Annotated in this window: 180 protein-coding genes and 5 tRNA genes (1 of these 185 running past the window's edge); 119 read left to right on the top strand and 66 right to left on the bottom strand. The window is 67.4% G+C overall.

Annotated elements, in window-relative coordinates; translation table 11 throughout:
* From PT015_RS08960 to PT015_RS08950, 3 genes are all read left to right on the top strand, one after another.
* Positions 1–5,981, top strand: the 3' portion of a protein-coding gene (locus tag PT015_RS08960; protein ID WP_285190271.1) for a type I polyketide synthase. 3,262 nt of this gene lie to the left of the window's left edge; only the last 5,981 of its 9,243 coding nucleotides appear in the window; its start codon lies off the left edge, out of view; the stop codon is at positions 5,979–5,981.
* Between the two features lie 21 nt (positions 5,982–6,002).
* Positions 6,003–6,395, top strand: coding sequence for a holo-ACP synthase AcpS (gene acpS / locus PT015_RS08955; RefSeq protein WP_285190270.1), 393 nt, complete (start codon positions 6,003–6,005; stop codon positions 6,393–6,395).
* 160 nt (positions 6,396–6,555) lie between these two features.
* Positions 6,556–7,881, top strand: coding sequence for a dipeptidase (locus PT015_RS08950; protein WP_285190269.1), 1,326 nt, complete (start codon positions 6,556–6,558; stop codon positions 7,879–7,881).
* 7 nt (positions 7,882–7,888) lie between these two features.
* Here the strand turns inward: PT015_RS08950 and bcp are convergent, their stop codons facing one another.
* The gene (gene bcp, locus PT015_RS08945; RefSeq protein WP_285190268.1) at positions 7,889–8,362 is read right to left on the bottom strand and encodes a thioredoxin-dependent thiol peroxidase; all 474 of its coding nucleotides are present in this window, start codon (positions 8,360–8,362) and stop codon (positions 7,889–7,891) included.
* A 117-nt stretch (positions 8,363–8,479) separates the two neighbouring features.
* On the opposite strand from bcp, the gene PT015_RS08940 reads away from it, so the two are divergent.
* Positions 8,480–8,707, top strand: a complete 228-nt coding sequence (locus PT015_RS08940; RefSeq protein WP_285190267.1) for a DUF3618 domain-containing protein — start codon at positions 8,480–8,482, stop codon at positions 8,705–8,707.
* A 25-nt stretch (positions 8,708–8,732) separates the two neighbouring features.
* Here PT015_RS08940 and PT015_RS08935 read toward each other — a convergent pair.
* Positions 8,733–8,808: transfer RNA gene (locus PT015_RS08935), tRNA-Lys, on the bottom strand.
* A gap of 218 nt (positions 8,809–9,026) precedes the next feature.
* Here PT015_RS08935 and PT015_RS08930 point away from each other — a divergent pair.
* Complete coding sequence (locus PT015_RS08930) at positions 9,027–10,184, top strand: L,D-transpeptidase (RefSeq protein WP_285191010.1); 1,158 nt, start codon at positions 9,027–9,029, stop codon at positions 10,182–10,184.
* Positions 10,185–10,314: 130 nt separating this feature from the next.
* A complete protein-coding gene (locus PT015_RS08925; RefSeq protein ID WP_285190266.1) occupies positions 10,315–10,491 on the top strand; it encodes a hypothetical protein in 177 nt (58 codons plus the stop codon).
* Between the two features lie 29 nt (positions 10,492–10,520).
* On the opposite strand, the gene PT015_RS08920 is transcribed toward PT015_RS08925, so the two are convergent.
* Together PT015_RS08920 and orn are read right to left on the bottom strand one after the other, a co-directional pair.
* A tRNA-His gene (locus PT015_RS08920) sits at positions 10,521–10,596 on the bottom strand.
* A 34-nt stretch (positions 10,597–10,630) separates the two neighbouring features.
* Positions 10,631–11,278: an oligoribonuclease gene (gene orn, locus PT015_RS08915; RefSeq protein WP_285190265.1), complete on the bottom strand. Its 648-nt coding sequence runs from the start codon at positions 11,276–11,278 to the stop codon at positions 10,631–10,633.
* 117 nt (positions 11,279–11,395) lie between these two features.
* Between orn and PT015_RS08910 the strand changes: the two genes are divergently transcribed.
* Positions 11,396–12,931 carry a helicase HerA-like domain-containing protein gene (locus tag PT015_RS08910; protein WP_285190264.1) on the top strand — a complete coding sequence of 512 codons (1,536 nt, stop codon included), beginning with the start codon at positions 11,396–11,398 and terminating at the stop codon, positions 12,929–12,931.
* A gap of 1 nt (position 12,932) precedes the next feature.
* Here PT015_RS08910 and cmrA read toward each other — a convergent pair whose 3' ends face one another.
* Positions 12,933–13,739: a mycolate reductase gene (gene cmrA / locus PT015_RS08905; RefSeq protein WP_285190263.1), complete on the bottom strand. Its 807-nt coding sequence runs from the start codon at positions 13,737–13,739 to the stop codon at positions 12,933–12,935.
* Positions 13,740–13,763: 24 nt separating this feature from the next.
* On the opposite strand from cmrA, the gene PT015_RS08900 reads away from it, so the two are divergent.
* Entirely contained in the window at positions 13,764–15,077 is a 1,314-nt protein-coding gene (locus PT015_RS08900; protein WP_285190262.1) for an MFS transporter, read from the top strand.
* Here PT015_RS08900 and PT015_RS08895 read toward each other — a convergent pair.
* The 3 genes from PT015_RS08895 to PT015_RS08885 all read right to left on the bottom strand — a co-directional run bounded on the left by PT015_RS08895 (position 15,074) and on the right by PT015_RS08885 (position 18,298).
* Positions 15,074–15,811 (bottom strand): MmpS family transport accessory protein, encoded by a 738-nt coding sequence (locus PT015_RS08895; RefSeq protein WP_285190261.1) that lies wholly within the window; start codon positions 15,809–15,811, stop codon positions 15,074–15,076. The genes PT015_RS08900 and PT015_RS08895 overlap by 4 nt on opposite strands.
* 100 nt (positions 15,812–15,911) lie before the next feature.
* Entirely contained in the window at positions 15,912–17,582 is a 1,671-nt protein-coding gene (locus PT015_RS08890; RefSeq protein ID WP_285190260.1) for an FAD-dependent oxidoreductase, read from the bottom strand.
* Positions 17,583–17,665: 83 nt separating this feature from the next.
* Positions 17,666–18,298, bottom strand: a complete 633-nt coding sequence (locus PT015_RS08885; protein WP_285190259.1) for an SACE_7040 family transcriptional regulator — start codon at positions 18,296–18,298, stop codon at positions 17,666–17,668.
* A gap of 81 nt (positions 18,299–18,379) precedes the next feature.
* On the opposite strand from PT015_RS08885, the gene PT015_RS08880 reads away from it, so the two are divergent.
* Genes PT015_RS08880 through PT015_RS08860 form a run of 5 tightly spaced genes read left to right on the top strand, consistent with a single transcriptional unit; the run spans position 18,380 to position 24,383 of the window.
* Complete coding sequence (locus PT015_RS08880) at positions 18,380–19,930, top strand: carboxyl transferase domain-containing protein (protein WP_285190258.1); 1,551 nt, start codon at positions 18,380–18,382, stop codon at positions 19,928–19,930.
* A 5-nt stretch (positions 19,931–19,935) separates the two neighbouring features.
* Positions 19,936–21,921, top strand: coding sequence for an acetyl-CoA carboxylase biotin carboxylase subunit (locus tag PT015_RS08875; protein ID WP_285190257.1), 1,986 nt, complete (start codon positions 19,936–19,938; stop codon positions 21,919–21,921).
* The gene (locus tag PT015_RS08870; protein ID WP_285190256.1) at positions 21,914–23,074 is read left to right on the top strand and encodes an acyl-CoA dehydrogenase family protein; all 1,161 of its coding nucleotides are present in this window, start codon (positions 21,914–21,916) and stop codon (positions 23,072–23,074) included. Before PT015_RS08875 ends, PT015_RS08870 begins: the two co-directional genes overlap by 8 nt.
* A complete protein-coding gene (locus PT015_RS08865) occupies positions 23,071–23,565 on the top strand; it encodes a MaoC family dehydratase (RefSeq protein ID WP_285190255.1) in 495 nt (164 codons plus the stop codon). Before PT015_RS08870 ends, PT015_RS08865 begins: the two co-directional genes overlap by 4 nt.
* Positions 23,565–24,383: an HpcH/HpaI aldolase/citrate lyase family protein gene (locus tag PT015_RS08860; protein ID WP_285190254.1), complete on the top strand. Its 819-nt coding sequence runs from the start codon at positions 23,565–23,567 to the stop codon at positions 24,381–24,383. The genes PT015_RS08865 and PT015_RS08860 overlap by 1 nt, the downstream gene beginning before the upstream one ends.
* A gap of 15 nt (positions 24,384–24,398) precedes the next feature.
* On the opposite strand, the gene PT015_RS08855 is transcribed toward PT015_RS08860, so the two are convergent.
* On the bottom strand, positions 24,399–25,154 hold the full coding sequence (locus tag PT015_RS08855; RefSeq protein ID WP_390887959.1) for an enoyl-CoA hydratase: 756 nt from the start codon (positions 25,152–25,154) through the stop codon (positions 24,399–24,401).
* An 84-nt stretch (positions 25,155–25,238) separates the two neighbouring features.
* Positions 25,239–25,312: transfer RNA gene (locus tag PT015_RS08850), tRNA-Arg, on the bottom strand.
* A 191-nt stretch (positions 25,313–25,503) separates the two neighbouring features.
* Between PT015_RS08850 and lipQ the strand changes: the two genes are divergently transcribed.
* The 5 genes from lipQ (at position 25,504) to PT015_RS08825 (ending at position 34,589) form a co-directional block, all read left to right on the top strand.
* Complete coding sequence (gene lipQ / locus PT015_RS08845; RefSeq protein WP_390887958.1) at positions 25,504–26,751, top strand: esterase LipQ; 1,248 nt, start codon at positions 25,504–25,506, stop codon at positions 26,749–26,751.
* 232 nt (positions 26,752–26,983) lie between these two features.
* The gene (locus tag PT015_RS08840; RefSeq protein WP_285190253.1) at positions 26,984–28,450 is read left to right on the top strand and encodes a wax ester/triacylglycerol synthase family O-acyltransferase; all 1,467 of its coding nucleotides are present in this window, start codon (positions 26,984–26,986) and stop codon (positions 28,448–28,450) included.
* Between the two features lie 49 nt (positions 28,451–28,499).
* Entirely contained in the window at positions 28,500–30,227 is a 1,728-nt protein-coding gene (locus PT015_RS08835) for an HAD-IB family hydrolase (protein WP_390887957.1), read from the top strand.
* On the top strand, positions 30,224–32,566 hold the full coding sequence (locus PT015_RS08830; protein WP_285190252.1) for a glycerol-3-phosphate 1-O-acyltransferase: 2,343 nt from the start codon (positions 30,224–30,226) through the stop codon (positions 32,564–32,566). Before PT015_RS08835 ends, PT015_RS08830 begins: the two co-directional genes overlap by 4 nt.
* Positions 32,567–32,591: 25 nt before the next feature.
* Complete coding sequence (locus PT015_RS08825) at positions 32,592–34,589, top strand: cytochrome c oxidase assembly protein (protein WP_285190251.1); 1,998 nt, start codon at positions 32,592–32,594, stop codon at positions 34,587–34,589.
* Between the two features lie 52 nt (positions 34,590–34,641).
* Here the strand turns inward: PT015_RS08825 and PT015_RS08820 are convergent, their stop codons facing one another.
* Positions 34,642–35,901 (bottom strand): IS30 family transposase, encoded by a 1,260-nt coding sequence (locus tag PT015_RS08820; RefSeq protein ID WP_285185748.1) that lies wholly within the window; start codon positions 35,899–35,901, stop codon positions 34,642–34,644.
* A gap of 292 nt (positions 35,902–36,193) precedes the next feature.
* Here PT015_RS08820 and ssb point away from each other — a divergent pair, with 292 nt between their 5' ends.
* The 5 genes from ssb (at position 36,194) to PT015_RS08795 (ending at position 44,288) form a co-directional block, all read left to right on the top strand.
* Complete coding sequence (gene ssb, locus PT015_RS08815; protein WP_285190250.1) at positions 36,194–36,634, top strand: single-stranded DNA-binding protein; 441 nt, start codon at positions 36,194–36,196, stop codon at positions 36,632–36,634.
* 63 nt (positions 36,635–36,697) lie between these two features.
* Positions 36,698–38,374, top strand: coding sequence for an energy-dependent translational throttle protein EttA (ettA, locus tag PT015_RS08810; RefSeq protein ID WP_285190249.1), 1,677 nt, complete (start codon positions 36,698–36,700; stop codon positions 38,372–38,374).
* 48 nt (positions 38,375–38,422) lie between these two features.
* Entirely contained in the window at positions 38,423–43,216 is a 4,794-nt protein-coding gene (locus PT015_RS08805) for an NAD-glutamate dehydrogenase (protein WP_390887956.1), read from the top strand.
* A complete protein-coding gene (locus tag PT015_RS08800; protein ID WP_285190247.1) occupies positions 43,213–43,629 on the top strand; it encodes an acyl-CoA thioesterase in 417 nt (138 codons plus the stop codon). The genes PT015_RS08805 and PT015_RS08800 overlap by 4 nt, the downstream gene beginning before the upstream one ends.
* Complete coding sequence (locus PT015_RS08795) at positions 43,617–44,288, top strand: hypothetical protein (RefSeq protein ID WP_285190246.1); 672 nt, start codon at positions 43,617–43,619, stop codon at positions 44,286–44,288. The genes PT015_RS08800 and PT015_RS08795 overlap by 13 nt, the downstream gene beginning before the upstream one ends.
* On the opposite strand, the gene PT015_RS08790 is transcribed toward PT015_RS08795, so the two are convergent.
* The 3 genes from PT015_RS08790 to PT015_RS08780 are packed head-to-tail and all read right to left on the bottom strand — an operon-like array spanning position 44,289 to position 47,335.
* Positions 44,289–45,305 carry an FAD-dependent oxidoreductase gene (locus tag PT015_RS08790; protein ID WP_285191007.1) on the bottom strand — a complete coding sequence of 339 codons (1,017 nt, stop codon included), beginning with the start codon at positions 45,303–45,305 and terminating at the stop codon, positions 44,289–44,291.
* 51 nt (positions 45,306–45,356) lie between these two features.
* Positions 45,357–46,940, bottom strand: coding sequence for a glycoside hydrolase family 13 protein (locus tag PT015_RS08785; RefSeq protein ID WP_285190245.1), 1,584 nt, complete (start codon positions 46,938–46,940; stop codon positions 45,357–45,359).
* Positions 46,940–47,335 carry a globin gene (locus PT015_RS08780; protein ID WP_285190244.1) on the bottom strand — a complete coding sequence of 132 codons (396 nt, stop codon included), beginning with the start codon at positions 47,333–47,335 and terminating at the stop codon, positions 46,940–46,942. Before PT015_RS08780 ends, PT015_RS08785 begins: the two co-directional genes overlap by 1 nt.
* A gap of 160 nt (positions 47,336–47,495) precedes the next feature.
* On the opposite strand from PT015_RS08780, the gene PT015_RS08775 reads away from it, so the two are divergent.
* Genes PT015_RS08775 through PT015_RS08765 form a run of 3 tightly spaced genes read left to right on the top strand, consistent with a single transcriptional unit; the run spans position 47,496 to position 48,880 of the window.
* Entirely contained in the window at positions 47,496–48,152 is a 657-nt protein-coding gene (locus PT015_RS08775) for an HNH endonuclease (protein ID WP_285190243.1), read from the top strand.
* Positions 48,153–48,204: 52 nt separating this feature from the next.
* On the top strand, positions 48,205–48,426 hold the full coding sequence (ctaJ, locus tag PT015_RS08770; protein ID WP_285191006.1) for an aa3-type cytochrome oxidase subunit CtaJ: 222 nt from the start codon (positions 48,205–48,207) through the stop codon (positions 48,424–48,426).
* The gene (locus tag PT015_RS08765) at positions 48,413–48,880 is read left to right on the top strand and encodes a DUF5130 domain-containing protein (RefSeq protein ID WP_285190242.1); all 468 of its coding nucleotides are present in this window, start codon (positions 48,413–48,415) and stop codon (positions 48,878–48,880) included. The genes ctaJ and PT015_RS08765 overlap by 14 nt, the downstream gene beginning before the upstream one ends.
* On the opposite strand, the gene pepN is transcribed toward PT015_RS08765, so the two are convergent.
* Positions 48,877–51,459: an aminopeptidase N gene (pepN, locus tag PT015_RS08760; protein WP_285190241.1), complete on the bottom strand. Its 2,583-nt coding sequence runs from the start codon at positions 51,457–51,459 to the stop codon at positions 48,877–48,879. The genes PT015_RS08765 and pepN overlap by 4 nt on opposite strands.
* Positions 51,460–51,548: 89 nt before the next feature.
* Between pepN and PT015_RS08755 the strand changes: the two genes are divergently transcribed.
* Genes PT015_RS08755 through PT015_RS08745 form a run of 3 tightly spaced genes read left to right on the top strand, consistent with a single transcriptional unit; the run spans position 51,549 to position 53,484 of the window.
* Positions 51,549–52,160 carry a mycothiol-dependent nitroreductase Rv2466c family protein gene (locus PT015_RS08755; RefSeq protein ID WP_285190240.1) on the top strand — a complete coding sequence of 204 codons (612 nt, stop codon included), beginning with the start codon at positions 51,549–51,551 and terminating at the stop codon, positions 52,158–52,160.
* Positions 52,161–52,189: 29 nt separating this feature from the next.
* On the top strand, positions 52,190–52,669 hold the full coding sequence (locus PT015_RS08750; RefSeq protein WP_285190239.1) for a ribose-5-phosphate isomerase: 480 nt from the start codon (positions 52,190–52,192) through the stop codon (positions 52,667–52,669).
* Positions 52,670–52,677: 8 nt separating this feature from the next.
* Positions 52,678–53,484 carry an Fpg/Nei family DNA glycosylase gene (locus tag PT015_RS08745; RefSeq protein WP_285190238.1) on the top strand — a complete coding sequence of 269 codons (807 nt, stop codon included), beginning with the start codon at positions 52,678–52,680 and terminating at the stop codon, positions 53,482–53,484.
* 25 nt (positions 53,485–53,509) lie between these two features.
* Here the strand turns inward: PT015_RS08745 and PT015_RS08740 are convergent, their stop codons facing one another.
* A complete protein-coding gene (locus PT015_RS08740; protein ID WP_285191005.1) occupies positions 53,510–54,685 on the bottom strand; it encodes a serine hydrolase domain-containing protein in 1,176 nt (391 codons plus the stop codon).
* A 597-nt stretch (positions 54,686–55,282) separates the two neighbouring features.
* Here PT015_RS08740 and PT015_RS08735 point away from each other — a divergent pair.
* Positions 55,283–56,644, top strand: a complete 1,362-nt coding sequence (locus PT015_RS08735) for a PPE family protein, SVP subgroup (protein ID WP_285190237.1) — start codon at positions 55,283–55,285, stop codon at positions 56,642–56,644.
* Between the two features lie 41 nt (positions 56,645–56,685).
* A complete protein-coding gene (locus PT015_RS08730; protein ID WP_285190236.1) occupies positions 56,686–58,023 on the top strand; it encodes a PPE family protein, SVP subgroup in 1,338 nt (445 codons plus the stop codon).
* Here the strand turns inward: PT015_RS08730 and PT015_RS08725 are convergent.
* Positions 57,992–58,065 (bottom strand) — tRNA-Gly (locus PT015_RS08725). The genes PT015_RS08730 and PT015_RS08725 overlap by 32 nt on opposite strands.
* Positions 58,066–58,194: 129 nt before the next feature.
* On the opposite strand from PT015_RS08725, the gene PT015_RS08720 reads away from it, so the two are divergent.
* The 22 genes from PT015_RS08720 to proB all read left to right on the top strand — a co-directional run bounded on the left by PT015_RS08720 (position 58,195) and on the right by proB (position 84,635).
* A tRNA-Pro gene (locus PT015_RS08720) sits at positions 58,195–58,268 on the top strand.
* Positions 58,269–58,333: 65 nt separating this feature from the next.
* Positions 58,334–59,716, top strand: coding sequence for a trigger factor (gene tig, locus PT015_RS08715; RefSeq protein WP_285190235.1), 1,383 nt, complete (start codon positions 58,334–58,336; stop codon positions 59,714–59,716).
* 102 nt (positions 59,717–59,818) lie between these two features.
* Positions 59,819–60,424: an ATP-dependent Clp protease proteolytic subunit gene (locus PT015_RS08710; RefSeq protein WP_285190234.1), complete on the top strand. Its 606-nt coding sequence runs from the start codon at positions 59,819–59,821 to the stop codon at positions 60,422–60,424.
* Positions 60,421–61,056 (top strand): ATP-dependent CLP protease proteolytic subunit ClpP2, encoded by a 636-nt coding sequence (clpP2, locus tag PT015_RS08705; protein WP_240262992.1) that lies wholly within the window; start codon positions 60,421–60,423, stop codon positions 61,054–61,056. The genes PT015_RS08710 and clpP2 overlap by 4 nt, the downstream gene beginning before the upstream one ends.
* 265 nt (positions 61,057–61,321) lie before the next feature.
* A complete protein-coding gene (gene clpX / locus PT015_RS08700) occupies positions 61,322–62,605 on the top strand; it encodes an ATP-dependent Clp protease ATP-binding subunit ClpX (RefSeq protein WP_285190233.1) in 1,284 nt (427 codons plus the stop codon).
* 17 nt (positions 62,606–62,622) lie between these two features.
* Positions 62,623–63,855 (top strand): MFS transporter, encoded by a 1,233-nt coding sequence (locus PT015_RS08695; RefSeq protein WP_285190232.1) that lies wholly within the window; start codon positions 62,623–62,625, stop codon positions 63,853–63,855.
* 326 nt (positions 63,856–64,181) lie between these two features.
* Positions 64,182–66,122, top strand: coding sequence for a 2-oxoacid:acceptor oxidoreductase subunit alpha (locus PT015_RS08690; RefSeq protein ID WP_285190231.1), 1,941 nt, complete (start codon positions 64,182–64,184; stop codon positions 66,120–66,122).
* Between the two features lie 4 nt (positions 66,123–66,126).
* The gene (locus PT015_RS08685) at positions 66,127–67,206 is read left to right on the top strand and encodes a 2-oxoacid:ferredoxin oxidoreductase subunit beta (RefSeq protein WP_285190230.1); all 1,080 of its coding nucleotides are present in this window, start codon (positions 66,127–66,129) and stop codon (positions 67,204–67,206) included.
* A 1-nt stretch (position 67,207) separates the two neighbouring features.
* A complete protein-coding gene (gene mobA / locus PT015_RS08680) occupies positions 67,208–67,768 on the top strand; it encodes a molybdenum cofactor guanylyltransferase (RefSeq protein WP_285190229.1) in 561 nt (186 codons plus the stop codon).
* 637 nt (positions 67,769–68,405) lie between these two features.
* Positions 68,406–69,074: a transglycosylase family protein gene (locus tag PT015_RS08675; RefSeq protein WP_285191004.1), complete on the top strand. Its 669-nt coding sequence runs from the start codon at positions 68,406–68,408 to the stop codon at positions 69,072–69,074.
* Between the two features lie 85 nt (positions 69,075–69,159).
* Entirely contained in the window at positions 69,160–71,157 is a 1,998-nt protein-coding gene (locus tag PT015_RS08670; RefSeq protein ID WP_285190228.1) for a S9 family peptidase, read from the top strand.
* Positions 71,154–72,413 carry a saccharopine dehydrogenase family protein gene (locus PT015_RS08665; protein ID WP_285190227.1) on the top strand — a complete coding sequence of 420 codons (1,260 nt, stop codon included), beginning with the start codon at positions 71,154–71,156 and terminating at the stop codon, positions 72,411–72,413. Before PT015_RS08670 ends, PT015_RS08665 begins: the two co-directional genes overlap by 4 nt.
* A 100-nt stretch (positions 72,414–72,513) precedes the next feature.
* Positions 72,514–73,083 carry a DUF937 domain-containing protein gene (locus PT015_RS08660; protein WP_285190226.1) on the top strand — a complete coding sequence of 190 codons (570 nt, stop codon included), beginning with the start codon at positions 72,514–72,516 and terminating at the stop codon, positions 73,081–73,083.
* 61 nt (positions 73,084–73,144) lie between these two features.
* A complete protein-coding gene (locus PT015_RS08655) occupies positions 73,145–75,811 on the top strand; it encodes a valine--tRNA ligase (RefSeq protein WP_285190225.1) in 2,667 nt (888 codons plus the stop codon).
* Positions 75,812–75,813: 2 nt separating this feature from the next.
* Positions 75,814–77,268, top strand: a complete 1,455-nt coding sequence (gene folC, locus PT015_RS08650) for a bifunctional tetrahydrofolate synthase/dihydrofolate synthase (protein WP_449248150.1) — start codon at positions 75,814–75,816, stop codon at positions 77,266–77,268.
* Positions 77,265–77,669, top strand: a complete 405-nt coding sequence (locus tag PT015_RS08645; RefSeq protein WP_285190224.1) for a DUF4233 domain-containing protein — start codon at positions 77,265–77,267, stop codon at positions 77,667–77,669. The genes folC and PT015_RS08645 overlap by 4 nt, the downstream gene beginning before the upstream one ends.
* A gap of 18 nt (positions 77,670–77,687) precedes the next feature.
* Positions 77,688–78,098 carry a nucleoside-diphosphate kinase gene (gene ndk / locus PT015_RS08640; protein WP_285190222.1) on the top strand — a complete coding sequence of 137 codons (411 nt, stop codon included), beginning with the start codon at positions 77,688–77,690 and terminating at the stop codon, positions 78,096–78,098.
* 302 nt (positions 78,099–78,400) lie between these two features.
* Positions 78,401–81,196 (top strand): Rne/Rng family ribonuclease, encoded by a 2,796-nt coding sequence (locus tag PT015_RS08635; RefSeq protein ID WP_285190221.1) that lies wholly within the window; start codon positions 78,401–78,403, stop codon positions 81,194–81,196.
* 226 nt (positions 81,197–81,422) lie between these two features.
* Positions 81,423–81,734, top strand: a complete 312-nt coding sequence (gene rplU, locus PT015_RS08630) for a 50S ribosomal protein L21 (RefSeq protein ID WP_285190220.1) — start codon at positions 81,423–81,425, stop codon at positions 81,732–81,734.
* Between the two features lie 12 nt (positions 81,735–81,746).
* A complete protein-coding gene (gene rpmA / locus PT015_RS08625) occupies positions 81,747–82,010 on the top strand; it encodes a 50S ribosomal protein L27 (protein WP_285190219.1) in 264 nt (87 codons plus the stop codon).
* Positions 82,011–82,096: 86 nt separating this feature from the next.
* Positions 82,097–83,536, top strand: a complete 1,440-nt coding sequence (gene obgE / locus PT015_RS08620) for a GTPase ObgE (protein ID WP_285190218.1) — start codon at positions 82,097–82,099, stop codon at positions 83,534–83,536.
* Complete coding sequence (gene proB, locus PT015_RS08615) at positions 83,526–84,635, top strand: glutamate 5-kinase (protein ID WP_285190217.1); 1,110 nt, start codon at positions 83,526–83,528, stop codon at positions 84,633–84,635. The genes obgE and proB overlap by 11 nt, the downstream gene beginning before the upstream one ends.
* Here proB and PT015_RS08610 read toward each other — a convergent pair.
* Entirely contained in the window at positions 84,632–85,270 is a 639-nt protein-coding gene (locus PT015_RS08610; protein WP_285190216.1) for a TetR/AcrR family transcriptional regulator, read from the bottom strand. The genes proB and PT015_RS08610 overlap by 4 nt on opposite strands.
* Positions 85,271–85,369: 99 nt before the next feature.
* Here PT015_RS08610 and PT015_RS08605 point away from each other — a divergent pair, with 99 nt between their 5' ends.
* A complete protein-coding gene (locus PT015_RS08605) occupies positions 85,370–86,629 on the top strand; it encodes a cytochrome P450 (RefSeq protein ID WP_285190215.1) in 1,260 nt (419 codons plus the stop codon).
* Here PT015_RS08605 and PT015_RS08600 read toward each other — a convergent pair.
* A complete protein-coding gene (locus tag PT015_RS08600) occupies positions 86,626–87,474 on the bottom strand; it encodes an SIR2 family NAD-dependent protein deacylase (RefSeq protein ID WP_285190214.1) in 849 nt (282 codons plus the stop codon). The two genes, PT015_RS08605 and PT015_RS08600, sit on opposite strands and share 4 nt — an antisense overlap.
* Positions 87,475–87,776: 302 nt before the next feature.
* On the opposite strand from PT015_RS08600, the gene PT015_RS08595 reads away from it, so the two are divergent.
* Genes PT015_RS08595 through PT015_RS08585 form a run of 3 tightly spaced genes read left to right on the top strand, consistent with a single transcriptional unit; the run spans position 87,777 to position 92,303 of the window.
* Positions 87,777–88,985, top strand: coding sequence for a PPE family protein (locus PT015_RS08595; RefSeq protein ID WP_390887955.1), 1,209 nt, complete (start codon positions 87,777–87,779; stop codon positions 88,983–88,985).
* Positions 88,986–89,027: 42 nt separating this feature from the next.
* Positions 89,028–90,212 carry a PPE family protein gene (locus PT015_RS08590; protein WP_285190211.1) on the top strand — a complete coding sequence of 395 codons (1,185 nt, stop codon included), beginning with the start codon at positions 89,028–89,030 and terminating at the stop codon, positions 90,210–90,212.
* Between the two features lie 48 nt (positions 90,213–90,260).
* Positions 90,261–92,303 carry an NAD(+) synthase gene (locus PT015_RS08585; RefSeq protein WP_285190210.1) on the top strand — a complete coding sequence of 681 codons (2,043 nt, stop codon included), beginning with the start codon at positions 90,261–90,263 and terminating at the stop codon, positions 92,301–92,303.
* A 25-nt stretch (positions 92,304–92,328) separates the two neighbouring features.
* On the opposite strand, the gene PT015_RS08580 is transcribed toward PT015_RS08585, so the two are convergent.
* From PT015_RS08580 to PT015_RS08560, 5 genes are all read right to left on the bottom strand, one after another.
* Complete coding sequence (locus tag PT015_RS08580; RefSeq protein WP_285190209.1) at positions 92,329–93,567, bottom strand: HNH endonuclease signature motif containing protein; 1,239 nt, start codon at positions 93,565–93,567, stop codon at positions 92,329–92,331.
* 45 nt (positions 93,568–93,612) lie between these two features.
* Positions 93,613–94,968 carry a hypothetical protein gene (locus PT015_RS08575; protein ID WP_285190208.1) on the bottom strand — a complete coding sequence of 452 codons (1,356 nt, stop codon included), beginning with the start codon at positions 94,966–94,968 and terminating at the stop codon, positions 93,613–93,615.
* A 28-nt stretch (positions 94,969–94,996) separates the two neighbouring features.
* Positions 94,997–95,497 (bottom strand): hypothetical protein, encoded by a 501-nt coding sequence (locus PT015_RS08570; RefSeq protein ID WP_285190207.1) that lies wholly within the window; start codon positions 95,495–95,497, stop codon positions 94,997–94,999.
* A gap of 1 nt (position 95,498) precedes the next feature.
* On the bottom strand, positions 95,499–96,764 hold the full coding sequence (locus tag PT015_RS08565; RefSeq protein WP_285191001.1) for a molybdopterin-dependent oxidoreductase: 1,266 nt from the start codon (positions 96,762–96,764) through the stop codon (positions 95,499–95,501).
* Positions 96,765–96,838: 74 nt separating this feature from the next.
* Positions 96,839–97,534: a class I SAM-dependent DNA methyltransferase gene (locus tag PT015_RS08560; protein ID WP_285190206.1), complete on the bottom strand. Its 696-nt coding sequence runs from the start codon at positions 97,532–97,534 to the stop codon at positions 96,839–96,841.
* Positions 97,535–97,818: 284 nt separating this feature from the next.
* On the opposite strand from PT015_RS08560, the gene PT015_RS08555 reads away from it, so the two are divergent.
* From PT015_RS08555 to PT015_RS08535, 5 genes are all read left to right on the top strand, one after another.
* Positions 97,819–98,862, top strand: coding sequence for a hypothetical protein (locus PT015_RS08555; RefSeq protein ID WP_285190205.1), 1,044 nt, complete (start codon positions 97,819–97,821; stop codon positions 98,860–98,862).
* Between the two features lie 17 nt (positions 98,863–98,879).
* The gene (locus tag PT015_RS08550; RefSeq protein WP_285190204.1) at positions 98,880–99,908 is read left to right on the top strand and encodes an NAD-dependent epimerase/dehydratase family protein; all 1,029 of its coding nucleotides are present in this window, start codon (positions 98,880–98,882) and stop codon (positions 99,906–99,908) included.
* 11 nt (positions 99,909–99,919) lie between these two features.
* A complete protein-coding gene (locus tag PT015_RS08545) occupies positions 99,920–100,573 on the top strand; it encodes a glycosyltransferase family 2 protein (protein ID WP_285190203.1) in 654 nt (217 codons plus the stop codon).
* Complete coding sequence (locus PT015_RS08540; RefSeq protein ID WP_285190201.1) at positions 100,570–101,241, top strand: TIGR04282 family arsenosugar biosynthesis glycosyltransferase; 672 nt, start codon at positions 100,570–100,572, stop codon at positions 101,239–101,241. The genes PT015_RS08545 and PT015_RS08540 overlap by 4 nt, the downstream gene beginning before the upstream one ends.
* A 111-nt stretch (positions 101,242–101,352) precedes the next feature.
* Complete coding sequence (locus tag PT015_RS08535; protein ID WP_285190200.1) at positions 101,353–101,562, top strand: hypothetical protein; 210 nt, start codon at positions 101,353–101,355, stop codon at positions 101,560–101,562.
* A gap of 4 nt (positions 101,563–101,566) precedes the next feature.
* Here the strand turns inward: PT015_RS08535 and PT015_RS08530 are convergent, their stop codons facing one another.
* Positions 101,567–102,430, bottom strand: coding sequence for a PfkB family carbohydrate kinase (locus PT015_RS08530; RefSeq protein ID WP_285190199.1), 864 nt, complete (start codon positions 102,428–102,430; stop codon positions 101,567–101,569).
* 10 nt (positions 102,431–102,440) lie between these two features.
* Positions 102,441–102,686, bottom strand: a complete 246-nt coding sequence (locus tag PT015_RS08525) for a hypothetical protein (protein WP_285190198.1) — start codon at positions 102,684–102,686, stop codon at positions 102,441–102,443.
* Between PT015_RS08525 and PT015_RS08520 the strand changes: the two genes are divergently transcribed.
* The 5 genes from PT015_RS08520 to PT015_RS08500 are packed head-to-tail and all read left to right on the top strand — an operon-like array spanning position 102,571 to position 109,767.
* Positions 102,571–104,751: an adenylate/guanylate cyclase domain-containing protein gene (locus PT015_RS08520; RefSeq protein WP_390888011.1), complete on the top strand. Its 2,181-nt coding sequence runs from the start codon at positions 102,571–102,573 to the stop codon at positions 104,749–104,751. The two genes, PT015_RS08525 and PT015_RS08520, sit on opposite strands and share 116 nt — an antisense overlap.
* Entirely contained in the window at positions 104,748–106,151 is a 1,404-nt protein-coding gene (locus PT015_RS08515; protein ID WP_285190196.1) for a mechanosensitive ion channel domain-containing protein, read from the top strand. Before PT015_RS08520 ends, PT015_RS08515 begins: the two co-directional genes overlap by 4 nt.
* A 21-nt stretch (positions 106,152–106,172) precedes the next feature.
* Positions 106,173–107,420, top strand: coding sequence for a glutamate-5-semialdehyde dehydrogenase (locus tag PT015_RS08510; protein ID WP_285190195.1), 1,248 nt, complete (start codon positions 106,173–106,175; stop codon positions 107,418–107,420).
* Positions 107,421–107,441: 21 nt separating this feature from the next.
* Positions 107,442–108,317 (top strand): AAA family ATPase, encoded by an 876-nt coding sequence (locus tag PT015_RS08505; protein WP_285190194.1) that lies wholly within the window; start codon positions 107,442–107,444, stop codon positions 108,315–108,317.
* A 7-nt stretch (positions 108,318–108,324) separates the two neighbouring features.
* On the top strand, positions 108,325–109,767 hold the full coding sequence (locus tag PT015_RS08500) for a vWA domain-containing protein (RefSeq protein ID WP_285190193.1): 1,443 nt from the start codon (positions 108,325–108,327) through the stop codon (positions 109,765–109,767).
* Here the strand turns inward: PT015_RS08500 and PT015_RS08495 are convergent.
* The gene (locus PT015_RS08495) at positions 109,764–110,705 is read right to left on the bottom strand and encodes a hypothetical protein (protein WP_285190192.1); all 942 of its coding nucleotides are present in this window, start codon (positions 110,703–110,705) and stop codon (positions 109,764–109,766) included. The two genes, PT015_RS08500 and PT015_RS08495, sit on opposite strands and share 4 nt — an antisense overlap.
* 252 nt (positions 110,706–110,957) lie before the next feature.
* On the opposite strand from PT015_RS08495, the gene PT015_RS08490 reads away from it, so the two are divergent.
* From PT015_RS08490 to PT015_RS08465, 6 genes are all read left to right on the top strand, one after another.
* On the top strand, positions 110,958–111,995 hold the full coding sequence (locus tag PT015_RS08490; RefSeq protein WP_285190191.1) for a PE-PPE domain-containing protein: 1,038 nt from the start codon (positions 110,958–110,960) through the stop codon (positions 111,993–111,995).
* Positions 111,996–112,100: 105 nt separating this feature from the next.
* Positions 112,101–112,697: a nicotinate-nucleotide adenylyltransferase gene (gene nadD / locus PT015_RS08485; protein WP_285191000.1), complete on the top strand. Its 597-nt coding sequence runs from the start codon at positions 112,101–112,103 to the stop codon at positions 112,695–112,697.
* Complete coding sequence (rsfS, locus tag PT015_RS08480) at positions 112,694–113,053, top strand: ribosome silencing factor (protein ID WP_285190190.1); 360 nt, start codon at positions 112,694–112,696, stop codon at positions 113,051–113,053. Before nadD ends, rsfS begins: the two co-directional genes overlap by 4 nt.
* Positions 113,050–113,721 (top strand): glucosyl-3-phosphoglycerate phosphatase, encoded by a 672-nt coding sequence (gpgP, locus tag PT015_RS08475; RefSeq protein WP_285190189.1) that lies wholly within the window; start codon positions 113,050–113,052, stop codon positions 113,719–113,721. The genes rsfS and gpgP overlap by 4 nt, the downstream gene beginning before the upstream one ends.
* Positions 113,711–114,439, top strand: coding sequence for a diglucosylglycerate octanoyltransferase (gene octT / locus PT015_RS08470; protein WP_285190188.1), 729 nt, complete (start codon positions 113,711–113,713; stop codon positions 114,437–114,439). Before gpgP ends, octT begins: the two co-directional genes overlap by 11 nt.
* A 4-nt stretch (positions 114,440–114,443) precedes the next feature.
* Complete coding sequence (locus PT015_RS08465) at positions 114,444–115,283, top strand: DegV family protein (RefSeq protein ID WP_285190187.1); 840 nt, start codon at positions 114,444–114,446, stop codon at positions 115,281–115,283.
* Between the two features lies 1 nt (position 115,284).
* Here PT015_RS08465 and PT015_RS08460 read toward each other — a convergent pair whose 3' ends face one another.
* The 4 genes from PT015_RS08460 to PT015_RS08445 form a co-directional block, all read right to left on the bottom strand.
* Entirely contained in the window at positions 115,285–118,185 is a 2,901-nt protein-coding gene (locus tag PT015_RS08460) for an MMPL/RND family transporter (protein ID WP_285190186.1), read from the bottom strand.
* Positions 118,182–118,616, bottom strand: coding sequence for an MmpS family transport accessory protein (locus PT015_RS08455; protein WP_285190185.1), 435 nt, complete (start codon positions 118,614–118,616; stop codon positions 118,182–118,184). The genes PT015_RS08460 and PT015_RS08455 overlap by 4 nt, the downstream gene beginning before the upstream one ends.
* 249 nt (positions 118,617–118,865) lie before the next feature.
* On the bottom strand, positions 118,866–119,513 hold the full coding sequence (locus tag PT015_RS08450; protein ID WP_285190184.1) for a hypothetical protein: 648 nt from the start codon (positions 119,511–119,513) through the stop codon (positions 118,866–118,868).
* A gap of 234 nt (positions 119,514–119,747) precedes the next feature.
* Positions 119,748–119,969 (bottom strand): hypothetical protein, encoded by a 222-nt coding sequence (locus PT015_RS08445; protein ID WP_285190183.1) that lies wholly within the window; start codon positions 119,967–119,969, stop codon positions 119,748–119,750.
* 501 nt (positions 119,970–120,470) lie between these two features.
* Between PT015_RS08445 and PT015_RS08440 the strand changes: the two genes are divergently transcribed.
* Positions 120,471–120,830: a hypothetical protein gene (locus PT015_RS08440; protein ID WP_285190182.1), complete on the top strand. Its 360-nt coding sequence runs from the start codon at positions 120,471–120,473 to the stop codon at positions 120,828–120,830.
* Between the two features lie 3 nt (positions 120,831–120,833).
* On the opposite strand, the gene PT015_RS08435 is transcribed toward PT015_RS08440, so the two are convergent.
* Both PT015_RS08435 and PT015_RS08430 read right to left on the bottom strand, forming a co-directional pair.
* Positions 120,834–121,298: a hypothetical protein gene (locus tag PT015_RS08435; protein ID WP_285190181.1), complete on the bottom strand. Its 465-nt coding sequence runs from the start codon at positions 121,296–121,298 to the stop codon at positions 120,834–120,836.
* A 17-nt stretch (positions 121,299–121,315) separates the two neighbouring features.
* Complete coding sequence (locus tag PT015_RS08430) at positions 121,316–122,374, bottom strand: NAD(P)H-dependent amine dehydrogenase family protein (RefSeq protein WP_285190180.1); 1,059 nt, start codon at positions 122,372–122,374, stop codon at positions 121,316–121,318.
* Between the two features lie 491 nt (positions 122,375–122,865).
* On the opposite strand from PT015_RS08430, the gene PT015_RS08425 reads away from it, so the two are divergent.
* A complete protein-coding gene (locus tag PT015_RS08425) occupies positions 122,866–123,969 on the top strand; it encodes a ParB/RepB/Spo0J family partition protein (protein WP_285190179.1) in 1,104 nt (367 codons plus the stop codon).
* Between the two features lie 41 nt (positions 123,970–124,010).
* Here PT015_RS08425 and PT015_RS08420 read toward each other — a convergent pair whose 3' ends face one another.
* The 5 genes from PT015_RS08420 to PT015_RS08400 form a co-directional block, all read right to left on the bottom strand.
* On the bottom strand, positions 124,011–124,661 hold the full coding sequence (locus PT015_RS08420; protein WP_285190178.1) for a GAP family protein: 651 nt from the start codon (positions 124,659–124,661) through the stop codon (positions 124,011–124,013).
* Positions 124,662–124,694: 33 nt separating this feature from the next.
* Positions 124,695–126,431: an AMP-binding protein gene (locus PT015_RS08415; protein WP_285190177.1), complete on the bottom strand. Its 1,737-nt coding sequence runs from the start codon at positions 126,429–126,431 to the stop codon at positions 124,695–124,697.
* Positions 126,432–126,474: 43 nt separating this feature from the next.
* Positions 126,475–127,620: a PE-PPE domain-containing protein gene (locus PT015_RS08410; RefSeq protein ID WP_285190176.1), complete on the bottom strand. Its 1,146-nt coding sequence runs from the start codon at positions 127,618–127,620 to the stop codon at positions 126,475–126,477.
* A gap of 57 nt (positions 127,621–127,677) precedes the next feature.
* Complete coding sequence (locus tag PT015_RS08405) at positions 127,678–130,677, bottom strand: MMPL/RND family transporter (RefSeq protein ID WP_285190175.1); 3,000 nt, start codon at positions 130,675–130,677, stop codon at positions 127,678–127,680.
* A gap of 100 nt (positions 130,678–130,777) precedes the next feature.
* Positions 130,778–132,199, bottom strand: a complete 1,422-nt coding sequence (locus PT015_RS08400) for a condensation domain-containing protein (protein WP_285190174.1) — start codon at positions 132,197–132,199, stop codon at positions 130,778–130,780.
* Positions 132,200–132,537: 338 nt separating this feature from the next.
* Between PT015_RS08400 and PT015_RS08395 the strand changes: the two genes are divergently transcribed.
* Complete coding sequence (locus PT015_RS08395; RefSeq protein ID WP_285190173.1) at positions 132,538–143,631, top strand: type I polyketide synthase; 11,094 nt, start codon at positions 132,538–132,540, stop codon at positions 143,629–143,631.
* 12 nt (positions 143,632–143,643) lie between these two features.
* On the opposite strand, the gene PT015_RS08390 is transcribed toward PT015_RS08395, so the two are convergent.
* From PT015_RS08390 to PT015_RS08375, 4 genes are all read right to left on the bottom strand, one after another.
* Positions 143,644–144,066, bottom strand: a complete 423-nt coding sequence (locus tag PT015_RS08390; RefSeq protein ID WP_285190172.1) for a PPOX class F420-dependent oxidoreductase — start codon at positions 144,064–144,066, stop codon at positions 143,644–143,646.
* A gap of 8 nt (positions 144,067–144,074) precedes the next feature.
* Positions 144,075–145,184 (bottom strand): acyl-CoA dehydrogenase family protein, encoded by a 1,110-nt coding sequence (locus PT015_RS08385; protein WP_285190171.1) that lies wholly within the window; start codon positions 145,182–145,184, stop codon positions 144,075–144,077.
* A 13-nt stretch (positions 145,185–145,197) separates the two neighbouring features.
* Complete coding sequence (locus tag PT015_RS08380; RefSeq protein ID WP_285190170.1) at positions 145,198–146,355, bottom strand: acyl-CoA dehydrogenase family protein; 1,158 nt, start codon at positions 146,353–146,355, stop codon at positions 145,198–145,200.
* 124 nt (positions 146,356–146,479) lie between these two features.
* Positions 146,480–147,403 carry a hypothetical protein gene (locus tag PT015_RS08375; RefSeq protein ID WP_285190169.1) on the bottom strand — a complete coding sequence of 308 codons (924 nt, stop codon included), beginning with the start codon at positions 147,401–147,403 and terminating at the stop codon, positions 146,480–146,482.
* Positions 147,404–147,499: 96 nt separating this feature from the next.
* Here PT015_RS08375 and PT015_RS08370 point away from each other — a divergent pair, with 96 nt between their 5' ends.
* From PT015_RS08370 to holA, 3 genes are read left to right on the top strand one after another with little or no spacing between them, the layout of a single operon-like run.
* Positions 147,500–148,306, top strand: coding sequence for a helix-hairpin-helix domain-containing protein (locus PT015_RS08370; protein ID WP_285190168.1), 807 nt, complete (start codon positions 147,500–147,502; stop codon positions 148,304–148,306).
* Between the two features lie 23 nt (positions 148,307–148,329).
* Positions 148,330–149,844, top strand: a complete 1,515-nt coding sequence (locus PT015_RS08365) for a ComEC/Rec2 family competence protein (protein ID WP_390888010.1) — start codon at positions 148,330–148,332, stop codon at positions 149,842–149,844.
* A gap of 30 nt (positions 149,845–149,874) precedes the next feature.
* Positions 149,875–150,816: a DNA polymerase III subunit delta gene (gene holA, locus PT015_RS08360; RefSeq protein ID WP_285190999.1), complete on the top strand. Its 942-nt coding sequence runs from the start codon at positions 149,875–149,877 to the stop codon at positions 150,814–150,816.
* Between the two features lie 6 nt (positions 150,817–150,822).
* Here the strand turns inward: holA and rpsT are convergent, their stop codons facing one another.
* The gene (gene rpsT / locus PT015_RS08355) at positions 150,823–151,089 is read right to left on the bottom strand and encodes a 30S ribosomal protein S20 (RefSeq protein ID WP_285190166.1); all 267 of its coding nucleotides are present in this window, start codon (positions 151,087–151,089) and stop codon (positions 150,823–150,825) included.
* Positions 151,090–151,374: 285 nt separating this feature from the next.
* On the opposite strand from rpsT, the gene PT015_RS08350 reads away from it, so the two are divergent.
* From PT015_RS08350 to PT015_RS08335, 4 genes are all read left to right on the top strand, one after another.
* On the top strand, positions 151,375–152,949 hold the full coding sequence (locus PT015_RS08350; protein ID WP_390888009.1) for a circularly permuted type 2 ATP-grasp protein: 1,575 nt from the start codon (positions 151,375–151,377) through the stop codon (positions 152,947–152,949).
* The gene (locus PT015_RS08345) at positions 152,949–153,938 is read left to right on the top strand and encodes an alpha-E domain-containing protein (RefSeq protein WP_285190164.1); all 990 of its coding nucleotides are present in this window, start codon (positions 152,949–152,951) and stop codon (positions 153,936–153,938) included. Before PT015_RS08350 ends, PT015_RS08345 begins: the two co-directional genes overlap by 1 nt.
* The gene (locus PT015_RS08340) at positions 153,938–154,777 is read left to right on the top strand and encodes a transglutaminase family protein (RefSeq protein ID WP_285190163.1); all 840 of its coding nucleotides are present in this window, start codon (positions 153,938–153,940) and stop codon (positions 154,775–154,777) included. The genes PT015_RS08345 and PT015_RS08340 overlap by 1 nt, the downstream gene beginning before the upstream one ends.
* 95 nt (positions 154,778–154,872) lie before the next feature.
* A complete protein-coding gene (locus tag PT015_RS08335; protein WP_285190162.1) occupies positions 154,873–155,301 on the top strand; it encodes a CBS domain-containing protein in 429 nt (142 codons plus the stop codon).
* 1 nt (position 155,302) lies between these two features.
* Here PT015_RS08335 and PT015_RS08330 read toward each other — a convergent pair whose 3' ends face one another.
* Complete coding sequence (locus tag PT015_RS08330; RefSeq protein ID WP_285190161.1) at positions 155,303–155,881, bottom strand: type II toxin-antitoxin system PemK/MazF family toxin; 579 nt, start codon at positions 155,879–155,881, stop codon at positions 155,303–155,305.
* A 483-nt stretch (positions 155,882–156,364) separates the two neighbouring features.
* Here PT015_RS08330 and PT015_RS08325 point away from each other — a divergent pair, with 483 nt between their 5' ends.
* The 8 genes from PT015_RS08325 (at position 156,365) to cobM (ending at position 165,517) form a co-directional block, all read left to right on the top strand.
* Positions 156,365–157,387, top strand: a complete 1,023-nt coding sequence (locus PT015_RS08325; RefSeq protein ID WP_285190159.1) for a hypothetical protein — start codon at positions 156,365–156,367, stop codon at positions 157,385–157,387.
* A 473-nt stretch (positions 157,388–157,860) separates the two neighbouring features.
* Positions 157,861–158,946: a hypothetical protein gene (locus PT015_RS08320; protein ID WP_285190158.1), complete on the top strand. Its 1,086-nt coding sequence runs from the start codon at positions 157,861–157,863 to the stop codon at positions 158,944–158,946.
* 127 nt (positions 158,947–159,073) lie between these two features.
* Complete coding sequence (lepA, locus tag PT015_RS08315; protein ID WP_285190998.1) at positions 159,074–160,924, top strand: translation elongation factor 4; 1,851 nt, start codon at positions 159,074–159,076, stop codon at positions 160,922–160,924.
* A 2-nt stretch (positions 160,925–160,926) separates the two neighbouring features.
* The gene (locus PT015_RS08310; RefSeq protein WP_285190157.1) at positions 160,927–161,685 is read left to right on the top strand and encodes a sensor domain-containing protein; all 759 of its coding nucleotides are present in this window, start codon (positions 160,927–160,929) and stop codon (positions 161,683–161,685) included.
* 16 nt (positions 161,686–161,701) lie between these two features.
* Positions 161,702–162,580 carry a nitrite reductase gene (locus PT015_RS08305; protein WP_285190156.1) on the top strand — a complete coding sequence of 293 codons (879 nt, stop codon included), beginning with the start codon at positions 161,702–161,704 and terminating at the stop codon, positions 162,578–162,580.
* Complete coding sequence (locus PT015_RS08300; RefSeq protein WP_285190154.1) at positions 162,577–163,242, top strand: precorrin-8X methylmutase; 666 nt, start codon at positions 162,577–162,579, stop codon at positions 163,240–163,242. The genes PT015_RS08305 and PT015_RS08300 overlap by 4 nt, the downstream gene beginning before the upstream one ends.
* Positions 163,239–164,756 carry a precorrin-3B C(17)-methyltransferase gene (gene cobJ / locus PT015_RS08295; protein WP_285190153.1) on the top strand — a complete coding sequence of 506 codons (1,518 nt, stop codon included), beginning with the start codon at positions 163,239–163,241 and terminating at the stop codon, positions 164,754–164,756. Before PT015_RS08300 ends, cobJ begins: the two co-directional genes overlap by 4 nt.
* Positions 164,753–165,517: a precorrin-4 C(11)-methyltransferase gene (gene cobM, locus PT015_RS08290; protein ID WP_390887954.1), complete on the top strand. Its 765-nt coding sequence runs from the start codon at positions 164,753–164,755 to the stop codon at positions 165,515–165,517. Before cobJ ends, cobM begins: the two co-directional genes overlap by 4 nt.
* Here cobM and cbiE read toward each other — a convergent pair.
* Positions 165,507–166,712, bottom strand: coding sequence for a precorrin-6y C5,15-methyltransferase (decarboxylating) subunit CbiE (gene cbiE / locus PT015_RS08285; protein WP_285190151.1), 1,206 nt, complete (start codon positions 166,710–166,712; stop codon positions 165,507–165,509). The genes cobM and cbiE overlap by 11 nt on opposite strands.
* 52 nt (positions 166,713–166,764) lie before the next feature.
* Between cbiE and PT015_RS08280 the strand changes: the two genes are divergently transcribed.
* From PT015_RS08280 to PT015_RS08270, 3 genes are read left to right on the top strand one after another with little or no spacing between them, the layout of a single operon-like run.
* Entirely contained in the window at positions 166,765–168,735 is a 1,971-nt protein-coding gene (locus tag PT015_RS08280) for a VWA domain-containing protein (protein ID WP_390887953.1), read from the top strand.
* The gene (gene cobO / locus PT015_RS08275; RefSeq protein ID WP_285190150.1) at positions 168,735–169,349 is read left to right on the top strand and encodes a cob(I)yrinic acid a,c-diamide adenosyltransferase; all 615 of its coding nucleotides are present in this window, start codon (positions 168,735–168,737) and stop codon (positions 169,347–169,349) included. Before PT015_RS08280 ends, cobO begins: the two co-directional genes overlap by 1 nt.
* Complete coding sequence (locus tag PT015_RS08270) at positions 169,343–170,692, top strand: cobyrinate a,c-diamide synthase (protein WP_285190149.1); 1,350 nt, start codon at positions 169,343–169,345, stop codon at positions 170,690–170,692. The genes cobO and PT015_RS08270 overlap by 7 nt, the downstream gene beginning before the upstream one ends.
* Here PT015_RS08270 and PT015_RS08265 read toward each other — a convergent pair.
* The 3 genes from PT015_RS08265 to cobN are packed head-to-tail and all read right to left on the bottom strand — an operon-like array spanning position 170,664 to position 175,730.
* Positions 170,664–171,392 carry a cobalt-precorrin-6A reductase gene (locus PT015_RS08265; RefSeq protein WP_285190148.1) on the bottom strand — a complete coding sequence of 243 codons (729 nt, stop codon included), beginning with the start codon at positions 171,390–171,392 and terminating at the stop codon, positions 170,664–170,666. The genes PT015_RS08270 and PT015_RS08265 overlap by 29 nt on opposite strands.
* Before the next feature lie 11 nt (positions 171,393–171,403).
* Positions 171,404–172,162, bottom strand: a complete 759-nt coding sequence (gene cobF, locus PT015_RS08260; protein ID WP_285190147.1) for a precorrin-6A synthase (deacetylating) — start codon at positions 172,160–172,162, stop codon at positions 171,404–171,406.
* Positions 172,155–175,730 carry a cobaltochelatase subunit CobN gene (cobN, locus tag PT015_RS08255; RefSeq protein WP_285190146.1) on the bottom strand — a complete coding sequence of 1,192 codons (3,576 nt, stop codon included), beginning with the start codon at positions 175,728–175,730 and terminating at the stop codon, positions 172,155–172,157. The genes cobF and cobN overlap by 8 nt, the downstream gene beginning before the upstream one ends.
* A gap of 174 nt (positions 175,731–175,904) precedes the next feature.
* On the opposite strand from cobN, the gene PT015_RS08250 reads away from it, so the two are divergent.
* From PT015_RS08250 to PT015_RS08230, 6 genes are all read left to right on the top strand, one after another.
* Positions 175,905–176,099, top strand: a complete 195-nt coding sequence (locus PT015_RS08250) for a hypothetical protein (RefSeq protein ID WP_285190145.1) — start codon at positions 175,905–175,907, stop codon at positions 176,097–176,099.
* Positions 176,100–176,241: 142 nt separating this feature from the next.
* On the top strand, positions 176,242–176,334 hold the full coding sequence (locus tag PT015_RS24680) for an Ms4533A family Cys-rich leader peptide (protein ID WP_363114511.1): 93 nt from the start codon (positions 176,242–176,244) through the stop codon (positions 176,332–176,334).
* 130 nt (positions 176,335–176,464) lie between these two features.
* Positions 176,465–177,454, top strand: coding sequence for a sulfate ABC transporter substrate-binding protein (locus PT015_RS08245; protein ID WP_285190995.1), 990 nt, complete (start codon positions 176,465–176,467; stop codon positions 177,452–177,454).
* Positions 177,451–178,305 (top strand): sulfate ABC transporter permease subunit CysT, encoded by an 855-nt coding sequence (gene cysT, locus PT015_RS08240; RefSeq protein WP_313825841.1) that lies wholly within the window; start codon positions 177,451–177,453, stop codon positions 178,303–178,305. Before PT015_RS08245 ends, cysT begins: the two co-directional genes overlap by 4 nt.
* Positions 178,302–179,120, top strand: a complete 819-nt coding sequence (gene cysW, locus PT015_RS08235) for a sulfate ABC transporter permease subunit CysW (protein ID WP_285190144.1) — start codon at positions 178,302–178,304, stop codon at positions 179,118–179,120. The genes cysT and cysW overlap by 4 nt, the downstream gene beginning before the upstream one ends.
* A complete protein-coding gene (locus tag PT015_RS08230) occupies positions 179,117–180,190 on the top strand; it encodes a sulfate/molybdate ABC transporter ATP-binding protein (RefSeq protein WP_390887952.1) in 1,074 nt (357 codons plus the stop codon). The genes cysW and PT015_RS08230 overlap by 4 nt, the downstream gene beginning before the upstream one ends.
* On the opposite strand, the gene PT015_RS08225 is transcribed toward PT015_RS08230, so the two are convergent.
* The 5 genes from PT015_RS08225 to PT015_RS24675 form a co-directional block, all read right to left on the bottom strand.
* On the bottom strand, positions 180,171–180,779 hold the full coding sequence (locus tag PT015_RS08225) for a DUF4190 domain-containing protein (RefSeq protein WP_285190143.1): 609 nt from the start codon (positions 180,777–180,779) through the stop codon (positions 180,171–180,173). The genes PT015_RS08230 and PT015_RS08225 overlap by 20 nt on opposite strands.
* A 70-nt stretch (positions 180,780–180,849) precedes the next feature.
* Positions 180,850–181,587, bottom strand: a complete 738-nt coding sequence (locus PT015_RS08220) for a sirohydrochlorin chelatase (protein WP_390888008.1) — start codon at positions 181,585–181,587, stop codon at positions 180,850–180,852.
* Positions 181,542–182,273, bottom strand: coding sequence for a phosphoadenylyl-sulfate reductase (locus PT015_RS08215; protein WP_285190141.1), 732 nt, complete (start codon positions 182,271–182,273; stop codon positions 181,542–181,544). Before PT015_RS08215 ends, PT015_RS08220 begins: the two co-directional genes overlap by 46 nt.
* Positions 182,270–183,931 (bottom strand): nitrite/sulfite reductase, encoded by a 1,662-nt coding sequence (locus PT015_RS08210; protein ID WP_285190139.1) that lies wholly within the window; start codon positions 183,929–183,931, stop codon positions 182,270–182,272. The genes PT015_RS08215 and PT015_RS08210 overlap by 4 nt, the downstream gene beginning before the upstream one ends.
* A 114-nt stretch (positions 183,932–184,045) precedes the next feature.
* Complete coding sequence (locus PT015_RS24675; RefSeq protein ID WP_350355768.1) at positions 184,046–184,102, bottom strand: hypothetical protein; 57 nt, start codon at positions 184,100–184,102, stop codon at positions 184,046–184,048.
* A gap of 163 nt (positions 184,103–184,265) precedes the next feature.
* On the opposite strand from PT015_RS24675, the gene hemW reads away from it, so the two are divergent.
* Positions 184,266–185,438 (top strand): radical SAM family heme chaperone HemW, encoded by a 1,173-nt coding sequence (gene hemW / locus PT015_RS08205; protein WP_285190138.1) that lies wholly within the window; start codon positions 184,266–184,268, stop codon positions 185,436–185,438.
* Between the two features lies 1 nt (position 185,439).
* Here the strand turns inward: hemW and PT015_RS08200 are convergent, their stop codons facing one another.
* Both PT015_RS08200 and PT015_RS08195 read right to left on the bottom strand, forming a co-directional pair.
* The gene (locus PT015_RS08200; RefSeq protein ID WP_285190137.1) at positions 185,440–186,714 is read right to left on the bottom strand and encodes an HNH endonuclease; all 1,275 of its coding nucleotides are present in this window, start codon (positions 186,712–186,714) and stop codon (positions 185,440–185,442) included.
* 36 nt (positions 186,715–186,750) lie between these two features.
* Positions 186,751–186,963 carry a hypothetical protein gene (locus tag PT015_RS08195; protein ID WP_285190136.1) on the bottom strand — a complete coding sequence of 71 codons (213 nt, stop codon included), beginning with the start codon at positions 186,961–186,963 and terminating at the stop codon, positions 186,751–186,753.
* A 154-nt stretch (positions 186,964–187,117) separates the two neighbouring features.
* Here PT015_RS08195 and PT015_RS08190 point away from each other — a divergent pair, with 154 nt between their 5' ends.
* Positions 187,118–188,479, top strand: a complete 1,362-nt coding sequence (locus tag PT015_RS08190; protein ID WP_285190135.1) for a salicylate synthase — start codon at positions 187,118–187,120, stop codon at positions 188,477–188,479.
* Here PT015_RS08190 and PT015_RS08185 read toward each other — a convergent pair.
* From PT015_RS08185 to PT015_RS08165, 5 genes are read right to left on the bottom strand one after another with little or no spacing between them, the layout of a single operon-like run.
* On the bottom strand, positions 188,476–189,390 hold the full coding sequence (locus PT015_RS08185) for a MerR family transcriptional regulator (RefSeq protein WP_285190134.1): 915 nt from the start codon (positions 189,388–189,390) through the stop codon (positions 188,476–188,478). The genes PT015_RS08190 and PT015_RS08185 overlap by 4 nt on opposite strands.
* 4 nt (positions 189,391–189,394) lie before the next feature.
* Complete coding sequence (locus PT015_RS08180) at positions 189,395–190,894, bottom strand: flavin-containing monooxygenase (RefSeq protein ID WP_285190133.1); 1,500 nt, start codon at positions 190,892–190,894, stop codon at positions 189,395–189,397.
* Positions 190,891–191,811, bottom strand: coding sequence for a ferritin-like domain-containing protein (locus PT015_RS08175; RefSeq protein WP_285190132.1), 921 nt, complete (start codon positions 191,809–191,811; stop codon positions 190,891–190,893). Before PT015_RS08175 ends, PT015_RS08180 begins: the two co-directional genes overlap by 4 nt.
* 28 nt (positions 191,812–191,839) lie before the next feature.
* Positions 191,840–192,685: an SDR family NAD(P)-dependent oxidoreductase gene (locus PT015_RS08170; protein WP_285190131.1), complete on the bottom strand. Its 846-nt coding sequence runs from the start codon at positions 192,683–192,685 to the stop codon at positions 191,840–191,842.
* Positions 192,686–192,687: 2 nt separating this feature from the next.
* Positions 192,688–193,671, bottom strand: coding sequence for an alpha/beta hydrolase (locus PT015_RS08165; protein ID WP_285190130.1), 984 nt, complete (start codon positions 193,669–193,671; stop codon positions 192,688–192,690).
* A 126-nt stretch (positions 193,672–193,797) separates the two neighbouring features.
* On the opposite strand from PT015_RS08165, the gene PT015_RS08160 reads away from it, so the two are divergent.
* The 3 genes from PT015_RS08160 to PT015_RS08150 are packed head-to-tail and all read left to right on the top strand — an operon-like array spanning position 193,798 to position 196,432.
* Positions 193,798–195,267, top strand: a complete 1,470-nt coding sequence (locus PT015_RS08160; protein WP_285190129.1) for a flavin-containing monooxygenase — start codon at positions 193,798–193,800, stop codon at positions 195,265–195,267.
* 23 nt (positions 195,268–195,290) lie between these two features.
* Positions 195,291–195,704, top strand: coding sequence for a VOC family protein (locus PT015_RS08155; protein ID WP_285190127.1), 414 nt, complete (start codon positions 195,291–195,293; stop codon positions 195,702–195,704).
* Positions 195,701–196,432 (top strand): SDR family NAD(P)-dependent oxidoreductase, encoded by a 732-nt coding sequence (locus PT015_RS08150; RefSeq protein ID WP_285190126.1) that lies wholly within the window; start codon positions 195,701–195,703, stop codon positions 196,430–196,432. The genes PT015_RS08155 and PT015_RS08150 overlap by 4 nt, the downstream gene beginning before the upstream one ends.
* On the opposite strand, the gene PT015_RS08145 is transcribed toward PT015_RS08150, so the two are convergent.
* Positions 196,429–197,274, bottom strand: a complete 846-nt coding sequence (locus PT015_RS08145) for a helix-turn-helix transcriptional regulator (RefSeq protein WP_285190125.1) — start codon at positions 197,272–197,274, stop codon at positions 196,429–196,431. The genes PT015_RS08150 and PT015_RS08145 overlap by 4 nt on opposite strands.
* 101 nt (positions 197,275–197,375) lie before the next feature.
* On the opposite strand from PT015_RS08145, the gene PT015_RS08140 reads away from it, so the two are divergent.
* A complete protein-coding gene (locus PT015_RS08140) occupies positions 197,376–198,299 on the top strand; it encodes an SDR family NAD(P)-dependent oxidoreductase (protein WP_285190124.1) in 924 nt (307 codons plus the stop codon).
* Here the strand turns inward: PT015_RS08140 and PT015_RS08135 are convergent.
* The 3 genes from PT015_RS08135 to PT015_RS08125 all read right to left on the bottom strand — a co-directional run bounded on the left by PT015_RS08135 (position 198,279) and on the right by PT015_RS08125 (position 201,282).
* Positions 198,279–198,464 carry a hypothetical protein gene (locus PT015_RS08135; RefSeq protein WP_285190123.1) on the bottom strand — a complete coding sequence of 62 codons (186 nt, stop codon included), beginning with the start codon at positions 198,462–198,464 and terminating at the stop codon, positions 198,279–198,281. The two genes, PT015_RS08140 and PT015_RS08135, sit on opposite strands and share 21 nt — an antisense overlap.
* A 100-nt stretch (positions 198,465–198,564) precedes the next feature.
* Positions 198,565–200,184: a (2,3-dihydroxybenzoyl)adenylate synthase gene (locus tag PT015_RS08130; RefSeq protein ID WP_285190122.1), complete on the bottom strand. Its 1,620-nt coding sequence runs from the start codon at positions 200,182–200,184 to the stop codon at positions 198,565–198,567.
* 78 nt (positions 200,185–200,262) lie between these two features.
* Positions 200,263–201,282 (bottom strand): hypothetical protein, encoded by a 1,020-nt coding sequence (locus tag PT015_RS08125; RefSeq protein WP_285190121.1) that lies wholly within the window; start codon positions 201,280–201,282, stop codon positions 200,263–200,265.
* Between the two features lie 350 nt (positions 201,283–201,632).
* Between PT015_RS08125 and PT015_RS08120 the strand changes: the two genes are divergently transcribed.
* The 12 genes from PT015_RS08120 to mbtM all read left to right on the top strand — a co-directional run bounded on the left by PT015_RS08120 (position 201,633) and on the right by mbtM (position 229,033).
* On the top strand, positions 201,633–205,115 hold the full coding sequence (locus tag PT015_RS08120) for a non-ribosomal peptide synthetase (protein WP_285190993.1): 3,483 nt from the start codon (positions 201,633–201,635) through the stop codon (positions 205,113–205,115).
* Positions 205,112–205,879, top strand: coding sequence for a thioesterase II family protein (locus PT015_RS08115; protein ID WP_285190120.1), 768 nt, complete (start codon positions 205,112–205,114; stop codon positions 205,877–205,879). Before PT015_RS08120 ends, PT015_RS08115 begins: the two co-directional genes overlap by 4 nt.
* Positions 205,866–207,167, top strand: a complete 1,302-nt coding sequence (locus PT015_RS08110) for a beta-ketoacyl [acyl carrier protein] synthase domain-containing protein (protein ID WP_390887951.1) — start codon at positions 205,866–205,868, stop codon at positions 207,165–207,167. The genes PT015_RS08115 and PT015_RS08110 overlap by 14 nt, the downstream gene beginning before the upstream one ends.
* Complete coding sequence (mbtD, locus tag PT015_RS08105; protein WP_285190118.1) at positions 207,167–210,151, top strand: mycobactin polyketide synthase MbtD; 2,985 nt, start codon at positions 207,167–207,169, stop codon at positions 210,149–210,151. Before PT015_RS08110 ends, mbtD begins: the two co-directional genes overlap by 1 nt.
* Positions 210,148–216,663: a non-ribosomal peptide synthetase gene (locus PT015_RS08100; RefSeq protein WP_285190117.1), complete on the top strand. Its 6,516-nt coding sequence runs from the start codon at positions 210,148–210,150 to the stop codon at positions 216,661–216,663. Before mbtD ends, PT015_RS08100 begins: the two co-directional genes overlap by 4 nt.
* 59 nt (positions 216,664–216,722) lie before the next feature.
* On the top strand, positions 216,723–221,192 hold the full coding sequence (locus PT015_RS08095) for an amino acid adenylation domain-containing protein (protein ID WP_285190992.1): 4,470 nt from the start codon (positions 216,723–216,725) through the stop codon (positions 221,190–221,192).
* Between the two features lie 19 nt (positions 221,193–221,211).
* Positions 221,212–222,504, top strand: coding sequence for an NADPH-dependent L-lysine N(6)-monooxygenase MbtG (mbtG, locus tag PT015_RS08090; RefSeq protein ID WP_285190116.1), 1,293 nt, complete (start codon positions 221,212–221,214; stop codon positions 222,502–222,504).
* On the top strand, positions 222,482–222,694 hold the full coding sequence (locus PT015_RS08085) for an MbtH family protein (protein ID WP_285190115.1): 213 nt from the start codon (positions 222,482–222,484) through the stop codon (positions 222,692–222,694). Before mbtG ends, PT015_RS08085 begins: the two co-directional genes overlap by 23 nt.
* Positions 222,694–225,300, top strand: a complete 2,607-nt coding sequence (locus PT015_RS08080; RefSeq protein WP_285190114.1) for an ABC transporter ATP-binding protein/permease — start codon at positions 222,694–222,696, stop codon at positions 225,298–225,300. Before PT015_RS08085 ends, PT015_RS08080 begins: the two co-directional genes overlap by 1 nt.
* Positions 225,297–227,036, top strand: coding sequence for an ABC transporter ATP-binding protein (locus PT015_RS08075; RefSeq protein ID WP_285190113.1), 1,740 nt, complete (start codon positions 225,297–225,299; stop codon positions 227,034–227,036). Before PT015_RS08080 ends, PT015_RS08075 begins: the two co-directional genes overlap by 4 nt.
* A 171-nt stretch (positions 227,037–227,207) precedes the next feature.
* A complete protein-coding gene (locus tag PT015_RS08070) occupies positions 227,208–227,471 on the top strand; it encodes an acyl carrier protein (protein ID WP_285190112.1) in 264 nt (87 codons plus the stop codon).
* On the top strand, positions 227,468–229,033 hold the full coding sequence (mbtM, locus tag PT015_RS08065) for a long-chain-fatty acid--ACP ligase MbtM (protein WP_285190111.1): 1,566 nt from the start codon (positions 227,468–227,470) through the stop codon (positions 229,031–229,033). The genes PT015_RS08070 and mbtM overlap by 4 nt, the downstream gene beginning before the upstream one ends.
* On the opposite strand, the gene PT015_RS08060 is transcribed toward mbtM, so the two are convergent.
* Positions 229,034–229,645 carry a GNAT family N-acetyltransferase gene (locus PT015_RS08060; protein WP_285190110.1) on the bottom strand — a complete coding sequence of 204 codons (612 nt, stop codon included), beginning with the start codon at positions 229,643–229,645 and terminating at the stop codon, positions 229,034–229,036.
* A 193-nt stretch (positions 229,646–229,838) separates the two neighbouring features.
* Here PT015_RS08060 and PT015_RS08055 point away from each other — a divergent pair, with 193 nt between their 5' ends.
* Positions 229,839–230,348 carry a hypothetical protein gene (locus PT015_RS08055; RefSeq protein ID WP_285190109.1) on the top strand — a complete coding sequence of 170 codons (510 nt, stop codon included), beginning with the start codon at positions 229,839–229,841 and terminating at the stop codon, positions 230,346–230,348.
* On the opposite strand, the gene PT015_RS08050 is transcribed toward PT015_RS08055, so the two are convergent.
* A complete protein-coding gene (locus PT015_RS08050; RefSeq protein WP_285190108.1) occupies positions 230,341–230,652 on the bottom strand; it encodes a type II toxin-antitoxin system VapB family antitoxin in 312 nt (103 codons plus the stop codon). The two genes, PT015_RS08055 and PT015_RS08050, sit on opposite strands and share 8 nt — an antisense overlap.
* Positions 230,653–230,686 lie beyond the last annotated feature (34 nt).

Below are 230,686 nucleotides of genomic sequence, written 5' to 3'. Positions count from 1 at the left end.
CGCTGGTCGGCCGCTGCTGGCCGGCCGTCTTCGCGGCGATCGGCTCCGCCGTCACCGGCGCGGGTGTCCCGGTCGTCGAGGGCCTGCTGAGCCTGGTTCACCTCGACCACGCCGCGCACCTCGTCGCCGCGCTACCGAAGGTGCCGGCCGAATTGACCGTCACCGCAACGGCTTCCGTCGCCACCGACACCGAGGTCGGCCGGGTGGTCCCGATCAGCGTCACGGTGACCGATGCCTATCGCACGGTGCTGGCGACGATGGAGGAGCGGTTCGCGATCCGCGGCCGCACCGGGCCCACCGAGCTGACCGACCCGCAGCGGGCCGGTGGTGCGGTCTCCGAGAACGCCACCGACACCCCGCGCCGTCGCCGGCGCGACGTCACGCTCACCGCACCGGTCGACATGCGCCCGTTCGCCGTCGTGTCCGGTGACCACAACCCGATCCACACCGACCGCGCCGCTGCGCTGCTGGCCGGCCTGGAATCGCCGATCGTGCACGGCATGTGGCTGTCGGCCGCCGCCCAGCACGTCGTCACCGCCACCGACGGCCAGGCCCGGCCGCCGGCCCGGCTGATCGGCTGGACCGCCCGGTTCCTCGGCATGGTCAAGCCCGGCGACGAGGTGGACTTCCGTGTCGACCGCGTCGGAATCGACCGCGGCGCAGAGGTTTTGGAGGTCAGCGCACGAATCGGCTCCGACCTGGTGATGTCGGCGACGGCGCGGCTCGCCTCGCCGAAGACCGTCTACGCCTTCCCGGGACAGGGCATCCAGCACAAGGGCATGGGCATGGACGTCCGCGCCCGCTCCAAGGCGGCCCGCAAGGTCTGGGACGACGCGGACAAGTACACCCGCGAGACGCTCGGCTTCTCGATCCTGCACGTGGTGCGCGACAACCCAACCAGCCTGATCGCCAGCGGTGTGCACTACAACCACCCCGAGGGCGTGCTGAACCTGACGCAGTTCACTCAGGTCGCGATGGCCACGGTGGCCAGCGCGCAGGTCGCCGAGATGCGGGAGCAGGGCTCGTTCGTCGAGGACGCGATCGCGTGTGGGCACTCCGTCGGCGAGTACACCGCGTTGGCCTGCGTGAGCGACATCTACGGGCTGGAAGCGTTGCTGGAGACCGTGTTCCAGCGCGGCTCCAACATGCACGACATCGTGCCGCGGGACGAGTTGGGCCGGTCCAACTACCGGTTGGCTGCGATCCGCCCGTCGCAGATCGACCTCGACGACGCCGACGTCGTGGCGTTCGTCGAGGAGATCTCGCAGCGGACCGGGGAGTTCTTGCAGATCGTGAACTTCAACCTGCGCGGCTCGCAGTACGCGATCGCCGGGACGGTCCGCGGGCTCGAGGAGCTCGAGGCCGAGGTCGAGCGCCGTCGCGAGATCTCCGGCGGCAAGCGCTCTTTCATCCTGGTGCCGGGCATCGACGTGCCGTTCCACTCGCAGGTGCTGCGGGTCGGTGTCGGCGAGTTCCGCCGCTCGCTCGAGCGCGCCATGCCGCGGGGCAAGGACCCCAAGGTGATCATCGGGCGCTACATCCCGAACCTGGTGCCGCGGCCGTTCACCCTCGACCGCGACTTCATCCAGGAGATCCGTGATCTGGTGCCGGCCGAGCCGCTGGACGAGATCCTGGAGAACTACGACTACTGGCGCACCGAGCGGCCGTTCGACTTGGCCCGCACGGTGCTCATCGAGCTACTCGCCTGGCAGTTCGCCAGCCCGGTGCGCTGGATCGAGACCCAGGACCTGCTGTTCACCGAGGAGGCCGCCGGCGGTCTGGGTGTGGAGCGGTTTGTCGAGATCGGCGTGAAGTCCGCGCCGACCGTCGCCGGGCTGGCCACCAACACCCTGAAGCTGAACGAATACGCCCACAGCACAGTCGAAGTGCTCAACGCCGAGCGCGACGCCGCGGTGCTGTTCGCCACCGACACCGACCCCGAGCCCGAGGACATTGTCGACGAGGCACCCGCTGCAGAATCGGAGGCCGCCGCCCCCGCGGCGGACGCCGCACCTGCCGCCGCTCCGGCCGCTCCAGTGGCGCCGTCGGGTGCCCCACGCCCCGACGACATCGGATTCGACGCGGCCGACGCGACTTTGGCGCTGATCGCGCTGTCGGCCAAGATGCGCATCGACCAGATCGAGGAACTGGACTCCATCGAGTCCATCACCGACGGCGCGTCGTCACGACGCAACCAGCTGTTGGTCGACCTGGGTTCGGAGCTGAACCTCGGCGCGATCGACGGCGCCGCGGAGGCCGATCTGTCCGGGCTGCGGGCGCAGGTGACCAAGCTGGCCCGCACGTACAAGCCCTACGGCCCAGTGCTTTCCGACGCAATCAACGACCAGCTGCGCACGATCCTCGGACCGTCCGGCAAGCGACCGGCCGCAATCGCCGAACGGGTCACCAAGACCTGGGAACTCGGTGCCGGCTGGGTCAAGCACGTCACCGTCGAGGTGGCGCTCGGAACTCGTGAAGGAACCAGCGTCCGTGGCGGCTCGCTGGGCAACCTCCACGAAGGTGCTCTGGCGGATGCCGCCGCGGTCGACAGCGTCATCGACGCCGCTGTCACATCCGTGGCGGCCCGTCGGGGTGTCGCGGTGGCCCTGCCGTCCAGCGGTGCCGCCGGCGGCGGCGCGACCGTCGACGCGGCGGCGCTGAGCGAGTTCACCGACCAGATCACCGGCCGCGACGGCGTGCTCGCCTCGGCGGCGCGCCTGGTGCTGGGTCAGCTGGGCCTCGACGAGAAGGTCAGCGTGCCGCCGGCCGCGACCGACGCCGAGCTGATCGACCTGGTGACATCGGAACTCGGTGCCGACTGGCCGAGACTGGTGGCACCGGTGTTCGACGGCAAGAAGGCCGTCGTGTTCGACGACCGCTGGGCCAGCGCGCGCGAAGACCTGGTCAAGCTGTGGCTGGTCGAAGAGGACGAGGCCAACGCCGACTGGGCACGCCTCTCGGAGCGCTTCGAGGGCGCCGGTCACGTGGTGGCCAAGCAGGCGACCTGGTGGCAGGGCAGGGCGCTGGCCGCCGGGCGGCAGATCCACGCGTCGCTTTACGGCCGGATCGCGGCCGGCGCCGAGAACCCGGACAACGGCCCGTACCACGCTGAGGTCGCGGTGGTGACAGGTGCGTCGAAGGGCTCGATCGCCGCGTCGGTGGTCGGCAAGCTGCTCGACGGCGGCGCGACCGTCATCGCGACGACGTCCAAGCTCGACGACGACCGGCTTGCGTTCTACCGCAACCTGTATCGCGACCACGCCCGCTTCGGTGCGTCGCTGTGGGTGGTAGCGGCCAACATGGCGTCCTACTCCGACATCGACGCGCTCGCCGAATGGGTCGGTAACGAGCAGTCCGAAAGCCTTGGGCCGCAATCGATTCACATCAAGGACGCTCAGGTTCCGACGCTGCTGTTCCCGTTCGCGGCGCCGCGGGTGGTCGGCGACCTGTCCGAGGCGGGTTCGCGCTCGGAGATGGAGATGAAGGTCCTGTTGTGGGCCGTGCAGCGCCTGATTGGCGGACTGTCCAAGATCGGCGCCGAGCGTGACATCGCCTCGCGCCTGCACGTCGTATTGCCGGGTTCCCCGAACCGCGGCATGTTCGGTGGTGACGGCGCCTACGGCGAGGCCAAGTCGGCGCTCGACGCCGTGGTGACCCGATGGAGCGCCGAGTCGTCCTGGGCGCAGCGCGTCAGCCTGGCTCACGCGCTGATCGGCTGGACCCGCGGCACCGGGCTGATGGGCCATAACGACGCGATCGTCAGCGCCGTCGAAGAGGCCGGTGTGACAACGTATTCCACCGACGAGATGGCCGAGATGCTGCTCGGGCTCTGCAACATCGAGTCCCGGGCACACGCCGCGACCACCCCGATCAAGGTGGACTTCACCGGCGGTCTCGGCGATGTCGACCTCGACATGGCCGAGCTGGCCGCCAAGGCGCGCGAGGAGATGACCTCAGAAGCTGCCGTCGACGACGACGCGGAGCGACGGGGAGACCGGGGAACGGTGGCCGCGCTGCCGTCACCGCCGCGGGGCTTCACGCCCGCCCCGGCGCCGGAGTGGGGCCACCTCGACCTCGACCCGTCGGAGCTGGTGGTCATCGTCGGTGGCGCCGAACTCGGGCCGTACGGCTCGTCGCGGACCCGCTTCGAGATGGAGGTCGACAACGAACTGTCGGCCGCTGGTGTTCTCGAATTGGCGTGGACCACAGGGCTCATCAAGTGGGAAGAGGACCCGACGCCGGGCTGGTACGACACCGAGTCCGGTGACCTGATCGACGAGGCCGAGCTGGTCGAGCGCTATCACGACGTCGTGGTCGAGCGGGTCGGCATCCGCGAGTTCGTCGACGACGGCGCGATCGACCCCGACCACGCATCGCCGTTGATGGTCAGCGTCTTCCTAGACAAGGACTTCACGTTCGTCGTCTCCTCGGAGGCCGACGCGCGTGGATTCGCGCAGTTCGACGCCGAGCACACGGTGGTACAGCCGGTCCCGGGCTCCAGCGACTGGCAGGTTACGCGCAAGGCGGGCACCGAGATTCGGGTTCCGCGCAAGACCAAGCTGTCGCGAACTGTCGGCGCGCAGATCCCGACCGGGTTCGACCCGACCGTGTTCGGCATTAGCCAGGACATGGCGAGTTCGATCGACCGGGTGGCGCTGTGGAACATCGTGGCGACCGTCGACGCGTTCCTGTCGTCGGGCTTCACCCCGACCGAGCTGATGCGTTGGGTGCACCCCGGCCTGGTGGCCAGCACGCAGGGCACCGGCATGGGCGGTATGACGTCGATGCAGACGATGTACCACGGCAACCTGCTCGGCCGGAACAAGCCGAACGACATCCTGCAGGAAGTCCTGCCGAACGTCGTTGCCGCACACGTGATTCAGTCCTACGTCGGTAGCTACGGCGCGATGATCCATCCGGTCGGCGCGTGCGCCACCGCGGCGGTCTCGGTCGAGGAGGGCATGGACAAGATCCGCCTCGGCAAGGCCGAGTTGGTGGTGACCGGTGGATTCGACGACCTGACGCTGGAGGCCATCATCGGCTTCGGTGACATGGCCGCCACCGCCGACACCGGCATGATGCGTGGTCGTGGTATCAGCGACGGCAAGTTCTCCCGGCCGAATGACCGTCGCCGCCTTGGCTTCCTGGAAGCCCAGGGTGGTGGGACGATCCTGCTGGCCCGCGGTGACCTCGCGGTCAAGATGGGTCTGCCGGTGCTTGCCGTGGTCGGCTACGCGCAGTCGTTCGCCGACGGTGTGCACACCTCGATCCCGGCTCCCGGTCTCGGTGCGCTGGGCGCCGGCCGTGGTGGCAAGGACTCGCCGCTGGCCAAGGCGCTGGGCAGGCTAGGCGTCACCGCCGACGACGTCGCGGTGATCTCCAAGCACGACACCTCGACGCTGGCGAATGATCCCAACGAGACGGAAATGCATGAGCGGCTGGCGGATTCGATCGGCCGGTCCGACGGTGCGCCGTTGTTCATCGTCTCGCAGAAGAGCCTCACCGGGCACGCCAAGGGTGGCGCGGCGGTCTTCCAGATGATGGGCCTGTGCCAGATCCTGCGCGACGGAGTGATCCCGCCGAATCGCAGCCTGGACTGCGTCGACGACGAACTCGCCGACTCCGCACACTTCGTCTGGGTTCGTGACACGCTGCGGCTCGGGGAGAAGTTCCCGCTGAAGGCCGGTCTGGTGACCAGCCTCGGATTCGGCCACGTGTCCGGTCTGGTCGCTCTGGTGCATCCGGAGGCGTTCCTGGCCACCCTGGGCGCCGACGAGCGTGCGGACTACCAGCAGCGGGCTGACGCCCGTCTGTTGGCCGGCCAGCGTCGCCTGGCGTCGGCGATCGCCGGCGGCCGCCCGATGTACGAGCGGCCCGCTGACCGTCGCTTCGACCACGAGGTGTCCGAGAAGCGGCAGGAATCGGCGATGTTGCTCGACGCGAACGCGCGATTGGGCGACGACGACGTCTACCGCCGATAGGCATCCGATAGGTTTCCTCTAATGAGCATCGTCGGAGTGGGGATAGACCTTGTCTCCATTACTGAATTCGCCGAGCAGGTGGATCAGCCAGGGACCATGTTTGCCGAGACGTTCACGCCCGGCGAGCGGCGTGACGCCTCGGACAAGAGCTCGTCGGCGGCCCGCCACCTGGCGGCCCGGTGGGCGGCCAAAGAAGCGGTGATCAAGGCATGGTCCGGGTCGCGGTTCTCGCAGCGGCCGGTGCTGCGCGAGGATATCCACCGCGACATCGAGGTGGTCACCGACATGTGGGGCCGGCCGCGGGTGCGGTTGACCGGCGACATCGCCACCCACCTCAAGGACGTCACGATCCACGTGTCGCTGACGCACGAGGCTGACACCGCCGCCGCGGTGGCGATCCTGGAGATGCCCTAGCCTTCACAGCTGTCACACGAGGCGGGTGGGTACCGAATTGCCCACCTCCGAGCGAAAACTCAGCGGTGCCGCGGGATTGTCGCTGTGAGGTGGGCAGAATGCTTGCCGCTGCTCCCAGTGACTGACGTGGCGGATGGGATCTTCGACTAGCCTCGTGGCCATGAACGATCTGGTCGAGCGGGTGCGTGAAATCCTGCCGTCGGTGCGGAGCGATCTCGAGGATCTCGTCCGCATCCAGTCGGTGTGGGCCGACCCGGCCCGCCGCGACCAGGTGCATCGCAGCGCCCAGGTCACCGCAGATCTACTGTCGCAAGCCGGTTTTGGCGATGTGCAGATCGTCAGTGAAGGTGGTGCACCCGCCGTCATCGCGAAGCATCCCGCGCCGCCCGGTGCGCCGACAGTTCTGCTGTACGCCCACCACGACGTGCAACCCGAGGGCGATCTCGCGCAGTGGGTGTCGCCGCCCTTCGAGCCGACCGAGCGCGATGGACGGCTCTACGCCCGCGGCAGCGCCGACGACAAGGCCGGTATCGCAACGCATTTGGCGGCCTTCCGGGCGCACGGCGGCAACCCGCCGGTCGGTGTGACGGTGTTCGTCGAGGGGGAGGAGGAGTCGGGGTCACCGTCGCTGGGCCGGCTGCTGGCCGCGCATCGGGAAGCGCTCAAGGCCGACGTGATCGTCATCGCCGACTCGGACAACTGGAGCACCGAGATCCCCGCGCTGACCGTGTCATTGCGTGGCATGGCCGACTGTGTGGTCGAGGTCGCCACCCTGGATCATGGCCTGCATTCGGGTCTGTGGGGCGGGGTCGTGCCCGACGCTCTGTCGGTGTTGGTTCGGTTGCTGGCCAGTCTGCACGACGACGACGGCAACGTCGCGGTGGCGGGCCTACACGAAAGTACCGCAGCGGCAGTCGATTACCCCGCCGACCGGGTCCGGTTGGAGTCCGGTCTACTCGATGGCGTGAGCGAGATCGGCTCCGGCTCTGTGCCGCAACGCATGTGGGCCAAGCCGGCGATCACGGTGATCGGCATCGACACCACTTCCATTGCGGCGTCGTCGAATACGTTGATCCCGCGCGCCCGCGCCAAGGTGAGCATGCGGGTCGCGCCCGGCGGCGATGCGGCCGCACACCTCGACGCGCTGCGTACCCACCTCGAGCAGCACGCGCCCTGGGGAGCCCACGTCACCGTGACGCTCGGCGATGTCGGTCAGCCGTACGCCATCGACGCCACCGGGCCGGTGTACGACGCCGCCCGCGCGGCGTTCCGGCAAGCGTGGGGGACCGAACCGGTCGACATGGGCATGGGCGGCTCGATCCCGTTCATCGCCGAGTTGGCCAACGCGTATCCGCACGCCGCGATCCTGGTCACCGGTGTCGAGGACCCCGGAACTCAGGCGCACAGCGTCAACGAGAGCCTGCATCTCGGCGTGCTGGAGCGGGCCGCCACCGCAGAGGCGCTATTGCTGGCGAATCTGGGCTGACGGCGGCCTAGACCTCCAGGTCGCGGCGCAGCTTGGCCACGTGGCCGGTGGCCTTCACGTTGTACTGCGCCTCGGCGATCTTGCCCTTCTCGTCGACAACGAACGTCGAGCGGATGACACCCTGGACGGTCTTGCCGTACATCTTCTTCTCGCCGAAGGCGCCGTAGGCCGTCAAGACCTTGCGCTCGGGGTCGGACAGCAACGGGAACGTCAGCTTCTCCGCGTCGCGGAACTTGGCCAGCTTCTCCGGCTTGTCGGGGGAGATGCCGATGACGTCGAGGCCCGCGCCGTTGAGTTCGCTGAGGCTGTCGCGGAAGTCGCAGGCCTGCTTGGTGCACCCGGGTGTGGAGGCCGCGGGGTAGAAGTACACGATCACTCGGCGGCCCTTGTAGTCGGAGAGCGAGACTTTCTTTCCGTCGGCGTCGGGCAGGGTGAAGGCGGGCGCTTTGTCGCCTTCGGCGAGGCGGGCGGTGTCGGTCAAGGAGCTGCCTTTCTGTTCACCGGCAGGTGTGGAGCGCGCCGGCTGATCTAGGGTAGGTCGGCAGGCACCAACCTAGACCGCGCCGGTTTGGGTTCGCCGACGACAGGGAGGACGAGCGTGGCGGAGCGGGACCCCGACACCATCAAGCAGGAGATCGACAAGGCCCGCGACCAACTCGCGTCGACCGTCGACTCGCTGGCTGTGCGGGCCAATCCCCGCCGACTCGCCGATGACGCCAAGGCGCGCGCTATCGCATTCGTCAAGAAGCCGCCGGTGATCATCTCGCTGGCTGGGGTCGCGGCGCTGGCAGCCGCGCTTGCGGTGCGCCGCATTCGCAACAGGTAGTCAGGGGACGTCTGCGAGTGGAGCTTGGTGCGCCGTCAGGGTTTCGAACCCCGGACCCGCTGATTAAGAGTCAGCTGCTCTACCAACTGAGCTAACGGCGCGTGCGGCCTGCTGGACCGCGTTTGAGACAATAACAGTCATTCCGTCGACGGACGAAATCGTCGCATCTGGGATTGATTGCTGACCGCTGTGTACAGGCGTCTACGCCTTAGACTACTCCGCAGAAACGCAGCATTACCGATCGTGAAGGGAAACAGCGCAGGTGGCACGTCGCTTTAGCAGGCTTCAGCACGGAGGCCGGCGGTGGCTGGCTGTGCTGATGATCCCGCTTGTCGTCTTCGGCGTGGCGGCCTGCAGCGGCGGCGGTAACGCGCCGGCCCCCAAGGCGATCATGGACAAGGCCACGCCGTTCGGCGACCTGCTGGTCCCGAAGCTCAGCACCTCGGTGACCGATGGCGCCGTCGGGGTGGCGGTCGACACACCGGTAACAGTGAGCGCCGACAATGGGGTGCTGGCGTCCGTCGAGATGGTCAACGAGAACGGTGGCACCGTCGACGGCCAGTTGAGCCAGGACGGCGTGCACTGGGCGACCACCGAGCGGCTTGGCTACAACCGGATGTACACGCTGACCGCCAAGGCGCGCGGGCTGGGCGGCGTCGCAACCCGGCAGCTGTCATTTCAAACGCATTCGCCGCAGAACCTGACGATGGCCTACCCCCGACCGAGCGAGGGCGAGGTGGTGGGCGTCGGGCAGACGGTCGCCGTTCAATTCGACGAGAACATCGGCAACCGTCAGGCCGCGGAGAAGGCGATCCGCGTGACGACCGACCCTCCCGTCGAGGGTGCGTTCTATTGGCTGAACAATCGCGAAGTCCGTTGGCGCCCAGAGCATTTCTGGAAGCCCGGGACCAACGTCGACGTCGCTGTCAACACCTACGGCATCGACCTCGGTGACGGGTTGTTCGGCCAGGACAACGCGCGGACGCACTTCACCATCGGTGACGAGGTCATCGCGACCGCCGACGACAACACCAAGATCGTGACAGTTCGGGTCAACGGCGACGTCGTCAAGACCATGCCAACCTCGATGGGTAAGGACAGCACGCCGACCGCGAGCGGCACCTACATTCTCGGCGTCCGGTTCGCGCACATGATCATGGATTCGTCGACGTACGGCGTTCCGGCCAACTCGCCCAACGGATATCGCACGGAGGTGGACTTCGCCACCCAGATGTCCTACAGCGGCATCTTCGTGCACTCGGCGCCGTGGTCGGTCGGTGCGCAGGGTCACTCGAACACCAGTCATGGCTGCCTCAACGTGAGCCCGAGCAACGCGCAGTGGTTCTTCGAGCACACCAAGCGCGGCGACATTGTCGAGGTGCAGAACACGGTCGGCCCGCCGCTGTCGGGCACCGAGGGTCTCGGTGACTGGAACATCCCGTGGGACCAGTGGCACGCCGGCAACGCCAAGGCCTGACACCCGTTCGCAACGCCACATTGGTTATCGCGCAACCTCATTCGCCCGCAGTTCAGCCGCTGGACGCCTGACACGCCGAATTGGTCACTCGTCCGCGCATCGACGCAGCGGCGCTCTTAGCCTGGTCGGTATGAGTGCAACTCTCAGTGAGCATGCGGCATCCGGAGGGCGCGGCCGTCTTGCGACGTTGAGCGGCATCGTGCTGTGGCAGGTGGTCGGCGCAGCGGCCACCGCAATCAGCTACGCGGCCGAGGCGGGTGGATTCGAACTCGAAATGCGTCGGGCCGCGCTGCGCGCTCAGCGTTAGCGATCAACGCCGAGCGCGTGGCGCCCACTTGGGGTGACTGACGGGACTCGAACCCGCGACATTCAGGATCACAACCTGACGCTCTACCAACTGAACTACAGCCACCATTGCTGCCTCGCGAGAAGCAGCGCCGTCGATCTTAGCGGCTCGGGTCCTCGGCGGCCGAATCCGTTTTCCCCGGCGCGGCAGAGTCGACCCCCAGCACATCGGCCACGGCGGCGATCTCGCTGGTCGAGGGCCCCGGCTGGGGCACGAACGCGGTGCCACGGTAGTACTTCAGCTCGCGGATGGACTCGTGAATGTCGGCCAGCGCGCGGTGTGCGAGGCCCTTGGCCGGCTGGCCGTAGTAGATCTTCGGGTACCAACGCCGGCAGAGCTCCTTGATCGAGCTCACATCGATCATCCGATAGTGCAGGAACGAATCCAGCGCCGGCATGTCGCGCGAGATGAAGCCACGGTCGGTGGCGATCGAGTTGCCCGCCAGGGGAGCCGTTTTGGCCTGCTTGACGTGTTGACGGATGTAATCGAGCACGGCGGCCTCCGCGGTCGCGAGGTCGACCGAGGAGGCGCGCACCTCGTCGATGAGCCCGGACTTGGTGTGCATCTCGGTCACCACCGGCAGCATGCCCGTCAGCGCGGCGTCGTCGGCGTGAATCACCAGGTCGAGGCCGTCGCCGAGGATGTTCAGGTCGCCGTCGGTCACCAGGACGGCGATTTCGATCAACTTGTCCGAGCCAAGGTCCAGCCCGGTCATCTCGCAGTCGATCCACACCAGTTCGTCCCGCACAGCGTTCACAGTAGGCAAAGTTAGCTGGCCACCCGACAGCCACCCCGCCTCTGCGCGGTTGCCAGTAAGGTCGTGCGTGATCTTCGACCACAGCATCAGGGGAGAGGCAACGGCCGTATGAGCACTGAATCGACTTCGACCCCCGCCGGCCAGATCGCAGCCGGCTACGCCGTCGGGGGCCAGGCGCTCGAACTGGGCAGCGTCGTCATCGACGGCAAGACGGACTCGAAAGCGCAGATCCGCATCCCACTGGCAACCATCAACCGGCACGGCCTGGTGGCCGGTGCGACCGGTACCGGCAAGACCAAGACGCTGCAGGTGATCGCCGAGCAACTCTCCGCGGCGGGTGTGCCGGTGCTGATGGCCGACGTCAAAGGCGACCTCGCCGGCCTGTCGAAGCCCGGTGAGAGCAACGACAAGATCACCGCACGCGCCAAGGAAATTGGTGACGATTGGCAGCCGAGCGGCTTCCCGGTGGAGTTTCTGTCGTTGGGTACCAAGGGCATTGGCGTGCCGGTACGGGCCACTATCGCCAGCTTCGGTCCGATCCTGCTGTCGAAAGTGTTGGGCCTCAACGGCACTCAAGAGTCGACCCTCGGCCTGATCTTCAAGTGGGCGAACGACCAGAAACTCGAGCTGCTGGATGTGAAGGACCTGCGCGAGGTGATCGGCTACCTGACCAGTGATGGGGGCAAGGCCGAGCTGAAAACGCTGGGTGGCGTGTCGGCGCCGACGGCGGGGGTGATCCTCCGAGCTCTGGTCAACCTCGAAGGAGAAGGCGGCGACACGTTCTTCGGCGAGCCGGAACTCGACCCCAACGATCTGCTGACGGTTGACGGCGGGCACGGCCGGATTTCGTTGCTAGAGCTCGGCGATCAGGCCGCCCGGCCGGTGCTGTTCTCTACCTTCTTGATGTGGATGCTGTCCACCCTGTTCAAGTCGTTACCCGAAGTCGGCGACATCGACAAGCCCAAGTTGGTGTTCTTCTTCGACGAGGCGCACCTGCTGTTCGCCGACGCGTCGAAGGCTTTCCTGGACCAGGTGGAGCAGACCGTCAAGCTGATCCGCTCTCGCGGTGTCGGGGTGTTCTTCTGCACTCAGCTGCCCACCGATATTCCGAACGACGTTCTGTCGCAGCTCGGAGCCCGTATCCAACACGCGCTGCGCGCCTTCACGCCCGACGATCAGAAGGCGCTGACCAAGACCGTCCGCACCTACCCGAAAACCGATGTCTACGACCTGGCTTCGGCGCTGACGTCGCTCGGCATCGGCGAAGCGATCGTGACCGTGCTGTCCGAGCGCGGAGCACCGACACCGGTCGCGTGGACGCGGCTGCGGCCGCCGCGTTCGTTGATGGCGGCCATCGGCGACAACGCGATCAGCTCGGCGGCTCAATCCAGCACGCTGAACCAGAGGTACGGCAAGACCGTGGACCGCGACTCGGCCTACGAGAAGCTGCAGGCCAAAAAGGCTGAGGCGCAAGCCAATCAGCCCGCACCTGCGGGGTCCAAGAATGCGCCCGAGGCCGCGAAGAAGCCCGGGTGGTTCAGTCGCTTCGTGAACAGTCGTGGCTTCCAGACCTTCCTGAAAGCGCTTGGCACCGAACTGATCCGCAACCTGTTCGGCGGCGGCAGCAGCAAGCGCCGGCGTTAGGTTAGCCGCCGCCCATCTTCTTGTAGAACGCGCCCACGATGGGTGCGACGATCGCGCGCGGCGCGTACTGGCTGGCCGCCGACATCGCCTTCGACGTCAGACCCGGCACGATGCGCATCTTGTTGCGCGCCAACGCATCCAGCGACTTCTTCGCGGTGTAGGTGGTGGAGATCCAGAGGAATTCGGGCACCAGCTTCTCGACGAGAGACGCATCCGCGGGGCCGGGTAACTCGTTACGCACCGGCCCGGGCGCCAGAACCGTCACGTGCACACCGGTTTTGCGCAGCTCGCCGCGCAGCGACTCGCTGAAGGTGTTCGCGAACGCCTTCGTCGCCGCGTAGGTCGCATTGTTGGGGATCGGCGAATTCCCTGCTGCGGAGCCGGAAATCAATATTCCGCCGGCCTGGCGCTCTAGCATGCCGGGCAGCACCGCCAACACCATGTCGTGCACCGCGACCGCGTTCAGCTGCACCTGGGCCCGCTCGACCTCCGGGTCGAGACCGGAAACCGGGCCGAATGTCGCCGTTCCGGCGTTGGCGCACAGGATCGAGATGTTGCGAGTGGCCAACTCGTCGACCAGTTTTGCGCGATCGGCGGGGTCGGAAAGATCGCATGCGCGCACTTCGACCAGGACGCCGTGCTTCTCGCTCAGCTTGGTGGCCAGCGCGTTGAGCATGTCCTCGCGGCGCGCCGTGATGATCAGGTGGTGGCCTTGAGCGGCCAATTCGGTGGCCAGAGCCTCACCAATGTTCTGTGAAGCTCCGGTGACAACTGCGCGCGCGTCGGGACTGGGAGCGGGTACCGGCATGCGCCAATGGTAGACAGACCAACGATGTCTGAATCCAACGGTGACGATTCGCGGACTCCCAAGCGGTCTCAGGTGCTGGCATGGGCCCTCTGGGATACCGGCTCGGCCGGGGTGACCGCGGTCGTTCTGACGTTCGTGTTCTCCGTGTATCTGACCACCGCCGTCGGCAAGGGCGCACCAGGGGGCGCGACGCCGGCCAGCTGGCTGGGGCGCGCGCTGGCCATCTCCGGGGTGCTGGTCGCCCTGCTGGCGCCGATGATCGGCGTGTGGGTCGACGATCCCCGGCGGCGACGGATCACGCTGACCGTGTTGACCGGTCTAGTGGTGGCGTTGGTCAGCACGATGAGCCTGGTTCGCGAAAGCCCGGGATACCTGTGGCTCGGCCTGGCTCTCCTCGGGATCGGCGCCGCATGCGGCGATTTGGCGAGCGTCCCGTACAACGCGATGCTGCGCCAGCTCTCGACGTCGCGAAACTCCGGCCGCATCTCCGGGTTGGGCCTGACGGCGGCATTCATCGGAAGCGTCGGCCTGCTGCTCGTCGTCATGTTCGGCTGCATCGCAGGCGACGGCGCCACCCGCGGATTCCTGCACCTCCCCGCCGCCGACGGGATGAACATCCGGATCGCGATGCTGGTGGCCGCCGGATGGTTCGTGGCGTTCGCCACCCCGCTGCTGCTGACCGCGCACCGGCTACCGACGGCGGTCGAGGCGGAGCGTCGCGGGCACGGCGCCCTCGGCGGCTACCGTCAACTCTGGCGGGACCTGGTCGCGGAATGGCATCGCGACCGCAACCTCGTCTACTACCTGCTGGCCGCGGCGGTGTTCCGGGACGGATTGGCGGGCGTCACCCAGTTCGGTGGGGTGCTCGGCGTGAAGGCCTACGGAATCGACCCCGCCGTCGTGCCCATCTTCGGGGTGGCGTTCTGCGTGGTCGCGGCGATCGGGGCGGTGGCGGGCGGATTCCTGGACGACAGGATCGGCTCGAAGCCGGTCATCATCGGCTCCCTGTCCAGCATCCTTGCCGCGGGCCTGGCGATGATGCTGCTGTCCGGGCCGGGCGCCTTCTGGGTCACCGGTCTGCTGCTCTGTTTGTTCATCGGGCCGGCGCAGGCGTCCGCGCGCACCCTGTTGCTCCGCCTGTCCAGCGAGGGCAAGGAGGGCGTAGCTTTCGGTCTCTTCACGATGACCGGGCGAGCGGTGACTTTCGTTGCGCCGCTGCTGTATTCGATCTTCGTCGATCAGTTCCACGCCGAGCGGGCCGGCATGGGTGGCCTGCTTCTTGTGGTGGCTGTCGGCTTGGTTGCCTTGCTGATGGTCCGCGTCCCGCGCCGGGCCTAGCCGTTGCCGTTGCAGATGGTCAGGCCGACTCCGCTGCGCTGATTGATCTCGACCCCGTCGACCGTCACCGAGCACGTGACGTCGTGGCCGATGTTCACGATCGTGACGTTGGGTGTGCGGCTGCCGGATTCGGGCAGGCTGACTTCCTTGATCCACGGCAGCGCCACGTTGAACTCGGTCTGCATCATCCCGTCGTTGTCGACATAGGTGATGCTGATCGCGCGGCCGTCGCCGCTGACGTTGTAGAGCACGGTCTGCATCGAGCCGGGGTCGACGGGCTGGCTCGGCTCAGTGGTGGCCTTGTGCGATGGCGAGCGCGGGACGACCGGGATCGGCCGGGGCGAACTCGGTGACGACGGCAGCGCCGGCACCGCCGTCTGCTTGCTGGCCGTGCCGTTGGCGATCACGAGCGCGATCACCAATCCCGCCACCAACAGCACCGCCGCGCCCGCGGCGATCCACAGCCAGCGCGGCGCCTTGGGCTTGTCCGGATCGAGGTCCTGCGGTGTCGGGCCCGTAGACGGCTGACCGTGCTGCCAGTACTGCGGCAGGCGGTCGGTCGGGTTTGCCGAGTTGGGGTCTTGCGACGACCGCGGGTAGTACGGCGGCGGGTAAGAAGGCTGGCCGCTGTAGGCAGGGTCGATTGGCGGCCGATAGGACTGCTGCAACCGCTGAGTTTGCTCGGTCCGCTCTTGGGTCGAACGGGTGTTTTCGGGGTGACGTCGATCGCTCATGCCCACCTCATTTCTGCAGGGTACCTGCAGCGCAACCATCGATGCCGAAACGTCTGATGAACAGTGAAAATGCTGGTCATGGCGGCACGCGGCGTGGTGATCAGACGGGTGTCAGGCGAAGCGACGCCGGAGCGCTCGCCGGCACGATCGGGTGCCGCGGTGGCACCGGCGCAACGGGTCGGTAGCCGGCGCCGGGTGCGGGTCGGGGATCGGGCTCGCCGTTGTTCGGCCACAACGCCACCGCCCGTTCGGACATCGCCGTGATGGTCAGCGCCGGGTTGACGCCGAGGTTGGCGGTGATCGTCGAGCCGTCGATGACATGCAGGCCCGGATGCCCGTACAGACGGTGATACGGATCGACGACGCCGGTGGCGGGCGAATCCCCGATGGGGCAGCCGCCGATGAAGTGCGCGGTGGTGGGCCGGCCGATCAGATCGAAGTAGTAGCCGCGAGCATCCCCGTCCAGCTTCTGGGCGGTACGCCGGGCGACGTCGTTGGCCGCGGGAATCCAGTTCTGGTTCGGCGCGCCGACGCCCTGGCGGGACGCCAGCTTCCGGCCGAAGAGGCCGCGTCTGAGATACGTCGTCACCGAATTGTCGAGGTCCTGCATCACCAGAATGGTGATCGACCGCTCGGCCGCTCGGCTCACATCGAACGCGCGCAAAAAAGCGGCCGGATGACGCAGATTGGTCCCTATCCATCTCGCCAGGCGATGCTTGTCGCCGTCGATCAGGGTGGTCGCCAGCAGGAACCCCGAGTTGCTGCCCTTGCCCAGATGGAACGCCTCGGCGTGGGTGTGCTCGTCGGGACGGATCGACGATGTCCCGACGACACCTTGCGACAGGTCGGTACGGGTGCGCGAGGAGACGATCAGGGTGGCTTCGGAGTTGGTCCGGGCCAGCTCGCCCAGCCGCGGCGAGATCCCTGGCAGAGATCCCTTGGCCCGCAACCGATGCAGCAGCTCCTGGGTGCCGATGCTGGCGGCGGCGAAGACGACCTGATCGGCACTCCAGATTCGGCGCTCCTTGCTGAACCAGCGGCCGCTGCGCACCGTCTCGACGAGGTAACCGCCCGTGGGAGATTCGCGTACATCGATAACGGTGGTCATCGGATGGATCTGCGCGCCAGCCTTTTCCGCGAGATACAGGTAATTACGTTCGGTGGTGTTCTTCGCATTGTGCGGACAGCCGGTCATGCATTGCGAGCAGAAGATGCATCCGGCCCGCTCGGGGCCGGCGCCTCCGAAGTAGGGGTCGGGCACCGTCTTTCCCGGTTCGCCGAAGAAAATCCCGACGTCGGTCGGTTGGAAAGTGTCCGCGACACCCAGGTCCTCGGCAACCGCCTTGAACGCCTCGTCGGCCGGGGTCAGCCGCGGATTCGTTGCGACGCCCAGCATCCGCTTGGCCTGGTCGTAGTACGCCGCCAGCTCGGCTCGCCAGTCGGTGATCGATGCCCACTGCGGGTTGTCGTAGAACGTCTGCGGCGGTTCGTACAGGACGCCGCCGTACATCAGCGAGCCACCGCCGACGGCGATGAACGTCTGGACGAGAACGTTCTTCAGCGCGGTCAATTGAAGGGGACCGATCATGCCGAAATGCGGGCGCCACGCGACTTTTCGGGTGTGCTCCGAGTTCGGCGGGTGGTCCTCGGGCGCCCAGCGGGCACCCTTCTCGAGCACGCCGACGCGATATCCCTTCTCGCTCAACCGGAGTGCCGCCACCGACCCGCCGAAGCCCGACCCGATCACAAGGACGTCGTAGTCACGACTCACTGGCGTCTCCTCAACGTGAAGGTGACGTCGAGAATATCGCCGGGTGCGTTGGCGCGGTGCGGGTATCGCCGCGGTTTCCCGCGTTAACCGGCCGGCGAGCCGACGGAGAGTGCGGCCACCGTCATCGCCCGCATCACGGCCCGGGACCGCGCGGCGCCGTCGGGCTTCAGGCTGTGCGGGGTGGAGTTGAGGAGCCCGAACGCGGCATGTGCCATCAGCCTGGCGTCCGTCTCGGCGAGCCCGGGATCGATCTGGCGCAACACCCCGACCCACACCTCGACGTATTGCCGCTGGGCCCGTCGCACCTGACGCTCGGCGCCGACCGGCAGGTAGGCGAGGTCGCGATCCTGGATGCGGATCAGGTCCGGCTCGCCGAGGGCGAAGTCGAGGTGGAAGTCGATCAGGCCGTCGAGCGCCGCGGCGGCGTCGGTTTCGCGCGCGCGCACCTCGCGGGCGCCCGAGAGCAGGCGCGTGCTGATCCCGACGAGCAACTCGACGAGCAGCGACTCCTTGTTGGGGAAGTGCCGGTAGATCGCGGGTCCGCTGACCCCTGCCGCGGCGCCGATGTCTTCGAGGCGCACCGCCAGGAATCCGCGCTCGGCGAACAGTCGCTCGGCGGCGGCCAGCAGTTGCAGCCGGCGATCGGATTTGGCTCGGCTACGGGGGTTCGGCGCCGGGTGGTCGTCACCGTGCTCGGCCGGGGCGGACGCTGCCATCCAGCCTCCCTGGACAGTTCGGTTAATGGCCACTAACATATCACGAGTTAGTGACCATTAACCGAAATTGGCGTGTGATCGATGACCTCACCGGCGGAGAACCGCAGCGCGCACGACACCCTCGTGGGGCAGTTGCGCGGCAAGCTCGCGACGGCCGCACTCGGTGGCTCGGAGCGTTCCCGCGCCCGTCACGTGGATCGCGGCAAGCTGCTCCCGCGCGACCGCGTCGATGGCCTGCTCGATCCTGGTAGTCCCTTCCTCGAGATCGCACCGTTGGCCGCCGACGGGATGTACGACGATGAATGTCCCGGCGCCGGCATCATCACCGGCATCGGCCGGATCTCCGGTCGCGAGTGCATGATCGTCGCCAACGACGCGACGGTCAAAGGTGGCACCTACTATCCGATTACGGTCAAGAAGCATCTGCGCGCCCAGGAGATCGCCGCGCAAAATCGCCTGCCGTGCATTTACCTCGTCGACTCCGGAGGCGCGTTCCTGCCACGGCAGGACGAGGTGTTTCCCGATCGCGACCACTTCGGCCGAATCTTCTACAACCAGGCCAATCTCAGCGCGCAGGGCATCCCGCAGATCGCCGCGGTGCTCGGATCCTGCACCGCAGGCGGCGCATACGTGCCGGCGATGAGCGACGAAGCGGTGATCGTGCGCAACCAGGGCACCATCTTCCTGGGTGGCCCGCCGCTGGTGAAGGCCGCGACCGGCGAAGTGGTGTCGGCCGAGGATCTCGGTGGGGGAGAACTGCATTCGAAGACATCCGGTGTCACCGACCACCTCGCCAACGACGACCGTGATGCGTTGCGCATCGTCCGGAACATCGTGTCGACGCTGGGTCCGCGCGAGCGGCCGATCTGGGACGTGCTGCCCGCGGCAGACCCGATCGCCGACCAGTCCGAGCTGTACGACGTGGTCCCGGTCGATCCGCGCATCCCGTACGACGTGCACAACGTCATCACCCGGATCGTCGACGGTGGCGAATTCCAGGAATTCAAAGCCGAATACGGCACCACGCTGGTCACCGGCTTCGCGCACATCCACGGCCATCCGGTCGGCATCATCGCCAACAACGGCGTGCTGTTCTCCGAATCCGCGGTCAAGGGAGCGCATTTCATCGAGCTCTGCGACAAGCGGATGGTGCCGCTGCTGTTCCTGCAGAACATCTCGGGCTTCATGGTCGGCCGCGAATACGAGGCGGGCGGCATCGCCAAGCACGGCGCCAAGATGGTGACCGCGGTGGCGTGCGCGCGAGTACCAAAGCTGACCGTCGTGATCGGCGGATCCTATGGCGCAGGCAACTATTCGATGTGCGGGCGGGCGTACTCGCCGCGCTTCTTGTGGATGTGGCCGAACGCGCGGATCTCCGTGATGGGTGGCGAACAGGCCGCGTCGGTGCTCGCTACGGTGCGTGGGGAGCTGACCGCCGAAGAGGAGGAAGCGTTGAAGGCGCCGATCCGTGCCCAGTACGAGCATCAGGGCAACCCGTACTACTCGACGGCCCGGCTGTGGGACGACGGCGTGATCGATCCCGCCGACACCAGAACGGTTGTCGGACTAGCGCTTTCCGTGGCATCCACCGCACCGGTCGACCCGGTGTCCTACGGCGTCTTCCGGATGTGACCGCGATGGGATTCCATACAGTTCTGGTGGCCAACCGCGGCGAGATCGCCGTCCGGGTGATCCGCACGCTCAAGGCGATGGGTATTCGGTCGGTTGCGGTCTACAGCGACGCCGACTCCCATGCCCGCCACGTCGCGGAGGCCGACGTCGCCGTGGCGATCGGCCCGGCGGCCGCGCGGGAGAGCTACCTCAACATCGCCAAGATCGTCGACGCGGCGGCACGCACCGGCGCGCAGGCCGTGCACCCCGGCTACGGATTCCTTTCGGAGAACGCGGAATTCGCCGCGGCCCTCGACGCCGCCGGCATCGCGTTCATCGGGCCGCCGGTCGGCGCCATCGAGACCATGGGTGACAAGATCGCCGCCAAGAAGACCGTGTCGGCTTTCGACGTGCCGGTCGTTCCCGGCCTCGCGCGTCCCGGCCTCAGCGACGACGAGTTGATCGCGGCCGCCGACGAGGTCGGCTACCCGGTCCTGGTGAAGCCGTCCGCCGGAGGCGGCGGCAAGGGCATGCGCATGGTCGAGGAGCCGGCAGACCTGCCCGCCGCTCTGGTGAGCGCCCGCCGTGAGTCGGCCGCCGCGTTCGGCGACGACACCCTATTCCTCGAGCGATTTGTACTGCGGCCCAGACACATCGAAGTGCAGGTGCTGGCCGACAACCACGGCAACGTGGTGCACTTCGGTGAGCGGGAGTGCAGCCTGCAGCGCCGCCACCAGAAGGTGATCGAAGAGGCGCCGTCGCCGCTACTCGACGCCGAGACCCGCGCCCGGATCGGCGCCGCCGCCTGCGACACCGCCCGCAGCGTCGACTACTCCGGCGCGGGCACTGTCGAATTCATCGTCTCCGCCGACCGTCCCGACGAGTTCTTCTTCATGGAGATGAACACCCGCCTGCAGGTCGAGCACCCCGTCACCGAACTCGTGACCGGCTGGGACCTGGTCGAGTGGCAGGTCCGGATCGCCGCGGGGGAGAAGTTGACCGTCGAGCAGGGCGATATCGCGTTGCGCGGCCACGCGATCGAGGCCCGCGTCTACGCCGAGGATCCGGCGCACGGCTTCCTGCCCACCGGCGGTGACGTGCTGGGGTTGAAGGAATCCCATGCCGACGGCGTGCGCAACGACTCCGGTTTGTCTGCCGGGACGGTAGTCGGCAGCGACTACGACCCGATGCTCGCGAAAGTCATCGCCTACGGCCCGGACCGGGCCACGGCGCTACGCACCCTGGATCGCGCGCTGGCCGACACCGCGGTGCTCGGCGTCGTCACCAACATCGAATTCGTCCGCTTTCTGCTGGCCGACCCCGACGTGGTCGCCGGTCGGCTCGACACCGGTCTGCTGGACCGCCGGGCCGGCGACTTCGTGGCCGCCGAACCGTCCGACGCGGAGTTCATCGCCGCGGCGGCTTACCTATGGCTGCAACGCTTCCCGGCCGCAGGGGCCGACCTGTGGACGGTGCCGTCCGGGTGGCGGGTCGGCCGACACGCGCCGGTTGGCGTCCGGCTGCGCTCCGGCGAGCGCACCGACCATGTTCACCTCGTCGGCAGTCCGGACGCCGCCGAGGCCCGCGTCGAAGATGGCGAATCCCGTTCGCTGCGAGTGTCTTTGGTTGGCGATCAGCTCACCGTGGCGCTCGACGGGTTGCGGACGACCTACACCGTCGCGGCGCAGGACAGTGCGGTCTGGTTGGCGGGTGAAGGCGTCGTCGCCGTGCTGGAAGAAGTGCGCGAGGCGTCGGTCCGCGCGGATGAAGAGCATTCGGGCGATGCCGAGTTGACCAGCCCGATGCCCGGCGCGGTCGTCGCTGTCGGCGTCGAGAACGGCGCAGAGATCGCGGCCGGCACGGTGGTCGTCACCGTCGAGGCGATGAAGATGGAGCATGCGCTGCCCGCGCCCGTCGATGGCGTGGTCGAACTTCTTGTCGCCGTTGGCGATCAGGTGAAAGTGGGCCAGACGCTGGCCCGAATCCAGGCAGAGGACAAGACTGATGAGTGACTTCCTGTCGACCGGGACGCTCCCGGACGAATACCAACAATTGGCCAAGACCGTCCGCGACTTCGCCCAGAGTGTCGTCGCCCCCGTCGCCGCCAAGCATGACGCCGAGCACTCCTTTCCGTACGAAGTTGTCGCGGGCATGGCCGAGATGGGGTTGTTCGGTCTGCCGTTCCCGGAAGAGTGGGGCGGCATGGGCGGCGACTACTTCGCGCTCTGCCTGGCGTTGGAGGAACTAGGCAAGGTCGACCAGAGCGTCGCGATCACGCTGGAGGCCGGCGTCTCGCTCGGTGCGATGCCCGTCTACCGATTCGGCAACGACGCGCAGAAGCGAGAATGGTTGCCGCTGTTGGCCAGTGGGCAGGCGTTGGGCGCGTTCGGGCTGACCGAACCAGGTGGCGGCACCGACGCCGGCGCGACGAAGACCACCGCGCAACTCGACGACGGCCACTGGGTCATCAACGGCTCCAAGCAGTTCATCACCAACTCCGGCACCGACATCACCAAGCTCGTCACCGTCACGGCGGTGACCGGTGACCGGGACGGCAAGAAAGAGATCTCGTCGATCCTGGTGCCCGCTCCGACAAAGGGATTCACCGTCGAGCCCGCATACGACAAGGTCGGTTGGAACGCCTCGGACACCCACCCGCTGAGCTTCGACGACGTGCGCGTGCCCGAGGAGAACCTGCTCGGCGAACGCGGCCGCGGGTACGCCAACTTCCTGCGCATCCTCGACGAGGGCCGGATCGCGATCGCGGCGTTGTCCACCGGCGTCGCGCAGGGCTGCGTCGACGAAAGCGTCAAGTACGCCAAGGAGCGCGAGGCGTTTGGACAGGCGATCGGCCGCTACCAATCCATCGCGTTCACCATCGCGCGGATGGAGGCCCGAGCCCACACCGCCCGCACCGCCTACTACGACGCCGCGGCGTTGATGCTGGCCGGAAAGCCGTTCAAGAAGCAGGCGGCGATCGCCAAGCTGGTGGCCAGCGAGGCGGCGATGGACAACGCCCGGGATGCCACCCAGATCCACGGCGGGTATGGGTTCATGAACGAGTTCACGGTGGCCCGGCACTACCGGGACAGTAAGATTCTCGAAATCGGCGAGGGGACAACAGAAGTGCAGCTGATGCTGATTGGCCGCGAGGTCGGCCTGTGAGTGAGGAATTTCGCGAAGTCGTCCAGAGGGGCTTGTGGTTCGAGGAATTCGAGACCGGCGTGCGTTATCTGCACCGCCCGGGCCGGACGATCACCGAGGCCGACAATGTGTTGTTCACGACCCTGACGATGAACACCCAGGCGCTGCACCTCGATGCGGCGTTCTCGGACGCGCTGCCGCCGTTCAACCAGCGGCTGGTCAACTCGATGTTCACGCTGTCGACGCTCGTCGGCCTGTCGGTCGCACAGCTAACCCAGGGCACCATCGTCGGCAACCTCGGGTTCTCCGAAATCGCCTTCCCCAAGCCGCTTTTCCACGGCGACACGCTGTACGCCGAGTCGGTCATCCTCGAGAAGCGCGAATCCAAGAGCCGGCCGGGCGAGGGCATCGTGACCTTTGCGCACACCGGCCGCAACCAGCACGGCGACGTGGTCGCCACCGCACACCGCAAGACCATGGTGCGGATGCGTCCCGCAGAGGAGCATGACTGATGCCGCTCAGCAACCCCGGCCCCGCGTGGTTGTTCTGTCCGGCCGACCGTCATGAGCGCTACGAAAAGGCCGCCGCGGCAGCCGATGTCGTGATCCTCGACCTCGAGGACGGCTGCGCGGCCGCCGACCGGCCCGCCGCCCGCAAGTCACTGATCGACGTCCCGCTCGACCCGTCGCGAACGGTGGTGCGCGTCAACCAGTTCGGCACCGAAGACCAGAAGCTGGACCTGCAGGCGCTCGAGAACACCCCGTACGACACCGTCATGCTGCCGAAATGCGAAGCGGTTGAACACGTCAGCGCCCTCGCGTCGCTGCACGTGATCGTGCTCGTCGAGTCGCCGCTGGGTGCCCTGATGGTCACCGAGACCGTACGGGTCGACAACGCGATCGCGGTGATGTGGGGTGCCGAGGACCTGTTCGCCGTGCTGGGTGGCACGGCCAACCGCTACCCGGATGGCAGCTACCGGGAAGTGGCCCGTCATGTTCGCTCCCAGTCGCTGCTGGCGGCCAAGGCGTACGGCCGAATCGCGCTGGATTCGGTCTATCTCGACATCAAGAATCTCGACGGGCTACGCGGCGAGGTGGACGACGCCGTCGCCGTCGGCTTCGACGCGAAGATTGCCATCCACCCCAGCCAGGTTCCCGTGATCAGGGCCGGTTACGCGCCGTCGCAGAATCAGATCGATTGGGCGCGAAAGGTACTCGCCGCCGCCGTCGATGAGCGGGGCGTCTTCGCCTTCGAGGGGCAGATGGTGGACGCTCCGGTGCTGCGACGTGCCGAGCGGATCGTGCACCTGGCAGGAGAGCCGGGGGCTTAGCGAATTCGGTTGCCGCTACTTTCGTTTGGCCGCGGCCAGCCGGGCCGCGAACTCCGGCGACTGAATCGAATGGGCCTGCGGCCCGATCTCGGTGTTCTTGGCCTGCTCGTGCAGGTCGGTGTCCAGCGACCCCGGGTTGGCGGTTGCGCGCATGGTGGCTTTGGTCGCGAGCACCACTTCACGCGGCGCGGACGCCGGACCGGCGGCCAACTCCAGCGCCGCGGCCACCGGGTCGTCGGCCACGCTGAGTGCAAGGCCGTGCCGCACAGCGGATTCGGCGTCGAAGCGCATGCCGAACAGCAGGGCCGCCCGGGCCACCTGAGGCCCGACGCCGCGGTGCAGCATCCACGTCGCTCCGCCGCCGGGATGGATGCCCAACTTCTGAAAACGGGCGTCGAACAACGCATGTGGGCCCGCGATGCGTACGTCGGCGGCCAGCGCCAGGTTCAGGCCGGCGCCGACCGCGGGGCCGTTCACGGCCGCGATCGTCGGCAGCGTGCACTGGCCGACGGCCATGAAGCCGTCGTACAGCAGGCGCAGACCTTCCTCGGCGGCGCTGCCCAGCGCGCTGAGATCGGCCCCGGCGCAGAACGCCTTGCCTGCGCCGGTCACGACGACGGTGTGCACCTCGGGGTCGGCCTCGGCGCGCTCCACAGCGACCCGCAACAATGCGGACGATTCGGCGGTGACGGCGTTGCGGCGGTCGGGGTCGTTGACGGTGATCAGCGCGACGCGGTTCTCCACGCGATATAAGACCAGCTCAGGGGACATCAGGCACCTCCGCGAGTTTGTCGAACGACATGCGCCACATGTATCCCGTTGGTCACAGGAGCATCTGATGCATCAGCCTTTCAGTGCCCCCGGCAGGATTCGAACCTGCGACCACAAGATTAGAAGTCATGTGCTCTATCCAGCTGAGCTACGGGGGCCGAAGACTCCAAGCGCAGGTCAGTGTAGCCAACGTGAAATCTGGGTATAGACCGTCCGCAACGCCGCTGGAAATGTTGTTGGCAATACGTCTAATTGGGCTAATGTGAGGCCCGCCACACACGTACGCTACCCACGGCCATGCCGTGCGCCATGCGGGCGACGTGTGCTCAACGACGAGGAGTGGCAGGTCATGACCACAGTCCTGGAAGTACGGGAGCGTTACTCCCGCGCGTGTGCCGACATGGTGCGCCACGGGTTGCACCTCGCGTCGGGGCCGATCGGCGCGTACCGCACGGGTTCGCTGCTGCTGCGCGGCTCGCCAACCGTCGCCGGGTTCCTGGCCGGCTGGCTCACGTCCGAATTCCCCCCGCAGGTCCTCACCGGGCACGCGTTGTCGGGAGTGGCTCCGCTGTCCAAGGTCGCCACCGGCTGGGCGGCCCAGCGTTCCGACCGGATTCTCACCGCCGCGCTTGACGAGGCTCTTGGTGAGCACTACCGCGATTCCGTTCATCACCCGATCGACGACCGGCCCGAGCGCCGGGGCGGTGTGCTGCACTCCGCGGGCGGTCATCGCCGCTACGCCGCGGAGACCTCCGACATCGTGTACGGCCCCAACGTCCGCGACAACATGCTCGACATCTGGCGGCACCGCGACATCAAACCGGGTCACAAGGCACCCGTACTGCTGCAGATCCCGGGCGGTGCGTGGACCGTCAACGGCAGACGGCCCCAGGGCTATCCACTGATGGGCCGGATGGCCGAACTCGGTTGGGTCTGCGTGTCGATCGACTACTGCAAGAGCCCGCGCAACGCGTGGCCGGGACACATCGTCGACGTCAAACGCGCGCTGGCCTGGGTCCGCGAGAACATCGCCGACTACGGCGGCGACCCCGACTTCATTGCGGTCACCGGCGGTTCGGCGGGCGGCCACCTGGCTGCCCTCGTCGCGCTCACCGCGAACGATCCGAGTCTGCAGCCCGGTTTCGAGGACGCCGACACGACCGTGCAGGCCGCCGCACCGTATTACGGCGTCTACGACCTGACCGATACCGCGAAAATGCACGACATGATGATGCAGTTCCTCGAACTGTTCGTCATGAAAGAGCAATATGCCGACAACCCCGGCCTTTTCGAGCTGGCCTCGCCGATTTCGCACGTGCACCGCGACGCGCCGCCGTTCTTCGTCCTGCACGGCGAGAGCGATTCGGTGATCCCGAGCGTGCAGGCTCGCTCGTTCTGCGACGCACTCCGCGACGCCGGTGCGGCCACCGTCGGCTACGCCGAATTGCCCAATGCACACCACGCTTTCGACTTGTTCGCGACCGTTCGCTCTCGTCTGGCGGCCGACGCGGTCGCCGACTTCCTGGGTGCCGTTCACGGTCGGCATCAGCGCTCGGGGACGAGGTCGATGCGCAAGCGCGTCGCATCGACCGGCTAGGTCGCCAACCGCTCAGGCGTTTGCTCGCTGCCAATTCGGCAGCACCACAGGGTGATTCGTACGGCACCTGAGACGTGGTTGAACTCGGACTCTGATCCGGACAATCGGCTACCGCCGTCGCGTGAACCGGACTAGTTTGGAGTTGCCCACGCTGGCCCGAGATCGGGGCGCGCGGCCGATTCGAAACGGGAGGTCTGAGTGGCAATGGCGGCGTTGACGCGGGGGGCTGTCAATGGCTGAGCAGGTCGACGCGGCCGGGTTGCCCACGGCGCTGGGACCGGTCGATTACCTGTTGCATCGCGGGGAGGCCAATCCCCGTACCCGCTCGGGAATCATGGCGCTGGAGATCCTGGACCGCACGCCCGACTGGAACCAGTTCCGCACCCGCTTCGAGAACGCGTCGCGCAAAGTGCTGCGGCTGCGCCAGAAGGTCGTGGTGCCGACGTTGCCGACGGCCGCGCCACGCTGGGTGGTTGATCCGGACTTCAATCTGGATTTCCACGTGCGCCGGATGCGCGTCTCGGAACCCGGTTCGCTGCGCCAGGTGCTGGACCTCGCCGAGGTGATGGTGCAGTCTCCGTTGGACATCGCCCGACCGCTGTGGACGGCCACGCTGATCGAGGGCCTGCCGGATGGCAAGGCCGCGACGCTGCTGCATCTCTCACACGCCGTCACCGACGGTGTGGGCAGCGTGGAGATGTTCGCCCACATCTACGACCTCGAACGCGATCCGCCCGCGCAGCCGACCCCGGACCAGCCGATTCCGCAGGACCTGACCGCCAACGACCTGATGCGCGAGGGGTTCAACAACCTGGCAGTCCACGTCGCCAAGGGGGCCGGCGGCGCACTGTGGGGTGCGGCCTCGGCCGTCGGGCGGGCAGTCGCCCGGCCCAGCGCCGCGATGTCGGGCGTGCTGAGCTACGCGCGATCGGGCGCCCGGGTGGTGGCCCGTGCCGCCGAGCCGTCCCCGCTGCTCAGTCGTCGCAGCCTGGCGACTCGCAGCGAGGCCATCGACATCCCGCTGTCGGATCTGCACCGGGCCGCGAAAGCCGGTGGCGGATCGATCAACGACGCCTACCTGGCCGGCCTGTGCGGCGCGCTCGGTCGCTACCACGAGGCACTCGGGGTGCCGATCTCGTCGCTGCCGATGGCCGTACCGGTCAGCCTGCGCGCCGAGTCGGACGCGGCCGGCGGCAACCGATTCACCGGCGTGAACCTGGCCGCTCCCGTCGGCACCAAGGATCCGGTCACCCGCATGCAGAAGATCCGGCTGCAGATGACCCAGCGTCGGGATGAGCCCGCGATGGACATCATCGGCTCGATCTCGCCGGTGCTCAGCGTGTTGCCGGGTCCGCTGCTGGAATCACTGACCGGCTCGGTAGTGGGATCGGACGTGCAGGCCAGTAATGTTCCCGTCTATCCCGGCGACACGTTCCTCGCGGGCGCAAAGGTGTTGCGGCAGTATGGCATTGGCCCATTACCTGGCGTGGCGATGATGGTGGTGCTGATCTCCCGAGGCGGCTACTGCACGATCACCGCGCGCTACGACCGCGCGGCGATCCGCGACGAGCAATTGTTCGCGCAGTGTTTCCTCGACGGGTTCAACGAAATCCTGGCGCTGGCAGGCGATCCCGATGCGCGTGCGGTGCCCGCGTCGTTCGATGCAGAGCGCAGCGATGAGGAGGAGCGGCGCAGATGAGACCCGCCGGCGACGATGCAGAGCGCAGCGATGAGGAGGAGCGGCGCAGATGAGCAAGCAGAACGGCGAGGCGCAGAAACCGGCTCGCGAACTCCGGCTGCCGGGCTCGGTGGCCGAGATCATGGCCAGCCCACCCGGGCCCGAGATCGGTGCCTTCTTCGACATGGACGGCACGTTGGTGGCCGGCTTCACTGCGGTGATCCTCACCCAGGAACGACTGAGGCGCCGCGACATGGGCGTCGGCGAGCTGATCAGCATGGTCACCGCCGGGCTCAACCATCAGCTCGGCCGCATCGAATTCGAGGAGTTGATCAGCAAGGCGTCGAGCGCGCTGCGCGGTCGCATGCTCAGCGACCTCGACGAGATCGGTGAGCGACTGTTCATGCAGCGCATCGAATCTCGGGTCTATCCGGAGATGCGCGAACTGGTACGCGCCCACCTGGCCCGCGGGCACACGGTGGTGCTCAGCTCGTCGGCGCTGACCATCCAGGTGGCACCGGTCGCGCGCTTCCTCGGCATCGTCAACACGCTCACCAACAAGTTCGAGACCGACGACGACGGGGTGCTCACCGGTGAGATCGTCGCCCCCATCCTGTGGGGTCCGGGCAAGGCCACCGCGGTGCAGAAGTTCGCCGGCGAGAACGGGATTGACCTCAAGGACAGCTACTTCTACGCCGACGGCGACGAAGACGTCGCGTTGATGTATCTGGTCGGCAATCCGCGGCCGACCAACCCCGAAGGCAAGATGGCAGCGGTCGCGAAGCGGCGGGGCTGGCCCATCCTGCGTTTCACCAGCCGCAGTGGCGGCGGCATCACCGCGCAACTACGCACGCTGGCCGGCGTCGGCTCGGTGGTTCCCGTCGCGGCCGGGGCGCTCGGCATCGGGCTGCTGACCCGCAGCCGGCGCCGAGGGGTCAACTTCTTCACCGCGACGTGGTCGCAGATGCTGTTGACCGCCAGCGGTGTTCAGCTCAACATCCTCGGCGAGGAGAACCTGACGGCCGAACGGCCCGCAGTGTTCATCTTCAACCACCGCAACCAGGTCGACCCGGTCATTACCGGTGCGCTGATCCGCGACAACTGGGTCTCAGTCGGCAAGAAGGAACTCGAGAACGACCCGATCATGGGCACCCTGGGCAAGGCGCTCGACTCGGTCTTCATCGATCGGGACAACCCGGCCGCGGCCATCGAGACGTTGCAAAAGGTGGAAGAGCGTGCCCGGCAAGGGCTTTCGATCATGATCGCCCCCGAGGGCACCCGGCTGGACACCACCAGCGTCGGGCCGTTCAAGAAGGGGCCGTTCCGGATGGCGATGTCGGTGGGCATACCGATCGTGCCGATCGTGATCCGCAACGCCGAGATCATCGCCGCCCGCAACTCGACGACGATGAACCCCGGAACGGTGGATGTCGCGGTGTTCCCGCCGATTTCGGTCGCCGACTGGACCGTCGAGACGTTGTCGGAACGGATCGCCGAGGTGCGCCAACTCTATATCGATACGCTGGCCGACTGGCCGGTCGAAGAATTGCCCGACCACGACGTGTACCGCAAGAAGCCCGCCAAGGCCGCCCCTGCGAAGAAGGCTCCCGCGAAGAAGGCCGCACCCGCCAAGAAGTCTCCCGCCAAGAAGGCTCCCGCGAAGAAGGCTTCACCCGCCAAGAAGGCCGCACCCGCCAAGAAGGCCGTGCCCGCCAAAAAGGTGGCCGCGAAGAAGGTCGCGCCAACCAAAGCGACCAAGGCACAACCGAATACGCCGCGGCCCAAGGGGCGATCGTGACGACCGAGTCCGACGACGTCGGGCAGTTCACCACCGGCGCCCCCACGCTGGTACTGGCGGCGGCGTCCTCGCCCATCGAGTCGGAGTTGCTGGCCGCGTGGGTCGACCAGCAGCGTGCTCGACACCCTGAGTCCAGTCTCGAAGTGCTCGCGCTACCCGAGCAGGACCCGTCGCCGGGCGCACTGGCACAATTGGTCGAACAACTGGAGATGGACGAAGACCGGTCGATCGTGCCGGTGCGGGTCTTCTGGATGCCGCGCGCCGATGCGACGGCACTGAACCGCCTGACGGCGTTGCTGCCGGGCCGAAACCCCTACCAGCCCAGCGAACGTCTGCAGCGCCTGATCCTTCGGTCCGATCGGGCTCGCGCGCAAGTGGTGGCCGGTGAGTCGGCCAAGGTATCCGAGCTTCGTCAGCAGTGGCGCGACATCACCGTCGGCGACAATCCCCGCGAATTCGCGCACTTCGTAACCCGCCGCGCGCTGTTGGCCATGGAACGTGCCGAATACCGGATCCTCGGGCCGCAGTACAAATCGCCGCGACTTGTTCGGCCAGAGATCATGGCATCGGCCAGATTCCGCGCCGGCCTGGAAAAGATCCCCGGCGCCGACCTGGAAAAGGCCGGCAAGATGCTCGACGAACTGGCCACCGGCTGGAGTCGCGCGTCCGTCGACCTCGTCGGGGTGCTGGGACGGCTGTTCAGCCGCGGGTTCGACCGCGAAATCGACTACGACGAATATCAAGTCGCCGCGCTGCGCACCGCCCTGGAAGCGCACCCCGCGGTGCTGTTGTTCTCGCACCGGTCCTACATCGACGGCGCTGTCATGCCCGTCGCCATGCAGGAGAACCGGCTGCCACCCGTGCACGTATTCGCCGGTGTCAACCTGGCTTTCGGGTTCATGGGGCCGCTACTGCGCCGCGCCGGGACCATTTTCATCCGGCGCAACATCGGCAACGACCCCGTCTACAAGTACGTGCTCAGGGAGTACGTGGGCTACGTGGTGGAGAAGCGCTTCAACCTGAGCTGGTCGATCGAGGGCACCCGCTCACGCACCGGGAAGATGTTGCCGCCCAAGCTCGGACTGATGAGTTACGTGGCCGACGCATATCTGGATGGCCGCAGCGACGACATTCTGCTGCAAGGGGTTTCGATCAGTTTCGACCAGTTGCACGAGACCGCCGAGTATGCGGCCTACGCCCGTGGCGGCGAGAAGCGTGCCGAGGGTCTGAGCTGGATGTACAACTTCATCAAGGCGCAGGGCGAACGCAATTACGGCAAGATCTACGTCCGCTTCCCGGAAGCGGTGTCGATGCGCGACTACCTCGGCCCCTCCCACGGCGACGTCGCCGACGACGATGCCGCCAAACGGCTTGCGCTGCAGAAGATGTCGTTCGAGGTCGCCTGGCGGATCCTGCAGTCGACGCCGGTCAACGCGACCGGTCTGGTCTCGGCGCTGTTGTTGACAACGCACGGCGTGGCGTTGACGCTGACCCAGTTGCATCACACCTTGCAGGACTCGCTGGACTACCTCGAACGCAAGAACACCCCGATGTCGACCAGCGCGCTGCGCTTGCGCACCCCGGAAGGTGTTCGGGCAGCCGTCGATTCACTGTCGAACGGCCATCCGGTGACCCGGGTGGACGGCGGCCGGGAACCCGTGTGGCGCATCGCCCCCGAGGACGAACACACCGCGGCGTTCTACCGGAACTCGGTGATCCACGCGTTCCTGGAGACCGTGATCGTCGAGTTGGCGCTGGCCTACGCCGCCCGGGCGGAAGGCGATCACCTCGAGGCGTTCTGGACGCAGGCGATGCGCCTGCGCGACTTGCTGAAATTCGACTTCTACTTCGCCGACTCGGCGGCTTTCCGGCAGAACATCGCCGACGAGATGGCGTGGAACGACGGGTGGGAGGCGCAGGTCGCGGCCGGCACCGCCGAGATCGACGCAATGCTCTACGCGAAGCGGCCGCTGATGTCGGACGCGATGCTGCGGGTGTTCTTCGAGGCCTACGAGATCGTCGCCGACGTGCTGCGCGATGCCCCGGCGGACATCGGCGCCAAGGAGCTCACCCAGTTGGCGCTCGGCGTCGGCAAGCAATACGTCGCGCAGGGCCGGGTGCGCAGCAGCGAACCGGTGTCGACGCTGCTGTTCGACACCGCGCGTCAGGTCGTCGGCGATCAGGATCTGCTTGAACCCGCACCGGATCTCGCCGAGCGCCGCGTCACATTCCGCCGCGAATTGCAGGCGATCCTGCAGGACTTCGACCACGTCGCGCAGATCGCGCGCAACCAGTTCATCGCGCGCGAGGTTGAGGCACGCGGCGCGGAACGGGCGTAGGTAACGCGGCCGTACCCTTTGGGGTATGACGGGTCCTCCGGCCGCCACCCGCCGCGCCGCGGCGTGGCCGCTGCTCATCGGGGTGGCGGCGTTGGCCGGGTGCACCGCTGCGGGCATCGGGGTGCTGTCTCTGGCGGCTGCGTTGACCGCGACCGGGCTGCCGAATCCGGGCCCGGTCACCACGCTCGGGCTGCCATTCGTCCGCGCGGCCGGCGAGACCGCGGCGGTGGTCGCGGTGGGATCGTTCCTGACGGCCGCGTTCCTGGTGCCGCCGCAGGACAGCGGCGTCCTGGACGTCGACGGCTATCGGGCGCTGCGCGTCGGGACGGTGGCTGCCGGGGTGTGGACGGTGTGCGCCGCGCTGCTGGTCCCGCTCACCGTGTCCGACGTGTCGGGTCAGCCGGTCACCGCGCACCTGGGTCCCGCCGACCTGTGGTCGCTGGCCGGCATCATCAACATCTCGGCGGCGTGGCGATGGACCGCGCTGCTGGCCGCGGTGGTGACGATCGCCAGCCTCCCGGTGCTGCGCTGGTCGTGGGCGCCGCTGCTGTTGGCCGGGTCGCTGGTGACGCTGGTCCCGCTCGGTTTGACCGGCCACTCATCGGCGGGTGGATCGCACGACCTGGCGACCAACAGCCTGCTGATCCACCTGTTCGCGGGCGGCCTGTGGGCCGGTGGGCTGATGGCCCTGCTGGCGCACGTGCTCCGCGGCGGCGGCCATGCCGATCTGGCCGCGCGGCGGTTCTCGACTATCGCGTTGTGGTGCTTCGGGGCGATGGCGCTCAGCGGTGTCGTCAACGCGGCGGTGCGCATCCGCCCGGCGGATCTGCTCTACAGCGACTACGGACGGCTGGTCGTGGTCAAGTTCGTGGCGTTGTGTCTGCTCGGTGCCGTCGGGTGGCGGCAACGACGCGCGGGAGTGGCTGCGCTGCAAGAGGATCCGAGTTCGCGAGACCGACTGGTCCGGCTGGCGGTCGTCGAGGCGGTCTTGTTCGGTCTGACATTCGGCGTCGCGGTCGGGCTGGGCCGCACTCCGCCGCCGCCGCTGCCCATCGGCATCCCGTCGATACCCGACGTCAAGATCGGCTACGACTTCGCCGGGCCGCCGACACCGGCGCGGGTATTGATCGACTGGCGGTTCGACCTGATCTTCGGCTCCGCATCGATCATCTTCGCCGCGCTGTACCTGGCCGGCGTGCGACGGCTGCGGCGGCGCGGCGACGCGTGGCCGAAGGGGCGGACGGTGGCCTGGCTGCTGGGCTGCCTGACGCTGCTGTTCGTCACGTCGTCGGGCATCGGGCGCTACATGCCGGCGATGTTCAGCATGCACATGGCCGCGCACATGATGCTGTCGATGCTGGTGCCGATCCTGTTGGTGCTGGGCGGGCCGGTCGGTCTCGCGCTGCGCGCCCTGCCGGCCGCCGGGCGGGGCGAACCGCCGGGCATGCGCGAATGGCTGCTGGCCGCTCTGCACAGCAGGATCTCGAAGATCCTGACCAACCCGGTGGTGGCGACGGCGCTGTTCGTCGCGGGGTTCTACGGGCTGTACCTGGGCGGGATTTTCGATGCCGCCGTCGGCAGCCACATCGGCCACCTGGTGATGAACGTGCACTTCCTGGCCAGCGGCTACCTGTTCTACTGGGTGGTCATCGGCGTCGATCCGACGCCGCGGCCGATCCCGCCGCTGGCCAAGGTGGCGGTGGTGTTTGCGTCGCTGCCTTTGCACGCGTTCTTCGCGATCATCCTGATGAGCATGGAGAAGGTGCTCGGCGAGAGCTTTTACCGGGCGCTGCAGCTGAGCTGGCACACCGACCTGGTCGGCGACCAGCGGCTCGGCGGCGGAATGGCTTGGGCCGCAGGTGAAATTCCGTTGGCCGTCGTGATGATCGCGCTGTTGGTGCAATGGTCGCGCAGCGACGAGCGAACCGCCCGTCGGCTCGATCGCGCCGCCGACCGCGACGAGGATGCCGAACTCGTCGCCTACAACGCGATGCTGGCCGAGATGGCCCGTCGCGAGCGGTAGCGCCTCGCTCCGCCGCGAGACTGAAGCCAGGGCTGCGATTCGCGCGGCGGTTTCAAGGTTTGGTTGCAACAGTGGTTTCTGTCGGGGCTGACAGTAGTGCGTTGAGGCGGTTGGTGGGGTTGTCCCAGCCGAATCGTTTCCGTGGGCGACCGTTGAGTTCGTCGGCGACGAAGCTGAGGTGTTCAGCCGAGTGGATCGACAGGTCGGTTCCCTTTGGAAAGTATTGCCGCAACAGGCCATTGGTGTTTTCGTTACTGCCTCGCTGCCAGGGTGAATGCGGGTCGCAGAAATAGATCTCAATGTCCGCGGCGAGGCTGATCCTGGCGTGCTGGGCCATCTCGTGACCTTGGTCCCAGGTCACGGTGCGACGCAGGGTGGGCGGCAGTTCGGTGATCGCGGCGATCATGGCGTCAGCGACCATTTCAGCGCTGCGGCTGGCGGGCAGATGTAGCAGGCGCACATAGCCCGTGGAGCGTTCGACAAGGGTGCCGATCTGGGAGGCCTGGTTTTTACCGATGATCAGATCACCCTCCCAATGCCCAGGCACGGCCCGGTCGGCGGCCTCAGCGGGGCGCTCAGAGATGTTGACCATGCCCGGAATACGGCCACGACCGTCAGCGGCGCGGACTCTGTTACGGGGTTTGCGCAGCCCACGCCCGGTGCGTAGGCATTGGGTCAGCTCGCGACGCAGCTCACCGCGTCCTTGCACGTACAGCGACCTGTAAATGGTCTCGTGGGACACCTGCATCTCCGGACGGTTGGGATACATCGTGGCTAGCTCGCCGGCGATCTGTTCGGGGCTGTACTTCTTGAGCAACAACGTTTGCACCTTGTCGTGCAACCCCGGGCAGCGGGCCAGCTTGCCAGCCTTGGGGCGACGCGCCCGCTCTTCGCTGCGGCGCTGAGCGATCCGCGCCGAATAACCCGACTGAGCATCCCAGCCACCACGGTAAGCGCCGAACCGATGCAGGGCCCGATAGCGGCCTGTGCGATTGCGCGCAGCACCGTTGATAGCGATCTCACGCATGATCGTCGACGGCGCCCGCCCCAACCGACCAGCGATCGAGCGGATCGACTCGCTCTGCGAGGTACCGATCATGATCTGCTCACGCTCACTTGGTGACAGCCGCGGCCGAATTCGGCCCTGCGGCTCGTGCATTCGTGGATTCACACCACCAAATCTGCGGAACCACTTCCTGCCACACGTCGCCGACACGCCGACCGCAGCGCCGGCATCTTCCGACGACCACCCATCAGCAATCAACACCCAAAACCGACGCTGCACCGACAACACCTGAGGCTGCCCGGCCATCAACACTCCTCACCGCAAAGTGTTGCAACGACCCCCTGAGCCCAAGCGCCGATTCACGACCCTGAGTTCTGCGTCGCGAGACCGCTGACCCCACGAGTCACACCTGCAACGTCAGGTCGACGGCACTCGATTTGCCCGCCTCTGAGCGACAACTCGCGAATCCACAGTCACGCCTTTCTCCACAACCCGTGCCGCTGAGGCCCTGTTGATGGCCCGGCCCGTCGGTGATCCCGAGCTGAATGGCGTTCATCGAGCACCGGTTGCGGTGCATCACAGGAAAGGTGAACAAGAAATGTTCGAAACTCCGCTGACCGTGGTCGGCAACGTCGTCAACGACCCGAAGCGCCGCCGCGTCGGCGACCAGGAGGTGCTCAAGTTTCGGGTGGCCAGCAACTCACGGCGCCGCACCGCCGACGGGACCTGGGAGCCCGGCAACTCGCTGTTCGTCACCGTGAACTGCTGGGGCCGGCTGGTCACCGGCGTTGGCGCCTCACTGGCCAAGGGCTCGCCGGTGATCGTCACCGGGCACGTTTACACCAGTGAATACGAGGATCGCGACGGCAATCAGCGGTCGAGCCTCGAGATGCGCGCGACCGCCGTCGGGCCCGACCTCTCGCGCTGCCTCGCCCGAGTCGAGAAGACGGTGGCGGTGCCGGTTCCGACCGACGCGGCCGAGGACGAGCAGGCCGACACGGCGCCGGCCGAGGAGGCCCCGTTGCCGCTGTCGGCTTAGTCGCGGCGTTGCCTAGGATGGGTCGCGAGCAATACCTCGCAATCAGAAAGGCAACACCGCGGCATGGCTGAGTTCATCTACACGATGAAAAAGGTCCGCAAGGCGCACGGCGACAAAGTCATCCTCGACGACGTCACCTTGAGCTTCTATCCGGGCGCCAAGATCGGTGTCGTCGGCCCCAACGGGGCGGGTAAGTCGAGCGTCTTGCGGATCATGGCCGGACTGGACAAGGCCAACAACGGCGAAGCATTCCTGGCGCCGGACGCGACCGTTGGCATGCTCCAGCAGGAGCCGCCGCTGAACGAAGAGAAGACGGTCCGCGGCAACGTCGAAGAGGGTCTGGGCGACATCAAGGTCAAGCTCGACCGGTTCAACGAGGTCGCCGAGCTGATGGCCACCGACTACTCCGACGAGCTGATGGAGGAGATGGGCCGACTGCAGGAAGAGCTCGACCACGCCAACGCGTGGGACCTCGACTCGCAGCTCGAGCAGGCGATGGACGCGCTGCGCTGCCCGCCGCCCGACGAACCGGTCACCCACCTGTCCGGTGGTGAGCGTCGTCGCGTCGCGCTGTGCAAGCTGCTGCTGTCCAAGCCGGACCTGCTGCTGCTCGACGAGCCGACCAACCACCTCGACGCCGAGAGCGTGCAGTGGCTCGAGCAGCACCTAGCCGCCTACGAGGGCGCGGTGCTGGCGGTCACCCACGACCGCTACTTCCTCGACAACGTCGCGCAGTGGATCCTCGAGCTCGACCGCGGTCGCGCCTACCCCTACGAGGGCAACTACTCCACCTACCTGGAGAAGAAGGCCGAGCGCATCGCGGTGCAGGGCCGCAAGGACGCCAAACTGCAGAAGCGTCTCACCGAGGAGCTCGCCTGGGTTCGCTCCGGCGCCAAAGCCCGTCAGGCGAAGAACAAGGCCCGGCTTGGGCGCTACGAGGAGATGGTCGCCGAGGCCGAGAAGACCCGCAAGCTCGACTTCGAGGAGATCCAGATCCCGACCGGTCCGCGGCTGGGCAACCAGGTGGTCGAGGTCGAGCACCTGGACAAGGGCTTCGAGGGTCGCACGCTGATCAAGGACCTGTCGTTCACGCTGCCGCGCAACGGCATCGTCGGCGTCATCGGCCCCAACGGTGTCGGTAAGACGACGCTGTTCAAGACGATCGTCGGGCTCGAACAGCCCGACAGCGGTTCGGTCAAGGTCGGCGAAACCGTGCAGCTCAGCTACGTCGACCAGACCCGCGGCGGGATCGACCCCAAGAAGACCGTGTGGCAGACCGTCTCCGACGGGCTGGACTACATCCAGGTCGGCCAGAACGAAATCCCGTCCCGGGCCTATGTGTCGGCGTTCGGCTTCAAAGGCCCCGACCAGCAGAAGCCGGCCGGGGTGCTGTCCGGTGGTGAGCGCAACCGGCTCAACCTGGCACTGACCCTCAAGGAGGGCGGCAACCTGATCCTGCTCGACGAGCCGACCAACGACCTCGACGTCGAAACCCTCGGCTCGCTGGAGAACGCGCTGGAGAAGTTCCCCGGCTGCGCGGTGGTGATCTCCCACGACCGCTGGTTCCTCGACCGGACCTGTACCCACATCCTGGCGTGGGAAGGCGACGACGACAACGAAGCCAAGTGGTTCTGGTTCGAAGGCAACTTCGGCGCCTACGAGGAGAACAAGATCGAACGCCTCGGCGCCGACGCGGCGCGGCCGCACCGGGTAACCCACCGAAGGCTCACACGGGACTAGTGTCGCGAGCATGCCAGCGTTGGTATGCCCATTCCGGGAGCGGTCGGCATGACGGTTGACGCGCATGCCTGGACGAGTTTCACCGACAATTACGCGATCCCCGAGTGGATCTCGGCCGCCTACGCCGAGAGCTATCAGGGTCCGCACGAAGACGAAGCCGAACTGGCCGCGGCGCCGTCGGTGACGCCGGCCCTGCTGGGCGCCCACTACCGGCTCGGTTCGCACCGGCCGGCGGGGGAGAGTCGTGTCGCGGTCTATCCGCCCGACGACGAGGGCGGTTTCGGTCCGGCGCTGCAGGTGGTCACCGACGACGGCGCGATGCTGATGGATTCGGTGACGGTACTGCTGCACCGGCTGGGCGTGGCCTACGCCGCGATCATGAACCCGGTCTTCCAGGTCAGGCGCGACGGCAGCGGCGACCTGATCGCCGTCGGCCCCAAGGATTCTGGCGGCGGCGGTATCGACGAGACCTGGATCCACATCCAGCTCTCACCGTCGGTGGACCGCAACGCTTTACACGAAGCCGAACGCCTGCTGCCGGGCGTGCTGGCCGACCTTCGCCGCGTCGCGGCGGACGCGACCACCATGCTCGCCGTGCTCGACGACCTTGCCAACGATGTCGAGACCAACGCCGAAGGCCATTACCCGGGCGCCAACAACGCCGACGTCGCCACGCTGTTGCGCTGGCTCGCCGCGGGCAACTTCACGCTGCTCGGCTACCAGCGCTGCCCGGTGCGCGACGGGCGGGTCTCGGGTGACGCCGCCACGGCCAGCCTCGGAGTATTGCGGCGGCGCAAGGGTTCTCGGCCCCGGCTCACGCTGGACGATGAACTGTTGGCGTTGGCGCAGACCGACGTCGCGAGTTATCTGCGCTTCGGCGCCTACCCCTATGTGTTCGCGGTCCGCGAGGACGCCGGCGGCGAGATCTTCGAGCACCGCCTGATCGGCCTGTTCACCGTCGCGGCGATGAACGCCGACGTGTTGGAGATCCCGATCATCTCCCGGCGGGCCCACGAGGTGCTGACGCTGGCCGACCTCGACCCCGGCCATCCCGGCCAGCTGGTCCTCGATGTTCTCCAAACCGTACCGCGCTCGGAACTTTTCGCGCGCACGGCCGAAGAGTTGCTGGCGATGGCCAAGTCGGTGGTCGATCTCGGGTCGGGGCGACGGGCGCTGCTGTTCCTGCGGGCCGACCGTCTCGAGTATTTCGTATCCTGCCTGGTCTACCTGCCGCGCGATCGCTACACGACGGCCGTGCGCCTGCAGATCGAGGACATCCTGGTTCGCGAGTTCGGCGGCACCAGTCTCGAATTCACCGCCCGAGTCACCGAATCGCCCTGGGCACTGCTGCATTTCATGGTTCGGCTGCGCGAAGACCATGCCCCCAAGGTCGACACCTCCGACGCCAACCGGGTCCGGCTGCAGGCGATGCTCACCGAGGCGGCCCGCACCTGGTCCGACCGGCTGATCACCGAGGCGGCCACGGCGGGCATCGATCTGCTAGAGGCCGAGCACTACGCGGGCACATTCACCGAGGCGTACAAGCAGTTCGTCACCCCCGCGGACTCGATCGAGGACATCGCGATTTTCGACGAGTTGACCGACGACTCGGTCAAGCTGGTGCTCTCCGACCACAGCGACGACGAAACCGTGCGGTTGACATGGTATTTGGGCGGGCGGACCGCGTCGCTGAGCGAATTGTTGCCGATGCTGCAGTCGATGGGCGTCGAGGTGCTCGAGGAGCGGCCCTTCACCGTCACCCGGCCCGACGGGCTGCCGATCTGGATCTACCAATTCAAGATCACCCCGCAGCCGACCGTTCCACTCTCGCAGCCCGGCCCGGAGCGTGAGGCGACCGCGCAGCGTTTCGCCGACGCAGTCACCGCGATCTGGGAAGGCCGCGCGGAGATCGACCGCTTCAACGAACTGGTGATGCGCGCCGGCCTGACCTGGCAGCAGGTCGTGGTGATACGCGCCTACGCGAAGTACCTGCGGCAGGCCGGTTTTGCCTACAGTCAGGCGCACATCGAAGCGGTGGTCAACGAAAACCCCGCCACCGCACAGGCGTTGGTGGCGCTGTTCGAGGCGCTCTTCGATCCGGATCCCTCGACGTCGAAGAACCGCGACGCGCAGGCCGCGGCCGTGGCGGTCGCCCAGGACATCGACGCGCTGGTGAGCATGGACACCGACCGTGTGCTGCGCGCCTTCGCCGAGCTGATCCAGGCCACCCTGCGCACCAATTACTTTGTCACGCGCGAGGGCTCGGCACGCAGCCAGAATGTGCTGTCGTTGAAGCTGGACGCCCAACTCGTCGAGGAACTACCGCTGCCGCGACCGAAATTCGAGATCTTCGTCTACTCGCCGCGGGTCGAGGGCGTGCATCTGCGGTTCGGCTTCGTCGCGCGCGGCGGACTGCGCTGGTCGGACCGCCGGGAGGACTTCCGCACCGAAATCCTCGGGCTGGTCAAAGCCCAGGCGGTCAAGAATGCGGTGATCGTTCCGGTCGGCGCGAAGGGCGGGTTCGTCGTCAAGCAGCCGCCGCTGCCCACCGGCGACGCCGCCATCGACCGTGACGCGACGCGCACCGAAGGCATCGCCTGCTACCAGCTGTTCATCTCCGGCCTGCTCGACGTCACCGATAACGTCGACCACACCACCCGAGAGGTCAGCGCCCCAGCCGAAGTCGTGCGCCGCGACGGCGACGACGCCTACCTGGTGGTGGCCGCCGACAAGGGCACCGCCACCTTCTCCGACATCGCCAACGAAGTCGCCGGGTCCTACGGCTTCTGGCTGGGCGACGCCTTCGCCTCCGGCGGATCGGTCGGCTACGACCACAAGGCGATGGGCATCACCGCCAAGGGCGCGTGGGAAGCGGTCAAGCGGCACTTCCTCGAGATGGGCGTCGACACTCAAACTGAGGACTTCACCGTCGTCGGCGTCGGCGACATGAGCGGCGATGTGTTCGGCAATGGCATGTTGCTGTCCGAGCACATTCGGCTGCTGGCCGCCTTCGACCACCGGCACATCTTCCTCGACCCCAACCCCGACGCGGCGTCTTCCTGGCGGGAACGCCAACGGATGTTCGATCTGCCGCGATCCAGTTGGGACGACTACGACACGTCGCTGATCAGCACCGGCGGCGGGGTGTACAGCCGCGAACACAAATCGATTCCGATCAGCGAACAAATCCGCGAGGCGCTGGGCATCGACGGCGACGTCACCGAGATGACGCCACCCGCACTCGTGCGCGCGATCCTGCAGGCGCCGGTGGACCTCTTGTTCAACGGCGGCATCGGTACCTACATCAAGGCCGAGTCGGAGTCCGACGCCGACGTCGGTGACCGAGCCAACGATGCGCTGCGCGTCAACGCGAACCAGGTGCGCGCCAAAGTCGTTGGCGAGGGCGGAAATCTGGGCGTCACCGCGCTCGGCCGCGTCGAATTCGACCTGTGCGGTGGACGGATCAACACCGACGCGCTGGACAACTCGGCCGGCGTGGACTGCTCCGACCACGAGGTCAACATCAAGATTCTCGTCGACGCGCAGGTGACCGCGGGCGCGATCGACGCGAGCGAACGCACCGCCTTGCTCGAATCGATGACCGACGAGGTCGCCGAGCTGGTGCTCGCCGACAACGCCGACCAGAACGACCTGATGGGGACCAGCCGGGCCAACGCCCCGAGCCTGTTGCCGGTACACGCCGACCAGATCAAGTACCTGGTCGCCGAGCGTGGACTCAACCGCGAACTCGAAGCGCTGCCGTCGGAGAAGGAGATCGCCCGTCGCCTGGAAGTGGGCCTCGGGCTCACCTCGCCGGAACTCGCGACATTGATGGCGCACGTCAAGCTGACGCTGAAAGACGAACTGCTGGAAACGGATCTGCCGGATCAGGAGGTGTTCGCCCGCAAGCTCCCGCAGTACTTCCCGACGCAGTTGCGCGCGCGGTGCGGCCCGGCGATCCGGTCGCACCAACTGCGGCGCGAGATCGTGACCACCATGTTGGTCAACGACCTGGTCGACACCGCCGGCATCAGCTACGACTACCGCATCTCCCACGACACCGGGGTCAGCCCGGTCGACGCGGTGCGCACCTACGCCGCGACCGAAGCCATCTTCGGGATCGGCGAGTTGTGGCACGAGATCCGCGACGCGGGCCTACCGATCGCGGTGTCCGACCAGATGACGCTGGACACCCGCCGATTGATCGACCGTTCCGGGCGCTGGCTGCTGAACTATCGCCCGCAACCGTTGGCCGTCGGCGCCGAAATCAACCGTTTCGCAAGGAAAGTCGCGGCGCTGACCCCACGGATGTCGGAGTGGTTGCGCGGCGACGACAAAGCGATCGTGGAGAAGGAAGCCGCCGACTTCGTCCGCCAGGGCGCGTCGGAGGACCTCGGTTACATGGTGGCCGTCGGGTTGTATCGCTACAGCCTGCTGGACATCATCGACGTCGCGGACATCGAGGATCGCGAGCCCGCCGAGGTGGCCGACACCTATTTCGCGTTGATGGAGCGGCTCGGCACCGACGGCCTGCTGACCGCGATATCGGAGCTGCCGCGGGCGGACCGCTGGCACTCGTTGGCGCGCTTGGCGATTCGCGACGACATATATTCGTCGCTACGCTCGCTGTGTTTCGACGTGCTCGCGGTCGGCGAACCGGACGAGACCGGCGAAGAGAAGATCGCCGAATGGGAGCACACCAGCGCGTCGCGCGTGGAGCGGGCGCGACGGACCCTGATCGAGATATACGAAAGCGGCCAGCGGGATTTGGCCACACTGTCGGTGGCGGCGCGTCAGATTCGTTCGATGACGCGCACCAGCGGGCGAGGAGCAGCAGGTTGAGCCAACCGGGTTTTGTGGCACCGGTCCCGGTCAGGTGGTCGGACATCGACATGTATCAGCATGTCAACCACGCGATCATGATCACGATCATGGAAGAGGCGCGGGTCCCGTTCCTCAAGCCGGCGTTCGAGGCCGACATCCTAGAAATCGGCCTGCTGATCGCCGACGTGCGGGTCACGTACAAAGGCCAACTGCGGCTGATTGATTCGCCGCTTCAGGTGACCATGTGGACCAAGCGGTTGCGGGCGGTCGACTTCACTGTCGGCTACGAGGTGCGCTCGGTCAACGCGGATCCGGACTCGAAGCCCGCGGTGGTCGGTGAGTCACAGTTGGCCGCTTTCAACATCGACGAGCAGAAGCTGGTTCGCCTGTCCCCACATCATCGGGAATACTTGCAACGGTGGCTGAGGTAGCCGACCGGGGCGTGTGGCTGGGCCCCGAATCCGTCACCGCCCACCGCGCCGACCTGGCCGCCTTCGTCGAGCGCGCGGTGCGACTCGACGCCGCCACGGTCGTGCGTCTGCACGCGCGTTCTTCCCGTGAGTTCACCGCCTGGGTGTCAACGGGTTTGGACGTCCTGGCCAGCAGGGTCGTGGCCGGCGTCGTGCGACCCGACGACCTGTCGGTGGGGGCCGACGAACTGTCCCGCGGCCTCGCCGCGGTCGACGACTCGGGTTACGTCGACCCGGGATTTCCGATGGACTCCGCGTGGCGCGGCGCACTGCCGCCGGACTCCGCGTTCACCCATCTCGACGACGTGCCGGCTCGGTTGATGCTGGATCTGGCGCAGCGCGGATCGCAGTTGGCCAAGGAGCACGGCAGTTCGCAGGGGCCGCCCACATCGCTGCTGGACCAGGAAGTGGTTCGGGTCAGCGGCGGCGACGACAGCGTCGGCGTGCCGATGCGGTGCGTATTCGCCTTGACGGCAATGGGTTTCCTGCCGGCGGATGCCGACGCCGTCGACTCCGATGAGATCGTCCGGGTTCGCGTACTGCCGGCGTGGCTTCGCATCGATGCGCGATTCGGATCGGTGTACCGGCGTCGCGGCGACCCGGCCGTCGTGCTGCGCTGACTAGGTCGAGTAGCGCGTCCACAGCGGCAGGACCTCGTAGAGGTAGTCCATGAATTTCTTCAGACCGACGCGGTATTCGACATAGCCGTACGGGTCGACCGCGCGCTGTGGAAACGCGATCCCGAGACCGAACAATCCCGGCGCCAGGATGCCGTTGTCGGGGTTGTAATCAAGCTGACCCCATTGCGGGGTTTCGGGCAACGTCCGGCGTTCGAGGCCCACGGTGTACACCGCGAGATCGCACTCGGCCAGCTTGTCGCCGAAGTCGGGTCCGTCCACGAGGCAGCGCTCCAGGCGATCCGGCAGCACGCCATCGATGTTCTCCCGAGCCCAATCCGCGGCCCGGCCCTTGAGACCGGTGTCGTCGTAGAAGATCCAGTCGTCCAGGTACACGGCGTACTTGACGGGGCTGCGATAGAAGTTGACCACCTTCGCGACCGGAAGGCGAAGCAGATGCGGCAGCGCGATCATCGACGAGTGCGACGACCCGAACACCGCGACGGTCGCGTTCTCCAGCGGCTGTCGGGCAAGCTTCTCTGGATCGAGAGCAATCTCCAGCGGAATCTCTTGCAGCTGAGGATAGTTGAGCTTCCTCGGGGTAGCCCCGACCGCCAGGATCACATTCTGCGATGTGAGCGGCTGTTCCTGGGTCTCGATCCGCCACCGGCGGTCGGTCAGGACCAGTGCGGTTGCGGTGGTCTCGAAAGTGTCGACCCGTTGCCGCAGATGCTCGGTGATCCACAACAGCGGATCGGCCACCAGGGCGAGCGCGCACGTCTCCTCGGTATCGGTTTCGGTCAGTGGCATCGGAGGCGCCTCGGAGAACCGAAAGGCCTTGGCGCCGTTGAGGTATTCCAGAAACGCGCTCACCTTGGTGTTGCTGGACACCGATCGCCACTTCGCGCCGAGGTCGCCCGCCGCGAATTCCGGGTCGATCCAGGCGATGTCCTCGCCGGCCACGCCGTGATCGAGAAGTTTCCCGATCGCGGCGATGCCTGCGGGCCCGGCGCCGATCACCGTCCATGCGTACGTCATGCGTTATGTATGCCAGATTCCCGCAGCTACGCGCTACTCGGGAGCCACCAGCCACGCCGCCGCGTCCGGCGCCAATTCGCCGTCCACCAACGGCGCGCTCGTCAACAACACCTCGCCGTCGGGCAGTGTGATCGGCGCGGTGCCGGCGTTGAGCACGCAGCGCAACCCCTGATCGCCGCGGGCAAAGGCCAGAACGCCGCCGGGTGCCTCCAGCCACTGGATCCCGTCACCACTGAATTCGAGGTAGCTGCGCCGTATTTCGAGGGCGCGCTGAAAGAACGACAGCGTCGAGTCGGCGTTGAGGAGTTGCTTCTCGACCGTGAGCGACTCCCAGTCCGGCGGTATCGGCAACCAGGTATCGGCGTTGGTGGAGAAGTCGAACGGGGGCGTGTCGCCACGCCACGGCATCGGGATGCGGCATCCGTCGCGCCCGCGGACGGTGTGCCCCGAACGTTCCCAGGTCGGATCGCGCAGGGCCTCGTCGGGCAATTCGACGTTGGGCAGACCCAATTCCTGACCGTTGTAGAGGAACAGCGCGCCCGGCAGGGCGAGGGTCACCAGCGCCATGGCCCGGGCCCGATCCAGCCCGAGCTCGCCGCCGCCGTAGCGGGTGGGCGCCCGGACCACGTCGTGGTTCTCCAACGTCCATGTGGGAGTGGCGTTTTCCATCGCGGCCGCAGTCAGCGTGTTGTCGATCGCGTCGTGGATTTCGGTCAGGTCCCATTCGGCCCGCACCATGCGGAAGTTGAAGCCGAGGTGCAACTCGTCGGCCCGCACGTACTCGGCCCAGCTGGCGTTGTCGAAAACCCAGACCTCGCCGATGGTCACCGCCTCGGGAAAGTCGTCCATCACGCGGCGGATATTGCGGTGAATCGCATGCACATTCGGGTGGTTGAACCGCGGATCGCCATCGCTGAGCATGCGCGGACGCATCTCGACATCAGTGTCCGGCAGTCCCGGCGGTTTGGCCATCCCGTGCGCGACGTCGATGCGGAAGCCGTCGACCCCGCGCTCCAACCAGAATCGCAGCGTCTTCTCGAGATCGTCGAACACCTCCGGGTTCTCCCAGTTGAGGTCCGGCTGCTCGACGTCGAAGAGGTGCAGATACCACTGGCCCGGGTTGCCGTCCGGCTCGGTGACCCGCGTCCAGGACGGCCCACCGAAGACTGACTGCCAATTGTTGGGCGCCTCAGCCCCATCGGGGCCGCGCCCATCGCGGAAGATGTAGCGCTCACGTGCCGCGCTGCCCGGCGCGGCGGCCAACGCCTCCTGGAACCAGGGGTGCTCGGAGCTGGTGTGGTTGGGCACCAGGTCCATGGTGATCTTGATGCCGCGCTGGTGCGCCGCCTCGATCAGTCGCTCGAGCGCGGCCAGGCTACCGAACAATGGATCGATGTCCCGCGGGTCCGACACGTCGTAGCCGTGATCGGCCATGGGGGACACCATGATCGGGCTGAACCAGATCGAGTTGACGCCCAGCCGGTCGAGGTAGTCCAACTGCGCTGCCACGCCGTCGATGTCGCCGACACCGTCGCCGTTGCTGTCGGCGAAGGAGCGCGGATACACCTGATAGAACAGGGCGTCCCGCCACCATGTCCGCTGCTGTCGGGTGCTCATCAGAAGGGCGAGTTGACCATTGAGTGCGCCGCCATTTCCAGGTAGTCCAGCAAAGCCTTGCGATGTGCGTCGTCGAGGGTTGCCGAGTCGATCGACGCCACCGCGGTGTGCATGCACCGCAGCCACGCGTCACGCTCGAACGGGCCGATCTGGAACGGCGAGTGCCGCATCCGCAGTCGGGGATGGCCGCGCTGATCGGAGTAGGTGCGCGGGCCGCCCCAGTACTGCTCGAGGAACATTCGCAGCCGTACCTCGGCGCCCGCCAGGTCGTCCTCGGGGTACAGCGGCCGCAGGATCTCGTCCTCGGCGACCAGTTCGTAGAAGCGCGCCACGATCGCATGGAACGTATCCGCACCGCCGACGGCGTCGTAGAAGGTTTGTTGTGGTTGTTCCATCGCATCCCATTGTGGGCCATGCCCGGACCGGGTTGCTGAGCGACATGTGAACCTTGGGCGCGCGCCCCGCACCGGGTGTTCACCGGATTGACCAGCGGACACCGGCCAATTTGGCGTGCGTTCGCTGGCGAATCGTGGTGGACTGGTCAGCGGAGGACGTATGGCGCAGCGCACAAAACGCCGCAGCCACCACAGTTCTGGTGCCGCGGCAGGCCTCACCGGGCCCGCGATCGGCTCCACCCTGCACAGCGTTCCCACCGTCGACCCCCATTCGGCGGTGCTCGGCGAGCCAGGATCGGTCTGGAATCGCCGTCGGGTGCTGCTGCTGAATTCCACCTACGAGCCCTTGACCGCACTGCCGGTAAGGCGGGCGATCATCATGTTGATCTGCGGTAAGGCCGAGGTCGTGCACGACGACCCAACCGGTCCCGTCGTTCATTCCGCGACCCGGACGATCGCGGTGCCGTCGGTGATCCGACTGCGCACGTACGTCCGGGTGCCGTATCGGGCCCGGGTGCCGATGACCCGCGCAGCCCTGATGCACCGGGACCGATTCTGCTGCGCCTACTGCGGCGCCAAGGCCGACACCGTCGACCATGTGGTGCCCCGCAGTCGCGGCGGCGAGCATTCCTGGGAGAACTGCGTCGCGTGCTGCTCCACCTGTAACCACCGCAAGGGCGACAAGCTGCTCACCGAGCTGGGCTGGTCGTTGCGGATGCCGCCGAGCCCGCCGAAGGGCCAGCACTGGCGGCTGCTCTCGACGGTCAAGGAACTCGACCCGGCGTGGGCGCGCTACTTGGGAGAGGGCGCGGCCTAGCGCTCTGTGGCTCCGGGATCGCCGGTGGGATACGGTTTGCGTCGTGAGCATGATGGAGATCCACTCATTGTTCTTGGGCGTTCCGCTGGTGCTGGCGATCCTGCTCGCGGCACTGATCTGGTCGCGCAAGGGTCCGCACCCAGCCACTTACAAGTTGTCGGAACGCTGGACCCATGCGCCCATCCTGTGGGCCGCAACCGACGAGGCCGTCGGGCACGGCGGTCACGGCCATGACGAATTCAGCGTGGGAGGCGGCGCAAGTGGCAAGTGGTGAAGTAGCAACCGTCGCTCACCCCGAGCTGCCGTACGGCTCGGCGATCACGACCAGCGGTCGCATCTCGGGCGTCACCGAGCCCGGCGAGCTCTCGTCGCACTATCCGTTCCCGATCAGCGACCTGGTCGCCATCGACGACGCGCTGACCTTCGGGTCGCGTGCCTCGGGTGCGCGTTTCTCGGTCTACATCGGGGACCTGGGTAGCGACACCGCGGCCCGGGCGCGCGAGATCCTGGCCAAGGTGCCGACGCCCAACGACGCCGTGCTGATCGCCGTGTCACCGGATCAGCACGTGATCGAGGTCGTCTACGGCTCCGCGGTCCGCAGCCGCGGGGCCGAGTCCGCCGCCCCGCTCGGTGTCGCCGCTGCGGCGGCGTCGCTGAAGGACGGCAACCTGATCGACGGCCTGGTCAGCGCGGTTCGCGTGACCAGCGCCGGCATCTCACCGGCCTAGGCCTCGCCACCCGCGTCGAGTCGGCGCGCCCGCAGCGACCTTTCGATGCCCGCGCGACCCTCCAGCACCAGCCGCCGAAGCGCTGGCGGCAGTTCGGAGTCGGCGAGAAACGCGTCGGCGGCCGCTATGCCTTCGTCGCTGATGTCCCACGACGGGTACAACCCGACCACCACGGTCTGCGCGACCTCGCTGGATCGCCGCTCCCAGATGCCGGGGATCGCGGCGAAATACCTTGCGCCGAATGGCTTGAGCAGCTCGGCCTGACCGGACTGCACGAAACCATTGATGATCGACCGGCCGACGATGTTGGCCAGCGTGTCGTCCTCGGTGACCTGTGTCCACGCCGATTCCTTGACCGCCTCCTGCGGCCGCGCGGCGGAGGCCTGGGCGCCCAGCCGCTTGCCCGCCGACGTCGGGTCACGCTCGACCTCGGCATCGATGAACGGCGTCTCGGGCCCGTCGGCGTCGACGGCTCCGGCTGCGGCCAGGGCGGTGACGATCCGCCAGCGCAGGTCGGTGTCGACGGTCAGCCCGTCCAGTCCCACGTCGGCGGGATTCTTGTCGAGCAACTCGGTGAGCGCCGAGACATGCTGCTCGGACAGCACCGACGAGCACAGCGCGTTGACGAACGCCAACTGGTGATCCGAGCCGGCAACCGCGCCGCGGGCCAACTCCAGCAGCCGGTCGGCGAACGCCGGCCAGCCCTCGGCCCGCGCCCACCCGGGGTCGGCGTAGGAGCCCAGCGCCGTCTGTGCCTGCAGGAGAAGACGTTGCGCGACACCGACTTCCGTCTCGGCCTGAATGCCGCCGGACACCAGCGCGACGAAATCGCGGGCCCGCAGCTCCGCGTCGCGCGTCATCTCCCACGCCGCCGACCACACCAGCGTCCGGGGGAGCGGCTCGGCGATATCGGCGATGCGGCCCAGCGCGGTGTCCAGTGAGCCCGAGTCCAACCGCAGCGAGCAGTAGGTCAGGTCGTCGTCGTTGACCAGCACCAGCCTGCCCGCCGAAACGCCTACCAGCGCAGGGACATCGGTGCTCGGGCCGTCGATGTCGAGCTCTTCGCGATGCGACCGGGTGAGCTTGCCGGTGCCGTCGTCGTCATAGATGCCGATCGCCAGTCGGTGCACCCGCGTTTCGCCGGCGCCGGGTGCGGCGCCGCTCTGTGTCACCGCGAACCGGGTGAACTTGCCGTCGGCGTCGACGTCGAAGTCCGCCCGAAGTGTGTTCAGCCCAGTGGTTTTCAGCCACTGCCGACCCCAGTCGGAAAGGTCGCGGCCCGATGCCTTCTCCAGCGCGGTGAGCAGGTCGTCGAACGTGGCGTTGTCGAACGCGTGCGCGCGGAAGTAATCCCGCAGACCGGTCAGGAAGTGCTCCAGGCCGACGTAGGCCACCAGCTGCTTGAGCACGCTGGCGCCTTTGGCGTAGGTGATGCCGTCGAAGTTGACCTCGACGGCGGCCAGGTCGGGAATGTCCGCGGCCACAGGATGTGTCGAGGGCAACTGATCCTGTCGGTAGGCCCACGACTTCTCCGAGTTGGCGAACGTCGTCCAGGCCTCGGTGAATTCCGTCGCCTCACTCTGGCACAGCACTGAGGCGAAGGTGGCGAAAGATTCGTTGAGCCACAAGTCATCCCACCACCGCATGGTGACCAGGTCGCCGAACCACATGTGCGCCATCTCGTGCAGCACCGTCTCGGCGCGTCGCTCGTAGGATGCCCGCGTCACCTTGCTGCGGAAGACGTAGTCCTCCAGGAACGTAACGGCACCGGCGTTCTCCATCGCACCCGCGTTGAACTCCGGCACGAACAGCTGGTCGTACTTTCCGAACGCGTATGGCACGCCAAAGTTGTTGTGGTAGAACCTGAAACCCTGCTTGGTCTGCGTGAACAGCCGTTCGGCGTCCATGTATTCCGCGAGCGTGGCCCGGCAGAACAGGCCGAGCGGGATCTCGCCGTGCTCGTCGCGGTACACGTCGTCCCACCGGGCGTATGGACCGGCGATCAGCGCGACCAGGTAGGTGCTCATCTTCGGGGTGGTGGCGAACGCGTGGACGCCGTCGACGGCGCTGGTCGTGGCCCCGTTGGACACCACCTGCCAGTGCGTCGGCGCGGTCACCGAAATATCGAAGGTGGCCTTCAGGTCGGGCTGGTCGAAGCAGGCGAACATCCGCTTGGCGTCCGCGGTTTCGAATTGGGAGTACAGATACACCTCGCTGTCGACCGGGTCGACGAATCGGTGCAGTCCCTCGCCGGTGTTGGAGTACCGGCACTCGGCGTCGACCACGAGGGTGTTGTGTTCGGCGAGCCCGCTCAATGCGATGCCGGTCGCCTCGTCGTAGCCCGACACGTCGAGGTCGCGGCCGTTGAGGGTCGCACCGTGCACCCTCGCGGCGGCGATGTCGATGACGGTGTCGGCACCGGGGAGCGCATCGAACGCCACGGTCGTCGTGGAGCGGAAGGTGCGTTCGCTTGGCTTGCCGTCACCGTCGGTGAGGTCCAGAACGATTCGGTAGTTGTCGACGGTGACCAGTGCGGCGCGTTCGGCGGCCTGGTCGCGAGTGAGGTTGGGGAGAGCCACGTGTCCAACTTAGGCGCACCGCGGGAATGCGACCGCCGGGGCTAGGGTTGTGCTGGACGACTTGCCGAGGAGTTGACGAGAGGATCCGCATGTCCGAGAAGTCAGTCGCCGATTTCTGGTTCGACCCGTTGTGCCCGTGGGCATGGATCACGTCCCGCTGGATCTTGGAAGTGGAAAAGGTCCGCGACATCGAGGTGAATTTCCAGGTGATGAGCCTCGCGGTGCTCAACGAGAACCGCGAGAACCTACCCGCGGAGTACAAGGAAAAGCTCGCTAAGGCGTTCGGCCCGGTTCGGGTGGCGATCGCCGCCGAGCAGGCGCACGGCTCAGAGATCCTCGCCCCGCTGTACGAGGCGATGGGCACCCGCATCCACAACGAGGGCAACAAGGACCTCGATGACGTCATCACGCAGTCGCTGAAAGCGCTGGATCTGCCGGCCGAGTTGGCCGATGCCGCAACGACGGACGCGTACGACGAGGCGCTGCGTAAGAGCCACCATGCGGGCATGGACGCGGTCGGCGACGACGTCGGCACGCCCACCATTCACATCAACGGCACGGCGTTCTTCGGACCGGTGTTGTCACGAATTCCACGGGGCGAAGAGGCCGGCAAGTTGTGGGACGCGTCGGTGACGTTCGCCGCCTACCCGCACTTCTGGGAGCTCAAGCGCAGCCGCACCGAGGCACCCGAGTTCGACTAGATCCGTTCGGCGGTGCAAGGATCACCGACATGCGCGTCTACCTCGGCTCCGACCACGCCGGCTTCGAACTCAAACAGCAGATCATCGAGCACCTCACGAAGACCGGCCATGAGCCGGTCGACTGCGGCGCGTTCACCTACGACGCCGAGGACGACTACCCCGCGTTCTGTATCGACGCCGCGACGCGGACGGTGGCCGATCCGGACAGCCTCGGCATCGTGATCGGGGGATCGGGCAACGGTGAGCAGATCGCGGCCAACAAGGTGCCGGGCGCGCGCTGCGCGCTGGCGTGGAGTGTCGAGACCGCCTCGCTGGCGCGCGAACACAACAACGCGCAGCTGATCGGCATTGGCGGACGGATGCATACCGTCCCCGAGGCGCTGTCGTTCGTGGATGCGTTCTTGAGCACGCCGTGGTCGAAAGCCGAACGCCACCAACGACGTATCGACATCCTGGCCGAATACGAGCGCACGCACCAGGCTCCGCCGGTGCCCGGCGCGCAGGGCTGAGGACTGCGTTGCCCGAAGGGCATACCCTCCACCGGTTGGCGCGGCTGCACCAACGGCGCTTCGCAGGCGCCCCGGTCGCGGTGTCGAGCCCGCAGGGTCGTTTCGACGCCGAAGCTGCAACGGTCAGCGGTCAGGTGTTCAAGAAGGCCAGTGCTTGGGGTAAGCACCTTTTCCACCACTACGCCGACGGCGCGATCGTGCACGTGCACCTCGGCCTGTACGGCAAGTTCACCGAGTGGGGGCGCCGGCCGGACGAGGAGATACCGGCCGCGGTCGGGCAGGTCCGGATGCGGATGATCGGCGACGAGTACGGCACCGATCTGCGCGGGCCGACGGTGTGCGAGCTCATCGACGAGGCCCAGGTCGCCGACGTCGTCGCACGGCTGGGGCCCGACCCGCTGCGCCGCGACGCCGATCCGTCGTGGCCGTGGGCGCGAATAGCCAAGTCGCGCAGGCCAATCGGTGCTTTGCTGATGGACCAGACCATCATCGCCGGCGTCGGCAACGTCTATCGCAACGAGTTGCTGTTCCGGCACGGCATCGACCCGTACCGCCCCGGCCAGAAGATCGACGAGACGGAATTCGCCGAAGCCTGGACCGACTTGGTCGCCCTGATGAAAGTCGGTGTGCGGCGGGGCAAGATCATCACGATTCGGCCCGAACACGACCACGGCGCGCCATCCTACGGACCACGGCGGCCGCGCTCCTACGTCTACCGACGCGCCGGCGATCCGTGTCGGGTGTGCGGAACCCCGGTTCGCACAGCCGAATTGGAGGGCCGAAACCTCTTCTGGTGTCCGACCTGCCAGACCTGAGCGGCTCGTCGTGACCGCTTGTTGCTCAGCAGCTTTCGACGCCGAGCACCCGGTATATCTCGTTGCTCATGACCACGCTGCGGGGATCGGCGTTGGCCTTGGTCGGGTCGAAGTGGTTCATCACGTAGGCGTAGCCGATCCGATTTTCCAGGTCGACGAAGCCGAACGAGCCGCCGAGCCCGCCATGACCGAAGATCGACGGGTTGGGTCCGTTGACACGGCGCTGGTTGAGCATGTAGCCCAGGCCCCAGCCGTGGTCGGCGACGCGAGGGCCCAGCACGAGATCGGTCTCCAAGCCGCCCTGTGACACCCGAATCCGGTCCATGTGCGCGCGGCTGAGCAGCTTCTCCTGAGCGAGCGCGTTGTAGAACGTCGCCAGCCCCAGCGCCGACACCTGTCCGTTGGTGCCCGGGAATTCGAGTTCGCGCCACAGTTCCAGATCGTTCGAGCCGACCTCGTCGTCGGGCGCAAACCCCATCGATATGGCCAACCCCGCCTTCGGGTGCTCGTTCAGTGAGGTGGGGTACCCGGGTGCGTTGAGGTCGGCCAGCATCTGGCGGATGTGCGGCTTGGCGACCCGATCGGCGCACCGGTTCTGCACGGAACGCGGTGTGCCGATGTGGATCTCGGCGCCCAGCGGTTCGGCGATCTCGGTCCGCAGATACCGACCCACCGTGTCGCCCGTGACGCGGCGGAAGATCTCGCCGAGGATGAAGCCGAACGTCGTCATGTGATAACCCTGCGCGGTCCCGGGCTCCCACCAAGGTTCGGCCTCGGCCAGGCGCGCGCACACGTAATCCCAGTCGGTGACGTGCTTCCAGTCCATTCGCTGCCGCGGACCGATCACGCCGGACCGGTGGCTCATCACCATCGCGAGGGTGATGTCGTCCTTGCCCGCCTGCGCGAATTCCGGCCAGTACCGGGCGACCGGCGCATCCAGATCCAGCTCGCCGCGTTCGACGAGTTGATGGACACAGGTGCTGGTCAGGCCCTTGGTGCCGGAGAGCACGGTCGACAGCGTGTCCACCTGCCACGGCTGGGTGCCGGCCTCGTCGGCCCAGCCGCCCCAGAGGTTGACGACGAGCTCGCCGTCAACCCACGCGGCGACGGACGCGCCGATTTCCTTGCCCTGCACGAAGTTCTCGGCAAACGCGTCGCGCACACCCTGGAAGCGCGACGCGCAGGTGCCGTGGATCTGAATGTCCGTGGTGGCGCTGGAGTGCTGAATGGTCAGCCTCCTCAGCTAGCCGGTTCGGCTCAGATTGTAAGACTTCCGCAAATCCCGTGGTCGACGCCACGCCAGGGGCCGGGTCGCCGCTGCTGCAAGATCCGCTCGGCCACGATCGGACCCCCGATCGACGGTTTATAAGAACACCGATTGCTCCAATCACGATCACATATGAGGTTGCCCAGAAGAGTGGACGATGACGCGGGACGGTGGTCCCCTGGGAGGGTGCCCGTTTGTACCGTCCTCGGCCGCGGCCTTCCCCGGAGTCCCGGGTCGAAGCCGCGTTCGAGGTCATCGATGGAAATATGCCGGTTGCTGACCGACAACCGGACGTCGCCCGATCCTGTTGACCGTCAATCGCTTTCACAAGGTGGGAGCGCGAACGAAAGGGCCGCGGCGAACTTTGCGGGCACGCACCTAACGTGATCCGCCCGTACACCTCCGCGCCGATCGCCGCACTGGCGCTGTGAGCACATCCGCGTCGGGGCTACGACCCCGCTTTCCTGATCGGTCGTCGAAACAGCTACAGGCAACGGCACCCACCGCGGTGCCGCCAGGGGGTAATAAGCGATGGAATTCGTGAGCTATCCGCCGGAGGTCAACTCGGCCCGGATGTATGCCGGCGCCGGAGCGGGGCCAATGCTGGCCGCTGCCCAGGCCTGGAATGCGCTCGCCACCGAACTGCAGTCGGCAGCGGACGCCTATCAGGCGATCACCGCGGAATTGGTCGCCGGTCCCTGGCAGGGGCCGTCGTCGGCGGCGATGAGCGCGGCAGCCGCGTCTTATGCGACATGGTTGCGAGGAACCGCTGCCCAGGCCGCACAGAGTTCCGCTCAAGCCAGGTCTGCAGTCGCCGCGTACCAGACCGCGTTTTCGGCGACAGTCCCGCCGCCGATGGTGGCGGCCAACCGCAGCCAACTGGCCGCTCTCGTGGCGACCAACCTGCTCGGCAGAAACACCCAGGCGATTGCGGCCACCGAAGCGCAATACGGGGAGATGTGGGCCCAGGACCTGGAAGCGATGTTCGGCTACGCGGCCTCGTCGGCCTCCTCGACGGTGCTCACGCCCTTCGATCCGCCCCCGGAGACCACCAACCCGGTCGGCGTTGCCGAGCAGGCCGTCAGTCAGGCCAACGGAGCCGTAGAAGGTACCGCTCAGCAAGCCGTCTCCGCCGCTGGAGAAATGCTCAGTGCGGCCGCGACGCCCGAAGAAGAGTTCCTCATCCTCCTGGCCGACATTCTGACCATCCTGTTGGCCGGTCCAGCCCTCTTCTCACTGTTCATCGCCGTGCCAGCCAGCGTGGTCGGCGTCGTCGGCTTCCCGGTGAGCCTCGTCGGCGTCGGGGCCGGCCTGCACACCGACGAGATCATCAGCGGCTGGAACGGCGAAGAGCCCTACCCGGGCACCGACCCGGCGCCGGTCAAGCCATTCCCGGCTCCGCTGCTCAATCTGCCGGCCGGCACGATACCGCCGGCGCGGGTCGACGCCAGCCTGGGTGAGGCCAAGATCGTCGGAAACCTATCGGTGCCGCCTACCTGGACCGTTGCCACACCCGCAGTCCAGCCCGTCGCGTACACGTTGCTGGGGACCGCGGCCGCGGCCAACGCCGCGCCCGATGCGCAAATCGACTCCAACAGCACGCTCAGCGAGATGGCCCTGGCCGGGATGGCCGGGCGGGTCATGGCCGAGACGGTGAGCGCGGGTGCGGGGCGGGTGGCACAGGGCGCTCGTACGGCGGCGCGGGCCGGTTCCGGGGCGGTGAACGCAGCGCGGACGACCGCAGGTGGCGACGAGGCCGCCGCGCAAGAGGGGCCCCGCCCGGTGGTGACCGGCGTAGCGGCAGAACTCCGCGAGTTCGCCAAGCTCGTCGACGAAGGACTCTTGACGACAGACGAATACGCCCACCAGAAGAAGCGGCTGCTCGGTCTCTGAAACGACCCGCCGAGCGCCCTCATCATCTGGAAGAAGTAAGCGTGCCAATAGATTTCGCGATCTATCCACCCGAGGTCAACTCCCTTCGGATGTACACAGGTCCGGGGCCGGGCCCCATGCTTGCCGCCATGCAAGCCTGGGCCGCCCTAGCCGACGAGCTGTACACCGCGGCCAGTGCATATCGGTCAGTGGTGTCGGAGCTCACCCAAACGGCCTGGTTGGGACCGTCATCCAGGACGATGAACACCGCCGCCGAACGCCATGTTCACTGGCTGAGCGCCACCGCCGCGCAGGCCGAGGAGACCGCCACCCAAGCCCGAATGGCCACTGCCGCGTACGAGGCGGCGTTCCTGGCGACGGTGCCGCCGGCCGAGGTCGCTGCCAACCGCAGCCTGCTGGCGGCGCTGATTGCGACCAACTTCCTGGGACAGAACACACCAGCGATCGCCGCCACCGAGGCGCTCTACGCCGAGATGTGGGCGCAGGATGCGCTGGCGATGTACACCTACGCGGGCTCGTCGGCAGCTGCGGTCGTACTGTCGCCCTTCAGTTCTCCGGAGCAAAACATCAACCCGGGTGCGCTTGCCGGCCAGGCCGCCGCCGTCGCCGGGCAAGCGCAGAACGCCATATCGGTTGTGCCGCAGGCATTGTCGGTGTTGGCGGCTCCGGCCCAGGGCGACGACTTCGGCTTGCTGGCCGCTTTGGCCACGCTGCTCCTGGTTGCGCCAGGCGACTTCTTGGGCGTCATCGTGTTGGCGCCGGTCGACGTGCTGACCGGATTCGCCGAAGTGCCGGGCGCGACCTTCACGACCCTGTCGGGTATCGAGGACGACGAAACCTTCAGCCACTACAACGGCGAGCAGCCCTGGCCGGGTGACGGCCCGGCACCGTTGTGGGCGTTCCCGGCACCGCTGACGAACCCGCCCGCCGGCCTGCTTTCCGCGTCGACGACCGCGGCGTTGGGCGAAGCGAACCTGGTCGGGACGCTGTCGGTCCCGTCGAGTTGGCCCGGCCTGGCTTCCGCGATCCGTACCGTTGCGCTCAGCACGCAGCTCGCCCCCACGGCCGCCGCGTCCCAGGTCGGCGCGGCGATGGCCGGGCAGGCGATGGTCGGACCGCCGCCATCGAGCGTCGACCAGAACGAGAAGCCCATCACCCACGCGCGGCTGACCAGAACGCCGAATGCCGTACCGGCCGTCACGGCGTCGTCCGCGCCGCGGAAGGTGGTGACCGGTGTCGTGGCCGCGATCCGCGCCATCGCCAGGCAGCGCGCCGACGGTCTGCTCACCGACGAGGAATACGACGAGCGCAAGAAGGACCTGCTGGAAAGCGCCAGCGGCGTCCTGGTGGAGCGGGCGACGGGAATCGAACCCGCGTAGCTAGTTTGGAAGACTAGGGCTCTACCATTGAGCTACGCCCGCGCATGTTGGTCGAGCGCGACTTTACGGCTCGGCAGACATCAAATCCAAATGATGCCGCGTCCCGTGATCTGGTCGTGAGGCCAGTACACAGGGCTGGCTGGCCGTGGCCGTAGGATCGCGTGGTCACCGCGGGGTGTAGCGCAGCTTGGTAGCGCATCCGCTTTGGGAGCGGAAGGCCGCAGGTTCAAATCCTGTCACCCCGACTGGCACGCCACACCCCATGGGCCCGAGCATGACAAGTCCATCAGCACAAGCAAGGAGCACACCCGTGAAGAGCACCGTCGAGCAGCTGAGCCCCACTCGGGTTCGGATCAACGTAGAGGTGCCATTTGGGGAACTGAAGCCAGACTTCGACCGCGCGTACAAGGAGCTCGCCAAGCAGGTGCGGCTGCCAGGCTTCCGTCCGGGCAAAGCACCCGCCAAGCTGCTCGAGGCGCGCGTCGGCAAGGAAGCGATCCTCGACCAGGTGATCAACGAGGCGCTGCCGAGCCGCTACGGCCAGGCCGTCACCGAGGTCGACGTGCGACCGCTCGGCCAGCCCGAGATCGACGTCACCAAGAAGGAGTACGGCGAAGACCTGGTCTTCACCGCCGAGGTCGACGTGCGGCCCGACTTCACACTGCCGGACCTGAGCGCCCTCAAGATCACCGTCGACCCGATCAAGGTCAGCGACGAGGACATCGACACCGAACTGCAGAACCTGCGCGCCCGGTTCGGCACCCTGACCGGGGTCGAGCGCCCCGTCGCCACCGGCGACTTCGTCTCGATCGACCTGTCGGCCACCATCGACGGCGAGGAAGTGCCCGACGCCGCGACGGAGGGCCTGTCCCACGAGGTCGGCTCCGGCCAGCTGATCGACGGACTCGACGATGCGATCGTCGGCCTGTCCGCCGGCGAGTCCAAGACCTTCACCACCGAACTGGCCGCCGGGCCGCACGCCGGCAAAGAGGCCGAGGTCACCGTCAAGGTCGGCTCGGTCAAGGAGCGCGAACTGCCCGAGCCGGATGACGAATTCGCCCAACTGGCAAGCGAATTCGACACCATCGACGAATTGAAGGCCAACCTGTCCGAACAGGTCAGCCGCGTCAAGCGCGTGCAGCAGGCCGAGGAGATCCGCACCGCCGCGCTGGATGTGTTGCTGGACGGCGTCGAGATGCCGCTGCCTGAGGCGATCGTTCAGGCTCAGGTGGACAACACAATTCACAACGCACTGCACGGTCTGGACCACGACGACGCCAAGCTCGCCGAAGCCCTCGAGAAGCAGGGCACGACTCGCGAGAAGTTCGAGGTCGACGCCCGCGCCGAGGCCGAGAAGGCGATCAAGACGCAGCTTCTACTCGACGCCTTGGGCGACGACCTCGACATCCAGGTCGGCCAGGACGACCTCACCGAGCGTCTGGTGATGACGTCGCGCCAGTACGGCATCCAGCCGCAGGAGTTGCTCGGCTACCTGCAGCAGCAAAACCAGCTGCCGGCGATGTTCGCCGACGTGCGCCGCGGCAAGACGATCGCCGCGGCGGTCGAGGCGGCCACCGTCAGCGACAGCGACGGAAACGTGATCGACACCTCGGAGTTCTTCGGGGGCCGCGGCCAAGAAGGCGAAGAGGATCTAGAAGACGGCGAAACCGACGAGGCGGGCGACGCGGAGTGACGCTCTGAGCGAACGCGGGGGCTTCGGGGACTCCTCGAGGGTCGTCGTTGGTTAGTGTCGGTGCATACGGAACGTGGCAATCAAGAAAGCAGGTAACCCACTGTGAGCCGTGGGACTGAAATGCGCGGCAGCGCGCTGGGTCTGAACCTCACCGACTCGGTCTATGAGCGATTGCTCTCCGAGCGCATCATCTTCCTGGGGTCGCAGGTCGACGACGACATCGCCAATCGGCTGTGCGCGCAGATCCTCCTGCTCGCCGCCGAGGACTCGACCAAGGACATCCACCTCTACATCAACTCACCCGGTGGATCGATCAGCGCCGGCATGGCGATCTACGACACGATGGTGTTGGCGCCCTGCGACATCGCCACTTACGCGATGGGCATGGCCGCCTCGATGGGTGAGTTTCTGTTGGCCGCCGGCACCAAGGGCAAGCGTTACGCCCTGCCGCACGCCCGCATCCTGATGCATCAGCCGCTCGGCGGCGTGACCGGTAGCGCGGCCGACATCGCCATCCAGGCCGAGCAGTTCCACGTCATCAAGAAAGAGATGTTCCGGCTCAACGCCGAGTTCACCGGCCAGACCCAGGAACGCATCGAGGCCGACTCCGACCGCGACCGGTGGTTCACCGCCCAGGAAGCGCTGGAGTACGGATTCGTCGACCACATCATCACCCGCGCCGCTCACATCACCGGAGAAGCCGAATGAACCCCGAGATCCAGCCGCAGGCGCGCTACATCCTGCCGTCGTTCGTCGAGCACTCCAGCTGGGGTGTCAAAGAGTCGAACCCGTACAACAAGCTGTTCGAGGAGCGCATCATCTTCCTCGGCGTCCAGGTCGACGACGCGTCGGCCAACGACATCATGGCCCAGCTGCTGGTGCTCGAGTCGTTGGATCCCGACCGCGACATCACCATGTACATCAACTCGCCCGGCGGTAGTTTCACGTCGCTGATGGCGATCTACGACACCATGCAGTACGTGCGCGCCGACATCCAGACGGTGTGCCTCGGTCAGGCCGCCTCGGCCGCTGCGGTGCTGCTGGCCGCCGGCACCCCGGGCAAGCGGATGGCGCTGCCCAACGCGCGCGTGCTGATCCACCAGCCGTCGCTGTCCGGCGTGATCCAGGGTCAGTTCTCCGACTTGGAGATCCAGGCCGCCGAGATCGAGCGCATGCGCACGCTGATGGAGACGACGCTGGCGCGCCACACCAACAAGGACCCCGGTCAAGTCCGCAAGGACACCGACCGCGACAAGATCCTGACCGCGCCGGAGGCGAAGGACTACGGGATCATCGACACGGTCCTGGAGTACCGCAAGCTGTCGGCGTCGACGGCCTGATCTCGTCGCACTCGCCGAACGTGCTCGCGTTGCGACGCTTTCGCGGGCCACGGCGCGCTTATCGGTCAGATAACGGCCGCGACACTGCGGCGCGCCCGCCGAGCGTAGGGGCGCTGCAAGCGATATGTTCTTGCGCACAACACGAATATCACCGACGCGATTCACCTCTATCGGTCGCATCGCCGTGGAGCAAGCGGGTAGCGTCGGTCCTTACACGTGACGTAGCACAACCACGACGGTGAACAGGAAGTAGGCCCCTAGCACCATGGCGCGCATCGGAGACGGCGGCGATCTGCTGAAGTGCTCGTTCTGCGGGAAGAGCCAGAAGCAGGTCAAAAAGCTCATCGCGGGGCCTGGCGTATACATCTGCGATGAATGCATAGACCTGTGCAACGAGATCATCGAAGAGGAACTCGCCGACGCCGACGACGTAAAACTCGACGAACTTCCCAAGCCCGCCGAGATCCGGGAATTCCTGGAGGGTTACGTCATCGGCCAGGACACCGCCAAGCGGACGCTGGCCGTCGCGGTCTACAACCACTACAAGCGGATTCAGGCCGGCGAGAAGGGCCGCGACTCGCGCTCGAGCGAGTCGGTCGAGCTGACCAAGTCCAACATCCTGATGCTGGGCCCCACGGGCTGCGGCAAGACCTATCTGGCCCAGACGCTCGCCAAGATGCTCAACGTGCCGTTCGCGATCGCCGACGCCACCGCGCTGACCGAGGCCGGCTACGTCGGCGAGGACGTCGAGAACATTCTGCTCAAGCTGATCCAGGCCGCCGACTACGACGTGAAGCGCGCCGAGACCGGCATCATCTACATCGACGAGGTCGACAAGATCGCCCGCAAGAGCGAGAACCCGTCGATCACCCGGGATGTCTCCGGCGAGGGCGTGCAGCAGGCGCTGCTGAAGATCCTGGAAGGCACCCAGGCCTCGGTCCCCCCGCAGGGCGGTCGTAAGCACCCGCATCAGGAGTTCATCCAGATCGACACCACGAACGTGCTGTTCATCGTGGCGGGCGCGTTCGCCGGGCTGGAGAAGATCGTCTCCGACCGGATCGGCAAGCGGGGCCTGGGCTTCGGCGCCGAGGTGCGCAGCAAGGCCGAGATCGACACTCAGGACCACTTCGCCGAGGTCATGCCCGAGGACCTGATCAAGTACGGCCTGATTCCCGAGTTCATCGGGCGTCTGCCGGTGGTCGCCTCGGTGACGAACCTCGACATGGAGTCGCTGGTCAAGATCCTGTCCGAGCCCAAGAATGCGTTGGTCAAGCAGTACACCCGGCTGTTCGAGATGGACAACGTCGAACTCGAGTTCAGTCAGGACGCGCTGGAGGCCATCGCAGAACAGGCGATCCACCGCGGCACCGGTGCCCGTGGGCTGCGCGCGATCATGGAAGAGGTTCTGCTGCCGGTGATGTACGACATCCCGAGCCGCGACGACGTCGCCAAGGTCGTGGTGACCAAGGAGACCGTGCAGGACAACGTGCTGCCGACGATCGTGCCGCGCAAGCCGTCGCGTGCCGAGCGCCGCGACAAGAGCGCCTAGCCACTCTGCCGTAACCGTTGAGCCCGGCGAGCGCGGTACCGGGCCGCATCGCTCGCGCGCTGGATCTGTCGAACTTCTTCCTGGCCGATGTTCGTGATGGCCTCGGCCCGTATCTGTCGGTCTACCTGCTCCTGACTCACCACTGGGATCAGGCCTCGATCGGCGTCGTGATGGGAATCGGGGGCATCGCCGCAATCGTCGCGCAAGCGCCCGTCGGTGCCCTCGTCGACCGCACCTCGGCCAAGCGCGCGCTGATCGTCGGCGGCGCGGTCAGTGTCACCGCCGGAACGCTGGCGATGCCGCTGTATCCGCGCTTCGGTGCGATCGCGGCACTGCAGGTGCTGACCGGAATCGCCGGTTCGGTTTTCGCCCCGGCGCTGGCCGCGATCACGCTCGGCGTGGTCGGCGCGCGCCGATTCTCGCGGCGGATCGGGCGCAACGAGTCGTTCAACCACGCCGGCAACGCGACCGCCGGCGCGATCACCGGGGGACTGGCCTACGGCTTCGGGCCGGTCGTCGTGTTCTGGGTGCTCGCCGCGATGGCCGCGCTCAGCGTGGTGGCGACGCTGTGGATCCCGGGTGACGCGATCGACCACGACCGCGCCCGCGGGATGGATCACGTTGCGGGCGAAGCTCATCCGCAGCCGTCCGGGTTCGCGGTCCTGCTGCGCGACCGTCGGCTGCTGATCTTCGCGGCGGCCATGGCCGCATTTCATCTCGCCAACGCCGCGATGCTGCCGCTGGTCGGCCAGGTGCTGGCACTGCAGAACAAGGACGTCGGCACCGCGTTGATGGCGACCTGCGTGGTGGCCGCCCAGGTGGTGATGGTCCCGGTGGCGTATCTGGCCGGCACCAAGGCCGACAGCTGGGGTCGCAAGCGCATCTTCCTGATCGGCTTCGCCTTCCTGACGGCTCGCGGCTTCCTCTACACGCTGTCGGACAACCCGTACTGGTTGGTCGGCGTCCAGGTGCTCGACGGCGTCGGCGCGGGGATCTTCGGCGCGCTGTTCCCGCTCGTCGTGCAAGACCTGACGCACGGCAGCGGGCGATTCAACGTCAGCCTGGGCGCACTCACCGCCGTGTGGGGCGTGGGTGCCGCGCTCTCCAACATCCTCGCGGGCTCGATCGTGGTGGCCGCGGGCTATCGCGCGGCTTTCGTATCGCTGGGAATCATCGCCGCCGCGGGCCTCACGCTGTACGCGGCGGCCATGCCGGAGACGGGCCCGAGGGCCGCGCGAATATCGAGTTAGCCCAGGCTGGCGGCCTCCCCCAAATGGGGGAGACGGCAGGGGAGCAAATGTTACTCATGCGTAACTACGACTCTTAGAGTTCGTCACCCGAAAATAGTGACCAACGCCACACTCGATGTTCACCGGTGCCGACCGCGCATGTCTGACCTCGCGCTTTAGCAGCGAAGCGGTAGCGTGAGGACGTAGACGGGTGTCCATGAATCCCTAAGAGAAGTGCAATAATCGGTACTGCCAGTGACATAAAAATCGACCGGGCCGGTACTCGGACGATTCGCTCCGGTTTCGGCGATATGCCGGGACGGTGAACAGCTACGGAAGGCGGCGACGTGGGTCCGAACGGAAACGGAGCCGACACGGCGCGCCCCGGCCGGAAGAAGCCGGAGAAGCTGGAAAAGATCGTCATTCGTTTCGCGGGCGACTCCGGCGACGGCATGCAGCTGACGGGTGACCGATTCACTTCGGAGGCAGCGCTTTTCGGCAACGACCTGGCCACCCAGCCGAGTTACCCCGCCGAGATCCGGGCACCGCAGGGCACGCTCCCCGGCGTCTCGTCATTCCAGATCCAGATCGCCGACTACGACATCCTGACCGCCGGCGACCGGCCCGACGTGCTGGTTGCGATGAACCCGGCGGCGTTGAAGGCCAACATCATCGACCTGCCGATCGGCGGCCTGGTGATCGCGAACTCCGACGAGTTCACCAAGCGCAACCTCGCCAAGGTCGGTTACGAGAACAACCCGCTCGAGACCGGTGAGCTGTCGGACTACAAGGTCGAAGCCGTCCCGATGACCACGCTGACGCTCGGCGCCGTCGAAGTCATCGGCGCCACCAAGAAGGACGGTCAGCGCGCCAAGAACATGTTCGCCCTGGGCTTGCTGTCCTGGATGTACGGCCGCGAACTCGAGTCCAGCGAGCGCTTCATCCGAGAGAAGTTCGGCCGCAAACCCGACATCGCCGAGGCCAACGTCCTGGCGCTCAAGGCGGGCTGGAACTTCGGCGAGACCACCGAGGCCTTCGCCGTCACCTACGAGGTGGCGCCCGCCAAGCTGCCGCCCGGGGAGTATCGCCAGATCTCCGGTAACACCGCCCTCGCCTACGGGATCGTCGCGGCGGGCCAGGTGTCCGACCTGCAGGTGATGTTGGGCAGCTATCCGATCACGCCCGCGTCGGACATCCTGCACGAGCTGTCCAAGCACAAGAACTTCAACGTCATGACGTTCCAGGCCGAGGACGAAATCAGCGGCATCTGTGCGGCTTTGGGCGCTTCCTACGGCGGTGCGCTCGGCGTGACGAGTACGTCCGGTCCGGGTTTGTCGCTGAAGTCCGAGGCGCTGGGTCTGGCGGTCATGACCGAGTTGCCGCTGATCGTCATCGACGTGCAGCGCGGCGGCCCGTCGACCGGTCTACCCACCAAGACCGAGCAGTCCGATCTGCTGCAGGCGCTCTACGGCCGCAACGGCGAGTCGCCGGTCGCCGTGCTGGCGCCCCGCTCGCCATCGGATTGCTTCGACGTCGCGCTCGAGGCCGTGCGCATCGCGGTGGGCTATCACACCCCGGTGCTGATCCTGTCCGACGGCGCGATCGCCAATGGCTCGGAGCCCTGGCGGATCCCGAATGTCGATGAGCTGCAACCCATTCAGCACACCTTCGCCAAGCCGGACGAGCCGTTCATGCCGTACGCACGGGATCCGGAGACGTTGGCCCGCCTGTTCGCCATCCCCGGCACGCCCGGTCTCGAACACCGCATCGGCGGCCTGGAGTCCGCGAACGGGACCGGCGCGATCTCCTACGACCCGGCCAACCACGACCTGATGGTCCGGTTGCGGGAGGCCAAGATCGAGGGCATCACGGTGCCCGACCTCGAAGTCGACGACCCGACCGGTGACGCCGAACTGCTGCTGATCGGCTGGGGCAGTTCCTACGGCCCGATCGGCGAGGCCTGCCGACGCGCGCGCCGCAACGACATCAAGGTCGCCCACGCACACCTGCGCAACCTGCGCCCGTTCCCGGCCAACCTCGGCGAGGTGCTGCGACGCTACCCGCAGGTGGTGTGCCCGGAGATGAACCTCGGTCAGTTGGCGCTGCTGTTGCGCGGGAAATATCTGGTCGACGTGCAGTCGGTGACCAAGGTGCAGGGGGTGTCGTTCCTGGCCGACGAGGTCGGGCGCGTCATCCGCGCGGCGCTGGGCGGAACGCTGGCCGAAATCGAGCAAGACAAGACGATGGTCGCCAGGTTGGCGGCGGCCACGGTTGGAGCAGGGAGCTAGGCGAATGACTGACCTGATCGGCACGGACCTGGGCCTCACGGACATGCTGTCCGGACACGGCCGGGTGCCCACCACGGACCAACCGCAGAAGGCCAAGGACTTCACCAGCGACCAGGAGGTCCGCTGGTGCCCGGGCTGTGGGGACTACGTCATCCTCAACACGATGCGAAACTTCTTGCCCGAGTTGGGATTGCGGCGCGAGAACATCGTCTTCGTCAGCGGCATCGGCTGCTCGAGCCGATTCCCGTACTACCTGGAGACCTACGGCCTGCACTCGATCCACGGTCGCGCGCCGGCGATCGCGACCGGGCTGGCGCTCTCGCGTGAGGACCTCTCGGTGTGGGTGGTCACCGGTGACGGCGACGCGCTGTCGATCGGTGGCAACCACCTGATCCACGCGCTGCGGCGGAACATCAACCTGACCATCCTGCTGTTCAACAACCGCATCTACGGCCTGACCAAGGGGCAGTACTCGCCGACCTCAGAGGTCGGCAAGGTCACCAAGTCGACGCCGATGGGCTCGCTGGATCAGCCCTTCAATCCCGTGTCGCTGGCGCTGGGCGCCGAGGCGAGTTTTGTTGGGCGGGCGCTGGATTCAGACCGCAAGGGACTTTCTGAGGTGCTGCGGGCCGCTGCCGAGCACCGGGGTTCCGCGCTCGTGGAGATCCTGCAGGACTGCCCGATCTTCAACGACGGCTCGTTCGACGCGCTGCGCAAGGAGGGCGCCGAGGAGCGGGTGATCAACGTTCACCACGGCGAGCCGATTGTGTTCGGCGCCAACGGTGAATACTGCGTCGTCCGGTCCGGCTACGGCCTCGAGGTCGCCAAGACCGCCGACGTCGCTACCAGTGAGATCGTGGTGCACGATGCGCACGCCGACGACTCCGCTTACGCCTTTGCGTTGTCCCGGCTCTCGCAACAGAACCTGGAGCACACCGTGATGGGCATCTTCCGTCAGGTCAGCCGGCCCACCTATGATGACGCTGCGCGGTCGCAGATCCAGGCCGCGCAAGAATCCAAGCCCTCCGACGGCGCCGCCCTGCAGTCGCTGCTGCGCGGCCGTGACACCTGGACTGTGAACTGACATGACCGCTACGGGTAAGCCGGCCTCGCTCGCCGGTGTGGTGTTGGCTGCCGGCGCATCGCCCTGGCAGGGCCGCGCGAAGGCGCTCAAACAGGTCACCGGCGGGCACACCACGGCGGTCGAGCACGTCGTGAGCGTCCTGGCGGAGCGCTGCCAACCGATCTTCGTCGTGACCTCCCCGGGTCAGTCCGTGCCCGACGTCCCGGCGCAACTGGTTCGCGACGATGTCCGCGGCCACGGACAGCTCTCCGCGATCGGGCGCGGGCTGCGTGCCGCCGCGGATTCTGGTGCCGCGTATGCGTTTGTGGCGGCCACGGATGCCGAGCTCTTGCGCGCCGACGTGATCGACGTGCTGGTCGCCCGGGCGGCTCAGGTCGATGCCGGCATCGTGTTGCCGTGGGACGGCGAGAACCATTATCTGGCGGCGGTGTACAAGACCGAATTGGCTTCTGTCGTAGACGATCTCGTCGCCGCCGGGGAGCGAGATGTCTCCGCTTTGATCGCCCGGGTCGACTCGCAGCGAGTCGTTCTCGCCGACGTGGCCTCGCTCGTCGAGGCCTAGGCGCGTCCGGGCGCACGACGGCCATCTCCTCAATTCTGCGCGAAAGCTGTTAAAGCACTGTCGTTTTCCTGTTCTGGCGTTGGCACACCCAGTTCGGATTGCTGAAATAGCCTGCGACACGGCGTTCTTGCGTGTGATCTTGATAACTTTCGACCTCAACTTCGCATGTCAGACACAGTTTGAGTAATGCGGTCTCGAAGCCGAAAACTGGTGGCGCAGTTCACAAAAAGAGCGTGATTTGACTCACCACAGGAATTTCAGATGCCGTAGCTGACGCTGGCGACAAACGTGTCGTTGACCTGCGCAGTCCATTGGCCGAGTCGCCCTCGGCCGCAACGCGATCGGGTCAATCTCCGGCGTGTCTCGAGATGACGGGTGCGGCCGGCGTCTCGTACGGTCCGATGCGACCTGAAAAGGCGAACAAAAATCGAAACCACGGACCCGCGTGTGAGCGGGGGCTACGGATGGCGACGACGCCCCCGTGTGGCCACCGGGCTGACGCCCGGCATTGGCTGACGCCCCGGCTGTCGTGCCTGAACGAGACGGCGCGATTCGAAGTATCCAAACTGCCGAGCGATCGGCTCACAGCCCATATTGCTGGGCTTGCTTCGGCGCGCGCCCCGCGAAAGGAACGATGTTGAAGAACGTCCGCCAGACGCTTCGCATGGCTGCGCTCACTGCTGTGCTCGCTTCGACCCCGCTGACCCTGTCCACCGCGATCGCCTCCGCCGATTTCGAGCGGCTGACTCCGAACGATCCGGTCCAACTGGCCGGGTTCGTGCCGGCTCCTGCCGCGCCGGCCGCGGACGACGCCCCGGCCGCTCAGCCGGCTCCGGACGCTCCGAACGTTGCTCCGGTCGTCAACAACGCTCCCGAGGCCCCGGCCCCGGATGCTCCGGCTCCCGAGGCCCCGGCACCTGAGGCGCCCGCCCCCGCAGCTCCCGAGGCCCCGGCTCCTGAGGCCCCCGCGCCCGAGGCTCCGGCCCCGGCGGCTCCCGAGGCTCCGGCGCCCGAGGCGCCCGCGCCGGATGCTCCGGCTCCCGCGGTCGAGGAAGCCCCGGCCCCCAAGCGGGTCTACAGCGTCAACTGGGACGCGATCGCCTCGTGCGAGTCCGGTGGCAACTGGGCCATCAGCACGGGCAACGGCTACTCCGGCGGCCTGCAATTCACGCCGAGCACCTGGCGCGCCAACGGCGGCTCGGGTTCGGCGAACGGCGCGAGCCGTGAGGAGCAGATCCGCGTGGCGGAGAACGTCCTGCACTCGCAGGGCATCGGCGCGTGGCCGGTCTGCGGCCGTCGCGGCTGACCAACGCTTCGCTCACAACGGCGGTGGCCGGGCTCATGCCCGCCACCGCCGTTGGCGTCTCCAGAGCGTGTGTTACCAACGACGGATGACCGCAACGGCATTCGACAGCCTCGACGACTACCTCGCGCTGCCACGCGTCTCCGGCCTCGCCGTGTCGGCGGACGGGTCACGGGTGGTGGCCACGGTTGCCGCTCTCAACGACACACAGTCCGAGCACATCAGCGCCATCTGGGAACTCGATCCGGCCGGCCGACGACCGGCGCACCGCCTGACCCACAGCACGAACGGCGAAACGTCGCCCACCTTCACCGGGGACGACGACCTGCTGTTCCTCTCGTCGCGGGCCGCCGCCGCGACCTCCGACGAGGCCAAGCCGCCGGCCTCGCTGTGGCGACTGCCGGCGAGCGGCGGCGAGGCGTTCGAAATCGCGAACATGCCCGGCGGCATCAGCGCGGTGCGCACTGCCCGTGCCGCCGACGCGACCGTGATCGGCGCCGCGATGCTGCCCGCGGCGCGCGACGCCGACGACGACCGTCGTCTGCGCGAGTTGCGCAAAGACGGCCGGGTGACGGCGATCCTGCACACCGACTATCCAGTTCGGTTCTGGAACAAGGACATTGGCCCCGACGAGCTCCGCCTGCTCGACGTGCGCGAGTCCCGCGTGCTGACACCGGATCCCGGCACCGCGCTGCTCGAGGCCGGGTTCGACGTCAGCCCCGACGGCAGCTTTCTCGTGACGACCTGGCGCGTCAGCGGTCCCGGCCCCACGCAGCGGTCGGTGCTGGTGCGCATCGAGTTGTCCACCGGCGACAGCGCCGTGATCGCCGACGACCCGGACGCCAGCTTCGAGCAACCGGCGATCTCGCCGGACGGGCACGCAGTGGCTTTCACCCGGGACACCATCTCCACTCCGCACAGCGCCCCACGAATGACGTTGCAATACCTGCGATTCGGCGATGAGCGCCAACCGGTCGCGGAGCGGTGGGACCGTCGGCCCAGCTCGCTGACCTGGGCCGCCGACGGCACGGCGCTGATTGTCACCGCGGATCAGAACGGTCGTGCGCCAGTCTTCAGCGTCGACGTCGCGACCTCCGCGGTCACCCAACTCACCGCCGACGACTTCGGCTACACCGACGTCCTCGCCGCGCCCGGCGGCGTGCTCTTTGCGTTGCGGAGTTCCTATGCGGCGCCGCCACATCCGGTGCGCATCGAACCCGGCGGCGCGATCACAGTGCTGCCTTGTGTCGAGTTGCCCGCGCTGCCGGGCACTTTGACCGAGGTGGCGACGACGACCGCCGACGGCGCGTCGGTGCGGTCGTGGCTGGTCCTGCCCGAGAGCGAACATCCCGCGCCGCTGCTGCTGTGGGTGCACGGCGGGCCGCTGGGCAGCTGGAACAGCTGGACCTGGCGCTGGAACCCGTGGCTGATGGCGGCCCGCGGCTATGCGGTGCTGCTGCCCGATCCGGCCCTTTCGACCGGTTACGGACAGGAATTCATCCAGCGCGGTTGGGGCGCGTGGGGCGGGCCGCCCTACGACGACCTGATGGCGGCCACCGATGCGGCGCTGGAGCACCCGCGCATCGACGCGACGCGGATCGCGGCGATGGGCGGATCATTCGGCGGCTACATGGCGAATTGGATTGCAGGCCACACCAATCGATTCGCCGCGATCGTGACGCACGCCAGCCTGTGGGCGCTCGACCAGTTCGGGCCCACCACCGACACCGCCTACTACTGGCGGCGCGAGATGACGCCGGAGATGACCGCGGACAACTCGCCACACCACTTCGTCGGCGACATTCGCACGCCGATGCTGGTGATCCACGGCGACAAGGACTATCGCGTGCCGATCGGCGAGGGCCTGCGGCTCTGGTACGAGTTGCTGGCCAACTCGGCGCTGCCCGCCGGCGACGACGGCAGCAGTCCGCACCGGTTTCTGTACTTCCCCACCGAGGACCACTGGGTGATCGCGCCGCAGCACACCAAAATCTGGTACCAGTCGGTGTTCGCGTTCCTGGCCGAGCACGTGCTGGGGGAAAGCTCGGAATGGCCAGAAGCGCTCGGGGTAGCGTCGCGGCTGTGAGTGCAACGCGCGAATACGACATCGTCCTGTACGGCGCGACCGGCTTCGTCGGCAAGCTGACGGCCGAATACCTGGCCCGCGCGGGCGGTGACGCGCGCATCGCGCTGGCCGGCCGCTCGACCGATCGACTGCGTGCGATCCGGGACACGCTGGGGGAGTCGGCGCAATCCTGGCAGCTGATCACCGCCGACGCCACGTCGCCGAAGACGCTGGATGCGATGGCCGCGCAGACCCAGGTCGTGGTCACCACGGTCGGCCCCTACACCAGGTACGGCCTGCCGCTGGTTGCCGCGTGCGCGGCCGCGGGCACCGACTATGCAGACCTGACCGGTGAGTCACCCTTCATCCGCGAGAGCATCGACCTGTATCACAAGCAGGCCCATGACACCGGTGCGCGAATCGTGCACTCCTGCGGATTCGATTCCATCCCTTCGGATCTCACTGTTTACGCGCTCTACCGACGGGCGCTGGAGGACGGCGCCGGCGAACTCACCACCACCGACCTGGTGGTGCGCTCGTTCTCCGGCGGGCTGTCCGGCGGCACCATGGCGTCGATGCTGGAGGTGCTGGACTCGACGTCCCGGGATGCCGACGTGCGTCGCCAATTCATCGACCCGTACACCCTGAGCCCAGACCGCGGTGCCGAACCCGAACTCGGCGCCCAGCCGGACCTGCGCCGTCGCCGCGGCCGTCAGATCGCGCCGGAACTGACCGGGCTGTGGACGGCCGGCTTCATGATGGCGCCGGCTAACACGCGAATCGTTCGGCGCAGCAACGCCTTACAGGATTGGGTGTACGGGCGACGGTTCGAGTACAGCGAACACATGAGCCTCGGGTCGTCGGCGCTGGCACCGGTGGCCTCCGCCGTCGTCAACGGAATCGGCAACGCGACGTCGGCCATCGGCAGCCGCTACTTCCGTTTCTTGCCACGCAAATTAGTGGAACGGGCCATGCCCAAACCCGGCACGGGACCCAGCGAAGCCGTCCGCGACAAGGGCTTCTACAAGGTGGAGACGTACACCAAGACCACCTCCGGGGCGCGCTACGTCGCGACCATGGCGCAACGCGGCGACCCGGGCTACAAGGCCACGGCGGTGCTGCTGGGGGAGAGCGGGCTGGCGCTGGCGCTGGACCGCGGCGCGCTCACCGACCTGCGCGGAGTGCTGACGCCCGCGGCGGCCATGGGCGACGCACTGCTGGCCCGATTCCCGGCCGCCGAGGTCTCGCTGGAGACCGCCCGGCTGATGCACCGCTGACGCACCGATTCGCTCTGGAAGAACCCCTGTCGGACAAGATCAGCTGGGCTAGTGTCATCTCAGCAGCACACCATCCCAGCAACGTTAGGTGGACGGGTCCATGTCTGGCCTAGAAGATCTTCTGTCTCAGATTCCCACGAGTGACATCGCCAGCAAGATCGGCGCTGACGAAAGCGAAGTCAACAAGGCGGTGCAACTGCTCGTCCCGGTGCTCGTCGGCGGCCTGCAGGAAAATGCCCAAAACCCCGACCACGCCAGCAGCATCGAGTCGGCGGCCGACAACCACGCGGCCAGCGGCCTGCTTGACGGCGGCGTGAGCCTCGGCGACGTCAACGAGGCTGACGGCCTGCAGGCCATCGCAAAGATCTTCGGCGGCAACGACGCCGGACAGGTCGCGAGCGCGCTGGCCGGCGGTGGCGGTGGCAACAGCGACCTGCTCAAGCAACTGTTGCCGATCCTGGCGCCCATCGTGCTGGCCTACGTCGGCAAGCAACTCGGCCAGAAGAGCGAGCCGGCCAAGCAGGAGTCGTCCGGCGGCCTCAACGACGTACTCGGCAGCATCCTCGGCGGGATGGCCGGCGGCAACAAGTCGTTGGGCACCGTGCTGGGCAACGCGCTCGGCTCCAAGGCTGGCGACATCCTCGGCGGACTGTTCGGCAACAAGAAGTAGTCCTGCCCGCCCGTGACGGGCGGTGTTCGTCGCATACATCAGGACTTCCTAGAATCGACGCGTGACGACAAGCCCAGAACGCGCCGCCGACTCGCGGGCAGATGACCTGCCCAAGGCGTGGGATCCGGGCGCCGTAGAGCGCGAGATCTATGAGCGCTGGATCGATGCCGGGTATTTCACCGCCGATCCGACCAGTGGCAAGCCCGCTTATTCGATCGTGCTGCCGCCGCCCAACGTCAACGGCACGCTGCACATGGGTCACGCGCTGGATCACACGCTGATGGACGCGCTGACCCGGCGTAAGCGGATGCAGGGCTACGAGGTGCTGTGGCAACCGGGGATGGACCACGCCGGCATCGCGGTGCAGATCGCGGTGGAGAAACAGCTCGCCGCCGACGGCAAGAGCAAGGAAGACTTCGGCCGCGAGCTGTTCATCGACAAGGTCTGGGACTGGAAGCGCGAAACCGGCGGCAACATCGGCTGGCAGATGCGCGCGCTGGGCGACGGCGTCGACTGGAGCCGGGACCGTTTCACCATGGACGACGGGCTGTCCCGGGCGGTCCGCACGATCTTCAAGCGGCTGTACGACGCCGGGCTGATCTATCAGGCGGAGCGGCTGGTCAACTGGTCGCCGGTGCTCGAGACCGCGATCTCCGACCTCGAGGTCAAGTACTCCGACGTCGAAGGCGAGCTGGTGTCGTTCCGCTACGGCTCGATGAACGACGACGAGCCGCACATCGTGGTCGCCACCACCCGGCTCGAGACGATGCTCGGTGACACCGCGATCGCCGTCCACCCCGACGACGACCGGTATCGCGCGCTGGTCGGCTCGACGCTGCCGCACCCGTTCCTCGACCGCGACATCGTGATCGTCGCCGACGCGCACGTCGACCCCGAATTCGGCACCGGCGCAGTCAAAGTCACACCCGCCCACGACCCCAACGACTTCGAGATCGGGCTGCGGCACAAGCTGCCGATGCCCACGATGCTCGACACCAAGGGCCGGATCGCCGATACCGGGACGAAGTTCGACGGGCAGGACCGGTTCGAGGCGCGGGTCAAGATCCGCGAGGAACTCGCCGCCCAGGGGCGCATCGTCGCCGAGAAGCGGCCGTACCTGCACAGCGTCGGCCACTCGGAGCGCAGCGGCGAGCCGATCGAGCCGCGGCTGTCGCTGCAGTGGTGGGTCAAGGTCGAGTCGCTGGCCAAGGCGGCCGGGGACGCGGTTCGCCACGGCGACACCGTGATTCACCCCAAGAGTCTCGAGCCGCGCTGGTTCGGCTGGGTCGACGACATGCACGACTGGTGCATCTCGCGGCAGCTCTGGTGGGGCCACCGCATCCCGATCTGGCACGGGCCCGACGGGCAGAAGGTGTGCGTCGGACCGGACGAGACGCCGCCGGAGGGCTGGGAGCAGGACCCCGACGTGCTCGACACCTGGTTCTCCTCCGCGCTGTGGCCGTTCTCCACGCTGGGGTGGCCGGACCGCACTCCCGAGATCGAGAAGTTCTATCCGACAACCGTTCTGGTTACCGGCTACGACATCATTTTCTTCTGGGTGGCCCGGATGATGATGTTCGGCACCTTCGTCGGTGGCGACGAGGTCATCACGCTCGACGGCGCGCGCGGCCCGCAGGTGCCGTTCCAGAACGTGTTCCTGCACGGCCTGATTCGCGACGAGTTCGGCCGGAAGATGAGCAAGTCCAAGGGCAACGGCATCGACCCGCTGGAGTGGGTCCAGATGTTCGGTGCCGACGCGCTGCGGTTCACCCTGGCCCGCGGCGCCAACCCCGGCGGTGACCTGTCCATCGGTGAGGACGCCGCCCGTGCGTCGCGCAACTTCGCCACCAAGCTGTTCAACGCCACCCGGTTCGCGATGATGAACGGTGCCGCCCCGGCGCCACTTCCCGGCCTCGACGAGCTGACCGATGCCGACCGCTGGATCCTGGGTCGACTGGAAGAGGTTCGCGCCGAAGTGGATTCGGCGTTCGACAGCTACGAGTTCAGTCGCGCGTGCGAAGCGCTCTACCACTTCGCGTGGGACGAGTTCTGCGACTGGTACCTCGAACTGGCCAAGGTGCAGCTGTTGGGCGCAGACGACGCGCACACCACCGCGGTGCTCGCCGCGGTACTCGACGCGCTGCTCAAGCTGCTGCACCCGGTGATCCCGTTCGTCACCGAGACGTTGTGGAAGAAGCTGACCAGTGGCGAGTCCGTCGTGATCGCCGACTGGCCGCAGCCATCCGGCATTGCGCTGGATACCGTTGCGGCGCAACGGATCACCGACATGCAGAAGCTGGTCACCGAGATCCGCCGGTTCCGTAGCGACCAGGGGCTGGCCGACCGGCAGAAGGTGCCCGCCCGGTTGTCGGGCATCGACACCGCCGACCTGAGCACCCAGATTGCCGCCGTCACGTCGCTGGCGTGGATCACCGAGCCGGCCGCGGACTTCACCCCGTCGGCGGCACTGGAAGTCGGGCTCAGGGGCGGCATCGTCATCGTCGAACTCGACACCTCCGGCACCATCGACGTCGCGGCCGAGCGTCGCCGCCTAGAGAAGGACTTGGCCGCCGCGCAGAAGGAATTGGCCCAGACCACAGCCAAACTGGGCAACGACGAGTTCATGGCCAAGGCCCCGGAAAAGGTCGTCGAAAAGCAGCGTGAGCGACAGCGCGTCGCGCGCGAGGACACCGAGCGGATCGCCGCCAGGCTGGCCGGGCTCAAGTGATCCTGGAACCCGAACCCGAACCCGACGACTACGACGACGTAGGCGAGCCGCAGCCCGTCGACGCCGCTCCGACACCCGACGAGATCGCGGCGCTGCTGCAGGTCGAGCACCTGCTCGACCAGCGCTGGCCGGAGACCAAGATCGAGCCCAGCCTGGATCGGATCTCGGCGCTGATGGATCTGCTCGGCTCGCCGCAGCGCACCTATCCGGCGATCCACATCGCCGGCACCAACGGCAAGACCTCGGTGGCCCGGATGGTCGACGCGCTGCTGACCGCGCTGCAACGGCGCACCGGACGTACCACCAGCCCACACCTGCAGTCGGCGGTCGAACGCATCGCTATCGATGGAAAGCCCATCAGCCCAGCCACATACGTGTCGACCTACACCGAACTCGAGCCGTTCATCCAGATGATCGATCAGCAGTCGGAGGCGGGCGGCGGCCCGGCGATGAGCAAGTTCGAGGTGCTCACCGCGATGGCCTTCGCGGCGTTCGCCGACGCGCCGATCGAAGTGGCCGTCATCGAGGTCGGCCTGGGCGGGCGCTGGGACGCCACGAACGTGATCGACGCACCGGTTGCCGTGATCACCCCGATCAGCGTCGACCACGTCGAGTACCTCGGCGACGACATCGCGGGAATCGCGGGCGAGAAGGCCGGCATCATCCACCGCGCTGAGGACGGTGCCCCGGACACCGTGGCGATCATCGGGCGGCAGGTGCCGGAGGCCATGGAGGTGGTGCTGGCGGAGACCGTGCGCGCGGACGCCGCTGTGGCGCGCGAGGATTCGGAGTTCGCGGTGCTGAGCCGGCAGGTCGCGATCGGGGGCCAACTGTTGGAATTGCAGGGCCTCGGCGGGGTGTATTCCGAGGTGTTCCTGCCGCTGCACGGCGAACACCAGGCCCACAATGCGGCGATCGCGCTGGCGGCGGTCGAGGCGTTCTTCGGTGCGGGCCCGCAGCGTCAGCTCGACATCGACGCGGTGCGTGCCGGATTCGCCGCCGCGAGCAGCCCGGGGCGGCTGGAACGGATGCGCAGTGCGCCGACGGTCTTCGTCGACGCCGCGCACAATCCCGCCGGAGCGGCCGCGCTGGCCCAGACCCTGGCCGAGGAATTCGACTTCCGGTTTCTGGTCGGCGTCGTCAGCGTGATGGGAGACAAGGACGTCGCCGGCATTCTGGCGGCGCTGGAGCCGGTGTTCGATCGAATTGTTGTCACCCACAACGGATCTCCCCGCGCCATGGACGTCGAAGGGCTGGCGCAGGCCGCCGAGCAGTATTTCGGGCCCGACCGGGTGATCACCGCCGAGAATCTGCGCGACGCCATCGACGCCGCCACCGCGCTGGTCGACGACGCCGATGCCGAGGACGAGTCGTTCTCCGGAACCGGCATCGTGATCACCGGTTCGGTCGTCACCGCCGGCGCCGCGCGCACGCTGTTCGGGCGTGATCCCGCATGAGTACCCCCACCGAGCCCTCTGGAGCGCGAAAACCCGATCCGTGGAAGAGCTTTCGCGGCGTCACGGCGGGAACGCTGGTCCTGGAGGCCATCGTGGTGCTGCTCGCGTTGCCGGTGGTCGGTGCGGTCGGCGGTGGCCTGAACTCCGGCGCGCTGACCTATCTGCTGGGGCTGGCGGCGATCCTGATCGGCCTGGCCGGAGTGCAGGGCCGGCCGTGGGCGATCTGGGCGGACCTCGCGGTGCAGCTGATCCCGATCTTCGGCTTCGCCGTCTATCCGGGTGTCGGCGTCATCGGCCTGATCTTCGCCGGGGTGTGGGCGCTGATCTTCTACGTGCGCTCGGAGGTTCTGCGGCGGGAGCGACTGGGGCTGCTTCCCGGTCAGGACGGCCCGCCGGAATGATCGGCTACGCTGTGCGCCGTGACTGAGCGGACCTTGCTGTTGATCAAGCCCGATGGTGTCGAGCGTCGCCTGGTCGGCGAGATTCTCGGCCGCGTCGAACGCAAGGGCCTGACCATTGCGGCCCTCGAACTGCGGACCGTCAGCGAGAAGCTGGCCAAAAGCCACTACGCCGAGCATGACGGCAAGCCGTTCTTCGGCTCGCTGGTGGAGTTCATCACGTCATCGCCGCTGGTAGCGGCAATTATCGAAGGCCCACGGGCGATCGCCGCGATCCGGCAGCTCGCGGGCGGAACCGACCCGGTCGAGAAGGCTCTGCCCGGCACCATCCGCGGCGACTTCGGGCTGGAAACGCAGTACAACCTGGTGCACGGCTCGGACTCGCCGGAGTCCGCGGAGCGCGAGATCGCGCTCTGGTTCGCCCACGCTTGATAACAGCTCGGCGCACTTGGTCCGACCCGGTACATGGGTATGGGATACTGCTAGACGGGTGAACGTCGCCGGACCGGCTTAGGAACGTCGACAGACGCCCGAATGAAGACTTTGACAAGCGCGACCACCGCAGACCCGCGGCGCGGCTGTCCAGCCATCATTCAGACCGGCACCGAGTGTGTTCGACCCGAACTGCTCGGGGCAAGACCATCACAAGCCCGGGAGAAAGTGACCCGGGTACATAGCGAAGCCCTCGCGTGGCCGCGTCGACTCAGACGCGCCCGGGGGCTTGAGGAGAATACGTGACAGACGGTGGCCCATTCTCAGCAGTCCCCGAAGCGTCAGCTCAGGCAGAAGACCTGCCTGAGCGGTTGAGGGTTCATTCACTGGCTCGAGCGCTCGGAACCACCAGCAGGCAGGTTCTCGACGCGCTGATCGAACTCGACGGCCGGGTGCGCAGCGCCCATTCCACCGTTGAGCGCGTCGACGCGGTCCGCGTTCGCGACCTGCTGGCCAACGCGCCGGCGGCCCCTGCGTCGGTCGCGACGGCCGAGGCGGAGGTGTCCGGCGAGGCGGCGGAACCCGAGTCGCGGCTGCTGTTGGAGGCCCCGCCGGCCGACCGTCCGGAATACATGCCGCTGTTCGTGGCGCCTCAGCCGGTGGAACGGGTCGAGGCCCCGCCGAAGAAGGTCGAGAAGCCGGTCGCCGACGACGCCGACGACACCGATGACGATGACGACGACGACGATTCGGACGATGACTCCGACGACGAGCAGTCCGACCGCCCGGCCAACCGCCGGCGTCGCCGCGGACGCCGCGGCCGTGGCCGGGGCCGGGGCGAGCAGAACGGCGCCGAGAACGGTGAGGGCGGAAAATCGGACAAGTCCGGTGACGACGATTCCGACGACGGAAACGACGACTCCGACGACGACAGCGACGACTCGGATTCCAGCGATGACGACAACGGCTCGGGTGACGGGGCCACCAAGCGCCGCCGTCGCCGCCGGCGCCGCAAGTCCGGCGCAGGAGACGACGGTGACGCCGAAAACTCGTCGCCCGACGACCCGCCCAACACCGTCGTGCATGAACGGTCGCCGCGGGCCAAGAAGCAGTCCGACAACAACGAGATCCAGGGCATCGACGGCTCGACGCGTCTCGAGGCCAAACGCCAGCGCCGCCGCGACGGGCGCGACGCCGGTCGTCGCCGCCCGCCGGTCCTGACCGAAGCCGAGTTCCTCGCCCGCCGCGAAGCGGTCGAGCGGGTGATGGTCGTCCGCGACAAGGTGCGCACCGAGCCGCCGCACCCCGGCAGCCGCTACACCCAGATCGCGGTGCTCGAGGACGGCATCGTCGTCGAACACTTCGTCACCAGCGCGGCCTCGGCGTCCCTGGTCGGCAACATCTACCTGGGCATCGTGCAGAACGTCCTGCCCTCGATGGAGGCGGCGTTCGTCGACATCGGCCGCGGCCGCAACGGTGTGCTCTATGCCGGTGAGGTGAACTGGGAGGCCGCCGGCCTCGGCGGGTCCAACCGCAAGATCGAGCAGGCGCTCAAGCCGGGCGACTACGTCGTCGTGCAGGTCAGCAAGGATCCGATCGGCCACAAGGGCGCGCGCCTGACCACCCAGGTGTCGCTGGCCGGCCGCTACCTGGTGTACGTGCCGGGTGCGTCGTCGACCGGCATCAGCCGCAAACTGCCCGACACCGAACGCCAGCGGCTCAAGGAGATCCTCAAAGAGGTCGTCCCGTCCGACGCCGGCGTGATCATCCGAACCGCCTCCGAGGGCGTCAAAGAGGACGACATCCGCTCCGACGTCAACCGCCTGCAGGAGCGCTGGACCGAGATCGCCGAACGCGCCCAGACGACCAAGGAGAAGGCTGCCGGCGCCGCCGTCGCGCTCTACGAAGAGCCCGACGTGCTGGTCAAGGTGATCCGCGACCTGTTCAACGAAGACTTCGCCAAGTTGGTCGTCTCCGGTGAGGACGCCTGGACCACCATCAACGACTACGTGAGTTCGGTTGCGCCCGAGCTTGTTTCAAAGCTGAACAAGTACGAGCAGCCGGCCGACGACGGTCCGGACGTGTTCGCGGTGCACCGCATCGACGAGCAACTGGCCAAGGCGATGGACCGCAAGGTGTGGCTGCCGTCCGGCGGCACCTTGGTCATCGACCGCACCGAGGCGATGACGATCGTCGACGTCAACACCGGAAAATTCACCGGCTCCGGCGGCAACCTCGAACAGACCGTCACCAAGAACAACCTCGAAGCCGCCGAGGAGACCGTGCGGCAACTGCGACTGCGCGACATCGGCGGCATCGTGGTCATCGACTTCATCGACATGGTCCTGGAGTCCAACCGCGACCTGGTGTTGCGGCGACTGACCGAGGCCCTGGCCCGCGACCGCACCCGTCACCAGGTCTCCGAGGTCACCTCGCTGGGGCTGGTGCAACTCACCCGCAAGCGGCTGGGCACTGGGCTGGTCGAGGCCTTCTCCACGACCTGTCCGCACTGCTCCGGGCGCGGCATCATGCTGCACGCGGACCCCGTCGACTCGGCACCCGCGACCGGTCGCAAGTCCGAGTCCGGTGGCGGCCGGCGCGGTCGACGGTCCAAGAAGGGCAAGACCGAGGAGACGCCGGTCGCGACCGTGCCCGCTCATCCGCAGGGCGAGCACCCGATGTTCAAGGCGATGGCCGCGGCCAACGGTGGTCATCACGAGGACGACGAGTCCGCGCCCGCCGAGGACACCGACAACGTCGCCGCCGATCAGTCCGCGACCGACGCTGAAGCCGACGAGCAGCTGAAGAAGCAGGTCGCCACTGAGACCGTCGAGGAAGACCTCGACGACGACGACTTCGACGACGGCGACGACGAGGACTCGGATGACGACGCCGACCAGGTCGACCTCGACGACGATGACGACGATCTCGACGATGACGACGAGCTGGACGACGACGAGGACGACGAAGACGACGATGACTTCGAGGACAGCGACGACGACGACGAGGACGAGGACGACCAGCAGGTCGCCGCGGCATCCGAGCGTCCTCGGCGGCGTCGGGCAGCGGCCCGACCGGCCGGGCCACCGACCCACTAAGCCCAATACGCCCTGCTTCTCCTCGGTTCGTCGCGCGAACCGCATCGTCGCAGGGCGGACTGATCGGCCGGTTTGACCCTGTACCCGCTGGTCACGTACCCTGGACCAGTTGTCGCCAGGCCGTACGACCAGCCTGCTGGAAAGTGCGTGGCCGACACCCCCCGACAAGCCCGCGCAGGTTTTCGCTGCGCGACGCCCGTGAGAACAAGAAGAGGTAGACGTAACCATGGCGACCTACGCAATCGTCAAGACCGGCGGTAAGCAGTACAAAGTTGCCGTTGGTGACGTCGTCAAGGTCGAGAAACTCGACTCGGAGCCGGGCGCGAATGTGTCGCTGCCGGTCGCCCTGGTCGTCGACGGCGCGACCGTCACCACCGACGCCACCAAGCTGGCCAAGGTCGCCGTCACCGGCGAGGTGCTCGAGCACACCAAGGGCCCGAAGATCCGCATCCACAAGTTCAAGAACAAGACCGGCTACCACAAGCGTCAGGGTCACCGTCAGCAGGTGACGGTCCTGAAGGTCACCGGAATCAAGTAGGAGGCGACAGACATGGCACACAAAAAGGGCGCTTCCAGCTCACGTAACGGCCGCGATTCCAACTCGCAGCGGCTGGGCGTGAAGCGTTTCGGCGGCCAGGTCGTCAAGGCCGGCGAGATCATCGTTCGCCAGCGCGGCACGCACTTCCACCCCGGCGTCAACGTCGGCCGTGGCGGCGACGACACGCTGTTCGCCAAGGCGGCCGGCGCGGTCCAGTTCGGCGTCAAGCGCGGCCGCAAGACGGTCAACATCGTCTTGGCCGGATCCCCGGAGTAGGTCTGCATCGCGAGTGTGAAACCACTGCGCGGTTGAGGCCGATTTTTCGCAGTAGGTTCACTCTCAGCGGTTGAAAGGACTCTTCGATGGCTCCTCGGTTCGTCGACCGGGTCGTCATCCATGCACGCGCCGGTTCCGGCGGTAACGGCTGTGCCTCGGTGCATCGCGAGAAGTTCAAGCCGCTCGGCGGACCCGACGGCGGTAACGGCGGTCGCGGCGGCAGCATCGTGCTGGTCGTCGACCCGCAGGTACACACGCTGCTCGACTTCCACTTCCATCCGCACGTCGTCGCGGCGTCGGGCAAGCAGGGCATGGGCGGTAACCGCGCCGGTGCGGCCGCGCCCGATCTCGAGATCAAGGTTCCCGACGGCACGATCGTCGTCGACGAAGACGGCCGCATGCTCGCCGACCTGGTCGGCGCGGGCACCCGGTTCGAAGCCGCCGCCGGCGGGCGCGGCGGGCTGGGCAACGCCGCGCTGGCATCTCGGGCCCGTAAGGCGCCCGGTTTCGCCTTGCTCGGTGAGAAGGGCGAAGAGCGTGACTTCACCCTCGAACTCAAGTCCGTCGCCGACGTCGGCCTGATCGGTTTCCCATCCGCGGGCAAATCCTCACTGGTGTCGACGATTTCGGCGGCCAAGCCGAAGATCGCCGACTACCCGTTCACCACGCTGGCGCCCAACCTGGGTGTGGTGTCGGCGGGGGACCGGACGTTCACGGTCGCCGACGTGCCGGGCCTGATTCCCGGTGCGTCGCAGGGCCGTGGCCTCGGCCTGGACTTCCTGCGGCACATCGAGCGATGCGCCGTGCTGGTGCACGTGGTGGACTGCGCGACCGCCGAACCGGGCCGCGACCCGATCTCCGACATCGACGCACTCGAGGCCGAGTTGGCCGCGTATACCCCGACACTGCAAGGGGATTCGACGCTCGGCGATCTCGTCGAGCGGCCGCGTGCGGTGGTGCTCAACAAGGTCGACGTGCCCGAGGCCCGTGAGATGGCGGAGTTCGTCCGCGACGAGGTGGCCGCGCGTGGCTGGCCGGTGTTAATCGTGTCGACCGTGGCCCGAGAAGGGCTGCAGCCGTTGATCTTCGGGCTGGCTGACATGGTGGCCGCCTACCAGGCCGCCCAGCCGGAGGTCGTGCCGCGACGACCGGTGATCCGGCCGGTGCCGGTCGACGAGTCCGGCTTCACCGTGGAGTCTGACGGGCACGGCGGATTCGTGGTGCGCGGCCGCCGGCCCGAACGGTGGATCTCGCAAACGAGTTTCGACAACGACGAGGCGGTCGGTTATCTCGGCGACCGGCTCGCGCGCCTCGGTGTCGAGGACGAACTGATGAAGCTCGGCGCCCGTCCGGGCTGCGCGGTCACCATCGGCGACGTCACGTTCGACTGGGAACCGCAGACACCCGCCGGCGTCGACACGCTGATGACCAGGCGCGGTGAGGACACCCGACTGGACACCAATGAGCGGGTCGGCGCCGACGAGCGCAAGGCGGCGCGTAAGCAGCGGCGCGAACATGGCGAATAGCTCTGCGCGCGAAGCGGTTCGCACCGCGCGCAGCGTCGTCGTCAAGGTCGGCACCACCGCCCTGACCACCCCCACCGGCATGTTCGACGCCACCCGACTGGCCGGACTCGTCGACGCCATCGAGGCGCGGATGAAGGCCGGCTCCGACGTCGTCATCGTCTCCTCGGGCGCCATCGCCGCAGGCATCGAGCCGCTCGGATTGAGCAAGCGGCCCACCGATCTGGCGACCAAGCAGGCCGCGGCGAGCGTCGGTCAGGTCGCGCTGGTCAACGCATGGAGCACCGCGTTCGGCCGCTACCAGCGCAGCGTCGGCCAGGTCCTGCTGACCGCGCACGATGTCTCGATGCGGGTGCAGCACAACAACGCTCAGCGCACGCTTGACCGGCTGCGCGCCCTGCACGCGGTGGCGATCGTCAACGAGAACGATACGGTGGCCACCAATGAGATCCGGTTCGGCGACAACGACCGCCTCTCGGCTCTGGTCGCGCATCTGGTCGGTGCCGACGCGCTGATCCTGCTCAGCGACATCGACGGCCTCTACGATGCCGACCCGCGCAAGTCCGACGAAAGCCATTTCATCGCAGAGGTTTCCGGGCCGGGCGACCTGGACGGCGTGATCGCCGGGCAGGGTAGTCACCTCGGTACCGGCGGCATGGCGTCCAAGTTGTCGTCGGCGCTGCTGGCCGCCGACGCTGGGGTTCCGGTGCTGCTGGCGGCCGCGGCCAATGCCGAGGAGGCGCTGGTGGACGCCTCGGTGGGCACCGTGTTCGCGCCGCGTCCCAATCGAATGTCGGCCCGCCGCTTCTGGGTGCGCTATGCGGCCGAGTCCGCCGGGGTGCTGACCCTGGATCAGGGCGCGGTGAATGCCGTTGTCGAACAACGACGGTCGCTGCTGCCCGCGGGTATCACCGCGCTGTCGGGTCGCTTTCACGGTGGCGACGTCGTGGACGTGAACGGTCCCGGCGAGGTGTTGGTGGCGCGCGGAGTGGTGGCCTACGACGCGGCAGAACTCGCCACCATGATCGGCAAGTCGACGTCCGACTTGCCCGCCGAGTTGCGCCGGCCCGCAGTGCACGCCGACGATCTGGTCGCCGTTTAGTCCTTCGGGATCGGCTTCAAATACAGCGCGGCCCAAGCAATTTCAGTGAGCGACGTGGTGAGCTCGGCGTCGTAGGCCGGTGGCCGGCTGGGCAGGTTCTGCTGGCAGGCCCGCTCGACCATCCAGCACAGCGCGCTGGCCGTGGTGGCCGCGGGTAGCTCGGGGCGGATCGACCCGTCGGCCTGGCCGTCCTCGACGACCCGCGTGAGCCGCGCGGAGATACCGGTGAGCAGTTCGCGGTAGGTCGCCGCCACCTGCGGGTCATAGCCGGTCATCTCGTTGAGCGCGACCAGCACGGACTGGTGGCGTCGGTAGCTGGCGACGATGCCGGCCATAGCGGCGCGCACGTCGGCGGGGTCGTGCCGCCACGCCACGCCCCACCAGAGTTCGGCGCTGTCGGCGAGCTCGCCGAACACCTGCTGGGCCAGCCGGCGCAGTAGATCGCCCTTGTCCTCGAAGTAGATGTAGAAGTTGGCCCGCGACATCCCGGCCTCGGTCGACAACCGGTCCACGCTCAACTCGGTGAAGCTGGCGCCGTCGCTCATCAATCGCTCGGTGGCGTCGAGCAGTCGGCGCTCGATCTGCTCACGGCGCTCCTGCCGCTTGGCTTGCGGCCTACGGGTCACGGACGGCATGGCAGCAAGTATGACACCTTGACTAGACACTATGTCTAGTCCTAGTGTCGTCGGTGTTCCGAAACTGTGACCCGCGTCATATCCGATGGAGGATTTCCCATGACAGCGACGGCTGCCACCCCGCGTCCCTACGACGCCCTCGACCTGTCGTCCCGCGCGTTCTGGTCGACCAGCGCCGCGGAGCGCGACACCTCGTTCGCGGAGCTGCGGGCCGCGCGGCCGGTGAGCTGGCATCCGCCGGTCGAGGACTCGCTGATGGCGGACCCCAACGACACCGGCTACTGGGCGGTCACCCGCCGCGACGACATCGTCGCGATCAGCCGCGACAGCGACACGTTCCTGTCGGGTAAGGGCGTGCTGTTCGAGAACGTTCCCGAGGAGCTGTTGGAGGCGTCACAGTCGTTCCTGGCCATGGACGCGCCGCGGCACACCCACCTGCGCAAACTGATCAGCGCCGCCTTCACGCCGCGCCAGATTCGACGGATCGAAGACTCGATCCAGGCAAACGCCAAGACCATCGTCGAGGAACTCAAAGCCGCGGGCAGCGGCGCCGACTTCGTCGACCTCTGCGCCAAGGAACTGCCCATCCGCACGCTGTCGGACATGGTCGGCATCCCCGAGTCGGAGCGGCACAAGGTCGCGCACGCCGCCGATGCCATGGTCTCGTGGGCCGACCCGGTGTACCTGAACGGCCGTCCGCCGATGGAGGTGCTGTTCGAGGCGCAGATGTACATCCACCAGGTGGCGCTCGGCCTCGCCGCGGAGCGACGGGAGAACCCCGGCGACGACTTCTTCAGCGCGATGGTCAACGCCGAGGTCGACGGGGACCGGCTGTCGGACGCCGACGTCGCGGCCTTCTTCGTGCTGCTCACCGTCGCCGGCAACGACACCACCCGTCAGACCACCAGTCACGGGCTGAAGGCCCTCACCGACTTCCCCGACCAGCGGGCCTGGCTGCTCGAGGATTTCGACGACCGCATCGGTGGGGCGGTCGAGGAATTCGTCCGCTTCGCGACGCCGGTGATGACGTTCCGCCGCACGGCCGCAAAGGATGTCGAACTCGGCGGCCAGAGCATTCGGGCCGGCGAGAAGGTCGTGATGTTCTACTCCTCGGGCAACTTCGACACCGAGACGTTCGAGCACCCCGAGCGTCTCGACCTGGGTCGCAACCCCAACCCGCACGTCGGCTTCGGCGGTGGCGGCGTGCACTTCTGCCTGGGTGCGAACCTGGCCCGGGCGCAATTGCGGGCGATCTTCAAAGAGCTGCTACATCAGTTGCCGGATATCCAGGCCGGGGACCCGGTGTACTTGGCGGGCAACTTCATTCACGGCATTCGCAGCATGCCCTGCACGTTCTAGCCGACGGCCGCGGGGGACAGCTCGTCGGTCAAGAGCGTCAGGATCTCCGAGCAGCCACCGTCGAGTTTGACGGTGGCGTGCTCGTCGCCGCGGGTGGCCCCGCGGTTGATGATCGCCACTGGCATGCCGTGTGCCGCGGCATGCCGCACGAAGCGGTAGCCGGAGAACACCGTCAGCGACGATCCGGCGACCAGCAGCGCGTCCGCGTCGTCGACCAGTGAAAATGCTTGTTGGACAATGTCTTTGGGGACACTTTCGCCGAAGTAGACGATATCGGGTTTGAGCATGCCGCCGCATGACGGGCAATCGAGGTAACGGAACGAGGCGGTGTCGTCGATGACAGCGTCGGCGTCCGGGGCCACCGCCAGCCCGCCGAGCGCTTGGACCCGTTCGGTGAACCCGGGATTGAGCGCGTCCAGCTCGTCGCCCAGCGCCGCGCGCGTCATGGTGTGGCCGCAGTCCAGACAGACCACCTGGGCATAGGTGCCGTGCAGGTTGATGACGTTGCGGCTGCCGGCTTTGGTGTGCAGCAGGTCGACGTTCTGGGTGATGACCCCGGTGACGACGCCGGCGAGCTCGAGCGCGGCGATCGCTCGATGCCCCGCGTTGGGCCGGGTGTCGTCCATGTGCCGCCACCCGACGTGATTACGCGCCCAGTACCGCTGCCGGAATTCCGGATCCGAGGTGAACTGTCGGATCGTCATCGGGTTGCTCGGTGGCGAATCCGGGCCGCGGTAGTCAGGGATGCCGGAGTCGGTCGACATTCCCGCGCCGGTGAGCACGGCGATGCGGCGGCCGGTGAGCGCAGCGACCAACTCGGGAGCTTCCGCACGCGCAGCCGTCACTCTTTCGAGGGTACGGATCGGCCCGAACGGGCCAGGTCCGCGCTCTGCTGGCTAGAATCGCCAATCACCGTGATTCACATCATTTGCATGCATTCGATATGTGGTTAGTGACTGGCGTATTTACGCGGTTACTGTTGGAAATGTGGTGTTCACCGGCTGTTTCGGCGCCGGGCGGGGAAGATGACGCCGTAGGCGCGCTGCGGTCGAGTTGCGGTGCAGCGCGGGATAGCGGTGGTGACCCAGCCGCAGACGCGCTCCGACGGCACTCGATCGCCGTGGCCAATAGAAAGTAGGTAACGCCAGTGTTTGATTTCGGTGCACTGCCGCCCGAGGTCAACTCGGGTCGATTGTATGCGGGTCCCGGTTCGGGCCCGGTCATGGCCGCAGCGTCAGCCTGGCAGGCGATGGCCGGCCAACTGGAATCGATCGCGCGCGGCTACACCGCGGTGATCTCAGGCCTGCAGGGCGAATCGTGGTCGGGCAATGCCTCAACGGCGATGGGCGATGCCGCTGGGCCCTACGTCGCATGGATGGCGACCGCCGCGGCGAAAGCCGAGGAGACGGCCAGCCAGGCGCGCGCCGCAGCCGCGGCCTACGAAGCGGCCTTCGCGGCAACGGTGCCGCCGGCCCTGGTGATGGCCAACCGCGCGCAATATGCCGCGCTGGTGATGGCCAACATCTTCGGTCAGTACACCGCGCAGATCGCGGCCGCGGAGGCGGCCTACGCCGATATGTGGGCCCAGGACGCGCAGGCGATGTACAGCTACGCGTCGGCCTCGTCGGCCGCTACCGCGCTGACTCCGTTCACCACGCCACCTGAAACCACAACGGCGACAGGCCAACTGGCGCAGAACGCGGCGGTCGCGCAGGCCGCCGGGGGATCGGGTGCGACGAATGCACAGTCCGGGCTGTCACAGCTGATGGCCGCCGTGCCTCAGCAGCTGCAGAACCTCGCGACCGCCGCACCCGCCGCCGCCCCCGCCGACCCGGTCGCCGATCCGGTGTTGACCGCGTTCAGCAGTTTCAACACCTTGTCGGGGCCGACGAATCTCAGTGCTGCGCTGAGTCGTACGGTCACCAGCGCCGGAAGCTTTTTCACCGCGCTGCAGCGGACCGCAATCCAGTCCGAGGATCTGCCCAAGATCGCCGAAGAGGGCTTGGGCGCCGAGGGCGCTGTCGGCGCGGCAACCCAGGGGTGGGCCCCGGGCGCCGCCGCCAGTCCGGTGCTCGCCGGCATCGGACAGGCGGAGCCGATCGGTGGTCTGTCGGTACCACAGAGCTGGGCGTCGGCCACCCCGGTCGCCAGCGCGGTCGCAGACCCGCAGTGGCTGTCGGAGGCGGACCTCGGGGCGGTTCCGGCATCGTCGGACACGGCAATGGCGGGTACATCGGGCGCGCCGATGGTCGGAATGACTCAGCAGCCGGGCGTGTGGTCGCGGCCAACCGTCAGCAACATCCTTCGCGTGCAGGCTGCTCGGTTCAAGATGCCCCGCCCCTTCCTCGGCGGTTGATCGTCTTCCGCTCGACTGTGTGCACCCACAGAGGGAGGGTTGATGTTTGATTTCGGGGCGCGGCCGCCCGAGATCAACTCGGCCAGGATGTATGCGGGCCCCGGGTCGGGTCCGTTGATGGCCGCTGCCGCGGCGTGGGACGGCCTGGCCGCGCAACTCGAGACGTTCGCGGCCCGCTATACGGCGGTCGTCTCTGAGCTGCAAGGTCAGAGCTGGTCCGGACCCTCGTCGACCGCCATGACCGCCGCGAGCGCGCCCTATATCGCGTGGGTTACCGAGACGTCGCAGCAAGCCGTGCAGGCGGCGAACCAGGCCCGTGCGGCGGCGGCCGCCTACGAAGCGGCGTTCCTGGCGACCGTGCCGCCGGTGGTGGTCGCTGCGAACCGGGCGTTGCTGGCCATGCTGGTGGCGACCAACTTCTTCGGCCAGAACACGCCCGCGATCGCCGCCACCGAAACCGCCTACGCCGAGATGTGGGCGCAAGACGCCGCGGCGATGTACAGCTACGCCGCGTCGGCGTCGTCGGCAACGGCGCTGACCCCGTTCGATCAGCCGCCCCCGACCACGAATCCGGCAGGGCCGTCCGCTCAGGCCGCCGCGACATCCCAGGGCTCCGGGACGGCCGTCGAACAGTCGTCGAGCGCGCTGTCGCAGTTGATGTCGGCGCTGCCGCAACAGCTGCAGAGCCTCGCGTCGGGTGGTAGCGCCAATGCGGCCGCGACGGACCCGGCGGTGTCCCCGATCATTTCCGCGTTCGAAACATTCAACACGCTGACCGGACCGCTGGTCCCCGCCTACCAGATTCCGTTCGCGACATTCCAAGCGGGAAATTTCTTCACCGGGTTGGCGCAGCTGTACATCGAAGAGCAGACCCTGCCGGAGATGGCTGCCCCCCTGGGAGGCGTCGCGGCGCAAACCTCGGTTTCGTCGCTAGGCGGCCAGCCCGTGCTGGCTCAGATGGGTCGCGCCGAGTCGATCGCCGGTCTGTCGACTCCCGCGAGTTGGACGCAGGCCGCGCCGGGATCCGCAACGGTCGAGGCCGCGGCGGCCGGCGAGTCCGGCTTTCGGGTGTTGCCACCATGGGTCGATCAGCCCGCGCCCGCGGGCCATTCGGGGGTGCCGGCGGTGGCTCAACTGAACAACGCCGGCGCACGTCGAGGCGACAACACCGTCTTCCGGATGCGCGACCGCCGCTACCACATGCCGCGGCCGGCGCCGGGCGGATAACACCCGATAGTCGCCAAATACGGCACGTATGGCGACAATGAAGGGGACATGGACTTCCACAACGCCTATGACCAGGGGTTCGCCCGGGTCGCCGCGTGCACGCATCACGCCGCGATCGGCGACCCAGCGGCCAACGCCGCCTCGGTGTTGCGGCTGGCCAGGGAGTGCCACGACGACGGTGTGGCGCTGGCGGTGTTCCCAGAACTGACGCTGTCCGGTTACTCCATCGAGGACATCCTGCTGCAAGACGTGCTGCTGGACTCGGTCAAGGACGCCGTGCTCGAGATCGTCACCGCCTCCGCCGATCTGCTGCCGGTGCTGGTCGTGGGCGCGCCACTGCGCCACCGGCACCGGATCTACAACTCCGCCGTGGTGATCCATCGCGGCGCGATCCTGGGGGTCGCGCCCAAGTCGTATCTGCCCACCTACCGTGAGTTCTACGAGAGCCGTCAGATCGCCCCGGGCGACGAGGAGCGCGGCACCATCCGGATCGCCGGGGCGGATGCGCCGTTCGGCCCAGACCTGCTGTTCACCGCATCCGACGTTCCCGGCTTCGTGTTGCACGTCGAGATCTGCGAGGACATGTTCGTCCCAATCCCGCCCAGCGCCGAGGCGGCTCTCGCGGGCGCGACGGTGTTGGCCAACCTGTCCGGCAGTCCGATCACGATCGGCCGCGCCGAGGACCGCTCGCTGCTCGCACGGTCGGCGTCGCAACGCTGCCTGGCCGCCTACGTGTATGCCGCTGCCGGAGAAGGCGAGTCGACCACCGACCTGGCATGGGACGGCCAGACGATGGTCTGGGAGAACGGCCGCCTGCTCGCCGAGTCGGAGCGCTTTCCCAAAGGTGAGCGCCTCAGCGTCGCCGACGTCGACCTGGACCTACTGCGCGCCGAGCGGACCCGGATGGGCACCTTCGACGACAACCGGCGCCACCACCGGGCTTCGGCAGATACGTTCCGCCGCATCGACTTTCGGCTGGGTGCGCCGTCCGGCGACATCGGGTTACGGCGCGCGGTAGAGCGGTTTCCGTTCGTACCCGCCGATCCGAACCGCCTGCAGCAGGACTGCTACGAGGCCTACAGCATTCAGGTCGCCGGGCTGGAACAACGGTTGCGCGCGTTGGACTTTCCGAAGGTCGTCATCGGGGTCTCCGGCGGACTCGACTCGACGCATGCGCTGATCGTCGCCGCGCGCGCGATGGACCGTGAGGAGCGGCCGCGCAGCGACATTCTGGCGTTCACGCTGCCCGGCTTCGCCACCGGCGAGCACACCAAACGCAACGCGGTCGAACTCTGTCGCGCGCTCGGTGTCACCTTCGCCGAGATCGACATCCGCGACACCGCGTCTCTGATGCTCAAGGAGATGGATCATCCGTTTTCCCGCGGCGACAAGGTCTACGACGTCACCTTCGAGAACGTCCAGGCGGGATTGCGCACCGACTACCTGTTCCGGCTGGCCAACCAGCACGGCGGCATCGTGCTGGGCACCGGCGACCTGTCCGAACTTGGATTGGGCTGGTCGACTTACGGTGTGGGCGACCAGATGTCGCACTACAACGTCAACGGCGGGGTGCCCAAGACCCTGATCCAGCATTTGATCCGCTGGGTCATCTCCTCGGAGCAGTTCCCGTCGGAGGTGGACGCGGTGCTGCGGTCCGTGCTCGATACCGAGATCACCCCCGAACTCGTGCCCGCCGGCGAGGACGAAGGGTTGCAAAGCAGCGAAGCCAAAGTCGGACCGTATGCGCTGCAGGACTTTTCGCTGTATCAGGTGCTGCGCTACGGATTCCGGCCGGCGAAGGTCGCTTTTCTGGCGTGGCATGCATGGAACGACGCCGACGCCGGCGAGTGGCCGCCCGGATTCCCGGAGAACAAGCGGCCGTCGTACACGCTCAAGGAGATTCGGCACTGGCTGCAGGTCTTCGTGCAGCGGTTCTACTCGTTCAGTCAGTTCAAGCGGTCCGCGCTACCCAACGGGCCCAAGGTGTCGCACGGCGGGGCGCTGTCGCCGCGCGGTGACTGGCGTGCACCGTCGGATATGTCCGCGCGCGCCTGGCTCGACGCGATCGAGCGCGACATCCCCGAGGACTGAGGCTCACGGCTTTCCGCTGACCGAGCTAGTTGTTGCTGGGTGGTGGTTGGGGTTGGTAGGGGTCATACCACCACCATTGGGCGCGTTCGCCGAGTGGTCCGGGGTATGGGGGGACGTTGGGTGGGGCGTTGGTGGGTGGTCGTGCGAGGGAGGCGTTGGTCAGTGGGTGGTCGTCGTTGTCGGTGATGGTGAGCTGGTTGGCGGGGCCGGTGATGGTGATGTCGCCGTGGTGGTGTTGGCGGTGGTGATAGGGGCAGACCAGGATCAGGTTGGTCAGGTCGGTGGGGCCGCCGTTTTCCCAGTGGGTGAGGTGGTGGGCGTGTAGGCCGCGGGTGGCGCCGCAGCCGGGGACTGCGCAGCTGGGGTGGCGGTGTTCCAGGGCGCGGCGTAGCCGTCGGTTGATGGTGCGGGTGGTGCGTCCGGCGCCGATGGGGTGGCCGTCGCGGTGGAACCAGACTTCGTAGGTGGCGTCGCAGGTCAGGTAGGTGCGTTCGGCGTCGGTGAGCAGTGGGCCCAGGTGTAGTGCGGCGGCGCGGGCTTCGACGTCGACGTGGACGATGACGGTGGTGTGCGCGCTGTGGGGGCGGCGGGTGGCTTCGGTGTCCCAGCCGGTTTCGACCAGGCGCAGGAACGCCTCGATGGTGCCCGGCATCGGCGCCGCGGGGGGCCCACCCTGGTCGTGGTCCTGTTTCCATTCGGCGTACAGCGCTTCCCGGTGCGAGGCCAGGGCGGCATCGAAGATGGCGGCGTCATCGTGGGGCAGGGTGATGCGCCAGCTGGTGGACTGCTCGCTGGTGGTTTTGTGGATCGCGCGTGGCGGTTGCGGGCGCGGGTCGGGGTCGGGGCGGGGTTCCAGGCTGACCGCGGTGCGCAGCTGGGCGACGGTGGCGACCGCGGCCAGTTGGGCGTAGTGGGCATCGGAGCCGTCGCCGGCGCGGGCGGCGATGACCCCGACCTGATCCAGCGACAGCCGGCCCGCCCGCAGCGCGCCCACACAGCGGGGGAACTCCGGCAGCCGAGACGCCACCGTGGTGATCGTGTGGGCGGTGCCCGTAGAGCAGCCCATCTTCCAGGCCATCAGCGCCGCGACCGAGCGTGCCCCGGTCGCCCCCCACAACTGGTCGCGGTCGATCTCGGCGGCGATCTCCACCAGCCGCCCATCGATGGCGTTACGCTGACCGGCCAACTCCGCCATCTCGTCGAACAACACCTCCAGACGCCCCGGCTCATTCACCAACTCCGGCAGCGACGCGGTCAACGACATGACCCCATCATGGCAACGGGGTCCGACAACTTTCCGCCCCCGCGGCTACCAGTTCGTCAGCATGAAGTGGTTGATTGCCAAGGCACCGACCACATTGGCGGCCAGCCACCACCGGTGAGATCGGGCGGGCAGTAAGGCGGGGGCCGCGGTCAACCAGACCATGAACGGCAGCCAGATGCGTTCCGTCTCGGCCTTGCTGAGCATGCTCAGGTCGGCGCACAGCATCGCGGCGACGGCGGCAAGCACCAGCAGATGCACTCCCGAACGGCGTCGGATCGCCGCGACATCGACGACCCGCCCCAGCGCGGCCACGCTGCCCAATCCGATGGCACAGGCCACAGATGCCAAGTTCGCCCAGCCCCAATACTGAAATGGCCGGTTCATCGCAATTCCTTGCCAATAGCGTTGCTGGACAAGGGTATAGCCGTCGAACCACCAGAATCCGGTCGCGGCGAAAGCTGCCACGACAGCGAGGGAGACGGGAACCGCGGCCGCGAGCACCGTGGACGCGGACTTCCGGTCTCCCGCGGACATCAGCACAGCGAGAGCGAGCAGCCCCATCAGCACCAGCCCATAGTTGAGAAAAATCGCCCAGCCGAGCAGTAGCCCGGCGCCTGCCGCGACGATCATCGGCCGGCGCGCAGTGCGACTCGCCGCGAGCGCCAGCAGCGCGACGCCCCAGGCGGCGACACCGGCGAAGTATGCGTCTGCGGACACGGCAATCCAGATCGCCGTCGGCGCGACGGCGACGAACGGCGCAGCGGCACGGGCGGTCGCCTCGTCGGAAACGGCACGCAGCGTGACAATCACGGCCGCGGCCGCGCTGGAACCGACAAGCAGGCAGAACGTGCCCGCCCAAGCGCCGCCGGCCAGACCGATTCGGTCGAGCCACACGAACGTCAGCAGTGCGCCGGGCGGATGCCCGGAGACGTGGGTGATCCAGGAGTGCGGCTGATAATCGAGGATGCGGCTGGAGAAGGTGCGGAGCATCGACGGGATGTCGTTGACGGTCGGCACTTGACGCAGGTATTCGTGACGCGCAACCAGTCTGCCCGCGAATCCGAATTCCCAGCCGTCGATCATCGCCAACGCGAACGCCCACCCGCATGCTGTCGCCCAGGTGACGAACGTCAGTGTGCGCCATGGCAATCGGTGCGCCAGTTCCGGTCCCCACCGGATCGCCATAATGCCGATCGCGACGGCGGGGATGGTGCCCCAGCCGACGTGGGCGTGCCACCAGCCGAAAATCGGGGCGGTGTCGGCCAGGTCGTGAATAGTTTTCGGCGAGCTGTGGATCAACGGGGTGACGATGCCAAGATGCAGGTGCGGGACCACAAAAGCCGCTGTCACCAGCGCGATTCCCAGCGAAACCGCGATAGCGTCGCGGCGTGCGATTTTCACGACAATCCGGCCATGGTCAGGCACCACACTAAGCCAGTGCTTTCCGAGCGACAGCGACACGCACGGCGTAGGCCAACGCGCTGACCCCGTACACGGCCGCTACGAGCAGCAGCCAGCGTGCGAGGAACGGTTCCTGGGTCTGGCCCGTCGCAGCGAAGTAGCTGGATCGCCCCTGCCGAATGATCCCGGGAAAGAACAGCAGTAGCGACAGTCCGGCCGCCAGGGTCGGGATCCGCACGTAGTTCACCGGTGACACGGCCAGCGTGGGCGGTCGGCGCACGGCGGCAAGGCCTTTGACTATCGAACGATCGGCGAGCGAGTAGAGCGGAAACAGGATCAGGTCGTGCGAGACGATAGCGGCGACAAACCAGACGCCGATCGACTGCCACCACACCCGGGAATTCCACAACGCGTGCGGGCCGAGTTCGATCACCGCGTATCCCGCCACCGCCCAGGCCGCGACGGTGCCCAAGAGGTGCAGCGGATGAGCCCCGTAAAACGCGGTGAATTTCCTGATCGGACCGACCATCTCACGGCCGCCGAAAATCGATCGAGCGCACCCACTTGGTGTTGTGCACGCCCGGCAGCGCGGGCACGATGATGCGCGCGGGATAGCCGTGGTCGAGCGACAAGTCGACGCCGTTCACCCGCAGGGCGAGCAGCGCGTCAGGATTCGCCACCTGATTGTCCTGCAGCGCGGCATGATTGAACCCGCCTGCTCGTTCCAATGAGCGCACGACGGCGATCGCGGAGTGCGGCAGTCCCGCCAGCGCGGCGAGATCCCGGAGCCGGACTCCGCTCCACGTCTGAGTCGTCGACCAGCCCTCGACGCATGCGATCGGCAGTTCGGCGGTGTGCTGCGGCATGTTCTCGAGAGTGGCGCGGTCCAGCAACAATTGGCCCGATGGTCCGCGCAGTGCCAGTCGCCAATTGGCGCCGATATCGCCGCCGCGGATCGCCGCGGCCGTCGCGGTTCTGTTGACCGGAAAGTCGTTTGGACCGTCGCCGCGGATGCGTCCGCGCGGGATCAGCAGCGCGGCACGACGGGTGACACCTCCGAGTGTTTGTCCCGCGGTGAGCACCGCGACGAATACCGCGCCGCCACCGACCAGTGCCAGCGCTCCGCGACGACTGACCGTCGCAGGGGCGGGGTCTGTGGCGACCAACCCGTCCTCGTCCGGCGGCTCGGGGCGGGTGTCGGCGCGCGACGTGCGCAAGACGGCGCGAAACGACTGCGAGCGTAGGCCGCGCACCATCTTCGGCAGTTTGATCAGCACGTGAATCGTGAACCCGGCGATGAGAATCCAAGCCCCGAAATAGTGCGCGGTGTAGAAGCTGAAGCCGAAAATGTAGTCGTACTGGATGTTCAGCACGCCGGTGGCGAACTCGAAGATGATGCCGCCCACCAACATTGCCAGCGACAGCCGCTCGACGAGCTGGGCAACAGACCGCAGCGGCGGCCACGCGAACAGCCGTGGCATGACCGACCAGAGTTTGGCCAGCACGATCGGGATGAGGACAAGGCCAACGCCGACATGCGCGCCTTGCGTCAAGCGATATAGCCAGGGCGGGCGGGTCGGCCAGTGAAAGCTTGGAAGTTTCAGCCAACCCACGTCTTTCGGTATCGCCTGACCGAGCTCCGGGCCGTACGCGATGTAAGAGAGCAGGCCGGTAAGGATCACGACGGGCAGGCCGATCAGCAGCACCGAGCCGAATACAGAGGTCAGCCACGGGCCGCGCAGCGGGCTACGCCACCTCTGCAGCAGCGTGGTTCCGGGTGGGCGATGCCGTTCCAGGGCGCGCCAAAGTGGCTCTGGGAAGCCATAAGTCGGCCCGACCGAGTCATCATCGTCGTGGTCCGAGCTCGTGGTCACCCGTCCGTACCGGGCGGAGAAGCCGTGAGCACGGCGATCACCCGGTCGTGAACGTCGATGACACTTACGACCCGCAGTCCGGCTGCGCGTGCGATGTCGACCAGCGATCCGGCGCCGACACGGGACCATGGGAACCAGTGCCCGAGGTAGCTCTCGGTCTCCCAGCGCAGCCACTCGTAACAGGAGTCGCTGGCCGAGGAATCGGTTTCGACCACAACGACACCATCCTCGGCGAGCAGCGCCGCGGCTCGGCGCAGCATCTGAACCGGGTCGCCACCGATCCCGATGTTGCCGTCGGTGAGCAGAACCTGTGCCCAGCTGCCCTCGGCCGGGAGCGGGGCGAAGAGGTCGCGACGAATCGCGGTTCCACCACGCTGCCGTGTCATCTCTACCGCGGCGGTCGAACTGTCCACGCCGAGCGCGGGCAGCCCGCGCGCCTGCAACGCCGCGGCGAAGCGACCGGGACCGCAGCCGAGGTCGAGGGTCGGCCGCGAGGAGCACTGACGAAGCATGTGCTCATCCGCGAGGCGGTCTTGAGGGGTGGCGGCCCGGCCGCCGATCCATCGCCCCATCGGCAACTCACGCCGATTCCCGAGGTGGTTGCGCGACCAACATGAATTGCCCGACGCGGCGGACTGATAGATCACGTCCGCCGACCACACCGCCGGCGCCTCGCAGGCGTCAGCAGTCATCGCTTTGTCCGGCGAATTCAACAGCAAGCATTCCCCATCCGCTCATTTGCATCGTCGGTGTCTTTAATTGTGGTTCGGTGCTGACCCGAGTGAGGATTGCCGAAGTTCCGCTTTCGAAACGTCGCGAATGCCGAGGCTGGGTCAACGCGGGTCGACACTGGGACCGCGCGCGAGCGTCGGCGTCGCGGGTTGTCAGGCCGGCGCAGGCTGGTGAGACTCCTCGCCTGGCGCCCAGAGGAGTTGTACGATCCGCCGCCGGTTGCGCGCTCGGGCACAGTGGAGGGGTGGCTTCGCGTCGGATGCTGGTGTTCTCGCTGACGGCCGGCCTGCTGGTGTCTGGTTGCGGTGGTGACACCCGGTCGCCGGCCCCGGTCCCTCGGACGGCAACGATGCCCGCCGAGCCCGCAACTGCCGGCCCGCTGGCCACGCGACCGGCAGGGCGGGTGGTCCCGGTCGGCAATGCGCCCGAGGGCGTCGTCGTTGGCGCATCGGGGATCGCGGCGGTCGCGGTGCGGCAGCCCGACGCGATCCAGCTGGTCGACGTGGCGACCGGCGCCGTCCGGCAGAGCGTTCCGACAAGGGGCGCGGCCCGACACCTCGGCCTCGCCGCACCGAACGGGCCGGTCCTGGTTCCGCTGGAGGGCTCAAACCAGTTGTGTGAGCTGAACTTCGACGGCCAGACTTCGGCGACCGTCGCGGGTGTCGGCAGGCAACCGCACGATGCTGCGCAGACGGCCGGGGGCACGATCGTCGTGACGAACGAGCTCGGCGGCGGCGTGGTGTTCGTGCGGGACGCCGCGGTCGTGGGGTCACTGCCGCCCGGCCCTGCTCAGCCCGGCGGCGTGGCGGCGGTCGGCGACTACGCCGCGGTCGCCGACGTGCGGGGCAACGGGGTGTGGGTCTACGACGGAACGTCTCGGCAGCCGCGCGCACACTTACCGGTGGGCGTGAAACTGACCCATGCGGTCGGGCTTTCCGGCGACGCGGCAGCCTTCGCGGACACCGACGGCGGCGCCGTCCTGATCGAGCGTGTCGACCCGCAACTGACCGAGGTGGCAAGGGTCGACGCGCCGGGCAAACCGTACGGTCTCGCGTACGACGCGGCGCGGAACCGGATGTACATCACGCTGACCGCCACCAACCTGATGCGGGTCGTCGATGTCTCGGACACGAACCGGCCGCGGATACTTGGCGATCTGCCGACCGTGCGGCAACCTAACTCGGTGGCCGTCGATCCGCGATCGGGCGCTGTACTGGTCACCGGTAGCGCGCCCGGCGGGGACAGCGGATTGCAGATCATCACCCCCGACGAGTTGCCGCGGGGCTGAAGGGACGTGAACCAGGCGTGAGAGTGCTGCTGACCGGTGCTGCCGGATTCATCGGCTCGAGGGTGGGCGCGGCGCTGCGCACCGCCGGCCACGAAGTGATCGGCGTCGACACCCTGCTGTCGGCTGCGCACGGACCCGGTGCGGAGTTGCCGCCCGGTTGCCACCGGGTCGATGTACGGGACGCCGAAGCCCTGGCGCCTCTGCTCGCCGGCGTGGACCTTGTCTGCCACCAGGCCGCGATGGTCGGCGCCGGGGTGAACGCCGCTGACGCGCCCGCATACGGCGGGCACAACGACCTGGCGACCACGGTGCTGTTGGCGGAGATGTTCGCCGCGGGCGTGCGCCGGCTGGTGCTGGCGTCATCGATGGTGGTCTACGGGCAGGGCGGTTACGCCTGCCCCGACCACGGGCCGGTCGAGCCCGTGCCGCGGTCGCGTGCCGACCTCGATGCGGGCGCGTTCGAGCACCGCTGTCCGATCGGCGGCGAGCCGCTGCGTTGGCAGCTCGTCGACGAGGACGCGCCGCTGCGTCCACGCAGCCTGTACGCAGCCAGCAAGACCGCGCAGGAGCATTACGCGCTGGCCTGGTCCGAGTCGACGGGTGGTTCGGTGGTGGCGCTGCGCTACCACAACGTCTACGGGCCGGGAATGCCTCGCGACACACCGTATTCCGGGGTCGCCGCGATCTTCCGTTCGTCGCTCGAAAGAGGGGAGACGCCAGAGGTTTTCGAAGATGGCGGCCAGATGCGCGACTTCGTCCACGTCGACGACGTCGCAGCGGCGAACGTGGCTGCCACGGCCGAGCGGGAGGGCTTCACCGCGGTCAATGTCTGCTCCGGGCAGCCCATTTCGATTCTTGAGGTGGCCGCCGCTCTGTGCGACGCCCGCCACGCGGATCTGACACCGGAAGTGACCGGTCAGTACCGCAGCGGCGACGTGCGCCATATCGTCGCCGATCCCGCCCGCGCCGCGGCGATCCTGGGTTTCCGCGCGGCGATCAATCCTCGTGATGGCCTGCGCGACTTCGCGTTCGCCCCGCTCAGGTAGTGGGAGGCTCGATGCCGGATCTGGTCACTGTCGTGCTGCCATGTCTGAACGAGGAGGAATCGTTGCCGGGCGTGTTGGCGGCGATACCCGCGGGCTACCGCGCGCTCGTGGTCGACAACAACAGCACCGACGACACGGCCGGGGTGGCCGTTCGGCACGGCGCGGCGGTGGTCGTCGAAAAGCGACCCGGTTATGGATCGGCCGTGCACGCGGGCGTCGTCGCGGCGTCGACGCCCGTCGTCGCGGTCATCGATGCCGACGGATCGATGGATCCCGCGGACCTGCCGCGCCTGGTGGCCGCCCTAGACGACGGTGCCGACCTGGCGATCGGCCGGCGTCGACCGGTCCGGGGCCTGCAATGGCCGTGGGTCGCGCGGGTGGGCACCGTCGTCATGAGCTGGCGGCTGCGCACCCGGCACGGCCTGCCGGTCCACGACATCGCGCCGATGCGAGTGGCCCGGCGAGAAGACTTGCTGAATCTCGGTGTGGCCGACCGACGTTCGGGATATCCGCTCGAACTATTGGTGCGCGCGGCCGCGGCCGGCTGGCGGGTGGTCGAGTTCGACGTGGACTACGGTCCCCGGACCGGTGGCACGTCGAAAGTCAGCGGCTCGCTGCGCGGCAGCATCACGGCGATCCTGGACTTCTGGAAGGTGATCTCGTGAACGCACTTCCGGTGATCGCGCTGGTGGTCGCGAAGGCCCCGGAACCGGGGAAAGCCAAGACACGACTCGCGAAAACCGTGGGCGATCGGATCGCCGCCGACATCGCCGCTGCCGCTCTGCTCGACACCTTGGACGCAGTGGCTGCGACGCCGGTGGCGGCGCGGGTGGTGGCGCTCACCGGCGATCTGGACGCCGCAAGTAGTAGCGCCGAAATCCGCCGCCGTCTCGACACTTTCACCGTGATCGCGCAGCGCGGTGACGGCTTCGCGGACCGGCTGGCCAACGCGCACGCGGACGCGGGCGCAGGCTCTCCGGGGCTGCCCGTTCTGCAGATCGGGATGGACACCCCGCAGGTGACGACCGACTTGTTGACCGCCTGCGCACGCACGTTGCTGGGCGCTCCGGCGGTGCTGGGACCGGCGTGCGACGGGGGGTGGTGGATCCTCGGCCTGCGCGATCCCTCCGTCGCCGAATGCCTCCGCGATGTCCCGATGTCCCAGCCAGATACCGGGCTCTTGACGGCGCAAGCACTGCGCGCCACCGGTATCGAGGTGTTAAGTGTGGAAACTCTGGCCGATGTCGACGTGATCGACGATGTCGCGGTAGTGCGGGATGCGTGCGGTCCGTCCAGTCGCTTCACCACTGTCACCCAAGGCGCGGGGCTTTAGGACCGTTTGGCATCTGACTAAACTTTTTTCAAGTTAGGGGAATAAAGCGGTTACCGGCGCCCCTTGCACGTGATGTCGCTTCTCTAATGCGCACTCACGGAAGGTGTCGATATGTTCTTGATCGCGATAGGAACGGGCTTTCTACTGCTGTTCGCGGTGCTGATCTCCGACGGGATATCCACCGGCACCGCACGGGAAAGCAGCACGTCGCGGACCCGCGAATCGGACACCGAGGCGGCGTCGACGCCGTCGTCCGCGGTTCGGCGCTTCCGCCCGTCCGTCAACCGTCGGACGGTCGACGACACCGATCTGGCCGCCTGACCGATCAGCCGGCGGCCGCGGCCTGCTCGATCGCGTCGGCGTCGGGCGCGCAGTCGCCGGCACCGGCCGTCAGCGTCGCCAATGCGCCGGCAGCGCAAGCCCGTCGCAGCGCGCGGTCGCGGTCGCGGGCCCAATTGGCGGCCAGCACTCCGGCGAACACATCACCCGCACCGGCGGTGTCGACCGGATCGACCTCCGGCGCGGGAACGGTGAACTCGACGCCGTCGCCGGTATAGGCCGCGCCGCGCGCACCCAGCGTGGTGACGCGATGTGCCACCGGCCAAACCCACTGCGCCGCTTCGGTTTCGTTGACGATCAAGACATCTATCACGTCGGACAACTGGGCGAGTGCCGTGTCATCTCCGCCGGGCGGTGACGCGTTGAGCATCACCGTCGCCCCGGCCGAACGTGCCGCGCGGGCCGCGTCGGTTGCCGCCGCGATCGGAATCTCCAACTGCAGCAACACCACATCGCATCCGGCGAGCAGATCGGGCAGCCTCGTCGTGTCTAGAGTCAGCCGGCTGTTCGCCTCCGGTGCAACCACGATGAGGTTCTCGCCACCGGAGTCGACAACAACGACGGCGGTACCGCTGCGTCCCGGGACCGTGATGAGACCATCGGTGTCCACGCCGTTGTCGACGAGGTGTTCGCGCAATTGGGCGGCCGTCGCGTCGTTGCCTACAGCACCGACAAATCGCACGTCAGCGCCCGCGCGGGCGGCGGCAACGGCCTGATTGGCGCCCTTGCCACCCGGCGCCGAGCGCATCGACGTGGCCAGGGCCGTTTCGCCCGGTCGTGGCAATTCGGCGACATCCAGGCCGATATCCATGTTCACACTGCCCACCACGCACACGCACACCCGGGTCATGGCGCCGACGCTAGGGAGATGCACGCGGATACACAAACATCGTGTTGATAACGGTTTTCGGCAAACCCGTTTTCGCCCTGCCCCAGGCGATATTCTGCTGCGTGATCTGGGCTTTCAGCCTGGCTGCGAAAGGACGTCGATTGACGCCGCAGGGCACAGCCGATCCGGCGCCGAGCGAACAGCCGGTATCGGCGAAAGCTGGTTGGCGTCGCCGTCCGCGCCGTCGGGCCAGATTGAGCATCCAGTCGAAGATCATGGTGATGCTGTTGGTCTCCAGCCTGGCGTCGCTGGGCATCATCGGGATCGTCGAATACGTCTCGGGTAGCCGCACGTTGATGCCGATCGCCGCCGAACGGATGACCCAGTTGCGCGAAGGTCAGAAGCGGGCGATCGAGATGTTGTTCGCCGACCTGTCCAACTCGCTGGCGATCTACAGCCGCGGCTACACCGCGGACCAGGCGGTGCAGGCCTTTGCCGCGGCATTCGACCAATTGGCCGACGCCCCTACCGATCCGGCGCAGCAGCTGGAGCTGGAGAGCTATTACACCGACAAGTTGATCAAGCCGATCCAAAAGTCGACGGGCGTGAAACTCGACCTGGCTGCGATGCTGCCACGTGGCAACGCCGAGAAATACCTGCAATCGCACTACACCGTGCACGCGTCGAACGCCTCGCCCGCACCCGTCGACGCCGGTGACGGCAGCGCCTGGTCGGCCGCGAACATGCAGTTCGACAACTACTTCCGCGAAATCACGACCCGATTCGAGTACCGCGACGCGGTGTTGCTCGATACACGCGGCAACGTTGTGTACAACGTGAACAAAGGGCCCACTCTCGGTACCAACATCACTACCGGGCCGTACCGTTCGTCGAATCTGCGCGGCGCGTACGAAAAGGCACTGGCCGCAGACTCCGTCGATTTCGTCTGGATCACCGACTTTCAGGCGTTCCAGGCCGCCGGTGGGATGCCGATCGCGTGGCTGGTGTCGCCGATCGGCGTAGCAGGTAAGACCGACGGCGTCATGGCGCTTCCGCTCCCCATCGACAGGGTCAACCGGATCATGACCGCCGACAAGCATTGGAAAGCGGCGGGCATGGGGGCCACGGCTGAGACGTACCTGGCCGGACCCGATGGGCTGATGCGCTCCGATTCGCGGCTGTTCCTCGAGGATCCCGCGAAGTATCAGCGCGATGCCGTCGCCGCCGGCACCCCCGCCGACGTGGTCGACAAGGCAATCCGTTGGCACGGAACCACATTGGTGCAGCCGGTGGAAGGGCCGGCGTTCCGTGCCGCGCAACGCGGGCAGAGCGGCACCGTCATGGAGACCGGCTATCTTGGCGATCACGAGCTCGCGGCCTACGCGCCGGTGGCCATCCCCAATTCCGATCTGCGCTGGTCGATTCTGGCCAGCCGGGACAGCGAGGAGGCATTCGCGCGGATCGAGGCGTTCGCCCGGACGCTGGTCGTCGCGGCCACGGTGATGGTCTTCGCGCTGTGTCTGCTCGCGATGCTGATCGCCCAACGCTTCGTCCGTCCGATCCGGCGGCTACGGGCCGGCGCGGAAGAGATCAGCTCCGGCAATTACGCCGTCGCCATCCCACTTACCTCGCATGACGAAATAGGCGACCTGACAACCGCATTCAACGAGATGGCGCGAAACCTCGAGATCAAGGAAGACCTGCTCAATGAACAGCGCAAGGAGAACGACCGACTGCTGCTGTCGCTGATGCCCGAGCCCGTGGTGCAGCGCTACCGCGACGGGGAGCAGACCATCGCGCAGGAGCATCAGGATGTGACGGTCATCTTCGCCGACATCATCGGCCTCGACGAGATGTGCGGCGGGCTGTCCGGTGACGAACTGGTCGGCACCATCGACGAGTTGATGCGCGAACTCGACTCGGCCGCCGAAACCTTTGGCGTCGAGCCGATTCGGACCGTGCACAACGGCTACCTTGCCAGCTGCGGGCTCAATGTTCCGCGACTCGATAGCGTGCCGCGGACCATTGATTTCGCCGTGGAGATGCAGCGCATCATCGAGCGATTCAATTCCGGTAGGGGCTACCACCTCAGCATCCGGGCCGGGGTCAACACCGGCAACGTGATCAGCGGGCTGGTCGGCCGATCCAGCGTCATCTACGACATGTGGGGCGCGGCGGTGAACCTCGCCCACCAGATGCGCAGCGGTGCAACTGATTCCGGTGTCTTCGTGACCTCCGACGTCTACGAGGTGATGCGCGATCTGCGCCAATTCACCTCGGCCGGCACGGTCACCGTCGGCGGCGAGGAACAGCCGATCTGGCGATTGGCGGACCGCAAATGACCGTCGTCGACACCTTCTGGCTGTACTGGGCCGTCGGGCTGGCCATCGGACTGCCGCTGCTGCTGATCAGCCTCACCGAACTGCACCAGTTTTTGGCGCGACGCGACAGCGCGCTGGCCACGCCGGTCAATCTACTGCGCAGCTACCTGGTGCCGTTGGCCGCGCTGCTTGTGCTGCTGGTCAAGATCGCACGGGTGCCGGCCCATTTCGACTCGGTGCGCGTGCTGGCAACCGTTTTCGGTTTCGTCGTGCTGCTGCTGGTGTTGTCGGGGCTCAACGCCACGGTCTTCGAGGGTGCGCCCGAAGGGTCCTGGCGCAAGCGGGTGCCGACGATATTCCGGGACGTCACACGGTTTTTGCTGATCGCGGTCGGCCTCGCGCTGATCTTCTCCTACGTCTGGGGGGTACGCGTCGGCGGCTTGTTCACCGCGCTGGGCGTCACGTCGGTGCTCATCGGCCTGATGCTGCAGAACTCTGTCGGCCAAATCGTGTCCGGCCTGTTCATGTTGTTCGAGCAGCCTTTTCGGATCGGCGACTGGTTGGACACCCCGTCCGCGCGCGGGCGCATCGTGGAGGCGAACTGGCGCGCGGTGCACATCCAGACCGGGCACGGTTTGCAGATCACGCCGAACTCGGTGCTGGCCGCCACGTCATTCACCAACCTCAGCCGGCCGTCCGGCGCGCACAAGCTCTCGATCGCCACCACGTTCTCGGTCGACGATCCGCCCGACCAGGTGCGCCTGCTGCTGGTGCGGGTGGCCGACGCGCTGCCGCAACGCAAGGCCGGCGTCGCGCCGACCGCCTCGGTTGCCGGGTCGGGGGAGTACGAGGTGAGCATCGCGCTGAAGTCGCCCGCCGACGACGGGCCCGCGAAAGCGACCTTCCTGCGCTGGATTTGGTACGCGGCCCGGCGCGAGGGCCTGCACCTCGACGGCACGACCGACGACTTCTCGACGCCGGCGCGGGTGCAGATGGCGATGCGAGACGTGGTGGCGCCGGCGTTGCGGTTGAGCCTCGCCGATCAGCAGTTGCTGATCCCACACGCCAAGCTGGTTCGCTACGGCACCGACGAGATCGTGCACTACGCGGGCGAAGTCCCCACGGCCATGACGTTTTTGATCAAGGGCACCGTCCGCCGGACGAGCACCAACGACGACGGGTCGGTGACTCCGCTCAGCGTGCTGGAGGAAGGCTCGTTCCTCGGGCTGAGCGCGCTGACCCGCCAACCGAGTCTGTCGGGCGCCCACGCGCTGGAAGAAGTGACGGCTCTCGAAATCGACCGTGAGTACATCGAAGATCTCGTGCTCCGCGCGCCGTTGCTGCTGCAGGAGTTGGGCCGGATCATCGAGGACCGCCGCAGGGAGTCATCGTCCATTGGGGCCGTCTCTACCCGGCGCTAGTTTGGCCGCTACCCTGGGTTAATGAGTGTCCCTACCTTGCCGGCGACCGACGTGCGCCAGCAGGTGCACGACGCGGCGCGACGGGCCCGGTTGGCCGCTCGGATTCTGGCCGCACTCCCGACTGTTGCCAAGGACCACGCGCTGCGCGTCGCCGCCGACGCGCTGGTGGCCAACACCGACCGGATCCTGGCGGCGAATGCCGAGGACCTGCGGGCCGCCCGCGCCGCCGACACCCCCACCGCCATGCTCGACCGGCTCGCGCTGGACCCCACGCGCGTCGAGGGGATTGCCGCGGGCCTGCGGCAGGTCGCCGGGCTGCCCGACCCGGTCGGGGAGGTGCTGCGCGGCTACACCCTGCCCAACGGGTTGGCCCTGCGACAGCAGCGGGTCCCGCTCGGTGTCGTCGGGATCGTCTACGAGGGCCGGCCTAACGTCACCGTCGACGCGTTCGGGCTGACGCTGAAATCCGGCAACGCCGCACTGCTGCGCGGCAGCGCGTCGGCCGTGCACTCCAACGAGGCGTTGGTCGCGGTGCTGCGCGACGCGCTGCGCGGCGAGGACCTGCCCGTCGACGCGGTGCAACTGCTGCCGTCCGCCGATCGCTCGTCGGTCACGCATCTGATCCAGGCGCGTGGCCTGGTCGACGTGGTGATACCGCGCGGGGGAGCCGGTCTGATCGACGCCGTGGTGCGCGACTCGCAGGTGCCCACGATCGAGACCGGCGTCGGCAACTGTCACGTGTACGTGCACGACGCCACCGACCTCGACATGGCCGAGCGAATCCTGTTGAACTCCAAGACCCGTCGGCCGAGCGTGTGCAACGCGGCCGAGACGCTGCTCGTCGATGTGTCGGTGGCGGACCAGGCGATGCCGCGACTGGTCAACGCGCTGCAGGACGCCGGGGTGACCGTGCACCTGGACCCCGACGAGGATCACCTGCGCCGGGAGTACCTCGAGATGGAGATCGCGGTGGCGGTGGTCGACGGCGTCGACGCCGCGATCGCCCACATCAACGAATACGGCACCGGCCACACCGAGGCCATCGTGACTTCGAACATGGCTGCGGCGCAACGCTTTACCGAGGGTGTCGACGCGGCCGCGGTGATGGTGAACGCCGCGACGAGCTTCACCGACGGCGAGCAGTTCGGGTTCGGCGCCGAAATCGGCATCTCCACCCAGAAATTGCACGCCCGCGGCCCGATGGGGCTCGCCGAACTGACCTCGACCAAATGGATCGTGTGGGGAGACGGCCAGACCCGAGCGGTCTGACATAGCTAGGAGAATGACTACGTGAGTGTGCCTGCGCGGCCCGCACCGCTGTTCGCCGACATCGACGACGTCGGCCGGAAGCTGGCCGAAACCGGCTACCTATGCGACACCGCTACTGCCACAGCGGTTTTCCTCGCAGACCGGCTCGGCAAGCCGTTGCTGGTGGAGGGTCCGGCCGGCGTCGGCAAGACCGAACTCGCCCGCGCCGTCGCGCAATCCACCGGCTCCGGGCTGGTCCGCCTGCAGTGCTACGAAGGCGTCGACGAGGCCCGCGCGCTGTACGAGTGGAACCACGCCAAGCAGATCTTGCGCATCCAGGCCGGGTCCGACGACTGGGACCAGACCAAGACCGACGTCTTCACCGAAGAGTTCCTGCTGTCGCGGCCGCTGCTCACCGCGATCCGCCGCACCGAACCCACGGTGCTGCTGGTCGACGAGACCGACAAGGCCGACATCGAAATCGAAGGCCTGCTCCTCGAGGTGCTCTCCGACTTCGCGGTGACCATCCCCGAGTTGGGCACCATCGCCGCCGACCGGAAGCCGTTCGTGGTGTTGACCTCCAACGCCACCCGCGAACTCTCCGAGGCGCTAAAGCGTCGCTGCCTGTTCCTGCACATCGACTTCCCGGACGCCGAGCTGGAACGCCGAATCCTGTTGTCCCGCGTGCCCGAGCTGCCTGCCCACATCGCCGAGGAACTGGTCCGCATCATCGGCGTGCTGCGTGGCATGCAACTCAAGAAGGTGCCGTCGGTGGCCGAGACCATTGACTGGGGCCGGACGATCCTGGCATTGGGCCTCGACACCATCGACGACGCGACGATCGCCGCGACGATGGGCGTGGTGCTCAAGCATCAGTCCGACCAGACCCGCGCCACCTCCGAGTTACGGCTGAACTGAGCGTCTGATGGCCGTCCGCCGCGTTCGCCCCAGCCAGCCGTTGGCCCCGCACGGCATCCCGGGCCACCTGGTCGGGTTCGTCGAAGCGCTTCGCGGCCAAGGCATTTCGGTCGGCCCGTCGGAAACCGTGGACGCCGGCCGGGTGATGGGCGTGCTCGGCCTCGGTGACCGCGAGATCCTGCGCGAGGGATTGGCCTGCGCGGTGCTGCGGCGGCCCGAGCACCGCGAGACCTACGACGCGATGTTCGACCTCTGGTGGCCCGCCGCGCTCGGCACCCGGGCGGCGGTCAGCGAAGAGGACGCCATCGACCCCGACGTGCAGTTGCCGCCCGAGGACGTCGAGGCGATGCGGCAGATGTTGCTCGACCTGCTGACCGACAACCCCGACCTCGCTGAAATGGACGACCGGCTGGTCGCGATGATCGCCCAAATCGTCGATGCCTACGGCAAATACAACTCCAGCCGCGGGCCGTCGTACTCGTCGTATCAGGCGCTCAAGTCGATGGCGCTCGACGAGTTGGAGGGCAAGCTGCTCGCCGGCCTGCTGGCCGGCTATGGCGACGAGCCGACGCCGACCCAAGAAGAGATCGCCAAAGCGCTTGCCGCGCAGCGCATCACGCAGCTGCGAAAGATGGTCGACGCCGAGACCAAGCGGCGCACCGCCGAGCAGCTCGGCCGCGACCACGTCCAGATGTACGGCATCCCGCAACTGTCGGAGAACGTCGAATTCCTACGCGCCTCGGGTGATCAGCTGCGCTCGATGCGCCGCGTCGTGCAGCCGTTGGCCCGCACGCTGGCTACCCGGCTGGCCGCGCGCCGCCGTCGGTCTCGCGCCGGCGCGATCGACCTGCGCAAGACGCTGCGCAAGTCGATGTCCACCGGCGGTGTGCCGATCGACCTGGTGCTGCGTAAGCCACGGCCGGCCCGTCCAGAACTCGTGGTGTTGTGCGACGTGTCCGGCTCGGTCGCCGGGTTCAGCCACTTCACCCTGTTGCTGGTGCACGCGCTGCGTCAGCAATTTTCCCGGGTGCGGGTGTTCGCGTTCATCGACACCAGCGACGAGGTCACCCACATGTTCGGCCCGGACGCCGATCTCGCCGTCGCGATACAGCGGATCACCCGCGAAGCCGGGGTGTACACCCGCGACGGCCACAGCGACTACGGCAACGCGTTCGTCTCTTTCATTCAGGACCACCCGAACGTGCTGTCGCCGCGCAGTTCGCTGCTGGTGCTCGGCGACGGGCGGACCAACTACCGCGACCCAGCGATCGATGTGCTGTCGCACATGGTGACCGCGAGCCGGCACGCGCATTGGCTCAACCCGGAGCCCAAGCACCTGTGGGGCAGCGGCGACTCGGCGGTGCCGCGCTACCAGGACGTCATCACGATGCACGAGTGCCGGTCGGCCAAGCAGCTGGCCGCCGTGATCGATCAGCTGCTACCCGTCTAGAACGGGAGCTTCTTGCGCAGCCATACCAGGGTGTTCTCGGCTGCAGGCTGCGAGATCACCGTGGCGGGCGTCGGCGTCGCGCCGATCGTTCCCTTGAGTTCATGGAATGCGGCCACGTAGGCGCTGACCGCGTCGGTGGCGTCCGGCGCTGACGCGGTGGGCAGTGCCGCCACCCCGTACAGCTCTGCCGACAGCTGACTCCTGTTGTCGTCACGCCTGGCGGCCTGGCGGGCCTGCTCACGTTCAGCCGCCAGCACACGGTCCACCTGCTGTGCCTTGCGCGCGCAATCGTTGAGAACCTGGACCCGACCCGCGACCTCGCCGCGGAGCTGCTTGATGGTCCGTTCGGCGTCGCGCAGCATCGCGGCGTCGTCCGCGGTCGGTGTGGGGATCGCTTTCGACTGCGCAGCAAGGTCTTCGATCCGCCGCGCCCGCTGCAGAGTATCGGCGATCGTCGCGAGGTAACCGGTGAAATCCAGCGCCCCCGGCTCGCCCAACCAGCCGTCGCGAGCGGCACGCGTCGCGATGATGTTGTCGACGGCCGACTTCGCCTGGCCCATTATCGCCAGACCCTCTTTGCCGAAAACCTTGACGCGATTGCGTTCTTCGACCCGCCGGCGGGCGTCCTCGCGCTTCGCCGCCTCCGCCAGTCGCCGCTTGCGCTGCTGCTCGGTTTCCCGAACCGGGGCGGCGTTGCGAATGCACGCGAGGGCGAATACCCACACCACCGTCGGCGCCGCCGACCAACCACCGCCGCCCTGGTCGGCAATGACGGCGGTAGCCACTAGCGCGACAACGGCCAGCACCCCGAGAAGCGCGAGTTGCGCCGGCGACGACGATTCGCGGTTCGGCGCAAGCACCACCATCGCGAGACCGATCACCACCAACCCAACGACCAGAATCGCGACGCCGATGGCGCCGAAGATGAACGCGATCACGACTCGAGCCTCTCCCCGAAATTACTGAAACCGATCGTAATCAGGAGGCCCGACAGCAAAGCGAATTCGCTCAGAGGCGGGCAACTCGCACATCAGCCGGGCGGGCGGCGCCCAAGCGAAGCTCAGACGAACCTCCTCAGTTGCACAGGTCAATATGAGGTTATTATCAGCTCGGCTTCAGATAAGCGTAGGCCAAGCATTTTCGGCTTCGGTGCGTTATATGCAACCGGCAGAAATGAATTGAGGTTCGTCATGCTGAAACGCCTATCCGTTATGGCGCCGATCATCGGGGCGACGGGAATGTCGATCGCCCTGTCCCTGCCGGCCCACGCCGACACCGACGACCCGCTGGCGGACCCCATCAGCCTTGCGGGCAGCACCAACGCCATTTTTCTCGGCGGTACCGCCCAGCCCACGCCGTCAACGGCGTACGTGGAGGCGGCGAACGAGCTGTTCCTGAAGCCGCTGGGGTTCTCGGATGCCGCGACGTCGATCTGCAACATGGTCGGAAACCTGCCGTGCGACGGTTCGTTGCAGGTGCTGTCGACGCCCGAACTGTTCCAATTCGGCCCGAGCAGCCTGCAGGACGAGACCAACATCGTCTACGCGATCGAAGCCGCGTATCACTCGAACTTGATGAGTGCCGATGATCCTCTGACGGTGTTCGCCTACTCGCAGAGCGCGATTGCCGTGTCGGCGGCCGAGAAGATTCTCGCTCAAGACGGCATCCCGTCGGAGGACCTGCACTTCGTGTTCATCGGCGACCCGAGCGACGCGAACGGCATCGCCACCAACATCTACGCCGATTTGGTTCAGCTCTTCGGCGGCGGCGACACCGGAACGACGATCACCGACGAAGTGCTCAAAGCCATCAACGAAGACCAGTTCGCCCCGGGTGGCCTGCTCGCCGACTACACACCGAACGACCTCTATCCGACCACCATCTACGACATCCACTACGACGGAGTCTCCGACTGGCAAGAGGATTGGGACTTCGGCGTCAATGCACCGGGTGGCAGCCCCTTGCTCGGCCTGGCGAACGGGCTCTTCCACTTCTTCACCACCCACGTGGAATACCTGGGGTTGACGCCGGAGGATGTCGCCAGCGGGGTCGCTACGACCACCGGCCTGACCACGACCATCGAGATTCCGGACTGGACCGACTCGGGTGCGATCATCAACGACGCGGCAGCGTTGATCGGTTCGTTCTCGCACGGCGTCGCCGACAGCGGAGCGATCACCGCGTTGCTGGAGACCGTCGCGGCCCTGTTCGACCCCGTCTACTCCTGATCGACGCTCCGGCCCGGGTGCCGGTGTGGCCTCTGTGACATTGGATTCCGGCCACATCGCGCTCCAGTAAGCTGGCAAACCGTGCAAAAGCGGCGGCTGGGAGTCATGGGCGGGACGTTCGATCCCATCCACAACGGCCACCTGGTCGCGGCCAGTGAGGTCGCCGACTTGTTCGACCTCGACGAGGTGGTGTTCGTTCCGACCGGCCAGCCCTGGCTCAAGGGCCGCGAGGTCAGCGCCGGCGAAGACCGCTACCTGATGACCGTCGTCGCCACCGCGGCCAACCCGCGCTTCTCGGTCAGCCGCGTCGACATCGACCGGGGCGGGCCGACATACACCAAGGACACCCTGCGCGACCTGCAGGCGGTCAACGCCGACTCCGATCTCTACTTCATCACCGGCGCCGACGCACTGGCCTCCATCCTGGCCTGGCAAGACCTCGACGAGCTGTTCGCCGCGGCCCGCTTCGTCGGCGTCAGCCGGCCCGGCTACGAGCTGGGGAGCGAGCACCTCACCGGTGTCCTCGACGGATTGCCCGAAGACGCGCTCTCGCTGGTCGAAATCCCCGCTCTGGCAATCTCTTCCACCGACTGCCGACTGCGCGCCGCCGAAGGCCGCCCGCTCTGGTACCTGATGCCTGACGGCGTCGTGCAGTACATCTCGAAACGCGACCTGTACCGCAAACCGGGGGAGCAGACATGACCGCCGCGCCCGAGGCCATCGACATGGCGACCGTCGCCGCCCGCGCGGCGGCCGCGAAGCTCGCCGACGACGTCGTCGTCATCGATGTCTCCGACCAACTCGTCATCACCGACTGCTTCGTCATCGCCTCGGCGTCCAACGAGCGACAGGTCAATGCGATCGTCGACGAGGTCGAGGAGAAGATGCGCGAGTCCGGTTACAAGCCCGCCCGCCGCGAAGGCACCCGGGAGGGGCGCTGGACACTGCTGGACTACGTCGACATCGTCGTGCACATCCAGCACCAGGACGAACGCGACTTCTACGCCCTCGATCGGCTGTGGCGTGACTGTCCGGTCGTTGCGATGGACCTGTCATGACGATCCGCCGGCTGGTGATGCTGCGGCACGGCCAGACCGCGTACAACCTGGGCAGCCGGATGCAGGGCCAGCTCGACACCGACCTGACCGATCTGGGCCGCGCCCAGGCCGTCGCCGCGGCCGAGGCACTCGCCAAACACCAGCCGTTGCTGATTGTGTCCTCGGATCTGCGCCGCGCCTACGACACCGCCGTCGCGCTGCAGGAACGCACCGGCCTGCTGGTGCGGGCCGACGACCGGCTGCGCGAGACCCATCTCGGCGACTGGCAGGGCATGACGCACATCGAGATCGACGCCATCGCCCCCGGCGCCCGGCTGGCCTGGCGCGACGACGCAACCTGGGCTCCGCACGGCGGCGAGAACCGGGTCGACGTGGCGCAGCGCAGCGTGCCGTTGGTGACCGAGCTGGTCGCCGGCGAGCCCGAGTGGGGCGCGGCCGACGAGGCGCGGCCCGTGGTGTTGGTCGCCCACGGCGGCCTGATCGCCGCGCTGACCGCGGCGCTGCTGCGGCTGCCGGTCGCCAACTGGCCGGTGCTCGGCGGCATGGGCAACGCCAGCTGGACGCAGCTCTCGGGCCATAGTTCCGACGGCGCGGACGATTTCGGCTCCATCCGCTGGCGGCTCGACGTGTGGAACGCCTCGGCGCAGGTTGCGGGCGATGTCCTCTGACGCGCGGCCGACCCTGCTGGTCTTCGCCGACTCACTGGCCTACTACGGCCCGAAGGGCGGTCTGCCGTCCGACGATCCCCGCATCTGGCCCAATCTTGTTGCCGCGCAACTCGGCTGGGACCTGGAGTTGATCGGCCGTATCGGGTGGACGTGCCGCGACGTCTGGTGGGCGGCCACCCAGGATCCGCGCGCCTGGGCGGCGTTGCCGCGCGCGGGTGCGGTGATCTTCGCGACCAGCGGCATGGATTCGCTGCCCTCCCCGTTGCCGACCGCGCTGCGCGAACTCATCCGTTACGTGCGCCCGCCGTGGCTGCGGCGCTGGGTGCGCGACGGCTACGGTTGGATTCAGCCGCGGTTCTCCCCGGTTGCCCGCGCCGCGCTGCCGCCGCACCTGAGCGTGGAGTATCTCGAAGAGACCCGCGGCGCAATCGATTTCAACCGTCCGGGGATCCCGGTGGTGGCTTCGCTGCCGTCGGTGCACATCGCCGAGGCTTACGGCAAGGCCCACCACGGCCGGGACGGTACCGTTGCCGCGATCACCGAATGGGCTGACGAACACGGTGTCGCGTTGGTCGACCTCAAAGCGGCCGTCGCCGAAGAGGTGCTGAACGGTCGTGGCAATCCCGACGGCATTCACTGGAATTTCGTTGCGCACCAAGCGGTTGCGGAGTTGACGCTCAAGGCGCTGGCCGAGGCCGGCATCAGAGTCGACGGCTGAGCGTATGCCCGTCGTCGTCGTCACCGATTCGTCGGCCCGCCTTCCCGAGGGGGTGCGGGAGCGGTGGGGGATACGCCAGGTCCCGCTGCACATCCTGGTCGACGACACCGACCTGCGCGACGGGGTCGACGACATCCCGGACGATATTCACGAATTCGGCCATGCCACCACCGCCGCCGCGACACCGGCCGAGTTGGCCGAGGTGTACCGGCAAGCGCTGGCCGACAGCGGCGGCGACGGCGTGGTGGCCGTGCACCTGTCCAAGGCGTTGTCGGGAACCCTGACTGCCGCCGAGTCCAGCGCCGCCGAGATCGGTTCGGGGATCAGGGTTCTCGACTCGAGATTCACCGGGATGAACACCGGATTCGTCGCGCTGGCCGCAGCCCGGGCCGCCGCCGACGGCGCCGGCCTCGATGCGGTCGCGGCAGCAGCGGCGGCCGCGATCGAGCGCAACCACGGGTTCATCGTCGTGCAACAGCTGGACAACCTGCGGCGCAGCGGACGCATTGGCGGCGCCGGCGCGTGGCTGGGCACCAAACTGTCGCTCAAGCCGCTGCTGCGCATCGAAGACGGCAAACTGGTTCTGGCGCAACGGGTTCGAACGGCCACTAAGGCGGTTGCGACGATGATCGAGCGGGTCGTCGAAATCGTGGGGGAGCGCCCCGCCGCACTCGCGGTCCATCATGTCGCCAACGCCGACGGCGCGCGGAGTCTGGCGGACGCGTTGGCCGAACGGTTGCCGCATTGCGAACCGGCGATCGTCACCGGTCTGGGCCCGGTGCTGGCGCTGCACGTCGGCGCCGGCGCGCTCGGGGTGTGCGTCGAAGTAGCCGACGTCGACTAGCTCAGGTCTTCTGCGCGGCCAGCGGCGCCGTGTTGGCGTCTTCTGAGATGGCTCGCGGCTTCGGCTTCCCGTAGTCGCCGCGCGGATGGACCACCAGCGGCCACCAGAACCAACGGCCGAGCAGCGTCGCGAGCGACGGCATGAACAGCGTTCGCACGACCAGGGTGTCGAGCAGCAGACCGATGCAAACCGTCGACCCGAACTGGCCCAGCACGGTCAGGTCGCTGCCCAGCATCGCGGCCATCGTGAAGGCGAACACCAGACCCGCCGAGGTGACCACCGAACCGGTCCCGGCCATCGACCGGAGGTAGCCGGTCTTGAGCCCGTTGTGTATCTCTTCCTTGAATCGTGAGACCAGCAACAGGTTGTAGTCGGAGCCGACGGCCAGCAGGATGATCACCGACAGCGCCAGCACGATCCAGTGGATGTTCATGCCGAACAGGTCCTGCCAGATCAACACCGACAGGCCGAACGAGGCGGCGATAGAACTGCTCGCTGTTCCCACGATCACCAACGCCGCCACCACGCTTCGGGTCAGCAGCAGCATGATCATGAAGATCAGCGTCAGGGCCGATACCACCGCAATCATCAGGTCGTATTTCTCACCGTCGGCCATGTCGCGGAATGTCGCAGCGGTGCCGCCGAGATAGATCTTGGCGTCAGACAGCGATGACTGCTTGATGCCCTCCTGCGCCGCTTGGCGTTCGGCGGATGTCCGCGCGATGCCTTCCGGCGTCATCGGGTCGCCCTGATGAGTGATGAAGAACCGCACCGATTTTCCGTCGGGAGAGAAGAACATCTTCACGCCACGGATGAACTCCGGGTTCTGGAAGGCCTCCGGCGGCAGGTAGAAGAAGTCGTCGTTCTGCGACTTGTCGAAGCTCTGCCCCATCACGATCGAGGTGTTGCTCATCGCCTCCATCTGGTCGATCATCGCCTTGAACGTCTGGTACATGGTCAGCGTCAGACCATGCGTTGTCTTCAGTGTTTCCAACATGATTGGAATCAACTGCTCCAGCTCGTGCGACGCCGTCGCGGTCCGGTCGATGTCACCGGAGAGCGCGTGGAACTTCTCGGCCAGCTGGTCGAAGCCGTCGATCGAGTCGAACAGCGACCGGAACGAGATACACACCGGGATGTCGTAGCAGTGCTTCTCCCAGTAGAAGTAGCTGCGAATCGGCCGGTAGAAGTCCTCGAAGTCGGCGATGTGATCCCGCAGCGTGTCGGTGATCTCCGACGTCTCTCGCGTGGTGGTCGCGCTGTCGCGTGCGGCGTCGGCCAGGTCGTGAGTGACCTTCGCCTGCCGGGTCGTCACGTCGATCATGATCTGCATCTGGTCGGCCATCTTCAGGATGTCGGCCATCCGGTCCTTCAGGAACTTCATGTTCTGCATCGTGGTCTGGCTCTGGATGCTGTTCTGGAACGGAATTGAGCTGTGCTGGATGGGAATTCCCAGCGGCCGGGTGATGTCCTGGATCATCGCGATGCCGACGGTGCGGATGACGTTTTTCGCAACCTTGTCCAGCACCAGCATGTCGGAGGTGTTCCGCATGTCGTGGTCGGCATCGATCAACAACAGGTCGGGATTCATCCGGGCTTCGCTGAAATGCCGGTCAGCGGCGGCATATCCGACGTTGGACGGCGCCGATTCCGGCAGGTAATGCCGGTCGTTGTAGCTCGGCCTGAAGCCGGGCAAGGCGACCATGCCGACCAGTACCACCGCCCCGCTGACGGCGAAAATGGGCGCGGGCCAACGGACCACAGCGGTGCCGACGCGACGCCACAGCTTGCCCTGGGATTTGCCCTTCTTTTTCTCAAAGAGCCCGAAACGGCTACCGAGGTAGACCAGCGCCGGCCCGAGAGTGAGTCCTGCGAAGACGACGACAATCATGCCGATCGCCACCGGCCATCCCATCGTGGCGAACCATGGCAGGCGGCAGAAGCTCAGGCAAAAGGTCGCGCCGGCGATGGTCAGGCCGGAGCCCAACACGACGGGCGCCACTCCCTTGAAGGTGGTGTAGTACGCGTCCTCGCGGTCCTCGCCGGCGTGTCTGGCCTCCTGATAGCGCCCGACCAGGAAGATGCCGTAGTCGGTTCCCGCGGCGATCGCCAACATCGTGAGGATGTTCGCGGCGAAGGTGGTCAGCCCGAATAGGTCGTTGAAGGCGAATACCGCGACGACTCCGCGCGCGCACAGCAGCGACACGAAGGTCATGAACAGCTGGACCAGGGTGGTGACGATCGATCGGTAGACCAGCAACAGCATGATCGCGATCGCACCCAAGGTGAACAACGTGATCGTCGCCAGGCTTTCGTTGCCGATCACGTGCATGTCGTCGGACAAGGCCGCGGAACCGGTGACGTACGCCTTGACGCCGTTGGGCGCGGGCTCGTTGTCGACGACCTTGCGAACGGCCTCGACCGAGTTGTTGGCCGTGGTGGTGCCCTGGTTGCCGGCGATGTTCACCTGGACGTAGGCGCCCTTGGCGTCGGAACTCTGCGCACCCGCGGCGGTGAACCGGTCGCCCCAGAAGTCCTGGATGTGCTGGACGTGCGCGGTGTCCTTGCGGAGCTTCCGGACGATGTCGTCGTAATACTTGTGAGCCGAATCGCCAAGCGGCTGTTGGCTTTCCACGACGACCATGATCGTGCTGTTGGAGTCGAACTCCTGGAAGTTGTGCCCCATCAGCATCATCGCCTTCATCGACGGCGCGTCGAGCGGCGCCATCGGGGCGGAGTGCGCCTCGCCGACCACTTCCAGCGTCGGGACGACCATGTTCACGATGACGGTGACGACGACCCAGCCGATGATGATCGGGATGGAGAAGATGCGGATGAAGTGGGGTAGGTACGGGCGGTGCGGCTTCGTGGTCTCGGTGGTGTGAGTTGCGTTGTCGCTCATGCGGACTTCACCAAGCAGAAGGCCTGGGCGTTGTGCCCCTCGGAACTTTGATGCTCGCGCAGTTCACCGTCGACGGTGATGCGACAGCCGATGAAGCCACCGTCGGTCTGAGCCATGATGTTGGCGCTCACCGTCGGCAGCGTGGTCGATACGGTGAACTCCCACGGCAGCGGCGCGTTGTTGACCTGATGGGTGTCGGCGTCGGCGTCCCAGTAGTTGATGTTGGCCGTGGCCCCGGGGTTTCCGAAGATCTCGTACTTCACGACTTTGGGGTTGAACTGCACGATCTTGATGCCGGCTCCTGAATTGGCGTTGAGGTCTTCCGAGGCGAACACCTTGTGCAGACGCGTCACGACGAGTGCCGACACCGACAGCACGACGATGAGCAGCAGTGGTATCCAGGCACGTTTGAGCAGTCCGCCGATCGACATCGCCCTCACTCGGTCCCTCCCGCCGGCCATGCGCAAGCGCTTCAAGACGTATTCATTCCACTGGCAAACGAAGTGGGTGGTTAGCGGCGACGTTGATGCTTTCCAGCGATGCCGTCAGAACCTTCGCTCGGCTAACGATGCTAAAGCATAAAGCACGCACGCGTTCTGCTAGGGCCTTCGCGCGACTGAGCTCCGCGCGGCCTACCCCCTCGGGGCGGGGGGAGTTGGCCGACTAATCGAACGTGCGTGTCAGCAGGGCGGTGGTTTCGGGTGGCACAGCGTGTCGTTGGCCGATTCCGGTTTTTGCGGCTGGTTATTCGGCTTCTGGTTCTGGCCACCGGTGTTGGCGCCACCGTTGCCGTTCTGGTTCTGGTTCTGGTTGGGATTGCCGCCGTTCCCATTTTGGTTTTGGTTTTGCGGGTTGCCGCCGTTGCCGCCGCCGTTGCCGTTTTGGTTTTGGTTCTGCGGGTTGTTGCCGCCGCCGTTCCCGTTCCCGTTTTGGTTCTGCGGGTTGTTGCCGCCGCCGTTGCCGTTCCCGTTCTGGTTCTGGTTCGGGTTACCGCCGCCGTTGCCATTCTGGTTCTGCGGATTGCCACCGTTCCCGTTGTCGTTCTCGTTTTGGTTCTGGTTCGGCGGGTGGTGATGACCCGGGTGCTGGTTGTTGGGGAACGGACCGTGAGGCCACTGGTTGTTAGGGAACTGCTGGTTCGGATCGGGTAGCTGCTGCGGTTCGGGCGCCTGCACCACAACGGGCGGAGGAGCCTGCACTTGAACCGGTGCCGGTGCGAAGTTCGGCGCGGACCCGGCGTCGGGTGCCGACACCGGCGCGTCCGGCAGGGGAATCGACCCCGCGGGCTGGTCCGGCGCGGGCGGCGGGGCCTGCGGAGCGGGCGCCACGGGGTTGCCTTGCTGCGGAGCGGGCTGCACCGATGGGTGTTGTGCCGGCGCCGGGTGGTCGGACGAGGTCAACGTGTAAGCCAGCCCGCCCCCGGCCGTGAGTACGGCAACAGCTGCTGCGGCGAGCAGATAGGTCGGCGCCGACCGGAACCAGGCCTTGGGTGCGAACTCGTCCGACCGCGACTCCGAATCCGAAGCGGTACTGTCGTGCCAGTTCGCCTGCTGCGACCCTGATTAATAGTCGCCGGACTCGCGGTAGTACCCGGAATCGCCGCTGTCCTGGGACCAGGCCTGCGCGCTGGTCTGGGTTGAGTCGCCCGAGTCGCGACGCTGCATTTTCGATGTCGGCGGGATCGCCGAACCGGTCTGCTGATACGCGCGCTGTGTACGGTCGTCGTCGCTTCGGGGCCAGCCAGGTGACGTCCGGTCGATGCGGTTCGTCGGGCGATCGTTCATGCGGATTCCTTCGATACCCAGGTGGTCTGATAGGTAATCCGACGCTACGTCGCAGAAGTCATTAGCGAATCAGGGATTTCCCTATATTTTGGCCGCGCAAATCCCAGCCGCGAGGACGTGCGAGGGCTCGCAGGCGGGCGTATTCGGCATGGGCTCGACCGTGGCGTGGACGCTATCGACTCCGTGGCCGCCGCTGAATCAGGGATTTCCCTACATTTTCGGAGCGCGTTCGCGGCTTCCGAGCGATAGCAACAGCCATCCAAGAGTAGGGAAATCCCTGATTCGCGTCGCCCGGGTCATCCGTAGCGTCGGGACGGCTCGACGCGCTGCGTCGAAGAAAAGAGGTCGTCAGTGTTTCCATGCTCTATCCGCGTATTCGTCGCCGCGCTGCTGTGTTGCGCTGCGGCCGGCTGTCAAACTCACAGCGACTCCGGCGGGTCGGCGGGCAGTGCGCCTGGGTCGGGGGCGACCCCGGCTGCGCGGCCTGTCGATGCGTGTTCTTTGGTTTCGCCGCAAGACATTTCGTCCCTGCTCGGTGCGTCGGTGCCGGGTAAGTCGACGACGCAGAACGCCAAGCGGGGTGGGTGTACGTGGGAGAACTCGACGACCGAGGAATCGGTCACGGTCGAGATCGGTACTCCCGACTCGGCGCCGCACAACACGCTGCGCGCGGAGTTGCCCGGCTTCCCGGGCAGGCCCGCCCCCGATGGGATGCGCTACATCTACTTCGGCGCGGTCAAGTTCGCGGGCGGCAACCGGGAGAACACCGTTCAGGTCGCGGTGATCAGGCTGACGGGAGACCAACGCGACGCAGCGGCGGTCGACCTGGCGCGAAAGATTCTGCCGAAGCTGTCCGCATAGGGCTCAAAACGGCGTGACGTGCGCGGTGTCCACGGTCATGCCATGTCCGCTGTGACCGTCGACGAATCGCGTCTCGTCCGGCCCGGCCACTATCGTCCAGCCCTGCGCGGCGTAGGTGTGGAAGCCCAGCGCGACGCGACCTTGCAGTTCGCCGAGATCGGCGTTGACCCAATGGAACTCGCCACCCGTCGTGATGCTGACGGTGTGTCGAACCTGTCCGTTCTCGTCGTGCCACACACCCGAAAACCGTTGGCAAGCAACCAGTTCGGCAGTTATCGAACAGTCAACCGAAGTCGACGGCACCTCGATCCGCACATACCCGCGATCGTTGGGCTGCAGTGCGATGGCGGATGCAGAGGGCGACGCGACCATCGTTGTCTCGCCGTGCGGCGCCGGGGCGGGACCCCGCGCACACCCTGTCGCCGCGACGAGGACTACCCACACCGCGGCCAGCGGGCGCATTCCCATGGCGGATGACGCGACGGCTACCGGGCGCGCCCGGTGATCGGCGGCAGGTCGGCCAGCGTGACGATTCCAGGCCTGGCCGCCACGACCGCGGGTACCGCGTTGGTCACCGGCATCGCGGTGTAGATCATGCCCAGGCCCATGAACCCCGGCTCGGTCCAGTCCTTCGGCGGCAGGCAGTGCACCACCGTGCGCATGTTGGGCACCCCGAACACCTGAATGACGTGGCCGTGCTCGAGCGGTTTGGGCGGCGTCACGTGATCGCCCATCGTCCAGTTGAATCCGACGCTGACGACGTTGCGGTCGCCCACCCAGCCGCGGTGGTAGCCGAAGACGCTGCCGACGGTGCCGGCCGGGATCTTCATGAAGCCGAGGTCGGAGTCGCCGGTCGCCGCCGTGAAGGTGACGTCGAAGGTCATCTTGTCCAGCGTCGCGCCGATCGCGTCGGCCATCATCGCGGCCGATTCGGCGAAGACCTCGCTTTCGCGCCGTACGTTCTCGGCGAGGCCGGGGGTCTCCGGGTCCTGCGAGAAGCCCATCGCGGTCTGGGTCTCCGCAGACTCATAGGTGGAGCAATCCACCGACTCGGTGATTCGGATTTCGTCGACGCGCTCGCAGGAACCGCTGAGCGCCATCCCGACCAGGTTCGTCATGCCGGGATGGGCGCCGCTGCCGAAGATGGTCGCGTTGCCCTGCTCGCAGGCATCGAGAATGCGCCGGCGGTCTTCGGGGGTCTGCTTGCCGCCGGTGATCCAGGCGGCGCTGGTGCAGACATTGACGCCCGACTCGAGCAGTCGGACGAGCTCGTCGACGCTGGGCCACAGCGGGTTGTAGCAGCAGGCGTCGGGCTCGAGCGCCAGCAGGGCGTCGATGTCGTTGGTGGCCGTGACACCCGTGGGTTCAGGCCAGCCGGACAGTTCGGCCGCGTCCACCCCGACCTTGTCCTGGCCGTGCGCGTACACGCCGACGAGTTCCATATCGGGCCGGCCGATGATTGCGTGCAATGAACGCCGACCGATGTTGCCGGTGGTCCACTGGATCACGCGGAGGGGACGGCCGCCGGCGGTGGTCGCGCTCATCATGGGCTCCTTTGCCGATGTGACTCACCTCATTATGTTCAATCGGCCGCGAGACGCCGGAGCGGGGCAGCTCTTACACAGAGTTAATTTTGCCGTGCCTGATAATTTCCCGGCCGTTGACTGTGCCGAGCCGCCAATGCCGCCGTGGGCACCAACCGGATGGTCGGTTCGTCGCGGAGCCGAGCAACCTGTATTCGACACGCGTCAACGGCGGCTGGACGTGGTTCTTTGCATTGAACAAGCGTTGAATTTGGACCCAAATGCGCAGTGCCGCAAGCGATGGACTCTTTGAAGGATGCGCGTGCCGGATAGGCGGACCGCCGGTACCGACATTGCGTCAGCAAGTTGACAAGTGACGGGGGCCATACTTACTCTAGAGTAACCTACGCCCGCGTAAGTTGTTTTAGCCGCCGAAAGGGGACTGATCGCATGGGCACTCAGCAAACTTGTGGTGAAAGTCGCCCGAGAAGGTAGACCAGGGCTTGCAACCAATGGCGCAATTACATGAGAGCAGCGCACGGATTCTCGGCGACGCAGACATGACGCCCGGCTCGCTGCCCGGATACGGCCAGCTGGACCCGCTGTCCGCGGTCGCAGTCGAGGAATGGGTGCGGCGCGGGAGCCTGCTGCCGGTGGAGAACATTCCGCTGGCCGCGATCCGTAGCTCGTACACGCCGCGCAAGAACAAGGCCAACGAGAGCCACGTTCAGGTATTGGCTCAGTCGCCCTTGCCGCTGCCGCCGATCGTCATCCATCGGGACTCGATGCGGGTGATCGACGGCGTGCACCGCCTGCGCGCGACGGAGTTGCGCGGCGACAGCACGATCGCGGCCCGACTCTTCGAAGGCAACGACGCAGAAGCCTTCGCCCTCGCCGTGCATTTGAATGTCACGCACGGGCTGCCGCTGACACTTTCGGAGCGCAAAGCGGCCGCACAAAAAGTTCTGACATCTTACCCGCATTGGTCAGACCGGTCTATTGGACTGATTGCCGGAGTTTCGAACAAAACCGTTGGCAAGTTGCGCAGTTGTGCAACCGAGGAAATCTCCCAGTTGAACCCCCGCCTAGGCCGGGACGGAAAAGTGCGACCGGTGAGTCCCGCCATTGGACGACGGCGCGCGGCGGAATTCCTGTCGATGAATCCGCGTGCGTCGCTGCGTGAGATCGCGCGGAAGGCCGGCGTCTCGGTCACCACCGCGCGCGACGTCCGGCAGCGGGTCCACAACGGCGAGAGCCCGCTGCCCGACAACCTCGCCAAGCGGGTGGGGGAATCCGGCAGTCCGACCGTCGCCGCCGCGAATGACTCGGCGCTCGCGACCCCGGTCGTCCCGCCGCGGGTTGGCGCCCGGACGATGCCGGAGGGCCGCGGCCGCGATCTGCTTCAGCGGCTTCGCAACGACCCGTCCGTGCGGTCCTCGGAGCGCGGCCGGGCGCTACTGCGCCTGCTGTCCACGGTCGTGGTGGCGATCAGCGCCTGCAACGATTTCGCCGAGGCGGTGCCGACGCACTGTTCGGGAACCTTCGCCGAGATTGCGCGAAAGAACGCCCGCGCCTGGCAGGAGATCGCGGACAAGTTCGAGGTCAACTCGCACTGAATCAGCTTGCCGCTGAATCGCTTTCGCGCGGCGGGTGAGGCTCAGAGTCCGTAAAGACCGGCGGCGATGAACGCGCTGCCGACGACGGCCAGCGCGATTGCGACGTCGCGTCGTCGCCTCGACCGGATCCACTCATGCAGTGCCGTCACCGCCCGGGCGGTCGGCTTCGGCGCCAGCAGATAGGCCAGCAGCGGGATCTCCACGGGCGCGAAAGCCACCACGTTGAACGCGATCAGGACGGCCACCTGCTTCAGTGCGGTCGCGCCTGAGGCCAGGATGACCGCCAGCGCGGCCAGGTAGTCGACAGAGGGCAGCGCGATGCTGAGGCCCGCGATCCCGGCGACGGGCAACGAGTCGCCCTTCAGCAGATCGGTCGCGGGCCGGGTCAGCTTCGCCGGCCGCGGACCGAGCCGCCCGAAGAGATCGATGCCCACGATCACCGCGATACAGATGATCAGGAGGCCGATCAGTAATTGAACCCGCGGCACCGTCACGAATGACGTGCCGAGAAGAATTCGTCGAAATACGAAAAGGACGATCAGGCCCACGGTGGTTCCCATGACGAATCCGCCACATAAAAACGCGAATAGTTGTCGCACGGGCCGAGGCCTATTCAGCATGAGCACGGTCATGCCAATTCGATATGGCTCGATACTGACGGCGAGCGCCATTATCAGGACGGTCGCCAGCATGGGATAAGTGTGGTGGTTCGGCCCTCGGTCGGGCTAGGCGTCCACCCGCGCGAATTGGCTCTGGCGGTACAGCTCGACGCAGGCCTGGCGGCGGATCTTGCCGCTCGTAGTGGTCGGGATCGAGCCGGCCGGGACCAGGACCACGTCGCCGACACTGAGGCCGTGCGCGTTGGAGATCGCCGCGGTGATGTTGTTGCGGACGCCGCTGAGCCGGGTCGCCAGTTCGTCGCTGGCCTCGCCGCGCTTCTTCTTCACCTCGATGACGGTGACCAGCTGCTCGGTGCTGTCCATCTGGACCGAGATCGCCGCAACCCGCCCGTGGGCGATCTGCTGGATCGTCGCCTCGATGTCCTCCGGGTAGTGGTTGCGGCCGCGGATGATCAGCATGTCCTTGATGCGTCCGACGATGAAGACCTCACCCTCGTGGATGAATCCGAGGTCGCCGGTGCGCAGCCAGGGGCCGGCCGGGGTGCCCGGTGACGGGTCGACCAGCGTCGCGCCGAAGCAGGCCTGCTCCTCCGGCGGCTTGTTCCAGTAGCCCTCGGCGACGTTCTCGCCGTGCACCCAGATCTCGCCGATCTCGTCCTTCGGGCATTCGCGGTAGGTCTCGCTGTCGACGATGCGCAGCTGCGGCGATCGCGGAATCCGGTAGCTGACCAGCGCGGAGCCTTCGCCGGACGCGCAGCGCTCAACCTGGCCGACGCCGAGCTCGCCGACGCCGAAGGTCTTGGTCGGCTGGTCCTCGTGCCAGGTGCCGGTCGCCACGAACACGGTGGCCTCGGCCAGGCCGTAGGACGGACGCATCATCGTGTCTTTGAAGTTGAAGTGCGAGAACCGGTCCACGAAGCGCTGCAGGGTGGCCGGCTCGACACGCTCGGCGCCGCTGATGATGCCAAGCACGCCGCCCAGATCCATCCCGGCCAGGTCGGCGTCGGTGGTCTTACGAGCGGCCAGGTCGAAGGCGAAGTTGGGCGCCGACGACCACGCGGCCTCGCTCTTTGCCATCGCCTGCACCCAGCGGGCCGGCCGCTCGAGGAAGGCCAGCGGACTCGACAGCTCCGCGTGGTAGCCGCCCAGGATGGGCGCGCAGACGCCCAGCACCAAGCCCATGTCGTGATAGAAGGGCAGCCAGGACACGATCTCGGCGCCGGCCGGGACTTTCGAGCCCGCGAAGAAGCTGCTCATCAGCTGCTCGAAGTTCACCGTCAAGTTGCGGTGCGACATCATCACGCCGGTCGGCGTGCGCGTCGAACCCGAGCTGTACTGCAGGTACGCAATGCTCGGCACCTCGCCGGTGGCCGGGCTGGGCCCGCCCTCGGCGTCCAGGCTGAGCGCATCGATCGACACGATCTTCGGCGCGGTGTCCATGCGGGACTGGTCGATGTAGTCACCCACCTCCTCGGCCACCGAGGAGGTCGTCAGGACGACCGAAGGTGCGGTGTCGGCGAATACCGCGCCGACCCGGTCATAGCTCGAGCCGCGGTGCGGCAGGGGCAGTGGAACGGCGATCAGCCCGGCCTGCATGGCTCCGAGGAACGCCCGGATGTAGTCGAGGCCCTGCGGCGCCAGGATGACGGCCCGGTCTCCGGTGGCTCCGTGCGCGCGCACTTCGCGGGCCACATTCATGGTCTGCCGCGACAATTGCGACCACGTCAGAGTTTCGCGGACGCCCGCGTAGTCCTTTTCGTAGTCGGTGAAAGTGAATGCGGGGTCATTCGGCCGCATGCTGGCGCGACCGTGCAACATCGAAAGAATCGTCGATTGAGCCATCTGTCATCCGTACTTTCAGTCGATATGGGGCAAATTCACTTGGTCAGTTCGCCGATTGGCTTGCACCGTGGGAGAGCACCGACAAAGCACCGCTGAGCGCCTGCGATAGCGGATCTGCACCGCCGCCGAAGGTGGCTTGGTTCGTCGGAGCGGTGACCACTGCCGGGTCGAAACCGTGCACCGGGTCCACCTGAACCGGCGCCGTCGCCGGATCATCGTTCCTAATGTAACCCGCATTTACGCGCGGGATAAGTATCGCGTCGAGCTTGTTCAGCGTGTCTTCCGGAATGCCGATGTATTTCAATGGCATGACCAGCGGAAGGTGTTGCTGGGGCACCATGATCGTGGTGTCTTTGGCCCCGCGCGAGTTGATCGTGGTTCGGATGTTGCCGGGCGGCACCATGCTCGCGTTGGTGAAGGCCACGGCGGTGTGGCCGGTGGCCAAGCCCATCAGCGTGTTCGCGAAGGCGAACATGTTGTCCGGGCGGTCCGGGAAGTCCGCGATCGAGTCGTAGGCGGCGACGAACCGGTTGGTGTCGTACTGGCTCTCGTATTCCGGCGTCATCACAAAGTCCAGCGCCGGCACATTGGCGCCGACCGGATAGGTGGCGCGAAGGAAACTCTGGCCCCAGGCGTGCCGACCGATCGGGTCGCCGAAGGTGGCGAAGTTCAGCGCGTTCGGCGGGGGACCGGTCTCCGGGTGGTTTGCCAGCCGCAGCTGCTCACCGTCGACCACGAAGCCACCCTCGGAAAGGCCGATCGCCGTGCCGGGTCGACCAGTGGTGCGGATCGCGTTGTCGAGGTTGTCCACGCCCTCCGCGACCGATTGGCCGACGCTGGGGCCGTCGAGTCCGATGCCCGGGAACTGCTGGTCGACCTTGTCGATGTCCGGCTTCAGACCGGGGAAGAGGTGCGCCAGCACGTGGCCCTGCACCTGGCCGGCCGGATAGCGGACGATTTGCCGCTGCTGGCCCGGGAACCACTCCGCGCCTTCCATGCGGATGTAGTTGTCGTACGGGACACCCAGCACGTGCGCGCCACCGAGGGCGTACGCGGTCTGGTCGCCGGGCGCCCCGGGGGAGGGCGGGCCGCTGATCTCCGGTCCGTCGGCCGAAGCGGTCCAGACGCCGAAACATCCTGTGGCGCCGACGGTTACCAGCGCTGATACTCCTGCGAGTAGTTTCTTCATGCCTACCCCTGACCCCTTGGGTTCGTGTCGTAGTTTCACATACATAACGGGTGTGCGCTAACTCGCTTCGGGCTGCGCGCGTACGCCGGACAGCCGCTGCGGGACGAGCTTCGAAGGCCACCAGTTCGCCTGTCCCATCAGCGCGGCGATGGCCGGGACGGTGATCGTGCGGACCAGGAATGTGTCCAGCAGAATGCCGATGCCGATGACGAATCCGCCCTGCACCACCGTGCCGATGCTGGAGAACAGCAGGCCGGCCATCGAGGCGGCGAAGATCAGCCCCGCCGCGGTGATCACGCCGCCGGTCGAACTCAGCGTCCGGATGATGCCGTAGCGCATGCTGTGCGGCGACTCGTCACGCATCCGGGAGACCAACAGCATGTTGTAGTCGGCGCCCACAGCGACCAGCACAACGAACGCCAAAGGCGGCACGCTCCAATGCAATTGCTGGCCGAGCAGGAACTGGAACACCACCGCGCCGATGCCGACCGCCGACAGGTAGGAGACGACGACGGAGGCCACCAGGTACAGCGGCGCGACGATCGCCCGCAGCAGCACGATCAGCGTCAACAGCACCACGAGCAGGGTGACCGTGATGATGAAGCGGATGTCGTGCTGGTAGTAGTCGCGGGTGTCCTTGAGGCCGACGGTGTAGCCCGACATGGAGATCTTGGCGTCCGACAGCGCGGTGTTCGGCTGGGCGCCCTTGGCCGTCGCCAGGATCGCGTTGACCTGATCCATCGCCTCGGTGCTGAACGGGTTGAGCTTCGTCTGCACCAGGTAGCGCACCGAGTGACCGTCCGCCGAGATGAAGACCTTGGCGGCGTCCTGGAATTCCGGCAGGCGCAGCAGCTGGGCCGGGATGTTGAACCCGCCCATCGACGGCTGCGACGCGTCCTTCTTCAGTGACAGCAGGAACGTCGCCGACTCGCTGAGGCCGGCGCCCAACTGCTTGACCTGGTCGACCAGCAGATTCACCGCGTCGGCGATCTGCCGGCTGCCGCCGGCGAACTGGTTTGCGCCGCCCTCCAGCTGATCCAGGTTGGCCTGCAGGCCGCCGGGCTGATCCATGCCCATCGACTGCAGCACGCCGCTCAGCTTCGAGATCGCGGCCCGCATCTTGTCGGTCGAGGCCTTGAGCTGCTTCTTGTCCGGGTAGTCGCCCATCTGGCGGGCCAGGTCGTTGATCGCGTCGACATCGTCCTGGTTCTGCGGCCCGAGCAGTTGCTCGAACTCCCCGCGCGTGTTGGTGCAGGACTCGTCGAGATCGCAGACGGGGTTGCCGCGCAACGCATTCAGCACCGGGCCGACCCACTCGACCAGGTTCTTGGCGCCGGTGTAGTTCCAGCCCATCTTGTTGCTGATCGCGTTCACGTGATCGATGAGCTGCGCCGCGAGGTCGACTTCGTGGACCAACGTGTCGCCGCTGTACTGGTCCTTCGTCGAGCTGAAGGTGCTCTGCAGCTCGTGCACGCTGGCCGCGAGTTCGCCGACCTGCCCCTGCACCTCCTGGAGCTTGTCGGCCAGCGAGACCGATCCCTCCGACAGCTGGTTGAGGTCGTTGGTGTGGTCGTTGATCAGCGTCGAACCGCCCTGCAGGAATGACCCGATGGCGCCCGCCTGATACGTGGCCCGGAACTGTTCCGGCACGTTTCCGGTGGGCCGGGTGACACCGCTGATCGCCGCGACGTTCGGCAGCTGGCTGATCCGGTCGGCCATCTGCTCCAGGTCGGCCAGCGCTTGCGGATTACGCAGGTCGCGCGGCGACTGGATGAAGATGTACTCCGGAATCGACTGGTTCACCGGGAAGTGGCGATCCAGCGCCGCGTACCCGATGGTGCTGGGGGCCGATGCACCCAGCGCCTTGCGGTCGTCGTAGTTGTAGTGGACCAGGCCCGCGCAACTCGCCAGCAGGCCCAGCACGATCAGGCTGGCCACCAGGTGGGTGCGCGGCCGTCGCACGATGCGAATGCCGGACCGGCGCCAGAACTTCGCGGTCAGTTCGCGACGCGGCTTCACCCAGCCGCGCGGGCCGGCCAGCGCCAGGATCGCCGGCAGCAGTGTCACCGCGGCCAGGAACGCGATGGCGACACCGATCGCCGAGGCGATACCGACCGTCTGGAAGACGCCCATCCGGGCGAAGCTGATCACCAGGAACGTGATGCCGACCGTGCTGGCCGACGCGGTGATGACCTTGCCGATCGAGACCAGCGCCTTCTTCAGCGCCGGCTCGTGACCCTCGCCCAGCCGCAGATAGTCGTGGTATCGGCTGATCAGGAAGACGGCGTAGTCCGTTCCGGCGCCGGCCATGATCGCGCTCAGAAAGACGATCGACTGGTTCGAGACGCCGGCACCCGTCAGGAATGAATAAGCAGCCACCACCGCCTGCGCGATCACCAGCGACAACGCGATGGTGATCAACGGCAACAACATGGTGATGGCACTGCGATAGACGATCAGCAGCACGATCAGCACCATCACGCCGATGGCGAGTTCGATCGGCATCCGGTCCTGCTGGCCCGCGACCGTCAGGTCGGCGACCGTGCCGGCGGGTCCGGTGAGGTTGGCCTTCAGCGAGGTCCCGGCGACGGCGTGGTTGACGGTATTGGTGATCGCCGTGAACGCCTCGTAGGACCGGGGTGTACCCAGTTCGCCGGCCACGCCGACCGGCAGCACCCAGGCCTTGTTGTCCTTGCTGGTGACGATCGACTTCAGCGGCGGGGTGCTGACGAAATCCTGCAGCATGACGACGTTCTTGGTGTCTTTGCGCAGGGTCTCCGCGAGATTGCGGTAGATCGTCTCATCGGACGGGTTGAGGCCCTTGTCGTCGGTCAGGACGACCAGCAGCAGATCTTCGGAGCCCGCTTCGTGGAACGCCTCGGTCATCTTGCGGGCGGTGACGTTGGACGGGGCGTCGCTGGGCAGGATCGCCAGCGGGTGCTTCTCCGACATCTCGTTGAGCGACGGGAAGGACAGCGGCAGGGCGACGGCGACGGCGATCCACACGCCGATCACCACCCAGGGCCATCGCACCACGAAATCAGCTAGCCGACGCATGTTGGTTCCCCCAGGAACTTGGTAACACCGCGCAACCGGGTGCCGTGCCTACCGGCAGTTGCGCGCTTCAGGTTGGCCTCAGCCATCGAACAGGCCCACGTCAGGCGACGCGTCCCCAGTGTCCGCTGTCAGCGACCCGCACACACACAGACTTCATTGCCTCCATGTAGCGGGTAGCGGACTTGAGGGCGACGGGATTGTCGGGATGCATGATCGCCATCACCGTGCCCTCTTTGTAGCGGAAGATGTAGATAGTGAGCTGATATGAGAATCGTCCGTCGGGGTAGATCCCGATGTTGTCGGCCAAGCCCATGTCGCCCGCCGCGAGAATAGCGTTGAGCGGCGCGGCCCCGCCATGCAGAAAGTTCGACACCGGGAAGTTCGGTTGCGGCCACTTCAGCCAGGGCGCCAGTTCCAGCACGCGGTAGTACGGCACCCGCGCCATGTCCAGGCCCGAGTCGAACGAGGTCTGGGCGGCGTAGGCCGCCTCGTTGAACGACGTCGCGGCGATCGGCACGGTGATCGGGATCAGGCCGGTGAACCAGCCCTGCGTCATGAAGTTGTCCGCGCCGGTACGGGAATCCCGTGGCGTGAGCCCGTAATAGGTGAGCGCGCCGGTGAATTCGTGCTCTACCAGGCCCAGGCAGGCGAACAGCCCACCGACGAAGCGGGAGCCCGCCGTCTGACATGCCGCCTCGAAGCGTTCCGTCTGGGCATCGGTCATCAGCAGCTCGGACGACATCTCGCTGGTGAGCGTCTTTTCCGGGTCGCCCAGCGGTAGCGGGAACTCGGGGAAGCCGCCGTTGCAGTTCTCGGCAAAGTCGATCCAGGACTGCACGCCCGGCGATTCCAGGGTCAGCTGCGAGGTGGATTCGCGCTCGCGCACGCAGAAGTCGTCGAAACTGCCGGCGTCGGGAAGCTCCAGCGCGTCTCCGCCGCTGCTCAGTGCGGCGTACATGCCGTTGGCTTCCATCATCGTGGTGCCGATCAGCGTCGCGTCACCGTGGACGTGGTCCATCGCGACGAAGAAGGTGAACTGGCCCTCGCGCTGGACGATCCCGAAGGTGAAACAGCCCCACTCGAACGGGTTGGGAATCGCGGTGGTGTGCTCGCAGATCGCGTCGATGTCCATGTGGCCCTGGTCGACGGGCTCGAATTCGATGTCATCCGGGTCGGTGATCGTGTGCCGGATGAACTCGCCGTCGTCGGTCCGCTCGAACCAGCTGCGGAAAGTGTCGTGTCGGCGCAGGTAGGCGTTGAGGGCGATGTTCATGGCCGCGATGTCGCACTCGCCCTTCGCATCGCAGCTCGCGATGATCTGCCGGGAGAAGTTGAGGCCCGCGTCGGTGCGCTCGTAGTAATTACGTAGGTGCTGGCTTTGCATATAGCTGACCGGCACCGAACTCACCGGCGCCTGGCGAGCCTTGTCCGCGGATGCGACGGTCGGGTGCCAGGAGGTGACGGTGCCCGGGGTCAGCGTCCATTCAGTCAACGAGCCGACCGTGATTTGCCCGATGCGCAAAGAACTTCCTCCTCAGTTGAACGGCTCCGGGCCGTGCCGCTCGTGCTCGCGGCGTGACCCAAGATAGCCCGCTCGGCTGTCAGTGTCTTCCCAGCGACAGTGGCCTGTACGGGTTCCACGACGGGGTCAATAATGTCAAGCAGTACGCCTATTGACATGGAACCACTCGGCGTGCCAGAGGGTGACCTTAGCCATACCCTGCGGTACGGTGCGCGAAGTCCGGCACTGTCGCCGGAGCGACACTTGCAATCCTCGGGCGCGCCAGCAATTCTGTTGCGCATCCGGGCCGTACGCGGCGTCCGAATCTTTCACAGTCCCCAAGTCGAGAGGACAAAACCATGGCATCCGCCGATGGTCAGCAGCAGTCAACACCCCGTTTCGCGATCGTCGGATACGCGGCGCGGTTCCCCGGAGCCGCTGACGCGAACGAGTTCTGGGATGTGTTGCGCGAAGGCCGGGACGCGATCTCCGAAGTACCCGCCGACCGGTGGGACGTCGACGAGTTCTTCGACCCCGACCCCGACACCCCGGGCAAGGTCGCGACCCGTCGCGCGGGCTTCGTCGACGACGTCACGGGGTTCGACGCCCCGTTCTTCGGCATGTCCACCCGCGAGGTTCGGATGCTGGACCCGCAGCACCGGCTGCTGCTCGAGACGGCGTGGCGCGCGGTCGAGCATTCCGGTACTGCGCCAACGTCTTTGGCCGACACGAACACCGGTGTGTTCGTGGGTCTGGCCACCCACGACTACCTGGGCATGGCCTCCGGTGAGTTGACGTTCCCGGAGATCGAGGCCTACATGGCGATCGGGACGTCGAACGCCGCCGCCGCGGGCCGGATCAGCTTCCGGTTGGGCCTGCAGGGCCCGGCCGTCGCCGTCGACACCGCGTGCAGCTCGTCGCTGGTCGCGATCCACCAGGCGTGCCAGGCGCTGCAACTCGGGGAGTGCGACCTGGCGCTGGCCGGTGGAGCGAACGTTCTGTTGACGCCCGCGACCATGATCACCTTCTCCAGCGCGCACATGCTGTCGCCGGACGGTCGATGCAAGACCTTCGACGCGGCCGCCGACGGCTACGTCCGCGGTGAGGGCTGCGGTGTCATCGTGATCAAGCGGCTCGAGGATGCGATCAACGACGGCGACCACATCCGCGCCGTCATCCGCGGTAGCGCGATCAACCAGGACGGTGCGTCGGGTGGCCTCACCGTGCCGAATGGTGTTGCACAGCAACGGGTTATCGCCGACGCGCTGAAGCGCTCGGGTCTGACCCCCGCCGACGTCGACTACCTCGAGGCGCACGGCACCGGAACCTCGCTGGGTGACCCGATCGAGGCGCAGGCCGCCGGCGAGGTGCTCGGCGCGGGGCGCGAGGACGGCGACCCGCTGCTGATCGGCTCGGCGAAGACCAACATCGGTCACCTCGAGGCCGCCGCCGGCATCGCGGGCGTCATCAAGGTCATCCTGTCGCTGGAAAACGAATTGCTGCCCGCACACCTGCATTTCGAGAACCCGTCGCCCCACATTCCGTGGGACCGGCTCGCGCTTGAAGTGGTCAAGGAGGCCACCCCGTGGGAGCGCAACGGCAAGCCGCGCATCGCCGGCATCAGCTCGTTCGGGTTCGCCGGCACCAACGCCCACGTGATCCTCGAGGAGGCGCCCGCGCACACGGCCCAGGTCGTGGACGCACCGGCCGACGACAAGTCCGCCGACCAGCGCTTCAGCATCCTGCCGGTCTCGGCGCGCACTCCCGACGCGCTGGTACAGATCGCCGAGCAGTACCGCAGCTGGCTGAGCGCCAACCCGGACGCCACGCTGGCCGACTTCTGCCTGACCACCGGAGTGGGACGTGCGCACTTCGAGCACCGCGCCGCGTTGGTGGTGAACTCCAAGGAATCCGCGAGCGAGCTGCTCGGCGCGCTCGCCGACGACCGCCCGGCGCCCGGCCTGGTGCGCGGGGTGTCGGATGCGACTCCGAAGACGGCGTGGCTGTTCACCGGTCAGGGCAGCCAGTACCCCGGCATGGCCCGCGAGCTGTACGACACCGAGCCGGTGTTCGCCGAGACGGTGGATCGCTGCGCCGCGGCGGTCGCCGATGTGCTCGAAAAGCCCTTGCTGGACGTGATTTTCGACGTCGACGGCCCGGACGCCGAAGAGACGCTGAAGCAGACCACCTACGCCCAGCCGGCGCTGTTCGCGGTGGAACTCGGCCTGGCCCGGCTGTGGCAGTCCTGGGGCTTCGAGCCCGCCGTGGTGCTGGGACACAGCGTCGGGCAGTACTCGGCGGCCTGCGTCGCCGGCGTGTTCAGCCTCGAGGACGGCGCGAAGCTGATGGCCGAGCGCGGCCGGCTGTTCGGCAGCCTGCCCACCGGCGGGCGGATGGTCGCGGTGTTCGCCGCGGCCGAGAAGGTCGAGGCGCTGACCGATCAGTTCCCCAGCCTGTCCGTCGCCGCCTACAACGGCGCGAACACCGTGTTGTCCGGACCCGCAGGCGATTTGGACAAGGCGGTGTCGAAGCTCACCGCCGACGGCGTGCGCTGCGACTGGCTGGAGACCAGCCACGCGTTCCACTCGGCACTGCTGGACCCGATCCTCGACGAGTTCGAGAAGTACGCCGATGGCTTCAAATACACTTCGCCGCAACGCATCCTGATCGACAACCGCACCGGTGCGGTGATCGGTCGTAGCCAGAAGCTGGACGGCAACTACTGGCGTCGCCACGCGCGCCAGCCGGTCGAGTTCGCGAAGAGCGTCCAGACGCTCTCCGAACTCGGCTGCAAGGTGCTGCTGGAGATCGGCCCGCAGCCGGTGCTCACCGCGTCGGCGCTGCGCGCCTGGCCGGACCCGGCGACCTCGCCGCGTGCGATCGCCTCGCTGCGTAAGAACACCGCCGACCACCGCCAGATCACCGAAGCCCTCGCGGACGCATACGCACTCGGCGCGCTGCCGAACTTCGCTGCCGTGCAGCATGGTTCGGCACGCAAGGTCGACCTGCCGACCTACCCGTTCCAGCACCGCCAGTACTGGTTCCGGGAGAACCGCGAGCTGCCGACGCAGCAGTCGCACGTGGCGTCGACCAGCGAGACCGTGCGCCTGCTCGAGGACGGCAAGATCGAGGACCTGGCCAAACTGCTCGGTGGTGCCGACGACGGCCAGACCCTGAGCGTGCTGACAAAGCTCGCGGCGCAACACAATGCGCAGCGCAAGACCAAGTCGATCTCCGACGCGCGTTACGAATTCCGGTGGGACAAGATCAACGCAGCGGCGCCCGCCGATCTCGGTGAGCCGGCCACCTGGCTGCTCATCGGTGAGAACGGTGACGCGGTCGCACCGTTGATCGAGGCGCTGGGCGCCGCGGGCCAGCAGCACCGCATCCTCGGACTGCCGGCCTCGGATGCCGACGAGCAGGAGTTGACGGCCGCGTTGCGCGCCGCCGCCGACGAGTCGCCGTCGCTGCGCATCGTCAACGTCGCGGCCCTCGAGGGCGACACCGTGCCGTCGCAGCGGTCGCTGCAGCGGGTGCAGCAGCAGGTGCTGGCCGGCACGCGTCGACTCTTCCGCGCCGCGGCGGCCGCCGAGCTGCGGGCGCCGATCTGGGTGGTAACCCGTGGGGCGCAACGTATTACCGACACCGACACCGTGTCGCCCGAGCAGACCGCCCTGTGGGGCTTTGGCCGCGCCGCCTCCCTGGAGCTGCCGCAGCTGTGGGGCGGCCTGGCGGATCTGTCCGAAGGCACCGCCGACGAGTGGTCGCGGGTCATCAACCTGGTGTCCGACCAGACGCGCCGCGAAGAGCAGTTCGCGATTCGCGAGCAGTCGGTCTACGTACCGCGACTGGTTCGCCGGCCGGCCGCGACGAGCGCCACGCCGCTGGCGTTGCGCGACGACGCAACGTATCTGGTGACCGGTGGCCTGGGCTCGATCGGATTGGAGATCGCCGGATTTCTGGCCGCCAACGGTGCCAAGCATCTGGTGCTGACCAGTCGCCGTTCCCCGAGCGACGCCGCGCAGCAGCGCATCAACGCGTTGGGCGAGCAGCACGGCAGTGACATCCGCGTCGTCACGGCGGACGTCGCCGATGCGGATGACGTGTCGCGACTGTTGGCCGAGATCAAGGCCGACCTGCCGCCGCTGGCGGGCATCGCGCATGCCGCCGGTGAAATCAGCACCACCCCGCTGAGCGACCTCGAGGACGCCGAAGTCGACCGAGTCTTCGCCGGAAAGGTCTGGGGTGCTTGGTACCTCAGTGAAGCCGCGACGGATCTGAATCTCGACTTCTTCATCACGACGTCGTCGATCGCCTCGGTGTGGGGCGGATACGGGCAGACCGCCTACGGCGCGGCTAACGCCTTCCTGGACGGCCTGACCTGGCGCCTGCGCGAGCAGGGCATCGCCGGTGTCAGCGCGAACTTCGGTCCGTGGTCGACGGGCATGGCCGACGCGGAGTCGCGTGCCAAGCTCGGCAAGCGCGGCATCAAGACGCTGGCCCCGGCCGACGCGTTGGCGGGCCTGGCCGACCTGATCGCGATCTCCGGCACCGAAGGCGCCGCGTCGGGTGTGGTGGCCCGCATCGACTGGGCGAAGTTCCTGCCGCTGTACCAGGGATCCGGTCGGCGGGCGTTCCTCGCCGAACTCGAGCGCGAGGTGCCCAGCGCGGTGCCGGCGACGACGGTGAACGGCAAGACCGAACTGGTCGAGCGGCTCACCAATGCACCTGTGCAGCAACGCCGTAAGATCTTGTCGGACTTCCTGCGCGACGCGGTCGCGGATGTCACCCGGGTCGATCCGTCGGAGATCCGCGAGGACGCCGGGTTCTTCGACCTCGGCATGGATTCGCTGATGGCCGTCGAACTGCGGCGCCGCCTGGAGCAGAACGTGGGCAAGGAAATCCCGGCGACGCTGGCGATGGATCACCCGCGCCTGTCCGACACGGTGGACTACTTGCTCAGCGACGTGCTGGAGCTGACCGAGAAGGCCGGGCCGGCACTGGCGACCGCGGTGGCCCGCTCCGACGAGCCGATTGCGATCATCGCGGTGTCGTGCCGGTTCCCCAGCGCTCCCAACCCGGAAGCGTTCTGGGACTTGCTGTCCGGTGGTGTCAACGCGATCCGGGAGGTTCCCGAGGACCGCTTCGACATCGACGAGTTCTACGACCCGGACCCCGACACCGCGGGCAAGACGTACACCCGCTTCGGTGGATTCCTGGACGGCATCGACGGATTCGACCCCGAGTTCTTCGGTATCTCGCCGCGTGAGGCCGTGTGGATCGAGCCGCAGCAGCGGCTGATGCTCGAGACGGTCTGGGAGGGTCTGGAGCGGGCCGGCTACTCACCGGCGTCGTTGCGCGGCAGCCGAACCGGCATCTTCGCCGGTGTCGCTGCCAACGAGTACGCCCACCTGCTGTCGGCAGAGTCGATCGACAAGATCGAGCCGTACTTCATCACCGGAAACGCGCTGAACGCGATCTCCGGCCGGGTGGCCTTCGCGCTCGGCTTCGAAGGACCCGCGGTCGCGGTCGACACCGCCTGCAGTTCTTCGCTGGTGGCGGTGCACCAGGCCGTGCAGGCATTGCACTCCGGTGACTGCGATCTCGCGGTGGCCGGCGGCGTCAACGTGCTGCTGAGCCCGGTGACCGTGGTCGCCGCCTCGCGCGCCCGGATGCTGTCGCCGGTCGGCCAGTGCAAGACCTTCGACGCGTCGGCCGACGGCTACGTCCGCAGTGAGGGCTGCGGCATCCTGGTGCTCAAGCGCCTCAGCGACGCCGAGCGCGACGGCGACCGGATCGCCGCGGTGATCCCGGGCAGCGCGGTCAACCAGGACGGTGCGTCCAGCGGCCTGACGGTGCCGAACGGTGGTGCGCAGCAACGGCTTATCGCCACGGCGCTGGCGCGAGCCGGGCTGGCCGGCGGCGACGTCGACTACCTGGAGGCACACGGAACGGGCACCCCGCTCGGCGACCCGATCGAGGTGCAGGCGGCGGGCGCGGTCTACGGCGCATCCCGCGACGCCAACCGCCCGCTGCTGATGGGCTCGGTGAAGACCAACATCGGTCACACCGAATCCGCTTCGGGCGCAGCGGGTTTGATCAAGGTGGTGTTGTCGCTGCAGAACGGCGTGCTGCCGCAGAGCCTGCACTTCGACAACCCGTCGCCGCACATCCCGTGGGGCTCGCTGCCGGTCAAGGTGGTCGACAAGTCGACGCCGTGGGAAGCCAACGGCAGGCCGCGCCGCGCAGGTGTGAGCTCCTTCGGGTTCACCGGCACCAACGCGCACGTGCTGATCGAGGAAGCGCCGGCGCCGCAGCCGGTGATCATCGACGAGCAACCCACGGATGACGGTGCCGCACAGCCGGAGTCGAGTGGCGAAGGGGCGACGGTCAACGTGCTACCGCTGTCGGCGCGCTCGCCGGAGGCGCTGGTCGAGTTGGCCGAACGCTACGGCGCCTGGCTGGGCAACAACCCGGACGTCGACATCGCCCAGGTGGCGCTGACGGCCGGCGTGGGTCGCTCGCACTTCGAGCACCGTGCCGCGCTGGTGGTGGACTCCGTGCAGACCGCGACGGCGGGCCTGGCCGATCTGGCCGCGGGTCAATTGCGTCCCGGCGTGGTGCGTGGCGAATGCACCGACCGGCCGACGACGGCGTGGCTGTTCACCGGCCAGGGCAGCCAGTACCCCGGCATGGCACGCGAATTATTCGCCTCCGAGCCGGTTTTCGCCGACACGGTGAAGCGCTGCGCCGACGCGGTCAGCGGGCTGTTGCCGGAGCCGTTGCTCGACGTGATTTTCCAGACCGACCGCGAAACCGGCGGTAAGGCCGGAGAACGGCTGAAGCACACGTCCAACGCGCAGCCGGCGCTGTTCGCCGTCGAGATGGGCCTGGCCCGGTTGTGGCAGTCGTGGGGCATCGAGCCCGACGTGGTGCTGGGCCACAGCGTGGGCCAGTACGCGGCGGCGTGCGTCGCCGGGGTGCTCAGCCTCGAGGACGGCGCGCGGCTGATGGCCGAGCGTGGCCGGCTGTTCGGCAGCCTGCCCGCGGGCGGTCGGATGGTCGCGGTGTTCGCCGACCCCAAGCAGGTCGAGCAGGTCGCCAGCGAATTCCCGAAGCTGTCGGTCGGTGCCTACAACGGCCCCAACACCGTGCTGTCGGGCCCGGGTGAAGACCTCGAGCAGGTCGTTGCGAAGTTCAGCGACGACGGGGTGCGGTGCACGTGGCTGGAGACCAGCCACGCGTTCCACTCGGAGCTGCTTGAGCCGGTGCTCGGTGAATTCGAATCGTTCGCAAGCCAATTCGAGTTCGCGACGCCGACGCTGCCGCTGGTCTGCAACCGCACCGGGTCGATCTTGACGGCGGAGACGCCGCTGGACGCGCAGTACTGGCGCAAGCACTCGCGGCAGCCGGTGCAGTTCTCCGAGAGTGTGCGCACCGTCGCCGCCCTGGGCTGCGCGGTGCTGATGGAGATCGGCCCGCAGCCGGTGCTGACCGGTGCCGCGGTGCAGGTCTGGCCCGAGCACCTGTCCTCGCCACGGGCGATCGTCTCGCTGCGCAAGGGCGTCGCGGACCGCGGTCAGATCGCGGACGCACTGGCCAACGCCTACGTCAGCGGCCACCGGCCGAAGTTCGAGGCGCTGCACCAGCAGCACGGCCGCCGGCTGGAGTTGCCGACGTATCCGTTCCAGCGCCGTCGCTTCTGGCCGAAGAGCTCGGCGATCACCGTCGACGGTCCCGCGATGTCCGGATTGCTGGGCAGCGGAAAGGATCTGGCGTCCGGCGACTCGGTCTACACCAGCCGGCTGTCGGTCAAGTCGCAGCCGTGGCTCAACGACCACGTCATCTACGGCACCGTCGTGGTGCCCGGTGCCACCTACGCCGCGATGGCCTTGGCCGCAGTCGGTACCCCGGCGCACGTCAAGGAGGTCTTCTTCTACGAGCCGATCATCCTGCCGGAGAAGGCTTCTCGTGAGGTGCAGCTGACGCTGAGCCCGCTGGAAGAGGGCTGGAAGTTCCAGGTGCACAGCCGGCCGTTCGGTGTGAAGGACGCCGACTGGTCACTGAACGCCGACGGCACTGCGATCGCCGGTCCCGGTGAGCAGCCGGAAGTCACCGAGCCCGAGGAGGCGATCGACGCCGCGATCGAGCGGATGGAGCGCATGCGTCCGCAGGAGCTGTTCGAGACGTTCGACGACATGGAACTGCACTGGGGTCCGAACTGGTCCGGGTCGCTGAAGTCCCTGTGGCTCGGCGACGGTGAGGCCATCGGAGACATCTCGGTCGGTGAAGAACTCACCGAGAACCTCGGCACCGAGCCGATGCACCCGGTGCTGATGGACCTGTGCACCGGTGTCGCGTTCCCCGCGTTCCCGGCGCTGCGCGCCGCCGAGCAGGGCGTCAACGGACTGTTCCTGCCGTTGCGCTACGAGCAGGTGACGCTGAAGGACAAGATGCCGCGCCGGTTCTATTGCAAGGCAAAGTGGCACACCAGCGAACTCGACAGCGAGACCCAGGTGTTCGACCTCGATTACATCGATCGGGACGGCAAGAACCTGGGTGGGATCCGCGGCTTCACCGTGAAGCGGGCGCCGCGAGAGGCGTTGCTGCGCGGGCTCGGTGGCGACGCCACCCGGCTGCTCTACACCCTCGGCTGGCACGAGGTGCCGATCGCGCCGAAGGAGGAGGCCACCAGCCCGAGCGGTACCTGGCTCGTCGCCGGGTTCAGCGAGCTGGCGGCCGCGCTGCCGGGCTGCATCCCGTTCGACCGGACCGGCGACTCCGAGCTGCTGGGCCAGGTGCTGGCGCAGGCACACGAGAAGGGCATGCCGTACGCCGGCATCGTCTGGCGCAGCTCCGGGCGCAAGTCCGAGGAGTCGACGGCCGACGCGACCAAGCGCCTCGAAGCCGAGATCGAGAACCTGCTCAGCGCGGTACACACCGCACAGGCGGACAACTCGGTGAAGCTGCCGGGCGGCCTGTGGGTCGTCACCGAGCGAGCGGTGGCCACCGAATCCGGTGAGCCGGTCGATGCGGTGCAGGCGGCCCTGTGGGGCCTCGGCCGGACCGTCCTCAACGAGGAGCCCGGTCTGCGCAGCAAGCTGATCGACGTCGACGGTTCGCCGGAGGCCGTGCAGCTGCTGGCCGGTCTACTGGCCGAGCCGGTGGACGAGCCGGAACTGGCTGTGCGCCAAGGCAAGGCGTTGGCATCGCGGTTGCTGCAGTGGTCGCGTAGCGGTCACCTCAACGTGCCGCGGGCCGACGACTACGCCCTGCTGCCGACCGAGCGCGGCGCGATCGACAACCTGCGGCTGACCGAGAAGGAGGTCGAGGCGCCGGAGCCTGGCTACGTGCAGGTGCGGGTGGAGGCCGCCGGTCTGAACTTCCGCGACGTGCTCAACGTGCTCGGCCTCTACCCGGGTGACCCGGGTCCGGTCGGCGGCGACTTCGCCGGCACCGTAACCCAATTGGGTGAGGGCGTGAGCCATGTCGAGGTCGGTCAGCGGGTCTACGGCTCGATGCAGGGCGCCTTCGCCAGCCGGTTCAACGTGCCGGCGCAGTTCCTGGCGCCGATCCCGGACGGGGTGAGTGCCGTTGAGGCAGCGACCATTCCGGCCGCAGCGCTGACGGTGCGGCTGTCGTTCGACTGGTCGGGGCTGAACCCGGGTGACAAGGTGCTGATCCACGCCGCCAGCGGTGGTGTCGGACTGGCCGCCATTCAGATGGCGCAACAGCACGGGGCGGAGGTCTACGCCACGGCGAGCACCTTCAAGCGGTCGACGCTGCGCAAGCTCGGCGTCAAGCACGTGTATGACTCGCGCACAACCGATTTCGCCGACCAGATCCTGGCGGACACGGGTGGCGAAGGTGTCGACGTGGTGCTCAACTCGCTGACCAGCGAGGGGTTCATCGAGGCGACCGTGCGGGCGACCGCCAAGAACGGCCGCTTCGCCGAGATTGCCAAGCGCGACATCTGGACCGCGGAGCAGATGGCCGAGGCCCGGCCCGACATCGCCTACGAGATCGTCGCGTTGGACACGGTGATGTTCCAGGAGCCGGATCGCATCCGCGACCTGCTCACCGAGGTGTCGGACGGGTTGGCCAAGGGGGAGTGGACGCCGCTGCCCGCGGAGGTCTACCCGCTGACCGAGGCCAGGACGGCGTTCCGTCGCATGCAGCAGGCTCGGCACATCGGCAAGATCGTCTGCCAGATGCCGAATCCGCTTGCGCCGCGGCCGGATCGGACCTACCTGATCACCGGTGGTCTGGGTGCCATCGGTCTGGCCACCGCGTCGTACCTGGCGCAGCTCGGGGCCGGCGAGATCGTGCTGACCAGCCGGCGCGAGCCGGACGCGGAGACGCAGCGCAAGATCGACGACATCACCGAGCGGTACAAGACGCGCGTGCACACCTTCTCGGCCGATGTCGGCGAGGAGTCGGACGTCGAGAAGCTGCTGGAGCGCATCCGCGGTGAGCTTCCACCGCTCGCGGGTGTCGCGCATCTGGCCGGTGTCCTCGACGACGCTCTGCTCAACGCGCAGGACCTGGACCGGTTCCGGACGACGTTGGCGCCCAAGGCGCTTGGCGCGTTGCACCTGGACCGGCTGACGAGGGACGACAAGCTCGACTTCTTCATCGTGTCCTCGTCGGTGTCGAGCTTGCTCGGCCCCCCGGGACAGGCGAACTACTCGACGGCCAACGCGTTGCTCGACGGTCTGATCGCGGACCGCAAGGCGCACGGCCTGCCGGCCACCGGAATCAACTTCGGTCCGTGGGGCGGCAGCGGGATGGCCTCGTCGGAGGCGGCGAGCTCCAACATCAGTGCGCAGGGTCTGCTGCCGCTGGACGCCTCGGGCGCCCTCGGTGCCCTCGCCGAGGTGGTGGCCAATGGCACCGGTCAGGCGACCGTGCTGAAGGCCAACTGGGCGCGGGCGGCAAAGGTGATGGGTAGCTCGCGGCCGCCGATCCTGGATCTGGTGTTGCCGAGCGAGATGGCCGAGGTCGTCGACAGCGAGTTGCTCAAGCAGCTGCAGGAGCTCCCGGTGTCGGAGCGCGCGACATTCATCACCGAGTTCCTCCAGCGAGAGGTGCAGGGCTTCCTGCGGCTGGCGCAGCCGCCGGCGGCGACGAGCCGATTCCTGGACCTGGGCACCGACTCGCTGATGGCGGTCGAACTGCGCAACCGGTTGCACAGCCAGTTCGGTGGCAAGTTCACGATCAACGCCACCGCGGTGTTCGACTACCCGACGATCGGCGGGCTGGGCGAGTACCTCGCGGCGCAGATGCCCGACGCCGAGGAGCCGGGTGACGCGGCACCCGCTGCGGAGGCCGAGGCCGAAGCCGAGGAGAAGCCGGCGGAGGCGTCATCTAACGGCTCGTCGAACGGGTCCTCGAATGGATTGGAATCCGCTGCGGCAGAATCGGAGTCCGAGCCGGCCGCAGAGCAGAGTTGATGGGAGGCGGGTTCAGTCGGTGACACGAAAGGTCGCGTTGACCTTCGTCGGCTGAACCCGCACCACCAGCTCGCCGGGCACGGCGTTGCGCCGCCCGAACTCCGCGGCGCGATCGGCGCCCATGTAGCGGCTGCCGATCCGCGTCGCGATCTCGAGCGAATCCCCGGCATGGTCGTACGTGGTGGCGACGCCCTGCACCTGAACGAACGAAAAGGGCGGGTGTGGATCGTCGACGCACATCGTGACGCGCGAATCCCTGGCCAGGGCACGGCCTTTGGCGCTCTCGGCGCCGGTGTTGAAGACCAGCTGCCCGTTGTCGACGATGAACCACACCGGCGTTACCAGCGGTCGTCCGTCGGCAGCCAAGAACCCCAGCATCGCGGTGCGCGTGCCTTCGGTCAGGAACTCGACGACTTCCGTTGTGAGTTCGGCCATCTCGTCTCTTAGAGCGTCACGATTTCGTAGTCGTTGACCTGACCGATCAGCACGTGCAGCTGATCTTGCGATGAGCCGAGGGTGTGGTCGATCGCGGTCAGACGGGCCGCGTAGTGGCCCACCGGGTATTCGTTGGTCACACCGATGCCGCCGTGCAACTGGATGGCTTCCTGGCTGATGTGGCGACCCGAGCGGCCGATCTGCAGCTTGGCGCGGGCGGCGATCACCGGGTCGAAGTTGCCGTCGGCGACCGAGAGCCCGGCGTAGAGGTTCATGCTGCGGGCCAGCTCCAGCGAGACGTACATGTCGGCGGACCGCTGCGTCAGCGTCTGGAAGGTGTTCAGCGTGACGCCGAACTGCTTGCGCTGCTTCAGGTAATCGGTCGTCAGCCGCAGGGCCTCCTCCATCGCGCCGACCGCTTCGGCGTTCAGTGCGGACTGAATACGGACGATACCGTTGCTGATCGCCGTCGATGCGTCGCCGCCCTCGCCCAGCGGCTCGCCGGCTGCCTTATCGAGGTCGATCTGCGCGCCGCGCTGGCCGTCGAAGGTGCGGTACGGGTGGCGGGTGACGGCTTCACCGTCGACCAGGAACAGGCCGACGCCGCCGTCGGGCAGCTTCGCGCTGACGATCAGGGTGTCGGCGGAGTCGCCGGCCAGTACCGGGTTCTTGTGTCCGGTCAGCACCCACGAATCACCTTGCTGCTCGGCGGTTGTCGCGATGGTGTCGTGCGACGTGCCGCGGGCGCCGGGCTCGAGGTGCGCAAACGCCAGCAGCCGCTCGCCTTCCGCGACCTCGCCGAGCAGTTCCTGCTGGGCCTCGTTGCCGACCTCGGCGATGATCGCGCCGGGGCCGAGCGCCGCGTGGATGACGGGCTCGGGTGCCAGCCGGCGACCGACCTCGGTCAGCACGGTGATCACCTCGAGCTGTCCGGCTTCCTCGGGATCGAAACCCAGTCCCAGAATGCCGGTTTCGGCCAGTTGCTTCCACACCTCGCGGCTCCAGCCGAGGTCGGATTCCACGGCCTTGATCCGGCTTTCGGCGTCGTAGCTGCGCGACAGCAGTTCGCGGGTGGTGTCGCGCAGCAGGGTCTGTTCTTCGCTCAGTTGAAAGTCCATGTCAGTTCCTGCCTTACAAGCCGAGGATGGTCGACGCGATGATGGTCCGCTGAACTTCGTTGCTGCCGCCGTAGATCGACGTCTTGCGGTAGTTCAGGTAATGCGGCGCGCTGTGTTGTGCCCACGACGGCGACGCGATGTCGTTGCCGGCTTCGAACGGCAACGAGTCCGGACCGGCGACCTCGACGAGCAACTCGGTGGCGGCCTGCTGCAACTGGCTGCCGCGCAGCTTCAACACCGACGACGCCGGGTTGGGCTTGCCGTCCACCGAGCTCGTCGCGACCCGCGCCTGGGTGAGTTCCAGTGCCAGCAGCTCGTTTTCGACTTCGGCGAGGCGCGCGGCAAACAGCGTGTCCTTGATCAGACCGTTCTCGTTGGCGCGTTTCTTGACCTCGGCCAGACCGACTTTGGTGCGGCCGACGCCGGCGATGCCGGTGCGCTCGTTGCCCAGCAGGAACTTCGCGTAGCTCCAGCCCTGATTCTCTTCTCCGACAAGCTGATCGGCGGGCACCCGGACGTCTTCGAAGAAGACCTCGTTGACCTCGACGCTGCCGTCGACCAACTTGATCGGGCGCATCGTGATGCCGGGGGTGTCCAGGTCGATCAGCAGGAAGGAGATGCCGGCCTGCTTCTTCGGCGCCTGGGGGTCGGTGCGCACCAGGCAGAAGATCCAGTCGGCGTACTGGCCGAGCGTCGTCCACGTCTTCTGCCCGTTGACGACGTAGGTGTCGCCGTCACGCGTCGCGGTGGTGCGCAGCGAGGCGAGGTCGGAGCCGGCCTCGGGCTCGGAGAACCCTTGGCACCACCAGATGTCGAGTGCGGCCGTCGGCGGCAGGAAGCGCTCCTTGATCTCCTGCGACCCGAACTCGGCGATCACCGGACCGACCATCTTCGCGTTGAAGTTCAGCGGCTCGGGCACCGAGGCGAGCTGCATCTCGTCCAGCCAGATCTGGTGCTGCGTCGTCGTCCAGTCCTTGCCACCCCACTCGACCGGCCAGGACGGCACCGCGAGGCCGTGCTCGTGCAGGATTTTGTGGGTGGAGGTGATGTCGTCGTGGTCGTATGCGCCCTGCCGGGTCCGCTCGCGGACCTCCGCGGGGATCTTCGTCGTGTAGAACTCACGTAGCTCGTCGCGGAACGCGGCTTCGTCCTTGGTGAGCGCCAGTTGCACGGCAGTCTCCTTCGTTGGATCTGTCAGACCTGTACTGAACGGTAACCGGCTGCCCAACCAACCAGTCAGGCGGCTCGGGGCTGAATCGTTAATGCACAGTCACCTGTGGTCCGGTGGGCGTGATTTAGGGCGCATCGCCACCATCACCCTTTGCCGAATCAATCGGCAGCAGGGTGAAGAGCTCCCCGCTGAACTCGGGCCACCGGCTGGTCGAGTCTTGCCGGACGCTGTAAGAGCCGAGCCAACAGCGGTGATCCGCGGGACTGATCCGCACAGCGGAGTTCTTTTCGATCAGCACCGCAGGTGTGGGAAAGAGCGGCCCCGCACAACTGCTCAGGGCGTGTCGCAAACTGTCTTCGGTGACGCCGGGCAGCCTGGGAAGAACAGCCGCGACGATGTCATCACCGACCGGGTCATTGTGGAATGCGGCAATAGCTCCGTCGACGACGAATTCACTGTTCGAGATCGGACGGTGCGATGCGGTCTTCGTCGTGTGCACCGTGATCCGCAACCCGAAATTTTGATTCGGATCGAGGTCCTCGTCGTTTGACACGACCACGAGTCCGTCGGCGTTGGCCTCGCGCAAGGCGAACCACACTGGGCGCGCTGTGTCGGTACCGACGGAGACACGGCGAGGTACGTGGTGCCATTGGGCAAGTGTTCGCCCGGCTCTCCAACTCGTCCACGATCCACCGACGCGATAGCGGTAGTAGTGGAGGTGACCGCTGATCAGGTCGACTGAGCACGGAGGCTCGGGCGGAGCGTCCGTGCCACGCTCGAAACTCAATGCCGTGAAGGAGCCCCGCGGCATGGTCTCGCCGACATTGGTAAAAAGGCTGTTCTCGGTGTCTGTCACGACGGGGCTGCTGCTGTAGTAGTAGCCCGCAATCAATGCGCTCTGCGATACGTCCAATTTCGAAAAAGCTTGTCGCAGATCCGCTTTCAATGCTTTTTGCCAGTCGTCGCGGCTCTCACTGCCGAATTGGATCCGCTTTCCCGTCCAAATTTCGACAGCGCTCGTACTGGCCTGGACGTGGTAAGGGGGCATGGCCGATTATCCCCAGATTGCCATCGATCCACAGCGGCCGGTCGAGAGCGCCGCGACGGCGCCGAGGTGGTGGTGGCTCGCTCTAGCGTCGCCGACATGCGAACAGAACTCCCCGCTGAGCGACTTCAGCGACGACTGAGTGCGCAACCGTCGGCTGACGACGACGACGCTGACGATCCCAACTCGCTCCTACCGAGGTGGGTCCCGGACGCGGCGAAGGACGACGGCTGGCTGGCCAAGGTCCGGGCCGATCCGGGCCGTGCCGGCGCCGTCGCGTTGGCCGTGGTCGCGGCGATCGCCGTGCTGGTCACCATCTTCACGCTGATGCGCGAGCAGCCGGCGCCGGTCTCGTCGGCCAAGCTACCGCCCGTCGACATGGCGGCCACGGCGAGCCGCACGCCCAGCTCCGCCGCACGGGCGAATCAGCCGGTGGTGGTCAGCGTCGTCGGCTTGGTGCACACCCCAGGGCTGGTGACGCTGGCGCCCGGCGCGCGGATCGCCGACGCACTGAAGGCGGCCGGCGGCACGACCGACGGCGCCGACACGATCGGCCTCAACATGGCCCGCCAGGTCGACGACGGCGAGCAGATCGTGGTGGGCATCGCGCCAGCGAAAGGCCAGCCCGCGGTCCTGGGCAGTTCGGTCAGCCCGGGATCGGCCGCGCCCGGCCCGACGAGTTCGGCGTCGCGCCCCGCGAAGGGAGACTCGGCGCAGGTCGTCAACCTCAACACCGCGACCGTGCAGCAGTTGGACACGCTGCCCGGCGTGGGGCCGGTGCGCGCCGCGGCGATCGTGGCGTGGCGGCAGGCCCACGGAAAGTTCAGCAGCGTCGACCAGTTGGGGGAGGTCGAGGGCTTCGGCGCCGCGCGCCTGGAGAAGCTGCGCCCGCTGGTCCGCGTCTGAGGCCGGTGACACAACCGGCGGACATCGCGCCGCGCCTGGATGCGCGTCTGGTTCCGGCGGCGCTGACCAGTTGGCTCGTCACCGCCGCCGGGATCCTTTGGCCGGTCGGCGCGGCACTCGGGTCGCTGTGCTTGGCGGCCGGCGCGTCCGGCGCTCTGCTGTGGCGCTTCGGGCCCCGCCGGGCGCGGACCGTCGGTGTCGGGGTGCTCGCCGCGGGGGTCGTAGGCGCGGGCTTCGGCTGCGCAATCACATTGCGCTCCAACGCAGTTACGCACCACCCGATCCGGTCGGCATTCGGCTCCAGTGCGGAGGTGGCCGTGACGCCGACCGAAAGCGCCAAGCCGGTCGGCCGCGGCCGGCTGTTGTTCCGCGCGACGCTGCGCATGCTCGACGGGCACGAGACTGCCGGGCGAGCAGTGGTTTTCGCGCAGGCGCGTGACTTCGGTGCGGTGATGGTCGGCCAGCCGATGCGATTCCGGGCGCGGGTCACCGCGCCCACCCGTCGCGACCTGAGCGTCGCCGTCATCACCGCGATCGGCGCGCCGACGATGGGTCGTGCCGGGCCGTTGAACCGTGCCGCGTACGCGGCACGGGCCGGGTTCGCGGCCGCAGCTGCCCGGGTGCTGCCTGCCGACCAGGCCGCGATGCTGCCGGCGCTGGTGCTCGGCGACATGTCGGCGGTCACCCCACTCACCGAGCAGGAATTCCGCACCGCGGGGTTGACGCATCTGACCGCGGTGTCGGGCGCCAACGTCACGATCGTCTGCGGGGCGGTGCTGTTCTCGTCGCGACTGATCGGGCCACGGGCGGCGGTCGGGTTGGCGGGCGTGGCGCTGGTGCTGTTCGTCATCGTGGTGCAGCCTTCGGCCAGTGTGCTGCGCGCCGCGGTGATGGGTGCGATCGCGTTGGTGGGGGTGTTGTCGTCGCGGCGTCGGCAGGCGATCCCGGCCCTGGCCGGCACCGTGCTGCTGCTGATGGTGGTGGCGCCGCAGTTGGCCGTCGATGTCGGGTTGGCGTTGTCGGTGGTGGCGACCGCGGCGTTGGTGGTCGTCGCGCCGGTCTGGTCCCGGCGTCTGGTGGCCGCGGGCTGGCCCAAGCCATTGGCCGACGCCGTGTGCGTGGCGTGCGCGGCGCAGCTGGTGACGGCGCCGTTGATCGCCGGCATCTCGGGCCGGTTCAGCGTGGTGTCCGCGGTGGCCAACCTCGCGGTGGCGGCATTGGTCGCACCGATCACCGTGCTGGGCAGCGCCGCGGCGGCGCTGTGCCTGTGCTGGCCGGCCGGCGCGCAGCTGCTGATCCGATTCACCGGCCCGGAGCTGTGGTGGCTGCTGCGGATCGCGCATTGGTCGGCGGGCGTCCCGGGCGCGAGTGTGCCTGTGCCGTCGGGGCTTTCCGGTGCGGTGATCGTCGCTGCCGCGGGACTGTTGACGGTGCTGCTCTGGCGGCGACGATGGTTCCGGGCGGGCCTGGCGCTGGCGGCCTGCGCGCTGTTCGCCTGGTCGCTGGCGGGGCTCGGCGGGCCTGTCGGCCGAACGTGACACCATCATCCGGTGAGCCAGGATTCGACCGTGCATCTCGTGCTGGGTGATGAGCCGCTGCTGGTCGAGCGCGCCGTCGCCGACGTGCTGCGCGCGGCCCGCAAGCGCGCCGGCACCGACGACGTTCCGGTCGACAGGGTTCGCGCCGGCGACGTCGGCGTCTACGAACTCGCCGAACTGCTGAGCCCGTCGCTGTTCGCCGACGAGCGCGTCGTCGTCCTCGAGGCCGCTGGTGAGGCCGGCAAGGAGGCCGCCGACTTGATCGGCAAGGCCGCCTCCGACGTGCCGGCCGGCACCGAACTGGTCGTCGTGCATTCCGGGGGAGGCCGCGCCAAGGCCCTGGCCGCGCAGCTGCAGAGGCTGGGTGCCGAGGTGCACCCCTGCGCCAAGATCACCAAGGCCGGTGAGCGAATCGACTTCGTTCGCAAGGAGTTTCGCGCGCTGAAGGTCAAGATCGACGACGACACCCTGACCGCGCTGCTCGACGCCGTCGGCTCCGATGTACGCGAATTGGCCTCGGCCTGTTCGCAATTGGTCGCGGACACCGGCGGGCACGTCGACGTCGCTGCGGTGCGGCGCTACCACCAGGGCAAGGCCGAGGTGAAGGGCTTCGACATCGCCGACAAAGCGGTCGTGGGCGACGTGGAGGGCGCTGTCGAGGCGCTGCGCTGGGCGATGCTGCGCGGCGAACCGCATGTGGTGCTGGCCGACGCGCTGGCCGAGGCGGTGCACAGCATCGGGCGGGTCGGCTCGCTGTCGGGGGACCCCTACCGGCTGGCTTCGGAATTGGGGATGCCGCCGTGGCGCATCCAGAAGGCGCAGAAGCAGGCGCGGCGCTGGTCGCGCGATTCGGTGGCTACCGCAATGCGATTGGTGGCGGCGCTGAACGCCGACGTGAAAGGGGCCGCGGCCGACGCGGACTACGCGCTGGAGTCGGCGGTGCGAAAGGTTGCGGAGTTAGTCGCCGAGTAGGCGGTACTACTTGCCGAGCTTGTGCAGCGCGTGCGCGAGCGCGGACTTCTTGTTCGCGGCCTGGTTCTTGTGAATGACGCCCTTGCTGGCGGCCTTATCGAGCTTGCGGCTCGTCGACACCAGCAGCTCGGCGGCCTTGTCCTTCTCGCCGGCCTCGGCGGCCTCGCGGAACGCGCGAACGGCCGTACGCAGCGACGACTTCACCGACTTGTTGCGGAGTCGGGCGCGCTCGTTGGTGCGGTTGCGCTTTTGCTGCGACTTGATGTTGGCCACGCGTAATTCCTTCTCAAATGTCTGAGGCTTGTGCTGTCTCGGGTTTGCCGGCGCGCATGCGCGCTTAAGCAGCGACTGCTCAGGGTATCAGTCCGCCATGCGAACTCCCAAAGTCGAGAAGCTGGCCCTGCGGAGCGTGACGATCTGATGCAGCATGGCAGCGTGGCCACCCGAACGAATTCCTCCGAAACCAAGAAACAGAAGCAGTCACAGTCGCAGCACGGCTTTGAGCAGATTTTCGACGGCTATAACGCCACTAACGGCTATTCCGAGGCTTTCGACGAGATGTTCGACGGCCAGGGCAACGTCCGGACGCCGTACAAGGGCATCTACAAGGAACTCGCGCCGTCCAACGCCGACGACCTCGATGACCGCGCCGAGGCGCTGAGCCGGGCGTTCGTCGACCAGGGCATCACCTTCTCGCTGTCCGGGCAGGAGCGGCCGTTCCCGCTGGACCAGGTGCCCCGCGTTATCTCCGCGGCCGAATGGACCAAGCTCGAGCGCGGCCTCGTCCAGCGCGTCCGAGCTCTCGAGGCCTACCTCGACGACATCTACGGCGACCAGGAGATCCTGCGCGACGGGGTTATTCCGCGGCGACTGATCACCTCCTGCGAGCACTTCCACCGGCAGGCCGTCGGCATCCAGCCCCCCAATGGAGTGCGCATCCACGTCGCGGGCATCGACCTGATCAAGGACGAAAAGGGCATCTGGCGGGTGCTCGAGGACAACCTGCGGTCGCCGTCGGGTGTCTCCTACGTGATGGAGAACCGGCGCACGATGGCCCGGGTCTTCCCAAACCTGTTCGCCAGCCACCGCGTCCGCGCGGTCGACGACTACGCCTCGCACCTGCTGCGGGCGCTGCGCAATTCCGCGGCCACCAACGAGGCCGACCCGACGGTCGTCGTGCTGACCCCGGGCGTCTACAACTCGGCGTACTTCGAGCATTCGCTGCTGGCCCGCCAGATGGGCGTCGAGTTGGTCGAGGGCCGCGACCTGTTCTGTCGCGACAACCAGGTCTACATGCGCACCACCGAGGGGGAGCGCCAGGTCGACGTCATCTACCGACGCATCGACGATGTCTTCCTCGACCCGATGCACTTCAAGCCCGACTCGGTGCTCGGTGTCGCGGGCCTGCTCAACGCCGCCCGTGCGGGCAACGTCGTGATCTCCAGCGCCGTCGGCAACGGGGTCGGCGACGACAAGCTCGTCTACACCTACTTACCGACGATCATCGAGTACTACCTCGGCGAGAAGCCGCTGCTGGCCAACGTCGACACCTACCGCTGCTGGTTGGACGACGAGCGTGAAGAGGTGCTCGACCGGGTCGCCGAATTGGTGATCAAGCCCGTCGAAGGCTCCGGCGGCTACGGCATCGTGTTCGGCCCCGAGGCCTCCAACAAGGAACTCAACGCGATCAGCAAGAGCATTCGCGACGACCCGCGCGGCTGGATCGCCCAACCGATGATGCAGCTCTCGACGGTCCCGACCCAGATCGGCGACACGCTCACGCCGCGTTACGTCGACCTGCGGCCGTTCATCGTCAACGACGGCGACGACATCTGGACGCTGCCCGGTGGCCTGACCCGCGTGGCGCTGGTCGAGGGATCCCGGGTGGTGAACTCCAGCCAGGGCGGCGGATCGAAGGACACCTGGGTGCTGGCGTCGAAGACCTCGGCTGAGGACCACGAACTCGGCGCCGCCGAGGTGGTCAAGGCGTTGCCCGCGCCGGTCACCGATGCCGACGAGGAGGCAGCGGAGAAGCCGGGGCAGCAGCAGGAGCAGAAGCAGTCTCAGATGAAAGCGGGCCCACCGGAGCGATCAGGTCAACAGCAGCAACAACAGCAGGCGGTGGTTCGCTGATGCTCGCACGCAACGCAGAGGCGCTGTACTGGATCGGTCGCTATGTCGAGCGCGCCGACCAAACGGCGCGAATCCTCGACGTCACCCTGCACCAGTTGCTGGAAGACTCCAGCGTCGACCCCGACCACACGTCCCGGGTGTTGTTGCAGGTGTTGGGAATTGAAGAGCCCGACGACACGCTGGACCTGTGGTCGCTGACCGATGTCGTCGCGTTCCGGAAAGGCACCCTGGGCGGCGGGAGTTCCATCGTCGACGCCCTCACCGCGGCGCGCGAGAACGCAAGGTCGGCGCGTGAGGTCACCTCCACCGAGACCTGGGAGTGCCTGAACACCACCTACAACGCGATGGGCGAACGTATCCGCGCTGCCAAACGCCTTGGGCCGCATGAGTTCCTGTCGTTCGTCGAGGGGCGCGCGGCGATGTTCGCCGGCCTGGCCGACTCGACGCTGTCCCGCGATGACGGTTACCGGTTCATGATGCTGGGCCGAACGATCGAGCGCGTCGACATGACGGTCCGCATGCTGCTGTCGCGAGTCGGCGACAGCGCAGCGTCACCGGCATGGGTCACCGTGCTGCGGTCCGCGGGTGGCCACGACACCTACCTGCGCACCTATCGTGGCGTGCTGGACGCCAATCGCGTTGTCGAGTTCATCCTGCTCGACCGGCGCTTCCCGCGGTCGATCTTCTATTCGCTGAAGACGGCCGAGCACCAACTCGAAGAACTGGTACGCGACTCGCACGGCAACGTGGGCACGATCTCGGAGGCGCAGCGTCTGTTGGGCCGGGCCCGTAGCGAACTCGAGTTCGTCCGGCCGGGCGTGCTGCTCGAGTCGCTCGAGCGGCGCCTCGCCGGTCTGCAGAAGTCGTGTTTCGACGTGGGAGAAGCGTTGGCAGTGCAGTACTTTCACGCGGTGCCGTGGGTGGCTTGGACCGACGCAGGCTACCGCGATCCACTACCGGTCAAGGCGACGAAACAGGGGAAGAACTGATGTGGCGCATGCGCGTCCTGCACGCGACCGGTTATGCATACCCGTCACCGGCGACGGCCTCCTACAACGAAGCACGGTTGACGCCGCGCTCCGACTCCCGGCAGAACGTCGTCCTCAACCGCGTTGAAACCTTGCCGGCGACAAGGTCGTATCGCTACGTCGACTATTGGGGCACCGCGGTGACGGCGTTCGACCTGCACGCACCGCACACCGAGTTGACGGTGACGTCGGCATCGGTGGTCGAGACCGAGAAGCCCGATCCGCCGGCCAAAGAACTGACCTGGGCGGAACTGGGCAGCGAAGCCGTCCTCGACCGGTACGACGAGGTGCTCACTCCCACCCCGCACACGCCGGCGAGCAAACGCGTTGCGTCCGTTGGCAAGAAGATCGCCAAGGAGCACAAGCCGGCCGACGCCGTCCTCGCCGCATCCGAGTGGGTCCGCAGCGAACTCGACTACGTCAAGGGCAGCACCGGTGTGTCGTCGTCGGGTCTGGACGCGTTGCGTGAAGGCAAGGGCGTCTGCCAGGACTTCGTTCACCTGACGCTGATCGTGTTGCGCGCCATGGGAATTCCAGCGCGCTATGTGTCGGGGTATCACCATCCCCACGCCGACGCCAAGGTCGGGGACACTGTCGACGGACAGAGTCACGCGTGGATCCAGGCCTGGACCGGGGGATGGTGGGACCACGACCCGACCATCGACAGCGCGATCAACGAGCAGTACGTCACGGTCGGTGTCGGGCGTGACTACACCGACGTCTCGCCGCTCAAGGGCATCTACTCCGGGGCGGGTGCGACGGACCTCGACGTGGTCGTCGAAATCACCCGCCTCGCCTGACCTGGCATTTGCGTCGAATTTCGCCAGCTACTTACACGTCGACCGATCTCGCCGTAGCCTGGATGTGAACCTGATCACACTCGGCGGGAGGCTTGATGCGGATAGCAGATGTGTTGCGTGGCAAAGGCGGCACGGTGGTGACGATCAACCCGGACGCGACGGTCGCTGAACTGCTGGCGGGCCTCGCTGACCACAACATCGGCGCCATGATCGTGTCCGGGCCGGACGGTGTCAGCGGCATCGTCTCCGAGCGCGACGTGGTCCGCCAGCTACACAATCACGGAGCATCGGTGCTCTCGCAACCGGTCCAGAAGATCATGACGGCCGTGGTGTCGACCTGTACCAAGGAAGACACCGTCGACAGCCTCACGCTGCTGATGACCGAGAACCGGGTGAGGCACGTGCCGGTGCTCGAGGACGGGGAGCTGATCGGCATCGTCAGCATCGGCGACGTGGTCAAGACGCGGATGCAGGAGCTCGAAAGCGAGCACGAGCAGCTGCAGTCCTACATCACGCAGGGATAGGTCAGCTCCAGGAGTAGTCGCGGCGCAGTCGCGCGGCGACCCGGTCGAAGATGACGCGCTCCACGATCGCGCCCTCGCGCCGGATGCTCTCCTCGGGGACGTCGAGCACCCGGTCCAGGCGCACCCAGCTCGGTTGGCCCTCGCCGTCCCAGGCGCCGCTGCCGATGCCCACCCAGCTGCGGTCGGTGTCGTGGCGTTCCTGGCTCGACATCATCAGTCCGAGCAGCGTTGCGCGGTCGCGGCCGACGACCAGTACCGGGCGGTCCTTGCCGCGGGTCGGGTCTTCCTCGTAGGTCACCCATGTCCACACGACCTCGCCCGGGTCGGCGCGACCGTCCAGGTCGGGGGCGTAGACGATCCGGCGGGCGCGGTGGGCCGTGGGGACGCTGGTTCGGGTCACCGGGCGTCCGGCAGTGATCTCGGCCGGCGCTTCGGGCGCGGTGCCGGCCAAGACGTCGAGCCCAATCTTGATGCCGCGCTGGATCGATGGTGACTGTTGCAGCTGCCGGACCAACTTCGGCGCCTCGTTGAACACCAGATGCTCAGCCAGCCGCTGGAAGGTTCTCCACTGTGACGGCATCTAGACAGCGTAGGCCGGAACTGGGAGCCGGTGCCTGTCATGCGGGCCGACGCTGGCCGGCGAGCAGGAGTTTCCGGGCGCTGGTGGCGGAACAGTGCAGCGGAACCCACCAATACGCGGCGAAGTTTGGTGGATCTCAAGACTCAGATCGAAAACCGCGTTCCTATCAGATTCTTAGCTATCTATCCCGGCGCGCTCGCTGTCTCTCAGCTTGATCCCCGCGGATAACGCTAGAGCGCTGCGCGCCGCGCTACGACGCCTCGGCGTCTTGTCACCGCCTTAAGCTGCATATTTGCTCTGTACACGAGCCTAATAACGCGCACCTAGTACGAACGTATGAAACGCAAATATTTCTTGTCCAAATGCTGTTGAAGTACATACAAACTTGTTATGTTCCTCTCAGGTTTTCACCAAGGGGGAGCTTTGGGGGGACCTCCGGCGGTACGCCCGAATCGTCGGCAGACATCTTGGAAGGCAACATCCATGGACATTCGCAAAATCGCCGTCGCCGCCGGCTTCGCGTGCGGCGCGACTCTGGCTTTCGCGCCTCTGGCTCAAGCGGACCTCGGCGACACCGTAAGCAGCACCCTCGCCGGGGAAGTCGGTATTCAGAACTCGCTCTTTGAGACATACGCGGCGCTTGGTGGCGTCACGGACGTCGTCAAGGGTGGCGCCGCCGGTGTCTACGATCACCTGGGCGACCTGAGCAAAGACGCACCTCAGTTGTTCCCCGGGACGTCGACCCTTGGTGAAGTCACCCCTCTGGAGTCCTACATCTACGGCACCAACCCGATCCTGGCGGGAATTTCCGACACCACCGGGCCGTACAATGAGTTCAATGGCGCCCTGACCCAGTTCTACGACGCCTACAACGTGTACGCCTTCGCAGCTGCAAATAATGGCGCGTTGGATACCAATGTCGGTGATTACCTCGGGTCGACCTCGACGATCACCCACGCGCTCGACACCGGGAGCATTGCTGGCGCAGCTCAGTACTTCTATAATTTCGGTCTCGGCGACCTGAATGGTTTCGACGCGAACTTTGCTCCGTCAGCGACCGCTGACGGAGGCATCCTCCCCACCATTTCCGGCGAGATCACCAGCCTGAACAGCATGTTCGAGTTCGATGGCCGGCTGGCCGACGTCTACAACGACATTGTGCCGAACATCAACTCGGTGCCGGGCATCTACACGGGCTTTGACACCATCGACCCGACCAAAGTCACTGACAGCTTCGAGTCCCTCGTATTCGGGGCGGCCGGTGCCAGCGGTGACCCGGGGTCATACGACGTCCTCAATGGAGCTCTGACCGAGTTCTTCAACGCGGACAATGTCGGACTCTTCTCGTTGTTGAACGGCGGCGACCTCATTTCGCCCGACCTCATCTTCGGCACTCACGATCTGGTGAGCGGCGCTACTGACACGGTCGCAAGCGCGATAAGCGGATATCTCCAGCTTGGCTTGAGCGATCTGGTGGGCTACTTCCTGCCGGCGATGACTGGCTAGTTCCGCGCTCCAAAACGAAACCCCCGGACCCACCGTCCGGGGGTTTCGTTTTGGCCGATCCACTCTTAACGCGGGCGGGCAGTGAGTCGCGGTCAGTAGACGACCAGGTCGCAGGGACCCGGGTGCGCGTCGGGGCGGCATCCGCCGCGCCGCCGAGGTCAGGGGCTTCCTTGAACTAGTGCCCGCAGATGCACGTTTCGCGGTGACCGTCCATCGCCGGATTGTTGCCGACGGCCGAAGATATGTGAATTAAATTTGGGGTGAACCGATGGTTCGACGGAGCTCTGTGGGCGTCTAGCAGCCGTTACGAGTGAATCTTATTTATTTATTACAAATTCCTTTCGGTAAGTAGAGTCAATTGTTATGTTCCTCTCAGGTTTCCAACAGCGGGGTCAGGCGTCGGCAGCCTGTGTTGGGGGGGACCTCCGGCGGTACGCCCGAACCGCTGGCAGGAAATCCTGAGGGGACAACGCATGAAAATTCGTCAGACAGCCACTATCGCCGGTCTCGCGACCGGAGCAGCCATCGCATTCGCGCCTTTAGCAACGGCGGCGCCCACCGACCTCATCGACTTCGACGCGATCAACGCCAGCCAGATCTCGTCGCTGAACTCGTTCTTTGAGTTCGGGGCCCTGTTTTCAGGGGTTCCAGACACCGCGTACACCGCCGACGTCACCACCGGCGGCTTCGACGTCCTTACCCCGGCCGGCGTTGCCGAGTACGCGCCGCTATTGACCGACCCCTCGCAAGCGGACGAGCTGACCCCGTTTCTTTACTTCCTTTACGGCGTCAATCCGATCGAGGCCGGAATCTCGACAGGAGCATCCGGCAGCTACAACGTCCTCAACGGCGCGCTGATCAATTTCGCAGACTCGTCGAATGCCTCGTTGTTCGCGCTGTTCAACCCAGGCGAAGAATTCACCCGGGACATCTTCATCGGCTCGGACCCGAACATCACGGCCGCATTAGCAGCGGACGACCCAGCCTCGTGGTTCTTCGACCGCGGCGTCGGCAACCTGGCCGGGTACTTCGGCCTTGACCTCTCCGCACTTCAGGGCGCGGACGCCAGTAGCGCAGCCGCCGAAGCTCCCGACTTCAGCGACGTTCTCAGCTCGCAGGTCGCCAGCCTCAACGGCATCTTCAACGCGGCTGCGGGTCTCGCGGGGGTATCTGATGACGTCGTGCCTGGCATGGGTGACCTGCCGTTCGACACCATCGCCACCAACGACGCCAACGACATCTTCACCTCGCTGATCTTCGGCCTCAACCCGGAGAACATCGCCGACGACGGAGTCATCGGCTCCTACCACGTGCTCAACGGTGCGCTGACGCAGTTCGCCGATGCGTACAACGTCGGCCTGTACGCGCTGTTCACCGGCGGCGATCTGGTGCCCACCGAAAGCTACGGCGACTTCCTGTTCGGCGCCGAGACCTCCATCCTCGATGCCATCGGTGGAGATGCCACGGTTTTCAGTGCCATCGGCGATTTCCTTACCAATGGCTTCAATGACCTTCTGGGCTACTTCGACCCGACTGCGCTGCTCGGCGCGATCGGCTAAATCGCTCCAAAACGAAACCCCCGGACCCACCGTCCGGGGGTTTCGTTTTGGCCGACCCGACCACGATTGTGCTGGGGCGCCGGTCGCTCGATACGCTGGTAGCGCCAAACCCCGGCTTCACCAGGAGATTCCCATCAGCAGTTTCGCCGACAAGACCTTCACCGCGCCGGCGCAGATTCGGAACTTCTGCATCATCGCCCACATCGACCATGGCAAGTCCACGCTGGCCGACCGGATGCTGCAGCTGACCGGCGTCGTCGACGAGCGGTCGATGCGCGCCCAGTACCTCGACCGGATGGATATCGAGCGCGAGCGCGGCATCACCATCAAGGCGCAGAACGTCCGCCTGCCCTGGGAGGTCAATGGCGAGCAGTTCGTCCTGCACCTGATCGACACCCCGGGGCACGTCGACTTCACCTATGAGGTGTCCCGCGCGCTGGAAGCCTGCGAAGGTGCGGTGTTGTTGGTCGACGCCGCCCAGGGCATCGAGGCGCAGACGCTGGCCAACCTCTACCTGGCGCTGGATCGCGATCTGCACATCATCCCGGTGCTCAACAAGATCGACCTGCCCGCCGCCGACCCCGAGCGCTACGCCGGCGAGATCGCCCACATCATCGGCTGCGAGCCGAGCGACGTGCTGCGCGTCTCGGGCAAGACGGGGGAGGGTGTCGCCGACCTGCTCGACCACGTCGTACGCGAAGTCCCGCCGCCCACCGGCGACCCGATGGCCCCAACGCGCGCAATGATTTTCGACTCCGTCTACGACATCTACCGCGGCGTGGTCACCTACGTCCGTGTCGTCGACGGCAAGATCGTTCCGCGCGAACGCATTCAGATGATGTCCACCGGCGCGACCCACGAACTGCTCGAGGTCGGCATCGTCTCACCCGAACCGAAAGCCTCGGTGGGCCTGGGTGTCGGCGAGGTCGGCTACCTCATCACCGGCGTGAAGGACGTGCGCCAGTCAAAGGTCGGTGACACCGTCACCACCCAGCGCCATGGTGCGACGGAAGCGCTCACCGGATACCGGGAGCCGCGGCCGATGGTCTACTCCGGGCTGTATCCCGTTGACGGGTCGGACTATCCAGACCTGCGCGATGCGCTCGACAAGCTGCAACTCAACGACGCCGCCCTGACCTACGAGCCGGAAACCTCGGTGGCGCTGGGCTTCGGCTATCGCTGCGGCTTCCTCGGCCTGCTGCACATGGAGATCACCCGCGAGCGCCTCGAACGCGAATTCGACCTCGACCTGATCTCCACCTCACCGAACGTCGTCTACCGGGTGGAGAAGGAAGACAACACCGAGGTCATCGTCACCAATCCATCGGACTGGCCAGAAGGCAAGGTGCGCACGGTGTTCGAGCCGGTCGTCAAGACGACGGTGATCGCCCCGAGCGAGTTCATCGGCACCATCATGGAACTCTGCCAGTCGCGCCGCGGCGAACTCGGCGGCATGGACTACCTGTCACCCGAGCGCGTCGAACTCCGCTACACAATGCCGTTGGGCGAGATCATCTTCGACTTCTTCGACTCGCTGAAGTCGCGCACCCGCGGTTACGCCAGTCTCGACTACGAGGAGGCCGGCGAGCAGGAAGCCTCCCTAGTCAAGGTCGACATCCTGCTGCAGGGCGAGGCCGTCGACGCTTTCAGCGCGATCGTGCATAAGGACGGCGCCGCGGCCTACGGCAATAAGATGACCACCCGGCTCAAGGAACTCATCCCACGCCAGCAGTTCGAGGTTCCGGTGCAGGCCGCGATCGGGTCGAAAATCATTGCGCGCGAGAATATTCGCGCCATCCGCAAAGACGTTCTCTCCAAGTGCTACGGCGGCGACATCACCCGAAAGCGCAAACTGCTCGAAAAGCAGAAGGAAGGCAAGAAGCGGATGAAGACCATCGGCCGGGTCGACGTGCCTCAGGAGGCGTTCGTCGCCGCGCTGTCGACGGACTCCGCCGGAGACAAAGGCAACAAAAAATAGCCATGCGCGGGTTCAGGCTGGCGGTGACGTTCGCGGTGGCAGCCGTGCTCGCTGCGGGCTGTGGGCCGGTGGTCGCCGGGACAGCGAAGCCGGCACCGAATCTCAAGCCGAAGCCGTTGTCCGGCAAGGTCGTCGAGCATGTCCTGCTCAGCGGCAAGACTTTGACGCGGATGCTGGGCCAGCCGTTCGTCGGGCGCCAGCCCGCGCAGTTCGGCGGTCCGGAGAAGCTCGATCGACGGGAGGCTCCACCGGAGTCGACGGATTGCCTCGGTGTGACGGCCATGCTGCAGAAGAGCGTGTACGACTCCGACAACATCACCAACGTCGCCTCGGTGTCGTGGTGGAACGACGGCGATCCGGCTCAGGTCATCAGCGTGATGGAGGGCGTGGTCGCCCTACCGTCGGCGGCGGAGGCGCAGGAGCTGTTCACGAAGATCTCCGGGAAGTGGCCGCAGTGCAAGGGCCAGACGACGACCGAAGAAGCCGGACCCATCACCACGACGACGGTGATAGACGATGTGCGAACCCTGGATTCCGTTGTCGCGGCATCGAATACCGCCACCGCCACATTGCCCAACATGCCTTCGCTGACCCCGACTCCGCAAGCCCGCGCCATCGGCGTACGGCTGAACTGCATCGTGGAAGTCGATATGGTCTTCTTCGGCGAGCGGACCCCGCAGGATCCGGGGTCGGCCAAGCCGGACGTCAGCGCGATCGACGTCGCGCACGCAATGATGGAGAAGGTCAGCAATCTCAGCTGATCCCGGGAGGCCGACGATGACGACGGACACACGCACACGGGCAGACATGTGCCCCGGTGTGTGGCGACCGTGGCACGCCGACGACGGCCTGCTCGTCCGCCTACGGTTGCTGGGCGGGCGGGTGCCGACGGCGGCGCTGCGGCGACTGTCCGAGGTCAGCCGGGAATTCGGCGACGGCCGGATCTACCTGACGCGTCGGGCGAACCTGCAACTGCGCGGGTTGCCGGCCGAGGGTGCCGATCTGGCCAGACCTGCGGTGACGGCGCTCGAGTCGACCTGCCTGATCCCCACGCGTACACACGAACTCGTGCGCAATGTGCTCGCCTCGCCGCAGACCGGTCTCGCCGGCGGACGCGTCGACCTGCGCCCGGTGATGGCGCACCTCGACGAGTTGCTGTGCGCCGCCCCCGAACTCGGCCGGCTGCCGGGACGCTTCCTATTCACGCTCGACGACGGCCGCGGCGATCTCCTCTACCGGCTCACCGGATCCGGGAAACGGGGAACGGACCTGGGTTGCGTGGCGCTCGGTGACGGTGAGGCGCAGTTGCGTGTCGGCGAACACTGGGGCACTGTCGTCTCGACGGATGCGCTCGCGGACCGGCTGGCGGAGTTGGCGACGGCCTTCTTCGACGCTCGCGGCACGAAACCCGATGCCGCGTGGCACATTCGCGAGCTTGCCAAGCCACTGCGGGAGCCCGTCGACCCCGACCCTCGGATCCCCGATCCGGCACCGCCGTTGCCCTACGGTGACGTGCCCGGCGGCACCCACGTCCCCGCCGAGGACGGCGCGCTCACACCCGCGCACGTTCAGTATTTGGTCGAGAAGGCCTGCGGTGGAACAGATGTCGTCGTCACACCGTGGTGCGGCGTCCTGGTCCCGGAGGTATCCGCGTGACCGAGACCCGCCCGCCGACCCGGCACTACGACTACATCGCCGACGGCCCCGCCATCTACGTCGACTCGTTCGCCACCATCCGCCGCGAAGCCGACCTGTCCCGCATTCCCGCCGATGCCGAGAAGCTCGCCGTCCGGATGATCCACGGCACCGGGCAACCAAACCTGGTCGACGACTTGGTGATTCACCCCCAGCTGGTGGCGAGTGCACGCGCCGCGCTGCAGGCCGGGGCGCCCATTTTGTGCGACGCGCGGATGGTCGCCACCGGCATCACCGCGGGCCGGCTTCCCGCCGCCAACGAGGTGCACTGCTTCCTGAACGACCCGGGCGTGCCGGCGTTGGCCAAGCGGTGGAGCACCACTCGCACCGCGGCCGCCGTCTCGTTGTGGGAACCGCTGCTGGCTGGTTCCGTGGTCGCGATCGGCAACGCGCCGACCGCGCTCTTTCACCTCTTGGAGACGATGATCGACGGCGGGCCACGGCCGGCCGCGATCGTCGGCTGCCCGGTCGGATTCATCGGCGCCGCCGAAAGCAAAGAGGCCCTCGCCTCGTTCGCGCGCGATCACGGCATCGACATCCCGTTCGTTACCGTGCGCGGACGCCGGGGCGGGTCGGCGATCACGTCGTCGGCCATCAACGCGTTGGCCTCGGAGGCCGAGTGACCGGCGCGCGCTTCTACGGCATCGGCTTGGGGCCCGGCGATCCCGAGTTGATCACCCGTAAGGCGGCGCGTGTCATCGGAGAATCGGACGTCATCGCCTACCACGCCGGCGTCAACAAGCAGTCCTACGCGCGGACCATCGCGGCGGACCTGATCCCCGCCGGCGCGATCGAGGAAGAACTGCGCTACCCGCTGACCACCGGCACCACCGACCACCCGGGCGGCTACGCCGGGGCGCTGGCCGAGTTCTACGAGGAATCCGCCGCACGGCTCGCCGCTCATCTTGACGCCGGGCGCACGGTTTCACTTCTCGCCGAAGGGGATCCGCTGTTCTACGGCTCCTTCATGTACATGCACGACCGGCTCAGCGCCCGCTTCGCGACCGAAGTCATCCCGGGGATTCCCGCATTCACCGCCGCGACGGCCGCCGTCGCGTCGCCGCTGGTGCGTCAGACCGATGTGTTGACCGTGCTGCCCGGAACACTGCCCGAGGCCGAACTCGCGCGCCGCCTCGCCGACACCGACGGCGCGATCATCATGAAACTCGGCCGCACCTTTCCCGCCGTGCGCCGTGCGCTCACCGCCGCCGGTCGACTCGACCACGCCATGTACGTCGAGCGCGCCAGCCACCCGCAGCAGCGCTGGATGCCAGTGGCCGAGGTCGACGAGGCAACCGTGCCGTACCTGTCGCTGATCGTGGTCAACGGCGATTCCATCAATGGTCGGCGCTCCCGCATCATGGTCGAGGAGCCCAGTCCGGCAACTATTTCCACCCGATCGGACATTGCGGAGCTCCTCGTGATCGGGTTGGGCCCCGGCCCGGACGGCTGGCTGACGCCAGAGGCTGCGAACGCGCTGGCCGAGGTACGGCACGTCGTCGGATACGCGCCCTACGTCGCTCGGGTGCCGCAGCGAGAAGGTCTGCAGCGACACGCATCCGGCAACACCGTCGAAGTCGACCGGGCCCGATTCGCCCTCGATCTCGCGTTGCAGGGCGAATCCGTCGCTGTCGTCTCCGGCGGCGATGCGGGCGTATTCGGCATGGCGTCAGCGGTATTCGAGGCCGCCGATGAGGAGCGCTTCGCCGAAGTTCCCATTCGGGTGCTGCCCGCGGTGTCGGCCGTGCACGCCGTCGCCGCCCTGGCCGGCGCACCGCTAGGAGCCGACTTCGCGGTGATGAGCCTCTCGGACCGGCTCAAGCCGTGGCCGGTGATCGAGAAGCGGCTGCGCGCCGTCGCCGACGCGGATCTGATTCTGGCGATCTACAACCCGGCGTCACGGTCCCGCCCCGACCAGATCACACTGGCCCGCGACATTCTGCTCGAGCACCGGCTCCCCGAGACCGTGGTCGTCGTCGGCCGCGACGTCGGCCGCGCCGAAGAGTCCCTGACGGTGACCACACTCGGCAGCCTCGACACCGACACCATCGACATGAAAACCCTTGTGCTGGTCGGGGCGTCAAGTACCCGGGCGACCCCGTCCGGTCGGGTGTGGACGCCGCGGTGGGTCAAGTGACCGCCGTCCGGTTCGTCGGCGCGGGGCCGGGAGCCGCGGACTTGCTGACCGTGCGGGCCACCCGGCTGCTGGCCGTCGCCGATACCGTCCTCTATCCGGGCAGCTACCTCGACCCGGACATGCTGGAAAGCTGCTCTCCGGCAGCCGAATTGATCGACACCCAGGATCTGGATCTCGACCAGATCGTCGACCGGATCGTCGAGGCTCACCGCGCCGGTCGGCAGGTCGTGCGACTGGTCTCGGGTGATCCGTCGCTGTACAGCGCGGTGTCGGAGCAGACGCGGCGGCTCGACTCGGCCGGCGTGCCATGGGAAGTCATCCCCGGGGTGCCGGCCTACGCCGCCGCGGCGGCGCGGGTCGGTCGTGAGCTCACCGTCCCGCTGGTCGCGCAGTCGGTCGTACTCACGCGAACCCAGGCGCGATCCACTGCGATGCCGGCGACGGAATCGTTGGCGGCCTTCGCCGCGACCCGCGCGACGCTGGTGCTGCATCTGGCGATCACCGCGATCCGCGGCCTGATGGACGAGCTGCTGCCGACGCACGGCGCCGACTGCCCGGTCGTCGTGGTGTTCCGGGCTTCCCAGCCGCAGGAACGGGTCCTGCGCGGGACGATCGCCGACATCGCCGATCAGGTCGAGGAAGCGGGCCTCACGCAGGCCGCGGTGATTATGGTCGGCGAAGCGCTTGGTACACAGCAGGATTCATGCGCGGGGGAGAGCCACCTCTACGACCCGCGGCGCGACCGGTCGGCTACTTCGTGAAGGCCCACTGCGTCACCGCGCGAGCCGGCGTGAAGCCGGTGAACGACCCGACCGGCGCGGCATGCTCGACGTGAATGCGAGTCAGCTCACCGCCGTGCTCCGCATACGCCGCGGCGAGCAACGCTTCGGTCTCCACCGTCACCCCGTGCACCACGATCCGGCCGCCGCTGGACAGCGCGTCGAGGCAGCGCGGCAGCACGCCGGCCCGGCTCGCGCCGCCACCGATGAACACCGCATCGGGAGTGGCCAAGTCGCCCAACGCATCCGGAGCCGAGCCGCAAACCACCTGCAATGCGGGCACGCCCAGCGAGCGAGCGTTGCGCCCGATTCGCTCGGCGCGCGCACTGTCCGACTCGACCGCAACGGCCCGGCAACTCGGGTGTGCGCGCATCCACTCGATTCCCACCGAACACGCTCCCGCGCCGACGTCCCACAGCACCTGGCCGGGAGCCGGCATCAGGCGGGCCAGCGCCGCGGCCCGCAGATCCCGCTTGGTGAGCTGGCCGTCGTGCTCGAACGCGTCGTCGGGCAGGCCCGACGCCCATCCGGCGATGAGCGGCCCATCCAGTTGCAGCGCAATAATATTCAACCGAGGCGACTCCCCGGCGTAATCTGCGGCGGTCGATTCACGAATGGTCTCGTCGTCGGCGCCGAGGCCGCCGAGCACCACGAAGCGGCTCTGGCCGTACCCCCGCGCGATCAGCAAATCAGCAAGGGCCGCAGGCGTTTTCTCATCCGACGACAGCACCAGGATGCGCCGGCCCGGCGCCAGCTCGCGCAGCGCGGCATGGACGTCGCGGCCGACGACGCTGACCACCGCGGTCGATTCCGCGGACCAGCCGAGCCGCGAGCGGGCCAACGTCACCGACGACACGTGGGGAATCACCGTGACGCGGTCGGCGCCCAGCAGGTCGACCAGCGTGGTGCCGATGCCGCTCAGCATCGGATCGCCGGATGCCAGTGCGACGACCCGTCGGCCCGCGAACTGGGTCAGGAACTCGGGCAGCGCCGCGCTCAACGGCGATGGCCACTGCTGGCGTGCCTGCCCGTCAGCCTCGGGCAGCAGCGCCAGTTGACGGGGTCCGCCGAGGACGATGTCCGCCGATGCGATCGCGATCTGCGCGGCCGGCGCCAGGCCGTCCCATCCGTCGGCGCCGACGCCGACGACGGTCACCCGCAGGTCAGAGGTCGGCACGGCGGCGATGCTAGCGTAATGCCCGCGACGCACCCTGCGAACAGGCGTAATCATGTCCCACACTGACCAGCTCTACCCGTTTCCCGCCGTCGTCGGCGGCGACCCCGACGCGCCCGGCGGGCTCGACGACATGGCGCTGGCCCTGGTGCTCAGCGTGATCGACCCGGGCATCGGTGGTGTGCTGGTGCGCGGCGAAAAGGGCACCGCGAAATCGACGCTGGTGCGCGCGCTCACCCAGATCCTGCCGCCGATCGACGTCGTCGCCGGCGACCGCTTCTCCACCGACCCGGCCCAGCCGAACCCATCCTCGCCGGACGGCTCGTTCGGCTCCGACGCGGCCGTCGAGACCCGGCCCGTGCGACTCGTCGAACTTCCCGTCGGAGCCACCGAGGATCGCGTCGCGGGATCGATCGACCTGAAGCAGGCGCTCAGCGACGGCGCGGTGCACTTCGAGCCGGGCCTGTTGGCCAAGGCGCACCGCGGAATCCTCTACGTCGACGAGGTCAACCTGCTGCACGACCATCTGGTCGATCTGCTGCTTGATGCGGCGGCCATGGGCGCGGTCACCGTAGAACGCGACGGCATCTCCGTCACCCACGCGGCGAAGTTCGTGCTCGTCGGGACCATGAATCCCGAAGAGGGCGAACTACGTCCGCAGTTGCTCGACCGCTTCGGGCTCACCGTCGAGGTCGCCGCGCCGCAGGACCCGGCGCAGCGCGCCGAGGTGGTGCGCCGGCGGCTGCGTTTCGACGCCGACCCGGCGGCGTTCCGCGCAGACTATGCGAAAGCCGAAGAGGCACTGCGCGATCGGATCCAGCAGGCCCAATCGGCCCTCGTGCGGGTCGAGGTCACCGACGCGGCGCTAGTCGCCATCGCCGAAGTCTGCGCGGCCGCCGGTGTCGACGGCATGCGGGCAGACATCGTGATGGCCCGCGCGGCCGCGGCCCACGCCGCGTGGCAGGGCCGCGAACACCCCAACATCGACGACCTGCGCGTCGCCGCCAAACTCGCTCTGCCACATCGCCGTCGGCGCAACCCCTTCGACGCGCCGGGGCTGAGCGACGACGAACTCGACGAACTGCTGCCACCCGAGACGGACCGGGGCCTCGATCCCGACACCGACCCCGACGACGATCCGAGCGGCGGGCAGGACGCGCCCAACCCGCAGACGGCCGGCGGTCACCAGGCGCCGCCGTCCGCACCGCCGGTCGCCGCCGGTGATCCCTACCGCACAAAGCTTTTCGCGGTCCGCGGGGTGGGGGACGGGCACGCCGGTCGCCGCAGCCGCGCCCGCACGACGACGGGTCGGCGCTCCGGGGCCAGCCCGCTGTCGGAGTCCGGCATCCACCTGGTCGAGACCGTGCGTGCCGCGGCGCCACACCAGGCCGCCCGGGGCCGCAGCGGTGGCCGGTTGCTGCTGAGGCCGTCCGATCTGCGCGGCGCCGTCCGTGAGGGACGCGAAGCCAACCTGGTGATGTTCGTCGTCGACACCTCGGGTTCGATGGCGGCGCGGGAACGCATGCAGCAGGTCAAGACGGCGATTCTGTCGCTGTTGCTCGATGCCTACCGACGACGTGACCGGGTCGGGGTCATCACGTTTCGCGATCGTGGTGCCGAGATCGCGCTGCCGCCAACCGGTTCAGTCGACATCGCGGCCAAACGCCTGGACGGCCTGCCGGCCGGTGGCCGCACCCCGCTCGCGGAAGGCCTGCTGAAGGCCGCCGAGGTGGTACGCCGCGAGCGGCTGCGCGACCCGAGTCGACGGCCGCTGCTGGTCGTCGTCACCGACGGTCGCGCGACGGCCGGCGCGGACCCCGTCGGACGGGCTCATCAGGCCGCCGCGCATCTGGTGCACGAAGGCATCGACAGCATTGTCGTCGACTGCGAGAGCGGACGGATGCGAATGGGCTTGGCCGCCAACCTCGCTCAGCACCTCAACGCCGAGCACGTACCGCTCGGTCAGGTGAACGCACAGGCGCTGGCCGATATCGTCCGCGGCGCCACCACGCCCGGGGCGGCCTGATGCCGCAGGGTCAGGTCTCGGTCGTGCCCGACGACCGGCTCACCACCCGGCAGCGGCGCAACCGGCCGCTCCTCGTGGTGCACACCGGAGATGGCAAGGGAAAGTCCACGGCCGCATTCGGATTGGCGCTGCGCGGCTGGAATCAGGGCTTCCGCATCGGGGTGTTCCAGTTCGTCAAGTCGGCCAAATGGCGGATCGGCGAACAGACCGTGCTGGAGCGCCTCGGCGCGCTGCACGACGAGACCGGCGAGGGCGGACCGGTCGAGTGGCACAAAATGGGGTCGGGCTGGTCGTGGAGTCGCAAAGCCGGCACCGAGGTCGACCATGCGCAGGAAGCCGCCGCCGGATGGGTCGAGATCAAACGCCGCCTCGGCGCCGAAGCGCATGATCTCTACGTGCTCGACGAATTCACCTACCCGATGAAGTGGGGTTGGGTCGACGTCGACGACGTCGTCGAGACGCTCGCCAATCGTCCGGGCCACCAGCACGTCGTCGTCACCGGCCGCAACGCCGATCCGCGACTGGTCGACATCGCCGATCTGGTCACCGACATGACCAAAGTCAAACATCCGATGGACGCCGGCCAGAAAGGCCAGCGGGGCATCGAGTGGTAGCCACCGCGCTTCCCCGCATCGTCGTCGCCGCGCCCGAATCAGGGCACGGAAAGACCACGGTGGCAACCGGATTGATGGCAGCGCTGGCCGGTCGAGGCCTGGCGGTGTCCGGCCACAAGGTCGGTCCCGACTTCATCGATCCCGGCTATCATGCGCTGGCCACCGGCCGCCCGGGCCGCAACCTCGACCCGTTTCTGGTCGGCGAACACCGGATCGTCCCGCTGCTCGGGCACGGCGCACGCGCCGCCGACATCGCTGTGATCGAGGGCGTGATGGGGCTTTTCGATGGCCGGCTTGGCACCCGGGGCGAAGCCTCCACCGCTCACGTCGCCGCATTGACCGCGTCGCCGGTGCTGCTGGTCGTCGACATCTCGCACGCGTCGCGCACCCACGCGGCGGTGATCGCCGGATTGGCCGCGTTCGATCCGGCGGTCCGCATCGCGGGCGTGATCCTCAATAAGGCCGGCAGCGATCGGCACGCCAACGAGGTATGCGACGCGCTGCGGCCCACGGGAATTCCGGTGCTGGGCGTGCTGCCTCGCGACAGCGGCGTCGAGACGCCCTCACGGCACCTGGGATTGGTGCCGGCCGCGGAGCGGGCGGAGTCGGCGCAGACCCTGCAGCGGATGGCGGAAGTGATTGCCGCGGATGTGGATATCGACGCGGTGCTGGACCTGGCTCGTAGCGCCGAGGCGTTGACCTGTACACCGTGGGATCCGGCGCAGGAAGTCCAGCCTCCATCGCAGGCCCGGCCCGTCGTCGCCGTCGCGGGAGGCCGAGCGTTCACCTTCCGCTACGCCGAGACCGAGGAATTGTTGCGCGCCGCCGGATGCGACGTCGTCGAGTTCGACCCGCTGACCGACGCGGTCCTTCCGCCGAACACCGCCGGCATCTACCTCGGCGGTGGCTTCCCCGAAGTACATGCTGCCGACCTGGCCGAGAACCGTTGCCTGCTTGCCGAATTGCGTGCTGCGATCGATGCCGGCATTCCGACGGTCGCCGAGTGCGCCGGGCTGCTGTACCTGTGCCGCTCGCTGGACGGCACACCGATGGTCGGCGCGGTACCCGCGGACGCGGCGATGACGCCCCGCCTGACCCTCGGCTACCGGACCGCTACCAGCCCCGCCGACTCCGTGCTCGCGACCCAGGGAACCGCGGTCACCGGCCACGAATTCCACCGCACCGCAACCACTGTGCTGCCGGACCGGCCGGCGTGGGAGTTGCCCGACGGCCCCGAGGGATTCGCCACGTCGACGCTGCACGCCGCGTACCTGCACACGCACTGGGCCGGGCATCCGGGTTTGGCGCAACGATTCACGCGCGCGGTTCACGCAGCCAGGTGACGGCGTCGTCGAGGAGGGATACCACCGGGACCTCGGCGGGCACGGCCGGTCGCCGCACAACGACGACCGGGATGCCCAACTCGTCGGCGGCTTGCATCTTCGGCCAGGTGTACTCGCCGCCGGAGTCCTTGGTGACCAACACATCCGCGCCATGCTCGCGCAGCAGGGTCAACTCGCCGTCCAACGCGTAGGGCCCGCGGTCGTGGATCAACTGCCACAAGGGCGGCAGCGCAAAGTCCGGATCGTCCACGACCCGCGCGACGACCGGCAACTCGCCGAGAGCCGCGACGAACTCGCGCAATTGCTGGCGGCCGACCGTCAGCAGCGGCCGCTTGCCCAACCGCGCGGCCTCGGTGGCGGCCTCGCTGTGCGAATCCACCCAATGCCACAACGCGGTGGCACGCTCGGCCCACCCGGGTCGCTGCAGCCGCAGCAGCGGAATCGACTCGGCAGCGCAGGCGCGAAAGGCGTTAGCGGAGATTGTCGCCGAGAACGGATGCGTCGCATCGACCACGACGTCGAAGTCGCGCAACGCCTTTCGCAACCCGTCGACTCCGCCGAATCCGCCGATGCGCACCGCCCCTTCGGGCAGTCGCGGGTGGGCAACCCGGCCGGCCAGCGAGCTCGTCACCTCGACGCCGTCGGCCACCAGCCGTGCGGCCAGCGTGCGCGCCTCGGACGTGCCGCCAAGGAGCAGCACGCGGCGAGCCGTCACGGCCGCCGGAACAGATAGATGTCCATCACGAAACCCGCCTCGGCGCGCGCCTTCGCGCGGGCCTTGGCGATCTGAAGGTCGACATCGCCGAACCGTCCCGCGACCAGCCGCTCACCGGTGGCGCCGAGGTTGGCGGCCCACCACACCGACCAGTCGTCCAGACCGGTCACGTCGAGCCGCTCCGGGGGCGGGTTGAGCATGGCGACGATGTTGTCCTGCCCGGCGGCGACCGCCTCCTGCAGCAGGCGGCCGGTGGTGATGTGTACCGGGCGGCCGACCTCGTGCAGCACAATGCGGTGCCGTGCGGCTAGCACCTGTGGCGCACTGACGCCCGGCAGCACGTCGAATTCGATTGGCACACCGAGCTTCTGGATCCTCTCGACCACCCGGATCGTCGAGTCGTACAGCGACGGGTCACCGAACACCAGGAACGCGGCGGTGCCGCCACGGGCACGCAGCACGTCGGCGTAGGCCTGCGCGCGCGCGTCGTGCCAGTCGGCCACCGCCTGCTGGTAGCCCTGATCGTCGAGCCCGGTCGACCGGTTCCGTTCCGGATCGTGAACGGCCACAACGTCGATTGAGCCGTCGGTGTAGGCGTCGACGATCTCCCACCGCAGTGCGAGCAGTTCGTCGTCGGGACCCTTGAACGCGGCCACCACGTAGTCGACCGACCGCAGCGCCTCGGCGACTTCCGGGGTGACGTGCTGGGGGCCCATGCCGACCCCCAGGATGCAGACCCGGACGGGCTCAGGCACCGGCGCGGCCCTCGATGTCACCCTCGACCTCCAGGTAGGCCTGCCGCAGCGCTGCCAGCGTCTCCGGTGACGGGTCGGCCCACAGGCCGCGGTCGGCGGCCTCCTGTAGGCGCTCGACCATGCCGTGCAGCGCCCACGGGTTCGACTGGTCGAGGAATTCGCGCGTCTCGGGGTCGAGAACGTAGGACTCGGCCAGCTTTTCGTACATCCAGTCATGCACCACGCCCGCGGTCGCGTCGAAACCGAACAGGTAGTCGACGGTGGCGGCGAGTTCGAACGCGCCCTTGTAGCCGTGCCGGCGCATCGCCGAGATCCAGCGCGGGTTGACCACCCGGGCTCGGAATACCCGCGCGGTCTCCTCGGACAGCGTCCGGGTGCGGACCGCGTCGGGCGTCGTCGAATCTCCCACATACGCCTTGGGATCCGATCCGGTCAGCGCGCGGATCGTCGCGACCATGCCGCCGTGATACTGGAAGTAGTCGTCGCTGTCGGCGATGTCGTGCTCGCGGGTGTCGATGTTCTTGGCCGCGACCTTGATTCGGGCGTAGTTGGTGCGCATGTCATCGGCGGCCGCCGCGCCGTCCAGGCCGCGGCCGTAGGCGAATCCGCCCCACGCGGTGTAGACCTCGGCCAGGTCCTTGTCGTCGCGCCAGGTACCCGACTCGATGACCTGCAGAATGCCCGCCCCGTAGGAGCCCGGCTTGGAGCCGAAAACCCGTGTGGTGGCGCGTCGCTCGTCGCCGTGGTCGGCGAGGTCGGCACGCGCGTGCGCGGCCACGTAGTTGTAGCCGTCCGACTCGTCGAGCTGCGCCACCATCCGTACCGCGTCGTCGAGCATCATCACCACATGCGGGAAGGCGTCGCGGAAGAATCCGGAGATGCGGATGGTCACGTCGATGCGCGGCCGGCCGAGTTCTTCGAGCGGGATCAGCTCGAGGCGGCTGACCCGGCGCGACGCCTCGTCCCATTCGGGCCGAACGCCCAACAGCGCCAACACCTCCGCGATGTCGTCACCGGACGTGCGCATTGCGCTGGTACCCCACACCGACAGCCCGACCGACTCCGGGTAGGTGCCGGTGTCGTCGAGGTAGCGCTGCAGCAGCGACTCCGCCATCGCCTGCCCGGTCTGCCAGGCCAGCCGTGACGGCACCGCCCGCGGGTCGACGGTGTAGAAGTTGCGGCCGGTGGGCAGCACGTTGACCAGACCGCGCAGCGGCGAACCCGACGGCCCGGGCCGCACGAAACCGCCTGCCAGCGCGAGCAATACCGCGTCGAGTTCGCCCGCGGTGCCGGACAGCCGCGGCACCACCTCGGTGGCGGCGAAGCGCAGCGAGGCCCGCACCTCCGGCGCCTCGTGCAGCGCGTCGACCGCGCCGGCGTCCCAGCCGGCGGCCTCCATCGCCTCGACCAATGCCCGTGCCTGGCTTTCGATCTCATCGACCGCGATGACCTCGGCGCCTTCCTTCAGGCCCAGCGCGCTGCGCAGACCGGGGACGGCGTGGTCCTGACCGCCCCACACCTGGGCGGCCCGCAGGATCGCCAACACCAGGTTGACCCGCGCCGCACCGGTCGGCGCTTCGCCCAGCACATGCAGGCCGTCGCGGATCTGGGCATCCTTGATCTCGCACAGCCAGCCGTCGACATGCAACAGGAAGTCGTCGAATTCCTCGTCATCGGGCCGGTCGTCGAGGCCGAGGTCGCGGTGCATCTCGGCGGCGCGCATCAGGTTCCAGATCTCGCCACGGATCGCCGGGAGCTTGGCCGGGTCCATCGCCGCGATGTTGCCGTACTCGTCGAGCAACTGCTCCAATCGCGCGATGTCGCCGTAGCTTTCGGCACGCGCCATCGGGGGGATCAGATGGTCCACGATGGTGGCGTGCGCGCGCCGCTTCGCCTGCGCCCCCTCGCCGGGATCGTTGACCAGGAACGGGTAGATCAGCGGCAGGTTGCCGAGCACCGCGTCGGTGGCACACGCGGCCGACAGCGCGGCGTTCTTGCCGGGCAGCCACTCCATCGAGCCATGCTTGCCGAGGTGCACCACCGCATGGGCGCCGAAGCCGTGCTCGAGCCACCGGTAGGCCGCGAGGTAGTGGTGGCTGACGGCCATGTCCGGGTCGTGGTAGATCGCCACCGGGTTCTCGCCGAACCCCCGCGGCGGCTGAATCATCAGCACGACGTTGCCCGACCGGAGTGCGGCGATGACGATCTCGCCGTCGTCGTTGACGAACAGTCGCCCCGGCACCGGACCCCAGGCCTCGGCGATCTCGTCGCGCAGTTCGGCCGGTAGCGCGTGGGTCCACTCGGCGTATTGCGCCGCAGTCACTTTCACCTGCGCGCCGGCCACCTGCTCGGTGGTCAGCCACTGCTCGTCCTGGCCACCCGCGTCGATCAGCGTGTGCATCAACCGGTCGCCGGCCTGCGTCTCGTCCTCGATCCCGAGCACGCCGAAGCCGTCGCCGACGTCGTAGCCGTCCGCCGCAAGGCGATGCAGCAGGCGCACCGCCGACGCCGGGGTGTCGAGTCCGACGGCGTTGCCGACCCGCGAGTGCTTGGTCGGATACGCCGACAGCACCAGCGCAAGCTTCTTGTCCGCGTTGGGGATTCGGCGCAACGCGGCGTGGTTGACCGCGATCGTGGCGACCCGCGCGCACCGCTCCGCGTCGGCGACGTAGTGGGGGAGGCCATCGTCGTCGATCTCTTTGAACGAGTACGGCGCGGTGATGATGCGCCCGTCGAATTCGGGGATCGCGATCTGCGTCGCGGAGTCCAGCGGGGTGACGCCGTCGTCGTTGGCCTCCCACTCCTCCCGCGACGAGGTCAGGCAAAGGCCTTGCAGCACCGGGATGTTCATCCCGGCGATGCGCTCTATGTCCCACGACGTGTCATCTTCACCGGCCCCCGCGGCCGCCGACTTGGATCCACCGGCCGCCAGCATGCTCACCACCACCGCGTCCAGCGAGCCCAGCGCGTCGAACAACTCGTCGGGTGCGCTGCGCAGCGACGACGCGAAGATCGGCACCCCGACCGCGCCGCCGGTGGCGTCGATCGCATCGGCGAGCGCGTGCGCGAAGCCGGAGTTGCCGCTGACCTCGTGGGCGCGGTAGTACAGCACGCCGACCCGGGCTGGCGCGGTCAGCTGAGGGGGTCGCGCGGCGTAACCCCACTCCGGGATCACTACCGGCTCGTCGAATCCCTCGCCGGTGAGCAGCACGGTGTCGCACAGAAAGGCGTGCAGCTGAGCAAGATTCGCGGGCCCACCCTCGGCGAGGTACGAATGTGCCTGCGCAGCAAGCCCGATCGGGACCGTCGAGTTCTCCATCAGCTCGGCGCTGGGGGCGCGCTCGCCGCCCAGCACGACCAACGGCAGCCCGGTGGCGCGCAGCGAGTTGAGCTCGTCGGCAACCTCGGCCGAGGAGCCGAGCACCCGCAGCACGACGACGTCGGCGCCGTCGAGGGAGTCCGCGACGGGCTGGCGCGCTGGATTGCCCAGGATGTAGGGCGCCTGGGACGCGCGCGCGGAGAGCAGGTCGGTGTCCGAGGTGGACAGCAACGCGATGCGATGGGTCACGGGGTTCCTCCTCGGGGTTCTCGCCCCGTCGGTGTGGAGTGCCTCGTGACCAGTATCTGGCTTGGGTCGCGGCGCGTTACCGGGACCTCCACAGAGATTCCTCGGCGATTCCGCCGCGCGCCGTTTTCCTGTCGCCACGAGACGTGCGCGCATCAGCTTAGTAGGGTGAGCGCGATGAACGCGATCCTGAGCTGGTGGGACGGCGTCGAGCTGTGGCTGTCTGGCCTGGCGTTTGTCTTCCAGACCATCGTGGTGATGCCGGTCGTGCTGGTGCTGGCCTACCTGATCGCGGCGGCGCTGGACGGCGCACTCGGCCGTGGGATTGCGCTGATGCGTCGCGTTCGGCATGGCGATGGGAACGCTGGATGAGCGGAAACACCGGTATGCCGCGATCGCGGGTGACGTTGATATTGGTCGCGCTGATCGTTCTGGTCGTTGTCGCCTGGCTGTTGACCCGCTGACCTGCGGCGGCTCGCGATGCGGCCGGAAAAGATTCTGTTAGGCTTCGCCCATGCACGCAGTCTCCGGCAGTACCGAGTGCCACATCTTGGCGCTCATTGCCGTGGGTAATTGCGCCGTCGCTGACGTGCATTGTTGTCGCTGACCATTCTGCCCACGCGCCGAAACTCGTTTTCCTTCGCAATGGGATCTGTCAGACGTCAAGCTCACTTCCGAAAGGTCGACCATTGTTCGACGACACCAAGAAACCCGTTGGGTGGCGGCACGCTGTCGCGCTGACCCTCGCAACGGGCCTGATCGCCGCGTGCCACGGGGGCGCCAGCGACGTCGTCGGAGGTGGCGGGTCCGCCGGGGGCAAGACCAGCATCACGCTCGTCGCCTATTCGGTCCCGGAGCCCGGCTGGAGCAAGATCATCCCCGCGTTCAACGCCTCACCGGCCGGCAAAGGCATCCAGGTGATCGCCTCGTACGGCGCGTCGGGGGACCAGTCCCGCGGCGTGGTCGACGGCAAGCCCGCTGACATCGTCAACTTCTCGGTCGAGCCCGACGTCACCCGGCTGGTCAAAGCGGGCAAGGTCGCCAAGGACTGGGACTCCGACGCCACCAAAGGCATCCCCTTCGGGTCGGTGGTGACGTTGGTGGTGCGACCCGGCAACCCGAAGAACATCAGGGACTGGGACGACCTGCTGCGGCCGGACGTCGAGGTCGTCACGCCCAGCCCGCTGAGTTCGGGCTCCGCGAAGTGGAACCTGCTGGCGCCCTACGTGGTGAAAAGCAACGGCGGCCACGACCCGTTGGCCGGCCTCGACTACGTGCACAAGCTGGTCACCGAGCACGTGAAGCTGCGCCCCGGGTCGGGGCGTGAAGCCACCGACGTGTTCGTCCAGGGCAGCGGCGACGCGCTGATTAGCTACGAGAACGAGGCGATCGCCACCGAGCGTCTCGGAAAGCCGGTCACCCACGTCAACCCGCCGCAGACCATCAAGATCGAGAACCCGGTGGCCGTGGTGACCACCAGCCCGCACCTGAACGCCGCCGTGGCATTCAAGAACTACCAGTACACGGCCGAGGCCCAAAAGGTCTGGGCGGCAGCCGGATTCCGCCCGGTCGACCCGGCGATCGCGGCCCAGGTACGCGACCAGTTTCCGGTTCCGGAGAAGCTCTGGACGCTCGCCGACCTGGGTGGCTGGCCGCAGGTGGACACCCAGCTGTTCGACAAGAAGTCGGGCAGCATCACCAAGATCTACACGAAGGCCACCGGATGACCGCGGCGATCACGCGGGAAGTCCCCGGCACCGGTAAACCGCTGGGCCGCAACAAGTTGATCAACAACGGCACCTCGCTGCGGGTGGGCGTCTCCGTTGTCTGGCTGTCTGTCATCGTGCTGCTGCCGCTGGCGGCCATCCTGTGGCAGTCGATCGGCGGTGGCTGGGAGGCGTTCTGGCTCGCGGTCACCTCGAACGCGGCGCTGGAGTCCTTCCGGGTGACGCTGACGATCTCGGCGGTGGTGACCGTGGTCAACATGCTGTTCGGTTTGCTGATCGCCTGGGTGCTGGTGCGCGACGACTTCCCGGGCAAGCGCGTGGTCGACGTCCTGATCGACCTGCCGTTCGCCCTGCCGACGATCGTGGCGAGCCTGGTTCTGTTGGCGCTGTACGGAAACCACAGCCCGGTCGGCCTGCACCTGCAGCACACCTCATGGGGCGTGGGCGTCGCGCTGGCGTTCGTCACGCTGCCGTTCGTGGTGCGCGCCGTGCAGCCCGTGCTGCTCGAGATCGACCACGAGACCGAAGAGGCGGCCGCATCGCTGGGCGCCAACAACGCGACGATCTTCACCACGGTCGTGCTGCCGTCGCTGACCCCGGTGCTGTTGACCGGCGCGGGGTTGACGTTCGCGCGGGCGATCGGTGAATTCGGTTCGGTGGTGCTGATCGGTGGCGCGGTGCCGGGTAAGACCGAGGTGTCGTCGCAGTGGATCCGCACCCTGATCGAGAACGACGACCGCACCGGCGCCGCCGCGATTTCGATTGTGCTGTTGGCTATTTCGTTCGTGGTGTTGTTCGTGCTCCGGACGGTGGGATCGCGCGCCGCCAAGCGTGAGGAGTTGTCGTCGTGACCCTCTCGCCCTCGGTCAAGTATCTGCTGCGGTTCCTGGCACTGGCCTACGTGTCGGTCCTGCTCGTCGTCCCGGTCGGCTTGATTCTCTGGCGGACCTTCCAGCCCGGTCTCGGCCAGTTCTTCGACTGGATCAGCACGCCGGCGGCGATCTCGGCACTGAATCTGTCGGTGCTCGTGGTGGCGATCGTGGTGCCACTCAACGTCGTCTTCGGTATTCCGACCGCATTGATGTTGGCGCGCAACCGGTTCCGCGGCAAGGGTGTATTGCAGGCAATCATCGACCTGCCGTTCGCGGTGTCGCCGGTGGTCGTGGGTGTCGCCTTGATCGTGTTATGGGGATCGGCGGGTCTCCTCGGCTTCGTCGAGAAGGACTTCGGCTTCAAGATCATCTTCGGACTGCCAGGCATCGTGCTGGCCAGCGTCTTCGCGACGCTGCCGTTCGTGGTGCGCGAGGTCGAACCGGTGCTGCACGAGATCGGCACCGATCAGGAGCAGGCGGCCGCGACCCTGGGATCCAATTGGTGGCAGACCTTTTGGCGCATCACCCTGCCGTCGATTCGCTGGGGTTTGACCTATGGCGTGGTGCTGACCATCGCGCGCACGCTCGGTGAATACGGCGCGGTACTGATCGTGTCGTCGAACCTGCCCGGCCAGTCGCAGACGCTGACGCTATTGGTCTCCGACCGCTACAACCGCGGTGCCGAATACGGCGCCTACGCATTGTCGACGTTGCTGATGGCGGTGTCGGTACTGGTTCTGATCGTCCAGGTGATTCTCGATGCTCGCCGCAACCGGGCAGCCAAGCAGGCATGACAGGGGAAGGCACGTCCGTGACTGACAACGCAATCACCGTGCGGGGCGCCAACAAACGCTACGGCGACTTCGTGGCGCTGGACAACGTCGACTTCGACGTTCCCAAGGGGTCTTTGACCGCACTGCTCGGGCCCAGCGGGTCGGGCAAATCGACGCTGCTGCGTGCCATCGCCGGGCTCGACCAGCCCGACACCGGGACCATCACGATCAACGGCCGCGACGTCACTACCATCGCGCCACAGCGTCGCGGCATCGGCTTCGTGTTCCAGCACTACGCGGCCTTCAAGCATCTGACCGTCCGCGACAACGTGGCCTTCGGATTGAAGATCCGCAAGCGGCCCAAGGCCGAGATCGCCGAGAAGGTCGACCACCTGCTCGGGGTGGTGGGGCTCAGCGGCTTCCAAACCCGTTATCCCAGCCAGCTTTCCGGCGGTCAGCGTCAGCGCATGGCGTTGGCCCGCGCGCTGGCAGTTGATCCTCAGGTGCTGCTGCTCGACGAGCCGTTCGGTGCCCTCGACGCCAAGGTCCGCGACGATCTGCGGGCCTGGTTGCGCCGCTTGCACGACGAGGTGCACGTGACCACCGTGCTGGTCACCCACGACCAGGCCGAGGCGCTGGATGTCGCGGACCGGATCGCGGTCCTGCGGGACGGGCGCATCGAGCAGGTCGGCTCACCGGGCGACGTTTACGACACCCCGGCCAATTCGTTCGTGATGTCGTTCCTGGGCGCGGTGTCGTCGCTCAACGGCACTCTTGTTCGGCCGCACGACATCCGGGTGGGCCGTAATCCCGACATGAAGATCGCCGCCGGCGACGGCACCGCCGAAGCCACCGGCGTGGTGCGGGCCACGATCGATCGAGTTGTCGTGCTGGGCTTCGAGGTTCGGGTCGAGCTGACCAATGCCGCCACCGGCGGTCCGTTCATCGCTCAGATCACCCGTGGTGACGCCGAGGCGCTCGGCCTGAAGCGCGGCGACACGGTCTACGTGCGGGCCACCCGGGTACCGACGCTGCCGGAAAAGGCGCTAGCGCGCAACGAGTCCGACGAGGTTACGGTGAGTTCCAGCTGAATGACGGCCCGAGCTTGATCGAGCTCGTGCGGTTGCCGCTGGAGTGTGCGACGCATCCTGCCGCGTGCGTGTCGAGTTGTTTCCACTCGGCACCCGGCGCCCAGGCGTCCACCCGAATGCTCGGATCGCGTTCGGCGGTGGCCGAATAGCCGGGAAGCTCGGCCTTGCAGCGCTTCTCGATTTCGTGCTGTTCGGGATCGCTGTCCGGGAATCGTGACAACTTCAGCATCGCGAACAGCTCGTCGGAGTGCGGCTGGTCGCAGTTGACCGGCGAGTTGACGTCGCCGCGGAAACACGTGCCGACGCGGTCGGACTGCAGCGTGCCGGTGATCAGACCGTGCTTCGGCCACAGGCTGTACGCCCAGACTGCGCTCCACAGTACGCAGATGACGAGCCCCGCCACGACGAGACCGCGCCCCGGTTCCTTGCCGCCACGTGTCTTGACGAGCGCGACAACGCCGGCGATCACGCTCAGCGGGATAAGGCTGACCAGACCGAGCAGGAAGGTGGCGACCGCCCACTTGCTGGCGGGTCGCTCGGGGCTGGTCGGGACGTTCTCTCCGGAATCCGGAACGGGTGACGATGTCATGGTGATGGTTACCGTAACCCTCCGTTAAGTCTCCATCAACGAAATCGCAACCCCGGTCCGCCGTGTTGGGCTACGCGGCGACGGACTGGGCGATCGCCGCCTCGAACCGGTCCAGCACCGTCTCGGCCACCAGGCGGTGTGCACCCAGCGGTGGGGCCATCGGAATGCCCTCCGTCGCGGCGTATTTCGCGACCCGGTCGGTGAGCTTGCCGGGGGCCAGGAACCACGGGGCGATGACGACGCGGCGGGCACCGCGGCGGCGCAACTCGACGACGGCGTCCGCCGGCGACGGGCCGTTTACGGTGGCGAATGCGGTTGTCGTGCAGGCCCACTGGGCCCCGGCGTGGAGGATATCGGCGACCTGGGTCGTGCGGGCGTTGGCCGCGGCATGTGTCGAACCGATCGCCACGACCGCGACACCCAGTTCCGGATCGTCGGTCGTCACCCCCAGGCCGGCGAGCCGTTCGTGCAGCACGGCGATCAGGCGGTCGTCCTCGCCGAGCACGTCGGCTTGGCGGACGGGCAGGCCGGAAGCCGCGATCTGGCCCGGAATGTCGATGCGTGCGTGATAGGCGTCGGCCAGCAGGAAGGGTGTCACCACCGCGTCCGGAGTGAGGACGTCGGGCAAGCGCGGCGTGTTGAGGTCGCAGAACGCGACCCGCACCTGCAGGCCGGGCCGCATGAAGCGAATCTGGTTGGCTACGGCACGGGCATTGGCGGCCGATCGCGGGTCGGCGCTGCCGTGAGCAGCAAGCACTAGCCTCACGACGCGTGCAGTCCACACTCCGTCTTCGACAGCCCCTGCCAGCGGCCGCTGCGCGGGTCGGCGCCCTCGGCAGGCTTGGCGGTGCACGGCGCGCAGCCGATCGACGGATAGCCTTCGTAGACAAGCGGATTCACTAGGACATCGTTCTCGTCGATGTAGGTCTGCAGCTGCTCGTCGGACCAGGTGGCCAGCGGGTTGATCTTCACCAGACCGAACGCCTCGTCGAAACTGACCAGTGGCGCGTTCGCGCGCGTCGGCGCTTCCACCCGCCGCAGGCCGGTCACCCACGCGGAGTAGCCGCGCAGCGACTTGCCCAGCGGGAGAACCTTACGCATCCGGCAGCACTCGCTGGGTTTGCTCGCGAACAGATCCTTGCCGTACAGCTCGTCCTGCTCGGTGACGCTGTGCTCGGGCGTCACATTGAGCACCCGCACGTCGTAGACGGCCTCGACCGCGTCGCGCGTTCCGATCGTCTCGACGAAGTGATACCCGGTGTCCAAGAACAGAACTGGCACGCCGGGACGGACCTTGGCCGCCAGGTCGACCAGCACGGCGTCCTGCATGTTCGAGGCCACCACATAGTTGCAGGTCGCCGAGGACCGCGGTCCGCCAACGCCGCCGAAGTTCTCATCGGTCCAGCGCAGCAGATCGGTGGCGCTGGCGCCCTCCAACTCCGCGGCGCCCTTGTCCGCCAGCTCTCGTAGGTCGGCTTCCATCAGGTTGCTCATCGCAGATCTGCCTCCTCGGCACGCACCGCCCAGTTCGCGAAACGCTCGTCACCGTCTCGCTGCTTGACGAAGTTGCGCACCACGCGGTCGATGTAGTCACCGAGTTCGTCGCTGGTGACCTTGTGCTGCCGCAGCTTTCGCCCAAACCCACTGTCGAGGCCCAAACTGCCTCCTAGGTGAACCTGGAAACCCTCGACCGAATTCCCGTCGCCGTCGTCGACCATCTGGCCCTTGAAGCCGATGTCGGCGACCTGGATGCGGGCGCACGAGTTCGGGCAGCCGTTGATGTTGACCGTGACCGGCACGTCGAGTTGCGCGTTGAGGTCTTCGAGTCGTTGCTCCAGTTCGGGCACCAGCGTCTGCGAACGCACCCGCGTCTCGGCGAACGACAGCTTGCAGTATTCGATCCCGGTGCAGGCCATCAGGTTTCGGCGCCACTCCGATGGCTTCGACTGCAGTCCGAGCGCGTCGAGGCCGGCAGTCAGCGCGTCGAGCTTGTCGTCGGCGACGTTGAGGATGACGAGTTTCTGGTACGGGGTGAAGCTGACCTTGTCCGCCCCCGCCTGCTCGGCGAGGTCGGCGACCTGGGTCAGGATCGTGCCGGACACCCGGCCGGCGATCGCGGCGACGCCGACGGCGTTGAGCCCGTTCTTCAGCTTCTGCACGCCGACGTGGTCGATCGGGCGAGTCAGCGGTTCGGGGGCCGGGCCGTCGATGAGTTTGCGCTTCAGGTACTCGGTTTCGAGCACTTCGCGGAACTTCTCGATGCCCCAGTCCTTGACGAGGAACTTCAGCCGGGCCTTGGCCCGCAGTCGCCGGTAGCCGTAGTCGCGGAACAGCGACGTCACGGCCTGCCACACGTCGGGCACCTCGTCCAGCGGCACCCAGGCGCCGACTCGCTGCGCGAGCATCGGGTTGGTGGACAGGCCGCCGCCGACCCACAGATCCAGTCCCGGGCCGTGCTCGGGGTGGTTGACGCCGATGAACGCGATGTCGTTGATCTCGTGCGCGACGTCCTGCAGACCGGAGATCGCGGTCTTGTACTTGCGCGGCAGGTTGGAGAACTCCGGGTTGCCGATGTAGCGACGCACGATCTCGTCGACCGCGGGGGTGGGGTCGAGCACCTCGTCGACCGACAGGCCGGCCAGCGGCGAGCCCAGCACGACACGGGGGCAGTCGCCGCACGCCTCGGTGGTCTGCAGCCCGACCGTGTCCAGCCGCTCCCAGATCGCGGGCACATCCTCGATCTGGATCCAGTGGTACTGGATGTTCTCCCGGTCGGAGATGTCGGCGGTGTCACGGGCGTACTCGGTCGAGATCTCGCCGAGGGTGCGCAGCGCCGCGGTCGAGATGGCGCCGCCGTCGCAGCGCACCCGCATCATGAAGTACTTGGCCTCGAGCAGGTCGATGTTCTCGTCGCCGGTGAAGCTGCCGTCGTAGCCCTGCTCGCGCTGGGTGTAGAGGCCGGCCCAACGCATCCGGCCACGCAGGTCGTTCTTCTCGATGCTGTCGAACCCAGTCTTGGCGTACTGGTTGATGATTCGGTCGCGCACGTTGAGCGCGTCGTCGTCCTTCTTGAACTGCTCGTTGGGATTGAGCGGCTCGCGCTCACCGAGCGCCCACTGGCCCTGGCTCTTGGTGGGGCGGGGTGACGTCATTCGGCAAATCTCCTCTAGTGGAGCAGCCGGCGTGGAGCGCGCAAACCACCGGAGGCTGTACCGGCGGCGCAGATCCGGAAGCCAGCTGAAGTGCAGGTGGGCGGGTCTACGAGATCAAGCCAGACAGCGACAGCTGCATACACGCTTGAAGTCGACATGACGGCGCGCCACCAATGGGATACGAACTTGGCTGTGGTGGGCAACGGTCACCCGACCATTGTGCCACGGATCTGACCTAGGGCCGCTACCAGGGGCGACTTCCGCTCACAGTGAGCGAAACTCCGAACGTGACAGCAGTGGAGGTTGGGCGCGAACTCCGGGATATTAGGAAGACGTGACGGCATCCATTTCGCCGGTCGAGCTCCCTGACCTGCAGTTGAACCCAGACGGTCCATTCGGCATCTACGTGCACGTGCCGTTCTGCTTCACCCGCTGCGGCTACTGCGACTTCAACACCTACACGCCGGCCGAACTGGGCGGCGTCAATCCCGACGCCTGGCTGCAGAACCTGGCCGCCGAACTCGAACTGGCCGCGGCCACCCTGGGCGGGCCCGCGGTGCAGACCGTCTTCATCGGCGGCGGGACGCCGTCGCTGCTGGGCCCGGACCGGCTGACCCAGGTGATGAAGTCGGTGCGGGACAACTTCGCGCTGGCCGCCGACGCGGAGGTCACCACCGAGGCCAATCCCGAGTCGGCGTGGCCGGACTTCTTCGCCGCGGCCCGCGCGGCCGGCTGCACCCGAGTGTCGCTGGGCATGCAGTCGGTGGCGCCGCATGTGCTGGGCGTGCTCGACCGGATCCACACCCCGAACCGTTCGGCGGCGGCGGCCCGCGAGGCGCTCGCCGAGGGATTCGACCACGTCAGCCTCGACCTGATCTACGGCACACCGGGGGAGTCCGACGACGACCTGCTGTGGTCGGTCGAGACGGCGATCGACACCGGCGTCGACCACGTGTCCGCCTACGCCCTGGTCGTCGAGGACGGCACCGCGCTCGCTCGCCGGGTGCGCAGCGGCGAATTGGCCGCTCCCGACGACGACGTGCTGGCGCGGCGCTACGAGCTGCTCGACGATCGGCTGTCGCAGGCCGGCCTGGATTGGTACGAGGTTTCCAACTGGAGCCGGCCGGGCGGACAGTGTCGGCACAATCTCGGCTACTGGAACGGCGGTCAGTGGTGGGGCGCGGGGCCGGGTGCGCACAGCTTCGTCGGGTCGACTCGGTGGTGGAATGTCAAGCATCCCAACACCTATGCGCAGCTCCTCGACCGAGCGGTGGTACCGGTGGCCGACTTCGAGCAGCTGGATGCCGACACCCGGCACACCGAGGACGTGCTGTTGCGCATCCGGCTGCGCCAGGGTCTGCCCGTCGAACTGCTCGATGATGCCGAACGCGGGCGCGCGGACGTCGCCGTGGACGACGGCCTGCTGATCCGTGAGGGCGACCGGTTGGTGCTCACCGACCGCGGCCGGTTACTGGCCGACGGCGTCGTGCGCAACCTGCTGGGTTGAGTCAGGCGGCGTGCCGCGCCAGCGCGATGCCAACGCTGACCTCGAGCTCACTGACCACGATGGCCGGTGCACGCGGCGGCGCCGCCGATCGATGGCGCGCACCGGTCGGAGTGATGTATTCGGCTGTGTGCCTGCCTGTTTCGTCGACCTCCGTACGCACTAGCCAACCGGCGGCCTCTTTTACGTAGTTGCAGCGCTCACAGTCGCCGAGCCCGTTGACTGCCGAGGTGGCACCCCCGCGAGCGTGCGGCGTGGCGTGGTCGCGATGCCGGATCGGGGCGTCGCAGTACGGGGTTCGACATCGTTCGTCCCGCAACCCGATGAAGGCCGCCAGCCCGGTTGGGAAGATGCGGGCCCGAGATTCCATCGCCACCAGCGCGCCGGATCGGGGGTGCGCGTACAGTCGCCGCAGCGTCGCACGGGACGCGGAGTCGCCGACGGCGGCCGAGACCAGCCCGCGCGCCACGTCGGCCGGGATCGGGCCGTAGCCAACGACATTCGCCGGTTCCGTGTCACCGCCCAGCAGCGTGCTGTCCGTGAGGACCAGGTTGACCGCAATCGGTGCCGGCGTCGCCGCGCTACGGCCGGTCACCCGTTCGACGAGCGTGTCGGCCATGACCTGGCCGCGGGATCGGCCGTCGAAGGTCGTGTCGGCCGTGCGACGCAAGGCCGCGTACACCGAGACACCTTGCGCGACAGGGAGCAGGGTAGTCACATACGCCATGGTGTCGGGCGCGGGCCGGATGGTCACCGTACGCTCGGTCTCGGCTCTGGCGGCTCGGTCGACGACCGCGTGCGGGTCGAGCCGATAGGCAATGGCTTTGGCGGCTGCCGCAATCCGTGCGTCGCCCATCCCCTCCAGCGCGCCCGGATCGGCGCACATTTCAGCATCGAGGGCCCGCCGGTCATCGACGTCCAGACAGGCGCTCTCCCGCACGATGAGAGTGGCTCGCCATTCGGACAGCAACCCGGCCTCGAGCACCGCCAGCGTGTGAGGCATCTCGTGCACCAGGGCCTTGGCGAAGCCGAGATGTCGACTGCCTCGAGCCGGCGAGTCTCGCCGGGCCAGCGCGACCTCGCTCGCGACGCCGCGGCCGCGCCTCGCCGATGGGATGCCCGCCGCAGCCTCAGCGCAGCGGCGAACGGCGTCGAGCTGTGCCGCCGCCCGCGCCTGCCCGGCGGCAGCGAACGCCTTGATCCGCTCGAGCTCGGCAATGCGCTCTACCAGCGCGGACTCGTCGGCAGCAGGGTCGATCCGCGACAAGGATTCGAACATACATTCGATTGTAGCGAGTCCTGCCGACAAAAATGCTTACTTGGCGTTGGCCCCAACCGGACGCCGCACAACGGGTTCCTTGATGCGGTGCGTGACCGAGGACCAGGCCGAAGGCGAGTAGTGCGTGGTGACCTCTTCGAAGCCGTCGACCCGGTGCACGCTGAGCACGCCGGTGTGTTCGTTGACGGTCAGCTTGTCGTTGTCGGACGCGCGGATCTCTTCGCCGTCATGCAGGCGGATAACGAACACAATGATGTCCTCTCATCGGGGGTGGCGATCATTGTGGGGCGGGGTCGTAAACGGCACGGAAACGACGCATGACAATGGCATCGGTGCTTGGAGTGACGGCATTCACTCCACGGAGTTGACCGCCAGTTAATAGGTTAGGCTACATTTACTAACCGTGACCCAAGTTGGCGTCGATCCCACTCCGGCTGGCGCCGCCTCGGTGTCGTTTCCGCTGCCGGCCGGCGTTGCTCCGGCGGACCTGGCGGCCGAATTGGTCGCCGCCATCGCCGAAGTCGACGGCGACGAATATCTGCTCTACGAACACGACGACCAGTGGGTGCTGGCCGTCGGTGCGCTGGCGATCATCGAGTTGGACCGCGACGAGTTGCGCATCATCCAGGACGGCGTGACGCAGCGGCAGACCTGGACTGGTCGCCCGGGCCCGGTCCTCGGTGAGGCCGTCGACCGCGTACTGCTGGAGACCGACGAGGCGTTCGGCTGGATCGCCTTCGAGTTCGGCGCCTACCGATTCGGATTGCAGGAGCGGTTGGCGCCGCAGGCCCCGCTGGCGCGGGTCTTCTGGCCGCGCACCCGGATCGTCGTCGGTGCCGACGCTGTGTCCCTGATCGGTGCCGAGGATCGTCACGTCGACGGCGTCAGCCGTTTACTCAGTGCGGGACTTCCGCAGGCTCCCAAGCCATCCGGAGTCGATGTGGCCGTCGACGCCTCGGGCTACCGGACCCGCGTCGCCACCGCGATCGACGAGATCAACGCCGGCGACTACCACAAGGTGATCCTGTCCCGTTGCGTCACAGTGCCTTTCGCGCTCGACTTCCCGGCGACCTATCGGGTGGGGCGTCGGCACAACACGCCGGCCCGCTCATTCCTGTTGCACCTCGGTGGGTTTCGCGCGTTGGGCTACAGCCCCGAATTGGTGGCCGCGGTGCACGACGACGGTGTGGTGGTGACCGAGCCGCTCGCCGGCACCCGAGCCCTGGGCCGTGGCGAGGTACTCGACCGCGAGGCCCGCGACGACCTCGAGTCCAACACCAAAGAGATTGTCGAGCACGCGATGTCGGTGCGCAGCTCGGTGCAGGAGATCGATGAGGTCGCGGTGCCGGGGACGTCCGCGGTGGTGGACTTCATGACCGTTCGTGAGCGCGGCAGCGTGCAGCACCTCGGCTCGACGGTCACCGGTCGGCTGCAGGCGTCCAAGGATCGAATGGACGCGCTCGAGACGCTGTTCCCCGCGATCACTGCCTCGGGCATCCCGAAGGCGGCCAGCGTCGACGCCATCCTGCGTCTCGACGAGAGTCCTCGCGAACTGTATTCCGGTGCGGTGGTGCGATTTACGGCCGACGGCGGACTCGATGCCGCGCTGACGCTGCGTACGGTGTACGAACGCGACGGCCGCACCTGGCTGCGGGCCGGCGCGGGCATCATCGCCGCGTCGGATCCCGATCGTGAATTCGAAGAGACCTGCGAGAAGCTGGCGACTCTTGCGCCGTACTTGGTGGCGCGCCGCGACAACCCCTAGCCGGTTTCGGCTTCGGGTGTCCGCTCCAGGTATTCGCCCAGGATCTGCGCGACCAACGACTCGATCGTCGTTTCGATGGACGACGCCAGGGTGGCCGTCACCGACGCCACCGCCTGGGTGCGGAAGCGGACCAGCATCGTGATCAGCTCGGCGATCTCGGTGTCGGCGGGCAGTGCCTCACCGGGCTTGATCCGGTCGCGGACGTGTTCGGCTCCGGCGCGGACCAGCATCTCGCTGATCTGGTCGACCAGCGGGGAGATGTGCTCGTGCAGATCGACGAGCGTGTCCATGCTCATGCCGTAACCGCGAACTTCGTTGAAAGCCTCGATCAACTTCGGTCGGGTGATGGTGGCCTGCTCGTCGTCGATGCGGATCACATGCAGGTCGACCAGGCGCTGGAAAGCCTTGTCGTCGTTGACCAGTCGCTTCGCCTCGGTCAGCGATACATTCTGCGATCGCTCACTCGTCCAGCTGCCCGCGATGGCCGTCTCGAGCCCGAGCACGTCGCCGAGGTCCTTGCCCTCCTCCCAGGCGCTGAGCATTTCCCGCACATGCGCGATGTTGTAGCCGCGGTCCAGCATCGATGTGATGAGTCGCAACCGGGTCAGGTGGGTGTCGTTGAACAGCGCGACGCGCCCGACCCGCAGCGGGGGTGGTAGCAGGCCGCGGTCACGGTAGACCCGGATGTTGCGCGTCGTGGTGCTGGCCAGCCGGGCCAGGTCCTCGATGCGGTACTCCCCGGAGCCCGGCGCGCCATGCGGGTACCGGACCGCCGCATCGAACAACTGCGACACGGCGTTCTCGATGACCTCCCTCGACTGGCGGCGCACCCGCTTGGGCGCACGCCGCAGGTTCGCCAAAACACCGGCGATGGTGCCGGTTTCGGCGCGGGGCGGTCGGTCGGGCGTCATCGGCTCAGGCGGACGAACTCACACGTACGGCGGCGTGCTCGACCGCGTCGTAGTCGGCGTACTGGAAATCGCGCATCTGTCGAAGATACTGCGTCGCGAATCCCGGGTACATCGACACGTTGCGCCCGTCCTTGGTCAGATACCAACTGCTGCATCCCGACATCCAGGTCGTCTTGGTGAGCCGCTGCTGGATACGCTCGTTATAACGCTGCTGCACATCTTGGCGGACATCGAGGTAGCGCAGGTCGCCGTCCAGAATCGTGGTGATGCCGCGCACCGCGTAGTCGAGTTGGCCTTCGATGTAGACCAGCAGCGAGTTGTGCCCGGGGCCGGAGTTCGGACCGGTCATGAAGAACAGATTCGGGTAGCCGTGCGCACTTGCGCTCTTGTAAGCCTGTGCGCCATCGATCCATTCGGTGCTCAGCGACCGACCGCCCAGGCCGGTCACTGGGAATGGCGGGCCGGTCAGATGCACGTCGTAGCCGGTGGCGAAGACGATGCAGTCCAGGTGGTGCTCGATGCCGTCGCTGGTGCGCAGGCCCACCGGGCTCATCGTCGCGATCGGCCAGTCGATCAGCTTGCAGTTGTCGCGCTGCAGGGCGGGGTAGTAGTCGCTGGAGACCAGCATCCGCTTGCAGCCGGGGGTGAAGTCCGGCGTCAGTTGGCGCCGCAGCCACGGGTCCTTGACCTGGCGGCGCAGGTGCATCTTGCCCAGCCGGGCGACCAGCGACGTCAGCGGAGTGTCCCACACCAGCGCCGTCGCGCTCGCCTCATGCCCCCAGAACAGCGCCTGACGCGCAAGCTGTTGCACCGCAGGGACTTTGGCGAACGCCGCCTGAACCGCGGGCGGTGTCGCGACGTCCAGGCGGGGGAGCACCCAGCCCGGCGTGCGCTGGTACACCTTCACGAATTCGGCCTGCTTGACCAGTTCGGGAATGATCTGGATCGCGCTGGCGCCGGTGCCGATCACGCCGACGCGCTTGCCGGTGAAGTCGTAGTCCTTGTCCCACCGGGCGCTATGGATCTTGTGGCCCTCGTAGGTGTCGATGCCCCGGATATCGGGGAAGCTGGAGTCGGGCAGCGGCCCGGACGCCAGGATCACCGTGCGCGCACGAAAACGCTTGCGGCCGGGCGTGCTTGCGGTCCAGACTCCGGCGGTCTCGTCGAACGACAGCCCGGTGACTTCTTGGCCGAACTGAATCTGGCGACGGATGTCGAAGCGGTTGGCCATCTCCTCGAGATGGTTGCGGATCTCGTCGGCCGGCGAATAGGTGCGCGACCAGGTCGGGTTCTTGACGAACGAGAACGAGTACAGCAGCGACGGGATGTCGCAGCTGGCACCGGGATAACTGGTGTCGCGCCACGTTCCGCCGACCCGATCGCTGCGCTCCACGATGACGACGTCCTTGACGCCGGCCTGGGCCAGCTTGATGGCGGCGCCGAGCCCGCTGAATCCGGCTCCGACGATGAGAGTGTCGTGGGTCTGTGTTCTCGCCATGGTCATGCCGCCGGCTCGTGGGTGACTTCGCGAACCCAGCTGGGCACCGAGGGCAGCAGCGGGCGCGGGTACCGGTCGGACAGCCAGACCATCGAATTGGCCAGCAAATGGTACGGGTGGCGGGGGTTGGTGACGACACCCGCGTAGCGCCGCAGGAACCGGTACGTCGGCACGCGGTTGGTGTGCGCGCCGCGGTCGCCGAGTTCCTTGAATCGCTTGACCGCCTTGTACAGCCGCTCGGGTTCCATACCCATCGCGCTGATCTCGTTGGCGATCCGGTTGATCAGCGGTGCGCCCATGACGGCACCGATGATCAGACCCGGCGTGGCGTTGCGGCCGACGAAGTCGATCAGCATCCGGCGGACCTTCGCGTGACCGATCAAATCGAGGACCTCGAAATCTACGACCAGGTGCCGTGATTCGTCGTTGTTGATCTTCTCGAACACCTGGTGACAGACCGGGTCGCTGACCTCGTCGAGCAGGAATTTGAGCAGTGCACCGTCCAGTGCGACCTCGAGCATCGGAATCACGGTGCCCAACAGCGACAGAGGCATGTCGTCGGCCCAGCGGTCCAGCCAGTCGATGGCCAGCCGGATGTTGACGTTGGGCTCGGGAACCTCGCCGTCCTCGAGCATGCCCCAGCGCTTCATCAGCGCCAGTTCGGCATTGGCGTGGCGCTGCTCTTCGGCGTGGAAGTAGCGGTAGATCTCACCGATGGTCGGCGTGGGCGCCTTCTTCGCCAGCGCCGCGAAGCCGCGGGCGCCGATGTTCTCGATCCAGCACAGGTCGGCCATGAACGCCTTGAGCTGCGGTCGCTGCTCGTCGGTGATCATCTCCGCACCCGGTGCGTCCCAGTCGATATCGGCCAGGGCCCACTGCCGGTCCTTGATCTTGGCCAGCATCTGATCCATGTCGATAGCCATCGGTGATCCTCCTCTTACTGGGTGTATCTCAGAGCGGGGCGATGCGGCCGACGAGGCCCATCCCGCGGGTGAACGTGCCGGGAACCAGACGTTTGACGTTCCAGCCGATCTTGGCTTCGATCTGCGGCATGCAGTACAGGTCGCCGCGGTCGTTGGTGTCCAGGCAGGTCTTCGCGACCTTCTCCGGCGACAGGCCGGTCCAGCGCATGATCTTGTTCGCGAGTTGAGTCGTGCTGTCCGGGATGCGGCCGGCCTCGACGATGTTGGTCTTGACGAAGGTCGGGCACAGCACGGTGACTTTGACTCCGGTTCCGGACATTTCGGCCGCCAGCGTCTCCGACAGCATCAGCACGCCGGCCTTGCTGACGTTGTAGGCGCCCATGCCGGGAGCCGCGCCGAAGGCGGCCGCGGAGGCGACGTTGATTATTCCGCGCGGCACATCGGACTCACCGTTACGCAGGATGGGTGCGAACACATGCGAGCCGTGAATTGGCCCCCACAGATTGATGCCCAGCACCCAGTGCCAATCATCAAGGGGGAGTTCGCCGATCGGGGCCCCGCCGGATCCGACGCCCGCGTTGTTGATCACGAGCGTCGGTGCGGCACCGAACCACGACTGCGATTGCGTGGCGAGATCCTGGACCGCGTCGAATTGCGTGACGTCGCAGGCGATGGCGACGGCCTCGCCGCCACGGTCGGTGATGGCCGTGACAGTGCGCTTAGCCGCGACCTCGTCGATATCGCTGCACACCACCCGGCCGCCGCGCTTTGCAAGTTCGATCGCGAACGCGGCGCCGATCCCACTGCCGGCGCCGGTGACCACCGCACGCGCGTGGTGGCTCACCTTGGGTGATCTACCGAACGGCCCGATCATGCTCAGCCCGCCTTTCCTGTGACGCTCTCAATGGTGTTGTCGTGCAACGTGTCGGCGATGAATCGCGCGACGTGCTTCATCGCCTTCGCAGCCTCGGGGGTCAACCGCGGCAGTGCCTGGAACACGTGTACTTGGTCCGGCCATACCTGCAACGTGCAGCGGCCCCCCGCGGCACGAATGTCGGTGGCCAGGTGACGCGAGTCGGCGAGCAGGAATTCGCCGCCGCCGGCCTGGATGAGCGTGGGTGGCAGCGGCGCTCCACCGGCGATGTCGAGCCTGAGCCGCGGATGGGTGGGGTCGACGCCCCTGCTGTAGAGCCGAACCAGACGGGCGGCGTCGGCGGCACGGATGGCCGGGTCGCGGCGCAGTTCCTCACGCGCACGGGCAAGTTCGAGAGTCAGGTCGATCAGCGGGGAGAACAGCACCAGCGCCGCCGGGCCACGCGCGGCCACGTCGGGCTGCAACAGTAGATCCACCGACAGATGTCCGCCCGCCGAATCCCCGGCGATCACAACGCTTTCCGCGGGCACCTGCGCGGTCAGCCAGTCCCAGCCCGCCCGGACGTCGTCGGCGGCGGTGGGGAAGCGGTAGCGCGGTGCAAGCCGGTAGTCGATGGTGAAGACGGGAAGTCCGGTCAGACGAGAGAGCCAGGCCGTAAGGCGGCGATGGGTGCGCGGCGAGCACAACGCGAAGCCGCTGCCGTGCACGAAGTAGATGGCGCCCCGGCGCGTCGAGACGCCGGGGGCGCGCACCCACTCACCGACCACGCGACGCCCATCGTGATGCACGTCGATGTGCTCGATGTGGGTCCCGGCCAGTGAAGGTCCGAAGGCATCCATGATGCCGGCGATGATCCGTCGCGACGCCCACAAACCCCAGGCTCGCTCGGGCGGCAGCACCGCGCTGACCTGTCGCAATGTCGCCATGCTCACCAGCGCGGCCGAACGCGATCGCAGCGATCCGCGAGTCGGCATTGACTCCGTCATGCGGAAGAGTCAACACAAAATGGTGACATTCGTCAATGGCAACGTTGCCGCGGCGTGTCGCAGGAGGTAAATCCGGCGCGGCCGACGGTGTTTACATATGACGGCGCGTATGTAACATTCCTGGGTATGGCCGCGCCGGGTGGGACGCCGCGGGTCGGCGTGATCGGCGCCGGTCCCGGTGGCATCGCGATGGGCATTCAGCTGGCCGAAGGCGGCTACGACTTCACCATCTTCGAACGGGGCGACGGCTTCGGTGGAACGTGGCGCAACAACACCTACCCGGGCGCGGCGTGCGATGTGCCGTCGCACTTCTACTCGTTCTCGTTCGCGCTGAATCCGTACTGGAGCAAGACCTACGCGAACCAGCCCGAGATCCTCGCCTACCTGGAGCAGGTCGCAGACCAGAACGGCCTCGGCAAGCACCTGCGGGCCAACACCATCGTCAGCGCGGTGCACTGGTCGGACGCCGACTCGGCGTGGACGATCGAGACGGACGAGGGAGAGCGGCACGTCGTCGACGTCGTCGTCAGCGCCGTCGGCATGCTCGACGTGCCGAACATCCCCGCCATTCCAGGTCGGGAACGATTCTCCGGCAGGGTTTTTCACTCGTCGCAATGGGACCACTCGACGTCGACCGCGGGGGAGCGCGTCGCGTCGATCGGGACGGGTGCCAGCGCCGTGCAGTACGTCCCCGCGATCGCCGCGGACACTGCGCACCTGACCGTCTTCCAGCGCACGCCGATCTGGGTTGCGCCGCGGTTCGACGATCCGTTCACCCCGGAACAGCAGGCGCTGTTCGCCAGCGATCCGGCCGAAGCGCTCAAGGTCCGAGACGCGGCCTTCCAGCAGTACGAGGTGGCCGACTTCGACGTCGAGTCCGACATGACCAAGATGCTGACCGACATGTCCCACGGCTACCTGATGAAGAAGGTCCAGGATCCCGAGCTGCGGTCGAAGTTGTTGCCCGACTACCCCGTTGGCTGCAAGCGGCCGCTGCAGTCCAAGACCTGGTTTCCGGTGTTCGCGCTGCCGAATGTCACGCTGGAGACCTCGCCGATCGTTGAGTTCACCGCACACGGGCTGCGCACGGCCGACGGCGTCGAGCATCCGGTCGACACCGTGATCTTCGGAACCGGCTTCAAGGCTGCGGATTACCTGAGCAGCCTGGAGGTGTACGGCCGCGGCGGCCGGCGGCTGCACGACGAGTGGTCCGACGGTGCCGAGGCCTACCTGGGCACCGCAATACCGGGCTACCCCAACCTGTTCACGCTGTACGGACCGAACACCAACGGGATCACCTCGATGATCTACATCCTGGAAGCGCAAGCCGAATTCGTGCGCCGGCTGCTCGACACCATGAGCCGGGAGGAGATCGCCGCGGTGGACGTCAAACGCGGTCCGCATGACGAGTTCAACGCCGAGATCCAGGTGGCGCTCGACACCACCGTGTGGGCGGCCAACTGCAGCAACTACTTTCGCCATCCCAGCGGCAAGATGGTGACTCAATATCCGTACAGCGGCGCGGCCTTCGCGCAGCGGCTCGCGGCCGTGGATCTCGACGTGTTCGATACCTACGCAAAGGCTGGTGAAGCATGAACGGAATTCATCACACTGCTGTCGTGACCACCGATGTCGAACGCGCGCTGCGGTTCTGGCGGGACGGGTTGGGTCTGAGCATCATCTTCGACCACGAATTTCGCGGTGACTGGCCAACCCTGTTCGACGCCAAGACCGACACGCTCCGGTCGATCTTTCTCGGCGATCCAGACGTGCTCGAGACCGGAATCATCGAGCTCGTCGTGTTCGACGATCCAAAACCCGCGGCCGAGACGGGCGTCGGCCCCGCCACCGGATTCTTTCTCGTGTCACTGAGCCGCGACGTCGCGCCGACATTGGAACGTTTGGCCGAGTTGGGATTCACCGAGGGGGTCCGGCAGATCGACGTGCCCGCACCGCGGGGAAAGCGTGTGGATATGGCCGTAATCACCGCCCCGGACGGCGTTCGCGTCGAACTGATCGGACCGGCCCGATGAGCGCCATAGTGACGGGCGGTGCGTCGGGCATCGGTGCCGCGACCGCGGACCTTCTCCGCGCGGCCGGTCACGAAGTCGTCACCTGGGATCTGCGTGGGGGCGACATCGACTGCGACATCAGCGATCCCGTGGCTGTGGGCGCGGCGCTGGAGCAGACGCTGGCGCGGGCGGGGGTACCCGACCGGTTGGTAGCTTGCGCGGCCATGGGCGCCTCCGGCATGTTGCTCGCGCAGGCTCCGGCCGACTGGAAGCGGGTCATCGACGTCAATCTCACCGGCACCTGGCTGACCATGCGCGCGGTCGCGCAGGCGATGATCGACAACGGCAGCGGCGGATCGATCGTGGCGGTGTCCAGCATCAGCGGGACGGTCGCCGACCGCGACATGGGCGCGTACTGCGTCTCCAAAGCCGGGGTCGACATGCTCATCCGCGTGGCCGCGAGTGAATGGGGGCCGCACGCGATCCGGGTCAACGCGGTCGGGCCCGGCGTCACCCGAACGCCGATGCTGGCCGGCGCCGAGCAGCTGCCCGGTTGGCTGGACGCCCTGAGCGAGCGGACGGCGCTCGGGCGCGTCGGGGAAGCGGGCGACGTTGCCGAAACGGTCGTCGGGGTGCTCGAAATGAGCTGGGTGACAGGGCAAACCGTGTTGGCCGATGGCGGCCTTGCCCTGCAGAGCCCGATCGACACCTACGGCCAGGTGCAACGGCTACGCGCCAAACGCCGCTAGTCGACCAGCGACTGCGTGCCGAGAATGATTGCCAGCGCTAATTTTTCGGCGTCCTCGGTGTCGGGTTCGGCCGTATAGATCATGATGCGCAGATCGTTGGCGGCGACGACGAGGGTGTCGCAGTCCAGCGTGATATGCCCGACGTCGGGATGGTCGATGACCTTGTGTCGACCGACGTCCTGGTGCGGCACGGGAGCGCCGGACTCCCAGAGCTCTTCGAATCGTGGGCTCTGGCCAGCGATCTCGCGGATCAGCTGTCTGAGCCGCGGGTCGTTCGGGTAGCGGGCCGCGGTCAGGCGAAGGTCGGCGACCAGGCCGGCCTCGAACTCGCGCTTCTGCTGCGGGGTGTTCATTGCGCGGCTGCCCGGCCCGACGAGATGCCGCCACACGCTGTTGCGTTCGATGCCCTGCCAACTCGTGGTTGGACCCATCAGCGCGTCGTAGGGCGCATTGGCGACGATCAGCGTCCAGGTGGCGTCGTAGACGGCGACGGGGACTCCGGCGAGCCGATCGAGCATTCGCTGCACGCTGGGCGTGATGCGCGAGGAAACCGCGTCGAGCCCGGGCGTCGCATGGCCGGCTAGTCGGAACAGCAGGTCGCGCTCGGCGTCGGACACCCGCAACGCGCGGGCCAGCGCCTCGACGACCTGGACCGACGGTGAGGTGGCCCGGCCCTGCTCGAGGCGGGTCAGGTAGTCGACCGAAATTCCGGCCAACCCGGCCAGTTCCTCGCGGCGCAGGCCGGTCGCGCGCCGCCGCGTGCCGACCGGGATGCCGACCGCGGACGGCGTCACGCGATCACGCCACCCGCGCACCGCCCGCCCGAATTCCCACGGATCCATGCCTCCACTGTGCGTCAACGGCCCGGGTTTGTCCTGGCCCTGGCAGTCCTACGACACCCGGACGACTGCCTGAGCTGTGCGAACCGGTCCACCCTGGGCGCATGAACGGAACCGTACTGATCACCGGGCCGACCGGCGGCCTGGGCAAGGCCGCGACACTGGCTATCGCCAATCGAGCTGCGGAGCAGCGCCCCGATCTGGTGCTGGTCGGCCGACCCGGACGGAGTCTCGTCGAGGTCGCCGACGAAGCGCGCGCGGTCGGTGCGACGGTGTGCGAGGTCGGCTGCGACCTGGCCTGCCTCGCCGATGTCCGCGCCGCAGGACGGCGGATTGCGGACACGATCATCGAGAGGGAGCTACGCCCTTTGCGGGCGATCGTCGCCAACGCCGGCGTCTCGGTGGTCGACACGCACTGCGCCTCGGCCGACGGCTACGAACTGACTTTTGCGGTCAACTATCTCGCGCATGCTCAGCTCATCGGCGATCTGCTCAATTCGCTGTTCACACCGGCCCGCATCGTCCTGCTGGGGTCGAACACCTACCACCAGAACGTCTTTCGTCGCATGCTGCGCGTCGCACCGGCGGCCTGGCGGGATCCGTTCGAGCTGGCCCGGCCGACTCCGGCCGGCGACGCCGCGACGTTGGAGAGCGCCGGCACCGCCTACTCAAACTCCAAGCTGGCGATCCTCTACTACGCGCACGAACTGCAGCGTCGCGCGCCATCGGGCGTCAACGTGGTGGTGTTCGAGCCGGGCTTCATGCCGGGCACCGGCCTGAGCAGGGGACATGGCGCTGCCGTGCAAGGGATCGGTCGGGTGATCGAACGTATTCCCGGCGTTTCGTCGCCGGCGAAGTCCGGGCCGATGCTGGCATCGGTCGTTCTTGACGACCGGTGGGCGCACTTAAGACGCGGTGCTTTCGTCGTCAAGAATCAAGAGAGAGAAGTAAAGAAGTTCGCCAGCGACCCGGCTCGCGAGTCGCGGCTGTGGAGCGCTACTGCCGAATTACTCGACGTGGAACGCTAAGAGGCCGTCGCCGGGACTCACGCTGGACGGAGACGCCAGCGCGGCACCCGCGCCGAAAATCGTCGCGCCGGTGGCGAGCACCGAGAACGCGATCGACATGACTGACCGCTTCGCCTCGGTACGGCCGGTTGCCGCGGGCGACATGCTGTCAACACTCACTGCCATCTCTCCACCTCATCGCATTGCGATAAATAACGCTGAGATTGAGATTAAGTGCGAAAGGTAAAGAATCTCTGTCGCAACTCCATGAATTCGCCGGCGAATCTTAAGACTGTAATTGCCTGGCTATCGCCTTCTTGTCGACCTTGCCGACCGGTGTGGTCGGCAGGGTGGTCATGACGCTCAGCACGTCAGGTCGCGCGTGCCGGGCTACCCCGCGCTCGTCGAGGTAGGCGTTCAGCTCCGTCAACGTCACCGGGCTACCGGAGAAGATGACGGCCGCGCAGATCTTCTCGCCCAGGTACGGGTCGGGCAGCGGCACCGCTGCCGCCGACGAGATCGCCGGATGGCTGCGCAGATGTTCCTCCAGGTCGGCCGCGGGAATGGTCTCGCCGCCGCGGTGGATCACGTCCTTCACCCGGCCGGTGACCTCTAAGTTTCCGCCTGGATGCTCCCGAACCAGGTCGCCGCTGCGGTAGAAGCCGCGGGGATCGAAGGAGGTTGCGTTGGCCTCGTCGGCGCGGAAGTAGCCGTTGAAGGTGTACGGGCCACGGACCAGCAGTTGACCCTCGGTGCCGACCGGTACGGGTTGGCCCGCGTCGTCGACGATGCGCAATTCGTCGTCGGCGCACAGTGGCCGGCCCTGGGTATGGTCGACGACCTCGGGCGGGTCGCCGGGCCGCGTGTAGTTGAGTAGTCCCTCCGCCATACCGAATACCTGCTGCAGGCCCGGTGTCAGCGTCTCGCGGACCCGTTGTGCGTCATCGGATTCCAGCTTGGCGCCGCCAACTTGCAACAGCCGCAACGAGGTTGGCGCCTCCGGTTCCCACTCGGTGGCCTGCGCCCACAAGTTGGCCAACGCCGGAACAAGTGCCGTGACGGTGACACCGTGCCGCGCGATCGCGGCGAACGCGGACTCGGGGCTGGGATTGGCCAGGAACACGGTGGTAGCCCCGACCGTCATTGCGCCGAGCAGCCCCGGGCAGGCCAGCGGAAAGTTGTGCGCCGCAGGCAAAGCCGTCAGATAGACATCGTCGGCGGTAAGCCCGCAGAGCTCGGCGCTCGCGGTCGCGTTGTACACGTAGTCGTTATGAGTCCGGGGGATGAGCTTCGGTGTGCCGGTCGTACCGCCCGAGACCAGCAGCAACGCGGGGGTTTCCGGATCCGGTTGATTCTCAGGCGGTGTCGCGCCACTCGCGCAGATCTGCGACCAGCCCGCGAACTCGTCGGGTTCGCCGTCGACGATGACGTGGCGGAGCCCGGGATTGTCGCGCGCCAATTCGCGGGCCATCGGGCGGTAGTCGAATCCGCTTGCGGTGTCGGGAATCAGCAGTGCCGTCGCCTCGCTCACCGCGGCGAAGTGCCCCAACTCGACGGCGCGGTGGCCGGTCAAACACATCACCGGAATGACTCCGGCCCGCAGGAGCGCGAACAAGGCCACCGCGAACTCGCTGCTGTTCGGCAGTTGCAGCAGCGCGCGGTCACCGGCGCGGATACCCAATTCGGTCAACCCGGCCGCCGCGCGGTCGGCGCGCTCGTTGAGTTCCGCGAACGTCAATCGTCGTGCGCCGTCGGCATCGATCACCGCGGTGCGGTTCGGCCAGCGGTGTGCCGCATCGGTGAGGATGGAGTCGAGCGGACGACCCGCCCAGTAGCCGGCGGCCCGGTAGCTCTCCGCACGGTCCTGCGGAAACGGCACAAAGCCTTCCATGACGGACGACGGCATCTGTTGCCTCCATGGTCTCGACACGCAAAGGGCGGGATGGACGACGATACGTCCATCCCGCCCCGAGCGGTCAGCTACTTAGAACCCGAGCAGCCCCGAGAACAGGTCTGGGAGTGAGGTTCCCACGGCCTCGGAAGCGCCCGTCGCCGCCGACTCCGTCGCGAGCGAACCCAACGCGTCGATGAACTGCGTGGTCCACGTCGTGTACAGCTCGTCGAGGAAGCTGCCGGCGCCGATCAGCCCCGGGAACAGATCTCCCTCGGCGCCCGCCGGCGGCACCCAGCCGTTGATGATGGCGTTGAGCACGTCCGACCCGATGTTGTTCAGGTCGGTCATGGCCGTCGCGCTGTCGCCGGCCGTCATCGCCGCGCTGATCGCGTCCAAGTCGCCGGACAGCGCGAAGAAGCCACTGATCTCGGGAGACAGGACCGTCTCAGCCACCGCCTTCAGCTCGTTGTAGGAGCCGAACGTCTCGAGCAGGCTGGTTTGGATCTGCGACAACTCGACCGGGATGGACAGCGTGGTCACACCCTTGCTGGTCTCGTCGAGCAGAGGGGCCAGCAGCGGCTTCATGGTGTGGTCCAGCACTTCGAGCGTGTAGTTGTTGAAGTCGCTGTAGAACAGCTGGGCCTGTCCGTTCTGCAGATCGTTCGAGAGCACGGAGAGCAGGCTGCCGGTCATGGTGGCGCCATCCGGGCCGATGACCGGTTGGCCGCCGAACAGGCCGAAGACGTAGCCGTCGTCGCCGCCGTACCAGCCGCCGAACAGCGCGTTGTTGATGCCGGTGTCAAAGCCGGTGATGGCGTTGCTGATCTGGGTGCCAAAGTGCTCCGACACATTCCCGAGCGCTTCGGAGAGCGCAGCGCTCGAGGCCGCACCGTTCTCCTGAAGGGACGCCAGGCTGTCCTCGGTGTTGCTGAGGAACGTCGTCCAGTCGACCTCGCCGGAAACCAGCTGCACGTCGCGGTGCTGAATCAGCGGGCCGGCCACGGTGGGGGCGTTCAGCGCGAACAGTCCGGCACCGACGACGGCAGCGCCGGCGATCGCGAGCCGGCTCGCACGAGCCAACTTCGAGTCGGACGGAAGAGCAAGAGGCACGGCGTCTCCTTCTATGACTGAGAAAATGTGAGGCCTCGATCAGGCGAAACGGCACGCTACCTAAGATTTACCTGAGGCACAATAGGTAAACCTAACCTCATTTTGAAACGCCTGTTCAGCTCACATGAACATCTAATAGGCACTGCTCTCAGCGCCGAGCTTGCGGTTCACACATGAGAAGCATGTGAGTCATTTGATCGGACGATGGGAGTCGCCCCTGAACGATCCTTACAGCGACCTGAGGGCGCTAGCGTCGTGGGTACCCGACTACTAAAGTAGCCAGCAATTTAGGCTAGCCTCACATAACCAGGTAGGAGGGTTGACTATTGACGGGCGGGGCCGGGGCTTCCATAGCGGGGAGCCCGAGTGACGTGCGCGCTGAGGTGGCCGAATTGCTTGGCGTCAGCGCCGATTCCGTCGACCCCGCGGGCAATCTCGTCGGCCAGGGCCTCGATTCGATTCGGATGATGTCGCTCGCCGGCAAGTGGCGTCGGCGCGGGGTGGACGTCGACTTCGCCGCGCTGGCCGCCGATCCCACCGTCGAGGCGTGGTCGCTGCTCGTCGGGGCGGGTTCGGACGCGGCACCGCCCACCGATGCGGCGGAACCGTTCGACGCAGGCGAGGCATTCCCGTTGGCGCCCATGCAGCACGCCATGTGGGTCGGTCGTCACGAGAGTCAACCACTCGGCGGCGTGGCCGGCCACCTATATGTCGAATTCGACGGCGGCGCAACCGATCCCGAACGGCTTCGGCGGGCAGCCGCTGCACTGGCGCTGCGCCATCCGATGCTGCGGGTCCAGTTCCTCTCGGACGGCACCCAGCACATCGCGGACACCGAACACGTCGAATTCCCCGTCACCGTCCACGATCTCCGCGACCTGTCCGACGAGACGGTTGCCGAGCGGCTCCTGAGCATCCGGGAAGACAAGTCGCACCAGCAACTCGACGGGCAGGTGTTCGAGTTGACGCTCTCGTTACTGCCCGGCGAGAAGTCGCGACTGCACGTCGATCTGGACATGCAGGCGGCCGACGCGATGAGCTACCGCACCCTGATGACCGATCTGGCGACGCTGTATCGCGGACGGCAACTGGCGGATCTGGGCTACAGCTATCAGCAGTACCGCCACGAGATCGCCCGTCGGGAAGCGGAACCGCGGCCCGCGCACGATGCCGACCGGGACTGGTGGTCGCAGCGCATCCCGGACTTCCCCGATCCCCCCGCCCTACCGTCGACGAACCGAAAAGCGCTGTCACGAAAGAGTACTCGGCGGTGGCAGTGGTTGGACCCGCAAACACGGGACGCCCTGTTCGCCCACGCCCGGTCGCGTGGAGTCACCCCGGCGATGATGTTCGCCGCGGCCTTCTCGCACACCCTGGCGTGCTGGTCGAGCACCTCGCGATTTCTGCTCAACGTGCCGCTGTTCGGCCGCGAGGCGCTGCACCCCGACGTCGACAGCCTGGTCGGCGATTTCACCTCGTCACTGCTGCTCGACGTCGATCTGACCGGCACCGCCGATGCGGTGTCGCGGGCACACACGGTGCAGGACGCGATGCGCACTGCCGCCGCACACGCCGGCTACCCCGGCCTGTCGGTGTTGCGCGACCTGGCTCGCCATCGCGGCACCCCGGTGCTCGCCCCGGTCGTCTTCACCAGTGCGCTCGGGCTCGGCGAACTGTTCGGCAGCGACGTCACCGAGTCGTTCGGAGCCCCCAGCTGGATCATCTCGCAGGGGCCGCAGGTGTCCCTCGATGCGCAGGTGACCGAGTTCGACGGCGGCGTCCTGGTGAATTGGGATGTGCGCGAGGACGTTTTCCCGGCCGGGGTGATCGATGCGATGTTCGCGCATCACGTCGACGAGCTGCAGCGGCTGGCGTCGTCAGGCGATGCCTGGGTGCAACTAGACCCGCCCGCGCTCCCGGCCGACCAACGCGCGGTACGCGACGCGGTCAACGGCCGTACCGCCGCGCCCAGCGGAGAAGCCCTGCACGACGGCTTCTTTCGGCGCGCCGCCGAGCAGCCCGATGCTCCGGCCGTCATCGCCGGCTCCGGCGACCTGACCTACGGGCAGCTGCGCCGCCAGGCACTTGCTGTAGCCGCAGCGTTGCGCGACAACGGAATCGGCGCGGGCGACACGGTCGCGATCATGGGTCCGAAGACCGCCGAACAGATCCCCGCGCTGCTGGGAATCCTCGCGGCGGGCGGCGTGTACCTGCCGATCAGCGTCGACCAGCCGCGCGACCGCGCGGAGCGCATCCTGCGGGCCGGCGAGGTGAAGCTGGCCCTGGTGTGCGGCGGCAAGCCGCTCGCGTTGCCGGTGCCGGCACTGGTCATTGCTGACGTGCTCGCCGACGCGCCCGCCGATCCGCAGTTCGAGCCTGCGACAACCGATCCCGGCGAGCTGGCCTATGTGTTGTTCACCTCGGGTTCGACGGGCGAGCCCAAGGGCGTCGAGGTCGCACACGGCGCGTCGATGAACACCGTGGAATTCATCGGTCGGCACTTCGAGATCGGTCCCGCGGACCGGTGCCTCGCGCTGTCGACGCTCGAAGGCGACATCTCGGTGATGGACGTCTTCGTCACGCTGCGCACCGGCGGCTCGATCGTGGTGGTCGACGAGGCACAGCGGCGCGATCCGGACGCTTGGTCCCGGCTGATCGCCGAGCATCAGGTGACCGTGCTGCACTTCATGCCCGGCTGGCTGGAGATGCTGAGCGAGGTCGGCGCGGGGCGGCTTTCGTCGGTGCGGGTGGTGCCGACGGGGGGTGACTGGGTGCGCCCCGAGGTGGTGCGCCGGTTGCGTGCCGACTCGCCGGGGCTGCGGTTCGCCGGCCTGGGTGGGGCCACCGAGACCGCCACGCACAACACGATTTTCGAGGTCGGCGATCTCGACGAGCTGTCCCCGGAGCTGACCGCGCTGCCGTTCGGCACCCCGCTGACCAACAACGTCTGCCGGGTGGTGAACGACCGCGGCGGGGACTGCCCGGACTGGGTCGCCGGCGAGTTGTGGATCAGCGGCCGCGGGATTGCGCGCGGGTATCGTGGGCGACCGGATCTCACCGCCGAGCGATTCGTCGAGCACGACGGCCAGACCTGGTATCGCACCGGCGATCTGGTCAGGTACTGGCCGGACGGCGTCCTGGAGTTCGTCGGGCGCGCCGACCACCGGGTCAAGATCAGCGGCTATCGCGTCGAGATCGGCGAGGTCGAGGTGGCGCTGCGGCAGATCCCCGGCGTGGCGACGGCGGTCGCGGCCCTGGTGACCGCGACGGGCGGCGGCGAGGTGCTCGCGGCGGCCATTCATGCCGACGGTTCAGAGCTGACCGCCGACGCGGTGCGGACCGCGATGTCGAACCTCGTTCCCGCGCACATGATTCCGCAGCATCTGTCGTTCGTGGACGCCGTGCCGTACACGGTGGCCGGCAAGATCGACCGACGGATCGTCGCGGGTCGACTCGCAACCGCGGTCGCGGAAGCCACGGCGCCCCAGCACCGGGCGCCGGCGACTCCGGTGGAGGCCGCGGTCGCGGTGATCGTGGGCGATGTGCTGAAGACCGACGGGGTCGGTGTGGACGACGACTTCTTCGCCTTGGGCGGCGACTCGGTGCTTGCGACGCAAGCCGTTGCGCGCGTTCGGTCCTGGCTGGACACCCCGGACATCATCGTCGCCGACATCTTCGCCACCCGGACGGTGGCGGCGCTGGCCGATCTGCTCGGCCGTCGTGAATCCGAACCCGGCCGACTCGAGCAGGTCGCCGAACTATATTTGGAAGTCGTCGGCATGGACGCCGGACGGGTGGTGGCAGCGATCGCCGGAGATGAAGCCCTGCAATGATTTTCGATAACCTGACGTCGGTTCAGAAAAAGGAATTCCCGTCCTGGGTCAAGCGGTTCACCGGGCGGGCTGCCGGGGGTCGCGGTGCCACCGTGGTGTTCCCACACGCGGGGGGCGCAGCCACCGGCTACCGCAAGCTCGCGACCGCACTGGCCGCCGGCGGTGGCGACACCTACATCGTCCAGTACCCACAGCGCGCCGAGCGCCTCACCGAACCCGCCGCCGAAACCGTTCAGGATCTGGCCCGCAGCCTGTTCGTCGCCGGACCCTGGCGCCAGGAGGCGCCGCTGCGACTGTTCGGCCACAGCATGGGCGCCGTGGTGGCCTTCGAATTCGCCAGGGTCGCCGAATCCCGCGGCGCCGCAGTGCAGAAGCTGTGGGCGTCCGCGGCGCCTGCCCCCTGTGCGGTCGAAGCGAAGCCTGATCTTCCGACCAGCCACGACGATCTGCTGGTAGACATGACCGACTTCGGCGGTACCGACGCCGAACTGCTCGCCGACCCGGAGTTCGCCGAGTTGCTGGTGACCGCGATGCGCGCCGACTACGCGGCGATCAATCGCTACACCTGTGGTTCCGACATCCAGATCGCCGCCGACATCTCCGCGCTGGGCGCGTACGGCGACCCGCGTGTCGCCGCCGACGAACTGGAACTCTGGGAGAGCCACACCTCGGGCGCGTTCGACATCGACTGGTTCGACGGCGGACATTTCTACCTCGACGACCACATCGACGACATCGCGGCACGGGTGAATGCCGATGGCTGAAGACCCGATCGTCATCGTCGGGATGGCGCTGGAAGCGCCCGGCGGAATCGATACCGCGGCCGGCTTCTGGGACCTGCTGTCGCAGGGCCGTGAGGCGCTAACCCCGTTTCCCGTCGACCGCGGGTGGTCGGTACGCGAACTGTTCGCCGGCTCTCGGCGCAGCGGTTTCAAGGAGATCCACGACCGCGGTGGATTCCTCAGCGCGGCAACGATGTTCGACCCGGAGTTCTTCGGGATCTCGCCCCGTGAGGCGGTCGCAATGGACCCGCAGCAGCGAGTTGCGCTGCGGGTGTCGTGGCGAGCGCTCGAAAACAGCGGCATCAATCCCGACGACATGGCCGGGCACGACCTGGGGTGCTACCTCGGTGCGTCGGCCACCGGGTACGGCCCACAGATGGCCGAATTCTCCGAATACAGTGGCCATCTGTTGGCGGGCACCGCCCTCAGCGTGATCTCGGGCCGGATCGCCTACACGCTGGGATCGACGGGCCCGGCGGTGACCATCGACTCGTCCTGCGCGTCGGCGCTGGTGGCGTTCCACGCCGCCGTCCGGGCGTTGCAGAACGGCGACTGCGACCTTGCGTTGGCGGGCGGGGTCAACGTATTGGGCTCGCCCGGCTTCTTCGTCGAGTTCTCCAAGCAGCACGCGCTGTCCGACGACGGGCATTGCCGCGCCTACAGCGCGCAGGCCAGCGGGACCGTCTGGGCCGAAGGCGCCGCCGTCTTTGTGCTGCAACGTAAGTCGGCCGCCCGCCGCGATGGCCGGCCGATTCTCGCCGAAATCCTCGGCAGCGCGATCAACCACGACGGCCGCAGCGCCGGGTTGAGCGCGCCCAGCTGCGCGGCCCAGGTCAGCCTGTTCCGCCGCGCCATCGCCGAGGCGGGCATCCGTCCCGACGACGTCGGGATGGTGGAGGGCCACGGCACCGGCACCCGGCTGGGCGATCGCACCGAATTGCAGTCGCTGGCCCAGACGTACGGCGACACCGAACCCGAGCGCGGTGCCCTGCTGGGGTCGGTCAAGTCGAACCTCGGTCACGCACTGGCGGCCAGCGGCGCGCTCGGCCTGGCCAAGATCCTGGTGTCCGCCGAGAACGGAGCGATCCCGGCGACCCTGCACGCCGCCGATGCCAGCCCCGAGATCGACTGGGAGAAACAGGGTTTGCGGCTCGCCACGACGCTCACGCCCTGGCCGTCCGTTGACGGCCAACGCGTCGCCGCGACGTCGGCATTCGGGATCGCCGGCACCAACGCGCACGTCATCGTCTCGCTGCCCGAGGTCGCGTGATGCTGGCCCAACCATTGCCTGACGGCCGCGTCCCGATACTGCTCTCGGCGCATGACGAGCGGCTGATCGGCCAGGACGCCTGGGCAATACTCGATTTCGTCGACCGGCTCGATGCCGACCGTGACCCGACCGTTGAAGTCGCCGCCACCGTGCAACGGTTGCGGCGCGTGCGCCGGCATCGTGCCGTCGTGCGGGCCGCGGATCGCGCCGAGCTGGTTGCGGCGCTGGCGGCGCTGGCGCACGACGAGGAGCATCCGCTGGTGGCTCGCTCGTCGAAAAGCGTTACGCCGTCTGCCGCATTCGTGTTTCCCGGTCAGGGCAACCAATGGCAGTCGATGGGAGTGGAGGCCTACGGCCGGCTCGCCGCATACCGCGCCGAAGCGGACCGGTGCGCGGAGGCGTTCGTCGCCGCCGGATACCCGTCGCCGCTGCCATACCTGCAGGGCGATGCGGAGCGGGACTGGTCGCGCGTCGAGATCCAGGGGGCGCAGTTCACCCACGCGGTGAGCCTGGCGGCGCAATGGAAGTTCAGCGGCGTGTTGCCGGCGATCACGGTCGGGCACAGTCTCGGCGAGATCGCGGCTGCCTATGTGGCCGAGAAGATTTCGCTGGCCGACGCCGCGGCGCTGGTCGGTGCCCGCGCCACCGTGGTGGGCCGATTGACCGGTCACTACGCGATGGTGGTGCTCGGCCTCGCTGTCGACGACGCGCAGGCACTGATCGGCGAGACGCCGGGTTGGCTGGAGGTCTCGGCGGTCAACGGGCCGTCGGCGACAGTGGTGTCGGGTGACCATGACGCGGTCGTCGCGGTCACCGCGTCGGCGCAGGCAGGTGGCGTCTTCGCGCAGAAGCTCATCGTGGACTACCCCGGGCACACCAGCGCCCTGCGGCCGCTGGGCGAGGAACTGGCCGCGCTGCAACCCCGCTCGGCCTTCGTCGATGGACCGATGGCGTTCATCGGCTCGGCCATCGGAGCCGAGGTCGGCAGCGACGTCGACTTCTCGCAGTACTGGTACGAAAGTCTCTGCAGTACAGTGCGATTCGACCGTGCTGTGGTTGCCGCCCAGAAATGCGGAGCCGATGCGTTCATCGAGATGTCGGCGCACCCCTCGCTGTTGTATCCGCTCAACGACCTGGTCGTCGACGACTCCGCGGTGATTCTCGGATCGGGTCACCGCGACGGTTCGATCGTCGACGTGTTGTCCGGCAACATCGCCGCCGCCGCGGTCGCCGACCCGCACTACCCCTGGGCGGCAGCGCTTCCCGCGGACACCCGAGCGCCGGTGCGCGGATTCCCGAACGCTCCCATGCGGGCGGTACACCTGTGGGCCGCACCCGAACCGATGACCACCACCCTCGTCGAGACGGCCAACCCACTGACCGTGGCCATCGAAGACTGGCAACCCGCCGACGCCTCGACGCCCGCCGCACCGACGCGATGCGCCATTGCGATCGTCGGCGACGACGGGGGACACCTGAGCGCGGCCGCTTCGGCGCATCGCGGATACGAGGTGGTGTCGCCGACCGAAGCGGAAATCGTTGCGGTGCTGGCACCTACCCTCGACGCACTCGACGCGACCGAGGCCGTCGCGCAGATCGCCGGCCGCAGTGACGTAGGCCTGCCGGACTACACGGCGATCATCGGCCCGCGCTGCCGGGCCGTGTGGCTGCTCACGGCAGCCGGCGAGCACGTGCTGCCCGGCGACCCGGCGGCCCGCCCGGCGCAGGCGGCGCTGGCCGCGATGCACCGCAGCGTCGCCTTCGAATTCGGCGACCAGACGTTCGGCACCCTTGACCTGCCGGCCGGTGAGATCGATGTCCACATCGCCGTCGCGGCCCTGGACGTGCTGCTCGGCGATGCCGGTGTGCTGGCACTGCGCGGCAGCGAACCGCTGCCTTTCGTCCGGACGTTGCGGGAGACCCGCGAGCCCGCGACGGCCCGGGGGCTGGATGCCGCCGCCCTGGAGAACGTGGTGATCACCGGGGGCAGCGGAGCCATCGGGTTGCGCTACGCGCAACACTGCATCGAACGCGGGGCGCGCCGGGTAATTCTGTTGAGTCGCAACGGAATAGCGCCCGATGTGCTCGAGGGACTGATCGGCCGGCACCACGTCGAGGTGCACGCGCCGCGATGCGACATCACCGACCGGGTAGCGGTCGGCGCGGTCGCGGCCGAATACGCCGGGGCGGGTGCATCACTGTTGATCCACACCGCGGGGATCGCGTCGGCCTCGCTGCGCGACGAACTCACCGGGCCGGACGTGGCCGCGGTGTGTGCGGCCAAAGTCGCCGGCCTGGCGGCGATGGCCGATGGGTGGCCGCTGCAACCGGAATGCCGGATCCTGGCGTGCTCGTCGGTGTTCGGCGTTTGGGGTGGGCATGGTCATGCCGCCTACGCGGCCTCGAACCGGATTCTCGACGTGTTGGCCGCGCAACTGCGCGCAACGGGGTTGGACTGCACGGCGATCCGCTGGGGTCTGTGGCAGGACGCCGGGGTGGTCGAGGCGGCGGAGATCGCCCGCACCGAACGCTCCGGGCTGATCGCCATGCGACCGGAGGCGGCGGTGACCGCCAGCCTGGGCCGGTTCGACGGCGACCCACTGATTTTCGACGCAGACCTCGACCGGCTACGGGTGTTCTTCGAGAGCCAGGGCATCCCGATTCCGTTCGCTGTGCCTTCGGACGTCGATGACACCGTGCAGCGCAACGGCGTTGACGCCCGGCCTCTGGTCGAGGTGGTCTGCACCGAGCTTGCGGCAACTCTGCATCTGGGCGATTCGGAGTCGATCGACGCGACGGCGTCGCTGATCGACCTCGGGCTGGATTCACTGCTGGCACTCGACCTGCGCCGTCGGCTGCGCCGGACGGTGGGCCACTCGGCTCCGGTGGCGCGGATGCTCGGCGGGATCACCGTCAACGAACTGATCGACGTCCTGGGCGCAACTGACGGCCAGGACATGGGGAAGGTTGGAATCCACGCGTGACTGACACGACCGACTTGGGCACGCTGGACGCGCAGCGCCTGGAGTTGTTGCGCCGCAAGATCGCAGAGCGTGGCTTGGCGCGACCGGACGTCGCCCAACCCGCGGAGCAGCGACCGACGTTGTCCGACGGTCAGCGCCGGATGTGGTTCGTGCAGTCGGTGGATCCGGGCGGTGCGCTGCTCAACATCTGTGTGTCGTACCGCGTCAGCGGCAAGGTCGACGTCGAGCGTCTGCATCGGGCCGTCGACGCCGTGGCCATCCGCCATCCGGTGTTGCGCACCACGTACCGGACCGACGGCGAGGGTGACCCGCACCCGGTGGTGAACGACGAGCTGCGGCCGGCCTGGGCCGAGCACGACGTGTCCGGGCTGGCGGAGCAGGCCCGCAATCTCCGGTTGGAAGTGTTGGCGCAGCGGCAGTTTCGTCAGCCGTTCGACCTGACCGAGGATTCGCCGCTGCGCATCGAGGTCGCCAGGCTCGGCGACGACGACCTGATGCTGCTGTTCACCGCGCACCACATCGCGTGGGACGACGGCTCCTGGGCGCCGTTCTTCACCGACCTGACGCAGGCTTACATCGAGGACGGCGCCGCTCCGGTCGCAGCGGTGCCGTCCGCCGCGGGCGACCCGATGTCCAGTAGCGAGGACGACCTGGCCTACTGGCGCTCGCTGATGACGGATCTGCCTGAGCCACTGGAGCTTCCCGGTCCTAACGGTTCGGTGGTGCCGAGCACCCTGCGCGCCCAGCGGGCCACCGCATCGCTGTCGGCGGAGACAGTCGAACGCGTCGCCGCGCTCGCCCGGGAGACCGGCGCCACCCCCTACATGGTCCTGATGGCGGCATTCGGCGCGCTGGTGCACCGATACACCCATGCCTCCGATTTCCTGGTCGCCACCCCGGTGCTCAATCGTGCTGCCGGAAGCGAGAATTCGATCGGCTATTTCGGCAATACGCTGGTGACCCGGATGCGGCCCGAGCCGCGTCAGACGTTCCGTGAGTTGCTCGCGGCGACCCGGGACAGCGCCGTCGGCGCGATGGCCCATTCGCGGGTCGACCTGGAATGGTTGGTGCGCGCGTCGAATCCCGATCGCCGGCACGGGGCCGAGCGGATGACGCGGGTCAGCTTCGGATTGCGCGAACCCGACGGCGGCGGCTTCAGCCCGCCCGGCGTCCGCTGCGAACGTGCCGAACTCCGCGGGCATGTCAGCCAGCTGCCACTCGGCTTCATGATCGAACTTGACGGCTCCGGCGCGATCGTCGAGGCCGAATATCTGGTCGAGGTGCTCGATCGCCCGCTCGTGGATCAATTGCTCCGGCACTACGGCGTGCTGCTGGAACACGCGCTCGCCGACCCCGACACCACGTTGTCGGAGTGCGTGCTGATGAGCGACGCGGACACCGACTGGCTGAGAGACGTATCCAACGGCGAGGACTTCAGCACCCCGGCCAGCACGTTGCCGGAGTTGGTCGCGGCTCGGGCGGCGTTGACCCCGGACGCCGTCGCGGTGGTCTACGAAGGTCGGCAGTACAGCTATCGCGAGATCGAGCACGAGGCAAACCGGCTGGCGCACTGGCTGATCGACCAGGGCATCGGCACCGAGGACCGGGTGGCGGTGTTGCTCGACAAGTCGCCGGAGCTGGTCATCACCGCGCTGGGTGTCCTCAAGGCCGGCGGTGTCTACCTACCCGTCGACCCCACCTATCCCGAAGACCGGTTGACCTTCATTCTCGACGATGCCCAGGCGAAACTCGTTCTGCGCGAACCGGTCACCGACCTCTCTGACTATCCGGTCTCCGCGCCCACCGCGTTGCTGCGGACGCTGCGTCCGATCAATACCGCCTACCTGATCTACACCTCGGGCTCGACCGGTCTGCCCAAGGGTGTGCCCGTGCCGCATGCGCCGGTTGCCGAGTACTTCGTCTGGTTCGGCAACGAGTATCAGGTCGATGCGGCCGACCGGCTGCTGCAGGTTGCCTCACCCAGCTTCGACGTGTCGATCGGCGAGATCTTCGGAACACTGATCTGTGGTGCGCGCCTGGTGATTCCGCGGCCGGACGGCTTGCGCGACATCGGCTACTTGACCGAATTGCTGCGCAGCGAGGGCATCACCGCGATGCACTTCGTCCCGTCGCTGCTCGGACTGTTCCTGTCGCTGCCCGGCGTCAACCAGTGGCGCACGCTGCGCCGGGTGCCGATCGGCGGTGAGCCACTGCCCGGCGAGATCGCGGACAAGTTCCACGCGACTTTCGACGCGATGCTGCACAACTTCTACGGCCCCACCGAGACCGTCATCAACGCGAGCAGCTACCCGGTGGAGGGGGCCCAAGGCACCCGCGTGGTGCCGATCGGCCGACCCAAGATCAACACGCAACTGCACCTGCTCGACGACGCATTGCAGCCCGTCCCGGTCGGCGTGATCGGTGAGATCTACATCGGTGGAACGCATGTCGCACGCGGCTACCACCGCAGGCCCGGCTTGACCGCCGAACGCTTCGTGGCCGACCCGTTCGTTCCCGGTGCCCGGCTGTACCGATCGGGCGATCTGGCGCGACGCAACGCCGACGGCGACATCGAGTTCGTCGGCCGCGCCGACGAACAGGTGAAGATCCGCGGATTCCGCATCGAACTGGGCGAGGTGGCCGCGGCGATCTCCGTCGACCCCAGCGTGGGGCAGGCCGTTGTCGTGGCCTCCGACCTACCGCAGTTGGGTAAGAGCCTGGTCGGCTACATCACGCCCGTTGACGGCGGCGACCTGGACACCGTCGACCTGGATCGGATCCGCGCCCGCGTGGCCGCCGCGCTGCCGGAGTACATGGTTCCGGCCGGTTACGTCGCGATTGACGAGATCCCGATCACGGCTCACGGCAAGATCGACCGTTCCGCGCTGCCCGAGCCGGAGATCGAGGCGAGGGCGCAGTATCGCGAGCCGTCGACCGCCAGTGAAAGGCGCATTGCCGCACTGTTTTCCGATCTTCTCGGGCATCAGAAGGTGGGCGTCGACGACTCGTTCTTCGATCTCGGCGGCCACTCGCTGGTCGCCACGAAGCTCGTCACCGCCATCCGCTCGGAGTGCGGCGTCGAATTGGGTGTCCGAGACATCTTCGAACTCGGCACCGTCGGTGCATTGGCCGAACGCGTCGACGATCTGAGTTCGGGTGCGCGCGCCCAATCGCGGCCCAAGCTGGTCGCCACCACCCATGACGAACCGCTGCCGCTTTCGGCTTCGCAGCTGCGGAGCTGGTTCGCCTTCCGCGTCGACGGGCCGAGCCCGGTCAACAACATCCCGTTCGCCGCCCGGCTGAGCGGACCGTGGGATATCGACGCGCTGACCGCTGCGGTCGGCGATGTCGTTGCGCGACACGAGATCCTGCGCACGACCTACGTGGACGACGACGGAATCCCGTACCAGGTGGTGAATCCGGTCGCCGAACTCGCGGTGCGGCGCGCCGCGGGTGATGGCGCGCAGTGGCTCGAGGAGCAACTGGAGACCGAACGTCGGCACTGTTTCGAACTGGACCGCGAGTGGCCGATCCGGGTCGCTGTGCTGGACAACGATGGTGCCCACGTCCTGTCGCTCGTGGTGCACCATATTGCCTCCGACCACTGGTCGGCCGGGGTGCTGTTCGCCGACGTGATGACCGCCTACCGCGCGCGCCGCGACGGCGAAACTCCATCATGGGCGCCGTTGCGCGTGCAGTACGCGGATTACGCCGCCTGGCAGCGGGATTTCCTGGGTGCTCCGGGCGGTCAGGAGTCCGCGGTCGCCGCAGAGCAGCGCGACTACTGGACGAGTCAGTTGGCAGGGCTGCCCGAGGACAGCGGCCTGCGGCCCGACTTCCCGCGTCCGCCCCTGCCGACCGGCGACGGCGATTCGGTGACGTTCAGCATCGACGCCGCCACCCGCACCAAGCTTTCGGAGCGGTGCCGCGAACTGGGCGTCACCGAGTTCATGGCCCTGCAGGCCGCGGTGGCGGTCGTGTTGCACAAAGCCGGCAGCGGCGTCGACGTCCCGCTGGGCACGCCGGTCGCCGGTCGCACCGAAGCCGAGCTGGATCAGTTGATCGGGTTCTTCGTCAATATTCTCGTGCTGCGCAACGACTTACGGGGTAACCCCACCTTGCGTGAGGTTCTGGGCCGAGCGCGGGAGACCGCCCTGGCCGCGTACGCTCACCAGGATCTTCCATTCGACCGTGTGGTCGACAGCGTCAGCCCGGTGCGATCGCTGTCGCGCAACCCGCTGTTCCAGGTGGTTATCCACGTTCGCGACCACCTACCGGCCACCCGAGTCATCGAGTCGGGGCAGGGCGGCGAGCACGACACTGTCTGCACGTCACTGGATCCCGTGTTCGACATGGCACACGCCGATCTGAGTGTCAATTTCTTCGGCACCGACGGATCCGACGATGTCGGTTACAACGGCAACTTGATCTTCCGCACCGAGCTCTATCAGCGTGCCACCATCGAACGGTTGGCCGGTTGGCTCACGCGAGTCGTCACCGAGTTTGCCGACGACATCGACCAGAGTTTGCGTGATGTGGTGCTCGGCGACACCGACGAGCAGCAGCGCATCCTGACGCAGTGGAGCCGTGGCGACCAACCGCCGGCCGACCGGCCACGTACCGTGCCGGAGCTACTCGAAGCGAGTCGCGGCGCGGGTACCGTTGCGGTGCGCTGTGCCGGGCGTAATCTGGATTATGCTGCGTTGCATCATCATTCGGATAACCTGGCGGCGCTTCTGATCGACCGCGGTGTGCGGCCGGGCTCCTTCGTCGGGTTGTCGACCCGGCGCGGCATCGAGATGGTGGTGGCTCTGGTGGCCATCGTGAAAGCCGGTGCCGCCTATTTCCCGATCGACCCCGGCTATCCGTTGGCGCGTAAGCAGTTCATGCTCGACGACGTGCAGCCCCCGGTCGTCATCGCGACCGTCGAGGCGCTCGACACCATGCCGGACGACCACGAAGCCGCGGTCGTACTACTCGACGACGCAGAGGTGCGGGCGGCGATCGAGGGATCGGAGCCTCCTGCCGTCCGCCCAACCCTGCCGCGTTCCGACGACCCGTTGTATCTGGTCTTCACCTCGGGTTCGACCGGAAAGCCCAAGGGCGCGATCGGTACTCAGCGGGCGATGGCGGCGCGGATCGACTGGCAGCTGCGGCATTATCCGCCGCGCACCGACGACATCAGGCTCTCGCAGGCGTCGATGACATTTCTCGAAGGCGGCATGGAGCTGCTCGCCGGTCTGGCGGCCGGCGCCACCATGATCCTTGCCGACGACACCGAGCACCGGGACGCGGAAGCGCTTGGCGCACTGATGATCCGCGAGTCGGTCAAACAGATCACCGCGGTGCCCAGCCTGGTCTCGGCGCTGGTGGACAGCGCACCGGACTCGGTGCGGTCGCTGGCCCGGTTGGTGTGTGGTGGCGAGCCGGTGAGTATGTCGTTGCTGCAAAGGCTGACAGCCGTGTGCGCCGAAGCCGGCGATGCGGGCCCGCAGTTGCTCAACAACATCGGCTCGACCGAGACCTCCGGCGCGGTGTCGCGTGGACCGCTGGGACTGCCGACCCCGCTGGTCGGATCGCCGGTGGCTGGGGCGCAGGCCTACCTGCTCGACGATGCGCTGCGGCCGGTGCCGGTCGGCGTGGTGGGTGAGTTGTACTACGCCGGTGACCAATTGGCCCGCGGGTATTGGAAGAGGTCCGCGCTGACCTCGACTCGATTCATCGCCAATCCCTTTGCCGCCGAACCCGGCAGCCGGCTGTACCGCAGCGGCGACCTGGCCCGGTGGACCCACGACGGGCAGTTGGAGTTCGCCGGGCGCGCCGATCATCAGGTGCAGGTGCGGGGCTTCCGCGTCGAGCTCGCCGAGGTGGAGGCCGCGCTGGCGGCCGCCGAAGGGGTTGCCGCCGCGGCTGCCAGGACATGGGAGATTCACGACGGCACCAGCTTGGCGGGATACGTTGTGCCGCAACAACCGGTCGATGACGAGGCTGCGTTCGCGGCGGCGGTGCGCGCCTCGATCGGCGCCACGCTGCCGGGATATATGGTGCCGTCGACGCTGACCGTGCTCGATGCGCTACCGAAGACCGAGTCCGGCAAGCTGAACCGGCCGGGCCTGCCGCGGCCGGCGGTCAGCACCAGCGGCCACACCGAGCCGACGCAGACCGACACCGAACACGCCCTGGCCGCGGTGTTCGCCGAGCTGCTGTCCACGTCCGAGGTCGGGCGATTCGACGACTTTTTCGCGCTCGGTGGGGACAGCATCCTGTCCGTCCAATTGGCCTCGCGGGCAAGGGCGGCGGGGTTGCCGATCAACCCCCGGATGATTTTCGAGAATCCGACCGTGCAGCAACTGGCCGCCGCGGTCGACGCACTCGGAACCGACGGCGGTGACGGCTCGGCCGGCGACGCCCCCGAAACTCGATTCGAGCCGATGGCGGCCTCGGGTCTGTCGTCGACCGACTTGGCCGCGGTGACGCAGCTGTGGTCGAAGTCGCGGGACGGCACGACGTGACCACCACGGACACCGCAGCCGCCGCTGAGGCCGAGACCGCGCCCGAGATCGAGGACGTGATGGCGCTGAGTCCTCTTCAGGAGGGCCTCTATTCGCTGACGGCACTGGCCGACTTCACCGAGGGCGAGCCCGCCGACGACCCGTATGTGATCGGCATGTCCGCCGACGTATTCGGCACCCTGGATGTCGCGCTGCTACGCGACTGCGCGGCGAAGATGTTGGTCCGCCACCCGAATCTGCGGGCGAGTTTCTTCAGCCGGGGGATTGCCCGTCCGGTGCAGATCGTGCCGTCGCGGGTCGACCTGCCGTGGCGCGACGTGGTGGCGACCGAAGCCGAGATCGAGGCGATCGAACTCGACGAGCGGCGCCGGCCGTTCGACCTCGAGCGGCTGCCGGCGCTGCGCTTCCTGCTCATCGAATTGCCCGATGCGCGTTGGCGTTTGACGATCACCGCGCACCACATCGTGATCGACGGCTGGTCGTTGCCGGTGTTCGTCGCCGAGATGATGATCCTCTACCGCGCCGGTGGTGACCTCGGTGCGCTGCCGATCGCGCCGCGTCCGTACCGCGATTACATCGGCTGGCTCGCCGGCCGGGATCAGGAAGCCAGCCAACGGGTCTGGCGCGACCACCTGGCCGAGTTGCCCGGTCCGACACTGGTGGCTGCCGCGTTCGGTGGCGAGGACGCCGCCCGGACGGCCACCCGGCTGCCGCAGAGCACCGAGCTGCGTCTGGATGCGGCGGCCACCGACCGCCTCGTCACGGGCGCGCGGTCGCGCGGAGTCACGCTCAACACGCTCCTGCAGATGGCGTGGGCGACTATCGTGTCGCGGCTGACCGACCGCGACGACGTGGTGTTCGGCGTGACGGTGTCCGGTCGGCCCGCCGAGTTGGCCGGCGTCGAGACCATGGTCGGCCTGTTCATCAACACCGTGCCGCTGCGGGTGCGCCTGGACCCCAGCGCTTCGGTCGGCGAGCAGAGCCGTGCGGTGCAACGTGATTCGGCACTCCTGCGCGACCATAGCTACCTCGGCCATGCGCAGCTGCGGGCGATGGGTGGTGTCGGCGAAATGTATGACACCCTGCTCGTCTACGAGAACTTCCCGACCGGCGCCATGACGTCCGGCGATCAACTGGCCGGCACCGGCGTCACCTTCGAGCCCGCCGCGGTGGCCAGCCTCACCCATTTCCCCATCGTGCTCGCCGCGCACATGGACGACGGGCAACTGGTCCTGATGGTCGAGGTGATCGACGGGGCGATCGGACACACCACCGCGGAAACGCTCGGGGGCCGACTGCGAGACACCGCCGATCGGCTGCTGCAGCACTGGGACCGGCCGCTGAGCGAGGTGAGTGTGCTGACGGCCGAAGAGGTCGCCCCGCTCGGCACCGGTGTAGCGAAACCTGCGACGGCGCAAGGTATTCACACTCGCTTCGCCGCGGTTGCCGGCCGGACGCCCGACAGCCCGGCGGTGACCTGGGCCGGCGGGGCGATGACCTATCGCGAACTCGACGAGGCCGCCAACCGGCTCGCCGGGGCGTTGGCGGCTCGTGGCGCGACCGCCGAGACCCCGATCGCCATCAGGCTTCCCCGCGGACCGCGCTACGTCGTGGCGATCCTGGCGGTGTTGAAAGCCGGCGCGATGTACGTGCCGCTGGAGCCGGGAATGCCGGCCGAGCGGGTGGATTCCATCCTGCGTCAGAGTGGCGCCGGCATCGTCATCGACGAGAGTTTCGACGCGGCCGACGGGCCCGCCGACTTCGAGCCTGTCGACGTCGATCCCGGTCGTGCCGCCTACGTGGTGTTCACCTCGGGCACCACCGGAGAACCCAAGGGCGTCATTGGAACTCACGCGGCGGTCAACGCTTATGCCGATGACCACCTGGACCATGTACTGCGGCCCGCCGCAGCCAGGCTCGCCCGCCCGCTGCGCATCGCGCACGCCTGGTCCTTCGCTTTCGACGCGGCGTGGCAGCCGCTGGTCGCGCTGCTCGACGGCCACGTTGTCCACGTCGTGGACGAACAGACGCAGACCGACGCCGAGGCCCTGGTCGCCGCGATCGCCGAGCACGGTGTAGACATGATCGACACCACGCCGTCGATGTTCGCCCAACTACGGTCGGCCGGTTTGCTGGGCCGGGTGCCCCTGGCCGTCCTGGCGCTGGGCGGCGAAGCCCTCGGCGGCAGTTCCTGGTCGTACATCCGCGCAGAGTGCGCGCGAACCGCGATGACGGCGTTCAACTGCTACGGCCCCACCGAGACCACGGTCGAGGCGGTGGTGGCCGCCATCGACCGGCACGACGAACCGTCGATCGGGCACCCGACCGGCCATACCCGCGGTTATGTACTGGACTCCGCGCTGCGCCCGGTCGCCCACGGCGTCGCGGGGGAGTTGTATCTCGGTGGCGCGCAACTGGTTCGGGGCTACCTCGGCCGCGCGCCGGAAACCGTGCAACGCTTCATCGCCGACCCCTTTGTCCGCGGCGAGCGGATGTACCGGACCGGTGATCTGGTGCGCCGACACCCGGACGGGTCGATCCAGTACATCGGTCGCGCGGATGCGCAGGTGAAGATTCGCGGCCACCGGGTCGAGCCCGGCGAGGTCGCCGTCGTGCTGGAAGCGCAGCAGGGTGTGCGGCAGGCCCATGTCGCGGTGCGGCACCGCCACGGCGTTCCGCGGCTGGTCGCCTACGTCGCCGGCCACGACGTGTCGGTGAACGAATTGCGGGGCAGCCTGGTCGCCCGGCTGCCGCGCTACATGGTCCCGCAGCGCATCGTGCTCGTCGACGAGATTCCGTTGACCGGCAACGGAAAATTGGACGAAACCGCGTTGGCGGCAATCGATGTGGACGACCAGCCGGACCAGGGCCACGCGGCGCCCGAGACCGCCACCGAGTCCGCTCTCGCCGAGGTGCTCGTCGACCTCCTTCAAATCGAGCGGATCAACGTCGACGCAGACTTCTTCGAGCTCGGCATCGACAGCATCGTCGCGCTCTCGATCGTGCACGCGGCGCGCGCGCGTGGCATCCCGCTGCGACCGCGCCTCATCCTGCAGGCCGGCACCCTGCGTGAACTCGCGGCGTTGATCGACGCCGGCGAGCAGGAGCCACAACCGGATTCGCGCACCAGAGAGCATTCGTCCGAACCGATCCAGCCGGTGCCGATCGTCTCGTGGGTGTACGAATACGGAAACTTCCGGCGGTTCAGCCAATCCGTGGTGATCACCCTGCCGCCCGACGTGACGTCGGATCGCTTGGAGACAGCTCTGCAGGCGGTGCTGGACCGGCACGACATGCTGCGGGGTCTGCTGGAGGACACCGACTCCGGACACCGGCTGACTACCCGGCCACCGGGTTCCGTGCGCGCCGGCGAGATCCTGCAAAGGGTGGCGGGGCCGCCCGCCTCGACACTGGCCGCTCATGCCGAAGCCGTTATCGACACCATCAATCCCGCTGCGGGCGCGATGATTCGGGCACTGTGGTGCGACGCCGAGGGCGACGGTGCGAGTTGCCTCCTGCTGGTCGTCCACCATCTCGCGACCGACGCGGTGTCGTGGTACGTCCTGCTGGCCGCGCTGTCGGAGGCCTTCGCGGCGTCGTCGGGCGGGGCGCCGGTCGAGTTGGCGCCGGAGTACACGACTTACCGCGAATGGGCGCAACTGCTGGACAACCGGTCGCGGCACACCGATCTATCGGCTCAGCGGCAGCACTGGGTGGACCAACTCGCACCGGCCGATCCGGCGCTCGGGTCGCGACTGCCCGATCCGTCGCGCGACACCTGGGCGTCGCTGCGGACGAGTGAGACGCGCTCCAGCGTCGCCGACACCCAAGAGATGCTCGACCGGATCTCCGCTGCGGGTTCCGGGATCGGTGTCCGCGAATTCCTCTTGGCCGCAGTGACATTGACGCTCACCACGTGGCGCGTGCGTCGCGGCGACGACACCCGCGACGGGGTGCTGATCGCGCTGGAGGGCCACGGCCGGGAGGACGCGCTGTTCGACGGCGACGTCGACACCTCCGCCACGGTCGGTTGGTTCACCAACGTGTTCCCGGTGCGATTCGGGGCGGTGACGGACCCGCTGGACATCGACGCGGCATCCGCCGACACCGCTCGGGCGCGCGGGCTCGTGACCGAGGTCGCGCAACGGTTGGCGGCCGTACCCAACGGCGGCCTGGACTATGGGCTGCTGCGGTATTCGCGCCGAGACGCGGAGTTGGTGGACGCCCGGCACCCACAGGTGGAGTTCAATTACCTTGGCCGCCTGGACATGACGCCACGGTTCGACGACGGTAATGCGTGGACCCTGGTGTCGGACCCGGAGTTGACGCTGGCGATACCGTTGGCTACCGAGCCGGAACTGCCGCTGCGCTACACCTTCGACGTGATCGCGGTGGTGCAGGCGACCCCGTCGGGTCCGCAGTTGCTGACCAACTGGATATACAGCGACTTGCTCACCACCGAGCAAGAAGCGACCGAGCTGGGCGCCATCTGGCGCCAGGCGATTACCACTCTCGGAGAAGCCCTGTGAGGCGGAAGGAGTCGGTGCGATGACCACGCTTGCGGTGCTGGGCGCCGGCGTGAAAGCCGTGGCGGTAGCCGCCAAGGCGCACGTGCTGAGCGAGATGGGTGTCGAGGCGCCGAACGTCGTCGCGATCGAGCGCACCGGGGTCGGGGCCAACTGGCAGGCCAGCGGCGGCTGGACCGACGGCGCGCAGCGGCTGGGCACCAGCCCGGAGAAGGACGTCGGCTTCCCGTATCGGTCATCGCTGGTGCCGCGCCGCAACGCCGAGGTCGACGGGCGGATGATGCGCTACGGCTGGCAGTCGTATCTGATCGCCACCAGCCAGTTCGCGCAGTGGATCGATCGCGGTCGGCCGGCGCCGACCCATCACCGATGGAGTCAGTACCTGCGTTGGGTGGCCGACGAGATCGGCATGACCGTCGTCTACGGCGAGGTCGACCGCCTCGCGGTGGACGGCGAGCAGTGGGCGCTGCACACCGACGAAACGACCGTGCACGCGGACGGTTTGATGATCACCGGGCCCGGGCAGGCGGAACGGTCGCTGCTGCCGGGCAATCCGCGAGTGATGTCGATCGCGCAGTTCTGGCACCGCGCCGGCCAGCAGGACCGGATCAACGCGGAGCGGGTCGCGGTCATCGGCGGTGGCGAGACCGCCGCGGCGATGCTGAATGAGCTTTTCCGCCATCGGGTTTCGACCATCACGGTGATTTCGCCGCAGGTGACGTTGTTCACCCGCGGGGAGAGCTTCTTCGAGAACGCGCTGTTCTCCGACCCCAGCGACTGGACCGCGCTGACGGTGCAAGAGCGGCGCGATGCGATCGCCCGGACCGATCGTGGGGTGTTCTCGTCCAACGTCCAGGACGCGTTACTGGCCGACGACCGCATCCGCCACCTGCGTGGCCGGGTGGCCCATGCGGTCGGTCGCGACGAGCAGATCCGGCTCACGCTGTCGACCAATCGCGGTAGCGAAAACCTGGAAACCGTCCACGGTTTCGATCTGGTGATCGACGGCTCGGGCGCCGACGCCCTGTGGTTCACGTCGTTGTTCAGTCAGGACGCGCTCGACCTGCTCGAGTTGGGCCTGGGTGGCCCGCTGACGGGGGACCGCGTCACCGAAGCCATCGGCTACGACCTCGCCGTCGCCGACGTCGCGCCGAAGTTGTTCCTGCCCAACCTCGCCGGACTCAACCAGGGTCCCGGCTTTCCCAACCTCAGTTGCCTGGGGCTGCTGTCCGATCGGGTGCTCGGCGCCGATCTGGGTGGTAGTGCCAACCGAGCCTCGACCAGGAGAGATGATGAGCACCAATCCCTTCGATGACGACAACGGCACCTTCGTCGTGCTCGTCAACGACGAAGACCAGCACAGCCTGTGGCCGACGTTCGCCGACGTTCCGGCGGGCTGGCGCAAGATCTTCGGCGAAGCCGGTCGCGCCGAATGCCTGGCGTACGTCGAGGAGAACTGGACCGATATGCGGCCCCGGAGCCTCCGCGAGGCGATGGACAGCTGATGGCGCGCGGGTTTCAGGGAGCGATGCTGCGGGGCTTCGGCGCCCGCGACCATACCGCGACCGTCCTCGAAACCGTCCTGATCGCACCGCATTTCGTGCGCATTCGGTTCGAGTCGGAAACGGTGTTCCAGGACGTGCAGGCCGAACCCGCCGCCTGGCTGCGGTTCTGGTTCCCCGACCCTGACGGCTCGACCACCGAATTCCAACGCGCGTACACGATCTCTGAGGCCGACGTGCCCGCGGGCCGTTTCGCCATCGACGTGGTGCTGCACGACCCGGCCGGGCCGGCCTCGAAGTGGGCCCGGACCGTCCAACCCGGCGCGACCATCGCGGCGATGGCGCTGATGGGTTCGACGCGCTTCGACGTCCCCGACGAGCAACCCGCGGGTTACCTGCTGATCGGTGACTCCGCGTCGATTCCCGGCATCAACGGCATCATCGGCATTGTCCCGCATGATGTTCCGGTCGAGGTGTACCTGGAACAGCACGATGACCACGACCGCCAGATCCCGATCACCGAGCATCCGCGGCTGCGGGTGCACTGGGTCGCCCGCCGCGACGAGAAGGCGCTCGCCGCGGCCATCGAGGCCCGGGACTGGTCCGACTGGTACTGCTGGGCGACGCCGGAGGCCACCACGCTCAAGCAGGTCCGGAGCCGGCTGCGCGACGAATTCGGCTTCCCCAAGTCGGAGGTCCACGCGCAGGCCTATTGGAGCGCCGGCCGCGAGATGGGTACCCGTCGCGGCGACCAGGAGACGGCCGCCGCCGAGGTCCCCGACACCGTCGCACTGAGCAACGGTCCGGTGACCGCCGAGCCGGAAACCGTTGTGGTGCAGGACCAACCGGCAACCGCGCGAGGGAGTTGGCGCGCCCAGGCTGCGGGCCGGCTGCTCGGACCGTTGCGTTCGGCGCTGATCGCGTCCGGTGTGCTGCAGGCGATCATCACGCTGGTGCAGCTCGCGCCGTTCCTCTTGCTCGTCGAACTCGCCCGGTTGCTGGTGTCCGGTGCCGACGCGTCGCGGTTGCGCGAAGTGGGTGTCGCCGCCGTCGCGTTGCTCGGGTTCGGCACCCTGCTCGGTGCGGCGCTGACGCTGTGGTTGCACGTCGTCGACGCGCGCTTCTCCCGCGACCTGCGATCGCGACTATTGGGCAAGCTCGCGCGACTGCCTTTGGGCTGGTTCACCCTTCGGGGATCCGGGGCAATCAAACAACTCGTCGCCGACGACACCCTGTCGTTGCATTACCTGGTCACCCACGCGATCCCGGACGCCGTCGCCGCGGTGGTCGCGCCGCTGGCGGTGCTGATCTACCTGTTCGTCGTCGACTGGCGGGTGGCGCTGGTGTTGTTCATTCCGGTGCTGGTCTATCTGGTCCTGATGTCGACGATGACAATCCAGTCGGGCCCACGGATCCCGCAGTCGCAGCGCTGGGCCGAGCGGATGAGCACCGAGGCCGGCGCTTACCTCGAGGGCCAGCCGGTGATCCGCGTCTTCGGTGGCGCGGCCGCGTCCAGCTTCCGGCGACAATTGGACGGCTACATCGCTTTTCTTACCGACTGGCAGCGCCCGCTGGCCGGCAAGAAGACGTTGATGGATCTGGTCACCCGGCCCGCGACGTTCCTGTGGCTGATCACGGGGACCGGTACGTTGCTTGTCGTCGGCGGGCACATGAATCCGGTCGACCTGCTGCCGTTCCTGTTGCTGGGCACCACGTTCGGCGCCCGGCTGCTCAACATCGCCTACGGCCTCGGCGGCATCCGGGCCGGGATGCTGGCCGCCCGGCGCCTACAGGTCACCCTCGACGAACCGGAACTGTCGGTGCGCGACGAGCCGAAGTCGGCGGCGGGGGATTCGGTGGTGTTCGACCACGTCACCTTCGGCTATCGCCCCGGTGTGCCGGTCGTCCACGACGTGTCGCTGACGCTGCGGCCCGGCACGGTCACCGCGCTGGTCGGGCCGTCGGGTTCCGGCAAGTCGACGCTGGCCGCGCTGCTGGCCCGCTTCTACGACGTCCAGCAGGGCGCGATCACCGTTGACGGGCAGGACATTCGGACGTTGACGGCCGACGAGCTGTACGCCCGGGTCGGATTCGTGCTGCAGGACACCCAACTCGTGCACGGCACGGTGGCCGAGAACATCGCGCTGGCCGTCCCCGATGCGACCCCGGCGCAGATCGAAGCCGCGGCACGCGAGGCCCAGATCCACGACCGCATCCTGCGCCTGCCGCAGGGCTACGACACCATGCTCGGGGCCGCCAGCGGCCTGTCCGGCGGTGAACGCCAGCGGTTGACGATCGCGCGGGCGATCCTCGCTGACACCGCCGTGCTCATCCTCGACGAGGCCACCGCTTTCGCCGATCCCGAGTCGGAATACCTGGTGCAGCAAGCACTCAACCGGCTGACCCGGGAGCGCACGGTGCTGGTGATCGCGCACCGGCTGCATACCATCGCCGGCGCCGATCAGATCGTCGTGCTCGACCACGGCCGCATCGCCGAGCAGGGCACCCACGACGAACTGCTGGCCGCCGACGGACGCTACCGGCGATTGTGGGACAGCGGCCGTCGCGACGCGGTCACCGCCGCCACCGGGCAGGAGGCCACCCGATGATCCGCACCTGGATCGGCCTGGTGCCGGCCGAGCGCCGCGGCAAGGTGCTCGTCTACACCGTGCTCGCGCTGATCTCGGTGATCGTGCGGGCCGTCGGCACGGTGCTGTTGGTGCCGTTGGTCGGCGCATTGTTCAGCAGCGAGCCGCACCGCGCGCTCGCGTGGCTGGGCTGGCTCAGCGCCGCGACGGTGGCGGGCTGGCTCATCGACACCACCACTGCGCGAATCGGATTCGATCTCGGCTTCGCCGTGCTCGACCACACCCAGCACGACGTCGCGGATCAACTGCCCGAGGTGCGGCTGGAATGGTTCAGTGCTGACAACACCGCGTCGGCGCGCCAGGCGATCGCCGCGACCGGGCCCGAACTCGTCGGTCTCGCGGTCAACCTGCTGACCCCGTTGGTCACCGCCGTGCTGCTACCTGCCGCCATCGCCGTGGCGCTGCTGCCGGTGTCGTGGCAACTCGGCGTCGCCGCGATGGGCGGTGTGCCGCTGCTGCTCGGGGCATTGTGGGCCTCGGCGCGGCTGGCTCGCCGCGCGGATCAGGCCGCCGCCGAAGCGAATACGTCGTTGACCGAGCGGATCATCGAGTTCGCTCGCACCCAGCAGGCGCTGCGCGCGGCACGCCGCGTCGAGCCGGCGCGCAGCATGGTCGGTGACGCGCTGGCCGCACAGCACGGCGCGATGATGCGGCTGCTGACGATGCAGGTTCCGGGCCAGCTGCTGTTCAGCCTGGCCAGTCAGCTCGCGCTGATCCTGTTCGCTGGCGCGACAACGGCTTTGACCATCACCCACACCCTCAGCGTTCCGGAGGCGATCGCGCTGATCGTCGTCATCGCCCGCTACCTGGAGCCGTTCACCTCGATCAGTGAGCTGGGGCCGGCGTTGGAGAGCACCCGTGCCACCCTCGACCGGATCCGCTCGGTGCTCGGTGCGCCGGTGATAGCCGCCGGCGTCGAAAACCGGCGCGGCAACCACGACGCACCCGTCATCGAATTCGACGACGTCACTTTCGGTTACGACGGCGCGAGCGCGCCGGTGCTGGACGGTGTGAGTTTCACGCTGCGGCCGGGCACCACCACGGCGATCGTCGGGCCGTCCGGTTCGGGCAAGAGCACCATCCTGGCGCTGATCGCCGGGCTGTACCAGCCCGCGCGCGGCCGCGTGCTGGTCGACGGCCTCGACGTGGCGACTCTGGACGCCGGGGCCCGCCGCGCCGCGAGCAGTGTGGTGTTCCAGCATCCCTACCTGTTCCACGGGACCATCCGGGAGAACATCGCCGCCGGCGATCCCACGGCCGGAGACGCGCAGTTCGGTCGCGCCGTCGCACTGGCCCGGGTGGACGAACTCACCGGCAGGTTGCCGGCGGGCGCCGAAACAGTTGTTGGCGAAGCCGGTTCGGCGCTGTCGGGTGGCGAGCGTCAGCGGGTGAGCATCGCGCGCGCCCTGCTCAAGCCCGCGCCGGTGCTGCTCGTCGACGAGGCCACCAGTGCGCTGGACACCGAGAACGAGGCCGCCGTGGTCGACGCGCTCACGGCGGATCCGCAACCGCGGACCCGGGTGATCGTCGCGCACCGGTTGGCCAGCATCCGCCACGCCGATCGCGTGCTCTTCCTCGACGCCGGCGCGATCATCGAAGATGGCACCGTCGACGAGTTGCTCTCTGCCGGTGGACGTTTCGATGACTTCTGGCGCCAGCAACGGGACGCGGCCGAATGGCGGATCGCCGTCGACTAGTCACGACGGGGCACAAGCTCGACAGCGGGGATTGCTGCCGGGGCAGCTGCCCGTCGCGTAAAGGGCTTTGCCCCAGGTGTTTTCGCCTGTTGGACCGCTTCACAGACGCCGCCCACCTGGTGCAAAGGTAAGGCTAGCCTAGCCTTAATACCGCGTGTAGCCTACGTCTGCATGACCCCTACTACGCCATCGGAAAACCCTGCCGTCGCCGACGAATTGGTCGCCGTTTTACGTGACGATCTCGATTTGAGATGCGAATCCGTCTCTGCTGGAACACGTCTCGTCGACGATCTGGGAATGGATTCGGTCGCGTTCGCGGTCGGACTCGTCTCCATCGAGGAACGGTTCGGGGTACAGCTCGACGAGCAGGATCTGTTGGCGTGCAGCACCGTCGGTGATTTGCAATGTGCCATCGACCAAAAGGCGGCGGCATGAGCACGCTTGCGCACGCGCTACGTCAGGCGCTGACTCAGTCGCCCCACGACCTGCGGGTGCTGGACAGGGAGACCGACAGCTGGGTGTGTCGGCCGTGGCCGGAGGTGCACGGGATTGCCGAGAGCATCGCCCGGCGGCTCCTGCAACAACAGCACCTCGGTGCCGTCGGGCTCGTCGGCGAACCCACCGTCGAACTGGTCGCGGCAATCCAGGGCGCGTGGCTCGCGGGCACAGCCGTGTCGATCCTGCCGCGGCCACAGCGCGGCGCGGACCCCTCCGACTGGGCGCACGCCACGTTGACACGCTTCGCCGGTCTCGGGGTCACGATGGTGCTGAGTCATGGTTCCGCTCTGCACAGCCTTCGCGAGGCCGAATCCGACTTGCTGGTATGCGATCTCGCTGAGGCGGCCCGCACCTCCACGTCGACCAGCCTCCCGCCGATACCCGACGCGGAGGTCGCGATTCTGCAGGGCACGGCCGGTTCGACCGGTGATCCCCGCACCGCGGTGTTGACTCCCACCGCTGTGTTGAACAACATGCGGGGCGTCATCGGGCGTCTGGACTTCGACGGCACCCACGATCGCGGTTGCTCATGGCTGCCCATTTACCACGACATGGGTCTGGCGTTCGTGCTCTCGACCGCGCTGACCGGTATGCCGTTGTCCCTGGTGCCGACCGGCGCATTCTCGTCGGCTCCACTTCGATGGGCGAGTTGGCTTTCCGAGTCTGCGGCAACCATCACGGCAGGCCCGAATTTCGGATATTCGATCCTCGGGCGGTACGCCGGGCAGATCTCCGACGTCGACTTGAGCGCCCTGCGTGTTGCCATCAATGGTGGGGAACCGGTCGACTGCGACGGGCTCCAGCGGTTCGTAACGGCATTGGCGCCGTTCGGTCTGCGAGATTCAGCCGTCATACCTGCCTACGGCATGGCCGAATCGACCTGCGCGGTGACCATGCCCGATCCGGGCGAGGGGTTGCGGGTCGACCAACGGACGGTGGACGGTGTCGATCGGCGGTATGCGCTACTGGGTCGGCCGATTTCCGGCGTGGAGTTGCGGATCTCGCCCGTTGACCACTCGGATGGTGACATCGGCGAGATCGAGATCCGCGGATCGTCGATGATGGCGCACTACGTCGGCGACGAACCCGACCGGGCCGACGCACGAGCCGAGTGGTTTGCCACCGGCGACATCGGTTATCTCGCAGGCGATTCGCTGGTCGTCTGTGGTCGATCGAAAGAAGTCATCACGATCGCCGGCCGCAATATCTTTCCGGCTGAGATCGAGCAGGTGGCCGGTCAGGTCGACGGAGTGCGGGAAGGGGCGGTGGTCGCGGTGGGCGCCACATCCGCTGCGGCGCAGTCACGATTGCTCATCGCGGCGGAGTTCGAGGGATCGGACCGAGACGTCACCCGGGGCGCGGTGATCAAGCGAATCATCTCGGTTTGTGGCGTCACGCCGGCGGACGTGGTGTTGATGTCGCCGGGTTCCCTGCCGCGCACATCCTCGGGCAAGTTGCGGCGGCTCGAGATGCGCTCCCGGTTGGAGGCCGCACGATGATCAACGCGATGTGGCCGCGCGGTCCAACGCGTAGAGGGCCATCCGTCGATTCGACATGTCGTGCTCGCCCAGAAATCGGCAACCCATGAACTCGCACAGGCCCCGGACGGTCGTGTTGCGGTGATCCGGATCGAACATGATGCGCTGGCAGTCCGGTTCGGCGTCCAGCACGCTTGCGACGATCTTGCCGAGCAGCAGCGGACCCAGTCCGCGATTGACTAATTGCTCGTCGGCTATCGCGCCATGCAGACCGATGTCATGTGGCTCGCTGTCATAGCGTGGAGCGATGGAATCCTTTGCCGCACGGTAGATTTCGAGGTAACCACGATCTGTGCCGCTGAGGCTCAGTACGAGGGGGCGCGAGTAGGTGCCGTCAACTTGCGCCCGTAGATGCCGACGCCAACGCGCTGGCGGCCAGTCGTACTCCCAGGCTTTGGCCAAATGCGGCCGGTTCATCCACTCCGAGATCATGTCCGCGTCCGACCCGTCGGGATCGGCGACGCGGATCGCGTTCGGTGGCGACAACTTTGGCGTTGGTGGCGCGGGGACCCGTCGAACGGCACTCGAGATGTCGGTCAGTTCGCGACTGAGAACGGCGGCGTCTGAACTCATGCGCAGGAAGCCCTTTCGATCGTCGAGTTGGCCAAACTATAGGTAAGTGGTCGGCGCGTTGGCCCCCTACGTCGAGCCCGCCGCGCGCGCGGGGGTGCTACCCGATCCGACACGCCGGGGCTAGGGTCAGCTCATATATGAAGCTCATCAGCACAATGACACCGATGCTCCGGTGTGAATCGAAGGGACAACGATGACCGTGAAATTCTTTGCGACCGCAGTGACCGCCGTGGCCGCCGTCGGAGCGGCCGCGGCCGGCATGACGTCGCTGGCGCCGGCTCACGCACCCGCCCCGCAGGTGGTGCCCGTCGTCCACAACGTGCCGCTCGACCCGCCGGGCCAGTTCCCGCTGCCCAGTCCCGAGCAGCTGACCGACATTTGCAACCGGATCACCGACCCCGGGGTGAACTACAAGGACAAGTACAACCTCGTCGAGAACGGGATCAGCTCGAAAGAGGGTCACGAGGCCGACGAGGCGCTGCGCAGGGCGTTTCACCACGGCAACTTTCCCGAGCAGTTCGCCGTCTCGAACATCCAGCAGATTCCCGCTCCGGGCGCGGTGAAGGCCGACGTGGCGATGACCGGCCCCAAGTTCCCCGCGCCGGTCACCAACAGCCTGGTGTTCATCGACCAGGGCGGCAACTGGGTGATGCAGCACGATTCGGCGTTGGCGCTGGTGAAAGCCGCCTCTACCGTCAACTAGGCGGTGTGACCGCGTCGAGGTCGAGCAACCGCGCGTGCAGCACGGTGCGATTTCGTAGCGCCGAGCGCACCGCGTGGTGCACGCCGTCCTCGAGGTAGATGACGCCCTTCCACTGCACCGCGTGTGGGAAGAGATCGCCGTAGAAGGTCGAGTCCTCGGACAGCAGGCGATCGAGGGCCAACACCGTCGTAGTGGTGACGATCTCGTCGAGCCGGATCTGGCGCGGCGGAATCCGGGACCAGTCCCGGTAGGACAAACCGTGGTCGGGGTAGGGCTTGCCGTCGCGCACGCCTTTGAAGATCATCGGCGACTCATCTCGGGCACAAACCTCCCCTTCG

Source organism: Candidatus Mycobacterium wuenschmannii (genome assembly GCF_030252325.1).
In the GTDB taxonomy this organism is placed as follows: Bacteria; Actinomycetota; Actinomycetes; order Mycobacteriales; family Mycobacteriaceae; genus Mycobacterium; species Mycobacterium wuenschmannii.
The sequence above is the reverse complement of the archived record's forward strand: the minus strand, read 5'-3'. Positions and strand labels throughout refer to the sequence as shown.

Coding starts and splice junctions, on each gene's coding strand:
- acpS (WP_285190270.1), top strand. CDS start 6,003: ATGAGCATCGTCGGAGTGGGGATAGACCTTGTCTCCATTACTGAATTC.
- PT015_RS08950 (WP_285190269.1), top strand. CDS start 6,556: ATGAACGATCTGGTCGAGCGGGTGCGTGAAATCCTGCCGTCGGTGCGG.
- PT015_RS08930 (WP_285191010.1), top strand. CDS start 9,027: ATGATCCCGCTTGTCGTCTTCGGCGTGGCGGCCTGCAGCGGCGGCGGT.
- PT015_RS08925 (WP_285190266.1), top strand. CDS start 10,315: ATGAGTGCAACTCTCAGTGAGCATGCGGCATCCGGAGGGCGCGGCCGT.
- PT015_RS08910 (WP_285190264.1), top strand. CDS start 11,396: ATGAGCACTGAATCGACTTCGACCCCCGCCGGCCAGATCGCAGCCGGC.
- cmrA (WP_285190263.1), bottom strand. CDS start 13,739: ATGCCGGTACCCGCTCCCAGTCCCGACGCGCGCGCAGTTGTCACCGGA.
- PT015_RS08900 (WP_285190262.1), top strand. CDS start 13,764: ATGTCTGAATCCAACGGTGACGATTCGCGGACTCCCAAGCGGTCTCAG.
- PT015_RS08895 (WP_285190261.1), bottom strand. CDS start 15,811: ATGAGCGATCGACGTCACCCCGAAAACACCCGTTCGACCCAAGAGCGG.
- PT015_RS08885 (WP_285190259.1), bottom strand. CDS start 18,298: ATGGCAGCGTCCGCCCCGGCCGAGCACGGTGACGACCACCCGGCGCCG.
- PT015_RS08880 (WP_285190258.1), top strand. CDS start 18,380: ATGACCTCACCGGCGGAGAACCGCAGCGCGCACGACACCCTCGTGGGG.
- PT015_RS08875 (WP_285190257.1), top strand. CDS start 19,936: ATGGGATTCCATACAGTTCTGGTGGCCAACCGCGGCGAGATCGCCGTC.
- PT015_RS08870 (WP_285190256.1), top strand. CDS start 21,914: ATGAGTGACTTCCTGTCGACCGGGACGCTCCCGGACGAATACCAACAA.
- PT015_RS08860 (WP_285190254.1), top strand. CDS start 23,565: ATGCCGCTCAGCAACCCCGGCCCCGCGTGGTTGTTCTGTCCGGCCGAC.
- PT015_RS08855 (WP_390887959.1), bottom strand. CDS start 25,154: ATGTCCCCTGAGCTGGTCTTATATCGCGTGGAGAACCGCGTCGCGCTG.
- lipQ (WP_390887958.1), top strand. CDS start 25,504: ATGACCACAGTCCTGGAAGTACGGGAGCGTTACTCCCGCGCGTGTGCC.
- PT015_RS08840 (WP_285190253.1), top strand. CDS start 26,984: ATGGCTGAGCAGGTCGACGCGGCCGGGTTGCCCACGGCGCTGGGACCG.
- PT015_RS08835 (WP_390887957.1), top strand. CDS start 28,500: ATGAGCAAGCAGAACGGCGAGGCGCAGAAACCGGCTCGCGAACTCCGG.
- PT015_RS08825 (WP_285190251.1), top strand. CDS start 32,592: ATGACGGGTCCTCCGGCCGCCACCCGCCGCGCCGCGGCGTGGCCGCTG.
- PT015_RS08820 (WP_285185748.1), bottom strand. CDS start 35,901: ATGGCCGGGCAGCCTCAGGTGTTGTCGGTGCAGCGTCGGTTTTGGGTG.
- ssb (WP_285190250.1), top strand. CDS start 36,194: ATGTTCGAAACTCCGCTGACCGTGGTCGGCAACGTCGTCAACGACCCG.
- ettA (WP_285190249.1), top strand. CDS start 36,698: ATGGCTGAGTTCATCTACACGATGAAAAAGGTCCGCAAGGCGCACGGC.
- PT015_RS08805 (WP_390887956.1), top strand. CDS start 38,423: ATGACGGTTGACGCGCATGCCTGGACGAGTTTCACCGACAATTACGCG.
- PT015_RS08785 (WP_285190245.1), bottom strand. CDS start 46,940: ATGAGCACCCGACAGCAGCGGACATGGTGGCGGGACGCCCTGTTCTAT.
- PT015_RS08780 (WP_285190244.1), bottom strand. CDS start 47,335: ATGGAACAACCACAACAAACCTTCTACGACGCCGTCGGCGGTGCGGAT.
- PT015_RS08775 (WP_285190243.1), top strand. CDS start 47,496: ATGGCGCAGCGCACAAAACGCCGCAGCCACCACAGTTCTGGTGCCGCG.
- ctaJ (WP_285191006.1), top strand. CDS start 48,205: ATGGAGATCCACTCATTGTTCTTGGGCGTTCCGCTGGTGCTGGCGATC.
- PT015_RS08755 (WP_285190240.1), top strand. CDS start 51,549: ATGTCCGAGAAGTCAGTCGCCGATTTCTGGTTCGACCCGTTGTGCCCG.
- PT015_RS08750 (WP_285190239.1), top strand. CDS start 52,190: ATGCGCGTCTACCTCGGCTCCGACCACGCCGGCTTCGAACTCAAACAG.
- PT015_RS08735 (WP_285190237.1), top strand. CDS start 55,283: ATGGAATTCGTGAGCTATCCGCCGGAGGTCAACTCGGCCCGGATGTAT.
- clpP2 (WP_240262992.1), top strand. CDS start 60,421: ATGAACCCCGAGATCCAGCCGCAGGCGCGCTACATCCTGCCGTCGTTC.
- clpX (WP_285190233.1), top strand. CDS start 61,322: ATGGCGCGCATCGGAGACGGCGGCGATCTGCTGAAGTGCTCGTTCTGC.
- PT015_RS08685 (WP_285190230.1), top strand. CDS start 66,127: ATGACTGACCTGATCGGCACGGACCTGGGCCTCACGGACATGCTGTCC.
- mobA (WP_285190229.1), top strand. CDS start 67,208: ATGACCGCTACGGGTAAGCCGGCCTCGCTCGCCGGTGTGGTGTTGGCT.
- PT015_RS08670 (WP_285190228.1), top strand. CDS start 69,160: ATGACCGCAACGGCATTCGACAGCCTCGACGACTACCTCGCGCTGCCA.
- PT015_RS08660 (WP_285190226.1), top strand. CDS start 72,514: ATGTCTGGCCTAGAAGATCTTCTGTCTCAGATTCCCACGAGTGACATC.
- PT015_RS08645 (WP_285190224.1), top strand. CDS start 77,265: ATGAGTACCCCCACCGAGCCCTCTGGAGCGCGAAAACCCGATCCGTGG.
- rplU (WP_285190220.1), top strand. CDS start 81,423: ATGGCGACCTACGCAATCGTCAAGACCGGCGGTAAGCAGTACAAAGTT.
- rpmA (WP_285190219.1), top strand. CDS start 81,747: ATGGCACACAAAAAGGGCGCTTCCAGCTCACGTAACGGCCGCGATTCC.
- obgE (WP_285190218.1), top strand. CDS start 82,097: ATGGCTCCTCGGTTCGTCGACCGGGTCGTCATCCATGCACGCGCCGGT.
- proB (WP_285190217.1), top strand. CDS start 83,526: ATGGCGAATAGCTCTGCGCGCGAAGCGGTTCGCACCGCGCGCAGCGTC.
- PT015_RS08610 (WP_285190216.1), bottom strand. CDS start 85,270: ATGCCGTCCGTGACCCGTAGGCCGCAAGCCAAGCGGCAGGAGCGCCGT.
- PT015_RS08605 (WP_285190215.1), top strand. CDS start 85,370: ATGACAGCGACGGCTGCCACCCCGCGTCCCTACGACGCCCTCGACCTG.
- PT015_RS08590 (WP_285190211.1), top strand. CDS start 89,028: ATGTTTGATTTCGGGGCGCGGCCGCCCGAGATCAACTCGGCCAGGATG.
- PT015_RS08585 (WP_285190210.1), top strand. CDS start 90,261: ATGGACTTCCACAACGCCTATGACCAGGGGTTCGCCCGGGTCGCCGCG.
- PT015_RS08580 (WP_285190209.1), bottom strand. CDS start 93,567: ATGTCGTTGACCGCGTCGCTGCCGGAGTTGGTGAATGAGCCGGGGCGT.
- PT015_RS08570 (WP_285190207.1), bottom strand. CDS start 95,497: ATGGTCGGTCCGATCAGGAAATTCACCGCGTTTTACGGGGCTCATCCG.
- PT015_RS08560 (WP_285190206.1), bottom strand. CDS start 97,534: ATGACTGCTGACGCCTGCGAGGCGCCGGCGGTGTGGTCGGCGGACGTG.
- PT015_RS08545 (WP_285190203.1), top strand. CDS start 99,920: ATGCCGGATCTGGTCACTGTCGTGCTGCCATGTCTGAACGAGGAGGAA.
- PT015_RS08535 (WP_285190200.1), top strand. CDS start 101,353: ATGTTCTTGATCGCGATAGGAACGGGCTTTCTACTGCTGTTCGCGGTG.
- PT015_RS08530 (WP_285190199.1), bottom strand. CDS start 102,430: ATGACCCGGGTGTGCGTGTGCGTGGTGGGCAGTGTGAACATGGATATC.
- PT015_RS08525 (WP_285190198.1), bottom strand. CDS start 102,686: ATGATCTTCGACTGGATGCTCAATCTGGCCCGACGGCGCGGACGGCGA.
- PT015_RS08515 (WP_285190196.1), top strand. CDS start 104,748: ATGACCGTCGTCGACACCTTCTGGCTGTACTGGGCCGTCGGGCTGGCC.
- PT015_RS08510 (WP_285190195.1), top strand. CDS start 106,173: ATGAGTGTCCCTACCTTGCCGGCGACCGACGTGCGCCAGCAGGTGCAC.
- PT015_RS08500 (WP_285190193.1), top strand. CDS start 108,325: ATGGCCGTCCGCCGCGTTCGCCCCAGCCAGCCGTTGGCCCCGCACGGC.
- PT015_RS08490 (WP_285190191.1), top strand. CDS start 110,958: ATGCTGAAACGCCTATCCGTTATGGCGCCGATCATCGGGGCGACGGGA.
- nadD (WP_285191000.1), top strand. CDS start 112,101: ATGGGCGGGACGTTCGATCCCATCCACAACGGCCACCTGGTCGCGGCC.
- rsfS (WP_285190190.1), top strand. CDS start 112,694: ATGACCGCCGCGCCCGAGGCCATCGACATGGCGACCGTCGCCGCCCGC.
- gpgP (WP_285190189.1), top strand. CDS start 113,050: ATGACGATCCGCCGGCTGGTGATGCTGCGGCACGGCCAGACCGCGTAC.
- octT (WP_285190188.1), top strand. CDS start 113,711: ATGTCCTCTGACGCGCGGCCGACCCTGCTGGTCTTCGCCGACTCACTG.
- PT015_RS08465 (WP_285190187.1), top strand. CDS start 114,444: ATGCCCGTCGTCGTCGTCACCGATTCGTCGGCCCGCCTTCCCGAGGGG.
- PT015_RS08460 (WP_285190186.1), bottom strand. CDS start 118,185: ATGAGCGACAACGCAACTCACACCACCGAGACCACGAAGCCGCACCGC.
- PT015_RS08455 (WP_285190185.1), bottom strand. CDS start 118,616: ATGTCGATCGGCGGACTGCTCAAACGTGCCTGGATACCACTGCTGCTC.
- PT015_RS08445 (WP_285190183.1), bottom strand. CDS start 119,969: ATGAACGATCGCCCGACGAACCGCATCGACCGGACGTCACCTGGCTGG.
- PT015_RS08435 (WP_285190181.1), bottom strand. CDS start 121,298: ATGGGAATGCGCCCGCTGGCCGCGGTGTGGGTAGTCCTCGTCGCGGCG.
- PT015_RS08430 (WP_285190180.1), bottom strand. CDS start 122,374: ATGAGCGCGACCACCGCCGGCGGCCGTCCCCTCCGCGTGATCCAGTGG.
- PT015_RS08425 (WP_285190179.1), top strand. CDS start 122,866: ATGGCGCAATTACATGAGAGCAGCGCACGGATTCTCGGCGACGCAGAC.
- PT015_RS08420 (WP_285190178.1), bottom strand. CDS start 124,661: ATGCTGGCGACCGTCCTGATAATGGCGCTCGCCGTCAGTATCGAGCCA.
- PT015_RS08415 (WP_285190177.1), bottom strand. CDS start 126,431: ATGGCTCAATCGACGATTCTTTCGATGTTGCACGGTCGCGCCAGCATG.
- PT015_RS08410 (WP_285190176.1), bottom strand. CDS start 127,620: ATGAAGAAACTACTCGCAGGAGTATCAGCGCTGGTAACCGTCGGCGCC.
- PT015_RS08405 (WP_285190175.1), bottom strand. CDS start 130,677: ATGCGTCGGCTAGCTGATTTCGTGGTGCGATGGCCCTGGGTGGTGATC.
- PT015_RS08395 (WP_285190173.1), top strand. CDS start 132,538: ATGGCATCCGCCGATGGTCAGCAGCAGTCAACACCCCGTTTCGCGATC.
- PT015_RS08390 (WP_285190172.1), bottom strand. CDS start 144,066: ATGGCCGAACTCACAACGGAAGTCGTCGAGTTCCTGACCGAAGGCACG.
- PT015_RS08385 (WP_285190171.1), bottom strand. CDS start 145,184: ATGGACTTTCAACTGAGCGAAGAACAGACCCTGCTGCGCGACACCACC.
- PT015_RS08375 (WP_285190169.1), bottom strand. CDS start 147,403: ATGCCCCCTTACCACGTCCAGGCCAGTACGAGCGCTGTCGAAATTTGG.
- PT015_RS08370 (WP_285190168.1), top strand. CDS start 147,500: ATGCGAACAGAACTCCCCGCTGAGCGACTTCAGCGACGACTGAGTGCG.
- PT015_RS08350 (WP_390888009.1), top strand. CDS start 151,375: ATGTTCGACGGCCAGGGCAACGTCCGGACGCCGTACAAGGGCATCTAC.
- PT015_RS08345 (WP_285190164.1), top strand. CDS start 152,949: ATGCTCGCACGCAACGCAGAGGCGCTGTACTGGATCGGTCGCTATGTC.
- PT015_RS08340 (WP_285190163.1), top strand. CDS start 153,938: ATGTGGCGCATGCGCGTCCTGCACGCGACCGGTTATGCATACCCGTCA.
- PT015_RS08335 (WP_285190162.1), top strand. CDS start 154,873: ATGCGGATAGCAGATGTGTTGCGTGGCAAAGGCGGCACGGTGGTGACG.
- PT015_RS08330 (WP_285190161.1), bottom strand. CDS start 155,881: ATGCCGTCACAGTGGAGAACCTTCCAGCGGCTGGCTGAGCATCTGGTG.
- PT015_RS08325 (WP_285190159.1), top strand. CDS start 156,365: ATGGACATTCGCAAAATCGCCGTCGCCGCCGGCTTCGCGTGCGGCGCG.
- PT015_RS08320 (WP_285190158.1), top strand. CDS start 157,861: ATGAAAATTCGTCAGACAGCCACTATCGCCGGTCTCGCGACCGGAGCA.
- PT015_RS08310 (WP_285190157.1), top strand. CDS start 160,927: ATGCGCGGGTTCAGGCTGGCGGTGACGTTCGCGGTGGCAGCCGTGCTC.
- PT015_RS08305 (WP_285190156.1), top strand. CDS start 161,702: ATGACGACGGACACACGCACACGGGCAGACATGTGCCCCGGTGTGTGG.
- PT015_RS08280 (WP_390887953.1), top strand. CDS start 166,765: ATGTCCCACACTGACCAGCTCTACCCGTTTCCCGCCGTCGTCGGCGGC.
- cobO (WP_285190150.1), top strand. CDS start 168,735: ATGCCGCAGGGTCAGGTCTCGGTCGTGCCCGACGACCGGCTCACCACC.
- PT015_RS08250 (WP_285190145.1), top strand. CDS start 175,905: ATGAACGCGATCCTGAGCTGGTGGGACGGCGTCGAGCTGTGGCTGTCT.
- PT015_RS24680 (WP_363114511.1), top strand. CDS start 176,242: ATGCACGCAGTCTCCGGCAGTACCGAGTGCCACATCTTGGCGCTCATT.
- cysT (WP_313825841.1), top strand. CDS start 177,451: ATGACCGCGGCGATCACGCGGGAAGTCCCCGGCACCGGTAAACCGCTG.
- PT015_RS08230 (WP_390887952.1), top strand. CDS start 179,117: ATGACAGGGGAAGGCACGTCCGTGACTGACAACGCAATCACCGTGCGG.
- PT015_RS08225 (WP_285190143.1), bottom strand. CDS start 180,779: ATGACATCGTCACCCGTTCCGGATTCCGGAGAGAACGTCCCGACCAGC.
- PT015_RS08215 (WP_285190141.1), bottom strand. CDS start 182,273: ATGAGCAACCTGATGGAAGCCGACCTACGAGAGCTGGCGGACAAGGGC.
- PT015_RS08210 (WP_285190139.1), bottom strand. CDS start 183,931: ATGACGTCACCCCGCCCCACCAAGAGCCAGGGCCAGTGGGCGCTCGGT.
- PT015_RS08200 (WP_285190137.1), bottom strand. CDS start 186,714: ATGTTCGAATCCTTGTCGCGGATCGACCCTGCTGCCGACGAGTCCGCG.
- PT015_RS08185 (WP_285190134.1), bottom strand. CDS start 189,390: ATGACGCCCGACCGACCGCCCCGCGCCGAAACCGGCACCATCGCCGGT.
- PT015_RS08180 (WP_285190133.1), bottom strand. CDS start 190,894: ATGACCATGGCGAGAACACAGACCCACGACACTCTCATCGTCGGAGCC.
- PT015_RS08175 (WP_285190132.1), bottom strand. CDS start 191,811: ATGGCTATCGACATGGATCAGATGCTGGCCAAGATCAAGGACCGGCAG.
- PT015_RS08170 (WP_285190131.1), bottom strand. CDS start 192,685: ATGATCGGGCCGTTCGGTAGATCACCCAAGGTGAGCCACCACGCGCGT.
- PT015_RS08165 (WP_285190130.1), bottom strand. CDS start 193,671: ATGACGGAGTCAATGCCGACTCGCGGATCGCTGCGATCGCGTTCGGCC.
- PT015_RS08160 (WP_285190129.1), top strand. CDS start 193,798: ATGGCCGCGCCGGGTGGGACGCCGCGGGTCGGCGTGATCGGCGCCGGT.
- PT015_RS08150 (WP_285190126.1), top strand. CDS start 195,701: ATGAGCGCCATAGTGACGGGCGGTGCGTCGGGCATCGGTGCCGCGACC.
- PT015_RS08145 (WP_285190125.1), bottom strand. CDS start 197,274: ATGGATCCGTGGGAATTCGGGCGGGCGGTGCGCGGGTGGCGTGATCGC.
- PT015_RS08140 (WP_285190124.1), top strand. CDS start 197,376: ATGAACGGAACCGTACTGATCACCGGGCCGACCGGCGGCCTGGGCAAG.
- PT015_RS08135 (WP_285190123.1), bottom strand. CDS start 198,464: ATGGCAGTGAGTGTTGACAGCATGTCGCCCGCGGCAACCGGCCGTACC.
- PT015_RS08130 (WP_285190122.1), bottom strand. CDS start 200,184: ATGCCGTCGTCCGTCATGGAAGGCTTTGTGCCGTTTCCGCAGGACCGT.
- PT015_RS08115 (WP_285190120.1), top strand. CDS start 205,112: ATGATTTTCGATAACCTGACGTCGGTTCAGAAAAAGGAATTCCCGTCC.
- PT015_RS08110 (WP_390887951.1), top strand. CDS start 205,866: ATGCCGATGGCTGAAGACCCGATCGTCATCGTCGGGATGGCGCTGGAA.
- mbtD (WP_285190118.1), top strand. CDS start 207,167: ATGCTGGCCCAACCATTGCCTGACGGCCGCGTCCCGATACTGCTCTCG.
- PT015_RS08095 (WP_285190992.1), top strand. CDS start 216,723: ATGGCGCTGAGTCCTCTTCAGGAGGGCCTCTATTCGCTGACGGCACTG.
- mbtG (WP_285190116.1), top strand. CDS start 221,212: ATGACCACGCTTGCGGTGCTGGGCGCCGGCGTGAAAGCCGTGGCGGTA.
- PT015_RS08085 (WP_285190115.1), top strand. CDS start 222,482: ATGAGCACCAATCCCTTCGATGACGACAACGGCACCTTCGTCGTGCTC.
- PT015_RS08080 (WP_285190114.1), top strand. CDS start 222,694: ATGGCGCGCGGGTTTCAGGGAGCGATGCTGCGGGGCTTCGGCGCCCGC.
- PT015_RS08075 (WP_285190113.1), top strand. CDS start 225,297: ATGATCCGCACCTGGATCGGCCTGGTGCCGGCCGAGCGCCGCGGCAAG.
- PT015_RS08070 (WP_285190112.1), top strand. CDS start 227,208: ATGACCCCTACTACGCCATCGGAAAACCCTGCCGTCGCCGACGAATTG.
- mbtM (WP_285190111.1), top strand. CDS start 227,468: ATGAGCACGCTTGCGCACGCGCTACGTCAGGCGCTGACTCAGTCGCCC.
- PT015_RS08060 (WP_285190110.1), bottom strand. CDS start 229,645: ATGAGTTCAGACGCCGCCGTTCTCAGTCGCGAACTGACCGACATCTCG.
- PT015_RS08055 (WP_285190109.1), top strand. CDS start 229,839: ATGACCGTGAAATTCTTTGCGACCGCAGTGACCGCCGTGGCCGCCGTC.
- PT015_RS08050 (WP_285190108.1), bottom strand. CDS start 230,652: ATGATCTTCAAAGGCGTGCGCGACGGCAAGCCCTACCCCGACCACGGT.